Source organism: Samsonia erythrinae (assembly GCF_004342665.1).
Classification (GTDB): domain Bacteria; phylum Pseudomonadota; class Gammaproteobacteria; order Enterobacterales; family Enterobacteriaceae; genus Samsonia; species Samsonia erythrinae.
This window is the reverse complement of the sequence record NZ_SMBY01000002.1, coordinates 173015-403700: the sequence shown is the minus strand read 5'-3', so window position 1 is coordinate 403700 and position 230686 is coordinate 173015. Positions and strand designations below refer to the sequence as shown.

Below are 230686 nucleotides of genomic sequence, written 5' to 3'. Positions count from 1 at the left end.
ACAATTCAAGATTGCGCCGGGCGATCGCCACCCGACGTTTAAGAAAAAGACGGGATAAACGCCCCGCGCTGCTTCCGATCTTCATCAGCAGCGGGTAAGGAAGTTGTACTAATAAAAACAGCACGCCGAGGCCGAACCACGTCGTCCAATAGCGTGGGTGGAGTAATGCCCTGGTAAATTTTTGCTTAATTTTCATGATACTCATCTTTAAGTGGCTAACAGCGCATCGCATAAAACATCGCTCTTACGCGCTACCTCTATCATGACACTTATTTATTGGAATCGTTTCAGTCGTACGGAAACAGGATGTTGACCGTTATCACGCATGAGGTTAAAAAGCAGGATAAACGAGCTGATAACACAGAGGGGATGTTGAGCAACCGATGGACGGCTGACGGCGGTGCTCATCATACCTGATTCAGGCACAATTAAAGAGTGATAACCTAAAAAATCGTATTTACTACAAACAAATAAGTACGAGTGACTAACCAACCGGGAAAGGACGCTATGATGGGGGGGTATTTTCACGCCACCCTACCCGAACCAAATAAAAATTTTGCATTAAACAGAGCATTATTCCGTCATCGGCAATACGCAGATGCTCATCAAAGCTAGCAACCATTTGCATATGGAAAAACAATGTTACTCTTTCATTGACTCAAACTTTTCCGTACAAAAAAATTACGTGAGTTACCATCAGATAGCCATAAATCAGCGAGGTAATAGCGGCCTTTAACGCACTTGATACCACTCACCGGGCAGTGAAGGGAATCGAATAAATTATGTAATTTATTGATATTAAAATGAATAATATATCTTTAACCTCTATAGCTATACGCATTTCTATACATATTCACTCTCGCTTGAATTTTACCGACAGCAGAAGCTGGATTTTGGTAGAAAAAAGAAAATGTATGAAATAGCATTCATTAATAGGTATAAACGTTGGCTGATGACTCTGCTCAGCAACATTAGCCTGCGATTTTCCTGGGTGAGATTTTACTATCAGTGATGAAAATCGTTGTGTTAGACAGAGCTACAGTTGCAAAATTCAAGAAATAGCGCTAAATGAAAATTTATCTCATTAACATAGGTTGATGCTACAATCGAGGGGTTATCCCATTGAGTTTACGAACAGTACGCAATAACTATTGCCCTTTTAGCCTATTCATTATCAGATCTTCCTTTCACCAGAATTAATCCCATACTATAATTATTTTCATGATAATACTTTCAAACAATGCATCATTATACGATGATGGCTATTGACTCATTTAACAAAAAATGCAGAAATTACCCCCCATAAGGAAAAAGGATTTGTGGGGTTGTAGCGAACACATAGGAGATAGTTATGGATGATTTGTTAGATAAAAATGGATATCTGGATTTTGAGGATTCTGGTCGGATTTACGACTTCAATTCTCCATTGGACATAAATGAGTTTTTTTCAATTAAACCAGAAGAACTACTTCCTCCTGGAGCCTCGCCAATTATTGATGAGGAAACTGGCTTATGCATCGGTTATATAGGTCAATCAAGAGGTGGGGTTTATGATATTTATGATATAAATGGAAAGTTTGTTACGTTGCACGAACTTCCACTTGAATCACCTATCTTCGATCCTCTGGACATAATTCTATTTGGATTTATTGTAGGGAAATCACTAAAGGGTGCCAGTAATTTATTTAAAATAACAACAAGAAATGGAATTGTAAAAAACCTTTCAGTGAGATTAAGTGAAAATATTATATCTTCATTGAGAGGTCGTCTTAAGATAGGGCTTTCACCAAAAAGTATAAAATTTACATCAGCAACAGCGGCACATATGAGGGAGCCAGCACGATATGTTCCAGTACATATTCTGGAGAAAGCTATACGCTTTGGGAAGCGAGGTAAAGATTTAAAAGGAAAATCTGACAGAATATTAAAAAAATACGAAATAAAAATAACAAAGACAAGATTCAATAAAGATAAAAAAGCATATGAAAATAAAGAATATAATTTAGAGATAGTTGTCGATGAAAGCAACTGGACAATAACTCATTATATGTATAAATAAGGTGATTTTATGGTTAATATACGAGATGTAGACACTGAGATTAACATATATCCTATTGAGAAAATTGAGGGTATGCAGGATACAGCTTATGATGTTTGGTTAAAAATGTATATCGAACTTACAACAAAGGGACTTAAGTTCAATGCGGAATGGGGATGTCATCTTTTTGACTTACGAGAACTATATGAAAATTTAATTAAAATGGAAAAAAACCCATCCCCAAGCTCTTATTCATTCGCCCCTGAGGAAAAAATGATTTCATTCGATTTTAGGAAGAATGACATAGGTTCATATTATGTCAGATATACTCTATACACGGATATTCGCTCTGATATTTATGTAAATGGGATATCACATATTGACATCCCGACAATGGAAAATTTAATTATTGGGGTAAAAAACCTTATTGATTATTAATATACTCGTTCTTCCCATAAGCTATAACCAGATGTCCCCGTAGCATGGTTAGTCCATGTAATATCTTTATAGTAGAAAAGAACCATCTCATGTGGTTGTTTATCTGCATGAGTAAGAGAGTGAGGATAATCAATTGAAATGTTAGCTATCGATGCATCATTAAGCTTTATAGTGTAGTATTTTTTCAACACGCCTTCAGGAGTTCCTCTGTAAATGTCAAAAACACATTTTAAAATTTCATTATCTGATATAGACACCCCTAATAAGGGAGAGGATTTGTCAATTGGTTTTATTATTTCAACAGGATTATGTTTAACATTCTGATCGCGTGTAATTGTATGGCGTAATGCCAGAGTAAATATTTCATCTTCATGACCACTCTGGTATCTATTCCCAATCGAATCAAATGTAGAGCAGCCGGAAGATATCAATCCTTGTTTTGCTCCAGTAAGGGTTAAATATATAATATTAGCCATTGATTATTCCTTATCGTTAAAATTTACCCAAGCAGATTACATATTTATCACATCGCATTTCATCATACTATAATTGCTTTTTAAATAATTAGGGCGATAATAGTACGGAATGTATTCAATTGTCGGTTTTTTAGTTTATTTCCCCATGCAGTAACGATTTCAGTAAATTACGAGCATCAATTAGCTAAACATTACCCTTTCGGTTCAATCCCCTGCTTTCTCAATTCCTGACGGGCAAGTTCTTTGAACCAGTTTCCGAGACTGACACCTTCTTTCTCCACAACTTCATCAAGCTGTTCACGTAGCTCAGGCGAAATCCGTATCTGGAAGGTAGGTGATTTCCCTGCGGATGAAGATTTCTTCGTGTCACGTTTTATTGTTGACATGTACGTACCTTTTTAACTATGATGATTTTAATAGGTACGTACCCTATCACGAAAGCATTTCACATACATCACCCGTTTTACCCCAGAAAGGTATTGCACTACCAGACAAGGGCTGACCACAACGTTATAGGACTAACGATATAGCTAACAGCAAGTCTAGCAATTCCCCTCTTGAAGATCAGCACATTAAGCAGTTAGGTAAAGGTTATTTTAGTCGGTTCCGGCAAGAAGCAGTGGAGGTGCATTGATCCTACCCACGTAATGCGAACACAGCCCTATGCGAGGTTTTGATTTTCAAACTGTTCCGGGCTGAGACCGCCACAAGCACTGTGGCGACGCCAGCGATTGTCATCGCACCCAATATAATTAAATACCGTTGACCGAATTATTTCCCTGTTGCAAAAGCGTTCTCCGTGGAGACATTCTACTTTCAGTATGTGAAAGAAGCAGGCGGTCATTTGTTGCTGTTGTTAACTGCGCCACGCATAAAGCTGTGATTCGTACAGGCTAAGTTCGCGTGCAGCGGCAGCGATGCCAATACGTTCGGCCAGTTTCAGGGCTTCATCGCGGAATTCGGGCGTATGCAGCTTACGGGATTTCTTATTGGTTGATGCTGGTTTTGTCATGTGAGTCACCTCTTAATTGAGGGTTACTCACTTAGTCAATCGCGTGTCCACTAATGGCGGATAGGATCAGTTGACTTTAATGAAGTGAAGGGAATATAACAAGACACAATTACAACTGATTTATATGGATAATATTTAATTATAAGTTTTCAATACCCCCAAATGTACCCCCAACAACATTCCCGTTATAATGTACGCATAAACAATATTTTTAGTGGAACACAGCATGGAACCACGTAAAAAACTCCCCGAATGTCCTAAATGCGGCGCATGGATGCGAGCACGTACAAGCCTTGCCTTAGATGCCAATGTGCGCAGCATCTACCGCGTTTGTACCGGTCAAGAATGCGGTTTTAAATGCACATCATTACAATGGTATGAGGTCGCCCTTAACCAGGCAGAAGAAAACGCCAGCATCCCCGAAACAATAAAAACGCGCTGCATAGCGATGAGGCAAGGCCGCTATGATCACTTGTAAATACTGCGGTAAAGTCGCAGGAGACAGAGGGGTGGAAAAAATTGGGGAAAACAGTTATCGCCGCTACCACCAATGCAAAAACTTGTTATGCGGCCATTGCTTCACCACAATTGAAGAACTGAGAGTGAGCACATCAGACAACGAACAGGCAGCACATTGTAGTGCTACCTGTGACAATATCATGCCTAACAGTCAGCCAAATAACTCTGCCGTCCCTCATCGGGTAAATACCGATTAAAATGTGAGCAGTATATTGTTGATTCAGATACTGCTCGCGCTTTCCCTCATTATTACCCGACAGTGCTTTTTCACAGGCTAACATCAAAAATTGCTAAATGGGATTTCCCCAGTGAACAGTTTTTCTTTGTATTCCGCATCAGACTTAGCACGCGATAATTGTGCCGGAGAAGGGGTATTTTTCATCGCTCTGAAAACATTTCGTGGATACGCGCCTGGATGATCATCCGGTAACTCACTATCGGTTAGCTTAATGCCGTTACTGCGAATGATAGTTTTAACAGAATTGATTATTGATGATTCGATATCATCAGTTGACATGATTTTTTCAACATGCCCTACATCAACTAATTCACTCTGTTCGTTTCTGTATGCGGTAGTGAAATAAACCGCCGTAAGTGTTTCACGAACACTGACACCATACATTCTACACAGTCCAACGACTCGGCTAATCCGCGGTGCCATTAAATCATGTAGCTCGGTGATAAGTTGTTCAACTTCACGCTTCACGATGGGGGCAGTGACATTGGAAAATGCATTGTTATATTCAACGGTCATGCCGCCCAGCCGAATATTCATTTCGGCTACCTTTCGTTTTTGATCTTTCATCAAGATAGATAAACGGGCTATTTTAGCCTTAGCGGTAGTGGTAAGAAACAAAGCCCGCTCTGACTCAGTATTCTCTACGCCGTTATTTTCCATGAGAATACTTTCCCATTTTCCATCATTCTCTTTTAGCTCTGCTTCGGCCTGACGATGACTTTCCACAAGATTGGCTAGGGTTAGCCGTTCCTGCTCAATATCGGCCTCCAGTGCAGAAAACGTGTTAGCAATCTCATCCAGCCGTTGCCGTGCAGGGTTTGTATCTGAAACAGCGTCATGAATAGGGGTGGTCATTTTTACGTCCTTCTCAGTAGTGTAATACACCTATATTCACCATCTGAGCATGGCAGATCTCGCGATTACATTTGTCGCCGGTGTATTACAACGAAGTGCGCTTTTGCTGGCCTGCAACCAGATGAAAAATCGGGTGTATTACACAACGCTGGGGATCAAGATATGAAAGGCAGCAGTAATGGTAAAACACGAATGAGGACATTGCGTGTACCTCACCAGATTGACGCAGAGATTGAACGCCAGTGTAAGCGGTTAAAGCGTGGCTACACTGCGCTGATACTGGATGCAGTACAAATCTATCTGGCTCAAACGCCAGAGCCTAATAACACAGGCACTGCTACGCCTGAGTCCGTTTACCGCATGAATTTTGATGAGCGCTTCCCGTTCCTGAAGTAATCCTTACCTGTCTGGTGTAATACACTTTTGTATGTCGTGCAGTTAGCGCGACGAACAACAATCTATTGCCCAGCCTAAACTGCCCATGAACCGCACCAGAATCGGCTTCTGAGGCATGATCATCCGAATCCATTTCACTTATCATGAACACGCGACGCGCCTCCTCAGCAGCATTTGAATGCTGTTTTATGGGTACTCCCTAATTATATCTGTCCATAACCCCGTATACCCCACAGCGCGCGAGGGTTCCCCCGCCACGCCCGCACGTTAAAGATGCTTATTTTTGTGCAACAGACAACCCCCTCCTAGGCCGCTCCAGTACTGATGCAGGCTCGCAATAAGATAGACCTAAAATTTGTGCAAAATCGTGCATTTTTATGCAGTATTTGTTGCCTATCACATAGCAGTGTTTCGTGACATAAAAAAACTCTCCAGTTACAGGAGAAGAAAAAAATTCGTGCTATAAGGATTGTATGGATTTAAAGTCTACGGCTTCAAAAAATTGTTACCGTAAAGGATGAAAAACGATCAATAACCATGAGAGATATCGACGTTAGACGAGCTGTCCACAAAAAAATCCTTAAGGAACACCACAAGGATCCTGACACTCTTATAATTGATGAGTTCGTAATGAACTTGGGAGCTAGCCGTGCAGACATTACCGTAATCAATGGCCTAATGCATGGATATGAGTTAAAAAGCAAAAGTGACAATCTTCTACGCTTGCCTGCCCAGGTTGAATTTTACTCTTCGGTTATGGATAAGGTCACTCTAGTTGTTTCTGAGTGTCATGCACAAGAAGCTGTAAAAATTATTCCTGAGTGGTGGGGAATAAAAATTGCCACCGAAGGTGCTCGGAATGCTGTTCATTTGCATACAGAACGAATGAATAGAATGAATCCATCAATTGATAAAGTTTCTCTGTCGATGTTGCTTTGGAAAGACGAAATGCTTTCAATTTTGGCTTCGTATGGTCTAGAACGTGGCTTGAAAAGCAAGCCACGTAGATTTTTATGGTTGAAATTATCAGAATGTTTAGAGACCAATCAGCTGCGTGATGAAGTTCGAACGAAACTTAAATCCCGTATAAATTGGCGAGCTGATCAACAACCTTAGTTATGTGGTGGTTTTGCCCGATTTTTCTCCAAACCTCTGGACTGCCAAATTTGTGATTAGGAGTTGGGTTTTTTAAATATTGGGCATAGACTTGGGCGTAATCGTAAATTTCCTTATCTCCTGCGGAAAATGCTGGCCCCGAATATTCTTTATGTGAAACAATTGCTTGGCTATGCGCACCATATTGATCATAACCATACGTGTTGGCTTTCTTCCCTCTAAATACCCAAAAGTCGTCATCACCAGTGTAACGCACACTTGCTGACACACTAGGAAATCTGGTCGCTAACCTCGTATAGTCGGGATGTTGTACACCATAATCACTATAAATGACTGATCTTGAGAGTTCACCGCTTTGGTGTAGCTGTTGCCATAGTACCCACTCTGAACGTAGCTGTGAATAAATACCAATAGATATTTGACTTAGATCTACAGGGAATGAGCCTCCCGCTAAAATTATGCGGCGATAACTATTTAAATTATAGAGATTATTAACCAGACCTATTGCTAATGTTTTACTTTGTCCGGTTTCTAATAACTCCTCTGAAATTGAATCACGTAGATCGATTACGATATCAATATTTTTATATGGAATATTAAGATGGGAAATATAAGCTGAAATTAATTGTGGGTTCGCAAGATCTGTTACAGTCAGACGTAGACATACTTCACCTTGGACAAGTCTATCGATTTCACGTAAATAATTTGCATTACGAGTGGGAGAGCTTACAGGAACTACATGTAAACCAGCAGCCCTGGCTTGATTGACAGCATTCGCTATGGGGTAAGTATCTCCAGAGCTAATGAATTGTTCTTCGACAAGAAGCCCATCGATATAAATCATTGATATATCAGAACATGGAGTAGATAGTTTCTTACCGAAATCATATAAATGATCATTATATGTTTTGTTTTGTATATCTGTATCTGGGTCTAACGGGACTGGTTCTATTTCAAATAACGGGATAATTTTTGATTTAACTGATTGATCCAATAAGTTTATTGCTGAAAATTCTGCGCGCTTAGTCTTTAAAATAGGCACGTAAGATATTACAGTCATCTAATTATTCCTATAAATAGTATGCATCCTAATTAATTGTGTTTGGTTATTTACGTAACCAGTTAATTTATCTTATTTTCAATTTTTCTTGTCAACACCAAATTGTATGTAGCGTGACTTAAAAGGTTTGACGAAGAGATTAAATATTTTTTCTGGCTTGTTTAAAGATTATCGGTGCTACATATGTGCCGATTATGTTCATACAACTTCATACTAAACACTGCAATCCGTTTCAGCAGTTCCGCCGTTTTATCCTAATATTCCTAATCTTTTTTACTTCTTCGGCGGCGCCGCGATACAGACAGCCATCAGCGATGGCAACATATGAGTAATCCACGAGCGTGATCGCGTTGCCAGTTTCCAACCTCCGCAACTCACGGTCGCTGATATTCCAGCCCATCGAGCGAGAGAAATCTGCAACGCTTGCGCGCCAGCCTACTGGTCGAGAAGCATTTTCCAGTCAGCCATCGGAAAACTGTTACAACCGTTACACCCCATAAAAACCCTATCCAATACACTGATAAATAACAGAAAATAATGTAACACTTTAGGCGTTACAAACCGTTACGCAAAGTGTTACATCTAATTAAATCAATGATTTAAAACCCTATTCTGTAACACTTCATAACCGTTACATCGTGACGCTTCTGTAACGCTTTTGTAACGGTTTTCAATTTCTTAAATAGTTATATTATTCAATATATTAAATGGTATTTTTGAACCTTGTAACAGTTGTAACGCTTTTCCGGTGTACCCCCTAAGATTTTGAAAATGGCGCATAAAGGATGCTTTTTAACCAATTGTGAGGGTATGCATGGGAGAGTTAGGGAGAGAGTTTGAAGGACGGTAAAGCTATCAGCGATACCGGCCATCCGTTGGCCAGCATCGCCAGAATTAACTGTGCTGAAGCTCGCTACGTTTGAATACCCAGCAGCGAACAATATCGGGGCGGAGTAAATCATGCTCGCCTTTGCCCTTGTTGTAATGCTCATTGGGGAGACTACGCACGGCTTTGTTTCCCGTGAACTGGTAGCGCGTACCACCTTTAAGCTGTTTTTTCAGATCGCTAATCACAAACGACTGGTTAACCCGATATTCAGATGCCATCTGGATAAAGTGCTGGAAATTCACCGCCACCATCCCTTCCCTGTTATCTTTTCCGGCGTGGTTCAGTCCGTAGCGATCGAGAGAATCCAGATACTCGAACGTCTCCCAGAATTCCTGTACCTGCGGCGGATCGGTGCGCAATGCCTGACGACGCTCTGCGGCCAGCGTAACCAAAGCCTGCCTTGTTTGAAGCACGGCATCGGCCTGAACAGGCAAAACCAGCGGTAAGGTTTCAACCATCGCGATCAGTTGCGCATGGTTTTTGGCAATACGGTTATGGTTTATCTCTGGATGGTTCTCCAGCTCGGTTTTAGCCTGCTCATAGACTCGGCTGAACGCATCGAGTACAGCCGTTTCTGACTGTGTCACCTGGAGGATAAACCCGGATACCTGCTCTATCGTCGCACGTTCAAGCCGTTCCGCCGCCTGGCGCGTTTGCGGTGTCTGGGCGCTCTTATCCGTGTGAATATGCACGATACGCTCAAGCAACGCCGGTGAACCGCCCACATCAGCATTCTGCGCGATCACAATGCTTCCTCGGAACGGCGGCTCATAGGTTTCATTATTGTTGGATTTAACCCCTGTCGCCCGCATACCTTTACCGTTATACAGCGGTTTCAGGTCATCAAAATCAAACGCCCGCTGACGTATTGTGTCCTGCGTTCTATCACCCTCAATCAGCACGACGGGCAGATTGCCAACCTGTGCAAAGTTTCTTGCTCTGGCTGCGGCTGTGGATTTGGTTGGGTCAAATCCCTCGTAATCATCTCGGCCACACAGCTTCCAGAGAAAATCGATCAAGGTACTTTTCCCCGTTCCTGGCTCACCGACAATTTCCAGAAACGGAAAGCTACGGCACTGTTGCCGGATTTGTTCCGCAAACAACGATCCCAGCCAGAACGCCAGCGCGATATAACCCTTAGCGCCAAATGCCGTCCAGATATCCTGTACCCAATCCGTTTTAAATTGGCTGAGGTCAGCGTTAATTTCCAGAACGGGGCTATGGCTGAGGCTTTTCGCGCTCAGTTTACCGATCTCGAAATAGTCCTCACTGTTGAGGTGGTAAACCTGACCGCCGGAAACCGCCAGAGTATTAAATATCCAGCCCTGCCAGACCTTGTTGTAGCCGATAAAATTCTGCGTCTGCACCTCTTTAATCACCGGCAGATCCTGACGGATCAAGCGGTCGAGCTGGTTCGTATTGCCGGTATAAATGGCTCCTTTCGCCACATGTAACAAACGCTTTTTAAACTCTGACGCACTGGTAAGCTGGCCTGAAGTAAACATATCTTTCACCGGCGGTGTGGAGCCTGGGAAATTGATCTGGAAGTAGTACCAGGCTTCATCCGTTGGCTCACTGCGCTGGAAATACAGTGGTACGGGATAGCAATTGGCAATTTCTACCACAGCACCGGCTTCTTTCAGCGCTTTCACTTTTACTTCCTGCTCACTTAACCGGATATCCCCATCCTGAATCCGCTCAACCGCTTTCATATGCCTGTCCAGATCGAGCTTGAACCAATACAGACGCGAATCAAATTCAAAATGAAACTCCCGCCGTTCGGTATGCTCAGCAATCCGTAGCGCTTTATCTGCGGCGTTGTCAGTCAGTAGCAAATCCCCCTGATAGCGATATTCCTTCAGATCGCGCGGGGTCAGCCTTCCCTGAATGTGCAGATCGTTCCAGTCGCGTTTTTGTCTGCCCACAGGTACGCAGGCCGCGTTAACTGCCCAGCCAGCTTCCTGACTCCGGCGAGCGTGACGGGCGGTGTATTTTTTCCCCGCCGGATCGTTGTCCAGCGCCCACACCAGTACCGGCCTGGGGCGTTCTCCCAGACTTTGCGCCAGTTGCGCCAGCGCCTGTTCTGGATAGTTGTTGCACGACATGATAGACACTGCCGCGATCCCGTTTTGTATCAGGCTTAAGGCATCAAAAATCCCTTCTACCAGCCAGATCGCGTTCTGCTTACTCAAATCCTGAGCCGGATGATTCCACCATTGGCCGGCATAGCTGCCATGAAAATTAGCTTTACGCTCAAATCGCTCCGGCAGATCGATAAGGCGCTCCCAATATCCCCCGCAGGGGAGTGAAAAACGCACCGTGGCTGTCCCCAGTCCCTTCTGGTGAAAACTTTCCTGTGTGTAACATCCTGCAAGACGGGTGATATCCAGATTACGCGATTCCCGTAAGTAGGCATCTGCGGCCGCACAGGGCGACGCTTCCGTGCGTGGGAAGCGCTCAGACCAGTGATTAAATAAATCAGCGTAATGGGCATTGACGATAATTTCAGCCCCGCACTTATTTTCCCGTCCGCATTTCAGCACGTAAGGTTTTTCGATGCTGGTAAACAGTTCTTTCTTATGGCAGTGGGGGCAAATGCCATAGCGTAAATACCCTTCCTGTTCTTTAAACTGGAATTCTGCTATCAATCGCTTTATAATTTCTTTGTGTAATTCGTTATTCATGAATCGCTCCAAAAGCGCCGCGCTCAACGGCGCTTTTTTATTGAAAGTGAATAAATGTGTTAATCACCGAAACGAACCTTTTCCTTGTTTCAGCCATTCATTGCACAATCCTTTCCCCTTCAACTCATTCAGTACAGAATCAATATCATCGTGGAGATAGCTGAAAATATCGGGTAACCACAAAAGTGGCTCAGCATTTACTTCCAGTTTTCTTACGTGGAGATGAAGGCCAAAGGCCACATTTTTAGCCCTATTCATTTTGTGATAGCTTTCAATGCTGAGAGAATGAACTTCATTATTTTTCTGAGTCTCTTCACCAGCAATCATTTTAGCGCTAAGCGCTTGTGCAGTGACACGATCCATTGGGATACCCTTTATTTAGAATGCAAGGATTCGCCGAAATAATATTCGGTCATGTTATTCCGGTATTTTCAACTATAAATAACGCGCGTAGTCGTCTTTATCCGTGTTAGAACGTCGTTCGTAATAGTCCCGCGACATTTCTTTTCTACGTGCCACATACTCAGGTAATAACTGATAGGAACGGCGAAACTCACTGAGTGGCATTTCTCCATATTTCTGACTGGATTCATACAGGAAAAATACTTCTGGCTCTGGCATTACCTGGCCGGATTCATAGTTGATTGACCTAACGCTAATCACCTCAATCGTCCATCCGGTTTCGCTGACGCTTTGATAACGCTCACCCCTTAGCGGACGCCCCAGAAACAGGTTACGCATGGTGCACCTCCTGACTTCCTAAGATTGCATCATCGTTAAGTTGTGGGCTTACAGAACGTCCACGACGTTTATCTTTAATCACAATGTTATGAAGGTGATTGAGCATCGTGATCGCATCTGATAGCAGGATACTATTCACCTCAGAAAGAGCCGATTGATCCATACCTGCGCTAGTTTCAGTATTCAGGCGAGCCAGTTCACTATTGAGGTTTAACAGTGCATTCAGGCGGGAAGTGGCGCACTCATACAAATCATCCTCACCCACTTGCGCATCGAAATACAGCACGTTAACAGACGTTCCCTGTGAGTCTGATAGCAGCGGCTTCATATCATGATTCATGGTGCACCTCTGCTTCCTCTGGTTCTTCCTGTCTGGTGCGGTACAGGTGATCGATGCGTTCTTGCAGAACGAACAGCAGGATTTCACGTACTTCCCAGTCAGTGATGTTTAAAGCAGCATAGGCCAGTGCGCGGCACTGATCGATAATTTCATCCAGTTCCAGCGGTGTGTTATCAAACATGGCGTACCGCCTCAACTGGCAAGCGGCCAGCAAAAGAGAGGATGAAGTGAGGGACAAGGATCTGACGGGCTTCCTGCTCTGTATAGGCTTCAACAGACAGGCGGCAAGGTGAAGCAGCACTATCCGCACGGTAAAGAGCAAGAAAACGATACTGATATTTAGGGCGTGTTTGGGTAGACTGTGAATCAGCCATCGTGTTACCTCCAGTAACATTGTGGTTAGACGCCCTGTATGTGTTGCGAGCACTACGGGGCGTTGTTTTTTCTGCTCACCCTCATTAGGTGGCATGCACTTACAATAGAACAAGGTGCATGCCACTTTCAAGTATTGATTGCATTTCTTTTTCGCATATACTGAATGCCACCAATATAACGGAAAATCAGATATGGCAACGGGTTCAAGAAATAACAAATCACAACAGATAGTATCTCGCGTACCTCTTGATTTGATTGGTGAACTTGAAAAAGTGAAAGAAGAAGGCGAAAGTACTGCCGGTTTTGTCGTCGCTTCAATCAAAGGCGAGATCAAACGCCGCCAGCGTAAGCAAGCACGTGATACGGAACCTAAAGACTGATCCTTTCCCCAAAAAGCCAGTGTATGAACCTTGCTAACACCAATGGATGATAAGGTGGTATCGCTGTAGATGGCGCTTCTCATGATTTCCATTCCCCACGTTCAGCGATCCGCTGGCTGATCCATTCGTCGATCTCACTTTCAACAAAGGAAATTGCACGCTCCCCAATCTTAATCGGTTGGGGAAATGCCTTTTGTGCCAACTGTTTATAGAGCCATGATTTACTACGCTGGACGCGACGCAGCACCTCTTTTGAAGAGATCAAGGATGCTTGGTTGTCCTGAATATTTCTGCCTGCCATATCGTTACCTCATCGTGCTTGCTGGTATATGGCGGAGTTTAGAAGTGTAATTTTATGTGTTCCATTGAGAATGAAATCCATTAAAAATTTTCATTTTCCATTGAAAAAAATGGTACTCCATTGAGAAAAGCATAAAGAAAAAGTGATTTATCTTAATTATTTTCAATTGGTTAAATGGTGTAAGTTGAGGTATATAGTACGGAATACTCTCCTATATAGCGCTATATGATCCTATATAGTGCTATATAGATAAGGCTGTAGAGGTGTCTATAAGCATTTACAAGCTAATGGTGTCTAATAGAGCGCATTTCGTGATAGGTTTAGTGATCTAAAATAGAGAGTTGAATGATTTTTTCACCTTATCATAAAAAGATGATGCTTTTATCCCTTTCAAAGAAACACCTTCCTTTTCAGCCAGGATAGTTAAATCACGGTAAATCTCGCTTTTTGCAGGTTGTTTTACTGAACCGTATTTACCTCCGAATTTCTCCACCAGCAACATTATCAATAGCGCAATCAATTTATCCGTATTCTCTTTTTCGTCCTCTTTCCGGTAAATTCCGCGACCAACTTTTCTCACTGAGCGCCCGTACTCGATAATTTCCTCACCACCATATTTTGATAAATTCTGTTTCCAGTTAGGCGCTGAGGCTATCTCTTTCACAATTTCTTGGCACTTATCTATAACAGAGCGCGGAGTATAATCAGGATCGATAAACTCATATGAGGCAGCAAAATACACTGTAGAATCGATCCTCTCATTATGCTGCATGATTTTACCAATAACCTCCCCGGCATTCTGCCGCAAAAGTGCCTGCAATTGAGAAACATTATGCTCTCTATCTTTGGGTATATCTTTGGTTTTTGTAAAGGGATCAACGCCCAATATTGCCAAAGCCATTTCTTGAGCAGAGACCGTTTTGTATTTTGTAAAACGTTCAAACACATCCATCTTCAAGAAATTAGCCATTTATACACTTCCTCCACTTTCCAAAGAGTCTATATAACTCGCATACCATTGCAGCATTTCTCTACGTCCATCTAAATATTGAGCGTGATTATACGTTCCGCGTATATTATTTTTATCAATATGAGCAAGTTGGGTTTCAATCCAAGCCGTATTATAACCTTTTTCATGCAAAATAGTGCTCATAGTATGACGAAAACCATGCCCCGTAGCTCTACCACCGTAACCGATACGACGAATCAAAACATTAAGGGTCATTTCACTTATTGGTTTTGAAGATTGAACCCGGCCAGGAAATACATATTGGTATTTTCCGCTAATCGGCTGCATCTGCTTTAAAATATCTACAGCCTGAGAAGACAGAGGAACCATGTGAGAACGCCGCATCTTCATTTTGGATGCCGGTATTTCCCATAATGCCTTATCTAAATCAATTTCTATCCATTCAGCCTGACGCAATTCACCTGGCCGCGTCCCTGTCAGAATTAGTAACCTCATAGCCAATTTCACTTGCATACTGCCGCTATAACTGGTCAGAGTCTGCAAAAATTCAGGCAACTCAATCACGTTAAGATGAGGATAATGCTCTCGTTTATGTGGCTTCATCGCACTGGCGAGATCCGGTGCGGGGTTATACTCAGCCCTGCCCGTTACAATCGCATATTTCCACACCTCACCACAGCGCTGACGCACCTTACGCATTTTCTCGGTGGCACCGCGCTGTTCCAGCTTAGATAACACAGCCATTAATTCCAGAGGCTTAATTTCCGCGATTGGCCGGTGTCCAATGAAGGGGAAAACATCAGCCTCAAAGGTTGCCATCATCTCCTTGCGATAAGATTCTGACCATCGGTCATAGCGTCGTTGATACCACTCACGCGCGATCTTCTCGAATGTCCCTTCGCTTTCACCTTGTCGGGCTAACTTTTCTTGCTGTTTGTTCTGGCTGGGATCGCCCCCCTCAATAACGACCTGCCGCGCAGCATTTCGTTTTTCCCTGGCTTTTGCTAACGAGACATCAGGATACACACCAATAGCCAGTAGTTTTTCTTTGCCAGCAACACGGTATTTAAGACGCCAATACTTCGAGCCGTTCGGATTGACCAGCAAGTACAATCCGCCGCCATCAGCTAACTTATACGCTTTTTCCTTTGGCTTGCAGGCCTCTACCTGCTTGGCATTCAGCTTCATTGGGGGTATTTCTCCATCCCAGATTTATGCGCCTGGGGGTACTTTTCAGGGGTGCAAGTATCAGTACCCCCAGATATACCCCCAAAGACAGATGGATTTCAGGGTACTTGAGTAGACTATAAAACACCATAGAAATGGCTTAATGACACGTATTTACTGGGTTTTGTGGACTTTGGGGAACTTCAGAGGAGGTATTTTTGGAGCGAGTGAAGGGAATCGAACCCTCGTATGCAGCTTGGGAAGCTGCCGTTCTACCATTGAACTACACTCGCAACGGTGTGCGGCTAGCATTATAGCGCTATCACTTTGCCGGGCAAGTAAAAAACCCTGAGAAATGGTGCAGTTTTGAGCGATTACACCAACCAGACAGTGAGGTCGTCACGCCGGGTTTTATCGGCCGGCGTTCGCGCGCTGAAAAAAAACCGGTGTGAAACACACCGGTTTTATCATCACGCTGAATAGGATGACGCCATTATTTCTGAGGACGCATCGCCGGGAACAGAATGACGTCGCGGATCGTGTGGCTGTCAGTGAACAACATCACCATACGGTCAATACCGATGCCCAGCCCCGCGGTGGGCGGCAGGCCATGCTCCAGCGCCGTCACGTAGTCTTCATCATAGAACATCGCTTCGTCATCGCCCGCATCTTTAGCATTCACCTGCTGGGCAAAACGCTCTGCCTGATCTTCGGCATCATTCAGCTCGGAGAAGCCGTTACCAATTTCACGACCGCCGATGAAGAACTCAAAGCGATCGGTGATGTCCGGATTCTGATCGTTACGTCGCGCCAGCGGTGACACTTCAGCCGGATATTCGGTGATGAAGGTCGGCTGGATCAGATTGCTTTCCGCCGTCTCTTCGAAGATCTCGGTAACGATACGGCCCAGCCCCCAGCTTTTCTCGATCTTGATGCCCAGAGACTGCGCGATCGCCGTCGCTTTCGCCAGATCGTCCAGATCGGACACGTTGGTTTCCGGGCGATACTTGCAGATCGCTTCACGCATCGTCAGCTTCTCGAACGGCTTACCAAAGTCGAATGTCTGGTCACCATATTGCACCGTCGTCGAGCCCAGCACGTCCTGCGTCAGCGTGCGGAACAGGTTTTCCGTCAACACAATCAGGTCTTTATAATCGGCATACGCCATATAAAGTTCCATCATGGTGAATTCAGGGTTGTGACGCGGGGAAACGCCTTCGTTACGGAAGTTACGGTTGATTTCGAATACGCGTTCAAATCCACCGACGACCAGACGTTTCAGGTACAGTTCCGGTGCGATGCGCAGGTACATGTCGATATCCAGCGCGTTATGGTGCGTGATGAACGGACGAGCGGTCGCGCCGCCGGGGATCACCTGCATCATCGGCGTTTCCACTTCCATAAAGCCGTTATCCACCATGAAGCTGCGGATCGCGGCCATCACTTTGGAACGGATGCGGAAGGTATGGCGGGATTCCTCGTTGGCGATCAGATCCAGATAGCGCTGACGGTAACGCGTTTCCTGATCGGCCAGACCGTGGAACTTATCCGGCAGCGGGCGCAGCGCTTTGGTCAGCAGACGCAGCTCGGTACAGTGAATGGACAGCTCGCCCGTCTTGGTTTTAAACAGCTTGCCGCGCGCGCCCAGGATATCGCCCAGATCCCATTTTTTGAACTGCTCGTTATAGATGCCTTCCGCCAGATCGTCGCGGGAAACGTACAGCTGAATACGACCCCCCACGTCCTGCAAGGTCACGAAAGAGGCTTTACCCATGATGCGACGGGTCATCATACGGCCCGCCACGGTCACTTCAATACCCAACGCTTCCAGCTCTTCGTTCTCTTTGTCATCAAACTCAGCATGCAGACGATCGGACGTGCTGTCACGGCGGAAGTCATTCGGGAATGCAATACCGTTTTCACGCAGCAACGCAAGTTTTTCACGGCGCGCTTTTAATTCGTTATTCAGATCCTGCGCCTCTGCGCCACCCTGTGATTGTGATTCAGCCATGTGAATTCTTATAACCCCGCTTTTAAACTTGCTTCAATAAATTTGTCCAGATCGCCATCCAGCACAGCCTGCGTATTACGTGTTTCCACGCCGGTACGTAGATCTTTAATGCGAGAATCATCCAGTACATAAGAGCGAATCTGACTTCCCCAACCGATATCCGACTTATTGTCTTCCATCGCCTGCTTCTCAGCATTTTTCTTTTGCATCTCAAACTCATACAGCTTCGCTTTCAGCTGCTTCATGGCCTGATCTTTGTTTTTATGCTGGGAACGATCATTCTGGCACTGCGTCACGATGCCGGTAGGGATGTGAGTGATACGCACGGCGGATTCCGTCCGGTTAACGTGCTGACCACCCGCACCGGAAGCCCGGTAAACGTCAATGCGCAGGTCAGCCGGGTTGATTTCGATATCAATATCGTCATCCACTTCCGGATAAACAAAGGCAGAGCTGAACGATGTGTGGCGACGGCCGCCGGAATCGAACGGGCTTTTACGCACCAGACGGTGTACGCCGGTTTCGGTACGCAGCCAGCCAAAGGCGTAGTCACCGATGATCTTGATGGTGGCGGATTTGGTACCGGCCACATCGCCGTCTGACTCTTCAATAATCTCGGTTTTGAACCCTTTGGCTTCCGCCCAACGCAGATACATGCGCACCAGCATACTGGCCCAGTCCTGCGCTTCCGTCCCGCCCGATCCCGCCTGAATATCCAGATAGCAATCCGCACTGTCGTACTGGCCGGAGAACATGCGCCGGAATTCGAGCTGGCCTAATTTGTTTTCCAGCGCATCCAGTTCCAGCGTCGTTTCATTGAAGGTGTCTTCATCGTCCTCTTCCACCGCTAGCTCAAGCAGGCCGGACACATCTTCCAGACCCTGTACCAGTTGGTCGATGGTATCGACGATGGCTTCCAGCGAGGAACGTTCTTTTCCCAATGTCTGAGCGCGTTCGGGCTCATTCCAGACATCCGGCTGTTCCAGTTCGGCGTTGACTTCTTCTAGGCGTTCTTTCTTGGCATCATAGTCAAAGATACCCCCTAAGAACGGCGGTACGTTCAGACAGATCCTGAATGCGGTTTTTTACCGGATTAATTTCAAACATGGTGTTTTATATTCTTATGTTAAGTCGTTGACAACGGAATGGTGTAAACCGGACATTCTAACGAATAAAACGCCCGGTTTATAGACTTTCCGCCCGCTGCGTTGCAGACCGCTTTTAGCGTGGCCACAGATGTTGAATCAGTAGCTGTACCGAGCGTTTCCCGCGAAACTCGTTGATATCCAGCCGGTACACCATTTCCACTTCCCGAATGCTCGGATCCGGCCAGATGGTGGTATCCACATTAAACGCGATGCCGTCCAACAGCGGCACCGGCCCGGTTGCGCCGATCGGTTCAAACATCGCTTTCAGATGGCGCTCTTTCAGCAGGCGGGGTTGCAGAATGCGGAAGCGGCCATCGAACGTCGGCTCAGGAAACGCCTGTCCCCAGGGACCGGCATAACGCAACATTTCTGCCGTTGAGAGCAAATCCAGTTCCGGCAGCGCAAGTTCGCCATCCGACCAGACGACGCCTTCAAGCTGAGACGGATCGAGCCATTCGCCAACCAGTTCGCCAAAACGCTGACGGAAATCCTCAAACCGATCTTCGTGCAGCGATAGCCCTGCCGCCATCGCATGGCCGCCGAACTTGTCCATCATGCCCGGATACAACGTATCCAACCGTTCCAGCGCATCACGCAGATGCAGGCCGGCAATGGAGCGCCCAGATCCTTTCAGCATGCCGTCGCCGGCAGGCGCAAAGGCAATCACCGGACGGTAAAAACGCTCTTTAATACGCGATGCCAGAATCCCCACCACGCCCTGATGCCATTCCGGGTGATACATCGCCAGACCATAGGGCAATTCGGCACGGGTGCGCTCCAGCGATTCGCACAGCTTCAGCGCCTCGACCTGCATACTCTGTTCGATCTCGCGCCGATCCTGATTCAACGCATCCAAATCATTGGCCAACATACGCGCGTGCGTGATGTCATGACTGAGCAGGAGTTCTACCCCGACCGTCATGTCATCCAGCCGCCCGGCGGCATTCAGACGCGGGCCAAGTGCAAAGCCTAAATCACTGGCGACAAGTTGACCGGCTTCGCGGTTAGCCACTTCCAACAGCGCGCGAATCCCCGGACGACACTCGCCGGCGCGAATGCGGTTCAGCCCCTGCGCCACCAGAATCCGGTTATTGGCATCCAGCGGCACCACGTCAGCGACCGTACCCAGCGCGACCAGATCCAGTAATTCGGTCAGGTTCGGCTTCGCCAGCCCCTGTTGCGTAAACCACCCCGTCTCGCGCAGGCGTACAAACAGCGCCATCATCAGATAAAACGCCACGCCCACGCCTGCCAGCGCTTTGGAGGGGAAGGCACAGTCGGGCAGATTAGGGTTAATCATCGCGTCCGCCGCCGGCAAGGTCTCACCGGGCAGGTGGTGATCGGTCACCAACACCGTGATACCGCGCCGATGCGCGTCCTCGACTCCCGCATGCGAGGAGATCCCATTATCGACGGTTAAAATGATCTCTGCGCCTAATGCCGCGGCCTGCGCTACCACTTCCGGGCTTAGCCCGTAGCCGTCCTCAAAGCGATTCGGCACCAGATATTTCACGTTGGCAGCGCCCATACTGCGCAGCGCCAGCACGGTGAGCGCGGTACTGGTGGCGCCGTCAGCGTCAAAATCGCCAACAATCACGATACAACGCTGATCTTCCAACGCCCGTTGCAGCAAATTGACCGCCTGTTCAATCCCGCTTAACAAACGGTAATTGAGTAATCCACTTAAACGGCGTTCCAGTTCCTCTTTCCCCTTCACGCCACGCTGCGCGTACAGTCGGCGCAGCAAAGGGGGAACGGTATCCGGTAAATCAATATCCTCCGCCAGCGGACGCCGACGAAGTTGGGTAATCATTTCCACTGAGCATCAACCGCCGGTTTTCTTCGATGTTTTATGTGCTTCCAACATCGCCAACATCTCTTTTGGCCCTTGATAGCCGGGCACAACCATCCCACTGTCCAGCACGATAGCAGGGGTACCCTGCACGCCGAACTGTATACCCAGTTGATAATGCGCCGCGATATCGGTTTTACAGGTTGCCGGCGAGATCGCGTCGCCTTTCATCGCGTTATCAAACGCTTTATTGCGATCGGCCACGCACCAGATGGACTGCATATCTTTCGCGGCCGGCGCGTTCATGCCCTGACGCGGAAACGCCAGATAGCGCACGGTAATCCCTAACGCGTTGTAATCCTCCATCTGTTCATGAAGTTTGTGGCAATAGCCGCAGGTGATATCGGTAAAGACGGTAATCACGTGTTTTTCCTGCGCGGCTTTATAAACAATCATCTGATCCAAAAGCGCGTCCATCTTACCGATCAGAATTTTATTGGTGGTGTTGACCGGCATCGTGCCGCTCACGTCATAAAGCGGACCTTGCAGCAAATGCTTGCCGTCTTCGCTAATGTACAGCACGCCGCTGTCGGTCATGACGGTCTTCATGCCCGCTATCGGTGACGGCAGAATTTCAGCGCCCTGCATGTCCAAACGCGTCAGCGTTTGCTTGATCGCCGTATCATCGGCCTGCGCGAAGCCCGCCGCTGTGGCCACCAGCACTGAAAGCAGTAATAACCCTTTTTTCATTTCATCAATCCTGTTTTGTGTCGCAACGCGGTTTGTCAAAACGTTGCGCATAGCAATACGCCGTGATGGTTGACGGGCGTCGCCCACCAGTCAGACAACATCCTGTTACGCTGTAGACTTGTTTTAGCGGTCAATCGGCTTTATGCCGCGCGAATGAGCCCCTATCAACCTAGGCGCGGGGATGATGCTGTTGATGAAGCTGCTTCAACCGCGCCGTCGCCACATGGGTATAAATCTGCGTCGTGGAAAGATCGCTATGGCCCAGCAGCATCTGTACGACTCGCAGATCCGCGCCGTGGTTCAATAAGTGCGTGGCGAACGCGTGGCGCAAAACGTGCGGCGAGAGCTTTTCGCTGTCAATGGATGCCAGTCGCGCATAATGTTTAATACGATGCCAAAATGTCTGACGCGTCATCTGCTGTGCGCGATTGCTGGGAAACAGCACATCCAACGTCTGTCCATTCAGCAGCCACGGGCGACCATGCTCCAGATAATACTCAATCCAATACACCGCTTCTTCGCCCAGCGGCACCAGACGCTCTTTGTTCCCTTTCCCGATCACCCGCACCACGCCCTGACGCAGGCTGACATCGCTCATCGTCAGGCCGACCAATTCGGAAACGCGCAGCCCCGTCGCATACAATACCTCAAGCATGGCCTTATCGCGTAGCTCCAGCGGCTGTTCAATGCTGGGGGCGTTAAGCAGCGTTTCAACCTGCGCTTCACTCAAATCTTTGGGCAAACGCTGCGGCAATTTTGGCGATGACAGCACCGCGCTGGGGTCGTCGCTGCGCGTCTTTTCCCGATAAAGATACTGGAAGAAACGGCGCATGGCACTCAGCAAACGGGCGGAGCTGGTCGCTTTATATCCGCCTTCGACCCTGTCGGCAAGGAACGACTGAAGATCGATCGCCTGTGCCTGTAGCAGGCCGCTATCATGGTGTGCCAGCCATTCCGCCAGAGAACGGAGATCTAACCGATAAGAAGCCAGCGTATTCTCAGCCAGATTTTTCTCCAGCCACAGCGCATCAAGAAACTGTTCGATAAGCGCCCGATCGTCTTCTTGCATCGCCGTCTCCTTCTTCCGTTTACCGGGCAGTATTATGCCTGAGCAGCGAGGATGTTCCACCGTTGATGGAGAATTCCCTTTCACGCCTATCGCCAGTCTCAACGCCGTTTCGTCTTGCCGACAAAATTATGCGCAATCTCACATATTCCGTGAACACCAACATAACCATAACATTCTCCGGAAAAAATAAGAGCGCGGCACATTATATTTTATGTTTCACCGATATATTGGGACAGGCTCCGTGAGACCGCATTCTTACTGCCATTGCAGTTTCTGCAACAACGTTGAAAAGCCGATTTTTCTGTGCGTAGAATGGTCGTTCACGTTGTTAAAATAAAGAAACATTATGCAAGCCTCCACCATCACTTCCACTCTCGATACCGAAGCGGAAACGCCGCCCGTAAATTCACGCAATAAAGTGATTGTTGCGTCACTCATTGGCACCGCTATCGAATTTTTCGATTTTTATATTTATGCCACCGCGGCGGTGCTGGTTTTCCCGCACATTTTCTTCCCGCAGGGCGATCCGACTGCCGCCACGCTACAGTCGTTGGCCACGTTCGCCATTGCCTTTGTGGCCCGTCCCATTGGCTCTGCGCTGTTCGGCCACTTCGGCGACCGCATCGGACGTAAAGTCACGCTGGTGGCATCTCTGCTGACCATGGGGATCTCGACCGTTCTGATTGGGCTGTTACCCACTTACGACACCATCGGCATTCTTGCGCCTGTCCTGCTGGCGCTGGCGCGCTTCGGCCAAGGGCTGGGACTGGGCGGTGAATGGGGCGGCGCGGCGCTGCTCGCAACCGAAAATGCCCCATCGAGAAAACGTGCGCTGTATGGGTCGTTCCCCCAGCTTGGCGCACCGATTGGCTTCTTCTTCGCGAACGGCACCTTCCTGCTGTTATCCTGGCTGCTGACGGAAGAGCAGTTTATGAGCTGGGGCTGGCGCGTGCCGTTCATCGCCTCCGCTGCACTGGTGCTGGTGGGACTGTATGTTCGCATCTCTCTGCATGAAGCCCCGGTCTTTACCAAAGCGGTCAAAGCCGGTAAGCAAGTGCGTATGCCGCTGGGCACCCTGCTGAGTAAACACAGTAAAGTTACGATCCTCGGCACCTTCATCATGCTGGCGACCTACACGCTGTTCTATATCATGACCGTTTATTCCATGACCTACGGCACCACCCCCGCGCCGGCCGGTCTTGGCTTCTCGCGCAACAGTTTCCTGTTGATGCTGATGGTCGCGGTGATTGGCTTTGGTCTGATGGTGCCGGTAGCCGGTTATCTGGCCGATGCCTTTGGCCGCCGCAAAACCATGATTACCGTGACCTGTATCATGCTGGTCTTCGCCATTCTGTTCCCGTCTCTGCTTGGCTCAGGTAATCAGGCACTGGTGATGGGTTTTCTGGTGCTGGGGCTGAGCCTGATGGGGTTGACGTTCGGCCCGATGGGCGCCCTGCTGCCGGAGCTGTTCCCGACCGAAGTGCGCTATACCGGCGCCTCGTTCTCCTACAATGTCGCGTCGATTCTGGGCGCATCGGTCGCGCCGTATATCGCGGCATGGCTGACGGCCAATTACGGCCTGTTTTACGTCGGCGTTTATCTGGCGGCTATGGCGTCACTGACGCTGATTGCGCTGCTGGCAACCAAAGAAACGCGTCATCATTCGCTGGAATAGGTAAGAGACAAGAACCGCCTCGGCGGTTCTTTTTCACATAACAGAGCAACAGGTTACTTATCGACAGGGATCACTGCACCCTGATATTTTTCGCGGATGAAGTCCTGAATCGCTTTGGTATGCAGCACTTTCACCAACGCCACTATTTCCGGTTTGTTTTCATCGCCTCTGCGCACCGTAATAATATTGGCATAAGGGTTATTTTCACCGCTTTCCACCGCAATCGGATCTTTCGTCGGGTTCAGACCGGCATCAATGGCGTAGTTGGCGTTAATCACCACGGCGTCACCTTCGTCGTTATTGTACATCTGCGGCAGCAGCGCCCCTTCGACATTCGCCAGGAACTTCAGTTTTTTCGGGTTTTCCACCACGTCTGAAATTCGCGCATTAACCTTATTGAGGCCCGGCTTCAGCTTAATTACACCTTCACGTTCAAATATAGAAAGAATGCGACCTTCTTCCGCGACCGCATCACGCATGATAATACGGCCACCTTCAGGCAGATCTTTCAGGCTCTTGTACTTTTTGGAGTAGATACCGATGGGCTCAATGTGAATCGCTCCCGCATTGACAAAATCATAGCTCTTATCTTTTGCGTGATCCTTCATTACCGACTCCAGATACGGAACGTGCTGAAAATAGTTGGCATCGATATCCTTACTGGCAAGCGCGGTATTCGGCAGGATGTAATCCTGAAATCGTTTGATTTCCAAATCGATGCCTTCTTTTTTCAACAGCGGTTTCGCCTCTTCCAGAATCTCGGCGTGAGGCACATTGGACGCCCCCACCACCAGTTTGGTTTCGGCGGCAGCGCCGAACGACGCCAGCGCGGTCAGCGAGGCAAACGCCATCATCATAAGCTGTTTTTTCATCATCATTTTTCCTGTTATTAACGTTTATCGAGTGTGGTAGTAATCAGGTCGCCGATGAACTGGATGACAAACACAATCACGAGGATCGTCAGTGTCGCCACCAGCGTCACGTCGCCGTGATTTCGTTGAAAGCCTTCCAGATAGGCCAGATTCCCTAACCCACCGGCACCTATCACCCCCGCCATCGCGGTATAACTGACCAGCGCAATCAGGGTTACGGTCATCCCGGACACGAGCGCAGGGGATGATTCGGGTAATAACACGCGGAAGATCAGCGTATGGGTTTTCGCGCCCATTGCACGCGCGGCTTCGATCACACCTTTATCCACCTCGCGCAGGCCGATTTCGACCAGTCGCGCATAGAATGGCGCAGCGCCAACGATCAGCGCAGGCAGCGCGGCATTGGCGCCCAGAATGGTACCAACGATCGTTTTGGTAAACGGGATGAGTAAAACAATCAAAATAATGAACGGGATAGAACGGAAAATATTGACCACCGCAGAAATCAGCAGATAAACGGGCCGGTTCTGAAATAACTGCCCTTTAGAGGTCAGGAACAGCATAACGCCCAGGATAATCCCCAAAATCAGCGTTGCCATGCCGGCAACCCCGGTCATGTACAGCGTTTCCCACGTGGCATCCAGCAACGATTCGACTTTCAGGTGAGGAAATAAAGACTCAAGCATGTTTAATCACCTCAACAGCGATCTCGCGTTGTTGCAGGAAAGTCAGTACGGATACTGTCTCCTGCTCATTGCCTTCAACGTGAATATACAATTCACCAAACGATCCGTTACGCGTATGGCTGATTTGCCCGTGCAGAATATTTATCGTCAGGTGATAAGTTTGGATCACCTCGGAAATAATCGCCTGATGCGTTTGCTGGCCGATAAAGGTTAACTTAAGCACAGCGCCTGACAGGTGCTCCGTCAGCAGCGGATTGAAGCTCTCGTCCGTTTCCTGATACTGCCCGACCTGCTTCACGAACTGGCGAGTCATTGCCTGCTGTGGACGTACAAAGACATCCAGTACCGGCCCTTCCTCCACAATCCGACCATTTTCCATCACCGCCACCCGATGACAGATTTTACGCACCACATGCATTTCGTGCGTAATAAGCACAATGGTGAGGTTGAGTTTACGATTGATATCCAGCAGTAATTCGAGAATGGCGTCCGTCGTTTGCGGATCCAGCGCTGAAGTGGCTTCATCACACAGCAATACGCTGGGGTTGTTGGCCAGCGCTCGGGCAATCCCGACCCGTTGCTTCTGGCCTCCGCTCAGTTGGGAAGGATAGACGAGCTCCCGCCCTTCCAGTCCCACCAGCGCGATCAGATCGGCGACGCGTTGTTGGGTTTCGGCTTTCGGCACCCCCGCGATTTGCAAGGCAAAGGCGATATTCTGGCTGACGGTGCGCGACCACAACAGATTAAAATGCTGGAACACCATACTGATTTTCAGTCGCGCCCGACGCAGCGCTTCACCGCGGGCACGGGCAATATCAAACCCGTTAATGACGATATTACCGCTGGTCGGCGTTTCCAACCCATTCAGCAGTCGGATCAGCGTGCTTTTTCCTGCACCACTGTAACCGATGATACCGTAAATCTGCCCCTGCTCGATCGAGAGGTTCACATCATCAACGGCGACAATGCGACCTTGTGCGCTGTCAAAAGTCTTGCCTACGTTCGAAAGAACGATCATAACGAAACGAATCCTTATACCATTTGTTGTTTTTTTCTTGCTGGCCTCACCCGGACTGAAGATACCGAAGGGCCTCAGAGCGATGGCTATATATGCGTAATTTAACGGGAGTTTATATAGGCATGAAGAATGCATAACACATTAGTTATTCCATTATGCTATATATTACCATCCGGCGCGATGTTATAAAAAGAAACATCGCCACGGGTATGGCGCCATGGCGCAATACCGTTTACACATCAGCCCCGTGTCGCCCTCCGCAGGGTACGTGACTTGTGGTATCCTCGCCGACATTCGTCACGAAAACTCATTTACGACATATGAAAATTGGTCTGTTTTACGGCTCAAGCACTTGCTACACCGAGATGGCGGCGGAAAAAATTCGCGACATGCTGGGCGAAGAGCTGGTGGATCTGCACAACGTTAAGGATGTCGACCCTCAACGTATGGAAGATTACAGTACGTTGATTCTTGGCATTCCCACCTGGGATTTCGGCGAGATACAGGAAGACTGGGAGAGCATCTGGGGTCAATTAGCGACGCTAAATCTCGAAGGGAAAGTGGTCGCGCTCTACGGTATGGGCGATCAATTGGGATACGGCGAGTGGTTTCTTGACGCGCTGGGCATGCTGCATGAACAACTGCTGCCGCTGGGTGTCAAATTTATCGGTTACTGGCCGACTGACGGTTACGACTTCACCAGCCCGAAACCGTTGACCGCCGACGGTAAACACTTTGTCGGGCTGGCGCTGGACGAAGTGAACCAATACGATCTCAGCGATGAGCGTCTGGAACAGTGGTGCGAACAAATTTTGCAGGAGATGGCGTCATTGCTGTAGTCCCGCGCAGACTTCAGCGACGGGCATCCCCGCCGCTGAAATACTTTAGCGCTTTTGTAACCAGCGCGCTCTCGCCGCGTCGTCCATAAAGCTCCAGGCGATAACGCGACTACGCTTCTGCCCCTGAGCCATTTCAAGCGTTCTGACTTTCTTCGCATCAACCGCGTCTAACGCCCGGTAAATCGCCGGCAGATTCTCTTTGCGCGACACCAGAGAGGTAAACCACAGGCAGTGCCGGGCAAAACCGACGCTTTCTTTAATCATCTGATGGATAAATGCGGCCTCGCCGCCTTCGCACCACAGTTCATCCTTTTGGCCGCCAAAATTCAGCGGCGAGTCTTTATCCAGCCCAAGATTATGCAGTTTACGCTGCGTGCCCTGTTGCGCCTCCTCAGCAGAGGCATGGAACGGCGGATTACACATGACGGCATCAAAGGCGTCATGCTTATGAATGATCCCGGCGAATATCGCTTTGCTGTTTTTCTGACGACGCAGGCGGATCGCCCGATTCAAGCCAGGGTTCGCCTCAATCGTCTGATTGGCCGCTTTCATCGCCAGCGGATTCACCTCGCTGCCGGTAAAGCGCCAGCCGTATTCCCGATGCCCAATCAGCGGATAGATGCAGTTAGCGCCGCAACCGATGTCCAGCACGGAGGCATCACGCGGCACGTCGCCCCGGTTATCCTCCGCCAACAGATCGGCGAGATAATGAATATAGTCAGCCCGGCCTGGAATCGGCGGACAAAGAAACCCATCAGGGATCGTCCAGTGCGCAATGTGATAAAAATGCTGCAACAGCGCCTGATTCAACGTTTTCACCGCATCGGGATTGGCAAAATCCACCGATTCGTCACCGTAGGCATTCACCTTTACAAAGGGGCTCAGCGCAGGGTAGCTCTGTATGAGGCTGGGAAAATCATAACGGCCACGATGGCGATTACGGGGATGCAAACCATTTTTTTGCACAGGGGGCTTAGTCATCAGAGATACCAATAGATTCCAAGGCGCGGCCAAACGGTGACCGATTAATAACGCACCCTCAGCAGAACAAAGGGAATGAAAGAAAGGGAAACCGATCCCTGACAAGACAACAGGCCGTTTCCCTCTCCTCCACGACGCGGCGTAAGATACCCGCTGCGAGGATTTCCGTAAATCACCCGTCCGCTTTTTCTGCCCGATGTCGCGATGATTGACGCCAAAACGGCATGGATCACCACCTCGTTACCTGACCCAGTTTTTCTGCAAAAGGATCTGACGCAGGTGACGCCACTCGTCATCGCCCATGCTGTCCGATGCCAGCCAGAGTGATTTCCTGTCTTTACCGTCCTGCGACTGTAGCGACAGCAGGACGCCATTTTTCAGCAACCACGGTCGTTTAACGATCCGCCACTCCCGATGCCGCCAGCTCAGTATCGTATCGCTGAGCAAAACGACTTCCCCATGTCGGGATTTGATACTCCTCTGGCTACGGATAAAACCAAACATCACGATCGTGACCAGCACCAGCCACATTGGGGCATAGCCGTCCGGCCACGGCGCCAGCAGAATGAGCAAGACCAGCAACCCATGCACAAGCAACGATAACAGCTGCATGCGCCAGGATACGCGAAGGTCACATCGCCACTGGGCCACGGTCTTTATTTCGCGTCTGAATAAGAGAAATCATGCGCTTCAGTTCCCCATCATCCGGTTCACCGTGATTCATCAGCCAGTTGAATAAATCGGGATCGTCACATTGTAATAGACGCACAAACGTGCGTTTATCCGCGTCATTCAATGCGTCATAGTCATGCTCGAAAAACGGCATGATCGCAATATCCAGTTCACGCATGCCGCGACGGCATGCCCAATGAATGCGTGATTTATTGTCGATTTCCATGCTTTATTCCACCTTGTTATCGATCCTTGTCGCTAGTGTACTCTGATTCCGCCAGCGGGTATCAGTTAATAGTAACACTTTGACATAATTTACCAATGCAGCACGCGCCGCCGCTTCAACAGGCATCAGAATGTGCTACGCAATAAAGCCGCGTGAATAACCACTTGCAAACCCCGGACGCTCTTTTACCATTAGGCCATTCGGGTCTCGCCCTTCGCGCAGGATTGTACTCATATGGTTAATCAACTTACCGCTCATCAACCTTCTTTTGCATCACAACCGCCATTGGCTTCCGCTCAGCTCTCCGCCACGCTGATCTCGCTGGACGACTGGGCGCTGGTCACGCTGACCGGGCCGGATACCGTGAAATACCTACAGGGACAGGTGACTGCCGATGTCGCCGCGCTGGCTGACAATCAACACATCCTTTGCGCCCACTGCGACGCGAAAGGAAAAATGTGGAGCAACCTGCGCCTATTCCATCACGGCGAGGGCTTCGCGTTTATTGAGCGCCGTAATCTGCGCGACAACCAGTTAATCGAACTGAAAAAGTATGCCGTTTTCTCGAAGACGACCATCGCGCCTGACGACAGCGTGGTGCTGCTCGGTGCGGCCGGCGCGGGGATCCGCGAACAACTGGCATCGGTGTTTGCAACGCTGCCGGACGCAGAACAGCCGGTCGTTCAGCACGAGGGAGCGACCCTGCTCTATTTCACCCATCCCGCCGAGCGTTTCCTGCTGGTGTTGTCTTCCGAGCAATGCGCTTCGCTGCTTGAGCAGCTCAACGGTCACGTCAGCCTGAATGACAGCCGCCAGTGGCTGACGCTGGACATCGAAGCCGGTTACCCCATCATCGACAGCGTAAACAGCGCGCAGTTCATCCCACAAGCGACGAATTTACAGGCTTTAAATGGGATTAGTTTCAGTAAAGGGTGCTATGCCGGACAGGAAATGGTCGCCAGAGCCAAATACCGCGGAGCCAATAAACGCGCGCTTTACTGGTTGGCTGGTCAGGCTAATCAGACGCCGCAGGCGGGAGACGATCTCGAATTGCAGCTCGGCGAGAACTGGCGCCGCACGGGAACGGTGCTGGCGGCCAGCCAGTTACAAAACGGCGATGTCTGGGTACAGGCGATTTTGAATAACGATCTGGATGCAGATAGCGTACTGCGCGTGCGCGAAGACGCCGAAAGCAAGCTGACGATCCAGCCCCTGCCGTATGACATCACGGATTAATCCGTCAGGTGAAACCACGTATGAACCCCACCGGGTTCATACGTTTTACAGATAAAGGTAAATCGCCAGAAAGTGGCAGACGCTGCCGCCTAACACAAAGCCATGCCAAATCGCATGGTTATAAGGAATGCGTTTACAGGCATAGAAAATCACCCCCAGCGTATACACCACCCCGCCCACCGCCAGCAGCGTCACGCTCGCGGCGGAGAGCCTCATCACCATCTGATAAATCACCACCAGTGACAACCATCCCATCACCAGATAGGTGATCAGCGACAGCGCTTCAAAACGGTGGGCAAACGCCAGCTTAAAAATCACGCCCAGCAGCGCCATACTCCAAATCACGATCATCAGCCCGTGTGCCAGCGGTGAATTCAGCCCTACCAGTAAAAATGGCGTATAGGTTCCGGCAATTAATAAGTAGATAGCGCAGTGGTCAAATTTTTTCAGCCACGGCTTAATACGCGGCGACGGGATCGCGTGGTACAGCGTCGAGGCCAAAAACAGCAGAATAATACTGCCGCCATAGAGACTGTAGCTGGTTATCGCGATGCTATCGGCATCATTGTTGGTCGCCTGCACCAGCAACAGCACCAGACCGATAATACCGAAAATCACGCCGATTCCATGGCTGATGCTATTCGCAATCTCCTCCGCCAGAGAGTAGTCCGGCATCTGCGCATTCTTTGACATACATACCCTTGGACAGGTTCAGTGGGTGAAACACGGTTTGGCTGGCGATGCGGCAAGACGCGCGTTCACGTCCGGGAAAACGCCCCATCGCCTTCACAGCCTAACCTTTGAACACTTTAACCGAGAACAGTTTCAGTGTACACGTGTAAGCTTAAAAAATGCATCTCGCGATCCGGCGGATGAACGCACAATCATGCATGTCAATCTCACACGACATCCCCTACAATAAACGCCTTCAATGTTCCCCTGTTTTGAAGGGCTCTACCGTTTTTATCGGCTATCCGGGTTAGCGATTATCCGATACTGACGCCCGCTGCCCCTTCCTCTGGTTTTAACTGCAAGAGGTAAGTATTTCATGTCATCTGCCCCATCTATTCTGGATTTCGGTTCTCTGACTGAGGTTGTCGGCTTTCTGATAGAAATTGATAAGCTAAAGAGCGTACAGCGCCGTTCTAAGATCATTGGCAGCGAGTGCTACGAAGATTCTGCCGAACACAGCTGGCATTTCGCCGTCGCGGCGATGGCGCTGGCGCCCTACGCCGGTGAAGGGGTAGATATTCAGCGAGTGATTCAAATGGCGCTGATCCACGATATCGTCGAGATCGACGCAGGCGATGTGCTGGTCTACGATCTCTCCGCCCGTCTTGCCATCCACGATCAGGAAGTCGCCGCCGCCGCGCGGATTTTCGGCCTGCTGCCGGAACCCCAGCGCCAGCAATTCCAGGCCCTGTGGGAAGAATACGAGGCCAACGAAACGCCCAGCGCCCAATTCGCCCTGCTGCTCGATCGCATCATGCCGATGCTGATGAACCTGCACAACGGCGGGCAAAGCTGGGTGGAAAACGGTATTCGCCTCGAACAGGTGATTGGCCGGGCGGATTTCATCGCCAATCTCAATCCGGAACTGTGGCGATACCTGAAACAGCATCTGGAAGATGCCCACGCCAAAGGTTGGCTACGGTAAGAGAATAAAACATCAAGGGTATTGAGAAATAGCGCTGCGTACTCCCCCGACATTACCGCCGGGGGAGAGACAATCACATCAGAAGTTATACGACACGTTGAGCGAATAATTTAACGGCTCGCCGTAGGTGGCGGAATCGTTACTGAGCCAGGTGTAGTAGGTGCGATCAAACAGGTTTCTGACATTGGCCTGTACCGCAAGCTGTTTTGTCACCTGATAACGGGCAAACAGATCGACCAGCGGATAACTGCCCTGGAAAATGCGCGTCTGGCCTTGCGGCCCCGCCCCATCCTGGAACGTGCGGTTTTGCCAGTTGACCCCGCCGCCAACGGTGAGTTCAGGCAACGTGGGCAGTTGATAACGCGTGAAAAGCTTAAACTGCGTCTGCGGCATATTGCTGTTGAAGCGACCGCTGGTATCACGCGCGACATAGCGCGAAGCGCCAAAGGTCAATTGCAGGTTATCGGTCACCGCCCCGTTCAATTCAAACTCGACCCCTTTGCTCACCGCCCCTTGAGAAGCATGGTAAGCCTGCTCACTGGTGCCCTTGACAAAGCGGCCTGCGTCAGCCGAGCCCACATTGTCCTGCTCAATACGGAACACGGCAAACGTCGTGGTTAAGCGACCGTTAAACCAGTCCGCCTTCAGCCCGGTTTCGTAGTTCTTGCCAGTGACCGGAGACAGGTAGCGACCATCGCTATCGCGATAGTTCTGCGGCTGGAAGATTGAGGTGTAACTGGCATAGGCCGACAGCGCATCGTTGATATCATAAATCAGCCCGCCATAAGGCGTGAGATTGCTTTTTTTCATATCGGCCGAGCTGCCGTTGGTCTGCCATTGCGTATAGCGCGCCCCCAAAATGAGGTGGAGCGGATCGGCCAATGAGAAACGCGCCACGCTGTATGCCGCTTTCTGCCGCACCGTGTCATCAGACTGCAGATTCCATCCCGTCCACGTGGGTTCATCAACCCTGCCATTCCAATGGTATAAATTACCGATAGCGTCACTGCTGACGGCAGCTCCGTCGGAGCCATAATAGCTGTTGTGCTGACGGCTGTAGCTTACGCCCGCCACCAGTTCGTGCTGACGGCCCAGCAGTTCAAAAGGCCCGCTGGCATAGCTATCGACCGACAGCTGTTTGCGTTCGCCCGTATAGCGGGAACCGTAACCAGGATCTGGGTCAGTGGGGTTTACTTTTTCAGGAAACAAACCCGTCGTTTGGTCGGGGAAGCCGGAGACATACAATAGCTTGCCGCTCATCGTCGACTCAGCGTGCATTCCGTTAATATGGAAAGCCCATCCGTTATCGAAATCCTGCTTAAGATTGGCGAAAACCTTGCGCGAATCGGAATCAAAGTACGTCCAGTCCGGTGCGGAGTTCATACTGCGGCTAAAGTGCGTACGCGAACCATTGCTGAACCAGGGCGTCAATCCTCCCCAGGTCGCGCTATCAGCATGGTTATCCTGATAGCTGTACCCCAACGACAGAGTGGTGCTATCGGTAATATCCGCGTCCACGACGCCATAAAAGAACTTTTTGTCTCTTTGGTAGCGGTCCAGCCAACTGTTCTGGTCCTGAAAGCCCGCCACCACGCGGCCACGCACCGTGCCGTTTTCATTGAGCGGCGTAGACAGATCGGCAACATAACGCTGCTTGTCCCACGAACCATAACTGGCGCTGAGGTTGCCGGTAAATTCACGGCTATCGGCATGTTTACGCACCATATTTACCGATGCCGATGGGTTGCCCGCACCGGTCATCAGGCCGGTTGCGCCACGCACGATTTCGATACGATCATAAATTGCCGTATCATTATCGGCATCACCGAAGTTCCAGGCTTCGCTGACCGAGGTAGGAATATCATCAAAGATATAGTTGTTGATGTAAAAGCCCCGGGAAAAAAAGCTGGAACGTTCATCAAACAGACTGGCCGAAACGCCCGTCGTATTGCGCAGGACCTCGCCCACCGACTGTAGATTTTGATCCTGTATACGCTGCTCCGTCATGATACTGACCGATTGCGGGATATCACGCGGAGCCATCAGCATTTTCGTCGCCGCGCGGGTGGTTTTAGCGCTGTAATCCTGCTTATCGCCGTTTAACACATCCGCATTGGCCGTCACAACGATATCCGGCGTCTCCGCGTCGGTAGGTTGCGCAGCGAAAACCGATGCCGAATGGCACATTGCCGGCAAGGCCAGCGTCAGCAGCGTAATGGAAGAAGGTTTTCTCATGCAGGATGAGATAAGCCTGTCGGCACGATGTTTCCTGCCCTGGAAAGGCATAAATTTCTCCTCTTTGGGATAAGTGTGATTAGCGCAATATCACCCTTTATCACTTCGCAGGATCAGACCTGGCGTCTGAAAACATCCCTGGCAAGGAAGAAACGCGAATGATAATGATATGCGTTAAAAAATCGCACACACTTTATCATAAAAAATAACGACATGGCTTTTATATCTTTTCAGAAATCTGAATCAGCTGGCATACGGTGAGTCGTTAACACGAAAATGATGAAAAAATAAATTCTTAACGCATTAACAACAAAAACCCCGGCATGAGCCGGGGAAAGATGATGGACATTCACAAAAACGGAACGGAGGGCACGGAGGCTATTTCGGCAGGCTTAGCGCAGTTTTCTCTACATACGGTTTCATAATCTGATCCGCTTCCTGCTGCGCAGCGACCGCCGCCCGATCCACGCTCAACGTCGGGTCGTTGAGCAACGCTGCTAGTTGGTTCTCCATTGCTTTACGCACCGCGACGGTCTCATAAGTGGCATACCACGGATGCGCATATTGAAGCTGCGAGAGCGCAATCGCCGCACGCGAATCTTTCGCCAGATAGTCTTTCATTTCCGGTAAATCGTAAGCCGCCATACGCGGAGCGAAGTAGCCGGTAAAACGGCTCCAGCTGCCGCTGACTTGCGGGCTGACCAGATAATTCATGAACTGCCAGGCCGCCTTCTTCTGGGCTTCGGAAATCCCTTTAAAGCTGACCAGACTCGCGCCGCCGATGGTGACACCACGACGCTCTTTTTCCGGCATCATCGCTACGCCAAGCTGAAAATTCTTGGTGTTTTCCCGCATAAAGCCCAGCGCGCCGGTACTCAGCATCGCCATGCCCAGCTTGCCGGAGAAAAACGCGGCGCTGATCTGCTTAGAGTTCAATACCCCTTCCGGCATCACCTTGTCGCGATACACCAGATCGCGCCAGAACTGAAGCGCGCCTTTCGTCGAGGCCGAGTTGTAATACACCTCTCCCGGGTAGTCGGCATTGTAATAGTTGCCGCCGTTGGCGCGCGTCAACGCGGAAAGCATCCAGCCGCCGTAGTCGTCGTTCGTCGAAGGGATCATGATGCCCCACTGCCCTTTTGCCGGGTCCGTCAGCTTTTTCGCCACCGTAACCACCTCATCCCAGTTTTTCGGCGGCGCATTAAAGCCAGCCTGTTTCAGCAGGTCTTCGTTGTAATAAAGGATGGGGGTTGAGTTATGAAAGGGGATCGCATAGGTCACGCCCATGACCTGCGCATTCTGGTGCAGCGCGGGCCAGAAATTGTGCGTCAGAAAAGGGGTGGCCTTTTCATTGCCGTATTTGAACAGTTCGTCCATCGGCAAAATTTCATCCTTGATGACCAGATCGGCGGTAAAGTTCGCAGACATAATGACCAGCGCTGGCGGATCGCCCGCTTTTGCCGCCGCTTCAGCCTTCACTTTCGTCGTGTCGTAATTACCTGTGAAGATCCCGCGCACTTCAACCTCATCCTGCGACTGGTTGTACTCTTTGATGATGCGCGTCATTTCCATCGTCAGCTTGCCATCCACCGGCGCCGGAAACATAAAATCAATACTCTGTTTTGCCAACGCCGGGCCAGACATCAGCAAGGCCATGACCAACGCCGTCATACGAGGCTTACGCATTTCTTTTCTCCTGGAATAAATTACGGGTGGTTTGCCCGGAAAACCAATGACAATCCTGCGGTGAAAAATGAAGCACAACGGACGCGCCGATATCCGGTACGCCATCGCGATTAGGGCGACGGTAGCGAAGCGTCCCCAGTGAAGTCTCGACGTGGAGCAGATACTCTGCGCCGAAGAGCTCCCGCTGCTTCACCGTTCCCGGCAGAGATAAATCGCCGTCTGAAGCGGCATGTTCGGTAATATGTTCGGGGCGAACCCCCAATAGCACGTCCTCCGGCGCATGCGCCGCGTCGCCGGCAGGCAAAGCGCGTAAGAACGCATGGCCGTCGGTACGGGGCAACGTCAATATATTCATCGCTGGCGTACCGATAAAACCGGCGACAAACACATTGGCCGGGTGGGAATACAACTGTTCCGGCGTCCCTACCTGTTGCAACACGCCGCGATCCAGCACGGCGATCCGATCCGCCATCGTCATCGCTTCAATCTGATCGTGCGTCACGTAAACCGTCGTGGTCTTCAACTGCCGATGCAGATCCATGATGCCGTCGCGCACGTCGCTGCGCAGGCGGGCATCCAGATTCGACAGCGGTTCATCCATCAAAAACAGATGCGGATCGCGCACGATCGCACGCGCCATCGCCACACGCTGGCGTTGTCCGCCGGACAGCTTTCCCGGTTTACGCTTGAGTAGCGGCTCAAGCTGGAGAAGGTTGGCGACGCGCTGCACGCGCTGTGGATATTCGGCCTTTGGCTCGCCGCGCATCCGCATGCCAAAGGTGATGTTCTGTTCGACCGTCAGGTGAGGAAACAGCGCGTAATTCTGGAAAATCATCGAGAAATTTCGCTGTTTCGGACTCCAGGTCGTAATGTCATTTTCATCCAACAGGATTTGCCCATCGCTCACGCTCTCCAGCCCGGCCAACATACGCAGTAGCGTACTTTTACCGCAGCCGGACGGCCCGACCAGCACCAGAAATTCGCCGTCGGCGATATCTAAAGAGATCGACGCCACCGCCTGCGTGTGCTCAAAGCGTTTGCTGATATTGCGTAATTGAATCACAGCCATTACGCATCCACCGGGCAACTGATCCGCGGATCATAGAGGTAAGAACTATCGTGCGGCGCAACCGGCTGACAGTAGCTGACCAGCCCCGTCACAGGCACATAGCGGTGCATCACCATACTGACCGGTTCCAGATTGTAGTAAGGTGCGTCATCATGATGAAAATACGGCACCTGATGTACGGTGCCCGGCACCGTGGCGATGATCGCCTGGCGGTATTGCGTCACGATCAGGCGGTGCGTATGGCCGCAGAAGATGCGCGTCAGCTGCGGAAAACGCTCAATCAGCATCAGCAGTTCGTGGCCGTTTTCACAGGCGATGGGATCCATCTGCGCCGACCCCAGCGGAAGCGGCGGGTGGTGCATGAACAGCGCGGTTTCACGCGTCGAATGCGCCTGCAATTGCTGCTCCAGCCAGTTCAGCGTGGCGGGCGTCAGCCAGCCTTTTGACTGCCCGGCCAGACTGGTGTCGATAAATAACAGACGCATGGGAAAAAGATCTACCGCGTAACGGATATTTTCCGGATCCTCACCCAATTGCGGACAAAGCGGGCGCATCGCATTGAGGAAATGCTGTTTGTCATCATGATTACCCGGGATCACATACAGCGGGTAATCCAGCATCCGTAACACGCGCTGCGCGACCTGATACTCCTGAGGGCGTCCGCAGTTCACGATATCACCGCTAATCACCACCGCGTCAGGCCGTTCTCTCAGCGCATTCAATTGATTGATAAATTTGGCATTTTCCCCGTTAACATCAATAAATTCATAAAGTTTTCGACCCTCACTGCGAAAATGCAGATCGGAAATCTGTGCCAACAACATAACAACCACCTCTATCATTATTCGCCCATTGGCGGATTTACTTAATGCCTGAAAAACCGAAGCTGCTCAGGAACTGCTTCTGAAACGCCACAAAGGCCACCATCAGCGGCAGGCACACCAGTAGCGTCCCCGCGCAGATCAATCCCCACTGTCCGCCGGACTCCGCCCCCATGGCGAATGACACCAGCCCGATAGTGAGCACCTGTTTATCCGGATCGTTGAGTACCATCAGCGGCCAGAGATATTCGTTCCAGTGATAAGTGATACTGACCGTGGCAAAAGCCAGAATGGACGGCCAGGTCATGGGAATAAGGACGTGGAACACCACCTGCCACCAGCGGCACCCTTCCATCAATGCCGCCTCTTCAATCTCTTTGGCAATATTGAGAAATGCCTGACGCATCAGGAATACGCCAAACGCCGAAGCGAAATACGGCATCATCACGCCGGTCAGCGTGTTAAGCAGACCCAGCTGTTTCAGCGTCATCATGTTCGGCACCATCATGACGACGGGCATGATCATCAGTTGGATCAGCAAGAGGTAGAACAGCAGCGTTTTACCGCGAAACTCGTGATAGGCGAAAATGTAGCCCGCTGTGGTGATCGTCACTAACTGCACCAAAAACGTGCCGATCGCAAAGAAGATCGTATTGGCGTAGAGCCGCAGCCAGTCGGCGCTGTCCCACGCGTCGCGGAAATTATCCAGCGTCAGGGGGAAGCGCGGCAGCAGCGATGCCATGTCCGTACCGAAACTGCTGGTGCTGACGGAAGAAGACAACATCCAGATAAACGGGCTGATCCACAGTAACGCGGCGCAAATCAACAGCAGCGGCAGCGTGAACCGCGTTGTAACACGCAGAGGGTGATGGCTGACACGGCTTCGGCTTTCCGGGCCTTGATAGGCAATATATTGATTTTCAGCGCTCATAGTGCGCCCCCTTTTCCAACACTTTCAGATTCAACATGGAGAACACAAACAGCATTGCCAGCGTCAGGAAGGTGGCGGCAGAGGCTTTACCCAGATCGTGCGTGTCATTCGCCAGATTCTGGATGTAATAGAGCAACACGGTCGTGGCATTGTTCGGCCCGCCGCGAGTCATGACGGCCACATGGTCGATTTGAGTGATTGCATAGATGAAAGCAATGGTCACCACAAAGGCGATGGTCGGTCGCAGCAATGGCAAGGTGACGTAGAAAAACACCTGGCGTCGCGACGCCCCTTCCATGAGCGCGGCTTCACGAGAGGAAGCGGAAATCGCTTGCAGGCCGGCAAGGAAAAACAGCATGTAGTAACCGGCAAATTTCCAGATGCCGATGATGCTCACGGCCACCAGCGCGCTGTCGCTCATGCCGAGATAATTGTTGTTCATGGGGCCGAACACTTTCGCCAGATAGTAATCCAGCAGCCCCAACCCCGGCATAAAGATGAACAGCCACAGCGTCGCGGCGCTCACCAGCGGAATGATCATCGGGAAGAAAAAGGCGGTGCGCAGCCAGCGGTTAACATGCGTGTTTTCACAGAGCAACACCGCCAACAGCAGCGCCAGTATGACGCCGGGCACGACCGTCAGCAGGATATACAGCACGTTATTGCGCAAGGCCTGCCAGAACACGGCGTCCTGTACCAGACGTACAAAATTGTCCATCCCCACAAACAAGGGAGCATCCGCGTTTAAGCGGGTGTCATACAGGCTGTCGATAGCCGAACGCAATAAGGGAAAGTAGGTAAAGGCAAGCAGAAAAACCAATGTCGGCAACAGCACCAGATAGGGAAAACATTTTGCACGCATAACTCAACGGTCACTCAGTATGAAATACAGAGGCCATACCCTAGAGTGCGAGTGTGTCAGTGGGGCGTCAGTTTTATGACGTTTTGTTTTCAAATGGTTAAAATATGCCTGATCATTATTAACAATGTTAGAAATTGGTTTTTATTAATACGAATATCTTAGAAATGTGTCGGACGTGCGTTGCTGCATCGCACGTCCGATGCCCTTAACGGGATGACGTGTCGTCCGCTATCGGGACACACGAACAAAATAGGTGACGATCGCCGTAGACATCATCCAGCCGCTTCACGCTCGGCCAGTATTTATGGTCACTGCCCGCCGGGAATACCGCCAACTCGCGGCTGTACGGGTGCGTCCAGTCTGCCACCAACTCCGCCTGCGTGTGCGGCGCATTGACCAGCGGGTTGTCGTCCAGCGGCCATTCCCCCTGTGCGACGCGATCGATTTCCGCGCGGATCGCCAGCATCGCCTCGATAAAGCGATCCAGCTCCACCAGACTTTCCGACTCCGTCGGCTCCACCATCAGCGTGCCGGCAACCGGGAATGACATGGTCGGCGCATGGAAACCATAGTCGATCAGGCGCTTGGCGATGTCCATCTCGCTGATGCCGGTGCTTTCTTTGAGCGGGCGGATATCCAGAATGCACTCGTGCGCCACGCGCCCGTCCCGACCGGTATAAAGAACCGGATAAGCCTGCCGTAAGCGTGTCGCGATATAGTTGGCGTTCAGGATCGCCATCTGGCTGGCCTGTTTCAGCCCTTCCGCGCCCATCATGCGAATGTACATCCAGCTAATCGGCAGAATGGAGGCGCTGCCAAACGGCGCCGCAGAGACAGCCCCCTGCTCCGTCAAGACACCGTCTATTTTTACCACCCGATGACCCGGTACAAACGGCGCCAGATGCGCTTTCACACCAATCGGCCCCATGCCCGGCCCGCCGCCGCCGTGCGGAATACAGAAGGTTTTGTGCAGGTTCAGGTGCGATACATCGGCGCCGATATAGCCCGGCGTGGTGATGCCGACCTGCGCGTTCATGTTCGCGCCGTCCAGATACACCTGACCGCCGTATTGATGCACGATCTGGCACACCTCGCGGATCGTCTCTTCATAGACGCCGTGGGTGGACGGGTAAGTCACCATGATGCAGGAAAGCTGCTCGTCCGCGGCCTGCGCTTTCTCACGCAGATCGCGCAGGTCGATATTGCCCTGCTTATCGCAGGCGACCACCACCACGTGCATTCCCGCCATCTGCGCCGATGCCGGATTGGTGCCGTGAGCGGAACTGGGGATCAGGCAAATCGTGCGTTCGGCTTCATTGCGGCTCTCATGGTAGCGGCGGATCGCCAGCAGACCGGCATACTCGCCCTGCGCGCCCGAATTAGGCTGCATGCAGATGGCGTCATAACCCGTCAGCTGCGCCAGCCAGCCCGATAGCTGCTCGATCATCTGACGATAGCCCAGCGCCTGCTCCGGCGGGCAGAACGGATGCAGTTCGGCAAATTCCGGCCAGGTAATCGGCAACATTTCCGCCGTCGCGTTCAGTTTCATGGTACAGGAGCCGAGCGGGATCATCGACTGATCCAACGCCAGATCCTTACGCGCCAGCCGGTGCAGGTAGCGCATCATTTCGGTTTCGCTGTGATAACGGTTAAACACCGGATGCGAGAGGATCGCGTCATGACGCCGCAGCGTCGCCGGGATTGAGTCCGAACGCTGAGAAACGGCCCGATCAAGCGCCTCAATATCCAACCCGTGATCGTCACCTGACAGCACCGCGAACAGCGTCAGCACGTCTTCACGGGTGGTCGCTTCATCCAGCGTGACGCCGACTGCGCCAGTCAGATCTCCTCTGAGATTGATGCCAAAACTCAGCGCCCGGCTCAGTACCGCATCCTTGTCCGCCACCTCGATCGTCAGCGTATCGAACCAGCTTTGATGACGCAGCGGTAGCCCGCACTGCATCAGCCCCGCCGCCAGAATATCGGTCAGGCGATGGATACGCCCGGCAATACGCTTCAACCCTTCGGGCCCGTGATACACCGCGTACATCCCCGCGATATTGGCCAACAACACCTGAGAGGTGCAGATATTGGAATTCGCCTTCTCGCGGCGAATGTGCTGCTCCCGCGTTTGCATCGCCATGCGCAGCGCGGTATTGCCCGCCGTATCGCGCGACACGCCGATAATCCGCCCCGGCATGGCGCGTTTGTATTCATCACGACAGGCGAAAAAGGCCGCGTGCGGCCCGCCGTAGCCCATCGGCACGCCAAAGCGTTGCGCCGAGCCAAAGACGATATCCGCCCCCTGTTGGCCCGGCGCCGTCAGCAGCACCAGCGCCATCATGTCCGCGGCCACGCAGCTCACCACATTGCGCGCTTTCAGCGCCGCCATCAGCTCGCTGTAATCATGTAATTCACCGGTTGTGCCCGCCTGTTGCAGCAGCACACCGAACACCGCATCGTCTTTCAGCGCCTCTTCAGCTTTACCGACGACGACCTCAAAACCAAAGGTTTCAGCACGGGTACGCACCACATCCAGCGTTTGCGGATGCACATCGTCCGCCACAAAGTAACGGTCCGCCTGTTTGCGTTTACTGATGCGCTTTGCCATCGCCATCGCTTCCGCCGCGGCGGTCGCTTCATCCAGCAGCGACGCGGAAGCTAACGCCAGACCGGTTAACTCCTGTGTGACCTGCTGGAAATTCAGCAGCGCCTCAAGACGCCCCTGCGACACTTCAGGCTGATACGGCGTATAGGCGGTATACCAACCCGGGTTTTCCAGCAGGTTGCGTAAAATGACCGGCGGCACCAGGGCTGCGCTGTACCCCATGCCGATATAGCTTTTATAGCGCTGATTGCGCCCGGCAATGGCTTTCAGCTCGGCTAATGCCTCATGTTCCGTCACGGCCTCGCCCACCGCCGGCGGACCGGGCAGTTGGATATCCGCCGGAACAATCTGACCGATGAGCGCATCCAGAGACGTTGCCCCCACCACCGACAGCATATGCTGCTGCTGGCTGACGAAAGGCCCGATATGGCGCTCAACAAACGCGCCGTCATGTTCGAGTTGACTGAGTGTCTGAGTCATGACCACACTTTCCCGCATCAATAGTGATCGCTACCGCGTTGGAAAACGTCACGGGCGAATAAAATAAAACGCCCCCGGAAATCTCTTCGGGGGCGCGATGGCTACTCGTCTTCTTCTAATGACGCCAGATAATCATCGGCATTCAGCAGTTCATCCAAATCAGACTCATCCGCGGCCTTAATACGGAACAACCAGCCATCGGCATACGGCGAGCTGTTGACCAGCTCAGGGGCGTTCTCCAGCGCGTCGTTAACTTCCACAATCTCACCGCTGATGGGCGCATAAATATCCGACGCCGCCTTTACCGACTCCGCCACCGCGCAGTCATCGCCCGCGGCCACCACCGTGCCCACTTCCGGCAAATCGACAAACACCATGTCGCCCAGCAGTTCCTGCGCATGCTCGGTGATCCCCACGCTGTAGATGCCGCCGCCTTCATGCTGCACCCATTCGTGGGACACGGTGTATTTTAATTCAACTGGTACATGACTCATTGACATCCCCTTTTGTCTGCAATGGTTAATCCTGCGCACTCTCCGTCACGGCTAGTTGCCTGCGCGTTGAGCGTGTGATCCGCGCGCCCTAAAGGGCCAACGCCTGACGTGGTGACTACACGGGCGTTTTGTCCTGACATTCAAATGATCCCGGAGAGGTCATCACGCGTTATTACAACTGAACGAGGGCTTTTCCGGCACGAACGAAGCCGGGTTTCGTCACCCGGACCGGTAGTTCCCGGTTACGAATCTGCACGATCGCCTGCTCGCCAATTCCCGTCGGCACACGCGCCAGCGCAATGCTTACACCGAGCGTGGGTGAAAACGATCCGCTGGTGATCACGCCTTCGCGCATCACGCCATTCCGATCGGTAAAGCGCACCGGTAAGCCATTGCGCAATACCCCTTTCTCCGTCAACACTAGACCAACCAACTGTTCCGTGCCTTCATCACGCTGATGGGTCAAGGCTTCACGCCCGATAAACGCGCGATCCTCCGGTTGCCAGACGATCGTCCACCCCATATTGGCCGCCAGTGGCGAAACGCCCTCATCCATATCCTGACCATACAGGTTCATTCCCGCTTCCAGCCGCAGCGTATCACGCGCGCCCAGCCCGCACGGTTTTACCCCCGCCGCTTGCAGTTGCCGCCAGAAATCCACCACTCGTTCAATCGGCAGCGCAATTTCGTAACCGGCTTCCCCCGTATACCCCGTCGTCGCCACGAAGAAATCGCCGGCCTGCATTCCGAAAAAGGGCTTCATGTTCGCCAGCGCCGCCACGCTCTCATCGCTCAGACCGTTTTCTTTCCCTATACTCTGGACTTTTTCCCGCGCCAGCGGCCCCTGAACGGCAATCAGCGCCAGATCGTCGCGCTCGCGGATCGTCACCCCAAACGGGGCGGCATGCTGGCCGATCCAGGCCAGATCCTTTTCACGCGTTGCAGAGTTCACGACCAGACGGAAATGGTCTTCCGTCAGAAAATAGACGATCAGATCATCGATCACGCCGCCGGAAGCATTCAGCATGGCGCTGTAGAGCGCCTTGCCCGGCTGCGTCAGTTTGGCGACGTCATTGGCCAGCAGATAGCGCAGGAATTCACGGGTTCTTTCGCCGTGCAAGTCGACGATAGTCATGTGGGAGACATCAAACATACCGGCTTCCCGGCGCACAATGTGGTGTTCATCCAGTTGAGAGCCATAGTGCAGCGGCATCATCCAACCGTGAAAGTCCACCATTTTGGCCCCATCGGCCAAATGCTGTTGATACAACGGGGTTTGCTTTACCATTTTTTATCCCTCTTCAGCGCGTGGCGTTCGGGCGATAAAACACACTGCGCAAACGATATCTTATTGTTCGAACTTACCATCGAAGCGCGGGTGAAGCCACACGCACAGGTATAAGTTAATTTATATATAGCGACTTAATTAAGACATTGCCTCCCCAGACATCCACAGACCAATGATGTTTATAAAACTAAAACATAAGGATAAAATTCAAACAAATCGCATAAAAACAAAAATTAATGGCATTAATGTTGGGGTTAAGCAGCCAATACCACCAAAGTATAATCACTATTCGGATTAGTTAAATTAATGATAAAAATCACCTGAAATTAGATTATTTCAATCAAAACCTGTCCTCCTTCATTCTTTTTACCGGTTCGGCTCCTGCCGCCGGATGCACGTTCTGTGAGCGATCTCTCCGCCATCTTCATCTGTCTGCCAGCCCGACCGACAACATGGCAATGGCGAGAAGGCACAAAAATCCGTTATCTCCATACTAAAAATAAGGAATAGCGCCCCCGCGGCGCTATCGGTTTATCGAATCTCAACGTGATGTCATGGGGAAAGGAGGAAGACGATGGTGAACAGAATGATCCTTAACGAAACAGCCTATTTTGGCGCAGGCGCTATCGCCCGGATCGTCGATGAAGTGCAACGGCGCGGCTTCAAAAAAGCCCTGCTGGTAACGGACAGCGACCTGGTTAAATTCGGTATCGTCGCCAAGGTCACCGACAAACTGGCGGCGGCTGGGCTGCCCTACGATCTCTACGCTGAGGTCACGCCTAATCCAACCATCAGCGTGGTAAAAAAAGGCGTCGAACGCTTCAAGGCGTCACAGGCTGATTACCTGATCGCGATTGGCGGCGGTTCGCCTCAGGATACCAGTAAGGCGATTGGGATGATTATCAATAACCCTGAATTCTCCGACGTCCGTAGCCTCGAAGGTGTTGCGGCGACCCGGCATGCCGCCGTTCCGATGATCGCCATCCCGACCACATCCGGCACCGCCGCGGAAGTCACCATCAACTACGTCATTACGGATGAAGAAAAACGCCGTAAATTCGTTTGTGTCGATCCGCATGACATCCCGATTGTCGCGATCGTCGATCCCGAGATGATGTCCAGCATGCCCGCCGCGTTGAAAGCGGCAACGGGAATTGATGCGCTGACGCACGCCATTGAAGGCTTTACCACCAAAGCCGCCTGGGAACTGACCGATACACTGCACTTGAAAGCCATCGAAATCATCAGCCGCTCACTGCGTGATTCCGTCGCAGGGAAGCCGCAAGGCGTCGCAGACATGGCGCTGGGGCAATACATCGCAGGCATGGGATTTTCGAACGTCGGGCTGGGTCTGGTACACGGTATGGCACACCCGCTCGGCGCGTTTTACAACACGCCGCACGGCGTAGCCAATGCGATTCTGCTGCCGCATATTATGGCCTACAACGCCGATTACACCGGTGAAAAATTCCGTGATATCGCCGTTGCCATGGGCGTACCGGGGGTGGTGGACATGCAGATTGCTCAGGCGCGGCAAGCCGCGATCGACGCTGTCCGGCAGCTTTCTCATGATGTAGGTATCCCCTCCCGGTTACGCGATATCGGGATGAAAGCAGAGGATATTCCGGCGTTGGCGCAGGCTGCATTTGACGATGTATGCACCGCGGGCAATCCGCGCGATACCGATATTGACGCGATAAAAACCCTGTATCAGTCGATTTATTGAAACAAAGTCATTGCCAGCGCGTTAACCGCGCCCCGCCCGGCCTTTCGGGCGGCGTCTCCTTTGTCGCCGCCCACGCGGCACAAAACGCCCTGCGCGCACCTCTCCGTGAACATCACTAGGGAGGAAGCGCCGGCTCAGCGCGGTATTTTCTCGTCAATACGTTGAATCAAATAGGGGTAAAACGGGTTCGACGACAGCCTCAGCAGCGTATCCCGATCGCGATGAGTACGCGTCGGATTAAGCGCCGGGTAGACTTCATCAGCATGTTGTTTCCTTTCCCGTTAGCATGTGGCTATGCAAAAGATTCTAAAGAAAATGATGCGGACACACACCGAATCATACAAGGAAACGCTCACATGACGCCTGCCCACCCGACGTCAATCCGGGTGGCATTCTCAAATATCAGATCAATACGCTGATATTCAGATTTTCCATCAACCAATGGTTGTCGGAATAATCAACCGGAATGGCGATCACCGCCGGGCCCTCCACGTCCATGGCCTGACGCAGCTTGCTGACCAGCTCGTCGGCGGATCCCACCGCAAACCCTTGCGCGCCGAACGCATCGGCATAGGCTTTAAAGTCAATCGGACCAAACCTAACGCCCGCCGGGCGGTGGTATTTCTTCTGCTGCTGGATTTCCACCATGTTGTAGCCGTTATCCACCCAGATAATATGCAGGAGGTTGCTTTTCAGGCGCACCGCCGTTTCCAGCTCCATACTGGATTGCATAAACCCGCCGTCGCCGGAAACCGACACCACTTTCTTACCGGGCTGTATTAACGAGGCGGCGATTGCCCAGGGCAGCGCCACGCCCATGGTTTGCTGGCCGTTAGTCATCAAGATCTGTCGCGCCCGGAAGCTATACAGGTAGCGCGCCAGCCAGATATGAAAGCTCCCCATATCCACACACAGCGTGACATCCTCATTCACAATATCCTGCATCGCCCGCACCAGACGCAGTGGATGGATGGCAAATCCTTTCATGTTAATCGCCCGGGCGCTGAGATCGCGACGCTGGCGTTGGCGATCCGCCAACACGGTCTGGGCCGAAAAAGACAGGGAAAAAGGCTCGTGGATGCACGTACTCAACGCATCCACCGTCATCGCAATATTGCCGATCAGTTCGATATCAGGCCGATAGGCATTATCGATCTCCGCTCTTAACACATCGATATGGATCAAGGTCGTGTTCCCGCTGTTCCATAACGCCGGATCGTATTCGATCGGACTGTAGCCCACGGTAACAATCACATCCGCCTGTTGCAGCAGTTGATCGCCAGCCTGATTATTGAATAACCCGACACGTCCGGCAAAACGTTCGAAATGCGCCTGATCGATTACCCCCGCCGCCTGATAGGTACTGGTCACGGGCAATTGACTGTGGTGAAGAAAACGGCGCAGCGCTTGCGCATTCTCCTGCTGGCTCGCCATTAACCCCAGCAGCACCACCGGATTTTTAGCCTGCCGCAGGCACCTGGCCGCAGCGGCGATATCGTGTTGCGGCGCGCCATTTAACAGCGGCAAATGCGAACAGGCCAAAACCGGTCCAGTCACTGGCTCGTTGACGATATCTTGCGGCAGGCTGACAAAGGCGGCCCCCGGACGGCCGCTTTCCGCCGCCCGGAAAGCATTCGCCAGCACTTCCGATATTGCGGAACAGGCCGTAATTTCCGCGCTGAATTTACTGACCGGATGGAACAGGCTGACGGTATCCAGACTCTGATGCGTCAGTTTAAGCTTGTCCGCGCGCTTTACCGCGCCCCCCAGCGCCACCAGCGCATCCCCTTCCGCCGTCGCGGTCGCCAGCCCTGTTACCAGATTGGAACAACCGGGGCCTGACGTCACCAGCGTCACCCCGGCCTTCCCGGTGAGGCGACCTATCGCCGCCGCCATAAACGCGCCGTTCGCCTCATGCCGTACCGGGATCGTCTGAATCGTCGAATTTTCCAGTTCGTCAAAGACGCGATCGATTTTTGCACCGGGAATACCAAAAACATACTTCACGCCCTGTGCTTCCAGATGTTTTACCACCAGCTCTGCCCCGCAGCGCCAGTTCCGCTGTTCCGTTTGCTTTCCCATGACATAACTCCGATGAAATGATTAGCGTTCTACTGATTCGATGATGTTACTCAGGTTTTCCGAGGACAGGTCGGCGTCGAGGAATTCACGATCCTGAGGCAGATCGACGATCAATTTAGCAATCGCGCCAAACATCAGCGTCCCGTTTTCGACGTCATAGTTCAAAATATGCCCGCCCCCCTGACGATCGTCGGTAATGAAGTGTTCGTGATACCCCGCGACATTGATCCCCTGCGTATAAGCCGGACTGCGAAAACCGATAACGCTGCCGCTACGGTGTTCAAAATGAAACGTTGGCTGCCCTTCAACCGCCTCCTGCATCGGTTTATAAGGACGGCACTGCCGCGGCACCGTGCGGGTTTCCACACAGCGAAAATGCCCGTCAAGCCGCAAGGCGCAGAACAGATTGTCCGTCGCGACAATCTCATCGATCTGGCGATGCACGCTTTCTCGCGAGGTCCAGCGATCGAAACGAATCGTTTCCGTCGGGCGAAAAAACGTCATGACCGCAAACGGCGTTTTCTGCTCCGGTTTTGCCGCTCGCGCGTTGCCGTCAGACAACAGCTGGAAAATCTGGCTATTGAGCGCGACCAGTTCCCCATCTAAATGATTAAACGTTCCTAATCCAAAATCGCCATGCGTCAGCAATTCAGCCATCGTCCTGCTGCCTTCGTAAACACCGCTTATCAGCCCACTCATTAGCGAGGTTTGATAAATAACGCCGCCGGCATGCTGGCGCTGAAAGTCATTCGCATAGCTAGCAAAGGCTTCCTCACAGGTTTTATCACTGATATTCACGTTCATACGCTCCTTGTTACCCTGCTAATTACTTCAAAAATAGTTATCTTTAGATAAAGGTTGACGCGATAGAGGACAAAATTCCAATATGCATCTGGAGTTATTTCAAGATCGGAAAAATATGGAGTTTGATAAATGGAATTGCGTTATCTGCGCTATTTCGTCGCTGTCGCGCAAGCACGGCATTTCACCCGTGCGGCGGAAAATCTGGGGATGTCGCAACCCCCCCTCAGCCAGCAGATCAAGAAATTCGAGCAGGAGATAGGAACACCGCTGTTCAAGCGGCTAACGCGCGGCGTCGAAATGACAGAGGCTGGGCAAGCGCTGTATGAAGACGCATTCCGCATCCTGCAACTGACCGATTCGGCGATCGCCCGCACGAGAAGTATCGCACGGGGAGAAAAAGGGAGCCTGAGCGTGGGTTTCTCACCGTCAGCCATGTTTCACCCGACGGTGCTGACGCTACTGCATAATTACTGCCAACAGCACCCGAACGTCCAGCCGCTCCCAAAGGAAGAGAAACCCGCGACGTTGCTCGCTTTGTTGCAGAAACGCAATATTGATATCGCGTTCCTCCGGTTACCTTGCGACCTGAGTGACGATATCAACGGGGAGATTCTGGCTGAAGAACCCATGAAGCTGGTGCTCCCAGCCAGTCATGCGCTCAGCGGTAAGCCCCAGATCTCGCTGAGCGAACTTCGTCAGGAACCGCTGATCATTTTCCCGCGCGACCTCTGTCCGGGGCTGCATGACATGATTATTCGCACCTGCTATCTGTCAGGTTATGATGCAAGACCCAACCCCCTTGCACCGCAATTAAACGCGACCATCAGCATGGTCGCCGCAGGGTTCGGCATTACTCTTGTCCCGCAGTCACTTGCCTGCATCACCTCCGAAAATGTGACCTATCATGATATCGGAATGCCGGAAATCCATACGCACATTGCGGTTATCTGGCGCAAACATGAACGATCTGCCGTTATCGTGAATATGATCCATCTGATACGCCAGTATCTATCCCAGTCTCAGACCGGCTGATATTGCGGTGACCAACATTCTGGCAATCTTCTCGTCAAAAAGCTGGTAATGAAGACAAATTCTTATATGATATTAGTTATCATTATCGTTTTGGCGAATGCAAAAATGCTGACAGCAATGATCACAGCCTGCGGATTATGGAGCGTGAGCTGGTGCATGGGTAAGCAACTGTCCAGCGCCTGGGGCGTCCTGCTCCCCTGCGCCATCATGCCGCTTCTGGCGCTGCTCAATCTGGAACTGACGCACCTGAAAGTCATTATCGCCATCGCCTTGCTCGCGACGCTCGCCATGCTGTTCCATCAGCGTTTACGCCACTATTTGCTGCTCCCCTCTTGCGTGGCGCTGGCTGGCGGTTTGGCTGCACTGTCGGTCATGTTTAATCTGACGATGTAACGCAAACGATAAAACGCCATCATCAATGACGGGATTCAAAGAAGCGAACAAAAAGGAAATTGAAATTAAGGAAGAGAAAGAAGCAGAAGAGAACCGATGGTGCGAAGAGAGGGACTTGAACCCTCACGTCCGTAAGGACACTAACACCTGAAGCTAGCGCGTCTACCAATTCCGCCACCTTCGCACTGAGAACATTGTTCATCTTATGCCATCAAGCGGCTTTAGCGGTAAATCTATCATGACATGGTGCGAAGAGAGGGACTTGAACCCTCACGTCCGTAAGAACACTAACACCTGAAGCTAGCGCGTCTACCAATTCCGCCACCTTCGCAATTCTGCCATGTTGCTCATGCAATATTGATTTACTGCTACGGTTCGACAAACGAAAACCGCTGTGATGATGGTGCGAAGAGAGGGACTTGAACCCTCACGTCCGTAAGGACACTAACACCTGAAGCTAGCGCGTCTACCAATTCCGCCACCTTCGCAACGCCTGTAACACTGCTGACGCAATATCACCACGGAGGCGAATTCTAGAGGTTTTCGCGTAGACGTCAATGATTATTTCCTCCAGAATGCGGGGTTTGCTGTAAAAATCATCATCTCACCGCAGCATGATGCGTAAAGAGTTCATCAAGCCATTCTATAAACACGCGAATCCGCGGCGCGAGAAAACGACCGGGCGTATACATCACGTAAAGCGGCATTGCAGGCGGCGGCATATCAGACAGGATCTCCACCAGTTCTCCGCTTTCCAGATACGGTCGCAAACTGCGGCGTGGTGCCTGAATAATGCCAAGCCCGGCACGGGCGCCAGCGATGAAAGCATCTGTGCCATTAACCTGCAACGCACCGGGTAACATACGCGTCACGCACTCATCACCCACCATGAATTCCAGCGGGTAAAGGTATTCGGTACGCAGAGAAAAATAGCCGACCATTTGGTGCCCCGACAGCGCATCAAGTGAATGCGGCACGCCATACCGCGCCAGATAGTCAGCCGACGCACAGGTAACCTGCGACATCGACGGCAAATGCCGGGTCGCCAGCGTTTCATCGTCCGTCATCCAGGCACGCAGCACGCAGTCGACGCCCTCACGCAACACGTTAATCGCCGCATCGTTAGCGCTTAGCATCAACGTCACCTGCGGATAACGCGCATAGAATTCACCCAGCGCCGGAACGACGATGTCCCGCGCCAGCGAGTGCGGCATATCCACCCGCACTTTACCAACAGGCTGCTGCTTTTGTTGCGTGAATAGCGTGTCGATCTCTTCAATTTCCGCGAGCAATTGCAGACAGCGTTCATAATACAATCGCCCTTCATCCGTGATTTTCACCTGACGGGTCGTGCGTTGCAGCAAACGTACCCCCATCCGCGCTTCAAGCTGTTTGATGGTGTTACTCACCGTTGCACGTGGCAGCGTCAGTCGCTCTGCCGCACGGCTGAAGCTGCCCAGTTCGACAATACGCACAAAAACCCGCATAGCCTGAATATGATCCATCGCCACCACCATTGTTGGTTATTTTTGAATTGTGTTGCATAAAAAACAGTATTTATCTTTTCCAGATAAACAACCAGACTGCTTTCACTGTCAACGAGATGAGGAAGATGACAATGCAACAGCGTAAATTAGGAGCGAACGGCCCACAGGTTTCGGCGATTGGGCTAGGCTGCATGGGAATGAGTGATTTCTACTCCACCGCGCAGGATGAAAAAGAGTCCATCGCCACGTTGCATCGCGCACTGGAACTGGGCGTCACCCTGCTGGATACCGCCGACATGTATGGCCCCCACACCAATGAGCTACTACTCGGCAAAGCGATAAAAGGCAAGCGTGAGCAGGTCTTTCTGGCGACCAAATTCGGCATTATCCGTGACCCGGAAAACCCCTACGCACGCGGCGTCTGCGGTAAACCAGACTACATCCGTAGTGCAGTGGAAGGCAGCCTGACGCGCCTCGGTACGGACGTTATCGATCTCTACTATCAGCACCGTATCGATCCAACCGTTCCCATTGAAGAGACGGTCGGCACGCTGGCCGCGCTGGTTCAGGAAGGAAAGATTCGCTATATCGGTCTGAGTGAAGCCTCCACCAGCACGCTGGAACGCGCGCACCGCGTACACCCCATTACGGCGTTACAAAGCGAATATTCACTATGGACGCGCGATATGGAAACCGACATTCTGCCCGCGTGTGAGCGCCTGGGGATCGGATTTGTGCCTTACAGCCCGCTGGGGCGTGGCTTTCTGACCGGCGCAATTCGCAGCCCGGACGATCTGGCCGCTGACGATTTTCGTCGTACCAATCCACGTTTCTCAGGGGAAAATTTCGGCAAGAATCTGCTGCTGGTAGAAAAAATTAACCAACTGGCGAAGGAAAAACAGGTGACGCCCTCACAATTAGCGCTGGCGTGGGTACTGGCGCAGGGCGAGCATATCGTGCCGATTCCGGGCACCAAACGCCGCCGCTATCTGGAAGAGAACGTCGCGGCGCTGGATGTGACACTAACGCAAGAGGAACTGGCCGCCATTGATGCTATCTTCCCACCCGATGCCGCAGCAGGTGAACGCTACGGCAAGGAGAGTATGGCAACCCTGAATCAGTAGCGTTACCGACGGCCTTTACCTGTCCGCGGCGCACGCGCCAGCGCGGCCTGATAAACCTTGAAACGCCCGGTCTGCGCCAGCACTTCATGGCTGCCAAACGCGGCGTCCAGCAACGCCGGATAAGGCAGGAAAGCATTGGCGACAATACGAAACTGCCCGCCGATCGGCAAATGCGACACCGCACCGCGAATCAGCATTTCCGCAGCTTGCAGGCTGGTTTGCAAACCATCATGAAACGGCGGGTTGGAGACGATCATGTCGAAGCGACCGCTGATGTCCGAATAGACGTTACTGGCGATCACGCTGCCTTCAAGCCCATTCGCCGCCAGCGTCGCCTTACTGGATGCCACAGCGGCGGCGCTGACATCGCTCAGCGTCAAACGGAGCTTCGGCGACTGCTTTGCCAGAACCGTAGCCAGCACGCCCGCGCCGCAGGCGATATCCAGCACTTTACCTTTCATATGTGGCGAAAATGTGGACAACAGCAGTTGGCTGCCGGGATCCAACCCATCGCGACTGAAAACGCCGGGCAGCGTTTTCACCGTCACGCCTTCCGTCACATATTCTTCCCACCAGTCATCTAACGTGAAGCGGGTTTGCTTATCAATCCGACCGTGGTAAAGGCCGCAGCGACGCGCGCTGTCGATTTTTACCAGCTCGACAAAATCAGCCAGCACGCTTTCGGCGCTGCGCACCCCGCTGCGATTTTCCCCGATCACGAACACCTCCGCGCCGACCGGCAGCAGAGAAAGCAAATTGCGCAATTGGAATTCCGCCTCCTGCTTGCTCTTCGGCCAGTAATAGATCAGCGTATCGCTGTCCGCCACCAGCCCGGCATCCGCCACCAGACCATACTGGGCGCTCTCCCCCAGTGGTTTTACCATCTGCTGCCAGTGATGATATTGATTACAGTGGACACGCACCGACGCAGCCTCAAACTGCACAGGCAGGGTGTCCTGTAGATCGCCGGCAAACAGAACGCGGCGGGAGAGAAATTCGTCACTATGGCGCAGTACGACTTCACTGGCGGGGGTTAATGCGGACATCAGGCTACGGCTCCTTATTCATTGAGCGGGGATTATATACGCTTCGTCCCCGAAGTTGCAGAGCGGAAAGCGTGGCGGATGGGAAATTACCGCGCCGACATTGGCGCAGCACGACGGGGTTTGTTAGCATAGACCGGACTCATTTTTCGTTCGCCAGACAGGATACGCATGGAATCAAGACGTGACCGACTGCTACAGCAACTGGGGATTACGCAGTGGACGCTGCGCCGCCCAGCGGTGTTGCAGGGCGAAATTGCCGTCAGCCTGCCGGCGCAGACGCGTCTGGTGATCGTCTCTACCGAGCCGTTGACCGATGATGATCCCCTGCTGGCCGACGTGCTGCACAGCCTGGCGATCTCGCCCGCACAGGCCTATCGCCTGACGCCGCAACAGGCAGAGATGCTGCCCGACAGCGCGCGCTGCCCCAGCTGGCGGTTGGGGATGACCGCGCCGATTGCGCTACAGGGTATTCAGCTTACCAGCCCCCATCTTTCCGAACTCTATCAAAATGCCGCCGCCAAACGGGCGCTGTGGCAACAGATCTGTGAACATGAACACGATATCTTCTCTGACGTCAGCCGATCTGACGCAAGCGTTTCAGATTGAACAAATCAGCCACGCCTTTCCGTGGACGGAAAAAACGTTTATCAGCAATCAGGGCGATCGTTACGTCAACCTGAAGCTCTGCCACAACGGGCAGCTTGCCGCTTACGCCATCACCCAGGTAGTGCTGGATGAGGCAACGCTGTTCAACATTGCCGTACACCCAGAACACCAGCGTCAAGGGCTGGGTCGCAGGCTGCTGGCGTATTTAATCGAAGAGATGGAGAAACGCGGGATCCTGACGCTATGGCTGGAGGTTCGCGCGTCAAACGCGCGGGCGATCGCGCTCTACGAAAGTCTGGGCTTTAATGAAGTCTCGGTGCGCCGCGATTATTACCCCACCGCGCAGGGCCGGGAAGATGCCATCATTATGGCGTTGCCGCTGGGCTGATCGCCCGCGCGGGCAATGTCGTCAGAGAACCCACCCCAAGGTGGGTTCTCCCTGTTTAAAGGCAAAGGATTCACGATCGCCGATTTAGAAATCAATCGACATCGACAGCTTCAACGACCGCGGATCGCCCTGATACAGGTAAGCCCCCGTATCGTTTACCGATGCCCAGTATTTTTCATTGGTGACGTTTTCCACATTGGCACGCCACACCAGCGTATGCTCGTCCATCGGCACGCTATAGCGCACGCCAAGATCCAGACGCGTCCAGGGTTTGAGTTTCAGGGTGTTACTGTCATTGGCATACTGCGAACCGGAGCGAATCACGGTTCCCGCCAGCGTTAACCCTTCCACCTGCTTGATATCGTATTCCGACCCGAATACCAGTTGATAACGCGGTACGCCAACCACATCGTTACCGTCATTCTGGCCGTCCTGCGTTTTAATCTGCTGGGCGGCAATCCAGGTTGCGCTGCCGTTCAGCCGCAGGCCGAAGACAGGTTCACCGAAGACGTTCAGCTCCATCCCGCGGTGGCGGCGCTCGCCGTAAAGGCCATAGGTCATATTCGAACGATCGACCATTTCGTATGGACGAGTGATCTCAAACAACGCTAACGAACCGCCCACGCGTTCATAGTCAAATTTCACGCCCACTTCATTTTGCTTGGCGACATAAATGCCTGTGACATTCCCGCCATTGACAACCGGAACGCCACCCAAGTTACTCGGTGCCGATTTCCCCGGAGAAAGCGCTTCTATGTGGTTAGCATACAGAGAAATATTTTCCCACGGCTTCACCACCAAACCATAAGCTGGCGTCACTTTAGTACGATTAAAAGCGCTATCCCGTTCTTCAACACCGGCATAGCTGTAGTTGCGTACCATAATCTCCTGACGACGCAGGCCCAGCGTTAATGCCACCTTATCATCCAGTATTGACATCGTATCTGATATGGCTAAGCCGGTACTTCTGATTCGCGCGCGGACCTTGGGATCGCCCATATCCCCACCGCCAGACTGGGTAGACGGGTAATCTATTTGCACCGGGTGGTAAATATTGGTGTTGCTACTGGCTGACATATCCCAGGCAGTACGGTTTTTCGCATAAACACCTGAATAGCCCATATTGACTTTATGCGTGACAAAACCTGTATCGAACTGCCCGCGAAGACCTAACAAGCCGGAAAACGTATCGCGCACCAGCGGCACGCCCATGCGTGATATGGTGGCATTGCCGTTGTTATCGGTGAGCGTTGCCGAGCCATAATTGCCCGACTCATCCGCCCGACTGCTGCCGACACCGGAATACAACGTCCAGTTATCAGCGATGTCATATTCGCTGCGCCACATACCGAACGTGGTTTTCAGATCGGTCGACACCCATTTCTGGCTATAGTTTAACGTCGCATCCGGCACAGAAGGGATGGCAGTCGCATTGCCAATCCCTACGGCAATCCGCCCACCGTGGACATACTGATGCTGATAGCCGGCATCCAGCGAGGTACGGAAGCGATCGCCGCGGTAATCCAGACCAATGGAGGCCATTGACATACGATCTTTCTGATCGTGAATGGCGCTTTCCCCTTCCCGGTGCAGGACGTTAACCCTCACGCCAAACTCATTGTTGTCGCCAAAGCGACGACCGACATCCAGCCCGCCGCCTACCTTGTTTTTCGATTCATAATCTACCGTCAGGCGCGTGAGCGGGTCATCCGTTGCGTGTTTCGGCTCGACGTTAATTGAGCCCCCTACGCCGCTACCAACCCCGCCGCCGGAGACGCCGTTCACAAACGCGTTGGCACCTTTAAATACCTCTACACGCTCGACCATGTTGGTTGAGACCATCTGGCGTGGCATGACGCCGTACAGCCCACCGAAGGTAATGTCGTCCCCATCCAGCAGAAAACCACGGATACGATAGGTTTCCATAAAGTTGCCGAAGCCTTTCAGCGTGTGGATAGATGCATCGTTTTTAACGACATCAGCCAGCGTTTCCGCCTGCTGGGAAAGGATCATCTTGTCGGTATAGCTAATCACGTTAAAGGGAACGTCACGGGCATTCTGCTGGCCCAGAAAACCGACACGCCCGCCGTTGGCGATCTGCCCATCTAAATAAGCGGGCACCAGATCGTCGCCGCCAGCCCGGAATGTGTTACCCGGTTTAGCCACCACCGTAATGGTATCACTCGTGTTCTCTCTTGCTGACGCAGAAGACGTCGTCGTCGGCTGGGCCGCTGTTGGCGGTTCTGCCGCCAACAGCGGCATGGCCATGCCGCCGCACAAAACACCAATCAACACCGCCAGTTTTGTTGGGATTCCCGCAGTGGACTTCGTCAATCGTAATTCTTTCATCGCTTTCTCAAATGGATAATAATGATTATTATTTGTGTTGCTAATTATGACCTGAGCTATCCACAAAACAAGTCATAGAGCACCACTTATTATGCAATAAACGTCGTTCAAACATGAAAAATGCCGCTTAGCGTCACATAACGGGCGTCATGAGTTCATAACAAGTGAAAAAGTAGAAGTCATCACGTGCGCTACTCGCCCGCTGAATTCCCCCTTGCTTCACGCATCCGACAAAATCATTTGCCACGGGAGAAGCAAAAGATTTGTGAACATCCGCATACAGACACAACGGGAGGCTCTGAACATCGGCCCATTACCGTTATCGAAGGCATGGGTGTAAAACAGTCGGGCCTGAGCCCGGTAAATGCCGAGTTCAGGCCCGATTAGCCGCCAGATACCAGCAGCCGAATGGTGTAGGGTAGGTGCTATCCAGACGGTCGAGAGATTATTCGCTGTCGCCCAGCAGCACGGATTCCAGCGCGATCTCAATCATTTCGTTGAACGTGGTCTGACGCTCCTCTGACGTGGTTTGTTCGCCGGAGCGAATATGGTCAGACACGGTACAGATTGCCAGCGCTTTCGCCCCGAATTCCGCCGCCACGCCGTAGATCCCCGCGGCCTCCATCTCTACTCCCAGAATGCCGTATTTTTCCATCACGTCGAACATCTGCGGATCGGGTGTATAGAACAGATCGGCGGAAAAAATGTTACCCACGCGCACAGAAACGCCGCGGTTTTTGGCGGCATCAACCGCGTTGCGCACCATATCGAAATCCGCAATGGCCGCATAATCATGATCTTTGAAGCGCATACGATTCACTTTGGAATCCGTACAGGCTCCCATACCAATCACCACATCCCGCAGTTTGACGTCCTCACGCACCGCACCGCATGATCCAACGCGGATGATCTTCTTGACGCCGAATTCGGTGATCAGCTCTTTCGCATAGATCGAACAAGATGGTATCCCCATCCCGTGTCCCATCACGGAAATTTTACGGCCTTTGTACGAGCCGGTGAACCCCAGCATGCCGCGGACGTTGTTCACTTCACGAGCATTTTCCAGAAAGGTTTCAGCAATATATTTGGCGCGCAACGGGTCGCCCGGCATCAGTACAACGTCGGAAAAATCACCCCTTTCTGCATTAATATGTGGCGTAGCCATGCTTTATTCCTTCATTAGTCAGTTTCACGTAAACGCTGCTTTTTACAGTATCGATTTTCCGTAGTCCATAGGCGACAAGCCAAAGTAGGCGGCGACCGTCTGCCCGATATCGGCGAAGGTTTCACGGTGGCCGTATGAACCAGGCTTCACTTTTGGCCCGTAAATCAACACCGGTACGTTTTCACGCGTGTGATCGGTGCCGTGCCAGGTCGGATCGCAGCCGTGGTCAGCCGTCAGAATCAGGATATCCTCCCCCGTCACGCGGGACATCAGCTCCGGCAAGCGGCGGTCAAACAGCTCCAGTGCGGCGGCATAACCCGGGACATCACGGCGATGGCCGTAGGCAGAGTCGAAATCAACAAAATTGGTAAATACGATAGTGTTATCACCCGCGCCGTCCATCTCTTTCAGCGTGGCATCAAACAACGCATCAATACCGGTTGCTTTCACCTTTTTGGTGATGCCGACCTGCGCATAAATATCCGCAATTTTACCGACGGAAACCACCTCGCCGCCTTTTTCCTCCACCAGCTTTTTCAACATGGTTGGCGCAGGCGGTTCAACGGCCAGATCGTGACGGTTACCGGTGCGCTCAAAGTGGCCGGGTCGATCGCCAACAAAAGGACGTGCGATCACGCGCCCGATGTTGTAACCGCCTTCGGTCAACTCTTCGCGCGCAATCTCACACAGCGCGTACAGTTTATCCAGCCCGAACGTCTCTTCATGGCAGGCAATCTGAAACACGGAATCCGCCGAGGTGTAAAAAATCGGTTTGCCCGTCTTCATGTGTTCTTCACCCAGCCGATCCAGAATCACCGTACCAGAAGAGTGACAGTTGCCCAGATAGCCCGGCAAATTGGCGCGTTTGACCAGTTTATCCAGCAACGCCTGCGGAAAACTGTTTTCTTCATCTTTAAAATAGCCCCAGTCAAACAGCACAGGTACACCGGCGATTTCCCAGTGACCAGAGGGCGTGTCCTTACCGGAAGAAATCTCGCTGGCATACGCATAGGCCCCGATAATGTCTGCGTTTTCATCCAGCCCGGCAGGAAACGTCCCCGTCGAAGCCTCTGCGGCTTTACCTAACCCCAAACGGCTCAGATTCGGCAAATGCAACGCGCCGCTGCGCCCCATGTCTGCCTTGCCAGCCGCACACTGCTGAGCAATATGCCCCAGCGTATCTGAACCCGCATCGCCAAAACGTTCTGCATCGGCACTGCTGCCGATGCCAAACGAGTCGAGAACCATAATATATGCACGTTTCATTCTTGCTCTCCTGCGCTGTTATGCGCAAACGCCCCGCCTGTCGGCAGGGTTGTTCAATTCACCTGGCGGCGCGGTTACGCATCCGCACTCACCCGCTGATAAACCATTGGGGTCTTTTCAGGTTCGACGTCGCCCAATTGAATCGCGGCGCGAATTTCATCCGCCGCCTGCTGCCATTGTGCTTCCGTATTGGCGTGGACTACCGCCAGCGGGCGCTGCCCGTCTACGCGTTCTCCCAGACTGACCATACAATCCAGCCCGACGCTATAATCGATCGCATCGCTGGCCTGACGACGTCCGCCGCCCAGCGCCACCACGGCCATGCCCAGCGCCCGGGTGTCCATCGCAGTGACAATCCCTTCTCCCGTGGCGAAAACAGGTTTACTGAGCATCGCGACCGGCAGATAGCGATCATAATGTTCGACAAAATCGGCTGGACCGCGCTGCGCCGCCACCATACGGCCAAAAACCTCCGCGGCGCTGCCGTTATCCAACACGGCCTGCAAACGCGAACGCGCGTCATCCGCCGAGTGCGCCAGTCCCCCCGCCAGTAGCATCTCGCCGCATAGCGCCATCGTCACATCATACAGGCGTGGATTACGGCGCTCCCCCGTCAGGAAACGCACCGCTTCCCGCACTTCTAACGCGTTGCCCGCGCTGGAGGCCAGCACCTGATTCATATCGGTCAGCAACGCGCTGGTACGGCACCCCGCATTATTCGCCACGCCGACAATCGCCTGCGCCAACTGCTCAGACAACGCATAGGTTGGCATAAACGCCCCCGATCCCACTTTGACATCCATGACCAGCGCATCCAGCCCTTCTGCCAGCTTCTTCGCTAAGATCGATGCAGTAATCAGCGGGATCGAATCAACCGTCGCGGTAATGTCACGCGTAGCGTAAAAACGCTTATCCGCCGGAGCCAACGATGACGTCTGCCCAATAATCGCCACGCCAACCTGCTGGATGATCCGTCGGAAATCATCATCATTTGGGAAAATATCCAATCCCGGAATCGATTCGAGCTTATCCAGCGTACCACCGGTATGGCCTAAACCGCGCCCGGAGATCATAGGAACGTATCCCCCGCAGGCCGCGACCATCGGCCCCAACATCAGCGAGGTCACATCTCCCACACCGCCGGTGGAATGTTTGTCCACCAGTGGGCCATTCAGGTTCAGACTTTTCCAGTCCAATACCGTGCCAGAATCACGCATCGCCAACGTCAGCGCCACGCGCTCGTCCATCGACATGTCATGAAAATAAATCGTCATCGCCAGAGCGGCGATTTGTCCTTCCGAGACGGTATTGTCGCGAATACCGTTGATAAAGAAGCGGATTTCTTCTTCGCTCAGTGCTTTTCCATCACGCTTCTTACGAATAATTTCCTGAACCAGAAACAAGATCTGTACTCCTGATGAATTCTGATATGGCGCAACGCGCCAAAGCAGGCCTGCCGTCCATCGCCTCTTCTGCGCCCAAAATAGGTACGCCACTTGCCGATTAGACGACGGCCTCTTACGCGTCACTCATACAGCCAGCCCTTTGATTTGAACACGCCATGTCTGGATTTTTTGTGCAATCATTCACACTTGATGTAAGAGAAATGCAATAGATAGTGATTATATGTGATTTTAATCACACATTCTTCTCCGAAAAGGCTCATCAGATGAATGACACGCGGCGACACTCCCCGGCCAACCGCCTGATAGCACACGCCTGATACTTTCGGTTCGAATCCTGTAAGCATAGCGGTTTCTCCCTGAACGCAGGGCGCAACCGCAGGCAAAGCGGGTAAATTATTTCCCTGCTGAGGGTTTGCGATAATCCAGCGCCGGTTCACGGTCTCCCAGTAGCGGTTTATAGTGGAAATTCTCGCCACGACGCTCGTTAAATTCGGCCTTCGCCTGTTGAATCAATACGGGATCGTTCAGTAACTTAGCCCCCGTCACGGCCAGCGTTTTGGCCGCAACTTCCATGCCTTTATAGCCAATCGCCATACCTCCGGATGCCACCGCCTGCCAGCTGTGCGCCGGTACGCCGGGCACCCAGGTCGCCGTTCCCAACCCGACCGTCGGCACCACCCAACTGACATCGCCCACATCGGTCGAGGCATATCCCGTCCCGCCAAAATGGTACGGCGCGATATCACCCGCACGGGAAAGCGGCGGCAGTCTGGATTGATCCAATGTTTTCTGTAAAGCCGAGGCAAAATCCGTGTCCGCCTTATCCCACTGCGGCGCCCCAACGCGTCGGAGGCTGTCATCCATCACGTTTCCCAGCACGTCATTAGGCAACAGGCTGTACACACCGCCGAGAATTTCGAACTCATAGCGCGTTTCGGTTCCCAGCGCTGCGCCTTCCGCCGCTTTACGGATGCGATCGGTCACGCTGGCAACCACGGCCGGATCGGGGTGACGCACATAATAATAGACTTCGGCGAAATCCGGCACCACGTTCGGCGCTTTACCCCCATCGGTAATCACATAGTGAATCCGCGTCTCCTGCGGCACATGCTCCCGCATCGCGTTCACCATAAAATTCAGCGCCTCCACACCGTCCAGCGCCGAACGGCCTTTCTCTGGCGCCATTGCCGCATGGGCAGAATGGCCATAGAAACGGAACTTGCCGTTCACATTCGCCAGCGTATAAGTCTGCGAGGCAGAATTTTCATCGCCGGGATGCCAGTGCAGCATCACATCCACCTCCTTAAACAGCCCCGCCCGCGTCATATAGACTTTACCAGAACCGCCCTCTTCAGCCGGCGTGCCGTAAACCCGAATTTGGCCCGGTTTCCCCGTTGCCTCCAGCCACTGTTTCAGCGCAATCGCCGCTCCAACCGACCCGGCGCCAAACAGGTGATGCCCGCAGGCATGTCCGGCTTCAATACCGTCAATCGGCGAACGCGTCGGCGTCGCGGCCTGAGAGAACCCCGGTAACGCATCCATCTCAGCCAGAATACCGATAACCGGCCCGCCGGATTTCCCTGCCGTCGCGACAAACGCCGTCGGGATCCCCGCGACGCCAGCTTCAATGCGAAACCCTGCGGCCTTTAGCTCATCCTGTAATAGCCGGGAGGTGTTCGTCTCTAAATAGCCCAACTCAGGCTTTGACCATATCTGCCGGGCAACGCTCGTCATCTGACTGGCGTAGTTCGCAACGGCGTTCACAATCGTTTCCCGATCGTTTTCAGCCAGTTCAGCGGCATGGCTCAGTGAAAAGAAGCAAGAAGAGAGCGCCACGACCAACGCTGGCGGTAGATATCGTTTCAGTGTCATACGTTTTCCCTATCCGTAAAAGAAATGCATGTCGGTAAATAACGACGATTGATGTGGTGCGGTGTTATTTATGTTTAGCTGTGCCGAACCGCTTTTTCAAAAATAAACCGCTCAGCGACAGCAACTTACTACTTCACTCGGCAGGATAAGCGCCCTAAACTGACTGTCACCGAAACCCTTTCAGAGAGTCGCTGATAGCCCATGACGGAACGCGATGAACATTCCGGCTGGTATCTGTACATCCTGCGCACCGCCTCGGGCGCGCTCTATACAGGCATCACAACCAATGTTGCCCGTCGTCTGACGCAACACCAGAGGGGAAAAGGCGCTAAAGCGCTGCGGGGAAAAGGCGAGTTGACGCTGGTTTTTCAGTGCGCGGCGGGGGATCGCTCAAACGCGCTCAGGCTGGAATACCGCATTAAGCAGTTGAGTAAAAACCAAAAAGAACGGCTGATACAGGATCAGCCGGAGACACTCTGCGTTGATGTGTTGTTTGCTGGCGAGAGAAAAGCGTTAAACGGTTCGGCATATTCCACCAGCCCACTGACCTGTGCAAAGCCGCTTTCGCTTTCCGACTGACCTTCACCTGCAACATGGTTATCCGCCAATTGATATACCTGAAATGCCGATTCGCTATCCGCCCAACGGCTATGCAGTTGCTGTTCTGCTGCGGGAATGAAACCAAAACGGGCGTAATAAGCGGGGTCCCCCAACACGACAACCGCGTTGTAGCCAAATTCATTCAGCGCATCCAGTCCTTCGTAGACCAACTTTTCCCCCACGCCCTGACGACGCAGAGTCTCTTCTACCGCCAGGGGCGCAAGCGCCACCCATTGCCGCTCCTCACCGGCAATGAGTACCGGGCTGAATGCGACATAACCGACGACGCCGCCCTCATCATCCGTCGCGACGACACCCAGCGTCAATAAGCCATCTTCCCGCAGTTGATGAACCAGATGCGCTTCCGCGCCCGTCGGAAAAGCGCGGCGCAGCAGGCTGTCGATCCCCACGGCGTCCACCGGGATTTCAACACGAATCAACATGATGCCGGCGCGCGACTGGTTGGTTGCATCACGCCCTCCTGTAAACCCGCCTCGACGAAATTCGCCAGTTGCAGCAGACCGATACGCAACGGCGCAGGCATCGCCTCCAGCTCAATAGCATCCATCAGGTTCTTCACATACAGCCCCAGTTCGGTATCCCCTTCTATGCGCAGGCGACGCTGGAAAAAGAGCGTATCGGGATCTTCTTTACGGGCCGCAATCAAAATCAGATCGTTAGCGTCCGCGCTGAAACTGACATCCGGCGTCTCGTCATGACTCACCACTAAACGACCGTCGCGCAGCGTCATAAACCACTGTAAACCCACGTCCCGCACGTCAATTTTCAACCAGCGGCTTTCGAGAAATTCCAGGTCGCCCTCTTCCAGCGCCTGATGAAACTGCCAGCCCAACAGCTGTTCCAACACCTGACGCTGTAGCGCAAAAGGCGTGAACTTAAGCGGCTTACCGAATAAGCCCGGCCCTTGACGCACAATCTGCGCCCGTAGTTTATCCAACACTGGCGTACTCCTCTAAAAGCAATCTGACTGTTCAGATAATCTTCGGACATTTTGCCATATCCGCCGTAAGCGACAGAGGCCTATATCAATAATTTAGTCGGTTATCTATTTATGCCCAACAGATTTCGTTCAAGACAGACGATTAACACCATAATCTGGCTTAAATCAAAGTCATTTCCCGACCGGTTAATTAAGATTCTCTATCGTTAACAACATTCATCGACTGATAACAACTTTCATCAGTCCGAACGTCATTGATCGTGCCGAACGGCTGCGGCCCGACATGGATTAATGAAGGACAGAGAGAATATGGAACTGCTTTGCCCCGCCGGTAACCTGCCGGCTTTGAAAGCTGCCATTGATAATGGTGCGGATGCGGTCTACATCGGCCTGAAAGACGACACCAACGCACGTCATTTCGCCGGGCTGAATTTTACCGAGAAGAAGCTACAGGAAGCGCGCGAGTACGTACACCGCCACCGGCGTAAACTGCATATCGCGATCAATACCTTTGCGCACCCGGACGGCTATCAGCGCTGGCAACACGCCGTGGATATGGCCGCGCAGATCGGGGCCGATGTACTGATCCTCGCCGATCTTGCCATGCTGGAATATGCCGCCGAACGCTATCCCGGCATCGAACGCCACGTCTCAGTGCAGGCTTCCGCCACCAACACCGAAGCGATTCGCTTCTATCATCGCCATTTCGATGTCTCACGCATCGTTCTGCCGCGCGTGCTCTCTATTCATCAGGTGAAGCAAATCGCCCGTACCAGCCCGGTGCCGCTTGAAGTCTTCGCCTTTGGCAGCCTGTGCATTATGGCGGAAGGTCGCTGCTACCTCTCTTCTTATCTGACCGGCGAATCGCCGAATACCGTTGGCGCCTGCTCGCCGGCGCGGTTTGTCCGTTGGCAGCAGACGGAAAACGGCATGGAATCCCGTCTTAACGATGTCCTGATTGACCGCTATCAGGACGATGAAAACGCCGGTTATCCCACACTGTGTAAAGGCCGCTATTTAGTCGATGGGCAGCGCTACCACGCGCTGGAAGAACCAACCAGCCTGAACACGTTGGCATTGCTGCCGGAACTGATGGCTGCCAATATCGCCTCTGTAAAAATCGAAGGTCGTCAGCGCAGCCCGGCCTACGTCAGCCAGATCACCCAGGTGTGGCGGCAGGCAATAGACCGTTGTCGCGCCCATCCAGAGACATTCATTCCGACTCAAGCATGGATGGATGCGTTAGGCGCGGTGGCGGAAGGTGCGCAGACCACGCTTGGCGCTTACCACCGCAAATGGCAGTAGCAGGAGAACACATGAAATACGCATTAGGGAATATCCTCTACTACTGGCCGAAAGAGAATATTGAGACATTTTATCAGGCGGCGATGAAGAGCAGCGCCGACATCATTTATCTCGGCGAAACGGTGTGCAGCAAACGTCGCCTGATGAAAGCGGCGGACTGGTTCAATATGGCGCGTGATATCGCCGCCAGCGGAAAACAGGTGGTCATCTCCACGTTGGCGCTATTGCAGGCACCGTCTGAACTCACGGAGTTAACACGCTATGTGGAAAACGGCGAGTTCTTACTGGAAGCCAACGATCTGGGAGCCGTGAACATGGCCGCCGAGCGTGGGCTCCCCTTTGTCGCCGGGCACGCACTAAACTGCTATAACGCTTACGCCCTGCGCGTGCTGCATAAACAAGGCATGATGCGCTGGTGTATGCCGGTCGAACTCTCGCGCGACTGGTTGCAAAACCTGCTCAATCAGTGCGATGAACTTGGTTTTCGTCATCAGTTTGAAGTGGAAGTGCTCAGCTATGGCCACCTGCCTCTGGCCTATTCCGCACGCTGTTTTACCGCCCGTTCAGAAAATCGGCCAAAAGATGAATGCGAAACCTGCTGCCTCAACTACCCACAGGGCAGAAGCGTGCTGTCGCAGGAAAACCAGCAGGTTTTCGTCCTCAACGGCATCCAGACGCAAAGCGGCTATTGTTACAATCTGGGCAATGAACTGACGTCAATGCAAGGCTTGGTCGATATTGTCCGGCTGTCCCCTCATGACATCAGCACCCCTGCGATGCTGGATAAATTCCGCGCCAACGAACAGGGAAATGCGCCACTCACGCTGGAAAATCAGGCGGATTGCAACGGCTATTGGCGTCGCGTCGCCGGGCTTGAGCTCGTTCCGTAACCGAACTGTCCGCTTTTTTACACGCTCTGAGGCATCAAGCCTCAGAACACAACGTGATTGTTTTGAACGTCCTAACGTTTTGAACAGCCCCACGCGGCGGCTCTTGAGCGCGGATCGGATGGAACACGGCGGGGAAAAGAGCCAATACAGGCGCAACCTGAAGTAAAATAAGCATAAGCGCACCTTTTGAATTACGCAGAACAGCAACCTGTCCCATACTTCTCTGACTTTCATCATTGGCTGACCGCATTATCAGCAACCTACGAATGCGACGTCAGTGAACAACAAAGTGAGCTTAATTATGTCCACATCTTCCCAACCTGCCGCGTTTTCCGTCCTCGATCTCGCGCCTATTGCGCAAGGTGCGACACCGCGTGACGCTTTCCACCATGCGCTGGATCTGGCGCAACACACGGAAAAATGGGGCTATCACCGTTATTGGTTGGCGGAACACCACAATATGACGGGTATCGCCAGCGCAGCAACCGCCGTGCTCATCGGGTATATCGCTTCCGGCACGCAGCGCATCCGGCTCGGTTCTGGCGGCGTGATGCTGCCGAACCATTCACCGCTGGTGATCGCGGAACAGTTCGGTACGCTGGAATCTCTGTACCCCGGCCGTATCGATCTGGGGTTAGGCCGCGCGCCCGGAACCGATCAGCGCACGATGATGGCGCTGCGCCGTCATCTGAATGCGGATATCGACGATTTCCCGCGCGATGTGCAGGAGTTGCAACGCTATTTCGCCGACACACAGCCGGGTCAGCCGGTACAGGCCGTTCCGGGGCAAGGATTAAACGTTCCGATTTGGCTATTGGGATCGAGCCTATACAGCGCACAGTTGGCGGCAAAACTGGGGTTGCCTTTCGCCTTCGCCGCTCACTTTGCCCCGGATATGCTGCTGGAAGCATTACGCATTTACCGGGAAACCTTTGTTCCTTCAGCGACCAACGCCAAACCCTACGCGATGGTGTGTGTCAATGTCGTCGCAGCCGACAGCGATCGCGATGCCCGTTTCATCTTCACCTCGATGCAGCAGCAGTTCATTAACTTACGTCGCGGTACACCAGGCCCGCTACCGGCACCGGTAGAAAATATGGACACCGTCTGGTCTCCGGCCGAGCAGTTCGGCGTAGAGCAAACGCTGCGTTTATCGATCGTCGGCGATCGTGCAAAAGTCAGGCATGGATTACAGAGTTTGCTACGTGAAACGCAGGTCGATGAGGTGATGATTAATGGCCAAATCTTTGACCATCAGGCTCGGCTCCAGTCTTTTGAAATTGCGATGAGCGTGCGGCAAACGCTGTAATCTCAGCGAATACGTTTGTTTTGACCCAAAAAAAAACGACCCTGAAATGGGTCGTTTTTCATTGGAACCGGGCGCTTACGCGTCCGCAGGACGACGACGTGGTGCCCGTGAAGCGCCATTACGGTTATCACGGTTGAATACACGCTCGCGACGCTCGCCTGCATTACCTTCACGGCGTTCTCCGCCAAAAGAGCGACGCGGCGCGCCATCACGACGATCGCCACCCGGACGGCCGCCACGACGTTCATGCGGCTGAGCATCACCCAACAGTTGCATATTCATCGGCTTATTCAGAATACGTGTGCGAGTGAAGTGCGACAGCAGGTCACCCGGCATTCCTTTCGGCAGTTCGATCGTCGAGTGAGACGCGAACAGTTTGATGTTACCGATGTAGCGGCTGCTGATATCCCCTTCATTGGCGATCGCGCCGACAATGTGGCGAACTTCCACGCCGTCATCGCGACCGACTTCGATACGATACAGTTCCATCTCACCGGCGTCACGGCGCTCACGACGCGCCGGGCGATCGCCGTCACGGCTGTCGCGAGGATCACGGCGACGATCGCCACGAGCGTCATCACGATCGCGGAATTCACGACGAGGACGGAATACCGGATCCGGCGGCAGGATCAGAGGGCGTTCACCCTGCGCCATTTTCAGCAGTGCCGCGGCCAGCGTCTCGATATCTAACTCTTCCTGTGGTTGCAGCTTCGTCAGCAGCGCACGGTACATATCCAGATCGCTGCTTTCCAACTGTTGCTGGACTTTAGCGGCAAACTTGGCCAGACGACGTTGCCCCAGCAGTTCGGCATTCGGCAATTCCACTTCAGGGATCGTCAACTTCATGGTGCGTTCAACGTTGCGCAGCAGGCGACGTTCACGGTTTTCGACAAACAGCAGTGCCCGACCTGCACGGCCTGCACGGCCAGTACGGCCAATACGGTGAACGTAAGACTCGGCATCCATCGGGATATCGTAGTTGACGACCAGACTGATACGCTCAACGTCCAGACCACGCGCCGCAACATCCGTCGCGATCAGGATATCAAGACGACCATCCTTCAGACGCTCCAGCGTTTGCTCACGCAGCGCCTGATTCATATCACCGTTCAGCGCGGCGCTGTTGTAACCGCTGCGTTCCAATGTTTCCGCCACTTCCAGCGTGGCATTTTTGGTGCGCACAAAAATAATCGCCGCGTCAAAATCTTCTGCTTCAAGGAAACGGACCAGCGCTTCATTTTTACGCATACCGTGTACCATCCAATAGCTCTGGCTGATATCAGGGCGAGTGGTAACACTGGACTGGATACGCACTTCCTGCGGATCCTTCATAAAACGACGCGTAATACGACGAATCGCTTCCGGCATGGTGGCAGAGAACAACGCGGTCTGATGTTCAGCCGGGATCTGGGCCATGATGTTTTCCACATCTTCGATGAAGCCCATACGCAGCATTTCATCCGCTTCGTCCAGCACCAGACCACTCAGGTTGGACAGATCCAGCGTACCGCGTTTCAGGTGATCCAGAAGACGACCTGGCGTCCCTACGACAATCTGCGCCCCTTGACGCAACGCGCGTAGCTGCACGTCATAGCGCTGGCCGCCGTACAGCGCGACAACGTTCACACCGTGCATATGCTTGGAGAAATCATTACAGGCTTCCGCCACCTGTACCGCCAGTTCGCGGGTCGGTGCGAGTACCAGAATTTGCGGCGCTTTCAGTTCAGGTTTCAGATTGTTCAGCAGCGGCAGGGAGAAAGCGGCTGTTTTACCGCTGCCGGTCTGCGCCATACCCAGAACATCGCGACCATTCAGCAGGTGAGGAATACATTCCGCCTGAATCGGGGACGGTTTTTCATAGCCCAAATCAGTCAGGGCATTAAGAATAGAGGTGTTCAACCCCAAATCAGCAAAAGAAATTACTACATCAGTCATGTACACGTGCCTCATTAAGCATGGCGGCCAGTCTACATAACTCGTCGTGAAAATTTTCAGTCATTTTCATTGAAAAGTGTGAACCGGCTCAAATTGGATTAAAAAGCGAACAAAAAAGCCCTCACCCGTAAAGGTGATAACCGAAGTTTTTCAGGCTGATTATGTGTTCGTCAGCTATTGCTGGTCCGATCCTGATAGGTCGTCTTGCTCTTGGCCTAATTGCGCCAATTCCAACAATGCATAGCGGTGCTCAACAAAGTTATGAACATTGTTGGCAACCGTCAGCTTGAACAGCGCCAAAGCGGTGTTCTTGTCCCCCAGACTTAGGTAGTGCTTACCTAAATAGAAGTCAGTTTCACTGAGATGCTCAGCGAGCGAAGTGTTATCCGTAGCTTCTTCCTGTAAACGACGTATCAGTGTTTTTTCACTGATCTTGCCCAGGTAGAATTCGACAATATTCCATCCCCAAGGCCCTTTCTTGGCATCGTCGTAGCGTTTCTTCAACGCAACTTTGGCCGTCTCAGGATTGATTTCTCGCTCCACAAGATACAGCCACAACGAACGGAAAGGATCATTCGGATCGTCTCGATAAAACGCCAGCAGATCATCCTGCGCTAACAGATAGCGACCGCCATAATATAAAGCAGTGCCTCGGTTTAAACGCGCGTAATTGTAAGTTGGATCAAGCTCTAGTACAGAATCAAACGCTTCATAGGCAGCATCAAAATTGCCTGCCTGCGTTAAATAAATCCCCAGATAGTTAAAAACTTCTGGAATATCAGGGCGGATCGTTAACGCTTGTGAAAAATCATTTCGCGCCAAAGCCCGCAACCCGAGGCTATCATACAGCACTCCGCGCTCATATAATAGCTGTGCTCGCTCATCATCGGTTAATGCCCGGCTTGCAAGGATTTGTTCCATGCGCGCCAGAATCACTTCCTGCTGCAAAGTAGGCTGTAACGGAATTGCCAGTACCGCGTCTTTACGCCAATCCGTGTTGCTGCATCCTGCCAGCATGAGTGCTGTTGCAACATAACACCAGCGCAAGAAAGGCTTCATTTCCCACTCCCGAAGACAAACATTGGATGAACATCCTGTCCCGGACTGCTCAACGCAAGGATGTCCTTATCCTTACGATACACGCGGCCCCTAATTGACACGATCGTCAGAAAGATGCCGCAACCTGTTTTTCAACAGTATTACTCCTCAGAAGAGGGTGTCGCCGCTTCCTGAGCGGGCGCGCTCGCTTCTTTAATACTTAAGCGCACGCGGCCCTGACGATCGACTTCCAGAACCTTAACCGGTACTTCCTGACCCATTTGCAGGTAATCAGTCACTTTCTCTACGCGCTTGTCGGCGATCTGAGAGATATGCACCAGGCCCTCTTTACCACCGCCGATAGCAACGAAAGCGCCAAAGTCGACGATGCGGGTAACTTTACCCTGATACACGCGGCCCACTTCGATTTCTGCGGTAATTTCTTCAATACGACGGATCGCGTGTTTCGCTTTTTCGCCATCGGTTGACGCGATCTTCACCGTACCATCGTCTTCGATTTCAATGGTCGTACCCGTTTCTTCCGTCAGCGCGCGGATCACAGAACCACCTTTACCGATCACATCTTTGATCTTATCGGTGCTGATCTTGATGGTGTGAATGCGCGGTGCGAATTCGGAAATATCGCCACGCGGCGTGCTAATTGCCTGTTCCATCACACCCAAAATGTGCAAACGCGCACCTTTAGCCTGATTCAGCGCAACCTGCATGATCTCACGGGTAATCCCTTCGATCTTGATATCCATCTGTAGTGCGGTAATCCCTTCACGGCTACCAGCAACTTTGAAATCCATATCGCCCAGATGATCTTCGTCACCCAGGATATCGGACAAGACAACAAAGTTGTCGCCTTCTTTCACCAGCCCCATCGCGATACCCGCAACGGCTGATTTAATCGGCACACCGGCATCCATCAGCGCCAGAGAAGCGCCGCAGACAGACGCCATGGAAGAAGAACCATTGGATTCTGTAATTTCAGATACCACACGCACGGTATACGGGAATTCGTTAGCCTTCGGCATGACGGCCAACACGCCGCGCTTAGCCAGACGACCGTGACCGATTTCACGACGCTTCGGCGAACCAACCATACCGGTTTCACCAACAGAGTACGGAGGGAAGTTATAGTGAAGCAGGAAGCGATCGGTACGTTCGCCGGTCAGCTCGTCGATGTTCTGTGCGTCACGTTCAGTCCCCAATGTGGCAGTGACCAACGCCTGCGTTTCACCACGGGTGAACAGCGCAGAGCCATGAGTACGCGGCAGTACGCCAGTACGAACATCCAGACCGCGAATCATGTCTTTTTCACGGCCATCGATACGCGGCTCGCCAGCCAGTACGCGGCTACGCACAACATTCTTCTCAATGGTGCCCAGGATTTCCTGGATCTCGCCCGCATCCAGCGTTTCATCTTCGGCCAGCAGAGCGGCTTCAACATCAGATTTGATGATGTCTACCTGCGCGTAACGCTCTTGTTTTTCAGTGATGCGGTAAGCGTCACCCAAGCGAGCTTCAGACAACGCCTGTACACGCTGTTCTAAAGAAACATTCACTTCTGGCGCATGCCATTCCCACTTCGGCTTACCCGCTTCGGCAACCAGCGCATTAATGTTCTCGATCACGATCTGCTGCTGCTCGTGACCAAACACCACGGCCCCCAGCATCTGATCTTCACTCAACAGATCGGCTTCAGATTCCACCATCAGAACCGCGCCTTCCGTACCCGCAACCACCAGATCGAGACGGCTTTCTTTCAGCTCATCTGTCGTTGGGTTCAGGACATATTGGTCGTTCAGATAGCCGACGCGTGCCGCGCCGATTGGACCGTTGAACGGAATGCCAGACAGGCTCAACGCCGCAGAAGCCCCAATCATCGCAACGATATCAGGGTTAACCTGTGGATTAACGGACACCACGGTTGCAATCACCTGCACTTCATTCAGGAAGCCTTCCGGGAACAGAGGACGAATCGGACGGTCGATCAGGCGGGAAATCAACGTCTCGCCTTCACTTGGACGGCCTTCACGGCGGAAGAAACCGCCAGGGATACGGCCAGCAGCGTAAGTACGCTCCTGATAATTAACCGTTAACGGGAAGAAACTTTGACCAGGTTTTGCGTTTTTAGCCCCCACAACGGTAACAAAAACGGCGGTGTCATCCATGCTTACCATAACGGCGGCAGTCGCCTGGCGTGCCATCATACCGGTTTCTAATGTGACGGTATGCTGACCATATTGGAACTTACGAACGATCGGATTCAGCAAAATAATATCCTTAGCTGTGGCGCATTACACGTATTCGAGATCAATGCGCCGGGTGAACTCCCGACCTTTACACTACATCCTCACGACTAATGACAACCCTTATCCTGCCTATGCAGATAAAGCCTCTCATTAGCCGCGCGAACCTCTGTAATGAAAGATCATATTAACAACAATACACTACTCTGTTTTGCTTACGCTTCCTAGAAGAAAGGGGCCCAAATAGGCCCCTTCCCACTGAAACTCAGAAAACTTAGCGACGCAGACCCAGACGCTCGATCAGGCTGGTGTAACGTGCTACATCTTTACGCTTCAGGTAGTCCAGCAGCTTACGACGCTGAGAAACCATACGCAGCAGACCACGACGGCTGTGGTGATCTTTTTTGTGTTCAGAAAAGTGGCCTTGCAGATGGTTGATCTGCGCAGTCAGCAAAGCGACCTGAACTTCAGTAGAACCACTGTCGTTAGCGTCACGACCGAACTCTGCTACGATTTTAGCTTTAGCTTCAACACTTAGAGACATTGTCATACTCCAAACATTATAGATAAAAAAACAGGCGCCGATCTCTAATTCAGCCACCCAATAGTCAAGCCGCGCTATTCTACCCTCAGCGTTCTACGATAGCAAGGCAGCAACTGACGCGCCTATACAGGAAACTCAACGACCAGGCGCCGTGGCGCAACGCGTCCGTCATCATCAATTTCCCCCATTCCGATAAACTTGCGCTCGTCACCTTCGGTGATGCGTACCATACCGTTACGCGGTGCGTTCGCCGTCTGAACCGCCTGCCCCAGCTTTAAATACCCCGCGACAACCGGCGTCAGATTCACTTCGGGAAAATCAATGACCGGGCTTTCCATCGGCATGAGCAACGGATCTAAACTTAATGCAGGATCGCGAGCCTCCGCCTGAGCCTGCTCAACCAGAGTAGTAAGCTGTTCCAGCGTCACCATTCTCGCCGTTGGATACGTAGCCACCTGCAAACGACGCAGGTAAATCACATGCGCGCCGCAGCCGAGCTTTTCCCCCAGATCGTCGATAATGGTGCGAATATAGGTGCCTTTTGAACAATGAATTTCCAGTTCCAACTCATCGCCTTCCCAACGAATAAATACCAGTTCATAAACGGTGATTTCACGCGCTTCACGCGGAACCGTCAGCCCCTGACGCGCATACTCGTATAGCTTACGGCCTTGATATTTGAGCGCGGAATACATGGACGGCACCTGCTGAGTGGTGCCCCGAAAGCTTTCAAGCGCCTGTGCAAGGTCCGTCTCAGAAAAGCGAATCGCGCGCTCTTCAATCACATTGCCATCGGCGTCGGATGTATCCGTCCGCTGCCCGAGACGGGCGATCACGCGGTAACGTTTATCCGAATCCAGCAAATATTGAGAAAACTTCGTCGCTTCCCCAAGGCAAATCGGCAGCATACCGGTCGCCAACGGATCTAACGCGCCGGTATGCCCCGCTTTGTTGGCGTTATAGAGCCGTTTCACTTTTTGCAAAACGTCATTGGACGACATACCCTGAGATTTATCCAGCAACAATACACCGTGTATGTCACGGCCGCGGCGGCGAGGACGGCTCATTAATCCTCCTGATCTTCGCCCAACGCAGAACGACGTTCCACATCTTTTTTCACTACGTTAGTCACCAGATTGGACATTCTCATCCCTTCCACCAGCGAATTGTCGTAAGCGAATGTCAGTTCAGGAACAACGCGCAGGCGCATTGCTTTGCCAAGCATCATACGGATAAAGCCGGCAGCATCTTGCAGGGCTTTCACCGCCGTTTTGACTTGTTCCGGTTCGTTATCATTCAGGAAGGTGACGAAAACTTTGGCATAAGCGAGATCGCGGGACACTTCCACGCCGGAAACGGTCGCCATGCCGATACGTGGATCCTTCACTTCACGCTGAATAATAATGGCGATTTCTTTTTGCATTTCCTGCGCAACGCGCTGGGTACGGCTGAATTCTTTTGCCATGGTAAATCCTCAGGTAAAAATCGGGGGGCACTAGGCCCCCCTTCATACGAATGACTGACGTCGCCGCAAATCAAATTATGCGATCGTACGTTTAACCTCAATCGTTTCAAAGACTTCTATCATATCGCCGGTGCGAACGTCATTGTAGTTCTTCACGCCGATACCACATTCCATGCCGTTACGAACTTCGTTAACGTCATCTTTAAAGCGGCGCAGAGATTCCAGTTCGCCTTCGTAAATCACCACGTTATCACGCAGGACACGGATCTTGTTGTGACGTTTAACGATACCTTCCGTCACCATACAGCCCGCAATTGCGCCAAATTTCGGTGATTTAAAGACATCACGAACTTCCGCCAGACCAATGATCTCCTGCTTGTATTCCGGCGCCAGCATACCGCTCATCGCCTGTTTCACTTCGTCGATCAAATCATAGATGACGGAGTAATAACGCAGATCCAGACTTTCCGCTTCAATAACGCGACGCGCCGAAGCATCTGCACGAACGTTAAAACCAAGAATAATCGCATTCGATGCGGCTGCCAGTGTGGCGTCCGTTTCTGTGATACCGCCCACGCCGGAACCGACAATCTTCACTTTCACTTCATCGGTCGACAGTTTTTGCAGTGAATCAGAAATCGCTTCGCAAGAGCCCTGAACGTCAGATTTCAGAACAATATTCAGTTCAGAAACTTCACCTTCGGTCATGTTGGCAAACATGTTTTCCAGCTTAGATTTCTGCTGACGCGCCAGCTTGACTTCACGGAATTTGCCCTGACGATACAACGCCACTTCACGCGCTTTCTTCTCGTCGCGAACAACCGTCGCTTCATCACCGGCTGCCGGTACGCCAGACAAACCGAGGATCTCAACCGGAATCGACGGACCTGCAGAAGCAATTTCGCGTCCCAGCTCGTCACGCATCGCACGCACACGGCCATACTCGAACCCGCACAGTACGATATCGCCTTTATTCAGCGTACCTTCACGCACCAGCACGGTTGCAACCGGGCCACGGCCCTTATCCAGGAACGATTCGATCACGACACCGCTCGCCATACCGCTACGGATCGCTTTCAGTTCCAGAACTTCGGCCTGCAACAAGATCGCATCCAGCAATTCGTCAATCCCCGTACCGGCTTTCGCAGAGACGTGAACAAACTGAGACTCGCCGCCCCACTCTTCCGGCATGATGCCGTACTGGGACAGTTCGTTTTTAACGCGATCGGGATCTGCTTCCGGCTTATCGATTTTATTCACGGCGACAACGACAGGCACCTGCGCCGCTTTCGCGTGCTGGATAGCTTCGATAGTCTGCGGCATGACCCCATCGTCTGCGGCTACAACCAGCACCACGATATCCGTTGCCTGCGCACCACGAGCACGCATAGCGGTAAACGCGGCGTGTCCCGGGGTATCGAGGAAAGTGATCATACCGTTGTCGGTTTCAACGTGGTAAGCACCGATGTGCTGGGTAATCCCGCCCGCTTCACCCGCCGCAACCTTGGTTGAACGAATATAGTCCAGCAAAGAGGTTTTACCGTGGTCAACGTGCCCCATGATGGTAACAACCGGCGCTCGCGCTTCTGCCGCCGCGCCCGTATCACGGTCGCTCATCACCGCTTCTTCCAGCTCGTTCTCACGACGCAAGATCACTTTGTGACCCATTTCTTCCGCGACGAGCTGTGCTGTTTCCTGATCGATAACCTGGTTAATCGTCGCCATCGCACCCAGCTTCATCATCACTTTGATGACCTGAGAGCCTTTAACCGCCATTTTGTTGGCTAATTCAGCAACGGTAACCGTTTCGCCGATGACCACATCACGGTTCACAGCCTGCACAGGCTTATTGAAGCTCTGTTGCAGCGTGCTCAGTTTACGCTTGCCTTTACCACCACGCGTTACCGCGCGCGCCTCTTCACGATCGGCTTTGGATTCAGACAGGCGATTGCCTTTCTTCTGTTTGGTCGCTTTACCACCGCGACCACGGCTACGGCGTTCACCTTCGACCTGGCGATCGTTTTCGTCTTCCGCTTCACGCGCATGGTGAGATGTTGTCACATGGTAGTCTGAAACATCATCTGTCTTCGCGCTTTCCGCTTCCCAGCGGCCCGCATTCTCTTCAGCCATACGGCGGGCTTCTTCAGCGATGCGTCTCGCTTCTTCTTCGACTTTCAGACGCGCAGCCTCTTCTGATTTACGCTTAAGTTCAGCAGCTTCCGCTTCACGCTTCGCTTTCTCAGCCTGAGCCGGCTTAGTCATAATTTCGTTCTGTTGATTCGTCACTTTTTCTTTTTCCGCTACATCACGCTTAGCTTTTTCAGCGGCCTCACGCTTGGCTTGCTCTTCGGCAGCACGTTTTGCTTTCTCAGCGGCTTCGCGTTCGGCTCTTTCTTCCGCCTCTCGCTTCGCCTGCTCAGTGGCATCACGTTGCGCCTGTTCTTCCGCTTCACGCCGTGCCAGCTCTTCCTCTTCAGCCTGTTGTGCTTCCAATGGATCGCGTTTTACATAAGTGCGTTTCTTGCGGACTTCGATCTGCACCGACTTACTTTTTCCGCCGGTGCTGGGAATGTTTAACGTGCTGCGCGTCTTACGCTGCAACGTCAGTTTTCCTGGCGTATTCCCACGTTCGCGGTTCAAATGCGCCAATAACGTTTCTTTTTCATGCTGAGTCACAGAATCTGATGCAGACTTGGTCATTCCCGCATCAGCAAACTGCTGTATCAGGCGGTCAACCGGAGTCTGAATCTCTGCGGCCAGCGATTTTACGGTTACATCTGTCATGCTGTTCCTTTCCTGCTACAGTTCGTTATTCATTGTCGTCGCCAAACCAACAAATATTGCGAGCGGCCATGATCAATTCACCCGCCTGCTCATCATTGAGTTCTTCAATATCTGTCAGGTCGTCGACACCCTGTTCAGCAAGATCTTCCAGCGTACAAACACCGAGCGCCGCCAACTTAAACGCCAGTTCGCGCGACAGCCCCGGTAAGCTGAGCAAATCTTCAGCAGGTTGGCCATCGCCGCGGCTTTCTTCATGCGCCAGCGCCAGCGTCGTTAATGCCGCTTTAGCGCGTTCACGCAGCGCTTCAATGGTTTCCTCATCAAGACCATCAATGGCCTGAAGCTCTTTAATTGGCACATACGCCAGCTCTTCAAGTGAGGAGAAACCTTCTTCAACCAGCACAGTGGCGAACTCTTCATCAATATCAAGGTGCTTGGTAAAGACGTCGATAGCGGCATGTGCTTCAGCCTGATGTTTGGCCTGAAGATCTTCCACTGTCATCACATTCAGTTCCCAACGATCGTCTGAACGATGCTGTTTCAACAGTTGGGAAGCCAAACGCACATTCTGCCCGTTACGACCAATCGCCTGCGCCAGATTGCTCGACTCAACGGCAATGTCCATCGTGCAGGTATCTTCATCGACAACGATGGAAACCACATCGGCGGGCGCCATCGCGTTGATGACAAACTGAGCGGGGTTATCATCCCACAGGATAATATCGATACGCTCGCCCCCCAGTTCGCTGGAAACCGCCTGAACGCGCGCGCCGCGCATGCCTACGCAGGCACCAACGGGGTCGATCCGCTTGTCATTAGTCTTCACGGCGATTTTCGCACGCGAACCCGGATCGCGGGCTGCGGCCTTAATCTCGATGACTTCTTCACCGATTTCAGGCACTTCAATGCGGAAGAGTTCTACCAGCATTTCCGGACGGGAACGGCTGACGAACAGTTGAGCACCGCGAGCTTCAGGGCGAACAGCGTACAGAACGCCACGAATACGGTCACCAGGGCGGAAATTTTCACGAGGCAACATGTCTTCACGGCCGATCACCGCTTCAGCATTGTTACCCAGATCCAAAGAAATATTATCACGGTTAACTTTCTTCACGACACCGGTAACAATCTCGCCTTCCTGTTCGCGGAACTGATCGACAACCATCGCGCGTTCAGCTTCACGAACTTTTTGAACGATAACCTGCTTCGCCGTCTGCGTGGTGATACGGTCGAAAGTAACAGATTCAATCTGATCTTCAACGTAACCACCAAGATCCAGCGTAGGATCATCAAATTTTGCCGCTTCCAGCGTAATTTCACGCGTCGGCTGAGTGACTTCGTCAACCACCAACCAGCGGCGGAAGGTATCAAAATCGCCGGTTTTACGATCGATGCTGACGCGAACATCAATTTCTTGCTCATATTTTTTCTTGGTCGCTGTTGCCAGCGCGGTTTCCAGCGCTTCAAAAATCTTCTCGCGCGGGACGGCTTTTTCGTTGGAAACTGCTTCAACAACAGCCAGAATCTCTTTGTTCATCCTCGTTGCCTCATCCAAACTTTAAAAGTGGGGTACAAGATTCGCTTTCTGGATATTGCTCAGCGCGAATACTTCATCTTTGCCTTCCACTGTTATGGTGATCATTTCGCCGTCAACAGCTTTGATGACACCCAACCATTTACGGCGATTCTGGACTGCCATACGCAGCACCACTGCCACCTCTTCACCGATGAAACGCAGATAATGTTCTGCCGTGAACAAGGGACGTTCGAGCCCCGGAGACGAAACCTCCAGGTTATAGGCGACAGTAATTGGATCTTCTACGTCCAATACCGCGCTGACCTGATGGCTGACATCAGCACAATCATCAACAGTGATCCCATCTTCACTATCAATATAGATACGCAGCGTCGATTGGCGGCCGCGGACGAACTCAATCCCGACCAGTTCGTAGCCTAATGCGGCTACGGGTGCTGAAATCATCTCTGTTAATTTTTGCTCTAATGTGGACAAGCCCACCCCCAAGACATAAAAAAAGGGCCTATAGCCCAGTTGTTTGTTGCCAAATAACAAAAAACCCCGAAAAATCGGGGCTTTATGCAACTGGACCCTAATGCCGTTTTGTTAACGGCATGACTTTCAATAAAGAATTTTTTCAAAAATCACTGCAAAAAGAGATAAAAATTGAGTGAAGAACGTATTTGAAAAAACGCTTTACTGGAAGTAAATGGTTGCGGGGGCCGGATTTGAACCGACGACCTTCGGGTTATGAGCCCGACGAGCTACCAGGCTGCTCCACCCCGCGTCCGAAACGTGGCAAATACTACGCTGACAACCGCTAAAAAGCAAGTCATCGGTAGGATTGGTTTGAAGGCGATTCTTATACGCGGAACGCGTCTTTTTGTCAAGAATGACGGCGGCGTAGGGACGGCCATTGCGGCAACAGTCATTCCCCTGTTGTTAAACGAATACCGTGCCGTCCGCTAGCCGCAAAACGAGCCCTCGTGGAAGAAGAGCACGGACGCCGGATGAGGCTTGAGCCTATCCTAAGATCCGGATCTTACTCAGAAACAGAATTCCGGCATGACAAACACGCCCCTGAACGGCGGTTGCGCCGATGAAAACGTCGCTCCTCATCGAAGAGCAGATTGCTTTTGCCTTGGAGCAGGCCGGGAGAGTCTGAATGAGAACGGGTCCATGTCTCTGGAAGATGCCCGGCGCAAAATCAAGGCGTGGCGTATACATGATGATCAGAGAACCCTATTCTGCACGGGGCTGGACGCCCTATCCCCATTTGCTCAAAAATCTGTCGGTTGCCAGAATATGCTGCCAACCTGAAACCGGGAATTTCTGATTATGGCTGGTTCGGCGCTGGGGATAAGATCAGTGCTTAAAGAGAATGAACAGAAGAAAAAGCCAGTAAATCCGCGGAGTTGAGACAAAAAAATAGACGTCCATTGACGTCTACTTTTTATATTGGTACCGAGGACGGGACTTGAACCCGTAAGCCCAATCGGGCACTACCACCTCAAGGTAGCGTGTCTACCAATTCCACCACCTCGGCATCACAATGACTGTTTTGAAAACACTTATTTCGGAATATCGCTCGCCGGTGTTGACGGCGCGGCAGGCGTCGTTGTCTGCTCAACGTTTTCCGGTTGGCTCAGGTTATCCCATGCGCCGCCTTTCTTCTGGAGCGAACTCATGTTGCCCAGAATCAAGCTGATAATGAAGAACAGGGTCGCCAGTATCGCCGTCATGCGGGTCATGAAATTACCGGAACCACTCGAACCGAACAGAGTAGCAGAAGCACCTGCTCCGAACGAGGCTCCCATATCAGCACCTTTACCTTGTTGCAGCATAATCAAGGCAACCAGCCCGATCGCTACCAACAGGAAAATTACTAATAGAGCTTCGTACATAGTCGTACCTGTTAACCGTTTCCCCATGATTCATGGAGATGCTAAATTCTGGCGGAAAACCGCGTGTCATTCCACTCAGCCAGATGTATGGATACATCCCGTATTGAGCGGGTCTGAATACTAACCAAAGGATGTAGCGTACGCAAGGGTAATTTAGCCATCGCCAGCTGATTGGAGAAAAAAACAGCGGCTTTCGATACTCAAGGACGACCGAAAGCCTTATCTGCCTGATTAACAGCTTAAAAACGCGATTAACCCGCTGTTTTCACCGCATCGGCGATGCGATTCGCCTGTTCAATGACCGTAGCCTCATCCTCGCCTTCAACCATCACGCGAATAAGCGGTTCCGTACCCGATTTACGCAGCAGGACACGCCCGCGGCCAGCCAGTTCCTTTTCTACATCCTGCGTAATCTGCTGTACGTTTTTATCTTCCAGCGGATCATTCTCGCCGGTAAAACGCACGTTAACCAGGGTCTGTGGAAACAGCTTCATACCGCTGCATAAATCATGCAGACTCATATGGTTTCTTACCATGGCGGTGAGTACTTGCAAACCGGCAATCACGCCGTCCCCTGTGGTGGTTTTATCCAGCAGAATCACATGACCGGAGTTTTCCGCACCAAGGTGCCACCCTTTTGCCTGCATCATCTCCATGACATATCGGTCGCCAACTTTGGCGCGAGCAAACGGGATACCCAGTTGCTTTAACGCAACCTCAAGCCCCATGTTACTCATCAGCGTACCTACGGCGCCTCCACGCAGTTGTCCTTGACGCAACCCTTCACGGGCAATGATATATAAAATCTGATCGCCATCCACTTTGTTGCCCAAATGGTCGACCATGATGAGCCGATCGCCATCGCCGTCAAAGGCCAACCCGACGTCCGCTTTTTCAGCCAGAACACGCGCCTGTAGCTGTCTGACATCGGTCGCACCGCACCCTTCGTTGATATTCATACCGTCCGGCTCGCAGCCAATCGCAATGACTTTAGCGCCAAGCTCGCGCAATACGCTGGGAGCGATATGATAGGTAGCGCCATTAGCGCAATCGACAACAATCTTTAAGCCATTGAGGCTCAGCTCGCTCGGGAAAGTCCCCTTGCAAAATTCGATATAGCGTCCGGCTGCGTCAACAATGCGGCTGGCCTTGCCTAATTCAGCAGACTCAACACAGGTCAGCGGTTTTTCCAGCTCGGCTTCTATCGCCTCTTCTACGTCATCCGGCAGCTTGGTGCCATCGATAGAGAAGAATTTAATACCGTTATCGTAATAGGGGTTGTGGGACGCTGAAATCACGATCCCCGCTTCAGCACGGAATGTGCGGGTAAGATAAGCAACGGCCGGCGTAGGCATCGGGCCAGTAAACGAAGCCGATAATCCCGCAGCGGCCAACCCAGCTTCCAGTGCAGACTCCAGCATATAGCCAGAAATACGGGTATCCTTACCGATAATAATTTTGCGAGAGCCATGCCGCGCTAACACTTTTCCGGCTGCCCAACCCAGTTTAAGTACAAAGTCTGGAGTAATCGGCGTATCACCAACCTTGCCACGCACGCCATCGGTACCAAAATATTTGCGGTTACTCATATCGTTTTTATTCCTTTGCTGAAAGGGTGGCTTCCACAATGCGCATCGCATCGGCCGTTTCTTTTACATCGTGTACGCGAATAATCTGCGCGCCTTGCATCGCAGCAATGACGGCGCAAGCGACGCTCCCGTGGACACGCTGCACAGGCGGTACATTAAGAATCTGACCGATCATGGATTTTCTCGACATACCAACGAGAAGAGGTAACCCAAAGCGGTGCAACTCTCCCAGCCGCGCCAGAAGCGCATAATTATGAGCAAGATTCTTACCGAATCCAAACCCAGGATCCAGCAATAGCTTGTTTTTCGGAATATTACCGTTTACGCAACGCGTTATCTGCCGTTCAAAGAAATTCGCGATATCCTGCATGAGATCGTCATAATGCGGTCTGTGCTGCATGGTTTTCGGCACGCCTTGCATATGCATCAGGCAGACGGGCAAACCGGTCGCCGCCGCGGCCGCCAAAGCACCAGGCTCTTGTAAGGAGCGAATATCGTTAATCAGATGCGCTCCCGCCTGTGCCGATGCCGTCATCACTTCCGGCTTTGACGTATCAACAGAGATCCATACGTCGAAACGTTTTGCGACCGCTTCGACCACGGGCACAACACGTTCCAACTCTTCTTCGGTACTGACCTCATCCGCTCCGGGACGTGTTGATTCCCCGCCGATATCAATCATTGTCGCACCCGCGGCGATCATTTCCTGAACGTGCAGTAATGCGTTATCAAACTTATTATGTCTACCGCCGTCAGAAAAGGAATCCGGCGTCACATTCAGGATGCCCATGACGCGTGGGCAGGAAAGATCCAGCGTTGAATCTCTGGCAACCAGTTGCATGATTTATCTCCGCATACGGGTGTCGTTGGCATGAAAGGTGGTTTGAATAACCTTGCCAGTAAAAAACCCCAGACTGAGCTGGGGTTTTATGACGTTAACACAGTCAATCGCAGACAAACTACTTGTCGTCGACCTGCTCAGACATTGTGTTGCCGGGGTTAGCACCACCCGAACCTGGGGTTTGCGGCTCATCTACCGGCGTTGGCGCTGCCGGCGTGCCTCCGTTACCAGAATCGTTGTCGGAGCGAGACGCTTCCCAGCCAGCCGGTGGGCGAACCTCTTTCTTACGCGCCATCAAGTCATCGATTTGCGGGGCATCAATGGTTTCATACTTCATCAACGCATCTTTCATTGAGTGAAGGATGTCCATATTCGCCATCAACAGTTCGCGGGCCCGCTTGTAGTTACGCTCAATCAGAGACTTCACTTCCTGATCGATAATGCGAGCGGTTTCATCTGACATATGCTTGGCTTTTGCCACGGAACGACCGAGGAACACCTCGCCTTCTTCTTCCGCATACAGCAACGGCCCCAACTTCTCGGAGAAGCCCCACTGCGTGACCATGTTACGGGCAATCGAGGTCGCGACTTTAATGTCATTCGAAGCCCCTGTAGACACGTGTTCCGCCCCGTAGATGATCTCTTCAGCCAGTCGACCACCGTACAATGTAGAAATCTGACTTTCCAGCTTCTGACGGCTCGCGCTAATCGCATCACCTTCAGGCAGGAAGAACGTCACTCCCAGAGCCCGACCACGGGGAATAATAGTCACTTTGTGCACCGGATCATGCTCCGGCACCAAACGCCCAATAATCGCGTGCCCGGCCTCATGATACGCCGTTGACTCTTTCTGTTTCTCCGTCATCACCATGGAACGGCGCTCTGCGCCCATCATGATTTTGTCTTTGGCCTTTTCGAACTCGACCATCGAAACCACACGCTTGTTGCCACGAGCGGAAAACAACGCCGCTTCGTTAACCAGGTTTGCCAGATCAGCCCCGGAGAAGCCCGGCGTACCGCGCGCAATGACTGACGCATCAACATCAGGAGACAGAGGTACGCGACGCATATGTACTTTCAGAATCTGTTCACGACCGCGTACATCCGGCAGCCCCACCACAACCTGACGGTCAAAACGGCCCGGGCGCAGCAAAGCGGGATCGAGAACATCAGGGCGGTTAGTGGCGGCGATGACAATAATGCCTTCGTTGCCTTCAAAACCGTCCATTTCAACCAGCATCTGGTTCAGCGTTTGTTCACGTTCATCATGACCACCGCCCAAACCGGCGCCACGCTGACGGCCCACGGCGTCGATTTCATCGATAAAGATGATGCAGGGCGCTGCTTTCTTCGCCTGCTCGAACATGTCGCGAACGCGGGAAGCCCCTACGCCCACAAACATTTCAACGAAGTCAGAACCGGAAATCGTAAAGAAAGGCACTTTCGCTTCACCGGCAATCGCTTTCGCCAGCAGCGTTTTACCGGTTCCCGGCGGACCGACCATCAAGATGCCTTTTGGGATCTTACCGCCCAGTTTCTGGAAACGGCTCGGTTCACGCAGGTAGTCGACCAGTTCACTGACCTCTTCTTTCGCCTCGTCACAGCCAGCAACATCAGCAAACGTTGTCTTGATCTGATCTTCCGTCAGCATACGAGCCTTGCTCTTGCCGAAGGACATCGCACCTTTACCGCCGCCACCTTGCATTTGACGCATGAAGAAGATCCAAACGCCAATCAGTAACAGCATCGGGAACCATGAAATAAAAATAGAAGCCAGTAAGCTCGGCTCTTCCGGTGGTTCACCTACGACTTTCACATTCTTCGTTAGCAGGTTATCCAGTAGCTTGGGATCATTGACAGGAATATAAGTCGTGTATCTGTTGCTGTCTTTTTTGATAACACTGATTTCACGCCCATTAATACGTGCTTCACGGACCTGATCCTGATTCACTTCAGTCAAGAAGGTTGAATAATCCACCCTGCGGCCATTCGACTCGCTAGGCCCGAAGCTCTGGAAAACGGACATCAGTACAACTGCGATGACTAACCAGAGAATCAGGTTTTTCGCCATGTCACTCAAGGGATTAACCTCATATTACAACTGTGTTAAAAAACAGCGTTAGGGTACTACAGTTTGCGCCCTGTCGCTACAATATACACTTCACGCGAACGAGCACGCGAAGCGTCTGGTTTACGAATTTTCACACTCGTAAACAGGGAGCGAATTTCCCGCAGGTATTCATCAAAACCTTCTCCCTGAAACACTTTCACCAGAAAGCTTCCGCCTGGTGCCAACACATCCCGACACATCTCAAGTGCCAGTTCAACCAGATACATCGCTTTGGGAATATCAACGGCTGGCGTACCACTCATGTTCGGCGCCATGTCAGACATAACAACCTGAACTTTGCTCTCTCCAACGCGTTCCAGCAGGGTCTTCAGAACCTGTTCATCACGGAAATCACCTTGCAGAAAATCGACGCCAACTATAGGGTCCATAGGCAGAATATCACAAGCGATGATACGCCCCCTGCCGCCAATTTGCGTAACGACATACTGTGACCAACCGCCAGGCGCTGCACCCAGATCGACAACCGTCATGCCTTGCTTAAACAGTTTGTCGCTTTGCTGTATCTCATCAAGTTTAAACCACGCCCGTGACCGAAGCCCTTTTTTCTGAGCCTGCTGCACATATTTATCGCTAAAGTGTTCCTGCAACCAGCGACTGGAACTTGCAGAACGCTTTTTATTCGCCATCGATTTTCCAACTATTCTCAGTAACACGCCGATGGAGGGAAGAAAGTTCTCACATATTACCAATCGGAACGACCAAATTGGTTATAATCACGAGATGGCGGTAGAATGACCCGTTTTCAATCCCAACCTAAGCAAAAAAGACAATGAATCTAAGTAACAAACAAAAACAACACCTGAAAGGCTTGGCCCATCCGTTAAAACCGGTTGTTATGCTGGGCAATAACGGCCTCACCGAAGGTGTTCTGGCTGAGATCGAACAAGCACTAGAACATCACGAACTGATCAAGGTAAAAGTCGCGACAGAAGATCGCGAAACTAAGGCCTTGATTATCGAAGCGATCGTTCGTGAAACCGGTAGCGCGAATGTTCAGGTTATCGGCCATACGCTGGTACTCTACCGTCCGGCGAAAGAACGTAAAATTGTGTTGCCACGATAACACTTTTTGTTTCAGGATACCCGGCTTTAACGGAAAGGTGCCATGCCTCTCGGTTAGAGAAAAGGCCGCAAGCGGCCTTTTTCTTTTCTTTACACTTTCTGCTGTTTTAATCAACAGAATGGCAAATTTATAGGTATTCAACCTTCAGAATCTCATATTCCACTTCGCCACCCGGTGTAGGGATAACCACGACGTCGTCTTCCTCTTTGCCGATCAAGCCACGCGCGATGGGGGAATTCACAGAAATCAGGTTTTGCTTAAAGTCCGCTTCATCGTCGCCAACGATCTGGTAGGTTTGTTCTTCCTCGTTATCCAGATTCATCACCGTCACGGTTGCGCCGAAAATGACACGTCCGCTCGCGCTCATCTTCGTGACGTCGATAACCTGCGCATTCGACAACTTGGCTTCAATGTCCTGAATACGCCCTTCACAAAAGCCCTGCTGTTCGCGTGCAGCATGGTACTCCGCGTTTTCTTTCAGGTCGCCGTGTTCGCGTGCTTCAGCAATTGCGGCAATAATTTCAGGCCGACGCACGGATTTCAGGTAGTCAAGCTCTTCACGTAATTTTTCAGCGCCACGCAACGTCATCGGAAATTGTTTCATATAGATACCTCTAAAAAGTCCGTAAAACTCAAATAGTCGTCATCCTGACACGTTAAAATCAAAGGCAACGGAGTGTTGACAACGTGCCTGTCCTTTCAGGACATAAAGCAAAAGCAACCAGCCCCGGAAAAAAATTCCAGGCCGGCAGCGGTTTTGCATTTTGATATGTATTTTACCCCAGAGTTCAATGAGGGTCATCGTTTACTTTAGACCTTGTTGCACCGTAGTATGACCACACGTTACCCCGTTCTTAGCTGAGATTATGCGTTTTTCATCGATTGTTACCGGACTCGCCTGCACCTTTGTTCTGCATGCCAATGCAGCTTCTGTTGAAGATCATCGTCAATATTTACCGGACGGCGCCAATTTGGCGTTATTGGTGCAAAAAGTTGGCGCCCCCACGCCCAGCATGGCCTTCAATAGCCAGCAAATGGCACTTCCCGCCAGTACACAAAAGGTATTAACCGCATTAGCCGCGCTGTTGCAATTAGGTCCGGATTATCGCTTCGTCACCACAATGGAAAGCCACGGCCCGGTGACAAACGGTGTGCTGAACGGCAACCTGATTGTGCGTTTTAGCGGCGATCCCACCCTAAAGCGTCAGCAAATACGAAATATGGTGCAGGAATTAAGAAAGCGCGGCGTACAGGAAATTACGGGCGATGTGCTGATCGATACCTCTGTTTTCGCCAGCCATGACAAAGCACCGGGTTGGCCCTGGAACGACATGACGCAGTGTTTCAGCGCACCGCCGGGAGCGGCCATTGTTGATCGTAACTGTTTCTCCGTCTCGCTCTACAGCGCGCCGAAAGCAGGTGATAACGCATTTATCCGCGTCGCGTCCTATTATCCGGTGCAGATGTACAGCGAGGTCCGCACGCTGGCGAAAGGATCGCCCGATGCCCAATACTGCGAACTGGATGTCGTACCCGGCGAATTGAACCGATTCACGCTTATCGGTTGCCTGACCCAACGCGCCGAACCACTTCCGCTGGCATTCGCGATTCAGGACGGAGCCAGCTATGCCGGCGCCATCGTGAAAGATGAACTACAGCAGGCGGATATCCGCATTAAAGGCAGCCTGCGTCGACAAACACAGCCAGGCCCGGCAGGAACCCTGCTGGCCCAGACACAATCCGCGCCGCTACACGATCTGTTAACCATCATGCTGAAAAAGTCGGACAACATGATTGCCGATACGGTTTTTCGCACACTTGGGCATGAGCGTTTTAATGTGCCGGGCACATGGCGAGCAGGCGCCGATGCCGTGCGCCAAATTCTGCGTCAGAAAGCAGGGGTAGATTTAGGAAACAGCATCGTGGTGGATGGTTCCGGCCTGTCACGGCACAATCTGATCTCGCCGGAAACGATGATGAAGGTATTGCAGTACATCGCCCAGCACGACAGCGAACTGAACTACATCACGATGCTGCCGCTTTCCGGCTATGACGGTACGCTGCGTTATCGCGGCGGTTTGCATGAGGCTGGCGTTGACGGTAAAGTTTCAGCCAAAACAGGGGCGTTACAAGGCGTATACAATCTGGCGGGCTTCATTACTACCGCGAGCGGGCAGCGTATGGCATTCGTTCAATTCCTGTCAGGTTATGCCGTACCGCCAGAAGACCAGCGTGCGCGTCGCGTCCCTCTGGTGAGATTTGAAAGCCGCCTCTACAAAGACATTTATCAGAGCAATTAAAATAAGAATGCGGCCTTACCCTGATGGGATAAGGCCGCAATAGGCGAGAATTAACTAGCAGAAGAACGAACTACTTTTGATAGATGATCTCAACGCCTTCATCATCTTCATCGTCCCAGTCATCATCCCACTCTTCTTCGGCTTCTTTTTCTATTTCAGCCAGCTGTTCGCGGTGATAATCATCCCACATGAATTCAACTTTTTCCGGTGCACTTTCAGCAATCGCCGTCACTTTCGGATTGGCTTTCAGGAAGTTCATCACGTCCCAGCAAAGTGGGTTGACGCCTTCACGGTTCGCGGCAGAAATCAGATAATATTTATCATCCCAGCCAAGCGCAGTTGCGATATCTTTGGCACGTTTTTCCGCTTCAGCTTTGTCGATCAAGTCAACTTTGTTGAAAACCAGCCAGCGCGGTTTCTCAGCCAAACCTGCACCATACTGCTCCAGTTCATTAATAATGACTCTGGCATTCTCAATCGGATCCGATTCATCAATCGGTGCCAAATCAACCAGATGCAGCAACACCCGACAGCGCTCCAGATGCTTCAGGAAACGAATGCCCAAGCCCGCGCCTTCAGATGCCCCTTCGATCAAACCGGGGATATCCGCCACCACGAAGCTCTGCTCGTGATCCATACGAACCACGCCCAGACTCGGCACCAACGTGGTAAACGGATAGTCCGCAACCTTAGGTTTCGCTGCGGATACCGCACGAATGAATGTCGATTTACCTGCATTCGGCAGACCAAGCATGCCCACGTCAGCCAGCAGCAACAGTTCCAGCGTCAATTCACGCTCTTCGCCCTTCGTACCATTGGTTTTTTGACGGGGGGCTCGGTTGACGGACGACTTAAACCGTGAATTACCTAAACCATGCCAGCCACCTTTCGCCACCATCAGGCTTTGCTGATGACGCGTCATATCGCCCAGCACTTCGCCGGTTCCCTGATCCAAAACACGGGTCCCCACCGGCACTTTGATGGTAATATCTTTGCCACGTTTCCCTGTGCAATCACGGCTTTGGCCATTTTGCCCACGTTCAGCGCGGAAAGATTTTTCAAAACGGTAGTCGATCAACGTATTCAGGTTTTCGTCAGCCAGCAGATAAACGTCGCCGCCGTCACCGCCGTCACCGCCGTCAGGGCCGCCGTTGGGAATATACTTTTCGCGACGGAAACTGACACAGCCGTTACCGCCATCGCCCGCCACAACGAGAATTGTGGCTTCATCTACAAACTTCATTGATTCTCTCCGCAAAAAACCCATAGAAAATATCTACGTGTTTTAGGCTTGTTATTCATTGTCTTCGGCGTAACACTTTGATTTTAAGGCATGTAGCGTGTTTCTACTCACCGTTGAAAATGGCCGACGCACCAGAACATATTGCCGCAAAGGAGCGGATTGTACCTGCCTGCGCCAATAATTTCATCTGTATTAAAAATAAACAGCGCACACAGAATGTTAAAAGATTACGCGAACAACCTGTTCTTCTGAACTATTTTTGCCCTGCCAATGGCGGTAATGGCGCTTTCTTTCCTGGGAAAAAACGATGCCCGATGGCGGAAAACATTGCTCCGGCCACCACGACAAACGCCCCAACGTAGCCGACCCAGTTCAATACCGGCGTATCAAAAAAGCCCGGCCATCCGAATGCCAATAAATCAGAAAATAGCAGCGTAAACAACGGCGTCAGCGTGATAATCGCGCTGACCTGGGCCGCCTGCCAGCGCGCCATGGCTTCCGCAAGCGCTCCATACCCGATTAATGTATTCGCACCGCAAAATAGCAGGCAAACGACCTGCCAGCCGTTAAGCTGGAAGAGAACTTCCGGCTTGGCAAAAGGCGTAATAAAAATCACGCAGAGCACATACAGCAAAAATAGAATCTGCTGCGATGTCAGTCGTCGTAATAACACCTTTTGCGCCACACCATAGCTTACCCACACCATTGATGCGCAAACGCCCAGCAGCACGCCGAGCGTATAGTCCGTCAGGCGGGTGAAAATCTCTATCAGGCTGGTATTAAAAAACAGCAGCAGGCCGCAGATCAGCATGATCGCGCCGATGATCTGCGTGCCGCGCATCTTTTCTTTCAGGATAAGTACGCTGGCGAACATCATGCCAACCGGTGAGAGCTGCCCAATAACCTGAGAAGCCGTCGGGCTGAGATATTGCAGGGAGGAGCTAAAGAAAACAAAATTACCCAGCAGCCCAGCGGTCGCAACCAGCAGCAGAACCCACCAGCGGCGATGCCGGAAAATCCGCATTGGTGGTAAATTCTTACGGAAAGACAAAATTATGCCGAGACCAATTGAAGCGATAAAAAAGCGATACCAAACAATCGTATAAGGCTCCATAACCACCAGAACCTGTTTCATCGCTATCGGCAGGGCTCCCCAGCACACAGCCGTTGTCAGCGCCAGACAAAGACCAATGCCCGTCTGCTGTTTAGTATTCATACTCATCAAGATGGTTTACTCAGAATCAGAATGTAAAAAGCCCCGCAAAGATTGCGGGGCTTAAATCCGTAAGACCTAATGCGAAAAATTATTCAGCAACAATGCTGATGTACTTACGATTTTTCGGGCCTTTAACTTCAAACTGAACTTTACCGTCAGCCAAAGCAAACAGAGTGTGGTCTTTCCCGCAGCCAACGTTAGTACCGGCATGAAACTTGGTGCCGCGTTGACGAACGATGATGTTGCCAGCCAGAACGCTTTCACCGCCAAAGCGTTTCACGCCCAGACGTTGTGCGTTGGAATCACGACCGTTACGGGTTGAACCGCCAGCTTTTTTATGTGCCATTTATCCGCTCTCCTAAATTAAGCGCTGATGCCGGTGATTTTCACGTCAGTGAACCACTGACGATGGCCCGCTTGCTTACGGTAGTGTTTACGGCGACGGAACTTAACAATCTTCACTTTTTCGCCACGACCATGAGCAACAACTTCAGCTTTGATCTTACCGCCATCGACGAAAGGAACGCCGATTTTGATGTCTTCACCATTGGCAACCATCAGAACTTGGTCAAACTCGATGGCTTCACCAGTTGCGATGTCCAGCTTTTCCAAGCGAACGGTTTGACCTTCGCTTACTCGGTGTTGTTTACCACCACTTTGGAAAACTGCGTACATATAAAACTCCGCTTTCCGCGCACTCAACATAAGTTTTCAGAGCGCGCTATAAATATTCATAATAGGGCGCGAATTCTACGCAAAAATCCTGAGGATGACAAGTGGATAATCAAAGGATGTGAAGAAAAATAATACAACATATTAACTGCCGTTTATCTCTCTCATTTTTCAAGTACAATCGGCGCAATAAATTCCATCTTGCCGATACGCAACAGCAATCTTACGGCAGTGTTGAAGACATCCGTTGGCACAAATCATGAATCTAGAACAAATTACAGCATTAACCGCACAGGACATGGCGGCCGTTAATGAAGTCATTCTTGAGCAACTGAATTCCGACGTCGTGCTGATCAACCAGCTTGGGCACTATATCATCAGCGGTGGAGGAAAGCGTATACGGCCAATGATTGCCGTGCTTTCAGCCAGAGCGCTTTCCTATGAAGGCGATAAACATGTCAAAGTCGCCGCGCTCATTGAATTCATCCACACCGCCACGCTGCTGCACGATGATGTGGTGGATGAATCCGATATGCGTCGTGGTAAAGCGACGGCGAACGCGGCGTTCGGCAATGCGGCCAGCGTGCTGGTTGGCGATTTTATTTACACCCGCGCTTTCCAAATGATGACCAGTCTGGAATCGCTACGCGTGTTGGCGCTAATGTCAGAAGCCGTCAACGTGATTGCGGAAGGGGAAGTGCTACAGTTGATGAATTGCAACGACCCGGACATCACAGAAGAAAGTTATATGCGCGTCATTTATAGCAAAACGGCGCGCCTGTTTGAAGCCGCCGCGCAGTCGTCCGCCATCCTCGCCGGCGCCTCCCCGGAGCAAGAGAAAGCGTTACTGGACTATGGTCGCTATCTGGGCACCGCGTTCCAGCTTATTGACGATCTGCTTGATTACAGCGCGGACGGCAAAACCCTGGGCAAAAACACGGGGGATGACCTTAACGAAGGCAAGCCAACACTGCCGCTGCTACATGCCATGCATCACGGTAAGGCGGAAGAAAGCGCAATGATTCGCAAGGCAATTGAAGAAGGAAACGGACGTCACTTGCTGGAGCCGGTTCTTGCCGCGATGCAACAATGTGGTTCCCTTGACTATACGCGTAAGCGCGCCGAGGAAGAGGCTGATAAAGCCATCAGCGCATTGCAGATATTGCCGGAAAGCCCGTTCCGTCAAGCGCTCGAAGGGCTTGCCCACTTAGCCGTACAACGCAATTTCTGAAGTGATGCGAGACGGTCATTTCAGACGTTAATCTATTCAGCATAAGTAGCGCTGCCTGGCAGCGCTACTCGCGTAACAGACTAGGCGGTCTGGTCGTTTGCGGTATCATCCAACCGAGACAACATCGCCACCGTTCCTTCACGTAAGATGAAGTTAATCAACCGGGTACGCTCATCAACGGAGAGCTGATGGAAGATATGGACCCATGACGACAACAGCGTCGGTTCATTGTCGAAACGGTAATATTCTGTCGGTGAATTCTCCCTCATCAGCAAAGAATTCCTAACCTCATGCGGCAGGCTACGAATAGAATATTCGACGCCACGTCCCTGAACGCCCTTCCTCCGGCGCTTTTCCCAGCCGTCATCACGTGCTCGTTTGTTCAGCCCCTGCGGAGATTTGGGTAATCCCCCCACACCGACCAGTTCACTCGTTGCAAACCATTCTTTGTCCATACTTGTCACTCCCTTGTTTGTTTTGAACAGGCGTTACATCAACTCGCCCAAAAGTTTCCATATAATAGACTATAATTACCTAAACCGCTAACTTTTACGCGTTACCAATACGGCTAAGTAATATAAAAAATGATTAAATTTGATGCAATACCACGATATCACGGCCAGAAAACACGCCAGGTCATAGAGGAAATAGAGGCGCCGTACCATCACAGCAATTGATGCCTGAAAGATCGCTGGCTGGGTGTCTAGTCCATATCCAACGATGTGGCATTGCCTTCATCTGACGGAGTAATCCCTAGCTGGCTAAGCGTTGCGGAAACGCCGACGCGTAAAATATAGGCGATCAGTTCATCCCTTTCCTTTTCAGAGAGTTGATGGTAAATCTGCATCCAAACCGCCAATGCTGCGGGCTGTTTTTCCGCATAGGCAGACGGCTCAATGTCATGAAGCAGGGACTCTTTCACCGTATCAGGCAAGCTGTGAATGGAGTACTCCACCCCTCGCCCTTGTACACCTTTACGGCGACGTTTCTCCCACCCATCTTCACGAGCGCGCTTATTCAATCCCTGTCTTGATTTCGGAAGGCCGCCGACGCCAACCAATTCGCTGGTCGCAAACCACTCTTTTTTCATGTCCTTTCATCCTGATAGTGCCATCCCTAACAAAAACGCATTTATTTGGAAATTAACCGAGAGTTTTATAGAAAATTAATGCTATATTATTTCCAAATAATAATGTCATGTTAGCTCGGCATATAACTAACATCCGTTATTTATACCACTAATATACAGTCGTCTTATAGCAAATAAGGGAAGGATTATGACTTTAAGGAAACATGACTGGCATCCTGCTGATATCATTGCTGCACTGCGCAAGAAAAACACGACGCTGGCGGCGGTATCACGTGCTGCCGGACTCAGTTCGTCCACATTGGCTAACGCACTCTCACGCCCCTGGCCTAAGGGAGAGTGGCTGATCGCCGATGCGCTGGGCATTCACCCTTCAGAGATTTGGCCCAGTCGGTATTACGACCCGGAAACCAACGAACTTATTGATAGAAAAAAACTCATCCGCCCCGAGTAAAAGTAAAAGCCGGAGATTCGCATCTCCGGCTTTTAATTCAAGGTGCCATCAAAAACAACGATCAGTTCTTGATAAATGTCTCACCCAGCTCAATATCCTGCTTCAACGTATCCAACATATTGTTTAGCGCGTTTTGCTCAAAAGCGCTCAACGTTCCGATTTCTTTGCGCTCAGCAATACCCTCTTTACCCAGCAGAATCGGCTGTGCGAAGAAACGCGCATATTTGCCATCACTTTCAACATAGGCACATTCCACCACGCCGCTTTCACCTTGCAGCGCGCGAACCAGAGACAAACCAAAGCGCGCGGCAGCCTGACCCATAGACAGCGTCGCCGATCCGCCACCCGCCTTCGCTTCAACCACTTCGGTACCCGCATTCTGGATACGCTTGGTCAGATCGGCCACTTCCTGTTCGCTAAAGCTAATCCCAGGCACTTGCGACAGCAGCGGCAGAATCGTTACGCCAGAGTGCCCGCCAATAACCGGCACGTTAATATCCTGTGGCAGCTTACCCTTCAGTTCAGCAACAAATGTATTAGCACGGATGATATCCAGCGTCGTTACGCCAAACAGTTTATTTTTGTCATAAATACCGGCTTTTTTCAGCACTTCGGCGGCAATGGCTACGGTCGTGTTCACCGGGTTGGTGATGATGCCGATGCAGGCTTTCGGGCAAGTCGCCGCGACTTGTTCAATCAGATTACGCACAATACCGGCGTTAACGTTAAACAAATCGGAACGATCCATACCTGGCTTACGCGCAACGCCAGCGGAGATCAGGACGATATCCGCACCGGCCAACGCCGGTTTGGCATCTTCACCGCTATAGCCTTTGATCTTCACAGCGGTAGGAATATGGCTCAGATCAACGGCAACGCCCGGGGTGACCGGCGCAATATCGTAAAGGGATAGTTCTGAACCTGAAGGAAGCTGGGTTTTAAGAAGGAGTGCGAGGGCTTGACCGATACCACCTGCTGCTCCGAGAACTGCAACTTTCATCCTAAACTCCTTATTATCTTAAAAATGAAAAAGTGCCGTTAATTCACCTGGTTATAAACGCAATACAAAAAATCGAGAGAAAATGAGTCAACTTGCCTTCCCGCGAAAGACGCTGAGACCAAAGAGTGCTATGTCCCTAATAATAAATTAAAAAACACCCTTCTCAGGTAATGGTAAGTAAAGTTAATAAGCTATCGAGCGATAACGCAGCATTCATTTACGGGCGATTAACCAGTACGCTACATTACACTGATTGACAACGGCCAAACAACATCATTTTGATAACATTCAATTTACTTTTATGTGACGAAGGGCGCATTTTCGGACAGTATGAATAGGCCGTTTTTTTAAAAAACAGCGGCTCACGGAGTGCAGATCAAATAAATTGGTATTATACGCAACCCAATTGCATAAAAATTCACACAACTGCATAATAGGGACATTAACCATTAACGATTAATCTGGTGCAGAATGCGAAACCCGACAAAACAAGAAGATCTCGTTAAAGCGTTCAGGGCGCTGCTAAAGGAAGAGAAGTTTAGTTCTCAAAGCGAAATTGTTCAGGCATTGCAAGACGAAGGGTTTGAAAATATTAACCAATCCAAGGTGTCGCGTATGCTAACGAAATTTGGCGCAGTTCGCACACGCAATGCAAAAATGGAGATGGTGTATTGCCTTCCTGCCGAGCTCGGCGTTCCCACCACGACCAGTCCGCTGAAAAACCTTGTTTTGGATGTGGATTACAACGAGGCGGTGGTCGTGATCCATACCAGCCCGGGGGCAGCGCAGCTCATCGCTCGCCTGCTGGACTCACTCGGGAAATCCGAGGGTATTCTCGGTACCATCGCGGGGGATGACACCATCTTTACGACCCCGGCAAGAGGCTTTAGCGTTAAACAGCTCTACGAGGCCATTTTAGTGTTATTCGAGCAGGAACTGTAACCCGCTCAACGTCCCTCTACTCTATGCTTTTATTTGCTACGTGTGGCCCCGCGCGTAGCGGCAACGCATCATGCGCCTACCGCAGGCAATTCAGCCAGCGGCCAGCGTGGCCGTACAGAGACGCCAAGCGTCGTACTTGCCTCGTTCTTCAGGCGTACGCTGCCGGCATAGGCAATCATCGCGCCATTATCCGTACAGAACGCCGGTCGAGCATAAAAGACTTCACCGCCGCGCTTCGCCATCACCTCGCCCAAACGCTGGCGCAGTGTCCGGTTCGCACTCACGCCGCCCGCCATCACTAGCCGCTTAAAACCCGTTTCATCCAACGCCCGCCGACATTTGATGGCCAATGTATCCACCACGGCATCTTCAAACGCGCGAGCGATATCGGCCCGAGTTTGGTCATCATCGCCATTGCTGCGAATCGTATTGGCGGCGAACGTTTTTAGCCCAGAGAAACTGAAATCCAGCCCCGGGCGATCGGTCATCGGACGTGGAAACGTAAAGCGGTTGGCATCGCCCGCCTGCGCCATTCTCGACAGCATCGGGCCCCCGGGATAATCCAGGCCCAGAAGTTTGGCCGTTTTATCAAATGCTTCCCCTGCCGCATCATCAATCGACTCACCCAGCAAGCGGTATTCACCAATCCCCGTCACGCTGATTAACTGCGTATGACCGCCGGAGACCAGCAGCGCCACAAAGGGAAATGCTGGTGGGTTATCTTCCAGCATTGGCGCCAACAGATGCCCTTCCATATGATGTACGGGAACCGCCGGCACCCCCCAGGCAAACGCCAGCGAGCGCCCGACAGTCGCGCCGACCAGCAGCGCGCCGACCAATCCCGGCCCTGCGGTGTAGGCGACGCCGTCAATCTCGCCAGCCTTCAACCTGGCTTCGCACAGCGCGGCCTGAATCAAGGGCACCGTCTTGCGCACGTGGTCGCGTGAAGCGAGTTCAGGTACGACGCCGCCGTAGTCCGCGTGCAATTTAACCTGACTGTATAATTGATTGGCAAGCAAACCTGCTTCTGTGTCGTAGATAGCGACACCGGTTTCATCACAGGATGTTTCGATACCTAATACGCGCATTACTGTTCCTACATTCATGACGATGCAAGCCGGCATGACACGCCGCTTGCTTCAAACTGCGAATAGTCTACCATAAGCCGCCTGATTTCTGCGCTGGCGATACCTGAGCGTTTTATGATCACCGTAAAGCTTTACAAAGGCGTCGCGTTTGCAGTAGAATTCCGCACCATTTTGAAAAGGCTGGCACAAGGCCAGCGGCAAACCGAATTTATTAAGGTGAGAGGCACATGCCGGTAATTAAAGTACGTGAAAACGAGCCGTTCGACGTAGCTTTGCGTCGCTTCAAGCGTTCCTGTGAGAAAGCAGGTGTTCTGGCAGAAGTTCGTCGTCGTGAGTTTTATGAAAAACCAACGACCGAACGTAAGCGCGCTAAAGCTTCCGCAGTGAAACGTCACGCGAAGAAACTGGCCCGAGAAAACGCACGCCGCACTCGTCTGTATTAATTTTCTGGAGGTATCTCCTCCATCGCGTGATTAATCCGCAGACTTAGCAGTCGCATACGTAGGCCGTGCTTTCCGAAAGGAAGCGCGGCTTGTTGTCGTTTATAAGCTATACCAATGTAATCACCTGACAATAAGGGTATACCAGGGGCTTATGGCTGGACGAATCCCACGTGTATTTATTAATGACCTGCTGGCTCGCACCGACATCGTCGAACTCATTGACGTGCGCGTTAAACTGAAAAAGCAGGGCAAGAATTACCATGCGTGCTGTCCGTTCCACCACGAAAAAACCCCGTCATTCACTGTTAACGCGGACAAACAGTTCTATCACTGTTTCGGCTGTGGCGCACATGGCAACGCCATTGATTTTTTAATGAATTACGATCGCCTCGAATTCGTTGAAACCATTGAAGAACTCGCCACCATGTATGGCCTTGAAGTGCCCTATGAAACCGGCACGGGTCCAACCCAGCTAGAGCGTCACCAGCGGCAGAGCCTGTATGAACTGATGGGGCAACTCAGCACGTTTTATCAACAAACGCTGACACAGTCAGTCGGGGCGCCTGCATTGCAGTACCTGCAACAGCGTGGTTTAAGCGCGGACGTTATCAGCCATTTTGCGATTGGTTTCGCTCCCCCCGGCTGGGATAACGTCCTGAAACGCTTTGGTCGCAATGATGACGATCGCAACACATTGAACGATGCGGGTATGTTGGTGACTAACGATCAGGGTCGATCATATGACCGTTTCCGCGAACGTGTGATGTTCCCCATCCGCGATAAACGGGGACGGGTGATTGCATTTGGCGGACGAGTGTTAGGCGACGGTACGCCAAAGTACCTGAATTCGCCGGAAACAGAGATTTTCCATAAAGGCCGCCAGCTGTACGGCTTGTATGAAGCGCAGCAGAATCACTCAGACCTCAAGCGGTTACTGGTTGTTGAAGGTTATATGGATGTGGTGGCGCTGGCGCAGTTTGGTATTGATTACGCGGTCGCATCGCTTGGGACATCCACGACCGCCGATCACATTCAGTTACTATTTCGTGCGACAGACCAGGTCGTCTGTTGTTATGACGGTGATCGCGCCGGAAGAGAAGCGGCATGGCGCGCGCTGGAAACTGCGCTACCCTATTTGAACGATGGTCGTCAGCTACGCTTTATGTTCCTGCCGGACGGTGAAGATCCCGATACGCTGGTACGTAAAGAAGGTAAAACGGCATTTGAACAGCGTATGGAGCAGGCCCTGCCGCTGTCGCAGTTTCTTTTCGAGACGCTGCAACAGCAGGTGGATATGAGTTCACCGGATGGTCGTACCAAGCTCAGCACGCTGGCGTTGCCGCTGATTGGTCAGGTACCGGGAGAAACGCTGCGGCTGTATTTACGCCAACAGCTTGGCAACAAGCTGGGAATTTTGGACGACAGCCAGTTGGACAGACTCTTGCCGAAAGTGGCAGAACAGGCGCAGCCCTATCAGCCACCGCAACTAAAAGTCACAACTATGCGTATACTTATAGGGCTTTTAGTGCAAAACCCGGAGTTGGCCGCTGAGGTTCCCGATCTCGCGCTGGAAGGCATTGAAGAAGACAAAGTACCGGGGCTAACCCTATTTCGCGAGCTGGTGAAAACCTGTAACGAGAGCCCGGGAATGAACATGGGCCTGCTGTTGGAAAAATACCGCGACAGCAGCTATCGCAAGCAGCTTGAAACCATGGCCGCATGGAACCATATGATCGCAGAGGAAGAGCTGAACGATAAATTCAGAATCAGCCTGACAGAGCTCTACGATCAGTTGCTGAAGCAGCGTCAGGAAACCCTGATAGCTCGTGACAGAACGCACGGGCTCAGCGCCAAAGAGAAAAAAGAACTTTGGTCATTGCAACTGGCATTGACCAGAAGACACTGATACAGAGGCTTAATTGCCGATAAATAGCAGGGTCGAACCTTGCAAAGAGCCGCTACAGGGGCTGCGGCGATAAGAAAAATCTCCCTAATGCTATTGTTAGCGAACTACGCTGACCGACACCAACCCAAATACTCAGAAGTGTGGATACCGTCTTATGGAGCAAAACCCGCAGTCACAGCTGAAACTGCTTGTCACCCGTGGTAAGGAGCAAGGCTACCTGACCTATGCTGAGGTCAATGACCATCTGCCGGAAGATATCATCGACTCGGATCAGATCGAAGATATCATCCAGATGATTAATGACATGGGCATCCAGGTGATGGAAGAAGCGCCGGATGCAGACGATTTGTTGCTGGCAGAAAACACCAACGACGCGGATGAAGATGCGGCAGAGGCTGCTGCACAGGTGCTATCCAGCGTGGAATCGGAAATTGGCCGCACAACCGATCCTGTTCGCATGTATATGCGTGAAATGGGTACCGTCGAACTGTTGACGCGTGAAGGCGAGATCGATATCGCCAAGCGCATTGAAGACGGTATCAACCAGGTTCAGTGCTCCGTTGCCGAGTATCCAGAAGCGATTACTTATCTGCTGGAACAGTACGATCGCGTCGAAGCCGGTGAAAGCCGTCTGTCCGATCTCATCACTGGCTTTGTCGATCCTAACGCGGAAGAAGATGTTGCACCGACCGCGACGCACGTTGGCTCCGAGCTTTCCAGCGAAGAGCTGGACGATGATGACGACAGCGACGATGACAGCGACGATGCTGATGACGACAACAGCATCGATCCTGAACTGGCGCGCCAGAAATTCACCGAACTGCGTCAACAATATGAAACGACTCGTCAGGTCATTAAAGCCCACGGTCGTAGTCATGCGCTGGCGGCACAGGAAATTCTGAATCTGTCTGAGGTTTTCAAACAGTTCCGTCTGGTGCCGAAACAGTTCGATTTTCTGGTCAACAGCATGCGCTCCATGATGGACCGCGTCCGTACCCAGGAACGTTTGATCATGAGATTGTGCGTTGAACAGTGCAAAATGCCGAAGAAAAACTTCGTCACGCTGTTTACCGGCAATGAAACCAATAACAGTTGGTTTACCGCAGCGGCGGCGATGGGCAAGCCCTGGTCTGAAAAACTGAATGATGTGGAAGAAGACGTCATCCGTAGCCTGCAAAAGCTGCAACAGATTGAAGAAGAAACCGGTCTGACGATCGAACAGGTTAAAGACATCAACCGCCGTATGTCGATTGGCGAAGCGAAAGCTCGCCGCGCCAAAAAAGAGATGGTGGAAGCCAACCTGCGTCTGGTCATTTCAATCGCGAAGAAATATACCAACCGGGGTTTGCAGTTCCTCGATCTGATTCAGGAAGGCAACATTGGTCTGATGAAAGCGGTAGATAAGTTTGAATATCGCCGCGGCTACAAATTCTCGACCTATGCGACCTGGTGGATCCGTCAGGCGATTACCCGTTCTATCGCCGATCAGGCGCGTACCATCCGTATTCCGGTACACATGATTGAGACGATCAATAAACTTAACCGTATCTCTCGTCAGATGTTGCAGGAAATGGGGCGCGAGCCGACGCCGGAAGAGCTGGCTGAACGTATGCTCATGCCGGAAGATAAGATCCGTAAGGTGTTGAAGATCGCGAAAGAGCCGATCTCCATGGAAACCCCGATTGGTGATGATGAAGATTCCCATCTGGGCGATTTCATCGAAGATACGACGCTGGAGCTGCCGTTGGATTCCGCCACGTCGGAAAGCCTGCGCTCTGCGACACACGACGTACTGGCGGGCTTAACCGCGCGTGAAGCGAAAGTCCTGCGTATGCGTTTCGGTATCGATATGAACACCGATCATACGCTGGAAGAAGTCGGCAAACAGTTTGACGTTACGCGCGAACGTATTCGTCAGATTGAAGCGAAAGCGCTGCGTAAACTGCGCCACCCAAGCCGTTCCGAAGTGCTGCGCAGCTTCCTGGATGATTAATTTATTCCGTTGAAAATCTCGCGTGCAATAGCCCCGGTTCGCCGGGGCTATTTTTTATCAAGACGCACAGACCGATATTATTCATGCGCCTGCAACGCCTGATACAGCGCCTGATATGATGCCACCAGAGACGCCAGCGTCGCCCTGTTCAGCCCGCTTGGATTGGGAAGAACCCAAACCTGCGTCTCGCCAATATGCTGCGCCTGACGTCCCCATTCAACGTTTTTCACCCCGAACGCCTGACTGAACGCCTGCTTTCCCAACACGGCCAGTGCCCGTGGTTGGTAACGAGCCATCTTTTCAATAACCGCACTCCCGCCATGCCGCAGTTCATCTCGTTTCAGCGCCGTTGCTTCGACCGTTGGCCGCTCGACCAGCATGGTAATGCCGCACCCGGTATCCAGCAAATGCTGTTCTTCCGCCGGCGTCAGTAAACGCTCGGTAAAGCCCGCCAGATGAATCACTTTCCAGAAGCGATTATTGGGGTTAGCGAAATGGTAACCGTGGTGAGCCGTCGACAGACCGGGATTAATGGCACAGAACACAACCTGAAGATGCTTTGCCAGAATATCGGTGATCATGTCTTCCTCTAGCGCCATTAACTACGCCCATCGTAAATTCTGATAACAATAACAACAAACTATCCTGAGTAGAAAACCATCACCCGACAGATAACCTATGGACCTCCCCCCGCACATTACCGTATAATCGTCGCCCGTTCGGCCCCTTAGCTCAGTGGTTAGAGCAGTCGACTCATAATCGATTGGTCGTTGGTTCAAACCCAACAGGGGCCACCAAATCTATCAAGGAGTTACGTTAATCGCGTGGCTCTTTTTTTATCTTTCCCCCTCGCACGATATTATCCCGGATGCCAAAATCGGCAACATGTTGCTCGGCGCAGTACGCTATCCTATGGCCTGCGATCCGAAAGATGTGCTGCTGGAAACGCTGAGTTAAACCGTGAATGGCTGTTCTTTGGTGACATGCAGGTTCTCAGTACCAATCCAGCTTAGATTCAAGGTTATTTCAGTGAAAATGATATCGAGCTCGCTATTACCGTACTGACTACCAGCGTCGCCACCGGATCCAAGTACGTGAAGCCAAGGAAAAAGGCTTAGCCATTCGTCCCTAAGTATTGGGACTCACAGGCGTTCATATCGTAACTTCTAAAGCACAACAGTGCAGCGGACCTGCGATTGTTATGTATGAACAACTATATTAACATCATGAGTCTTAAAGACTTATCGTATTGGAACACAGCGATCGTGCATAAATTGACAATAAAAGACATAGCCGCACTTTGCAATGTAGGAAAGTCGACAGTTTCCCGTGTAATAAATAACGATCAAAAAGTTAACGAAGTGACACGCCAAAAAGTGCTTGCGGTAATAGAACAGTATCAATTTACGCCGTCAAAATCAGCCAGAGCGATGCGTGGATTGACGAGCCGAACCTTTGGCATCATCGTAACCCGTCTTGACTCCTATGCAGAAAACCAAACGGTCAGAGCCATTCTCCCCCTTTTATACGCGAACGGTATCGACCCCATAATTCTGGAAAGTCAGTTCAACCCAGAAAAAGTTGATGAACATTTAACAATGCTGAAACGTCGTAAGATCGATGGCGTCATCCTATTCGCATTCACGGGGATCACCAGTGAACAATTAGCATCATGGCAACAACGTATCGTCGTTATTGCCCGTTCATTTGACGGTTACACCTGCGTTTGTAACGATGATACTGGCACCGTTAAACATTTAATGGAATTTTTGCATCAAGAAAAAAGCTTCAATGAGATTGGTTACGTAGGAATTGATTTGAAAGATGAAACAACAGGATTATTACGTTTTAAGGCTTACGAGGAGTATTGCCAACAGTATCAGTTAACCATCAATGCCGAGTTAGGCGCGCTCAATTATCAGAGCGGTTACCAACTTGCACAAAAGGTGGTTTCCAAACGCCCTCAAGCCATTTTATGCGCGACTGACTCCCTGGCGTTTGGGGTACAAAAATATATAAAAACTCAAGGAATTAAGGATGTTTTCGTTGCTTGCATTGGTCGAAATGACTTGCTGACATTTTTATTTCCTGACACAAAAACCTGTCGACTAGGTTTTCGTGAAAGCGGTGAGCTTTCTGCGCGTTTATTAATTAACATTATTAACGATAACTTTTCACCAAAAACCCACATAATCACATCCCCTTGATATAATTGAAAAATAAAAACATTAATGAAATTTATGTGATATTGGTCAATGTTTGGGAACGTTCCCATTGAGCTTAAAAAAGTCTCAACGTATCTTTACAAAAAAGATAGTGAAACCAGAGACAAAGCACATGAATAAAGTCATAAACTTTGATGTGATAGATCAGCTAATTAAATTAATCGGTGGTAAAGAAAATATTAGTACCGTATCTCACTGTTTAACTCGTTTACGTTTTGTTTTAAATAAACCTGAAGTGGCAGATATTGAAGGCATTAAAAAAATCCCAATCGTAAAAGGATGCTTTAATAACGCGGGACAATTTCAGGTAATAATCGGAACAGATGTAGATGTTTACTATAAAAAATTAATAGAAAAAATAAAAATAACCGAGACCAGTAAAGAAGAGGCAAAACTTGCTGCAAAACAAAACATGAAGTTCTGGGAACGGTTAATCGCCAGTTTAGCTGAAATATTTGTCCCTTTATTACCGGCATTAATTTGTGGTGGTTTATTACTCGGTCTACGTAATGTTATTGGCGAAATGCCGATATATGATGATAAAACACTCGTTTCCATACACCCCTGGCTTCAACCAATCTATAACTTTTTATGGTTGCCGTGCGAAGCGATTTTTCATTTCTTGCCCGTTGCCATCTGTTGGTCCACCGTAAAAAAAATGGACGGATCACCCATACTCGGTATCGTATTAGGCATTACGCTCGTTTCACCGCAATTAATGAATGCCTACGGTATAGGAAGCCAAATTCCTGAGACCTGGGATTTCGGCATATTTTCAATTCAAAAAATAGGCTATCAGGCCCAGGTTATTCCTTCAATTTTAGCGGGGCTATTTTTGGGGTGGTTTGAAGTTAGATTACGTAAATATATTCCTGGTTACCTCACGTTGGTTATTGTACCCGTCATTACCCTTTTGGTTTCCGTTGTCGTTGCTCATGCCGTGCTTGGGCCACTTGGCCGCCTGATTGGTAATGGCATTTCTGATGGGGTCCGTTATTTAATGCTGGGCGATTTCGCCCCCATCGGCTCAATGATCTTTGGCTTTTTCTACTCGCCTTTAGTCATCACAGGTTTGCATCACACAACCCTGGCAATTGACATGCAACTGACGCAAAACGTCGGGGGAACGCCGATCTGGCCAATCATTGCACTCTCGAACATCGCACAGGCCTCTGCGGTTGTCGGCATCATACTGATAAGTAAAAAACGCAATGAACGCGAAATCACGATACCTGCCGCCATTTCCGCTTACTTGGGCGTAACAGAACCGGCCATGTATGGCGTCAACTTAAATTATCGCTTCCCTATGCTGTGCGCGATGATCGGCGCTGCCCTGGCGGGACTCATTTGTGGCTATGCGCGTGTACTTTCTAACGGGATTGGTGTTGGAGGGATCCCCGGTATTCTTTCTATTCAACCGACATTCTGGGGTATTTATCTTGTAGCCATGATTGTCGCCATCGTGATTCCTATCTTATTAACAATGCTTGTTTATCGTTATCAGCAGCGAAAAGGCACTCTGGTAACTTCTCGTTAATTTCTGTTATTCAAAAGAGTTTAGCATGCGTTATCTCGCTATATTAGTAAATAAAAATGGACTTGATGCTTCTTTAAACGACATTAAACACCATTATACTTTGGAATGGCGTAACTCATCAATTGAAGAATGTTTAGACATATTAAGGATGATAAAAACTGATTTCCCTCTGGTAAAAGGAGGGGTAATCGGAGGCGTGAAATTACCACATTATCCGCTATTTTGTGTGGCGCTAGCCGAACAAGAGGTCATTAATTTAGAAAAGGAACTTTCAGAAATTTTTAATGCGCCTTTTATCACCAAGCAGGATGCAAACACGCTCTCTCCTGATAGTCTGAAAGCCGCTTTTGAACAGCAATATGATGCATTCACTTGGGGAATAGATTACTGCGGATTTAGCGCTGGAAAAAAAGAGTATGCCGTTGAATCACTATTAACCGTAGCAAATGGTTATTTAGGTGTACGTGGCGCAATGCCTGATATGCAGGTCAATGATGCGACGTATCCTGCGACTTACCTCGCAGGCTGTTATAACCAGGCCCAATCAAATGTTGCTGACCACACGGTGACCAACGAGGATTTTGTCAATGTGCCGGACGCGCGCGCGATCCGAATTAAAATTGGTGATGACGATTGGCTCACGCCTGACACAAGTAAAAATATTGCCCTTTATCGCAATCTTTCTCTTAAAAATGGTGTGCTGGAACAAAACTGGTTAGTGGAAGATGATAGACAACGTCAAATTCAAATCCGCAGTCGAATGCTGGCGGATATGTCACACCCTACCCGTTTCGCTATTGAGTACTGCTTCACGCCACTTAATTTTGACAGCGATATCACCATCAGCACACAGATTGATGGGGAAACGTATAATTACGGGGTAGCTCGTTATCGCAGCCTCACATCACATCACTATCAAGTATTATCACGTAGAGTTTTAGGAAAAAAAGCTTATTTAAATGCTAAAACATTACAATCAGAAATCGGAATAGGGCTCTCCTCAACAATATGTGGGGACTTCTTTACGGAAGACGATATTCACATTCAGGAAGAACCGAATAAAGTTATTCAATCGATCACATGCCCGGTGATTCAAGGAAAAACGTATCGGTTTGAAAAAAGTGTCAACATTCAACTCTCAACCGTGTTTCCCACTGATTGGCATATTGCAGACGAATCTGTATTGGTTGATTTTGCGACTCAATTGAAATCCAGCGAAGCCGCGTGGGGAACGTTGTGGCAGAAAGCGGATATCGCTGTTGATGGCGATTTAATGTCTCAAAAACTCCTACGTTTACATACTTATCATTTAATTTGCTCCTGCTCACCTTTCAGCAATGAAAAATACCAGCTTGATGTGTCAGTAACGGCGAGAGGATTACACGGCGAAGCCTACAGAGGGCATATTTTCTGGGATGAAATTTTCATCTTACCTTTCTATATCATGCATTTCCCTCAAACCGCACGCCAGTTACTGATGTACCGGTATAACCGTCTTCCCATGGCGCGCCATGCGGCAAAAGAGGAAGGTTATCAGGGTGCAATGTTCCCGTGGCAATCAGGCCATGATGGTAGTGAACAAACACAAATGGTTCACCTTAATCCACTTAATGGTCAGTGGGACCCGGATTATAGCCGTTTACAGCGGCATGTCTCATTAGCCATTGCCTATAACATTTGGTTGTATTGGATAAATACCAAAGATAACGCATTCATGGTATCCTATGGGATAGAGATGCTTCTAGAAATTGCCCGTTTCTGGTTAAGTAAATCCCAATGGAATGAAACCACCCAACGCTATTCTATTAGCGGCGTAATGGGACCGGACGAATTTCACGAACATACTGTAGGGAGTGAAACGGGTGGACTTAAAGATAATGCCTATACGAATCTGATGGTATCATGGCTATTTTCTAAATTAGATGAATTATGTCAACATTTCGACGAGCACATCATCGAAAAAATCAACAGCAAAATTAATATCAATAAAAAATTTTGGATCGAAATTAATCACGTCGGGAAAAACCTATCGCTGATTATTGAAGATCACATTATTTCACAATTCGATGGGTACTTTGATTTAAAAGAAATCAATTGGGATTATTATAGAAAAAAATACCAGAATATTTACCGCATGGATAGGATATTGCGAGCGGAAGGGAAAAGTGCAGATCAATATAAAGTTGCGAAACAAGCTGATGCCTTGATGATATTTAATAATTTTTCAGAAGATAATGTAACTGAAATATTAAAAAATATGGGATACCATCTTAGTAAAGACTATGCAATAAGGAATTTGAATTATTATTTGTCACGAACCTCTCATGGTTCCACGTTATCGCGTATTGTGCATGCTCAACTCGCCAATGACATCAATTTGCCTGATTTATCGTGGAAACTTTACCGAGAAGCGCTGTATTCAGATTACCAGGATATACAAAGTGGCACCACGGCAGAGGGCATCCATACCGGTGTTATGGCCGCTACGTTAAATACGACAATAATGGCTTATGCAGGCGTTGACATTCGTCATACCTATTTGCGTATTACGCCTTCACTTCCTGATAAATGGGAAGCTGTTCGTTTTAACTTACAACATTCCGGAATCCAGTATTATTTTTCCATCTCGCGTAAAACCATCACTATTTCTGTCAGCGACGATACGCAGATAGAGATTAATAACAGAACCTATTCAGTTAGGTCTGGGGAGAACTTCTCTTATAACTATAATGAAGGACAGCAATAATGAAGAACGGTTTTATCTTCGATTTAGATGGCGTGATTGTCGATACCGCACATTATCACTTTATCGCATGGCAATATTTATCCAATAAGATTGGTATAGATATCGATGAAAAATTTAATGAAACATTAAAAGGAATCAGCCGTAAACAATCGCTGGAGCGGATCCTTGAACATGGTGGGAAACTGGGTGAATTCAGTAATCATGAAAAAGAAAAATTAGCGAGTGAAAAAAACGAGTACTACGTCAACTTACTCAACAATCTCACTGAGAATGACATTCTTCCCGGCGTACTCCCGTTTATTAAATCGGCAAAAAACCTAGGTATTCCATGTGCCGTTGCTTCCGCATCAAAGAACGCAAAATTCATATTAGAGAAACTAAAAATTATCGATTTCTTTCAACATATTGTTGATCCAGACACGTTAAGCAAAGGGAAGCCCGACCCTGAGATTTTTTTAAAGGCAGCGAAATTCATCGATATCGAACCTCAGCACGCGGTGGGCTTTGAGGATGCACAAGCAGGTATTATCGCGTTGAATAAGGCCAAAATATTTTCAGTGGGTATTGCTGTGAATCAGGAAAGTCTTATCGGTGCGGATCTTGTTTTACCCTCACTAGATAACATTACCCCTGAAATATTGTTAGAACGGAAAAAGAATAAAAAAACTGATGCTAGCCTGCATAACCAGACGTAATCCTTTATTGGTGACACTACCTTAACGAAGAGGAATAAACAGTGAAAATAAAAAAATTGACGTTAGCGATAGGGGTATTCCTTAGCGCCTCGCCATTATTCGTCAACGCAGAGAGTTCTTTAAGCAGCATTGAAGCACGTTTAAATGCGCTTGAAAAACGAGCCGTAGAAGCGGAATCAAGAGCAGCCTCCGCTGAACAAAAGGCGGCGAGACTTGAGCAATTAATGACAACGAAACATACGTCGCCCAAAAAAGCTCATGCAGTCAGTATCGAACAGCGTGTGGCTACTCTGGAAAAGAGTTCGGATCAGGCGCAGGCCAATGCGACATTGGCCCAACAAAAGGTCAGCCAATTAGAGAAACAACAAGACGCTGCGGCTAAATCCAATAGTTTTGTGGTTAGTAACAGCGACTGGGGTAAATTAAAACTGTATGGCGACGTTGAATACAATATTGATGCAGCAAGTCGCAAAGGTCAGATCACCTCAATGCATACCCAGCCGGGTCAAGGCTCCAATGACTTTAAGGATAAAGAACGTTGGGATTTAAACGGACGCATCTTGATCGGCGTGGATGGTGAACGTTCGCTCGCGAATGGCAACTACGCGGGTCTTAGGGCGCAGCCGATGGCAAACATGTCTGGCTCCATGGGCATGGATGATGCCGTATTCTACTTTGGTAAAAAAGATAAGTGGGAATACAAAATTGGTCGATATGAAGCCTACGATATGTTCCCCCTTAACCAAGATACGTTCATTGAACACTCAGGGAACAGCGCCAATGATTTATATGCAGATGGATTCGGCTATGTCTATATGATGAAAGAAGGGCGCGGGCGAAGCAATAACGGCGGCGCGATGAATCTTAGCAGTACTTACAATGATTGGTACTTCGAAGTTAACACATTAGTCGAAGATGGCAGTAAAGTATTTCAAAATGAGCAGTACCATGGTCGGAAATTAGATAATCGTAAAAATGTGGTTTATGTACGTCCTGTTGTCGCATGGAAAACAGGCCACCTCACTGTGGCTGGTGCCATAGATGCGAATGTCATCCGCAATGCTTACGGTTTCCAAAATGCTGATGGGAAGTTTGAAGATCAATCACGCCGTACCGGCTATGGTCTCAATTTTAACTGGGACAACTTAAAAGACAACGGTGAGAATGGCATCGTTGCTAATTTAAGCACCGCATATTTAGATGCTAAAAATGAAAGTGATTTTTCTGTAGGCGGTAACGTATTGTGGCGCAAATTACAGCTCGGTTATATTTATGCGCACAATGATATTAAATCCTACCAGATTGATAATGTTGTCAACGAAGGAAAGTATGACGCATTACACCCAGGAAAATACGATATCCATACTTTATTTGCCTCTTATGAATTACCAAACATCTTAGAATTAGATAACTTTAAAACGTATCTTGGTGCTTACTACTCTTATATTCATGGAAATGGAGAGATGACCTCCGTAGAAAATAGCGATAAAGATCGCTATGGCGCCCGTATTCGTTTTAAATACTTTTTCTAACCCTAGTCAGCATGGCAATGAAATTGCACTTTTCTATGGGTTACCATTAACAAGTGACTCATTGCCAATGTGTTAATTTTCTCGGGTCGAGTGAATATTGTCATTCTGCTCCTGTCTCCATTCTTCAGGATGAGAGTTGGCATGAACAGCGTCAGAGTACAGTGTTTGCGCCGTATGTCCTAAATAGCGCTCCACCGGATTACCGTTGTGAGCGCTATGCTGGATGTTTGCAGTGAGAGTCATACTTTCGATCCTGTACACGATTTTGTGTAAACACCTTTTCTCAGAAGTGACTATCCAGGCGGTCACCGAACTCGATAATAAAGCGGCTCATCGCCAGCCGTCAGTTTTGCAGTGGTATCGTCCATTTCTTCGATGCCGACGGTATCGATCATTCCTCAATAAAATAACGGAGATATCGTGACTTAAGTCACATAATCAGGCGACAGCATTGCCGCAGATATCTGGGATCGTTTAGTGTTCCACCTAAGACGTAACCGCCAACGGCGGGCGAAACTTGGGCAGAGGCGAGTAGAAATACTCATCTCTGCCCAAGTTTTTTTTTACCTGTCATCCGGCTTTCCCCCCTTCGCGACAGTGCGGAGACACAGCCTGGCGCAGCGTAGTGATGTTAAAAAACGATAAGGAGAAACAAATGAAAACATTCCCTGACGGTTTTTTATGGGGCGGTTCAGTGGCGGCAAACCAGGTCGAAGGCGCATGGAATGAAGACGGTAAAGGTGTGTCAACGTCCGATCTTCAGCTACAGGGCGTACATGGCCCGATAACGGAACGAGACGGGAACGTAAGCTGCATCAAAGATGTCGCTATCGATTTTTATCATCGCTATCCGCAAGATATTCAATTGTTCGCCGAGATGGGGTTTAAAGTATTGCGCACGTCCATCGCCTGGACACGTATTTATCCCGACGGCGATGAAGCCGAACCCTGTGAAGCCGGTCTGGCATTCTATGACCGCCTGTTTGACGAAATGGCGAAATACCAGATCCAGCCACTGATCACGCTATCACATTATGAAATGCCCTACGGTCTGGTGAAAAAATGGGGAGGCTGGGGCAACCGCGCCGTTATCGACCAGTTTGAGAAATATGCCCGTACCGTTTTCAGTCGCTATAAAGACAAGGTCAAGTATTGGCTGACGTTCAACGAAATCAATATGGCGCTGCACTCGCCCTTTACCGGGATCGGGCTACGCGGTGAACCTTCGAAGCAGGATATTTATCAGGCGATCCACCATCAGTTAGTTGCCAGCGCACGAACGGTGAAAGCCTGCCACGAGATCATTCCGGATGCCAAAATCGGCAACATGCTGCTGGGCGCGGTGCGCTACCCCATGACCTGCCACCCGAAAGACGTGTTGGAAGCGCAGCGCAAGAATCGGGAATGGCTATTCTTTGGTGACGTTCAGGCACGCGGCGCTTATCCAGCCTGGATGGTCCGCTATTTTAAAGAAAACGCTATTTCGTTGAAGATAACCGAGCAGGACAAAAATGATTTGCAGCACACCGTAGACTTTATTTCTTTCAGCTACTATATGAGCGGCTGTGCCACGTATGAACCGGAAAAATACCGGTCTTCACTCGGTAATATCCTTCGTCTGATCCCCAACCCGCACCTTGAAGCGTCCGAATGGGGCTGGCAAATAGACCCGGAAGGCCTGCGCTTTCTGTTGAACGAACTGTATGACCGCTACCAAAAGCCGCTGTTTATCGTCGAAAACGGGCTGGGCGCACGTGACGTAGTGGAAAATGATGGCCGCATTCACGACAGCTACCGCATTGATTATTTACGCCGGCACCTGATTCAGGTGCGCGAAGCCATTAGCGATGGTGTTGAACTGCTGGGCTACACCAGCTGGGGGCCGATCGATCTGGTGAGTGCGGGTACGGCGCAAATGTCAAAACGCTACGGCTTTATTTATGTCGATCGTGATGATGAGGGCAAAGGCACGCTGGAGCGTCGGCGTAAAGACAGCTTCTATTGGTATAAAGAGGTGATTAGCAGTAATGGAGAATCGTTATAACACCGGGAATCAGGCGGCACCCGCCGCCTGATTTATTCGCGTTGGGATGACATCACCGCGATGAAGACGCTCTCAGCCTGTGGATGATGCCGCTGATGAATATGCCAGCACTTTCCTCCCATCCGGCATAGCGGAACTGCGCGGCGGTCTGGCGCCGCGTTGCAGAAATACCAGACCGCATGATTGATGAAACCCGGAGCCTGAGCGACTATTCCTCGTCCTCAAACGTCGGTCGCCACGAGCTGCCGGGGCCATATTCCGCCTCATAAGCCGGACGAGCCGTCACGGTGTCGTAGATGATGTGCAACGCTTTTATTTTCCCCTTCTCATTCATCTCCAGCACATCCACACACTCAAAGTGCGCGGGCTGGCCGGAAGGCAGCGTCCATTTAAATTTAAACCAGATGGTAATTAATGGCCGACCATCCACCTGCTCGCCTTTAGTGACTCCCTTCAGATTGATTTTGGCTCTTCCCGTATCCTTGAATAGCACCGTATAGAAATCAGCCGCCTTGCGCGGCCCATACAGCGGCGAGTGCACAATCCCTTGCTCATCATAGAGGCTCAGAATGGCATTCAGGTCGCTTTTCTCAAGCGCGTCAAGGTAGGTCTTCGCGATGTAATCCGGTGTCATATTTTCTCCTTATGGGTATGATTTTCCAATAAAGCGCTGAGGTTGATTTCCATCGCACACAGGCCCGTAGGCAGGCCGAGCGTCTTCAGCAGACCCGGTGCAATTTCCCCTGCGAAACCCATCGTGGCATTTCCCTGCGCAACCGCGACACACTTACCCGCCGTCCACGGTGAACAGGTTGCAGGGTGAATATCGGAGCGAACGCCCAGACATTCCAGTACATGGGAAACAACATCAACCAGCGCGCTCCAATTTCCCTGGTAGTTGGCGATAGCCGCCATATATAACGGCTGCTCAGGCACTGCATTATCCATTTGTTCAAGTTCATCCGCCGAGGGACGCCGCCCCAGCGCAATCGCGGGCGGCTCGATCAGGGGATCAGGCGCAAAGAACACGCTACCGCTTTCAAAGATTGCGCTATTCGTCTCTTCCAGCGCCGACAGGTTGCATTGCCACGCGCTTAACAGACCGGGCAATAGCGTGGTGCGCAATATTTCGCCGTAACCTTGCAGCGGGTTCAGCAGCGATAAATAACGCCAGCGTGCATCCTCAGACGCCATGCCTAACCGGGCCAGTTCCTGAACGTCGAGGAAAGGAAAACGCGTGATTTCGATAAAACCGCGCGCCCTCATGGCCTGTTCGGCACGCTGCTGCGGCTGCGTGGCGCGCGCTTCGATGGCCAGCGTCGCCGATTGCGCATAGCGCACATCACCATCCACAATCTGACGAAGATCCCTGATGCCGTCGCGTAGCATGAGCGTCCGTTCCACGCCAATACCGAACGCGAAAGCCTGATGCGTTTGTGGATCGATCCCGCAATTACGCAGCACCGCCGGATGCACCATGCCGCAGCCCCCCCACTCGATCCAACCTTCGCTGTGGCACGTCGCACACGGCGTCGTCTTCCCTTTACAGATCGGACATTGAATATCGATCTCCGCCGCAGGATCCGCATAGGAAAACGTATATGGCCGAAGCCGGGTAACGATGCCCTCACCGAAAAGGAAGTGCGCGAACCGATCGAGCTGCCGCTTAAGATCGTCCATACTCAGCCCCTTATCGACAGCAAACCCTTCGAGCTGGTTAAACACCGGGCTGTGCGTGCTATCCAGCGCGTCAGGGCGAAATGTTCTGCCGATATGGACGTTGTAAAACGGCGGAGTGTTATGCAACATCGTTCTGGCCTGAACCGGCGAGGTATGCGCCCGCAATACCAGGCCGCTTTGCCGCTCGGGATAATCGGGATGCGCGATATAAAACGTGTGATCCCCTGCCCGGGCAAAGTGCGTTTCGGGCATATTCAACACATCAAAGTTAAACCACGCCGTCTCAAGCTCCGACCCTTGCGCCTGCGAATACCCTTCCCGTTGGAAGAAGGCAAGAATATCCGCCGTTAGCGCCCCAAGGGGATGGCGGGGACGTGGAACCGTGAGGGGAGCTGCGTCCATGCTTATTCCTCGCTGAGTGTCCAAGCGGCAAGACGTTCGTGCACCAGATCCATCTGATCCCACGCCTGACGGCAGATCGCTTTCAGGCTGTTAATCTTCGCCACAGGCAGCGAATTGAGATAGCTCACGCCAATTGACCGATGATCGTCATCGGCCTCTGCATGCAACTCGAAATAGTCCCCTTCCTGAGCCTGTGGATGGAAGATCGGCGATGTCGCCAGACCAAACACATGGCCGCTGGACTCCACCACCAGATGTACGACGACAATTTTTTCCGCTTCATCCAACTGATACATCTGGGAGACAAACCAGTTACCCGCCGCTTCCAGAATCGGATCGTAAGCCTCTTCCGTGATGTTATAGCGATCGCGTAACAGCGCATCATGTCCCACTTCTTCATTGAAATGCCGGGTGTACTCCTCAAGCAACGCTTTATCAATGCACATCGCCTGACGGGCCAGAACCATACGCTGGAAGTAACGCGACCAGACATACAGCGCCGTCACAAATCGGCGGCAGAGTTCAGGTTCACGCTGCAATCTTCCCGATTCGAACAGCTGGAACAACGTGTTTTTTTGGTGACGCGCCAGCAGTTCATCGTTGAATGCATTGAGCTCCGCCAGCGGCGAATCAAAACTCACGCGGGCATGGACTTCATCTTCATACAGCCCTTTTCCCTCAAACTGTATCGACAACCCGTGAAACTCTTCGCCGGGGCGTGTAGTAAAACCGTGCTTGCAAAAAGGCCCTACGCAAACAATGTCGCCTTCGGCCAACTGCCGGGGATTATCGCCGGTCAATTGCACCGACCCTTTAGTCACGATAATCATCGATTTGGTCGGGTGCTCATGCACATCCAGCGTTTCGCCATCGCGCAATCTGACCCAGGCAAAAGAAGGCCGTCCGCTGTCCGGCAAAAAATTCGCCAGCACCGCATTACGACGAAAGTCCCGTTGTTGACCGAGCGTATGGGTGACACCATCAACCTCAACGGTGGTAATCGCGCGAATTTGCTCTCTTGCCACCACACCGACAAACGAAATAGTATTTTCTGAACTCATGATAAACAGCTCCATGTAACATCATTGCGTTTTTAAAATTTGCAGCACACGATCGGTAATGTCGGGAGAACCTACGGAAATCCGAATATACCCGCGGACCCCCATCGGGTTAGGCAATACATCAAATCCTGATTGTAGTAAGCGCTCCGCAATTTCTTTTTTAGCTTTCACCGTAATAAAACCGGAAAAAGAAAAGACATCATCAATACCCGGACAGTTTCGTAATAATGAAGCAAAGCGTTCTCTCTCCTGAATAAACTGCTGAATTTGTGACTGTAATTTTTGGGGTTTAGAAAGTTCTTTTTCTGCTGCCAACAATACCGGACGGGGTAAAGCGAATGGCAATCTGACTTTTAGCAGGATTTTAATTAATGTTTCCTGTGCTAATAATGCACCCAACCTCAGCCCCGCCATTCCCAGTGCCTTTGACATTGATCGCACGACAATCAAATTATCGTAATCCATAATTAAATGGCGAAAAGATTCCCGTTCGGCATATTCAACGTAAGCCTCGTCAATCACGACAATGCCTTCAAACGTCTTTAATAATCTGACGACATTATCGTGATCAAGGCTGCTCCCCATCGGGTTATTAGGGTCGCACAAAATCACCCCCTTAGCCCCCTGAGCACACAGCGCATGTACATCAAGCTGATTGAAACGATCGCCGAGCAAATCAACTTTCGTGTTTTCAATCGCATACACCGTCGCTAGCTCATCGAACAGTTTGAAATTCGGGGGAGTGGTGATAATCCGGTCTCTGGCAGGTTCAAAAAAAGCGCGAAAAATCAGGTCTAACGCATCCGATGCGCCACGCGTCAGAAGGACATTTTCCGTCCCTAAAGGGCTGACGTTATTCTCTCTGTTTTCAATGATATCAAGCGCCCGTAAATAACATTCAGCCAATCGGGTCGTCATATTATCTGGATAACGTTTCTCTTCCCCGCCGAATGGATTTTCATTATCCCGTAAATTTACCATACCGCGATCTTCAGAGCGATTCGGAAAGCTGAATGCCGGTTCCATTTTCTGCACGCATTCTCTGGCAAAGACACGTTTCATTATTACCGTCCTTAGTTCACATCCAAAACAACAGACGAGTCAGATGCATCCATTTAAAAAATAAAATTGAATAAGTATATTTAAAAAATGCAGTTAATTAATTCATTATCCCTATCACTTAAAAACACTTCAGGATAATGATTGATATTTTCTATTCTTATCAAATTTCAATGTCAACACTCACTATAAACATTTACATAAAAAAAACAAAAAACAGCACAATAACGCCCCGTCATTCAAATTATTTATAAATGAATAGCGCGATTTGTTCATATAAAATCATCTACAATAAATTTTATAATAAGCAGGTTATTTATAAATCAATAAATTAGTAGGTATAATAATAAAAGAAAGGAATAAAATCGGTTATGGTACAGGCACGGGAATAATGACAAATGACGCTATCGCTCAAATATCTCATCAATAGCGCCACTGGGTTAATAACGTTAGGGTTTATCCTGCTTTTTCAACCAGGCTTCCATTTGGTCAATTTCCGGCTGCTGGGCTTTGATAATCTCTTCCGCCAGCTTACGCAATTCCGGATCTTTTCCGTATTGCAATTCCGTCTTCGCCATATCAATGGCTCCGCGGTGATGCGCAATCATTCCTTTAGCGAAGGCGACGTCAGGATCGCTGGACGTTATCCCTTCCATCATCTCGGTATGCATCGCATCCATCCCTTTCCTATACGCCTGCTGGGAAGACGACGCGTCGTTCGCTGCATTATGGTCACTATGGGCGCTGTCGGCCGCAAACGAGAGAAACGGGACCGCTAAGACCGCCGTTAATAACAAATGGACTTTCTTCATCATAACCTCTCAATCAGTCATCGGACCTTTTGAGGGTAGACGTTCCAGTAAGGGGAAGGTCAAGAAAAAACCACCGGACCGAAGCATCACCTGCGAGGGAATACGTCAATCCGGTGGTTTTATCCATTTAAATAGCGAGTCGGTGTTATTCTGCAGGTGCTGGCTTAGCGTCATGCTTTGGCGGTTGAGTCAGCCGCTTTTCAAAACTGTCGTTGTACTGCTTCTTCTGTTCTGGCGTCAGAACGTTGTAAATTTTGTTTTTGGTTTCCAGCCCGTCCAGCATTCTGGCCTTGCGCGCCGCATCGGCTTTATCCAGCTGCGCCTGCGCTTTTGCGGCATCAAACGTATCCGATGCGATCAGGTTATGCAAATCACGATGGTCAGCCTGCATGGCTTTGTGCATTTTCTCGTGGGAGTCTTTCATGATGGTTTTAATTTGCTGCTTCTGCGCTTCCGTCAAATTCAGCTCCCTGAACATCGCATCCGGCCCCATCATGCCACGATGCTCCCGACCGTCTTTCATCATTTTGTGTTCCGGGCCATGACCTTTAGGCGCGTCATTCGCATGCGCGATACCTGCCGCGCCCAATGCCAAGGAAGAAGCAACCAGCATTGCAGTGAGTTTACGCATATTTTATTCCTCTCTCTGAATTGAGTGATTGACGGCGAATAGCCGTGCTTCAAGAGACAGTATAGGTTCGACACCTTCAGTTAATTAGAGCAAGGGTAAATCTCTGCAAGCGTCGGCTCCACATTTGCGGTAATTGTGGAGAATGAGGAGGAATTGTGCAGGAAAGCGGAAGTTTTGCGTTAACGTCCGGCTGACGTTATCCACTGCCATCATTGCGGAGGAAAACGCGCGACGTCATTACGGTAGCGAACGGCGAAAAGCGGAGGCATCTTGTGCCAGCGCATCGAGATGGGCGTGGATCACTTTCATTTTCTGCATCAGCGGGTTTCTATCCGGTGAGCTGTCCATGGCGTTCAGCCGGGCAGAAAGTTGTTCAATCTGCGAGCAAAGGTAAGCGTCACGCTCTTGCGCCTGATGCAACTGCTGTCGAAGTTGCTGATGTTCCTGCCGCCATGTCTGCTGCTGGCGCTGAACGCTTTGTTCCAGCGCCTGAAGTGCGCTATCCAATCGATATTCCAACTCTTCTATCCGCATAACGATACCTTTGCCTGATAAACCAGCGGATTATAATGTCACACGCAGCCGACAACAAACACTCCGGCGCACGGTCCGGTTTAATCCCCCACCACCTTTGGCTCACAATGACATCAGTCACAATTAATAAACATAAATTTCACATCCTCCGCGGTTATGGCTAGATTGAACAGAGCAACTCATCAGACCAGTTAATTTTATCGGAGAGTGCAATGACGGCTTATCCCACGCTGCTTTCCCCACTCGACCTTGGTTTCACGACGCTAAAGAATCGTGTGGTGATGGGTTCAATGCATACCGGGCTGGAAGAGCACCCGGACGGCACGGCAAGGCTGGCGGCATTTTACCGTGAACGGGCACAAGGCGGCGTGGCGCTGATTGTGACAGGCGGCATTGCGCCGAATGCGCAAGGCGCGATCGCCAAAGGGGGCGCCACGCTGCATGACGACGCGCAATTAGATCACCATCGGGCCCTGACGCAGGCAGTCCATCAGGCTGGTGGAAAAATCGCGCTGCAAATTCTCCATGCCGGACGCTACAGCTATCAACCCGATCCGGTCGCGCCGTCCGCCATTCAGGCGCCGATTAATCATTTTGCGCCGCGGGCCATGCGCGCACAGGATATTGAACAAACCATTGATGACTTTGCGCGCTGTGCCGGGCTGGCGCAGCGCGCAGGCTACGATGGGGTGGAAATCATGGGCTCGGAAGGCTATCTGATTAATCAGTTTCTGGTGACGCATACCAACCAACGGGATGATGAATGGGGCGGCGATTTTCAGCGGCGCAGCCGTTTCGCGCTGGAGATTGTTCGCGCCGTGCGGGAACGCACCGGGCCGGCGTTCATCCTCATTTACCGCCTGTCGATGCTCGATTTGATAGAAGAAGGCTCAAGCTGGCAGGAAGTTGTGCAACTGGCGCAGGCGATTGAACAGGCTGGCGCCACTCTCATCAACACCGGCATCGGCTGGCATGAAGCGCGTATCCCGACGATCGCCACATCGGTGCCGCGCGGAGCGTTCGGCTGGGTAACGCAGACGCTGATGGGTCACGTCGGTATTCCTCTGATCGCCACCAACCGCATCAACGACCCCGACGTGGCGGAACAGTTACTGGCCGAGGGCTGCGCCGATATGGTGTCAATGGCGCGCCCTTTTCTCGCCGATGCCAGACTGGTGGAAAAGGCGCAGTCGGGACGCGCCGATGAAATCAATACCTGCATCGGTTGCAATCAGGCCTGTCTCGATCAGATATTTGTCGGTAAGATCACGTCCTGTCTGGTAAACCCGCGCGCCTGCCACGAAACCGAGCTACCGATTCATCCCGCACGGGTGAGCAAACGCTTTGCCGTCGTGGGCGCAGGGCCCGCGGGCCTGGCCTTTGCCGTGAACGCCGCCGAGCGCGGCCATCAGGTCACGCTGTTTGAATCGTCGTCTTACATCGGTGGACAATTCAACATTGCCAGACAGATTCCCGGTAAAGCGGAGTTTAACGAAACGCTACGCTACTATCGTCGACAGTTAGCGCTGCATAACGTCACACTTCGCCTGAGCACACGGGCGACAGCCGTCGATTTGCTCGGTTTCGATGACGTCATTCTGGCCTGCGGCATCGTCCCCAGAATCCCGGCGATTACGGGGATCGACCATCCAGGCGTGCTGAGCTATCTGGACGTTCTGCGCGACAAAAAACCGGTCGGCCAACGGGTGGCGATTATCGGCGCGGGCGGCATTGGCTTTGATACCGCACACTACCTCCTTAACGACAATCCGCCTTCCGGCGTCGGTCATCTTCAGGCGGAACACGGCGATTTTTATGCCGAATGGGGTATCGACAGGCAATTACAGTACCGTGGCGGTCTGCTGCCTCACCGGTCAACCCCGCGTCCCCACCGGCGAAACATTACCCTGTTGCAGCGTAAAGCCGGCAAGCCCGGCGAGAACCTTGGGAAAACGACAGGCTGGATCCACCGCACCACATTACTGCGCCACGGCGTGACAATGCTTGGCGGCGTGGAGTATCACCATATTGATGATGCCGGGCTGCACATTATCCACGAACGGAAAATGCGCTGCCTGCCGGTAGATAACGTCATTATTTGCGCCGGTCAGGAGCCCAACCGTGAGCTTTATGCTCCCTTGCAGGCCGCCGGGTGTCACGTTCACCTGATTGGCGGAGCCGATGCCGCGCAAGAGTTGGATGCGCGCCGGGCAATCGATCAGGCTACCCGGCTGGCATTGACGCTATAAATTAACGGGACGCCGACGATTTTACCGCTCTCAGCACCACAAACTTGGTATTGCCGGCGATCGTCTCACAGTTGCCGAACAGACGCTTGAGCTTATGGAAATAGTCGAGATGGCGGTTACCGACGATGCGTAACTCACCGCCAACCTGAAGGCAACGACGCGCATCCACAAACATCTGCCAGGCGATTTCATCCGTCACCGCCTGCTGCTGGTGAAAAGGCGGATTACACAAGACCGCCTGAAGCGTATCGCGCCCTACGCGGGCTAATCCGTGGTTCACCACGAAGCTACAGCGCTCGACATCCTGCGGGCAGTTAACCTCAACGTTCATCTGGCTCGATGCCACCGCCATGTAGGATTCATCAAAAAAACCGACGCTGGCTTCCGGGTTGGCTTTCAACGCCGCCAGCCCAATAACGCCGTTACCGCAGCCCAGATCGATGATTTTGCCGCTCACCTGCTCCGGGAGATGTTGCATAAAGAAACGCGCGCCAATGTCCAGCCCGTTACGCGAAAACACATTCGGGTGGTTGTGAATACGATAACCATAGCCATCCAGCACCCAATCAGTCATAAGTGATTGCTCACTAACTTTTGGCGCGCTGAATTCACAGTGAATCAGCCGTGCTTTCTTCCAGGCCAACGAGGTTGTTGTCGGCCCCAGAATGCGTTCAAACAATTGTAATGTCGACGTATGAATATCACGCGCTTTCGCACCGGCAATGATGCGCGTCTGCGGCGTGAGAACCCTGCGCAGCATCCGCAGTTGGTGTTCCAGCAGCGCCGTCGTTTTCGGTATTTTTATCACCACCAGCGCCGGCGCGTCGGGCAATGCCGCCAAACTATCACAGAGCGTCACCGCATCGGCATCATAACCATTCAACGCCAGATTATGGCGCGTCGCCAGTTGGCTGAGGTAAGAATCACTGATGCTGATGGGCGATTGCGCCTGCAAGCCACAGGCCAGCGCGCCAAACGCATCGTTGAAAATCAGACGCGGGCCGGGCGCGATTTCCATTGTGCCCAGCTCACGCAGCAGATATTCATCAGCCGCTTCCCACGCCTGTAGCGCCGAATTGTCGGCCACCTGCGGGTAGCGGACCAACGTCAGGTTACTCGTTTCCAGTTCGAGTTGGCTCATTCGTCTCTCCTGCACCATAAAATTTGCGCTGTTTATCCCTTAAAATGGCCCGTCAGTAAATGCTTTTCTCCGCCAGAACGGAAATGATTGACGTTATCTTGTCATTTCACCGTGCTCATCGGCTCTTCATCACGGCAGCCCCGGACTGCGTGAAGTAACCCCCGATAAAAATTTGACCGGGATCATCTTTTCACCTATCTTCAATCAGGCAAAGGGGAGTAACTTTTCCGCCAGTTAATCGTCACTACGATGCGTTCCGCATCCGGTTACTGGGCAGCCTTGATGAAATAGCTTCATTCTCAATGAAACAGCTTCATTAACGTTGTAAGTGAGACCTTGCCGGAAGGCGAGGTGCATTTGCAGCTTTAATCATAAGCGGCCAGCGCCCTTCCGATGTTGGCCGTTTTTGTTTCTATATTAAGGATCTTGCTATGCACACCATCGGTACGCCGTGGTTATGGGGCAGCTTCGCAATCATTGTTGTAGTCATGCTAGCCATCGACCTGCTCTATCAGGGGCGCAAAGGGTCAACGGTAATGACGTTCAAACAGGCTGCCGTCTGGTCTATTATCTGGGTCACACTTTCTCTGCTGTTCAATGCCGGTTTCTGGTGGTATCTGGACGGCACCCTGGGCCGCGAGGTCGCCAACGCCCAGTCGCTGGCCTTCCTGACCGGATATTTGATCGAGAAAGCTCTCGCCGTCGATAACGTTTTTGTCTGGCTGATGCTGTTCAGCTACTTCTCTGTTCCACCACAATATCAGCGCCGCGTACTGATTTACGGCGTGCTGGGGGCCATTGTTCTCAGAACGCTGATGGTGTTCGGCGGCAGTTGGCTGGTGACGCAGTTTCAGTGGCTGCTCTACGTGTTCGGGGCCTTCTTGTTGTTCACCGGCCTGAAGATGGCGCTGGCTAAAGAAGACGATAGCGCGATAGGCGACAAGCCGCTGGTGCGCTGGCTGCGCAGCCATCTGCGTATGACGGATAACATCGAGAATGAAAAATTTTTCGTTCGCCGTAACGGTCTGCTGTATGCCACACCGCTGTTTCTGGTGCTGATTATGGTCGAAATCAGCGACGTCATTTTCGCCGTCGACAGTATCCCGGCCATTTTCGCCGTCACGACCGATCCCTTTATCGTCCTGACCTCTAACCTGTTCGCTATTCTGGGCCTGCGGGCGATGTACTTCCTGTTGGCCGGCGTGGCTGAACGTTTCTCGCTGTTGAAATATGGTCTGGCGGTTATCCTGATCTTCATCGGTATCAAGATGCTGTTGATCGACATTTTCCATATTCCGATTGCGATTTCACTGGGCGTCGTCGCCAGTATTCTGGCCGTTACCCTGTTACTCAACCTCTGGGTGAACAAGCGCGCCGGACGTTAACCTTTCCCCTCTTCCGCAGGATCACTGCCGTGCGGAAGAGGGTTCCCCCCCAGGCTCCCCCCCCGTAAAAACCCGCGTTGCGCATAAAAAACACCATCATCGCTTTTCTCAAAAGCAAATTTACATATACTGACAAATGCAAACACATTCAGTTACGGAAACAAAAAGCCACCCGGCGTAGGCCAGAGGTGTCATCTCCGTGTACACAACCACTAAGCGGAACGGTCACATCATCAAAATTATGGAAACTCAACACTCTCGTTTTTTACGCTATATCGCTCACGGCAGTCTGGTACAACAAATCCTGTTAGGGCTCGCAGCCGGTATTATTCTGGCGTCGCTATCCACTCAGGCCGCGCTGGCCGCCGGTCTACTCGGCACCCTCTTCGTTGGTGCGCTGAAAGCCGTCGCCCCCATTCTGGTTCTGGTACTGGTCATGGCCTCTATCGCCAACCACCAACAGGGACAGAAAATCAATATTCGTCCTATTCTGTTTCTTTACCTCATTGGAACCTTCTCCGCCGCGCTGGTGGCCGTGGTGCTCAGCGTCCTCTTTCCTTCCACGCTGGCGCTCAGCGCGCAGGCCACCGACGTCGCTCCGCCATCAGGCATCGTCGACGTATTGCAAGGGCTATTGATGAGCGTCATCGCCAACCCGATTCACGCGCTGCTGAATGCCAACTACATCGGTATTCTGGTCTGGGGTGTGGGGCTAGGGATCGCATTTCGCCACGGTTCGGACAACACCAAGATCATGATCACCGATGCCTCCAACGCGGTCACATTCATTGTACGCGTGGTGATTCGCTTCGCTCCGCTGGGGATTTTCGGTCTGGTTGCATCGACGCTGGCGCAAACCGGCTTCAGCGTGTTGTGGGGTTATGCCCACCTGCTCATGGTGCTGATTGGCGGGATGTTGCTGGTGGCGTTGGTCATCAACCCGCTGATCGTCTACTGGAAAATTCGCAGTAACCCTTACCCGCTGGTGCTGCGCTGCCTGCGCGAGAGCGGCGTCACTGCATTCTTCACCCGTAGTTCCGCCGCCAACATTCCGGTGAATATGGAGCTGTGTCGTAAGCTGAATCTGGATGAAGACACCTATTCTGTCGCCATTCCGCTGGGCGCGACCATAAATATGGCCGGCGCGGCGATTACCATTACGGTGCTGACGCTGGCTGCGGTCCATACGCTGGGCATTCAGATTGACCTGCCAACCATGCTGCTGCTGAGCGTGGTGGCGGCGCTGTGCGCCTGCGGCGCGTCAGGCGTGGCGGGGGGTTCATTACTGCTGATTCCGCTGGCATGCAACATGTTCGGTATTTCCAACGATATCGCCATGCAGGTGGTCGCAGTCGGCTTCATCATCGGCGTCTTGCAGGACTCCGCCGAAACGGCGTTGAACTCTTCAACCGATGTGATATTCATTGCCGCCGTATGCCAGGCGGAAGACGCCAAACTGGCGGAAAAAGAGCGCTTAAATCAGCTGTAACGGATCAAGGGGGCTACTCCTTCCGCTAACTGTCTCTTAGTCACATTTTTATGCAGACACAGAGACAGTTTCGTGCGCCAGCGAGCCATCCTTTTCATGCTACCTCGTAGCACGCGCCCGACGCAGGGCGGCTCTGTTGCCGTCGCCCTGTGAACCCTGGCTTTCGGCCAAAGCAAAGCCTGAAATTACGCTTTCTTTTCGACGCTAAAAGGATCGATGCCGCGCCGCTGCATGCGCCAGAAGCGGAGGATGTTAAAACCGTTCATCAGCAGAAAACTGCCTTCGATTAGCGAGCCGCCAATCGACCCCAGCCAGATATTATGGGTAACCCAGCAGGCGGTTGAGCACCACATGACACAGCGCGTCGTCAGCCCGGAGGTGCGAAACAACGCCCAGGTGCTGACAACCGTCCCCACGATCGGCAACAGCTCCATGGCATGGCGCATCCCCGACAGCCCAAATATCAGCGTTAACGAGATAAAAACGAACATCACGAGGATATTGTGCGTTTTCAACGAGATCAGTGTGCGCGTCGCGTTCAGCATTGCGCTGGCGCCAGCCGCATTTGCCCCCATCAGGAAGAAATGCAGGCCGATGACGGCGCTGTAGGCCGAGAGCTGAATTTTGAATTTTTTATCGTTACGGTTGAAGAACATGGTGATACCGACCAGAAACGCCAGTACACCAACAGACTGTGCAATCCAATCGTGTGTCATGATCCCTGCCTCTAAAAAGCGGTGGCGAAAAAAACGGCGTCACATAAAAATGAAACGCCGTTTTATTTTAAATAGAATAAAGGCGATTTACAACGTCACACCGCTCTTAAATATGGCTAATTCGCGGAAATCGTTCTCTTCATTCCTGGCGCGCTTACCATCGGCAATCTCGACAATCAGATCAACAAACTGACTCAGCAGTTCATCCATCGGCATGTCGTGGATCAAGCGCCCGGCATCGAAATCAATCCAGTGCGATTTTTTCTTCGCCAGTTCGCTGTTGGTCGCCAGTTTCACCGTGGGCACAAACCCGCCGTAAGGCGTCCCGCGACCGGTACTGAACAGCACCATATGACAACCGGCCCCCGCCAGCGCACTGGTCGCTACGGCATCATTCCCCGGCGCGCTGAGCAGATTGAGCCCCGAAGTATGTAAGCGCTCACCATATTTCAGCACATCCACCACCTTGCTCTGCCCGGCTTTTTGCGTACAGCCCAGTGATTTCTCCTCCAGCGTGGTGATCCCGCCCGCCTTGTTGCCCGGCGACGGATTCTCATAAATGGGCTGGTTGTGCTCAATGAAGTACTGTTTGAAGTCATTCACCATATGCACGGTCTTCTCAAACGTGCTTTCATCACGGCAACGGCTCATCAGAATACGCTCGGCACCAAACATTTCCGGCACTTCGGTCAGAACGGTCGTACCGCCGTTGGCGATTACGTAGTCAGAAAAACGGCCTAACAGCGGGTTAGCAGTGATCCCGGACAGCCCATCGGAACCGCCGCACTCCAGACCAAATTTCAGTTCACTGAGCTTACCCGGCTCTCGCTTGTCGTGGCGCATCACCTCATAGAGCGCATGCAGCCGTTCCAGACCGGCTTCAACTTCATCGTCCTGCTGTTGGCATACCATAAACGCCACGCGGTCGGCATCAAATTCCCCCAGCGTGCTGTGGAATGCGTCAACCTGATTGTTCTCACACCCCAGACCTATCACCAGTACCGCGCCCGCATTCGGGTGGCGCACCATATTCTGCAACATCGTGCGGGTATTTTCGTGATCCTGGCCGAGCTGTGAACAGCCAAAGGTATGGCTAAACAGGTAAACACCGTCGATACCTTGCGCATCCTGGGTTTCTTTCAGGAAACGCTGCTGGATCTGACGCGCAATCCCGTTCACGCAGCCGACGGTTGGCAGGATCCACAGCTCGTTACGGATGCCAACATCGCCATTTTTACGACGATAGAGCCGCACGTCCCGATCGCCCATTTGTGGCGGCAGGTCGATAAATTCGGGCTGGTACTGATACTCATCCAGATCGCTCAGGTTGGTTTTCGCATTCTGGGAGTGAATATGTTCTCCGGGGGCAATGGGTACCAACGCATGGCCGATAGGCAGGCCATACTTGGTAATCATTTCTCCCGGCGCGATGGCTTCCAGCGCGAACTTATGTCCGCGCACGACAGGCTGCTGAAGCGTCACCGTATGGCTATCCACCGACACCGTTTCGCCCTGTTCGACATCGCGCAGGGCGACAGCCACATTGTCCAGAGAATGAATTTTTATAATACTTTGCATGGATAACCCTTCTTGCCGATTAGCAATAGTCTTCTACGGCGGCGCGCATACCGCGCTCGACGATGGCCTGTAACTGCGCCGTCACCTGCGTCGCCAGACCGGGAACCTGCGTGAGATCCTGCTCCCAATGTTCCGCGTCGCTCAGGACACGCTCCACCAGCTCAGACAGGCTGACGGTATTGGCTTTGACGCCCGACCAGAGCGCGGAGTAACGCGTCAGCCAGTGCTCATCATCCTGCAACGGATAAGTTTGCACCGCATCGCCTTCACCATGACGTTCACCGCGATAAAACGCGATCAGCGCCGCCAGCGCAAACGTCAGACGTGCGGGCAGCTTGCCGTGGCGTTCACGATAGGTCAGCAGTTGCGGCAAAATACGGGTACGGAATTTGGTCATGCCGTTCAACGCGATGGACAATAGCTGGTGCTGAATGAAGGGGTTACGGAAGCGGCTGAGCACCGCCTGAGCAAACGAGGTCAGCTCATCGTGGGGCAGATCCAGTACCGGTACAATCTCTTCAGAAATGGTTTTTTCCACGAACTTGCCAATCTGCGCATCATTCATGGATTCGCCCACGGTATCCAGCCCGGCCAAAAACGCCACCGGCACCAGCGCGGTATGCGCGCCGTTGAGGATCGCGACTTTGCGTTCTTTATAGGGTTTGATGTCATCAACGATACGGACATTCAGGTTCAGTTGGTTCAGACGTAGCGCGTCCGCCAGCCACTGCGGCCCCTGGATCACGAACAGATAAAAGTATTCCGCCGTATCCAGGAACGTATCCTGATAACCCAGTTCCTGCTGTAACGCCTCAACCTCCGTACGTGGGTAACCGGTAACAATCCTATCTACCAGCGTTGAACAGAACGTGTTGTGCTCATTCAACCAGACGGTAAACGCAGACGTCAGTTCCCACTGTTTGGCATAGCGCAGCACCAGCTCTTTCAGCGCCACACCGTTGTAATCAATCAGTTCGCACGGCAGCAGTACCCAGCCTTTATCCGCCGCGCCGTCAAAATGGCAGAAACGCTCATACAGCAAACGCGTTAACTTTGCCGGAAAGCTCACCGGCGGCGCGTCGTTCAGGCGATCGTCAGCGTGATAGCTGATCCCTGCTTCGGTGGTATTGGAAAAGACGAAACGGATGTTCGGATCGTGCGCCAGCGCCAGATACTCATCAAACTGGTGGTACACATTGATTTCACGGTTCACCGAACGGATAAGGCGCGACTCGCGTACCGCTTCGCCCTGTTCGTTCAGGCCGCGGATAATGGTGGTGTATAACCCGTCCTGCGTATTGAGTGCGGGCGGGAAATCGGAATCGATCGGACGTACGACAACGATGCCCGCATCCAGATCGGTGTGCTCATTCAACAAATCCAGTTGCCAGTCCACAAAAGCGCGCAGGAAATTACCTTCACCAAACTGGATAACACGGTCCGGGTGCTGGCGACCGGGGAAATTACGACGATTTAGCGTTTGCATTAACAGGTTACCTCAGGACAAATCTCACATTCAGGGTGCGGCAGTCCGGCCATCGTCAGCCTTACCCTCTATTCAAACCACCCGCACCGAACCACCACAGGTGCCGATGACAAAAGACCGAGACACCGAGAGCCGTGGCGTAAGCCGCTTTGGGAAGCTGACTGCCACGCCTCTCGCGCAATTCACACCTTACGATTCGGCGGAATTACAGCTCGATGGCAAAATAATTTTTCGCGTTATCGAAACAGATGTTTTTCACCATTTCCCCCAGCAGAGGCAGATCGGCTGGCGCTTCTCCCGCCTCCACCCAGCGGCCTATCATCTGGCACAGAATGCGGCGGAAATATTCATGTCGGGTATAGGACAGGAAGCTGCGGCTATCGGTCAGCATGCCGACGAAACGGCTCAGCAAACCAAGCTGCGCGAGCTGGGTCATCTGGCGTTGCATACCGTCTTTCTGATCGTTGAACCACCAGCCGGAACCGAATTGCATCTTGCCCGGCATCCCTTCGCCCTGGAAGTTGCCGATCATGGTGCCGAGCACTTCGTTATCGCGTGGGTTCAGGCAATAAAGGATGGTTTTCGGCAGCAGATTTTCTTCATTCTGCTTGCTGAGCAGGCGAGACAGTTCCTGAGCCAGAGGACGGTCGTTGATAGAGTCGAAGCCCACATCCGGCCCCAACAGTTTGAACTGACGCAGGTTATTGTTGCGCAGTGCGCCAATGTGATACTGCTGAACCCAGCCGCGGCGGGCATATTCCGCTCCCAGCCAAACCAGAACCGCCGTTTTGAACTGCGCCACTTCATGTTCACTCAGCGTTTCGCCAGAAAGACGACGCGCCAGAATACTGTCCAGCGTCGCCTCATCGGCTTCGGCAAACAGCACGACATCCAGCGCGTGGTCGGAGACTTTACAACCGTGCGCGGCAAAGTGATCCAGCCGCCGGGTCAGCGCCGTTTGAAGATCGCTGAAACGGCGAATATCGGTGTCAGAGACTTCACCCAACCTCGCCATATAGTCGTTGAAGGTTGCCAGTTCAATATTGAACGCTTTATCCGGACGCCAGCTCGGCAACACTTTGATAGAGAAACTTGAATCCTGAGCAACAGTTTTATGGTGGCGCAGATCGTCAATCGGATCGTCTGTCGTACCCACCATTTTCACGTTCATCTGCTGCATGATGCCGCGCGCGGTAAAGTCATCGCGCTCCAACATGGCATTGCAGCGATCCCAAATGTCTTTTGCCGTGACTGACGACAGCAGCGTGCCGGTAATACCGAACGGACGGCGCAGTTCCAAATGTGTCCAATGGTAAAGCGGGTTGCCGATGGTATGCGGCACAGTGGCGGCCCAGGCTTCAAATTTTTCCCAGTCGCCGGCATCCCCGGTACACAGGCGCTCGGGCACGCCATTGGTGCGCATCGCGCGCCATTTGTAGTGATCGCCTTTCAGCCAGATGTCATACAAATTTTTGAAACGATAGTTTTCTGCGATCTGTTCAGGCGGCAAATGGCAATGATAATCAAATATCGGTTGATCGGCAGCGTACTCATGATAAAGCCGACGGGCAAACTCGCTGTCCAATAGAAAATCTTCACTCAGAAACTGGGGCATTTTTTCTTCCTTACCGCGCTTCTTGCGCACCAAAGTAGGTTTATCGCCAAAAGATGTCACACCAATTATGCGGAATAACTCACCGTATTTGTGAGGTCATGATCGCAAAAATCCAACAAGCGGTACAATAACTCAGCATCTTCATGCGTTAAAGCCCCTGTCTTGCTCAATTCAAGCGAAAAGTCGCAACACCACATAAAAATTATGGTTTTGTGATATCACTCAACCTTTAAAGATGTATGACAAATTATTGTAACGCTGCCTTAATCAGGGATTCAATCGCGATCTGACAAAGAGAAACGTTTGCCTGTTCAGCACAACAACAGGACGTGCCGTAGAACACTTTGCGACACATCGCCCCGTGGCGCGCTCCAGCGCCGACACGGGGGCTTTATTGATTCGGAGAGAAAGTAAATGCGTAAAATCAAAGGACTACGTTGGTATATGATTGCCCTGGTAACCGTCGGCACCGTGCTGGGGTATTTAACGCGTAACGCAATCTCTGTCGCCGCACCGACGCTGCAAGACCAGTTACACATCACGACACAACAGTATTCCTACATCATTGCCGCCTATTCAGCCTGTTATACCATTATGCAGCCGATTGCAGGCTATGTACTGGATTTGCTCGGTACCAAAATCGGCTATGCCATGTTTGCCATTTTGTGGGCGGTTTTTTGTATGGGGACCGCGCTGGCCAACAGCTGGGGCGGTCTGGCGATCGCCCGCGGCGCAGTCGGTATGGCGGAAGCCGCGATGATCCCCGCCGGCCTGAAAGCCAGCAGCGAGTGGTTCCCGGCAAAAGAACGCTCTGTCGCGGTGGGCTACTTCAACGTCGGCTCATCGATTGGCGCCATGCTCGCTCCACCGCTGGTGGTATGGGCGATAGTGGCGCACAGTTGGGAAATGGCGTTTATTGTTACCGGTGCGCTGAGCCTGATCTGGGCCCTCAGTTGGCTCCTATTCTATAAACATCCGAAAGATCAGAAAAAACTCAGCGACGAAGAACGTGATTACATTCTGAATGGGCAGGAAGCTCACCACCAGACCAATAACGTGAAGAAGATGTCTGCCTGGCAGATCCTGCGTAACCGCCAATTCTGGGGCATCGCCCTGCCGCGCTTTCTCGCGGAACCGGCCTGGGGAACCTTCAACGCCTGGATCCCGCTGTTTATGTTTAAAGCCTATGGCTTCAATTTGAAAGAAATCGCCATGTTCGCCTGGATGCCCATGCTGTTCGCCGATATCGGCTGCATCCTCGGTGGTTATCTGCCGATGCTGTTCCAGAAATATTTCCACGTGAACCTGATCGTTTCCCGCAAACTGGTGGTAACGTTAGGCGCCATACTGATGATCGCCCCTGGGATGATCGGCCTGTTTTCCAGTCCTTATGTCGCCATCGCGCTATTGTGCGTCGGGGGGTTTGCGCACCAGTCGCTGTCCGGCGCGCTGATCACCCTGTCTTCCGATGTGTTTGGCCGTAACGAGGTCGCCACGGCAAACGGTTTAACCGGTATGGCGGCCTGGATGGCAAGCACCTTATTTGCACTTATTGTCGGCGCGCTGGCCGATACGCTGGGTTTCAGCCCGCTGTTCGCCGCGCTGGCCGTCTTCGATCTCTTAGGCGCCATCCTCATCTGGACCCTGTTGAAAAACCAACCGGCTTCAGACGTTGCCGCCATGGCTAAACACGAAAAGAGATAAACCGGCGCGGATAATTCCTGCATTATTTCGACTCATCCGGTATGATTTGATGCCGGGTGAACCACATCCCCCGATAACGGCGACCACAAACAGGATTGCTGCTATGATTAAGTGGTATAACAAATCATCCTGAAAAGATTAACAAGATAGACACTCAGGCCCTGACGTGGCACATGGACCGTAATCTATCAAGAGCAGATATCATGGCACTCACTGAACCACGGCGGCTATACCAGCGATTAGCCGCGGAACTAAAACAGCGTATAGAAAGCGGCATATATCAGGTCGGCGAAAAATTACCGGCAGAACGCTATATCGCTGAAGAAATGAATGTCAGCCGCACTGTGGTGCGTGAAGCCATCATCATGCTGGAAGTCGAAGGATACGTAGAGGTACGCAAGGGTTCTGGCATTCACGTTATCGCGAATCAACAAAAAAACCCATTCATCAATAGCGGCGATGTTGAGTTTGTCACGGCGGGGCCGTTTGAACTCCTACAGGCGCGTCAGCTCATTGAAAGCAACATAGCTGAATTTGCCGCCACGCAGGTCACGCGTCAGGACATCATCCAACTCATGGAAATTCAGGAGTATGCCCGGCAGGAAGATCGTTTCCGTGATTCTCAGTGGGATCTCAAATTTCACGTACAGGTTGCGCTGGCGACGCAAAACTCAGCAATGGCCACCATTGTTGAAAAGATGTGGAGCCAGCGGATCCACAACCCCTATTGGCTCAAGCTCCATGAGCACATTGACGATAAATCCATCGAAAGCTGGTGCGAGGAACACGATCGGATCCTGAAAGCACTGATGCGCAAAGATCCCCACGCCGCCAAACTGGCAATGTGGCAGCATTTAGAAAACACCAAACAAATGCTGTTCAGTGCCACGACGGATGACTTTGAGTTTAACGTCGATCGCTACATGTTTGCCGAAAACCCGGTCGTTCACCTTGAGCCGCCCCACACGGGAAAATCCTGAATCACCGCCCCTGATTCAGTGTCCGTACCGTCCTGAACCAGGGGAAAAAGTCAGAAAACGTTGATTTCTGTCAGCCTGTGTAAAATATCGCAGAAACCCTCACTCTTCCCCGAAAAAATGCCCCAAATCGCCCCCGGTTGTCGTAATATTTTTCTGTCTCAATAACACCGACTTTGTTACAGTTAACGCGTCTTTTTTACGCTTAATCCGTCGATTTGGATGTAAAACTCGCCAAGGCCAAACAATCCCCTGGCCATCTGTTTAGCGGGTCCGCAGCAAAAAGCACGCATCAACTCAACAATCAGCGCGACGATCAGACGGCAGAAAATAGAGATCATCAAAAACCAATCATCCTCTGTCCGGAAAAATCGTATGTATTCTTGTCATGACCAGAAGCGTTACTATCGCCAAGGCTAAAATGAAACAGCAGTATTAGGAATACCGGATGGATATAATCAAAGAACTGTTAAACGCACTCTGGCATCAGGATTTCGATATATTAGCCGACCCCAAGTTGGTATGGACTATTTATATATTATTGTTTTTAATTATTTTTTTGGAAAATGGCCTACTTCCTGCCGCTTTCCTGCCCGGCGACAGCCTGCTGATTCTGGTCGGTGTTCTGGTCGCCAAAGGCACGATGAATTACCCTTTCACCATCTTCCTGTTAACGACCGCAGCCAGTCTGGGCTGTTGGGTCAGCTATGTTCAAGGGAAATGGCTCGGCAACACCCGTCTCGTACAGAGCTGGCTATCGCATTTACCTGCGCACTATCACCAGCGCGCCCATCAGCTTTTCCACCGTCACGGTCTGTCAGCACTCCTGGTTGGCCGCTTCCTGGCGTTCGTTCGTACACTTTTACCGACCATCGCGGGTTTATCCGGCCTGAACAATGCGCGGTTTCAATTTTTTAACTGGATGAGTGGCTTCCTGTGGGTAATTATTCTGGTTACACTGGGTTTTGCCTTAGGAAAAACGACGGTCTTTATGAAGTATGAAGACGAACTTATGTTCTTTCTGATGATGCTGCCGCTGGTGCTGTTGGTTATCGGCCTGTTTGGATCGCTCTTTGTTCTTTGGCGTAAAAAACATACCGCTAACGCAGAAAAAGGAGGTTAATCATGCCAATTCGTTGGCTGTCCACCATGCTTTCGTTCAAGAAAACACGGCGCATACTGTTGTTGCTCACCCTGCCGATGATTGCCCTGACGCAATCTCAGTCGTTGCGTCGTTCTCAGGGGGAAACGGTACTGCACATCAAGCCCTACAATGGCGTGACACTGCCGGACGGGTTTTATGTTTATCAGCGTCTTAACGAAAAAGGGATTTCGATTAAAAGTATTACGCCGGAACAGGACAGTCTGATCGTGCGCCTCGCCTCGCCGGAACAGAGCCTCGTGGCCAAAGATGTCCTGCGTCAGTCGCTTCCTCAGGTCAATATTACCGCGCAGCAAGAAACAAAACCGGCGTCGTTCTCTCAACAGAGACTGCCTCAGAAACAGTCCAAATTAGGGTGATAAAGATGAAACTGTCCCCAGTCATTATCGCGTTATCCGTCTTGTTTTCTGGTCATGCCCTTGCCAACGCCGCCTCTCAGGTGGAAACCTGTCAGCAGAAAGCCCTGGATATCCAACGCCAGATCGACGAAGCCCGCCAGCACGACAATCAGCACCGTATTGATGGCCTGAAAAAGGCGCTGAATGGCGTGGAAACCCACTGTACCGACGCCGGACTGGTGGAGAAACGTCAGGATGAAATTGCGCAAAAACGTCAAAAGGTTATCGAGCGTCAGCAAGAGCTGGATGAAAGCCGCCAAAAAGGCGATGATGCGGAGAAAATACGTAAACGCGAAAGAAAGCTGGCTGAAGCCGAACAGGAATTACGTGCGGCAGACTCCGGTGTGTCACGCTAATTTCCTGCACGATCCTTTCCAAAATCGTTTGCTTTATGTTCAAATGGACGAATTTTGAACGATTAACGTAAGTTATTAGAATTTTCCGACCCCGTCAAAACAGCACAAATTTCATCTTGGGCTATAGTTAATATCCAGGTTCACTATATAAAGGGTTATTAATATGGCTAAAAATCAAGATTCCGAATATCTGCGTACCGAACTGAAAACACTGGCGGACACTTTAGAGGAAGTTTTAAGTTCTTCCGCTGATAAGTCTAAGGATGAGCTGGAAAAGCTACGCAGCAAAGCCGAAGGCGCGCTGAAAGAAACGCGTAACCGCCTGAGTGAAACCGGTGAGCGTATTGCCTCCCATACTAAAGATGCCGTTGAATCAGCTGACGAATATGTTCGTGATAATCCGTGGACCGGTGTCGGTATTGGCGCAGCGGTGGGTGTCGTACTTGGCGTGCTGCTTGCTCGTCGCTAATTAGCTAATCAATATGACTGTTCAAAAACGACAAGGCCCCGCAAGCGGGGTCATAGATTCTGCCCAACGCATCGTCACCATTGTCGTCAAAATGGTTGAAAGTCGTTTACGTCTGGCCGTAATTGAATTAGAAGAGGAAAAAGCAAACCTCATTCAGTTACTTATCCTGGCTGGTCTGACGCTGCTTTTTACCATGTTTGGCATCATGGCACTGGTTGCTCTGATTATTTGGGGTATTGAACCTCAGTATCGTCTTTACACGCTGGGTTGCATCACCGCAACATTATTAGGGCTGGCGTTGATAGGCGGAATCTGGACGCTTCTGAAGGTACGCAGGTCCACCTTACTCAAAGCGACACGCAAAGAACTGGAGACCGACAGAGCACTCCTTGAGGAGGATCCCAAGTGAGCCAGCGTCAGCAACGCGAAATGAAGAAGGCGCAGCTGTTGCGGCAAATACAACAGCAGCGTCTGGATTTATCAGCCAGCAAAAATCGCTGGCTGAACGCCACCGCACGTTACGATCGTTACTGGCAAAACCTGATGCAGTGGCGTAAATTCTGGATTGCCGGTTCCGGTCTGGTGGCGTTATATGGCATCCGCCATCCCAAACGCATGTTCCTTTGGGGACGACGCCTCGTCGGTATCTGGGGCACATTCAGATTTATGCGTAAGACGTTAAAACTACGTCGGTAAATGGCCAACGCCCCACGGCATCATCCCCTGACAGCTCCTCACGTCCTTCCCCCGACGCGCGCCCTCTTCGTTGCGCGTCTTTGCGTTTGGCACATCATCAATTTTTGTGAATAAAAACCACAAATATACTCGCTGGCGGCGTCATTCATGCCCCTATACTATCTCTCCATAAATTAATGGCAGACAGAATCACCGTGATTTACCTGCCATAAACGGTGAAAAAGGGCAACGGCCCGCAATAAAATTAACTGGAGAGATGATGAAAAATTTAGAAAGTCTTACACTGCTAGCGGCCCGAATTCTCATGCCGATTCTGTTTATCGTCGCTGGGTACGGCAAACTCGGCGATGCCTACGCCGGTACACAGCAATACATGCAGGCGATGGGCGTCCCCGCATTCCTGCTGCCGCTGACGATCCTGCTGGAGCTGGGTGGAGGACTGGCCATTCTGTTCGGATTGCTGACTCGCACCGTTGCGCTGTTCACCGCGGGCTTTACGCTGCTGACCGCGCTGCTCTTCCACACCAACTTTGCGGAAGGCGTTAACCAGCTGATGTTCCTGAAAAACCTGACTATTGCGGGCGGCTACCTGTTACTGGCCGTAACGGGCCCGGGCGCATTCAGCATCGACCGTCTGCTGAACAAAAAGTGGTAAAAGACCTTTTCCGACCTGTACTACACTTAGTCATCATCCACAGACTTAATCGCGACAGTACGCTGATTAGGTGACAACAACGACGATAAGCCGGTCGAGCTTGTCGTCGATTGCTATTACTCAAACGGGGGCATTTATGGGACAATTGGTTGACGGCGTCTGGCATGATACCTGGTACGAAACCCACGCTACCGGCGGCCACTTCAAGCGTTCAGAATCGGCCTTCCGTAACTGGATAACGCCTGATGGCGCCCCCGGTCAGACCGGAAAAGGCGGCTTCCCTGCTCAGTCCGGGCGCTATCACCTTTATGTTTCACTCGCCTGCCCGTGGGCGCACCGCACGCTGTTAATGCGGCAGTTAAAAGGGTTGGAAGATCACATCGCGGTTTCGGTGGTTCACCCGTTAATGCTCGATCATGGCTGGACGTTCGGTACAGATTTCGCAGGCACAACCGGTGACTCGCTCTATCAGCACGAATTCCTTTACCAGCTCTACCTGCACGCAAAACCGGACTACAGTGGACGGGTGACGGTACCTGTTCTGTGGGACACCGAGCAACATACCATCGTTAGTAACGAATCCGCGGATATTATCCGTATGCTGAATAGCGCCTTTGACGGCGTAGGGGCAAAAGCGGGGGATTACTACCCGCAAGCGTTACGCACTCAGATTGACGAACTGAACGGCTGGATTTACGACAAGGTCAATAACGGCGTTTACAAAGCCGGTTTCGCGACCAGTCAGTCAGCCTATGACGAATCCGCCACGGCCGTTTTCGCCGCGCTATCCGATCTGGAAGCCATACTGGCGAAACAGCGCTATCTGACTGGCGAACGCCTGACCGAAGCGGATCTGCGGCTGTGGACGACGCTTATCCGTTTCGACCCGGTTTATCACACGCATTTTAAATGCGACAAATACCGCTTGAGCGACTACCCGAATCTATTCGGCTTTTTGTGCGATATTTATCAGATGCCCGGCATTGCCGATACCGTCAACATGGCGCATATTCGCCACCACTATTATCGCAGCCACGGGACGATTAACCCGCATGGCGTGATTTCATTGGGGCCAGAGCAGGATCTGAACCAACCTCACCAGCGTGATAAAGCGTTTAACCACTAAATTTGTTCATATTGAGATCGGGCAAGGTGTAGAGCACACCTTGCCTGAATAAGACGACAGGTTTAGGGCTGATTCAGCAGCCTGGGGATCTCACGCAGGAACCAGGATTTCGCCTCGCCCATGCTGTCCCGGCGCCAGGCCATGATAATCTGGCTTTCCATCTGATGCTCCGCCCCGATCACTCGCAAACGTCCTTCCGCGATATCTTGCGCCACCATCGGATAAGGCATGGTCGCAACCCCCAACCCGGCCAGCAGCGCCCGCCGTTTATCGTCCAGCGAACTCACCGTCAGGCGCTGCTGTTTATCCAACAGTTGTACAGTCAGCACCGGGCGCTCACGCGCGGTATCCGCTACCGCAATACCACGATATTTCACGCGGGTGATATCCGACAGCGGCTCAGGCTCCTGATGGATAGGGTGATCCGGGCTGGCGACATAGACATTATTCATCGTGTACAGCTTACGAATATTCATTTCGGAAGAGGCGCGAAAATGCATGTCGGGCGCGATCACGATATCGGCACGTCCTTGTTCAAGGCGTTCCCATGCGCCCGCCAGCACTTCCGTCAGAATCGAGACCTGCGTATTCGCTTTGAGCGCCAATTTATCTATCAATGGGAACAGCCGCTCGGTCGGGATCAGCGCTTCCGTGACAATCGTCAGATGCGTTTCCCAACCGCGAGCCAATGCCTCCGCATCCGTCGTCAGCTTATCCGCCGCTTCCAGCAGAATACGCCCGCGTTCCAGTAACATTCGTCCGACATTCGTGAACTTGGTACGGTGCCCGGAGCGATCGAACAGAACGACATCCAGCTCTTCCTCCAGCTTTTGCATGGTATAACTCAGTGCTGAAGGCACTCGCCCCAGTTCGTCTGCGGCGGCGGCAAAGCTGCCACGACGATCGATCGCATCCATAACCCGCAACGCTTCCAGCGTCAACGCTCGCTCTTTTCCCATCTTCGTACTCATTCAAGAATTTTGAACATACCAACCAGATTAACTAGCTAACAATCCCACGTCCACATAATTACTATCAGTTTAAGAAATAATTACCCGAGGGCCATTTTCATGATCACACGAAGAACGGCGGGGCAATGCGGCCAAGCCGATTATGGCTGGTTGCAGGCACGTTATACGTTCTCTTTTGGTCATTACTTTGACCCGCAGCTATTAGGCTATGCATCGTTGCGCGTACTCAATCAGGAAGTGCTTGCTCCAGGCGCATCGTTCCAGCCGCGTACATATCCGCGCGTTGATATCCTGAACATCATTCTTCAGGGTGAAGCGGAATATCGCGATAGCAACGGCTGTCACATTCGCGCCAAAGCCGGTGATGTGCTGTTGCTCGCGACCCAGCCCAACCTCAGCTATAGCGAACACAATCCCCATGCCGGCACCCCGCTGACGCGTCTACAATTATGGCTGAATGCCTGTCAGACCAGAGAAAATAGCCCGTTGCAACGTATGGTGCTGAATGCAGAGAATCACACGCTTCTGGCTTCTCCGGAAGGGGAGCAAAATAGCCTTCAATTGCGCCAGCAGGTCTGGATACACCACGTGAATCTCTCATTGAATGAGCAAAGCACGATAGCGTTACGGGGAAATCAGGCCTATCTCCAGCTGATCCATGGTTCAATGGTGGTGAAAGGCGCAAAGCACAGTGCAACATTGCACTGCGGCGATGGCGCTTTCATCAAACAGGAAACGTCAGTAACGTTAGAGGCTGAATCCCCTTTACGCGCTCTGCTTATCGATCTGGTCGCGTAGCATTCTGTTCCCGTCCCCGCAAGGACATGCCATCGGCTCGGCGTTTCCGGCGAGTCGTGATAAGATGGATGTCTTGTTCCTCAATGCGTCAGGGTAAATGGCAATGTATTCAACCAAACAGGACAAACTTCTTGCCCAGGCTGAACAAATTTGTCAGCAGCGCGGTGTGCGTCTGACCCCACAGCGGTTGGAGGTATTACGCCTTATGGCCCGCCAATCCGGCGCGATCAGCGCTTATGATTTGCTGGATCTACTGCGGGTCTCCGAACCTCAGGCAAAGCCGCCAACCGTTTATCGCGCACTGGATTTCCTTCTGGAACAAGGCTTTATTCATCGGGTCGAGTCAAATAACAGTTATGTACTGTGTCATCATATCGAAGATCACAGCCATACTTCCGCGCTGTTCATCTGTGACCGCTGCGGACTGGTGACGGAACGTCAGACCGAAGGCGTGGAAGAAACGCTGCGCAATCTGGCGCAGCAGGCAGGGTTTACGCTACGTCACAGTGTTGTGGAAGCGCGTGGGCTGTGCAGCGACTGTCAGGAAGTGGCATCATGCAACCAGCCGGATCATTGCGATCACGACCATACTCTCCCCATAAAAAAACGATAGCCAACATGGCTATCGTTTCCCTATAAAAAACCGCGGTGTTGGCTACCAGTGAAACTTGTTACGATCTTCCCAGTGTTTCACTTCTTTCTCTGCCGCCTCTTTTTCATAGCCGTAACGTTCCTGGATCTTACCGAACAGTTGGTCACGTTTACCTTCAATAACGGTCAAATCATCGTCCGTCAATTTGCCCCATTGTTCTTTCGCTTTACCTTTAAACTGTTTCCAGTTACCGCTGACCTGGTCTTTATTCATAAGAACCTCCATACCTCAGGTGCATTTTGCATAAAGCGTCATCATCTGCCCATGCAGCAATTTCAGATAAACAGGCCTATTCATTAAGCCACTCAGACGAAATGTGTTAGCCACCACCCTTGTTCATTGACCACCGCTTTTCTTGATTTACGATCCAGTCAGCAAGGTGGTGAGCTCCCACACACAAGATAAAAACGCTTACCTCGCCATAAATAATAGTTGAATATTTTGATTAAAATAAAAAATAAAGAATCTGAAACTAAAAAGTACCTTTTCCCACGAGAAAAGAGGTAAAAACCGGTGAAAAAACAGGCCGTAAGAAATAACACAGGGCTACGCGGTAAATGTAACGAAATATATACCGCTGGTTAAGATGGCTTCTGCTTATCGATTGAAGCGTGGAGAGTCGCGCGGCTTGTTGGTGGGGGAGAGAAAAAAGAAAAAGATCGCCGGAGCACAATGGGATAAAACAACACGTCGGACACCGATACATGAAGCAAAACCTGACATTCATCGCCCAAATCCGATGCACGGGCTCAGAAAGAACGAGCCGTGCATCCCTGCAAACGGTTAGCTCCAGTCGCTGTTACGAATCACGCCCACCGCTAAACCTTCTATTGAAAAACTTTGCTGACGCAAATCGACAACGATGGGGGCGAACTCTTCGTTTTCCGCCAGAAGATGAACCGTATCACCTTGTTTTTTAAGACGCTTAACCGTGACTTCATCTTCAATACGCGCCACGACAACCTGGCCGTTACGCACATCCTGCGTCTTATGCACGGCCAGTAAATCGCCATCCATAATACCAATATCTTTCATCGACATACCGCTGACGCGCAGCAAAAAATCCGCACTCGGCTTGAACATCGCGGGGTCAACCTGATAGTGGCACTCGATATGCTCCTGCGCCAGCAGCGGTTCACCCGCGGCCACACGCCCGACCAGAGGAATGCCCGCTTCTTCTTCCATCAGCAGACGAATCCCGCGGGAAGCGCCTGATACCATCTCGATCACGCCTTTGCGTGCCAGCGCTTTCAAATGCTCTTCGGCCGCATTCGGCGAGCGGAACCCCAGTTGCTGAGCAATTTCCGCGCGCGTTGGCGGCATTCCGGTTTGTGCAATATGATCGCGGATCAGGTCATAGACCTGCTGCTGCCTGGCTGTTAATACTTTCATCCCGCCCCCTGGTTGTTTATACAGTCTTCCTGTGAGTATATACAGCTGAGGCGCAATTGGGAACCGGGATATAAGTAAAGCCCGGGTTTTATTTATTTCTGCGTAGCGTCAGGCAAAATGTTGCCAGAGGATGCTGCCCCATACGACAGCAGCGAGGACAATCGCAACAAAAACGCTCGCCGATCCAATATCCTTCGCCCGACCTGATAACTCATGATGCTCGCTGCCGATGCGATCAACCACGGCCTCAATGGCGCTGTTAACCAGTTCAAATAGCATAATCAGCACGACAGACCCAATCAGCAGCAGTTTCTCTACCAGCATCACGGGCAACAGACAGGCGATACAGACGCCGACAATCGTCAATACCGTTTCCTGACGAAACGCCGCTTCATGCAGCCATGCCTGTTTTAACCCGCTGAGAGAATACCCCGTCGCCTTGATAATTCGGGCCATCCCCGTTGCTTTATTCATTCAACCTCCATTATTTACGCAAAAAAGTTCGCATTTTAACGTGCTTGCGTTGTCTCATCACCACAGATCTCCGCCGCAGTTTCTGGTATCCTTGCGGCGCATTGCTAACAAGAGGCTCCATGTTGTTATGTCAGGTTGGCGTAAAATTTACTATAAATTATTGAATCTACCACTGAAATTGCTGGTGAAAAGCAAAGTTATTCCCGCAGATCCGGTAGTAGAACTGGGCTTAGATCCCTCACGTCCCATACTCTATGTTCTGCCTTATAACTCTCAGGCGGACTTATTAACGTTACGCACGAAGTGTCTGGCGCTAGGGTTGCCCGACCCTTCACTTTCCGTCGAACTGAATGGCGTCCAATTGCCCAGCCATGTCTTTATTAATGACGGACCGCGCGTCTTCCGTTACTACGTTCCCAAACAGAAGTCCGTCAAACTGTTCCACGACTATTTGGATCTTCACCGCGCCAATCCCGATTTAGATGTGCAAATGGTGCCGGTATCCGTCATGTTTGGCCGTTCGCCAGGGCGAGAGGGCCATTCCCAAACGACGCCGCACCTGCGCTTACTCAACGGTATCGAGAAATTTTTTGCCGTGCTGTGGTTGGGGCGTGACAGTTTTGTGCGTTTCTCCAGCCCGGTGTCGCTGCGCTATATGGCCACCGAACATGGCACCGACACCACCATAGCCCACAAACTGGCGCGAGTCGCCCGCATGCACTTCTCCCGCCAGCGGCTGGCCGCCGTCGGGCCGCGTTTACCGGTGCGTCAGGAGCTGTTTAACAAGCTGCTGGATTCCAAAGCGATCAAAAAAGCCGTCGACGACGAAGCGCGAAACAAGAAGATTTCTCATGAAAAAGCGCAGCAGAACGCGATTGAGCTGATGGAAGAAATCGCCGCCGACTTCTCCTATGAAGCCGTGCGCCTGTCAGATCGCGTGCTGGGTTGGACGTGGAACCGCCTTTATCAGGGCATCAATGTTCATAACGCCGAGCGCGTCCGTCAGCTCGCGCAGGATGGACACAGTATTGTCTATGTCCCCTGCCATCGCAGCCACATGGATTACCTGTTGCTGTCTTATGTTCTCTATCATCAGGGATTGGTTCCGCCGCACATCGCCGCAGGCATCAACCTGAATTTCTGGCCGGCAGGCCCTATCTTTCGCCGTCTGGGTGCCTTCTTTATTCGCCGAACGTTCAAAGGAAACAAGCTATATTCCACGATTTTTCGCGAATATCTGGGCGAACTGTTTGCCCGGGGCTATTCGGTTGAGTATTTCATGGAAGGAGGACGCTCGCGCACAGGGCGTTTGCTGGATCCCAAAACCGGTACGCTGGCGATGACCATTCAGGCCATGCTCAGAGGCGGTGCGCGCCCCATTACGCTGGTGCCGATCTATGTCGGTTACGAGCATGTGATGGAAGTGGGCACCTACGCTAAGGAACTGCGCGGCGCGGCGAAGGAAAAAGAAGGTTTTATCCAGATGGTGCGTGGTCTGTGTAAGCTGCGTAATCTGGGGCAGGGTTATGTGAACTTCGGCGAACCGCTCCCGCTCACCGCCTACCTGAATCAGCATGTACCGCAATGGCGCGACGCCATCGATCCGATTGAAGCGCAGCGCCCCAGTTGGCTCACCCCCACGGTACAGGATATCTCTATGGATATCATGGTGCGTATCAATAATTCTGCGGCCGCGAACGCGATGAACTTGTGCTCCACCGCCCTGCTGGCATCGCGTCAACGTTCATTAACGCGCGAGCAAATGCGTGAGCAGTTGGATTGCTACCTGCAACTGCTGCGTCAGGCGCCTTATCACAAGGACATTACCGTTCCCAAAAAGACAGCGGATGAACTGTTGGAACATGTGCTGGGCATGGACAAGTTCGAAGTGGAGAAGGACAGCATCGGTGACATCATCATTCTGCCGCGCGAGCAGGCTGTGTTGATGACCTATTATCGCAATAACATCCAGCATCTGTTGGTGTTACCGTCGTTAATTGCCAGCATCGTCATCCATCACCGTCGGATCGCGCTTGACGAAGTCGTGCGACAAATCACGCTGATCTATCCCTTCCTCCAGTCGGAGTTGTTCCTGCACTATTCAAGAGAACAGCTACCTGATGTACTGGGAACGCTGGCTGACGAACTGGTTCGACAACAACTGCTGTGCAGCCGTGATGGTGAGCTGGCGATTAATCCATCACGTATTCGCACGCTACAGTTGCTTGCCGCCGGCGTGCGCGAGACGCTGCAACGCTACGCGATCACGCTGTCTTTGCTGTGCGCAAACCCGGCCATTAACCGTGGGACGCTGGAGAAAGAGAGCCGTAACATGGCACAGCGCCTGTCTGTTTTACATGGTATCAATGCGCCGGAGTTTTTTGATAAGGCCGTGTTCTCAACGCTGGCCGCAACCCTACGCACGGAAGGGTACATCACCGACAACGCAGAAGCCCCCCAGCATGATATCGTGGCGATCTACAACATCCTGGGCGATTTAATCACCCCGGAGGTTCGGCTGACGATAGAAAGCGCCAGTGCGCTGACTGAAACGGAACCCGGCGTTCAATCAACAGAAGAGATCGCTAAGGACTCGCCGGAAAAGAATGATAACGCCCCCGCTTGACCGCGAGAGCGTTTGACATGACAAAAGCCGTAACGTAAACAGCAGCGGGAAACCGCTGCTGTTTTATTTTTGCCTAACCCGCGTTACAGGCCGAGCAGCACGCCAATAAATACGGCCATACCGACATATTTATTGTTATGGAACGCCTTAAAACAGGCATCGCGCTCCCGTCCGGCCGTCAGCACTTGTTGATAAACAAACATCCCGGCAGACACCAGCAGCGCGATATAGTACGGCATACCCAATCCGCTGAGGTTCCCCAAGGCCAGCAGTAACCCCAGCATCCCCAGTTGCAGTAAGCCAATAATCGCGTTGTCAAAACGACCAAATAAGATCGCGGTAGACTTCACCCCGATCTTCAGGTCGTCATCACGATCGACCATCGCATATTGCGTATCGTAGGCGACGGTCCAGCACACATAAGCCAAAAACATCATCCAGCAGCTCGCTGGCAGACTTTCACTCACCGCGGCATAGGCCATGGGTATCGACCAGCCAAACGCCGCCCCCAGAACCAACTGGGGCAGATGACTGACACGCTTCATGAACGGGTATACCCATGCCAGAACCAGCCCGGCGACAGATAGCCAGATCGTCATCATGTTCAGCGTCAACACCAGGCCAAACGACAGTAGAACCAACCCGATAAACAAAACCTTGGCAGATTGCTCACTGACTTCACCGCTGGGCAGCGGGCGAGAAGCCGTGCGTTTTACATGACCATCAAAATGCCGATCGGCGTAATCATTGATGACACAGCCCGCCGCGCGCATTAAAAAAACCCCCGCAATAAAAACGAATAGCGTCCATGGCGTTGGCGAGCCACGCCCTGCCAGCCATAGCGCCCATAGCGTTGGCCACAGCAGCAGCAAAGAACCTATCGGTTTATCAATCCGCATCAAGCGGCAGTAAGCCAGCCATTTCCCTGCTGTAAAGCTTCTTTCCAAGGAATAATCTCCTCAAATTACCTGCCAACCCTCATCACCCGGCGTGAAATACACCGGTGCTTCCGGTAAGAAAAGCTCAGTCAACAGTAATGGACCACCAGAAAGACACAGACGGGAACGCCGCGCCCATAACCCTTCGCAGCATCCGGTATGGATGTAGTCACGCATCAGCGCCTTTTGTTCAAACAGGTAACGGCCTAGCGGTTGATTACCGATTTCCGTCAGCGCCGCGTCTGCACCGTTGAGCGTCTGCTGTGGGACGAGCGTCCGGCCAAAAAGCCAGGGGCGGCCATCGCCATACAGCACCACTTCACGCAGCCAGTAACTTTCGCTAAACGGCAGTTGTTCACGCTCTTCGTCCAACACCTGCGACGTTATAAACCCCTCACGGCAAAGTGTGACCTCCAGCTGAGCGCAATATTTTTCAAGCCGCTGCGTCATGGAGCCGGTTTCCCTCAGCCAGTCACCAATATGATCAGGTAATACCGACGAAGGGGGCTCGGTACACCAGGAAATTGTGCGCAGAAGCATTGACGCATCGTCAGACATGTCCCCACTCCGAACAGGGTTTTATGTAAATAAAGTAAACGCCCTTATTGTAGCGCAGAATGTCCCCCCGATAACACGCTATCACCCGATTCATCATCAATATGGCAACATTTCAACCGTGCGGTTCGCCATCGGATTGCCGTTAGAGAGGTCTCTTGATTCATTCGCACACAGACGGCAGTCTCATGCCGTTGAAGATAAAACGCCCGCATAAAAAAGCACCACCCGATATCACTATCGGATGGTGCTTTTGCAGGACAAAAAGACGAATGTCTGTAATCTGAACCCGTTGTCACCGGACAATCACTGCCGGCGACAATCGTGTCCCATTACATCATGCCGCCCATTCCTCCCATGCCGCCCATACCACCGGCAGCACCTAAATCGGCTTTATCTTCTTTCGGCAGATCGGTCACCATACATTCAGTGGTGATCATCAATCCGGCAACAGAAGCCGCATATTGCAGTGCAGAGCGGGTCACTTTGGTCGGATCCAGAATACCCATCTCGATCATATTGCCGTATTGCTCAGTCGCCGCGTTATAACCGTAGTTACCTTCGCCGCCTTTCACGTTATTGGCAACCACAGACGGCTCTTCACCGGCGTTGGACACAATCTGACGCAGCGGTGCTTCCATTGCTCGCTGAGCAACTTTGATACCCACGTTCTGATCTTCGTTGTCGCCTTTCAGACCGTTGATTGCAGTCGCAACACGGATCAGGGCGACACCACCGCCAGCCACCACGCCTTCTTCAACGGCGGCACGGGTCGCGTGCAACGCATCTTCAACGCGTGCTTTTTTCTCTTTCATTTCAACTTCGGTTGCTGCGCCAACTTTAATGACGGCAACACCGCCGGCCAGTTTAGCCACACGTTCCTGAAGTTTTTCTTTGTCGTAATCAGAGGTTGCTTCTTCAATCTGCTGACGGATCTGGGATACGCGCCCCTGAATTGCCGCCTCGTCGCCCACGCCATCAATGATGGTGGTGGTGTCTTTGTTGATGACGACACGTTTAGCCTGACCCAGATCTTCCAGCGTCGCTTTTTCCAGCTCCAGACCGATCTCTTCAGAGATGACCGTACCGGCAGTCAGCGTCGCGATGTCTTGCAGCATGGCTTTACGGCGGTCGCCGAAGCCCGGTGCTTTCACCGCAGCCACTTTCACGATGCCGCGCATGGTGTTCACCACCAGCGTTGCCAGCGCTTCACCTTCAACATCTTCCGCGATAATCAGCAGCGGTTTACCGGCTTTCGCGACCGCTTCCAGCACTGGCAGCATTTCACGAATGTTGGACACTTTCTTGTCCGCCAGCAGGATGAACGGGCTTTCCAGCTCAACGGAACCTGTCTCAGGCTTGTTGATGAAGTACGGAGACAGGTAACCGCGGTCAAACTGCATACCTTCTACCACGTCCAGCTCATCTTGCAGACCGGAGCCTTCTTCAACGGTGATAACCCCTTCTTTACCGACTTTTTCCATCGCTTCCGCGATCAGTTTACCGACGGTTTCATCGGAGTTGGCGGAAATGGTACCAACCTGTGCAATCGCTTTAGTATCCGCGCAAGGAACGGACAGTTTTTTCAGCTCTTCAACCGCGGCGATAACGGCTTTATCGATACCGCGTTTCAGGTCCATCGGATTCATGCCCGCGGCAACGGCTTTCAGCCCTTCATTCACGATAGACTGCGCCAATACGGTTGCGGTCGTGGTACCGTCGCCTGCTGCATCATTCGCTTTAGAGGCGACTTCTTTTACCATCTGCGCCCCCATGTTCTCGAACTTGTCTTCCAACTCGATTTCACGGGCAACAGATACGCCGTCTTTGGTAATGGTCGGCGCGCCGAAAGATTTATCCAACACAACGTTACGGCCTTTCGGACCTAAAGTGACTTTCACTGCATCAGCCAGTACATTCACGCCGCGCAGCATTTTTACGCGAGCGTCATTACCGAATTTTACGTCTTTAGCTGCCATGATGTATTTCCCTTAAATTCGTTCAGTTCAGATGAGTACGCGCAATTACGCTTCAACAATTGCCAGAATGTCGCTTTCAGACATGATCAAGACTTCGTCGTTATCGATCTTCTCTGCTTTCACGCCATAGCCATCATTGAAAATAACGATGTCGCCAACTTTCACATCCAGCGGCTTCACTTCGCCATTTTCCAGGATACGCCCATGACCTACGGCCAGAACTTCACCACGAGTAGATTTACCTGCGGCGGAGCCGGTCAGAACGATACCGCCAGCAGATTTGGACTCGACTTCTTTACGCTTGACGATCACGCGGTCATGCAATGGACGAATTTTCATTGATAGCTCTCCTTTAAGAAAGTCCATATCGGTTTAGGATAAACGCCGACCATGCTTTCACGATCGGCCTTGTGGTGTTCTAAGTGGGGACGTTTCTCTGCCCTTCAAGGGCAAAAATTCATTTTTTTTGCGTCAGGCGGCTACTTATTGATAACAAAGAATAAAAATTGATAATTATCAATGCGATAAATATTCGTCTGTTTTTTCAGCCCGCTGGGGTTTTAGTGGTTATCCCGGTCGTCCTGGTGCTCAATATTGGCACGCCCGTCATCTTTACGCTGATATTCCCCTTCAAAGGTATTCCTGGTGGACGCCGACGCCCCCGCACCGGAGCCCCAGACATGCAGATGCGGCATCAGCTTAAGCGTCAGGCTTTTCTGTATCGGCGGCAGCAACAGCAACAGCCCCAGAAAGTCTGTCAGGAAACCGGGGATCAAAAGCAAAAACCCAGCCAACACCAGCGACACGCTCTTAACCATTTCCGCGGCGGGGCTTTCCCCGGCGGCCATTTTCTGCTGCATCTGCACCAGCGTTTTCACCCCCTGATTACGCACCAGCGAGACGCCCACGCAGGACGTGAAAACCACCAGCAGAAGGGTTACGGCAACGCCCAGCGCGTCCGCAACATGGATAAATATCGATATCTCGATGTAAGCCAAAAGAAAAATAAATAATAACGGTAACCAGCGCACCCGGTTCTCCTGTGTTTTATACATACAGCGGTTGATAACAACGTGTTAAGTCATCGCGTTCGAAATTCGGATGAACCCTACCTCCAATGAGGTAACAAACACACGTTCTGTCTGGCGATCCTTCACATGATGATTCTTCAGAAAATGGATGCGCGTTTGCGCATTTTCAAGCCGTTGCGACACATTTATTGTGCCAAATAGTAACGCGTGACAACTATCACAGTTCATTTATCGCCGTCAGGAAGAAAGTCAGTATAGTGATCTAAACACCTATTTTTCACGGCCATAACGACATATCCTCTCGGTCATGGACAACGGAGCCAGTCAAACATCTCAAAACTACGACCAGGATAAAATGATTTATCCAGAGCCAGATCACGTCCCTAACATCAGATCATCATGCCTGGTCACGCAACAGGATAAAAAGCACATGTCTGAAAACATTCGTATTGAAGAAGACCTGCTAGGCACCCGAGAAGTTCCCGCTGACGCTTACTATGGCATTCACACGCTGCGCGCCATCGAAAACTTTTATATTAGCAGCAATAAAATCAGTGACATACCCGAACTTGTTCGCGGCATGGTCATGGTAAAAAAAGCGGCGGCGTTGGCCAACAAAGATTTGAAAACCATCCCGAAAAACATCGCCGAGACCATCATCCACGCCTGCGACGAGGTGCTGAATAACGGTAAATGCATGGGGCAGTTCCCGATAGATGTCTACCAGGGCGGCGCGGGGACATCCGTCAATATGAATACCAACGAAGTGTTAGCCAATATCGGCCTGGAACTGATGGGCCACCGGAAAGGCGAATATCAGTATCTCAACCCGAACGACCACCTGAATAAATGTCAGTCCACCAATGATGCCTACCCAACCGGATTCCGTCTCGCCGTCTACGCCGCCATACTGAAGTTGACGGATGCCATCTCAAAACTGAGTGAGGGGTTTGAGCGTAAATCGCATGAGTTTGCAAACATTATAAAAATGGGACGGACTCAGTTGCAGGATGCCGTACCGATGACACTCGGTCAGGAATTTTATGCCTTTAACGTACTGTTACAGGAAGAAACGAAAAACCTGCTGCGCACATCGGAACTGCTACTTGAAGTCAATCTGGGCGCCACGGCGATAGGAACACGTCTGAATACGCCGGACGGTTACCAGCAACTGGCGGTGCAGTATCTGGCGGACGTCAGCGGCCTGCCTTGTGTGCCGGCGGAAGATTTGATTGAGGCGACATCAGACTGCGGCGCCTATGTGATGGTACACGGTTCACTGAAACGTCTGGCGGTGAAGCTGTCGAAAATCTGTAACGACCTGCGCCTGCTCTCTTCCGGCCCCCGTGCGGGCCTGAATGAAATTAACCTGCCGGAGTTGCAGGCCGGTTCCTCGATCATGCCGGCCAAGGTTAACCCTGTCGTACCGGAAGTCGTCAATCAGGTGTGCTTCAAGGTCATCGGTAACGACACCTGCGTCACCATGGCATCGGAAGCCGGGCAGTTGCAGTTAAACGTCATGGAGCCGGTCATCGGTCAGGCGATGTTTGAATCGATCCACATTCTGACCAACGCCTGCTACAACCTGCTGGAGAAATGCGTTAACGGCATCACCGCCAACAAGGATGTGTGTGAAGCCTATGTCTTCAACTCCATCGGGATTGTCACTTACCTGAATCCGTTCATCGGCCACCATAACGGCGATATCGTCGGCAGGATCTGCGCAGAAACAGGAAAAAGCGTGCGTGAAGTCGTGCTGGAACGCGGCCTGCTGACGGAGGCCGAACTGGATGACATTTTTTCCATCCAAAACCTGATGCACCCAGCCTATAAAGCCAAACGCTACACCGATGAAAGCGAGCTTCCTTAATATCGATTCTCATTCCAACAGGCACGTTCGTTCACGAAGAATGGCGTGCCTGTATCTTTGCCGTCTGCGGCCGTAAAAAAATAAGTTAAGCATATCAATTAAATGAAGGAGCATAGTCATGCTTGGTTTTGAGTTACTCATTGTTTTGCTCGCCATCTACTTGGGAGCACGACTGGGGGGCATCGGTATTGGTTTCGCCGGGGGTCTGGGGGTGCTTGTTCTCACGTTGGGGTTTCAGATAAAGCCCGGCATGATCCCTTTTGACGTGATTGAAATTATCATGGCCGTTATCGCCGCCATCGCCGCGATGCAGGTGGCGGGCGGCATGGATTATCTGGTCAGTCTGGCGGAGAAACTGCTACGTAAACACCCGAAATACGTCACGTTTCTCGCGCCGCTGGTCACTTACTTCATGACCATACTGGCGGGAACCGGACACACGGCGTTCTCTACCCTCCCCGTGATTGCCGAAGTCGCCAAAGAACAGGGGATTCGCCCTTCCCGCCCGCTCTCCATCGCCGTTGTCGCATCGCAAATCGCTATCACCGCGTCCCCTATCTCGGCGGCGGTGGTGTTCGTCGCCGGTATTCTTGAACCACACGGCGTCAGCTATCTGCTGCTGTTAGGCATTTGTATTCCCACGACGCTATCGGCCATCCTGTTGACGGCGATCGTGACCAACTTCCTGGGTAAAGAGCTGAAAGACGATCCGATTTATCAGGAGCGTCTGAAAAAAGGCGAAACCACGCTGCGCGGTAACAGCCAGCATGAAATAAAACCCGGCGCCAAACTTTCCGTGGTGTTGTTTCTCATCGGGATCGTTGCCGTGGTTCTGTATGCCACGGCAATCAGCGGCACCGTCGGGCTGATTCAGAACCCGGTTCTGCCGCGCAATGAAGCGATTGTGGTCTTCATGCTGACGATCGCCACGCTGATTTGCCTTACCTGCAAAATCGACACCGCGCGCATCCTCTCTGCCAGCACATTTAAATCCGGCATGAGCGCCTGTATCTGCGTCATGGGCGTTGCCTGGCTGGGCGATACCTTTGTTAAAGCGCATATTTCCGATATTCAGGACACCGCTGGCGCGCTGCTGCAAAGCTACCCGTGGATGCTGGCCGTGGTGCTGTTTTTCGCCGCAACGCTGCTTTACTCGCAGGCGGCGACGGCGAAAGCGCTGATGCCCGCCGCGCTGCTGCTGGGCGTGTCGCCGGTCACGGCAGTGGCATCTTTTGCCGCCGTTTCTGCCTTATTCGTTCTGCCGACCTACCCCACGCTGCTGGCGGCGGTGGAAATGGACGACACCGGTTCAACGCGCATCGGCAAGTTTGTGTTTAACCACTCCTTTCTGATCCCCGGCGTACTGGCGATTACGCTGTCGGTGATATTCGGCTTTATCCTCGGCAGCATCCTGATCTAACGCTTGCCTTTCGGACAGCCCGCGCGGATCGGCGTTACTCGTCGATCCGCCTCATTCCCTCGCGCGGTTCATTCCCTTCAAACAATAAAGCAGGGTATAGTGTCGCTCTGATTGTCCGGGATTTTGTTCATCTGACGCGGAGGATATGATGTCTGACCACCGGTTTTGCGATGCCGTCGTCATACTGTGTACCGCACCTGACGACGCCTGTGCGCAACGGCTCGCCAACTCGCTGCTGGAAGCGCGGCTTGCCGCCTGCGTCACCCTGCTGCCCGGCGCACGTTCGCTCTATTACTGGGAAGGCAAGCTCGAACAACAATCAGAAGTACAAATGCTGATAAAAAGCGAGACATCACATCAGCAAGCGCTGCTGACTCACCTGAAACAACAACACCCTTACGATACGCCGGAACTGTTGGTTCTGCCGGTATCCGGGGGCGATAGCGATTACCTGACATGGCTCAACGCATCTTTACGCTGATTTTCCTGTTATGGACGGCTTTCGGCGCACCCAGTGCGACCGCCTCTTCTTTTGGTCAGAAACTGTTTGGCAACAGTACGACGTCACGGTTTCTGCCTGTCGATGGCGCTTTTGCCTTTGAGTTTCAGCAACGGGGAAACCAGCTTAATCTGCGCTGGGATATCCATCCCGATTACTATCTCTACCGTGCACAAATTAAGATCGAAGGGAACGGCGCCACGCTGGGTAACGTGGTATTGCCGCAGGGCGAAAGCCATAACGACGAGTTCTTCGGTCAGGTCTTTATCCTACGGGGTCGGCTGGCGCTAACGGTCCCCATTGAACAGGATGAAAACGGTGCGACCGTCAAAGTGACGTATCAAGGCTGCGCCGATGCAGGTTTCTGCTATCCTCCGGAAACGCGCACCGTTCCTCTCAGTCAGGTGCCTGCTGCCGCAGACGCGGATGCAGCGATCAATACGCTATCAGGCAAGGCAACACCATCAGACCAGACGGCTCCGCCGCAGACCACACCCATGCCGTTCTCGCCGTGGTGGGCGCTGCTGATTGGTATCGGCGTCGCCTTTACGCCCTGCGTTCTACCGATGTACCCGCTGATCGCCAGTCTGGTGCTGGGCAGAAAAGAACAGCTGACGCCGCGCCGAACGCTGCTGCTATCGCTGACCTACGTTCAGGGTATGGCCTTAACCTACACGCTGCTCGGGCTGATTGTCGCCGCCGCGGGATTGCGTTTTCAGGCAGCGCTCCAACATCCTTATATTCTGATTGGCCTGTCGGTGCTGTTTGTCGCACTGGCGCTGTCCATGTTTGGCGTTTATACGCTCCAGCTCCCGTCATCGATACAAACCCGGCTGACGGCGTGGAGTAATCGCCAGCAGGGGGGGGCCGTCACCGGCGTGTTCTGCATGGGCGCACTCGCCGGGCTGATTTGCTCCCCCTGTACCACCGCGCCGCTCAGCGCCATCCTGCTTTACATCGCCCAGAGCGGCAACACGCTGGCAGGCGGCGGCACGCTTTATCTCTACGCGCTGGGCATGGGTTTACCCCTCATTCTGGTCACGCTGTTCGGCAACAAACTGCTGCCGCGCAGCGGCCCGTGGATGCAATACGTGAAGGAAGCGTTTGGCTTCATTATCTTGGCTCTGCCCGTTTTCCTGCTCGAACGCATTTTGGGCGAGATCTGGGGAATGCGCCTGTGGAGCGCGCTGGGTATCGCTTTCTTCGGTTGGGCACTCATGCTGACGCTACGCAGCAACAAAGGCTGGATGCGTGGCGTGCAGTTGCTGCTACTGGCAGGCATGGTGATCTGCGCCAGGCCGATGCAAGACTGGGTATTCTCTCCGACTGGCGAGGCCCAATCCCACACATCGGTACTGAACTTCGCCCCTGTCGCCAATATGGCCGACCTCAACAGCGCGCTGGCAAACAGCCATCAGCCTGTTATGCTCGACCTTTACGCTGACTGGTGCGTGGCCTGTAAAGAGTTTGAGAAATACACCTTCAGCGACCCAGCGGTGCAAAGCCATCTGTCGCGCATCTCGCTATTACAGGCGGATGTCACCGCTAACCGCGAAGAACATAATGCGCTGCTGAAAAAGCTACAGGTCTTAGGGCTACCGACCATCATATTTTTTGATGCTCAGGGGAAAGAGATACCGGGCTCGCGCATCACCGGCTTTATGAACGCTGAACAATTTCAGGCGCATTTGCAGAAAGTGAGCCCATAAACTAACACTTTCTATTCGATTCTGCGCTTCTGGAGGAGACTAAATGCAACGGGAAGACGTTCTTGAACACGCGCTCACGCTACTGGAGCAGCACGGATTCGCCATGACGACGCTGGATATGCTGGCAGAAAAGCTGGGCGTTTCCGTAGAGGATCTCGCCCCATTCTGGCCGGATCGGGAAGCGCTCCTGTATGACTGCCTGCGTCACCACAGCCAGCAGGTCGACACCTGGCGGCGTCAACTGCTATTAGACGACGAGAAAACCATCGAACAAAAACTGCTGGCACGCTATCAGGTGTTGCATGAGTCGGTGAACAAACAGCGCTATCCGGGCTGCTTGTTCATTGCGGCGTGCAGCTTCTTCCCTGATATCAACCACCCTATCCACCAGATTGCGGAACAGCAGAAACTGGCGTCTTACCGCTACACCCGCGATTTACTGGAAGAGCTGGAAACCGACGATCCCGAGATGGTGGCGCAGCAGATGGAGCTGATTCTGGAAGGCTGCCTGAGTAACCTGCTGGTCAAGCATCAGTCCGCCAGCATCGCTACCGCCCAGCGGCTAGCAGAGGATGTATTACGCTTTGCGCTGTGCCGTAAAAACGGCGCACTCACCTGATTTCAGGTACAAAATGCGGTAAAGCCCGCATTTTGGCTGAAAAGTCGGCAGTCAACCGCGTTTTGTACGCTTTCGCTGATAAACTCGTTGACGCCGACAGGCCTTTACGGTTTAATGCGCCCCGTTGCCCGGATAGCTCAGTCGGTAGAGCAGAGGATTGAAAATCCTCGTGTCCTTGGTTCGATTCCGAGTCCGGGCACCACTTATTTAGAAACGGACGTCTACTGACGTCCGTTTTGCTTTATAAAGTCAACAAGTTATCCCCTTCTGTTTGTCTACTACTGTCCGTTAAAATCTACTGCCAGCGCTGCTCTCTGCTCAACCATAAGTTGACGGGTATTGCGCAGCGCTTTGATATCCTGCTGCTCAGTGGTTTTGAGCGGAACAAAATGGATGCCCGGGCGACATGCTGTTTGTCAGAGCATCGTTTGCATCGTTCTTCTGGCTTCTGACAACGGCTTTTACGTGCAGGGCGGGGATAAGCTTTACGCTGAATCCCATAGCACTGAGGGGTCGGCCCCAGTGATGAGAGGTTGAACAGGCCTCCATCACGATTAACGTCCCCGGTTCAAACTGGCGGAGCCCATCCAGCAATTTCTGACGCGATATGTTCTGTTCCAGGCAACAGAGCCAGCATTCATCCAAACACAGACCTGAAAAACAGATTTGGCAACAATGTTAACCAGTAAAGATCCTACAAGGTCAGCGCCTGTCATACAGTCAGTCATACTGACTTAAAATTATTCCACAACCTTCATGCCCTCTAAATGTGCACGATATCCATCTATGCACTATAAAGGTGCGTCACCATAGAGCAACTCAACGCATTACTTCCAAAAACCTCATAAAAATCAAAATACCACAAACTGGCATCACTCTTGCATTCCCACTTAATGAAACCATAGTCCCATATTTTGAGACCTGCATAATGTCCATATTAAAAACTACCGCCCAAATAATGAAGCTAATGGTAGAACTTCAGGGCGGCATGCGTATCAACGATGTGATCACTCATCTGAAGATGCCCAAAAGTACCGCCTCTCGGATAATGAGTCAGCTTGAGTCCTACGGATATCTGGAAAAGGATCCCGTACAGGGAACTTTTCTGCCAGGCCCGTTGATCATGTCGGTCTCTCATTTGATTAGCCGTCAGATAACCTTGAGCGATCACGTGGATATTGCGCTACGCGGGCTCTGCGAGCGAACTGGCTACACCGGCTATATCTCAATACTTGATCACCAGGAAATTCTGGTTCTACGGGTAATCCATGGCCGGCAGTCACCTTCAGTGGTGACCTGGCCAGGATCCCGTTCCCCGGCATGGGGAACGTCTACCGGACGAGCATTGCTGGCCCGCTTTTCGAATACACAACTCCATGACTTTTTTGCCAGCCCAATCGTCGTTTCACAGCTCAGCGGTTCTAACCAGGATGTCACGATGCTGGTCGCCGCCGTTTCCCGTGCCCGTGATGCCGGTTACGCAACCGCCATTAATGAATCAGTCGCCGATACGGCGTCCGTCAGTTGCGCGGTAGGCGATCCGACCACCAATGAAGCAGTAGCGTTTTGCCTCTCTTTCCCCCAACACCTTGCCACACCTGAAGAGTTGCAACGGATCGCGACATTACTAAAAGAAACAGCCATCAGAATCGCCGTTAAAACCGGCGATACGCTGATGACCGGTTCGCTTTGATTTTTCCTTATGCCAATATCAGGAGAACACCGTGAGTCAGACCGTCCATTCAGAAACACAAGCGGATAGCCGTGAGAGACATCCCCGTGCTTTTGCACCATCAACATTAATTTTACTGTTGTTGCTCAGCATCTTCGGCGCCGTTATTGGTGTCCAGTTATTAACCACTCTTGGCGTTACACCAAACACGGCGATTATTGGCGCGATGGTGGCGATGATTATCGCCCGTGTTCCACTCCAGTGTTTCGCTCGCTTTCGCTCAATACATATTCAAAATCTTGCTCAAAGTGCCACATCAGCCGCTACATTTGGTGCGGCGAATTCACTGCTCCTTCCCATCTCGATCCCCTGGCTTTTTGGTCATCAGGAGATGGTAATGCCAATGTTTTTTGGTGTGGCGCTGGCAATGTTACTGGATGCCTGGCTGCTGTATCGTTTGTTTAACACGCGAGTTTTTCCGGCTGAAGGGGCATGGCCGCCGGGGATTGCAGCAGCGGAATCTATCAAAGCAGGCGATCAGGGGGGTAAGCATGCTGCGCTGCTGGGTACCGGGATTGTGATAGGCGCCATCGGTTCGTGGTTTAAATTTCCGATGGCGGCGCTTGGTACGGCCTTTATCGGCAATATCTGGGCCCTGAGTATGCTTGGCGTTGGCTTTCTGTTGCGTGGTTATTCAGAGCCGATGTTTGGTATTGATATCAACAAGCTTTACATTCCACACGGCGTAATGGTGGGGGCAGGTCTGGTCGCCCTGTTTCAAATAGTCAAACTCATCAGGCAAAGCAATACCAGCAAAAAGCCACATCACAATGAGGATGAAACGCTAGAGAAACATCAAAACGAGCAAATCGGTAAAACAATCCGCCTGGGGGCGATCGGATTTGTCGTTATCTCGGTTCTGATTGCACTAAGCAGCGGCCTGTATACTCATCTGTCTTTGCCATGGCTCATTGCCTTTATGCTCTATGCGGCATTTGCTGCTTTCCTGCATGAAATGATCGTTGGCCTTGCAGCGATGCACTCAGGGTGGTTCCCTGCTTTCGCGGTAGCGCTCATCACGCTGATTATCGGCATTCTGATTGGTTTTCCTCCCGAGGCTTTGGCCATGCTATGCGGTTTTTCCGCTGCGACGGGTCCGGCATTTGCCGATATGGGGTACGACCTTAAAGCTGGCTGGATTCTGCGCGGCAAGGGCCAACACACCCGTTTTGAACTGGAAGGTCGCCGCCAGCAACTGATTGCCGCAATGCTGGCCTTTGTGGTCGCCATTCCCGTCGTGCTGTTTATCTTTCGCGATTACTTTTCTCAGGGGCTGGTGCCGCCCGTGGCCAAAGTTTACGTTGCGGCTATTAACGCGGGCGTGTCTCTGGATATTGCCAAATCGATGCTGATTTGGGCCATTCCCGGCGCAATTATTCAACTCATTGGCGGGCCAGGACGTCAAATGGGCGTGCTGCTGGCTACCGGGCTTTTGATTAACAACCCGCTGGCGGGCTGGGCAGTACTGATCGGTATCGCTATCAGGGCCATCGTTATGCGCGTCGGCGGTGAGCCGGTACGAAACAAAATAGAGGTGCTGGCTGCAGGGCTTATCGCTGGTGATGCTCTGTTTAGTTTCTTTAACTCTGTCCTGTCGGGCAGTAAAAAGTAATCACTTAATATCAGGAGTATAGTTATGAGTTTTAAACAAACATTACAGGTCTTTGAGTTACTCGACAGTGCATACGCCAGTGGTGAAAAAGTAAAAACGCTGTTGGCCGACTACCCCGGTATAGACGTCAGCGTAAAAGCCGTCCATGGCCCTAAAGGGAGTACTGATTTTGTAAAAATCATTATTCCCGGAACACAGGGGAAACGTAACGGGGGAAATGCGCCAACGCTGGGCATTGTCGGACGACTGGGGGGAATTGGCGCACGCCCGGGGCGTATCGGGCTGGTTTCTGATGCCGATGGTGCAATAGCGGCCATTGCCAGCGCGCTGAAGCTGGCAGAGATGCAGCGTCAAGGTGACAGCCTGCCTGGCGATGTCATTGTTACTACCCATATTTGTCCTGATGCGCCAACACGACCACACGAACCGGTAGATTTTATGGACTCACCGGTAGAAACCGAGGATATGAATGAACAGGAAGTCTCTGCGGAAATGGAGGCGGTGCTCTCTATTGATACAACCAAAGGCAATCGTATTATCAATCACAAAGGATTTGCTATTTCTCCAACGGTGAAAGAAGGCTATATCCTGCGGATATCAGATGATCTGCTACGGATAATGGAAATGACGACCGGACAGTTGCCGATCACTTTCCCCGTAACGACTCAGGACATCACCCCTTATGGTAACGGTATTTATCATATAAATAGCATCTTGCAGCCATCGATTGCCACAACTGCGCCGGTTGTTGGTGTGGCGATTACCACTGTCAGCGCGGTTCCAGGATGCGGTACGGGTGCAAGCCATGAAATAGATATTGCTCAGGCCTGTAAATATGCGGTAGAGGTCGCGAAAGAATTTACCCGTGGCACCTGCCAGTTCTTTGATAAAGCTGAATATCAACGCTTGTTGGATTTATACGGCTCTCTGGCGCACCTGCAAAAGCGTCAGTCGGGAGTTTGATGATGGCGATTCATAAAATCGGCACGTTAACCATCGGACAGGCGCCGCGTAGCGATATCACACCGATCCTTAATGCTGCATTACCTGCGCACGTGGAATGCCTGCATGCCGGTGTATTGGACGGGCTGGACGACGCCGCGATTTCTGCTCGTTTTGCTCCCCAGCCGGGTGATGCGCAGCTTACCTCACGTCTGTTGGATGGACGTGCCGTCGTGATGGGTAAACCGGCGGTAGGTGAAGCGTTACAACAGAAGATCGACTGGCTGGAAGCGCAGGGCTGTGAAATTATCGCGATTTTATGCACGGGGGAATTTCACGGGCTGCGCAGCAAGAAGGCATGGCTGGTCGAGCCTGACCAGATCCTTCCTCCGACGTTGAATGCACTGGTGGGGATTCGTCGTGCCGGAATCCTTGTACCGCTGGAATCTCAGATTGCCAGTGAAATGGAAAAGTGGAAAGAGGCGAAGCAAGCTCCGGTCTATGCTGTCGCATCGCCTTATACGGCCAGTGAAGAAGAGATAGCAACAGCGGCTCAATCACTGGAGGCCCAGGGCGCTGACGTGATTATCACCGATTGTATGGGGTACACCGACTGGCATCAGAAAATTTGCACCCGGCACGTGGCGCTTCCAGTCATATTGTCAAATAAATTACTGGCTGACCTGCTGAGTAATTTGCTATAGGGAGAAACAATGGATCTATTATTACTTAGCAATTCGGTACTGCCGGGTACAAATTATCTTGAGTATGCCTTGCCAGTACTGAAAGCCCAGCTCCGTACACGCCGCAAGGTTATATTTATACCTTTTGCCGGCGTGACACAAAGCTGGGATGCCTACACCGACAAAGTTCGTCTGGCACTTGCCGAGCTCTCTTTACAGATCACCGGCATTCATCAAATGGATGACGCTCGGGCAGCCATTGATTCTGCGGATATTGTCATGGTCGGGGGAGGAAACACTTTCAGTCTGCTCAAACATTGCCGTGACTATGGTCTGATTGACCCCATTCGTGAGGCGGTCAAAAAAGGGGCGTTATATGTGGGCTGGAGTGCAGGGGCAAATCTGGCCTGCCCGACGATCCGGACGACGAACGATATGCCAATCATTGATCCGGAAGGATTGGATGCACTCAATCTCGTGCCACTTCAGATTAACCCACATTTTACTCATGCGCTGCCAACCGGACATCAGGGCGAAACGAGAGAACAACGGATCCGTGAGCTATTAGTCTTGGAGCCACAGCTTGAAGTGATCGGTCTGCCGGAAGGCAACTGGATTTCGGTACAGAATGGCAAAGCACGCCTGGGCGGGAGTAAACCGGCATGGCTTTTCAAAGCCAATGAGCCGGCGATTGAACTTGCCGCCGATCATCACTTTTACTGACGGAGGTTATAAATGCTCGGCATTATTAGGGTATTGACCCACGACGATCAACATTTCGTTGAAGAGCATGGCCGTTTAATTCAGCAAGAGTACGGTATTGCAAGCATGAGCCGTTGCATCGCAGATCAGCGCAATGGTATTTACGATGCAAATAGCGAGGCGCAGGCGGTACCGAAGATTGTCGCACTCGGCAAAACGTTACAGTCTGAAGGCTGTACAGCGCTATTTCTAAGCTGTGCCGCGGATCCCGGACTGGCGCAGTTACGCTCTTCAGTGACGATCCCGGTGGTCGCTGCCGGTAGCGCATCCGCAAGTATTGCCGCAATGCTTAAACGTCCGGTGGCAGTTATGGGGATTGGCGCAGCGGCACCCGCCCCATTTCGCGCGCTGTTGGGTGAGGATGTGCGTTATGCAAGGCCGCAAGGCGTGACGAAAACGATTGATCTCCTGACAGGAGATGGTCAAGCAAGCGCACTGGCCTGTGCAGAAATATTGTACAAAGAGGGAGCGGAAGTTATCGCGTTTTCCTGTACGGGGTTGTCTACGATTGGTCTGGCAGACGTCATTCGTAAAAAACTGGGGAAAATTGCCATTGACGCCGTCAGCGCAGCTGGATTGTTCGCTGCGCAATTATCGTAACCGTTGAAAGCCCGCAATACTTCTCTGCGGGCTTTATTCGGCAACGACTCTTCTACTCTCGCTGGCGCGGACGCTTTACTCTTCCATTCCATTATCACCGTTCGATAAAGGTGATGAGTTCGTCAACGGTCGGGGGGCAGCATCGCTGCCCTTTTTACCGTCAGGCTTCTGTCAGGCGTTTGCGATCGACTTTGCCGCTGCCGGTTTTGGGAAGCTTGTCGAGCACCACAATGCGCCCCGGCACCATATAAGCCGGTAAGAACTGATGTAGCTGTTTGCGCAGCGCCAGTTTGGTCATTTCTGAACCGGGTTTATATTCAACGTAGCCCACCAGCACCGCGTCATCCCCTTCGCCCTGAAGCTTGACGGCGGCATCCTGCACCTGCTCAATTCGCTTTAGCTGCGCTTCGATCTCGCCTAACTCGATGCGAAATCCCCGTAATTTGATCTGATCGTCGAAGCGACCGAGGTACTGATAACGATCGTCCGCCAGCAGCCGCACTTTATCGCCGGTGCGATACATGCGCTGTCTGGACTCCACCTGACGAATAAAACGATCCTGCGTCAGATCGTCACGCCGCCAGTAACCGCTGCTCAGCGCCTCACCGAGAATGCACAGTTCTCCTACCATCCCTTCCACCAGCGGGTGGCGATCGTCGTCGATCACCAGATGCTGGTAGCCTGCCAGCGTGTTCCCCAGCGCGACCGTAGGTGGATTATCCAGCGCCTCAGCATCTATTTGCGCCATCTGCGACCAGACCGTCGCTTCGGTTGGGCCATAGCAGTTCCACAGCGTCCGACAATGGCTCACCAGACGCTGAGCCAGTCTGAGATCGAGCGCCTCACCGCCGCACAGCGCCACCAAATCAGATTTCCCCTGCCAACCCGCCTTGAACATCATGCGCCAGAAAGCGGGCGTGGCCTGCAATACGTTGATTTCCGGCCTCTCTTGCAAATATACCGCGACCGCCTGCGGATCCTTGTATTCCTCATGTGTGGTCAGGTGCAGCACGCCGCCGACCCACAGCGGCGCGAACACTTCCAGCATGGAGATATCAAACGCCAGCGTAGTGATAAGCAGCCAGTTGGCTTCTGCCGTTAACGCCAGCCGTTCCACGCTGGCATGAATAAAAGTTTGCAGCGCCCGCTGACCAATCACGACGCCTTTCGGTTTCCCCGTCGAACCGGAGGTGAACATCATGTAGGCCGCGGTTTCCGCTCCACCGTTACGCGCCAGCTTTACGCTCGCGGGTGAGACGTTGGCGACATCCACGAAATCGCAGAGGTTCAGTATCGGGCAGTCAAACGTGAGCGTGTCGTGGGTATGCTCGTCCTGCAAAACCGCTGCCAGTGCGGCTTCCTGCTGGATCGCCTGTAGCCGCTCTCCCGGAAAATCCGGCTCCAGCGGTACAAACGCCACCTGAGAGAACAGGCAGGCCAGCAACGCCGCCACGGTGTCCGGCTGGCGGCTAAGGTGCAGCCCCACGCGCTGACCGGCAGTGATGCCCTGCGCCGCCAGCCGCTGTTGGATCCGCGCCACGCGCTGTAGCAGTTCCCGATAGTCGATGACCTGCCCTTGAAAACGGATCGCCACGCGGTTCTGAAGTTCATCCCGAGCAAGACGCGCCAGCAATTCATCATACAGCGCGTGCGTCATTTCGCGGTGCGGCAGCGGCACAACTTGCGGACTGAGGCGGATCTGCGCCAGCCGCACCCAGCGCCGAGCCAGCAGCCCATCGAGTAGCTGCGTGAGATGGCGAGCCATACGCTGAAGCTGCCGATTGTCGAACTGCCCGTCAGGCGCCGTCAGCGTTAATCGATCGTTCTGCACCTGCACGATCAGCGCCACGTTTTGCGCCACGGCAGGCTGCGAGGCGATTGCGCCCACGATCAGCAGGCTGCTAAACAGCGCATGCCGCGTTTCTGTTGCCGGGATTTCTGGCGCAGCGTGCGGGTCGCACAACGATCCCACCTCGGCGATCCAGTCGCTGACCAGACGATCGCGCTGATAAAAATGCACGATCAGAGGTATTACGTTGTCAGGAAGTTCAGACGTAACGAACGCCGTACACACCTGCTCTTCACCGCTGTATTTGTAAAGCAGCCAGCTCCACGCCACGCTTACCAACGACGCAGGATACTGCTGAGATAGCTCACTGCTGTGGCGCTGTTCACCCTGCGCGGCTCCTACCCGCTGCCCGAAGGCCGTGGGCTGCTGAATATCCGCCAGCCGGTTCCCGATGACTTCATGGCTTCCCGTCATGACAGCGTTTCCTCATTGGCAATCGCCTTCGCCTGTGCCAGATAGCCGCTCAGCGCCTGTGGTGACGGATAGCGCTGCAATAGCGCCACGCTCACCGGCTGCGCTAACGCACGGCTCAATGCCTGTGCCAGCGCAATACGCTGGAGCGAATCGACGCCACATTCATACAGCGTCTGCGACCAGAGGCCGGATTCGCTCCGCGCCAGCGTCTGCGCCCACACGCACAGCAGTGACCGGGCAAGCGGCGTATCCGGTGTGTCCGTGCTGCTGGCCGAAACGGTTTTGAGCATCGTTTTCACAGCGACCGCTTCTGTCGCTTTCTCATGCCCGATAATCTCGGCTGGCTGCTGTGGCACGCTATTGATCAGCGCCACCACCTCGTCATGCCAGCGCATCAGCACCCGACGCGCCTGCACGCTATCCAGCACCGCCGCATCAAACTCGAAGCGCAGCAGCATGCAGCCCGCCTGTTCACTCACCACCAGATTCAGCGGCATCTCAACTTTCTCATAGGCGGCGGAGAACTCGGGAGATAGCCGATGCGGATCGTCAGCGCGTTGGCTCTGCTCCGCTTTCGCGCCGGGATAGTTTTCATAAATAAACAGGCTGTTGAACAGACGAGGGCGTCCGGCCGTGAGCGCCATCAGCGACTGCGTGGCATGCTGATTCATCGCCATCAGCTCATTCTGTAACTGCACCAAATGCTGTTGCAGCGACATCGACTGCTGCCAGCTTAGCGCCAGCGGCAGGCTATTGATGTACAGACCCACGCTGCTCGCTACATCGTCCACCGGGCTTTCCCTGCCCGACAGCACGTTCCCGACAATACTGACCGCATCGCCAGTCGACCTTGCTAGCAGCCGGTGCCAGGCATATTGCGCAATAATGCTGTGAGTGACACCCACTTCGCGGGCAAAAGCGGTTAACGTCGCCTGATCCTGTTCGTTCAGGCTCACGCTGGTAACCTGCGGTTCAATCTGTGTCAGATGCTGGCTGAGATCGGCGCGTTTGCCTGCCGCCGCAAACAGCACGGCCACATCGTTTGTCTGCACCAGCAGCGGCAGACGCTGTTGCCAGAAAGCCTCGACGGCGGGCTGCTGCGCCACGGCGTGCAGCGCATAATCCACATAGGCGCTATCGACCTGAATCGTGGGTGTTTCACCGCGCATTAGCAGCAAATAATCACGGTGCACCGCGCCCAGCAGTTGTGGCCCGCTCCAGCCATCAATCACACTGTGGTGACAGCTCAGCAGCACGCGATAGTCCCGCTCGCCTAAACGGAAACAGGCAACCCGCAGCAGCGGCGGCTGCGACAAATCAAACCCGGTACGTAAATCCCGCTGGCGATAGCGTTCGATGACCGCCTGTGGATCGGCATCCTGCATCAAATCCTGATAATGGAAAGGCAGGTCTGCCTGCTTCACAATCACCTGCACATTGGCCAGTTCGCTTTCCAGCGCGGCACGCAGCGCCGGGAACCGCTGAATCTGACGCTGCCATGCCTGACGATAGCCTTCCACGTCCAGCGCCTGCGCATAGCGAATCGGCGTTTGCAGATGATAGGCATCGTCCTGCGGACAGCGCAGGCGATGATACAACATCGACTGCTGGAGCGATGACAGCGGCAGCAGCGTGTCGATGTCATAACGCTGCGACAGGCCGTCGAGCTGCGTCTGGCTCAGCGTAACCGCCGGGAAGTCGCTGGGGGTAAAGACGGTGCCGTGACTGAGCTGCGCCAGACAAGCTGTCGTCAGCGTCCGCAAATTCTCCGTCAGGCGCGCCATCAGGCGTTCGCTGTCGCGCTGATTAAGGCATCCCACCTGACGCAGCGTGAGCTGCCCGCGCGCAATGCCGCCGTGGAGACTGATAATCTCTGCCGGTTTATTCTCCAGCGCGACACAGACTCCCGGCGCGACGTCCAGCGGTCGCCACTCACCCGCCGCCTGAACCGACAGGCCAAGATAGTTGAACACAATCGGCGACAGCGTGAGCGTATTGCCCTGTGGGTGATGGTAGCGCAGCGGGTTAAACCCGACGCCTCTATCCGGCACCTGACGCAGTTGTTCCTTGCTGGATTGAATCAGTGAAGCCCAGTCGGGCCGATCTTGCAGGCACACCGGATAGGTGCTGGTAAACCACCCGACCGTGCGGCTGACATCCAGCGTCGGATCAATCGCTTCGCGACCGTGCCCTTCCAGCATGATGCGCGCTTTGTCGCCCCAGCCGAGATCGTGTAGCGTGCGCGTCAGCGCCGCCAGCAGCAAATCGCTGACGTCGGTATTGAAAGCCCGATTGGCCTCGCTCACCAGTTGACCGGTGGTTTCCGCATCCAGCGTCAGCATCGCAGCGCTGGCCTGACCCTGTGGATCCTTCGCCGCCAGCAGCGCCGTTTGATCCACGCCGTCTTCCTGCGCCTGCCAGTACGTCAGCTGTTCCGCATGCTGTGTGGCGTAATGTTGCAGCGCAGCGCCCCACTGACGATAGCTCGACGTTTTCGGCGGCAGCGGCTCACCGCGGTACAGCCGCTCCAGATCGTCAACCAGAATGCGCCAGGAAACAGCATCAATCACCAGATGGTGGAAGGCGAGGAACAGCGCCGTGTCCGCCTGTGGATGGTGTCGCACCAGCGCGCAGGCCACCGTTCTTCCCTGCGCGGGATCGAATTCACTCTGCAACGCGGTAAACGCCTGTTGCAGGCCGTCGTCGCCAAGCTGACGGTAATCCAGTATCGATACCGCAGGACAAGGCACATCCGTCAGATAGCGTTGCCCTTCGGCATCACAGGCCAGACGCAGCGCGTCGTGTTGCGCCATCAGCGCCTGCAACATCGAGGCAGGGCGCTCGCTATCCACTTCCGGCAGTTGGATCATCGCCGCCTGATTCCAGTGCTCAGGGCGTGCCAATGGCTGTGCCATAAACCAGCGCTGAATCGGCAGCAGCGCGAATTCGCCTTCCAGCGTCCCCTGCTCTGCCACCATGCCTGTGTCGCGGTTGTTCTGCGCCAGCACGCGGCACAAACGCCGCACGCTTTTCGCCTCGAATACGTCTTTCACCGTGCAGGCATAGCCCGCGCTGCGCAGGCGGGTGGTCAGTTGAATACTGAGAATAGAATCACCGCCTAAGCGGAAAAAATCATCCTCAACGCCCAGCGGCGTATTCAGCACGCTGCGCCAAATCGCCAGCACGTCTGCTTCCAGCGGATTATCGGCTTCACCGTCGCCTTCACTTGCCTCCAGCACCGGCGGCAGTTGTTTCGTATCGAGCTTACCGTTCGGCGTCAGCGGCATGTCTTCCAGCAGAACCAGTCGGAACGGCACCATGTATTCCGGCAGGTGCTTCGCCACCTCCATCAGCACGGCGGCGGGCTCCGGCGGGCTGCCGCCCGCTTTCACCGTGGCATAGGCAACCAGCGCCGGACGGTTCCCCACCTGCGCCACGATGACCTTAACCTGCTTCAGCGACGGGCAGACCGCCGCCAGTTGAGCCTCAATCTCACCCGGTTCAATGCGGTAGCCGCGCAGTTTGATCTGCTCATCAATACGACCACAGTATTCATAGTCGCCGTTGTTCAGCCGTCTGGCTTTATCCCCCGTGCGATAAATGCGTAACGTCGTCGGAGCGTGTCCGGTACGGTTCACGTCATTCAGCGTAATGTGCTCGAAGCGGCTGGCGGTCATCTGCGGCTGATTGAGGTAGCCACGCGCCAGCCCAAGTCCCGCCAGACAGAGTTCGCCCGGCACGCCTGCCGGACACAGTTGCCCGACGGCATCCAGTATCAGCGCCTGAATATGGGTAATGGGTTTGCCGATAGTGACGGGCTGGCCTTTACGCAGACGGGTGCTTAACGCGGTAACGGTACACTCGGTCGGCCCGTACATGTTGTACAGCGCGACCTTGTCGGCCCAGTTTTCCACCACCGCGTTCGGGCAGGCCTCGCCCCCCATGCCAATGGCCTGAATGCCGTCAACCTGCTCAGGATCGAGAATCGACATCAGCGCCGTCGGCAGGATCAGGTGCGTCGCGCCCGCCTGTTCGGCCTGCCCGATCGCCCGATCGTTAGGCTCGCCAAACGCCAGTGTGCCGCCGCTGCTCAGCGGCAACAACGTTGTCATATTGCCGGCGTCAAAGGAGAGCGACATGCAGTTGAACATGGTGCTTTGCGGCGTGAAAGCGATGCGATCGCGGTGATCGTCCAGCAGATTGATCAGCGAACCGTGTTCGATCATCACGCCTTTCGGCAACCCCGTGGAGCCCGAGGTGTAGATCACCTGCGCCAGCTGCTGCGCGTGACGCGGAACCAGCGGGGGTTCATCACCCGGCAGATCGCGCCACTGTGCCACAACCGCCGGATCGGTCAGATCGATACGCTGTTCGGCCGGCCACTGCGCCAATTGCTGCCCATCGCCGCCGAGAATGGCGGCGAGATTGGCATCGCTGATAATGTGCCGCAGCCGCTCTGGCGGATAGTCGGGATCCAGCGGCACATAGGCGGCGCCCGCTTTCCAGACGGCCAGCAGCGCAATCACAAAACAGCGGTCGCGTTTCGCCAGCACGCCAACCAGCGACTGTTCGCCCAACCCCTGACGGTGCAGCCAGTGCGCCAACTGATTGGCCTGCCTGTTCAGCTCGGCATACGTCAGCGTGTCGATACGCTGCTCGCCATCAAAGGCTATCGCCAACTGTTGTGGATCGCGCTGCGCCACCGCTTCAATCACGTCGGTTACCGTTAGCTGTGGCTGCGGGTAGCTACGCGGCAGTTGCTTACTCTCCGCCAGCACGGCGGCAAAGCGATCCGCTTCCATCAGCGGCAGATGCCAGACATCGGTTTCCGGGTTCTCCACCACGGCGTCGATCAGCCGGATAAAGCGGTCGGCGTAATCCTGAATGGTCTGGCGCTCAAACAGCGCGGTGGCAAACAGCCAGTCCAGCCGGACCTCGCCCATCAGCTCCGTCACCTTGACCGAAATGTCCGTCTTGGCGGGCAGCACCGGCGAAGTTTCTTCCACCGCATCACAGCCGGGGATCAGATCGTTGAAATCCACTTTTGCCTGATACACCAGCATCACCTGAAAGATCGGGTTGATCGCGGTAGTGCGATCGGAACCAATCGCCTCGCTCAGCGCCTCAAAACGGTAGAGTTGATGATCGAAGGCCGACAGATCCTGTTCACGACAATATTGCAGATAATCAATGAAGCGTTGGCTGTCCTGCAACTGGGTGCGCAGCACGATGGTGTTAACGAAGAAGCCGACGACATCTTCGATATCCGGCCGTTCGCGGTAGGCCAGCGGCGAACCAATGACAATGTCTTTCTCGCCGCTGATGCGCGCCAGCAGCAGCGAGAATACCGCATGCAAGCCGATAAAGCTGGACGTATTGTAACGCTGACACAGGCGTTTAAATTTATCCCACAGTACGTTGTCGATCGCGGAGAAGATCACTTCTCCATCGCTGTTCTGGTGCGCCGGACGCGGCTTATCCAGCGGCAGGCTGTGCACTTCGGGGATACCGGCCAGTCGCTCAACCCAGAACGGCTTGAATTCGTTGTGGTAATCCAGAAACGCCGCGGAATTGAACCAGTGGGCGTAGTCGATATAGTTAAGGCGGGTGGGCTCGACGGGATAAGGCTGGCGGTTCTGACAAGCCAGAAAAGCCGGTTTGAAGTCCGCAAACATATTCTTCACCGACCAGCCGTCGGAAATAATATGGTGCTGGGTGATCATCAGAATATGCACCCGCTCGCTCATCTTCACCAGCCGCACGCGAGTGAGATCGCCCGCGGTGAGATCGAACGGACGGCTGATTTCCGCTTTCACCTGCTGCTGCAAGCGTGCTTCCCGTTCCGCTTCCGGCAATTGTGAGAAATCATCATGCTGTATCACAAAGGGTTGATAGGCATCGATACGCTGTTCACCCTTGCCCTGTTCGTTAACCACAAAACGGGTACGCAGGCTGGCATGGCGCTGCGCCAGCGCATCAAAGGCAAATTCCAGCGCCGCCACATCCAGCGTGCCGGTCAGACGAAAATAGACCGGCATATTATAGAGGTGCGATTGCTCTTCGTACTGTTCGATAAACCACAGCCCGCTTTGCGATGACGACAGCGGGCCAGACGTCGCATTCTGCGGCGCAATGGGGCGTTCAAACGCCTGCTGCGCCGTCAGGCAGCGCACAATGGCATCTTTGTTTTCCTTGATTGTGCGCCCAATGTCTGCGGTGATCGCGTCTTTGTTGGACTGCGAAATCAACTGTCCCTGCGCATTTAACGCCAGACGGACGCCCTGGCGTTCCAGCCGCTTTAACAGCGTTACGATATCTTTCATGACTTATCACTCTCTTCGCAAATCAGGCCGTCAGCGTTGCCCCGCCATCCACCACCACATCCTGCATGGTGATGTGGCTGGCCAGATCGGAAGCCAGAAAAACCACGGTATTGGCGATCTCTTCCGGCTGAGCAATCTTACCCAGCGGGATCCCCAGCTTGTACTGGTGAGGAAAGCCTGCAATAGTGCGCTGTTCCGCATCGGCGCTGTGCCACATGCCGCGCTGCATCGGCGTATCCGTCGAGCCGGGCGACACCAGATTGCAGCGCACGCCGTAGGGCGCCAGCTCCAGCCCGGCACAGTGCGACAGGCTGGCGAGCGCCGCTTTCGACGCGCAGTAGGCCGCCATCTGCATGCGGGGGACGTGCGCGGCATTGGAGCCGACGCAGACAATCGCGCCGCGGCGCTGCTGTTTAAAGTGCGGCACCAGCGCGTTCAGCAGGTAAAACACGCCGGAAGCATTAACATTGAGGCACTGGTGCCAGTCATCCACACTCAGCGCCTCAATGTCGCCTAAACGCAGGATCCCCGCGGCGTTGACCAGCACGTCGAGTCCTGTTTCCGCCAGTTGCTGACGGCACACCGCCGCCACGCTGTCCGGCGCGCTGATATCCAGCCTCACGCAGGTAAACGGATGATCTTGATGCAAGAATTGGCGATCGAAACCGATCACTGTCGCGCCCAGCGCGACAAACTGGCGGGCAATGCACGCGCCAATACCGCTCGCCGCACCGGTTACCCACACGGTCTGGCCGCTGAAATCAAACTGAAGAGGTTGCGTCTTGTTCATCATTTCCTCTACCACACCATTTCCACGCTGTTTTCATCCTGCGACAGCCTGTCGTCCAGATAGCGGCAGAAGTCACTGAGCTGCGGATGATCGAACACGTCAGAGACTTTGATGCTGACGGCAAACTCCGCCGCGAGACGGTTAACGATCTGAATAGTCTGCAATGACTGTCCGCCCAGCTCGAAGAAGTTGTCCCGCGACTGGATCCCCGACACGCCGAGGATCTGCTGCCAGATGGCGCTGACCCGATTCTCGGTTTCGCTGGCCAGCGCCTGCGCGGGTGCCTCGTCGTGGTATTCCGCCAGCAGACGCTTGCGATCGACTTTGTTGGAGCCGGTTTTCGGTAACTGGCGGAAGGCACGGTAATCAGTGGGGATCATCGCCGGCGGCAACATGCTAGCCAGGCGCTGTTTCAGCGCACGAGCATCGATCTCGCCTGCTTTCGTGGCGACAAACGCCACCAGACGCCGCACGCCGTTAGGGTAAACCATGCCCTGTACGCAGGCTTCATCGATGTCCGGCTGCGCCAGCAGATGAGCTTCGACTTCCCCCGGCTGGATCCGGTAGCCGCTGATTTTAAATTCGTTATCCATGCGCCCGAGGTACAACAGTTGTCCTTTTTCCAGCCGCACTCTGTCGCCCGTGCGGTAAGCCGGCAGATGCCGATCGCCCACCGCCAGCGCAGTAAACGCCGCGTGTGCTGTACCGATATACCCCGCCGCCAGCGTTGGCCCCAGCAGCACCAGTTCCCCTTCCGTCGCCGGGCGGTCGCCCGCTGCCAGAATCAGCGCGTTGACGCCCGCCAACGGCAGACCGATAGGAAGCTGCGCCGCATCGGCGGACTGCGCTTGCAGATCGCAACTGGTCGCCACCACGGTGGCTTCCGTTGGGCCATAGGTGTTAATTAAACGCAGCGTATCCGGCGCATAACGCTGCCACTGCGCCAGCTGTTCGGGGTACACCGCCTCACCGCCGATGATGACGGCGCGCAGCGCGGAAGGCAGAGTCAGCGTGCCGGTTTTCAGCCCCACTACCCATTCATTCCAGAAGGCGGTCGGCAGATCGAGCAGCGTAATTGCCAGTTCCTCAACCTGTGCGACAAAGGTCGGCATCGACTCCAGCATCTCATCCGTGCGCAGCACCAGCGTCGCGCCGCTGGTCAGCGTGGCAAAGATCTCTTCGATGCTGGCATCAAAGTTAAACGGGGCGAATTGCAGTACGCGATCCGCTGCACGAAGTCCGTAGCGCTGACATGCAGCCGCAATGAAGTGATCCAGCGCGCTGGCGCCAATCTCCACGCCTTTCGGCAAGCCGGTCGATCCGGAAGTAAACATGACATACGCAATCTGTCCTTCTCCCGATGTCGCCGTCGACAGCGCCACAGCCTGCGCATTGGATGACAGCAGATGCCCCGCCAACACGATTTCGCCGGAAAAGACCGACGCCAGCCGATGCTGATAGTCCGCCTGTGTCACGATCGTGCGCAGCCCGGCTATCCGGATAATGTGCTGCTGGCGTTCGCCCGGCTGGTCGGGGTCGAGCGGCACATACACCGCGCCACACCGCATCACGGCCAGCAGGCAAATGATGGTTTCAGGGCTGCGATTCATCATCATGCCGATGCGTTCACCGGGCTGAACGCCTCGCTCGTGCAGCGCGGCGGCGGCCTGAGCGCTCAGATCCAACAGTTGCTGATAGCTGTACTGCCGATCGCGCTGGGCCAGCGCCGTATGATCCGGGTATTTACGCGCCTGCTTCGCTATCGCCGCCAGAACCGATTCGACGAACGGCTCAGGCTCGCGGCTGGTGATCAGCGCCAGTTCGCGTTCTTCCCGCAGCCAGCATCCCAACAGTTCACCGCTGGTTTGCTGCGGCTGTGCCAGCCAGCGCTGAAGCAGCGTGAACAGCGTTTCTTGCAGATTGGCGAGCGCCTCTGCGCTGTAACAGGCCGGGTTGGCATCAAAATCCAGCACCGGCGTGCCATCGGGTTTGAAATGGATCTCAATCGTCAGATCTTCCACCGGTCCGGCGCTGAGATTCAGCGTGCTGGACGACAGCGATCCGTAACTGAGCGGGTGATCGAACGGCATAATATTGATCAGCGGGCCGAAGAGACGCTGTTCGCCGCCGACGCGATTCAGATCGCGACGCAAATGCTCATAGCGATAATGCTGATGCCGGCGCAGCGTGCGCTTGGTACGCGCCACCTGCCGCGCCAGCGTCACCAAATCCGCGCCCTCGTCCACCTGAATACAGAGCGGCACGATATTCATCTGCATGCTCGGCACCGTCAGCGAGGCGGAACCGATACGGTTCATTACCATCATCCCGAACGTCAGCCGGTCGCTGCCGGACACCAGTTTGAGGTGCGTCGCCAGCACGGCCAGAAAGAGATCCGGCCAGCTGATTTTATTACCTTCACACAGCGCCGTCAGCGATTGCCAGAGATCCGCAGGCAACACACTGCTTTGGCGCAGAAAGCGCGCCGCGATCGGCGCTTTCTTGTCGCTGAAACTGACCGGTTCCGGCATCGCGTTCAGCGTTTCCAGCCAGAAATCACGCGCCTGCGCCGTCTGTCCGCTGGCATCACGCTGCTGTTCCTCTTCCAGCACCTCACTGAACGAACCGAACTCAGCCACCGGCACGGGCTGCCCCACCGTCAGCGCGGTATAGATCTGGGCAATACGCTGAAACAGCATGGTGGTGCCAAAGCCGTCCAGCGCAATGTGATGCACGCAACTATAGAGAAAATCACGTTTTTCACCGCATAGCAGTGCAAATCGGCAGGGTAATCCGTTCAGCAAATCCAGCGGCTGGGAGATTTCCTCACGCGCCCACTGGCGTATCGTCTGCGCTTCATCCGTTATCGGTGCGGGCAGCAGCGCTACAATCTGCAGCACGCCGATCGGCACCGGCAGTTGAGAAGCCACAAAGCCGATCTCCGGCTGGTCGGCCTGTCCACTCGCCACCTCGACAAACTGGCAGTACAGGCACTCGCACTCCATGACCGCCTGACGGATCGCGCTCAGCATGGCATCAATATCGACTTTGCCATCAAACGCGATGCACTCCGCCGTATTGAACATCGCCTTATCATCGTTCAGGGCATGGCCGAGCCACAGCCCGCGCTGCGCAACACTCAGCGGCCTCATGACGCGCCTCCCTGCTGTTTCTCGATCAAGGCCCACCACGCATTCAGGCTGGGGTTACGCGCCAGATCGACAAAGCTCAGCGTGACGCCCTGATTGCGCCAGTCGGTCAGCAGCGCCATCATGCGAACCGAGTCCAATCCATAGTCGATCAGGTTTTCATCTTCATCGAACTGGTCTTCGTCTTCGTCGATCAACGTCAGCAGATGCGCTTTCAGTCCTTGTTTCGTCAATGCCTGTGCCATTTTTGCTCCTGTGAGTTCTGCCGTGCTAACCACCCGTCCGGCGCGCGTCGCCACATATTTCAGCGCCATCAGGTGTTCCTGAAGTGAGAAATCCGCAATCGCATCGCCGACCATGAACGGCTTGATATCGCGCATGAAGGCGTCCGTCGCGGTAATCATGCAGCCGATATGCCCGTAAACGCCGCAGATCATCAGCTGATCTTTGCCCATCTCCTTCATCATCGATTCCAGCGGTGAACGATGGAATGCGCTGTAGCGCCACTTCACCAGCACCGTATCGTGCTCATCCGGTGCCAGCGCGCTAACCACGCGCTGCTTGTCAGGGTGATTATTCAGCCCTGCTCCCCACATGTCGTTCAGCAACGCACGATCTGCCGCGCTTTGCGCGTTCGGCTGCGCGGTATACACCACCGGGATCCCCTGCGCCTTACAGTAGGCGCGCAGCGCGGCAATGTTCTCAATCAGCTGTTGCGCCAACGGGCTGTCCGCGCCATAGAAATTCACGAAATAGTCCTGCATATCATGAATCAGCAGTACGGCGCGTTCAGGCTCAAATGCCCAGGAAACCGTGTTGTCCGGGAAATCCTGTGCGCTCGGCAGGGGATAAGAAGCAATAGAAGGGATTGCCATCACAAAATCCTTATTTATCTTGAATACTAAGTTGGGTCTGGATGCGCTGACGGAGTGATTTCTTATCAATCTTGCCGACCGGCGTAACGGGCAAGGTGTCGATCATCTCGAAGCGATCCGGCAGTTTGAATTCAGCAATACCCTGATGACGAAGATATTTTCTTAACGTAATGGCTTTCAGCGAAGGATCGCTGACCACCAGAAAAGCGCAGCTCTTTTCGCCCATAACCGGATCGGGCATGGACACCAGCGCGGCATGGAGAATGCCGTCGTGCTTAAGCAGCAGATTTTCGATCTCTTCAGCGGCAATCTTTTCACCGCCGCGGTTAATCTGATCTTTTTCCCGTCCGACCACGCGCAAATAGCCATCCTCGGTCATCTGCACCACATCGCCCGAGTGGTAGAACCCTTCGCTATCGAAGGCGCGGGCGTTGTGTTCCGGGCTGCGGTAATAGCCACGGAAGGTATACGGGCCGCGCGTCGCCAGCAGCCCGGCTTCGCCTCTCGGCACCGGATTGCCGTCGATGTCTAACACCTTCACTTCATCGTCCGGGCTCATCGGATAGCCCTGCGTGGTGAAGGTATGCTCGTCGTCGTCGTCCAGCCGGGTATAGTTCACCAGCCCTTCCGCCATCCCCAGCACCTGCTGCAACTGACAGCCCAGCACCGCCGGAATCCGACGGGCGACGGCTTCACTCAGTTTCGCGCCCCCCACCTGCAAGACTTTCAGACTATGCAGCGCCCCGCCAAACTGTTCGGCCGCCTGGATCCACAGCGCGGCGGCGGGCGGCACCAGCGAGGTGATATCGATCTGGTGGCGTTCGATCAGTGGGAAGCAGGTCATCGCCCCCGGATCGGGCGCCAGCACGACGCGTCCACCGGCGTAAAACACGCCCAGTGAACCGGGGGAACTCAGCGGGAAGTTATGCGGCGCGGGCAGCGCGCACAGGTAGCGGGTTTGCGGCGTGAGCCGGCAGATTTCCACGCTGCGGCGCACGCTGTAGTAGTAATCGTCATGGGTGCGCGGGATCAGCTTCGGCGTGCCGGTACTGCCGCCGGAAAGCTGGAAAAAAGCGACTTCCCCCGGAGCCGAAGGCTGATATGGACAGCCCGAAGCATCGGGTTGCAGCCAGTCCGTCAGGCTGTGCCCCAGCGGACTGTCGCCGAGCATCACCACCGTTTGCAAACGGGGAACCTGCGTCTGTAGCTGTGCCAGAAATTCCCCGTTGCCAAACAGCGGGTGCTCCGCCGAGGCGATCAGTAAACGCGGCTCGATCTGCGTGGCATACGACAGCAATTCCAGTTTGTTATGGCTGAACAGCGCGTTAACGGGCGCGACGCCCATTTTCAGCAACGCAAAAAAAGTCAGGTAAAATTCGGCCACGTTCGGCAACTGCACCAGCGCGGTGTCGCCACGGCGCAGGCCGCTTTCCGTCAGACGCGACGCCAGCGCGGAAGCCTGCCGATCCAGTTCGCGATAGCACCATTGGCGCTCACCGCATACCACCGCAACGGCATCAGGCTGGGTTGTCAGATGGCGTTCCCAGACATCCGTTAACGGCAAACCGATCCAATAGCCTTTATCGCGGTAACGCTGCGCCAGTTCCTCCGGCCAGGGCGTAAATTCAATGCTCATAGTCCATCCACACCTGAGTTAAGCCCAAACGCATTCAGCATTGTGTTCAACTTGGCGGCAGTTTCAGCCCATTCATCCTCAGGAACCGACGCCTCAACGATGCCCGCGCCGGCAAACAGGCGGACGTGGTTGTGTCTGATGGTGCCGCAACGAATGGCTATCACCCATTCACCATCGCCGTTGGCATCACACCAGCCGACAATGCCGCTGAACACGCCGCGATCGTGCGGTTCCAGTTCAGCTATCAGTTCACGCGCTTTCTGCGTGGGAAATCCACACAGCGCGGGAGTGGGATGGAGCTGGCAGGCCACCTGAAGCGCCGTCATCGCCGGGTTCGCCTGTTCACCACTGATCGTGGTGGAGAGATGCCACATGGCGGCGGTGCTCATCAGCGAGGGAGTGGAAGGAACGGTTAACGACGAGCACAACGGTGCCAGCCGCTGGCGAATATCGTCCACCACCACTTTGTGCTCGTGCCTGTCTTTGGCGGAATTCAGCAGGCGCTGGCTGTTCAGGTAATCCTGATGCGCATCGTTCACCCGTCGCGCCGACCCCGCCAGCGGATTTGATACGATGGTGCTCCCCCGCTTACGCAGCAGCAGTTCCGGGCTCGCCCCCAGTAATATCGCGCCATCCGGCAGGGGCAGCGAGAAGTGATATCCCCCCGCGTTTTGCACCATCAGGTGATTAAGGATTATTTGTGCGTCGGCGGGGCCGGACAGTTCAATGTTCAGAATGCGCGACAGCACCGCTTTACTCAGTTCGCCGCGGCGAAAACGCTCAACCGCCTCAGCGACCATCAATTTAAACCGGCCTTCATCTGGAAGGCTGTTTAACGTGAGTGCGGTAAGCGGTGCCGCCGTATGTTTACGGGCACGGCTGACGAGTTCAGCTTTCGTGGTAACGGTATAACGCTCAGGAACATAAAGACAGGAAGGTTGCGTGGTATCAAAGGGAATTGCGCCCACCACGATGGGCAATGTCTGTCCGGCCTGACGCGCCCGCTGGAACGCCCGGGCGATGGCAGAACCAAGATGATCATCGTTCGACCCCGGAACCTTAGCCGGTGATGAAATGTGTTCAAACAGACCGGCGGTAGAAAAACTACGATGCGCCGACGCATATAAAAAAGTGCTCTGCGCCGGGTAAGTTAGCCCGCTAAATGTTTCAGTTTCTGTCATCAGTGTATCCACAAAACCGCTCCTGCGCCCACAAGATTAAATACCAATGATTATCGTAATGATTATCATTTATATTAAGCGCGGTTAAATTACACTGAAGTAACGCGTTCGGTCAATGGCTCGACAACAAGGTTATCTCCACTCACAGAATGGGGTATTGGTTGATATTCATCAATTTTTCACCTTCATCTCACACACGGTAGAATGATTAACAACAAGAATGTTTTGATTATAAAACACACATCACAAATGATAATGAAAATGCTTATCATTTGTTGTCAGCGTTATTAAGCTGCGCTAGACTGCTCGAATCTTTTTCCAACCGTGTCTAAATGTGAACCCGTCATGGACGAAAGCATGCGCCGCCTGCCCACCCAATCCGTTGTGCATCTGGCATTGTTAATTAACATGCTTTCTCTCGGCAGCCTGATGATGGTGATGCCCTTAGGCCCGGACTTCGTTAACGCCTTGTCCATGGACGCCAAAAACATCGGCTACATTAGCGGCGGCGCAACATTTGCCTCCGCTATCGCCGGTTTTTTTGCCGCCCCCTATCTGGACAGGTTTAACCGTAAACATGCCTTAATCGTTCTGCTGACGTTGCGCTTCGGCCTGACGGCGGCCTGTATGTTTGCCACCAGCCAAACCCATCTTTTCGTGCTGTTTATTCTGGCGGGCTGCGTGGCCGGACCGGCCTCAGGCGTCTTGATGGCGGCAGTGATAGATGTTGTTCCCGCCAAAGAGCGCGGAAAACGATTGGGTTATGTTGGTATGAGCTTTTCACTGGCGGCAATTATCATCATGCCGCTGTCGCTGGAGCTGGCTCACCGCATTAACTGGCAGGCCCCGTTTTATCTTTTCGGCCTCGGTGGACTGCTGCTGGTGTGGCTGGTGTGGTGGTTATTCCCTTCAATCCCGCCGCAACCTCGCCCTCAACGGGAAAACGCCCCCGTTTCCGTATTAAACGGCCTGCTCACATCTCCGCTTTTCCTGCTGGGACTGACGGTGGTTTCGCTACAGATGTTCGGGCATTTCCTGCTGATCCCACATTTTTCCAACTACTTTCAGTTCAATCTGGCCTTCCCGCGGGATGATATTTCCCTGCTCTATCTGTACGGCGGACTGGCCAGCATGGTTACTATGCAACTTTGCGGCCACCTGTTGGATCGGGGTTATGCCAGCCAAACCATCGTGATAACCACGCTGCTGCTGGCCGTGACCATTCTCTGCGGCTTTGTCTTTCCCTTTTCTCTTTCCCTGTATCTGGTATTCACCCTGTTCATGGCGCTTAGCGCCGCACGCTCCAGCAGCACGCTGGCGATCACCGCCGGTATTCCGCTGCCGCATCAGCGCGCCGCATTTATGTCCTATCAGGGAACCTCAACCAACGTGGCTTCAGGGCTCGCCAGCATCGTCTCTGCCGCTTATCTGAACACCTCCGACACGGGAAGTATTGAAGGGTTTTCTCAGTTGGCTATCGCCAGTACCACATTTGCTCTGGTCGCCATGCTGCTGACTATGCGGCTCATTCCACAGTTGGCTGAACGCAGCCGGAGCATGTCGGCACGCCAGTCTGTACCGGTTACAGGACAATAAACCGAGCGCTTCGCGTCGCGAAACGCATCGGCAATACAAGTAACACAGCAACATTGATTGGCTCGATTTTCATTATTTGACGGAGATTTTGACATGCAGCTAAAACCGGAAAACCCATTTTCACATCAACGCTTCCCACACAGTAAGGTGTACTCTGCCTTGCTGGTGGCCGGGCTACTGACGTCGCCTGCCCTCGTACAGGCAGAAAACGCGGCAGATGAAAAAATCGTCGTGACGGCAACGCAGACCAAACACACCACGCTGAGCGCCCCGGCCAGCGTCTCTGTCATCACCCACGCCGAGCTGGAAAAGATGTCGGTGAATACCGTTTCCGACGCGGTGAAAAAGTTGCCGGGGATTAACATAAATCCCTCTACCAGCTATGGCCGTAACGAAATCAAGATTCGTGGAATGAAAGCGGACTATACGCTGCTGCTGGTGAATGGTCGCCGCGTCAATTCTCGTGATGCGCTGGCGGGCAACATGGGAAATGACTTCGATCTGAGTACGATCCCCATCTCCGCTATCGAGCGTGTCGAAGTGATCCGAGGCCCGATGTCGTCACTGTACGGCGCCGATGCGCTGGGCGGCGTGATAAACGTCATCCTGCGCCAACCCGGAGAGCAAGTCACCGGAGAAATTGGCTATAACTTTGAAGCGCCGACTGAAGGTTCTGGTGGCGATCATAACCGCCTGAACGGTTATATCAGTGGTCCGCTGATAGAAAATACGCTGCTCGGCAGCCTCCTGGCTGACGGTGGTAAACGTGATGCATGGCGAACGGAACAGTCGCTCAATCAGAATACCGACGCACTGGAAAAACGCGACAATTACAGCGTCCTGGGTAATCTGACATGGTTGATCGATCCTCAACAAAGTCTGGACTTTGATGTCACGTACACGAAAGACGACCGCGACGTGCACTGGAATAACTACGGTACAGCGGTACGCAATATTCAGAAAATGGAGAGGTTGGGGCTGGGGCTTACGCACAACGGCAGCTGGGAGAATATTGATACGCGTCTGCGCTATTTCTACGAGAATGTTGAACTGATGGATAACTCACAGCTCAATAATGGCAAAGCAGATATCACGCAGGATAATCACACCGTTGACGGACAAATTTCCGGCTATCTGGGCGATCATCTCTTGACCGGCGGAGGAGAGTACCGTCTGACCTCGCTAAAACACAGTATGAATCTGCCCAACGGGGCCATTGACGTAAGTCAGGGCGCGATCTTCCTACAAGACGAATTTAAACTCGGCGATCTGGCATTAACCTTCGGTGGACGCGTCGACCACCACGAAACTTACGGTACGGAATTTAGCCCACGCGCTTACGCGACCTATAACCTCACAGATAACTGGGTGATCAAGGGCGGCGTCAGTAAGGCGTTCAAAGCACCGTCAATTGCCCAGTCATCCGCATCATACGCTATCGCCGCTTGCCGTGGTCGGTGCCAGACCGTCGGTAACCCGGACCTGGATCCGGAAACGTCAATCAGCTATGAACTTGGCACCGCTTATGAAGCCGAGCGCTTTGGTGCAGGCGTCACCCTGTTTAATAATGATATCAAGGATATGATTCAGGTTCAGACTTGGGACAGAGTCTCGACGCGCCTCACTTACGAAAACGTGGACAAAGCGCGAATTCAAGGGATTGAAACCTCATTTTGGGTTGATTTGACGGACGATCTGAACTGGACCACCAACTGGACCCTCGTCGATGCCGAAGATCGCACCACCAAAATGCGTCTGAAGCAGACGCCGAAAAATACGGTTAACACTCAGCTTAACTGGCAAGCGCTGGAAAACGTATCTACCTATATTTCTTACCAATACACGGGTAACCAGTATCTATTTGATAAGGAGGTCAGCAAAACGCGCGGCTTTAACACCGTCGATATTGGCGCCACCTATACGCCGGTTAAAAACGTGGATCTGAAACTGGGCGTCACTAACCTGACCAACGAAAAACGGGATTACATCGCAACCAATAACGATTACTTCCTCTCCGGGAGAACGGTGTACGGCGGGGTGAGCTATAAATTCTAAACCACGGTAAACAGGGGCGGCAAACCGCCCTTTTACACGCGGCCAGTTTACGTGCGTCAGCAGCAGATAAAGGTCGTCACGTCATGCTCTCTGAGTAGATACGTACCGGTAAAACGGCGTCCGGCGTAGAACGTCGGCGTCAGATCGGTCAACAGTTCCAGCTCAAACTCGCGTTTGGCGATATCCAGCGCTACAAGTCGGGCATCCAGAAAATCGAAGTAGCGCCGCACCTGCGGGTACAGTGCCTTGAACAAACTCTCCTTCGCCGAGAAGCTTATCGTCAGTAAACAGCAGAAGGGTTCATCCCGCTGTAGAAACCACTGATATTCGTTATCGCCAATGATTCCAGGCCACAGTGACTGCGCCCGTTCGTCGGAGATAAACCCTTCGATATCCACCCCGACGCAAGATAGCTCATCGCTACGCACGTGAGCGGCACACAGGACGCTGTCGTTGTTATGGCTCAGGGAGCCGGTAATATTTTCCGGCCATTGCGGCGATCGATCTTGCGCGCTGTGCAGAACAAACCCCGGGTGACCCAGTTTACTCAACACGTCTCTGGCGAGGCAGCGCCCGGCCAGAAACTCAGCGCGTCGTTTCGGTACGGCACGTTCCAGCGCATCGGAAAACGGAATGTTAGCCTCGGCAAACAGGGCATCATCATAGGCGGATAAATGGAAATAGCGGCGAGCAGCCATACCTGGGTAGGCGGCGCCATCCGTTGCCCGTGGCAAAGTAATCCATTCAATCTTGTCAATAAATGCAGAAAGCATGTCACTCCACTCAGGCAGTCAGTCTCCCGCATCGTCAGAACACGGCGCAACCCCCATTAACCCCTAAAGAGACAGAGGCGTCATGCACAATGGGCGTCTGATGCCGCCCATTGGCTCGTTACGGCCACCAGCATGTCGGCGCTAAAGCGCCAAAAAGAATCCGGCGATGCAGGCGCTCATCAGGTTTGAAAGTGTCCCTGCCGCGACCGCTTTCAACCCCAAACGGGCAATATCCTGACGCCGATTCGGCGCCATACTGCCCAAACCGCCAATGAGAATAGCAATTGACGACAGGTTAGCAAACCCGCACAGCGCGAACGAAATCACCGCTTTGGTATGATCGGACAAAACCTGCAACCCTGCGGCGGCCACCACCTCGTCCGCCTTCAGGTATTCGCTGAAATTCATATACGCAACGAACTCATTGACGATGAGCTTTTGCCCGATAAACGAGCCCGCAACCGTTGCTTCATTCCACGGTATACCGATTAAGAAAGCGACAGGTGAGAATACCCACCCCAGAATCAATTCCATCGACAATTGCGGATAATCAAACCAGCCGCCGATACCGCCCAGAATGCCATTAAGAAGAGCAATCAAAGCGACAAAAGCCAGCAGCATCGCGCCCACATTCAGGGCCAACTGCATACCGGAAGCCGCACCGCTTGCTGCCGCATCAATGACATTGGCCGGGCGATCGTCTTCATCGACAAACCCGACCATCTCATCATGGTCGTGCGTTTTCTCCGTTTCCGGCACCATCAGTTTGGCAAACAGCAATCCCCCCGGAGCAGCCATGAAGGAGGATGCAATCAGGTAGTCCAGCGGTACCCCCATCTGGGCATAGCCCGCCATCACAGAACCCGCAATGGAAGCCAATCCACCACACATCACCGCAAACAGTTCTGAACGCGTCATGTTGGCGATATAAGGACGTACCACCAACGGTGCTTCCGTCTGGCCGACAAAAATATTAGCAGTGGCAGAGAGTGATTCAGTACGGGAGGTTCCCAACAGTTTCTGCAATCCACCGCCCAATAAACGGATGACCCACTGCATCACCCCCATGTAATACAGCACCGCCACAAGGGAAGAGAAAAAGACAATGATAGGTAACACGCGGAATGCGAACACAAATCCGCCGCCACCAAAGATTTCATACATTTTGTCGGAAACCAGCCCGCCAAAAATGAATGAAACCCCTTGGTTTCCGTAAGCGATAACGTTTGCCACACCGCCCGTCAGTCCCTCCAGGACCCTGCGGCCCAATGGCACATAAAGCACCAACGCACCGATACCAATCTGAATAACGAAAGCACCGGCAACGGTGCGCAATCTGATAGCTTTCCGGTTATTCGACAGCATAACCGCGCACAGTATCAGAACAATCATGCCGATGAGACTCATAACGAGTTGCATGTGTGGTTCCCTATAACGCGTGAAAAAGTAAGATCATAATAAAAAAACACTTTGCCAGAACGTCTGACGCGTACCGGCAAGCCGAACGGTACTCTGACGCCTTCAAGTTTCATCACGGCATGTTAAAAAACGCGACACATTGACCTTGAATGAACCTTGTAACGTCACAGTCTCCGAATCGAGACCTATGGAAGGGAAAAGTAAGACAACCTACACACAGGCAACGTAAAGTATGACGAGTATAAAGACAGCCCCATAAAGGTCGCTAATTTATGTCACAAATACCCACGGCATCTGACACGCAAAAATGCAGAAAAGTGATATCCATCACATTTTTTTGGCAACAATATGAAATTGCCATACCTGATACGCCTGGCTGTGCACAAAAACAGGTCATAAACCGGGCGTAATCGATAGTGTGCCAACGTTTGCAGATGAAGAAAAAACAGCTCTCCTCAGGTCAGCGCAAACCGCCAAACAGCCGGCGCGTATTCTCTAAGAGCACGGCGGCAATCTCTTGCGGCGATTCGGTGCGCAGCGAGCACAGCGATTGAAACGCATACGGGATACGCTCAGGTCGGTTAGGCTGCCCTTGATAACCGCTCATCGGCATATCCGGAGCATCGGTTTCCAGTAGTAGCCGCGTCAGCGGCAGTTGCGCAATCGCCTGACGGGTTTTATTCGCGCGTTCATAGGTAATGGTTCCCCCCACGCCAATGTAATAGCCCAGACGAATAAACGCCTGTGCCTGTGCCAGACTGCCCGCAAACCCATGCACCACGCCGGTACGCGGCACATCGATGCGGCGAAGTAACTGCGCCAGCCGGTCATGGCTGCGCCGCGAGTGCAGGATGACGGGAAGATCATACTTTTTCGCCAGCCGTAATTGGCCTTCAAGCAAAGTCAGCTGCCGCTCGAATTGCGGTTCCGGCATGAAGAGATCGAGCCCGACTTCGCCAATGGCGACCAGTTTGTCAGGGGAGTGGCGCAGCTTATCTTCCAGATGGGACAGATCGCCATCCCGGTGCCCGGCGATATAAAGCGGGTGCAGGCCAAGCGCGGCGTAAAGCGGCGAGTAAGTACGGGTGAGCATCAATACGCGATCGAAATGATGGGCTGCAACGGCTGGTATAATAATCCGTTCGACGCCGGCATCTTGCGCCAGACGCAGGCTAGCCACCGCATCATCGAAAAAAGGCGGGAAATCAAAATGGCAATGGGTGTCAATAAAACGGTATCGTTCAGAAGAGGATACGTCGTCGGAAGATCGTTCCGCCTCGGAAAACGGCTCAGAAGGCACGGCGTTTCTCCGTAAAAATGAGACAACCGAACCTCCGCCTAAACTCGCCTGCCGAAAGGCATGACAACATCAGGCTTGCTGTTGCGGTGCGTCCTCAGTGCAAGACGTTCTTCTCTAAGGATACCTCTTCATGCGCTTTTCCGTAACCCTCTTGTAATACGCCGGACAGATAATCGTTATTGCCTTCCAGCCAGACACCGTCACTGTCAAACCAGTCGGCCCATAGCGCCAGAAAATGCCCTCGCCACTGTTTCCATTTGCCTACCACGATATCGCTATTCATCATAACCCTCCTGATAAACTGTCGAAATACAGCAAATACATACGCAGTGTGCCGGGAAAAGATGACAGCCGCATGGCGCGGCTGTGTGCTCTTTATGAACCTGTCTATCAAAGATGCGCCGGGCTAAGGGCGTTTGCGACCGGTAAACAGGCTAATCAGGAACAGAATAATACCGACGACAAAGACGATTTTCGCCGCCCCGGCTGCGGTACCGGCCAACCCGCCGAACCCCAGCGCCGCCGCGATCAAGGCGATAACCAGAAAGATGATACCCCAACGAAACATACACTCTCCTTACCAGACGAAAGAAAGAAATCAGGTGGTCATCCTGACGCGATGCGTGCGTCCTGACTGCGTATCCACTGGCGGTGTTTTATTGTGCAGATGGGTAGGGCTACCCCATTGCGGATAGCCCTGTAAGAATGGCGACGATTATTTTACGGTCAGGCTGTTTTTGACGCTTTTCACGCCCTCAACACCCTTTGCAATACTTTCAGCACGATCGGACTGCGCTTTGTTATCCACTTCGCCGCTCAGTTGTACTACGCCGTCCTGCGTTTCCACTTTGACCTTACGGGAAGGAACAATGTCGTCCGCCAACAGTTTGGCCTTCACGGTACTGGTCACCACCGCATCATCCGCATAGGCGCCAACTGACTGGGACGAGGCGTCTTTCACCTGCAACTTGTCACTCACGGATTTAACCCCATCGACCTTGGTGGCGATATCCACCGCGTGCGTACCGAGCGCCTGGCTGCCGACAAAGCCGCTTAGCGTCACCACGCCATTCGATGTTTCAACGGAGATGTCGCTGCTGGTGATCGATTTATCTTCCAGTAACGCGCTCTTTACCTTTGCTGTGATGGCGCTGTCGCTCATGTAGCCAGACGCTTTATTGGCAGAGCTATCGATTTTTGCACCAGTTGTGTCCGCTATACGATCAACTTTCTGCCCGAATGTTTCTTCGGCCATCGCACCACCAGCCAGAACAGAACTCAGAGCCACTACGATCAGCGATTGTGTCAATTTGGTCTTATTCATCGATGTCTTCCCTCTTATGCTTTTCTATCAACCCGAAACTACCGATATGGGTCACATTCACGCCTGTGCATTCCTCAAAGAATCAGGTGATGACGACGTTATCAACACTCCGACGATTTCATCTTATTACATAGAAAAATCAGAGCATTAAATTGCAAATGCAAAATAAACTAAAACAATGAACCAGCTTTAATGATGTTAACAGTTTAACGCGCCAAAGCAGTTAACACGTTGTTAACTATAGCCCACAGAATGAAAAATCACAGGGTCACGGGAAAATATGTTCAGCAATTCAGATTTGTCTGTGGTCGTAAAAAACGGCGTAAAGACAAGGAAGGGAACAACTCAATGAATTGATTTTTAAAGAATTTAAAAAGAAAAACACCCGGTATTTCTGGCATCAGGGCCAAACAACACCGGGTGAGAGTTACGCTATCTATCTGGTCGTCATCCAAACGCCGCAGGCACACGCACGTCGTGAATCAGTGCTCGCGCGTCTGGTGGAACGTCACTTCAGGGTAGCGTTCACGCGTCAGGTTCAGGTTCACCATCGTCGGCGCCACATATGTCAGATTATCACCGCCGTCCAGCGCCAGGTGCAGCTCGTTCTTACGCTTAAACTCCTCGAATTTCTTCGCATCGCGGCATTCCACCCAGCGCGCGGTAGAAACGTTAACCGACTCGTAAATCGCCTCAACGTTATATTCCGTTTTCAAACGGGCCACAACCACATCAAATTGCAGCACGCCGACAGCACCCACGATCAGATCGTTGTTACTCAACGGACGAAATACCTGCACAGCGCCCTCTTCCGACAGCTGCACCAGCCCTTTCAGCAGCTGTTTCTGCTTGAGCGGATCGCGCAGGCGAATACGCCGGAAGAGTTCTGGCGCGAAGTTGGGAATGCCGGTGAATTTCATCTCTTCACCCTGCGTAAAGGTATCGCCAATCTGGATAGTGCCGTGATTGTGTAAGCCGATAATGTCGCCCGGAAACGCCTCTTCAACATGCGAGCGGTCACCCGCCATAAAGGTCAGCGCATCTGAAATCACCACGTCTTTACCGGTACGCACCTGACGCAGTTTCATGCCTTTTTCATACTTCCCGGACACCACGCGCATAAACGCCACGCGGTCACGGTGTTTCGGATCCATATTGGCCTGAATCTTGAAAACAAAGCCGCTGAATTTCTCCTCAACCGCCGTGACTTCTCGCGTATCGGTCTTGCGCGGCATCGGCGCTGGCGCCCAGGACACCAGCCCGTTCAGCATGTGGTCAACGCCAAAGTTACCCAGCGCGGTCCCAAAGAAGACCGGCGTCAATTCCCCGGCGCGAAACGCATCCAGCTCAAATTCATGCGAAGCGCCTTTTACCAGCTCCAGCTCTTCACGCAGCTGTGCCGCCAGATCTTCGCCAACGGCCACGTCCAGATCCGGGTTATCCAACCCTTTAACGACGCGCACGTCCTGAATCGTGTGGCCCTTACCGGTCTGATACAGGTAAGTTTCATCGTTATAAAGGTGATACACGCCTTTGAATAGCTTACCGCAACCAATCGGCCAGGTGATGGGCGCGCAGGCAATCTTCAGCTCGCTTTCCACCTCATCCAGCACTTCCATTGGATCGCGGATATCGCGGTCAAGTTTGTTCATGAACGTCAAAATCGGCGTATCGCGCAGGCGGGTGACTTCCATCAGCTTACGGGTACGATCTTCGACGCCTTTGGCGGCATCAATCACCATCAGACAGCAGTCCACCGCCGTCAGCGTGCGGTAGGTATCTTCGGAGAAGTCTTCATGTCCCGGCGTATCCAGCAGATTGATCAGACAGTCACGATAAGGAAACTGCATCACAGACGTGGTGATCGAGATACCGCGCTGCTTTTCCATCTCCATCCAGTCGGATTTCGCATGCTGGCTCGAACCACGCCCTTTTACCGAACCGGCAGTCTGGATCGCTTGTCCAAACAGCAACACCTTCTCGGTAATCGTCGTTTTACCGGCGTCGGGGTGAGAAATGATGGCGAACGTTCTTCTTTTAGAGACTTCGCGGGCGTATTCACTTGGAGACATGATTTTCAGGTTTCTTTTGTTAGCCACCCGGCGTCAGCATCACGTTAACTACACACCGATGTCAGAACGTCAGGCAAAGGAAAATAACAGTAAGTCGGGTATTTTCCCTGATTTAAAGGGCAGACACAATCGGTGATGGCAGAAACAGCGGGTAGAACGTTTGCAACGGATGCCCCGGCGCGGCTTCTCCACCGAACGACACGACGCCTCATCAAAGAGGTGTAAAGAATTTTAGGAAACCAGCCGATAATGTTTGGGTCAATATTTAACCATTCAATCGCACCACGGAGAGAATATGAGCATGTCTGTAAATAATACGGGTCATAGCAATTCTCAGGCCCCAAGCACCGCGATATCTTCAACGACGACACCAGCCTCTACAAAGCCAGAATCACCCCCGGTCAGCAGCGACAACAGCGCCATTGTCGATCCCATTACGGGAAAAACCCTCCCCGCAGCCCGCACGATCACCCTCTCTTCAGAAGCGATAGAACGCCTGAAAGACACCATAGCCAATGCGCCACCGTCCATGCGGAGTAAAGAGGGAGAAAATACAAGACAGGAACAAATACTGAAAACACGCAATCTCATACAGCAAAGCAACACAGCCGATACCCAACCGGGCATCAACCTCTCGATTGATAATATGAGCATGAACAAGATAGCGATCGAGGAATGGTCGAATAACCTCAAGGCAGACAGCGACATCAGTAAAGAAGCGTTTATCGGTCTGGTCAATCAGGCGTTATCTAAACCATCCAGCGTGACAACCTGGAGCTACACCACCGATAGCATCGAAATCACGCTAAAAGCCGCAAAGCTGGAAGAACTGAAAAATCGCTATGTGGATAGCAGCGCCCACCAGAAGGCCGATCAGGATATTCAGGACTTCATCGCCTATCAGTCTGAAGCGCTGAGTCATCTGGAAAAAAATATTCTGCAAGATGAGTATCAGCGCAGCGTCGACGCCGGGGACAGCGACAAGGCGAATACCACCTTTCAGGAACTACAGAAGAACGCCGAAGGAACATCCACCACCCAGCTACAGCGCCAGAACATCTTTTCTCTGACCGCATCACCCAATGTGGACTCCTGGTTTGACAACTTCCGCCACTACATTTCCGCCACGACCAGCGATCGCTATACCCAAAGCGAACACCTCTCCGTCGTGAGCCAATTTCAGTCTCACTGGATACAGTTTCAGCAGCAGTTGAAATAGCCGCATCCCCCCGCACAAACCGCGTGTTTTTACGGGGGTAAACGTCAGAGGCTTTTCTCTTCGCCCTTCGCTTTCACGACCGCCTCGCCGTTTGATAACGCGTCAGACGCGGCATCATTTCCGTCTTCGTTTACCGGCGTACTGGCGGTCAGCAAATAGGGCGACTGTTGCCAACGGGTACGGCGATTTTGCAAAAGCGTTCGGGTTAAAATGATGCCGATAGCCAACGACACCAGCATCATCAGACGTAAAATATTCGTGGTGTTATCCACCTGTCTGGCTTCGGTCGCCAGCACATGCGTATCCAGCGTAATACGCAGGAAGCCGATCGGCTCCTCTTTTCCCTCAATGGGCTGCACCAACTGGTGGTTGGAGTAACTGCCGACCCGATTCCCATCCAACGCCAGCCGGTCTCGCAGTTGCACCTGTTCACCGACATGCGCCACCAATGTTCCGTCCTGCTGGTATACGCTGGCATCCAGAATACGGCTGTGATCGGTAAGCTGTTTGAGAATGGTGTTAATTTGCGTGCCGTTACTATCCGCACTGCCCATGAGCGGAGAAAGGCTATACGCCACCTGTCTGGACAGCGTGCGCGCCAGTTCTTCAACCTGTTCAGAGCGGGCCATCTGGTGGCTCAAACTAAAATAGGATGCCCCCTGCATTAATACCACCAGCAGAGCGAGGCAAATCAGCACGATCGCCGTGCGATGTAGACGGAATTTTAACCGGGCGCGAACCATGATAATCCTTACGCGTTTTGGATACTTTCATGTTGCCAGAAGCGCCGACGATAGGATAGCTTGTTGCCCTGTTTTTAGAGGGATATGTTTGGTCGACGCCGCATCCCTTTTTATCGCGTGAGCGCCAGCAGAGGATTTACCCCATGTCGAATAGTCTGACCTATCGTGATCTCCCGAATGAGATTAACTGTTGGCCGGGACTGCCGTTATCACTGAGCGGCGATGAAGTCATGCCGCTTGACTACCGCGCTGGCGATACCGGCTGGCTGATTTACAGCGATGTGCTCGATAAGAACCTGATTTCCCGCTATCAGCGTAAACTGGGGAGCGCCATGGTGATTGTCAGCGCCTGGAACGTGGGAGAATATCAGGTTGTGCGTCTGGCCGGCACACTGACGCCGCGCGCCACCAAGCTGGCTCATGAGCTGAATATCGATGTCGCCGCGATGCGCAATGCGCCGACGCTGCGCGCACCGGGCCTGCTGGTCATGGACATGGACTCCACCGCGATTCAGATCGAGTGTATCGATGAGATCGCCAAACTGGCAGGCACCGGCGAACAGGTCGCTGAATTGACCGAACGCGCGATGCGCGGCGAACTGGATTTCTCCGCCAGCCTGCGCCAACGTGTCGGCACCTTAAAAGGTGCCGATGCGGCTATTTTACAAACGGTGCTCAAAACGCTGCCGCTGATGCCGGGCCTGCGTAATATGGTCAGTCAGCTTCAAGAGGCGGGTTGGCACGTGGCGATCGCGTCTGGCGGCTTTACCTACTTTGCCGATTATTTGCGTGATGAACTCGGTCTGGTCGCCGCGGTCGCCAACGAGTTAGGCATGAAAGACGGTAAGTTAACGGGTGAAGTCATCGGCCCGATTATCGATGCAAAATATAAGGCCACCACGTTACAACGGCTGGCGGAAAAGCTGGCGATCCCGATGCACCAAACCGTTGCCATCGGCGACGGCGCCAACGATTTGCCGATGATCAAAACGGCCAGCTTAGGCATTGCCTATCACGCCAAGCCCAAAGTTAATGAGCAATCCGCGGTCAGTATTCGCCATGCCGACCTGACCGGCGTGATGTGCATCCTCAGCGGCAGTATGTGACACGAAGAGCGTTAATCAGTGGAGGTGAGACGTGGCAAAAGCCGTCAAACGAGCGTTTGTCTGTAATGAATGCGGAGCCGATTATCCGCGCTGGCAAGGGCAATGCAGCGCTTGCCATGCCTGGAATACCATTACCGAAGTTCGTCTGGCGTCGGGAGCCGCTTCGCGTTCCGAGCGTCTCACCGGCTACGCGGGGGAGAGCGCGGGCATCAGTAAGGTGCAAAAACTCTCGGAGATCAGTTTGGAGGCGCTACCTCGCTTTTCCACCGGTTTTCAGGAATTTGATCGCGTTCTCGGCGGCGGTGTCGTACCGGGCAGCGCAATCCTGATCGGCGGGAACCCCGGCGCAGGTAAGAGCACCCTGCTGTTGCAAACGCTCTGCAAGCTATCGGAAACGATGAAAACCCTGTACGTCACCGGGGAAGAATCACTACAGCAGGTGGCGATGCGGGCGCATCGGCTCAACCTGCCGACGCACAATCTCAACATGCTGTCTGAAACCAGCATCGAACAAATTTGCCTGATTGCCGAACAGGAACAGCCGAAGCTGATGGTGATCGACTCCATTCAGGTCATGCATCTCGCCGACATTCAATCCTCCCCCGGCAGCGTGGCGCAGGTGCGTGAAACCGCCGCCTATCTGACGCGCTTCGCCAAAACCCGCGGCGTGGCCATCGTCATGGTCGGGCACGTCACCAAAGACGGTTCACTGGCGGGGCCGAAAGTGCTGGAACACTGCATCGACTGCTCCGTCCTGCTCGACGGTGACGCCGACTCACGTTTTCGCACGCTGCGCAGCCATAAGAATCGCTTTGGCGCGGTCAATGAACTGGGCGTGTTCGCCATGACGGAACAGGGGCTGCGCGAAGTCAGCAACCCATCGGCTATCTTCCTCAGCCGCGGTGACGAAATAACCTCCGGTAGCTCGGTCATGGTGGTGTGGGAAGGCACTCGTCCGCTGCTGGTGGAGATCCAGGCCCTGGTGGATCAGTCTATGATGGCAAACCCGCGGCGCGTGGCGGTCGGGCTGGAGCAAAACCGGTTGGCTATCCTGCTGGCGGTGCTGCACCGTCACGGCGGCTTGCAGATGTCGGATCAGGATGTGTTCGTCAATGTCGTCGGCGGCGTCAAAGTCACCGAAACCAGCGCCGATCTGGCGCTGCTGCTGTCGCTGGTTTCCAGCTTCCGCGATCGTCCGCTGCCGCAGGATCTGGTCATCTTCGGCGAGGTCGGTCTGGCTGGCGAAATTCGTCCGGTTCCCAGCGGACAAGAGCGGATCGCCGAGGCCGCCAAGCACGGTTTCAAACGCGCCATCGTGCCGCATGCCAATATGCCGAAAAAAGCACCGGCCAATATGCAGGTGTTCGGCGTGAAAAAGCTGGCCGATGCGCTGGCGATCCTCGACGATCTGTAACCGGACGCGGCAATATTCATCTTGCCTCCCTCCGACGATCCAACGGAGGGGAAAAAAGCGGCTATTGCGCGATCTTGTGGTATTTTGTTTAGCAAACTAAACAAGAGTACTGCGCCATGTCATCATTTGATTACCTGAAATCCGCCATCCGGCAGAAGGGGTGTACCCTACAGCAGGTCGCCGATGCGACCGATATGACCAAGGGCTATCTCAGTCAATTACTTAATGACAAGATAAAAAGCCCTGGCGCGCAGAAACTGGAAGCGCTGCATCGTTTTCTCGAACTGGAATTCCCGCGCCATGAAAAGAGTATCGGCGTTGTTTTCGGCAAGTTCTATCCGCTACACACCGGACACATTTATCTGATCCAGCGCGCATGCAGTCAGGTTGACGAACTGCATGTGATTTTAGGTTATGACGAGCCTCGCGACCGACTGCTGTTTGAGAACAGTTCAATGTCACAGCAGCCCACCGTCAGCGACCGCCTGCGCTGGCTACTGCAAACCTTTAAGTATCAGAAAAATATTCATATCCACGCCTTTAACGAACAAGGCATGGAACCTTATCCACATGGCTGGGACGTGTGGAGCAAAGGCATTAACGCGTTCATGCAGGAAAAAAACATTACGCCTAATTTCGTTTACACCAGCGAAGAGCAGGATGCCCCGCAGTACCGCGCGCATCTTGGCATTGAGTCCGTATTAATCGACCCGCAGCGATCCTTTATGAACATCAGCGGTTCGCAAATCCGTCACGACCCCTTCCGCTACTGGGACTATATCCCGACCGAGGTGAAACCGTTTTTTGTGCGTACCGTCGCCATTCTTGGCGGTGAGTCCAGCGGTAAATCCACGCTGGTGAACAAACTGGCGAATATCTTTAACACTACCAGCGCCTGGGAATATGGTCGTGATTACGTGTTCTCCCATCTCGGCGGCGACGAGATGGCGCTACAATATTCCGACTACGACAAGATCGCGCTAGGTCAGGCGCAATATATTGATTTTGCAGTTAAATATGCCAACAAAGTGGCCTTTATCGACACCGATTTCGTTACGACGCAGGCGTTTTGCAAGAAATACGAAGGCCGTGAACACCCGTTCGTTCAGGCGCTCATCGACGAATACCGTTTCGATCTGGTGATTTTGCTGGAAAATAACACACCGTGGGTGGCTGATGGATTACGAAGTTTAGGCAGCACCACCGATCGCACCGAATTCCAGAACCTGCTGAAAACGATGCTGGAGAAAAATAACATCCAGTACGTTTACATCAAGGAATCAGACTACGATTCACGTTTTCTGCGCTGCGTAGCGTTGGTACAACAGATGTTGGGTCACGACGGACGGTCGCCGGGACAGTTAAAAAACGCGTGATTCCACCGCCAATGACGCGCAGGGGTAATAATTTCCGGCAGCGGGATATCCCAGCTTTCAACTGGCAACGCGTCAACCTGCTGACAATCGTGGGCCAGGCCGATCGGATACGGCCCATCAGAAGTCAGGTTGCGATACTGCAACGTGCGGTCGTAAAAACCGCCGCCCATGCCCAGCCGCTGACCCTGCTCGTCAAACGCCACCAGCGGCGTCAGCAAGACGTCCAGTTGTTGCCGTGGCAATACCTGACGCACATCCAGACGCGGTTCCAAAATCTTCAAGCGATTGCGCACCAGCTCGGTATCCGGCGCATAGCGCAGGAACAACAGATGCCCGGCGCGAAACGGGTGCAGTACCGGTAAATAAACGCGCTTCCCCTGTTGCCACAGCCGTTGAATCAGCGGTTGTGTATCAAGCTCGCCATCAAACGACAGAAATACCGCCACGCTCTCCGCCCGGATGATTTTCGGATGGGTAATCACGCGTTCACACGCCTGCTGCGCAAAATGCGACTGTTGTTGCTGCGTGAGTAAACGACGACGCTGACGCACGGCCAGACGGATCTGCTGACGTAATGCGGTCATCGCAGGCGATATTGAAAGATCGGGGGCGTTAGTGGGATTAGAAGGTGACATGGGCTGCACATCGCCACGGCTAAATAAAGAAAGGGAATCTCCGAGATGCCGCCGCAGGCTGTAACCCTTGAACCCTCGGTTCAAGGTGAACATAACGTCGCAGTTTTCAGGCTTCTCGGACGAACCGAGCGTGCTCACCAACCACGGAGCATTATATTCTGTTGGTTTGAAATATCGGCTCAGGGGACTGACCCGCTGACAAACATCTCAGAGAAATTTTGTTCGTTACTCGCGATAAACCTTAACACGTCTTATCGCGTAAAAACACCGGACTTTTGTCAAAATACGACGTTACTCAAACTGCGTGCCCTGGCGTTCGGAAATCCTGCCCTGCTCCAGCAACGCCTGTTCAATGGTCTGCTGCAACATGCGAATACGCTGCTCCATATTCGCCGCGTAATCACGGGTTTTTCCCCGTTCCTGCGCCAGCTCATGGCACACATTTAACGCAGCAATAAACACCAGTTGCTCTGTGTTGGTGACTCTAGTGCGAACTTTAAGATCTTGCAACCGCTGGTTAAGATCTTCCGCAGCCTGATTCAAGGCATCCTGTTGTTCTGGCGGACAATTGACTCTTAACGAACGGCCAAAAATTTGAATATCCACTGGTTGTGCAGACATACCACCTTCCTGCCTTTTATCGTTCCTGCGCCCGCATGCCACATCGCATAAGCGTTGCCCGTAACACCGGGCCAGTTAAAGCGGGCGCCACTATATATACCCGAAATCGAAGATACAAGCCCTTTCTGGTATCGAAAGGGAGCTTGGTGGTAGCATAGCATGAACCAATCCAGCCAACGATGACGAATCCGCATGTCTATAGAGAATACGTTTCCTGCCTATGAAGGTCTTGACCAACTGCTTCACCAACAACAAGTCGCACTGACCGCCGCAGAAATGCACGGTTTGATCAGTGGGATGCTGTGTGGCGGCAACCATGACGACAGTTGGAGGACGCTGGTTTTTGAGCTGACCAATGAAGGCATGGCGTTTACTCAAACGCTGTCGCAACCGCTTCAGAACCTGTATCTGGCCACGCGTGAGGCGCTGGAGGATGATGGCTTTCTGTTCCAGCTTTTCCTGCCTGATGACACACAAGACCAAGTGAGCGTCTTCGATCGCGCGGACGCGCTGGCCGGCTGGGTCAACCACTTCCTGCTTGGGCTGGGTGTCGTTCAGCCGCAGTTAAACAAAGCGAAAGGCGACCTGAAAGAGGCCATTGCCGATTTACGCAACATTGCGCAGCTTGGTTACGACGAAAATGAAGATCAGGAAGAATTGGCGCAATCACTGGAAGAAGTGATTGAGTACGTGCGCGTTTCTGCCATTTTGTGCCATAACGAATTTACCAGCCAGAGCACGGTAACCGCAGCCGAGCAGCAAAAACCGACGCTACATTAATGCCTTGCGGGACGGAAGGAAAAGGCAACCGTCCGGACAATATTCAGGAGTAGTGATGAATCCAAAAGAATTTCTTGTTCGTCGTCAGAGCCTGTTGGAAAAAATGGCGCCGGGCAGCGCGGCAATCTTCTTTTCCGCGCCGGAAGCGCAGCGCAATGCCGACAGTGATTATCCTTATCGCCAGAATAGCGATTTCTGGTATTTCACGGGATTCAATGAACCGGAAGCCGTTCTGCTACTGGTCAAAAGCGATGAAAAACATCATCACAGCGTCATCTTCAACCGCGTGCGCGATCTGACTGCCGAGATCTGGTTTGGCCGCCGTTTGGGACAGGATGCCGCGCCAGCCAGGCTCGGCGTCGACCGCGCCTTGCCGTTCAGCGATATCGGCACGCAGCTGCATTTATTATTGAATGGGCTGGACGTGGTGTACCACGCGCAAGGGCAGTACGATTACGCCGATAAACTGGTTTTTTCCGCGTTGGAAACCTTGCGCAACGGCACGCGTCAGGGGTTTGTTGCTCCCGCCACGCTAACCGACTGGCGCCCGTGGGTGCACGAGATGCGCCTGTTCAAATCGCCGGAAGAAATCAGCATCTTACGTCGCGCCTGCGAAATTACGGCGCTGGCCCATACGCGCGCCATGCAGAAATGCCGCCCCGGCATGTATGAATACCAGCTTGAAGGCGAAATTCACCACGAGTTTACCCGCCACGGCGCGCGGTATCCCTCTTACAACACCATTGTCGGCAGCGGCGACAATGCCTGCATCCTGCACTACACCGAAAATGAGGCGCAAATGCGCGACGGCGATCTGGTGCTGATTGACGCGGGCTGTGAATACAAAAGCTATGCCGGCGATATTACCCGGACTTTTCCCGTCAACGGGAAATTCAGCGCAGCGCAACGTGCGATCTACGACATCGTCCTGCAATCGCAACTTCGGGCGCTGGCGCTGTTCGCCCCGGGTCGCAGCATCCGGGAGGTGAATGAAGAAGTGGTGCGGACGATGGTTAACGGCCTCATCAAGCTCGGCGTCATGAAAGGAGAAGTGGAAGCGCTGATTGCCGGACAGGCGCATCGCCAATTCTTCATGCATGGCCTCAGCCACTGGTTGGGTCTGGATGTACACGATGTGGGCGATTACGGCTCGACCGATCGCGGCCGCCCACTCGAACCGGGCATGGTGTTGACTGTCGAACCGGGCCTTTATATCGCACCCGACGCCAACGTGCCGCAGCCGTACCGGGGGATCGGCGTGCGCATTGAGGACAACATCCTGATTACCGAAAACGGCAATGAAAACCTGACGGCAGGCGTCGTCAAAGACGCCGATGCCATTGAGGCGCTGATGGCGCAACGGCATGACAAACAACACTAAGCAGCTTTATCAACAGGACTAAAACATGGCGGTCATGATTGTCGGTGGCGGGATGGCGGGCGCAACGCTGGCGCTGGCAATATCCCGGCTTTCGCAAGGTACGATACCCGTCGAGCTGGTTGAAGCCTATTCCCCGTTCGACAGAGAACATCCGGGCTTTGACGCCCGCGCGATCGCGCTGTCGGACGGCACATGCCAGCAACTGGCGACGCTGGGCATCTGGCAAGCGCTATCCAGCGGTGCAACCGCGATAACCGACATTCACGTCAGCGAACGCGGGCATGCCAGCGTGGTAAATCTGAACGCGTCCGATTATCGTGTACAGGCGCTGGGGTACGTGGTTGAACTGCACGACATTGGGCAGCGCCTGTTTTCCCTGCTACAACACGCTCCCGGCGTGCGCCTGCACTGCCCTGCCAAAGTGGTTGCCGTGACGCGAACAGCGGAGCATGCGACGCTCATGCTGGACAACGGCACGGCGCTCACCGGGCAACTGATGGTTGCCGCTGACGGCTCGCACTCCATGCTGTCGCAAACCTGCGGGATTCAGTGGCAACAGCATGATTATCATCAGATCGCCGTCATCGCCAATGTGACCACCGCCGAACCGCATCGGGGGCGGGCTTTCGAGCGTTTTACGCCGCATGGCCCACTGGCGCTATTGCCGATGAGCAATGGCCGCAGTTCGCTGGTGTGGTGCCATGATAAGCAAAGCCAAAGTGAGATCGATGGCTGGGACGAAAGCGCGTTTCGCCAACAGCTGCAACGGGCCTTTGGCTGGCGGCTCGGGCGGTTTACCCACATCGGCGAACGTCACCGCTATCCGCTGCGCCTGTTGACGGCCAGCCAGCATATTAGCCACCGGCTGGCGCTGGTAGGCAACGCGGCACAAACGCTGCACCCGATTGCCGGACAAGGCTTCAATCTTGGCATTCGTGATGTAATGTCGCTGGCGGAAACGGTCGTCGATGCGGCAAAAAATCAGCAGGATATCGGTCAGTACCGCGTGCTCAGCCGCTATCAGCAACGCCGCGCGCCCGACCAGAACGCGACGATCGCGATCACTGACGGGTTGGTCAGCCTGTTTGCCAATCGCTACACCGCGCTGGCCGTTGGTCGCAATCTCGGCCTGATCGCCATGAATCACCTGCCCCTGATGCGCGACGCCTTTGCCCGTCGTACGCTCGGCTGGGTGGAACGTTAATTAAGCTCGCCAACAGGAAGAGATGGAAATGCAATCATTCGACGTGGTTATTGCCGGCGGCGGTATGGTCGGTCTGGCGCTGGCCTGTGGTTTACAGGGTAGCGGCCTGCGCATCGCCGTACTGGAAAAACAGGCCCCCGAGCCAACCGGCAAAGATCACGCGCTGCGCGTCTCCGCCATCAACGCCGCCAGCGAGCGCCTGCTGCGCCATATCGGCGTTTGGGAAAACCTTGTGGCCCGGCGCGTCAGCCCTTACAACAATATGCAGGTCTGGGATAAAGACAGCTTCGGTAAAATTTGCTTCAGCGGCGATGAATTTGGCTTTTCCCATCTTGGGCATATTATTGAAAACCCAGTGATTCAACAGACACTGTGGCAACGCGCCTCTCAGTTAAGCGACATCACGCTGCTGTGCCCGACGGCGCTAAAACAGGTCGCCTGGGGAGAAAACGACGCCTTCATCACCTTGCAGGACGACAGCATGCTGACCGCCCGACTGGTGGTCGGTGCGGATGGCGCACGATCGTGGCTACGCCAGCATGCGGATATGCCGCTGACCTTTTGGGATTACGGCCACCATGCGCTGGTCGCAACGATTCGAACCGAATACCCGCACCAGTCCGCCGCGCGTCAGGTATTTCACGGCGATGGTATTCTGGCTTTCCTGCCTCTGGATGAGCCGCGCCTCTGTTCGATTGTCTGGTCGCTTCCGCCGGAACAGGCACAGGCGATGCAAAATTTGCCGGTGGAGGAATTCAACCGCCAGGTCGCCATGGCCTTTGATATGCGTCTCGGGCTTTGCGAACTGGAAAGTGAACGTCAGACCTTCCCGCTAATGGGGCGCTACGCTCGCAGCTTCGCGGCACACCGTCTGGTTCTGGTTGGCGACGCGGCACACACCATTCACCCGCTGGCAGGGCAAGGCGTTAACCTTGGCTTTATGGATGTCGCCGAACTGATTGCGGAGCTGAAGCGCTTACAGGCGCAGGGCAAAGATATCGGCCAACACCGTTATCTGCGACGCTATGAACGCCGCCGCAAACACAGCGCCGCCGTGATGCTCGCCAGTATGCAAGGGTTCCGTGAACTGTTTGACGGCGACAACCCGGCGAAAAAACTGCTGCGCGATGTCGGCCTGGTGCTGGCGGACAAACTGCCCGGCATAAAACCCACGCTGGTGCGTCAGGCAATGGGATTACACGATCTGCCCGACTGGCTTAGCGTTGGGAAAAAATAAAACAGGCATGGAAAGCAAAACTCGCCGCTGACGCGGCGAGTCCGATGTATCAGGCGTCGGGCCCAACTCTGACCACTAATTTACCGAAATTGCGGCCTTGCAGCAGGCCGATAAAGGCCTCAGGCGCATTTTCCAGTCCATCGACAATCTCTTCCCGATACTTGATCTTACCCGCGGCCACCCACGGTGAAACGGCTTGCCAAAACTCATCGAAGCGATGACCATAATCATCAAAAATGATGAAACCCTGCAAACGAATTCGCTTCTTCAGCAGGGTACCCATCAACAACGGTAAGCGATCCGGCCCATCAGGCAACCCCGTCGCATTATAGCTTGAGACCAGTCCGCATAACGGCACGCGCGCCGAGGTATTAAGGAGCGGCAACACTGCGTCAAACACTTTCCCGCCGACGTTTTCAAAATAGATATCAATGCCCTGCGGGCAGGTTTGTTGCAACTGTTCGGCAAAATCATCCGCGTGATGGTCGAGACACACATCAAACCCCAGCGCCTCAACCGCGTAGCGACACTTCTCTGCACCACCGGCAACGCCAATGACCCGGCAACCTTTCAGCTTCCCAAGCTGGCCTACCGTCGCGCCAACCGGCCCCGTCGCGGCAGCGACAACCAGCGTTTCACCAGCTTTAGGCTGGCCGATATCCATCAGCCCCATGTACGCGGTAAACCCCGGCATCCCCAGCACACCCAACGCATAGGAGGGATTGGTTGGCGACTGGCCGAGATTCGTTAACCCTTTCCCATCGGAAAGGGCATAGTCCTGCCAGCCGCTATAGGACAATACCCAGTCTCCCGCCTGATAATCCGGGTTTTCTGACTCAACCACGCGGCTGATGGTCCCTCCCACCATGACCTCATTCAGTTCAACCGGTTTGGCATAAGAAGGGGCGTCGCTCATGCGGCCACGCATATAAGGATCGAGGGAAAGAAACACGGTACGCAGAAGTATTTGTCCGGTTTTTACTTGCGGGATGGCCTGCTGCTCTAAGCGAAAATTAGCTTGCGTAGGCGCGCCGTGCGGGCGTTTAGCCAGAACCACACGACGATTAATGTGAGCGGTTTGCGACATAACATCCTCCGTTGAATAAGGCGTATGGATAAACGACACGCCATTAACAATAGGATCCGATCTTTTCTCTGATTACGCAAACCGCTCAGCGTTTATCACGCCGTCTTGCCTTTTTCATGACGCGACATGCGGTCCAGATGCCCCATAACCAGCGCCGACAGCACAAACGTCAAATGGATAATGACGTACCACATCAGCTTGTTATCCGGGATATTACGGGCATCCATGAAGACACGCAGCAGATGAATCGATGAAATCGCTACGATTGAGGCGGCCACTTTGTTTTTCAGCGAACCGGAGTCCATCTTGCCGAGCCAGTTCAGCTTTTCTCTGCCGCTGGAGATATCCAAAGACGAGACGAAATTCTCGTAGCCAGACAGCATCATCATGACCAGCAATCCCCCCACCAGCGTCATATCGATCAGCGACAGCAGTACCAGCACTAAATCGGCCTCTGCGATCTCAAGGATATTGGGCAGAACGTGGAACACCTCCTGGAAAAACTTGATCGCGAGCGCCAGTATGCCCAGCGACAACCCCAGGTAAACGGGGGCGAGCAGCCAGCGTGACGTATACATCAGATTCTCAATAAAACGTTCCATAACTCACTATATGCAGGTGAAAAAAGAAGGAAATAATAGCGAAAATTTTTGCTACGGTGTTAATCAATTCTTGAACAGGTCGCACCATTGAAGAATCCGCCTGCCCCTCAGGCCATCAGGAATATTACCGCGTTTTGTGATCCTGCCTGCATGAACCTTCAAACCGATGCCGCACTTTTCCTGTGCGTGGCACGCATTTGAAGGTACGTATTTTAGCGCCTTTCTACACTGTTTCTCGCCACCGCGCCGGGCGCGTTGGCAGCATCCCTACACTGAACTCTACATTCAAAGCCAAACACAGGCTTGTTACAAATAAAACAAGGGGTTACGCATGAGCAATCCTATTATTCTCGGTATTTTCTGGCATTTCGTCGGCGCAGCCAGTGCAGCCTGTTTCTATGCGCCGCTTAAACAGGTTAAAAACTGGTCGTGGGAAACCATGTGGTCACTAGGCGGGTTTTTCTCATGGATTATCCTGCCCTGGGGCATCAGTTGGTGGTTGCTCCCTGATTTTTGGCGTTATTACGGTTCGTTCGATATGTCGACCCTGCTGCCCGTCTTTCTTTTCGGCGCCATGTGGGGGATTGGCAATATTAATTATGGTCTGACAATGCGCTATCTTGGCATGTCAATGGGCATCGGTATTGCCATCGGCGTGACGCTGATTATCGGCACGCTGATGACCCCGGTTCTGCAAGGTAAGTTTTCAATTCTGTTTGGTTCCGCCGGCGGAAAAATGACGTTATTAGGCGTGCTGGTGGCCGTCATTGGCGTCGCGATTGTCAGCTATGCCGGTTTACTGAAAGAGCGCGCGCTCGGTATCCGCGCTGAAGAATTCAACCTGAAAAAAGGGCTGATACTGGCCGTCATGTGCGGCATTTTCTCCGCCGGTATGTCATTCGCCATGGATGCCGCCAAGCCAATGCATGCCGCGGCGCAGTCGCTGGGCATCAACGCGCTCTATGTTGCACTCCCCAGCTATGTAGTGATCATGGGGGGCGGCGCCATTATCAATCTGGGTTTCTGTCTCATCCGCTTAGCCGTCTGCAAAGGCATTTCCCTGAAAGCCGATCTGTCACAAGCCAAACCGTTGCTGATCGCCAACGCCCTCTTCGCCATTCTGGGCGGAGTCATGTGGTATTTGCAGTTCTTTTTCTATGCCTGGGGCCATGCCAATATTCCGGCAGACTATACCTATATCAGTTGGATGCTGCACATGAGCTTCTATGTGCTGTGCGGCGGCATCGTCGGATTATTGTTTAAGGAGTGGAAAGCCGTTGGTCAGAAACCTGTGCGCATGCTGGTGTTAGGCTGCGCGGTGATTATTCTGGCGGCGAATATTGTCGGACTGGGCATGGCCGCGTAAACGCCTTATCCTCACGTTCGTAGCCAATGGTTCCGTTACAGAAGCAAAACACCTTGAGATTCGCTCAAGGTGTTTTGCAATGGACGCCACGTTTACGACGAGATCACCGCCTATCGTGAAACATTCAAAGGAATCTCAGGATCAGGCTCATGAGTCATTCTATTTCGTAAATCACGACGAATAATCTCAATAGACCAAAACCAAATCAGATGCCCTACAATTTCCGAGACATGTTCATACCAAGGGAGAACAAAAAGAGAAGGCGTCAGGCCCATCAGCGGAAATGAAATCATATGAACAAACAGTTGAGCCAGCGCACCCGCCAGCAACCCTTGCCATAATTTTATTTTTGGAAAAATTTCTGCAACAACGCAATAACCTACAGCAAAAACAACGGAGAAAATAATATGCGTCACGCCAACCCAATTGAATACATGACCGGCAAAGGTATAAACCGCCGCATTAGGATCAACGACGCCAAGCCAATCGCGTAAAAATACATAAGGAGGATTAAGAAAATTTCGGGAACAGTCAACTTGCCCCGCAGCCCTAATCAATAATTCAGGCGCGCAGGCATCGCTAAACAAATCAGTCGGGCTCCGTGGCGGAAGCGGATTCTCTGCGCCCCACTTCACAAAAGATGAAACAATACCCGCGATCAAACCAATAAAAGCGGCTAACCCATAGCGTCTTCGGGATGGAGCTGTTTGTTCAAAAAAGTTCATTTTTTTCACCAAAATACTCATTAAGAAGTATATTCTTACATAGGAATTACAGACTAATAAAGATGTTAATTGATATATCATCCGGTTTTTCTATTGTATTTTGTTATTAGCGATACGAACCTTAAACATCAATTACCCTGCTAAACAAAAGTGCGCGTTTCATTTATGCGAAACTGTTATTTAAAAAAGTAAAAATGAAATTGCATAGCGTATGACAACGCGATATTTCATCCGGAATAACCCCAAAAGAGAAAATATAGCGTCAGTAAAAATTATGTCGTTATTTTTATGCCTCCTGACACCGGTGGTAGCCGATGTTTTTACCCCATTATCACGCACGGATCTGAATCCCCGGCAAAATCCTCGTTATCAGTCCCCCCACCTATATATATTTTTATGGAATTGAAAATCTATTTTTATTCTTTTACACACATAAGGGCGCACCCTAGAGTAGCGAAAAAACGACCGTAATTTGGCCTTATGTCATTATAAAGGACACCGGGAATGGAAAAAAATCACCTTCAGGTTACAACCGTTGCAGCAGGATTACTCTCGCTGCTTTTCGCCCTAAACCCCGGCGCTTACGCTGCACAAAGCAGTGAAAAACCGGTATCCGGCGGTGTTCTTAATATCGGGCTGGGCAGCGATACGCCCATTATCGATCCCCACATTACTGCCTACGGCGTGACGGCGCTCATCACCCGGAATATCGTGGACTCATTGGTCGGTCAGGCGCTGGACAACTCGTTTACGCCCTGGCTGGCGGAAAGCTGGAAAATTAACGATAACAACACCGAATACACCTTCCACCTGCGCAAAGATGTCACATTCAGCGACGGCACCAAACTGGATGCAGAAGCGGTAAAATACAACCTTGAACGGATTCTCGATCCGAAAACCACCTCCAGCTACGCGAAATCACTATTAGGCCCGGTCGACAAGATCTCAACGCCGGATGCTTATACGGTGGTGATTCACTACAGTGCGCCCTTTGCGCCGCTGTTGCAGGGGCTGAGCCTTCCCTATCTGGGGATCCAGTCGCCGACCTACCTGAAGAAAACGCCCAATACCAGCAACACCGTGGTCGGTTCCGGGCCGTTTATTCTCGATTCCTTTGTGAAAGGCAGCGGCAGCAAGCTATCGAAACGCCCTGATTACAACTGGGCCCCCGGTTTTGCACTGCACACCGGTCCGGCGTATTTGGATAGCGTTAACTTTAAATACTTACCCGAATCATCGGTACGATTGGGCGCCTTGACCAGCGGACAACTGCACGCTATTGATGCCGTGCCACCCGCTAATTTTTCTACGGTAAAAAAGAATCCGCGTCTGGATGTCATCACCAAGGAAAACCCTGGCGTCAACCGGGTACTGTACTTTAATACCACCAAAGGGCCGTTCCAGGACGTCAAGATTCGTCAGGCGTTCCAGCGCGCGGTAGACACCGAGGTGGCGGTTAAAACGGCCTATTTCGGGACGCTTAAACCCGCAGATAACGTATTGGGGCCCACCACCCTTTATTACGATCCGTCGGTAAAATCACGCTGGGGTTTTGATCTGCAAAAAGCCAACCAGTTGCTGGATAGTTCAGGTTGGGGAACGAAGGATAGTGAAGGCTATCGCACTCAGGACGGTAAACGTTTGTCCGTCAGCTTCCCTTATGTCACGACCAATGTTGAAGCGGCGGACGTGACGCTGTTTCAGGCCATTCAGTATCAGGTCAAACAGGCAGGCTTTGAATTGAAGCTGCTTCCGGTTGATGCCGGCGAATTCGCCACGATAGTCAAAGACAACCAGTACGATATCGCGTCCAACTTCTTCACGCGCGCTGAACCGGATATTTTACGTACCGTCTTTGACTCCAACTACATACCGCCCAATGGCAATAACTTTGCGCGGCTCAGCGTGCTGGATGAAAAATTAAGAAAAGCCGTGGGCGCTGGCGATGACGAACGTAAACGGATTTATACCGAGCTCCAGCATGAAATCATCGATCAGGCCTATGTGCTGCCGGTTTATATTTCGGCGTTTCAGTTCGGCGTGTCAAAGCAAGTACAGGGGATAACCTGGGCCACCAATGCAAAACCGAGCCTCTATGATGTCTGGATTAAACGTTAATCTGTACGCATTAGGCAAACGTCTTCTCACCATTCTGGCTGTGCTCTGGGGCGCAGCCACATTGACGTTTATTGCCGTCAAACTCATTCCCGGCGATCCGGTCACGATCCTCAGCGGCGGTGACAACGTGGTGGATGAAGCCTACCGCGCCGCCCTCACGAAGCAATTCGGGTTGGATCAACCGCTATGGATACAATACGTGCGCTACTGCGCGCAGGCGTTACAGGGGGATTTTGGCGTCAGCTATCTCTATCGTCTGCCGGTCGGCAACGTCATTACCGATGCGCTGTATGAAACGCTGCCTTTGGCGCTCGGCGCGCTGACGCTGGCGTCGTGCCTCGCGATGCTCAGCGCGCTGTTGACCGCAGGCCGCTATGGTCCGTTACGTACCGCCGTATCGTGGCTGGAGCTGACGTTGCTCAGCACGCCGGTCTATTGGATCGGCATTGTGCTGCTCAGCCTGTTCAGCTTTCGTCTGCAATGGTTTCCGGTTACCGGCAACGACGGCGTGATGTCGCTGGTGTTGCCGATTATTACGCTGAGTCTGCCGATCGGCGCCATTTTAAGTCAGGTACTGCGCGACGGTCTGGAGGAGGCGCTTTCCCAGCCGTTTTCACTCACCGTGCGTACCCGCGGCGTCAGCGAGACACGTCTGCGCTTTCGTCACGGTTTACGCCATGCTTCACTGGCCGTCTCGACGCTGACCGGCACACTGCTGGCGAGCGTCCTCGGTGGTTCGGTACTGACCGAAACCGTCTTTGGCCGCGCCGGTATCGGACAGGTCACGCTGAGCGCCATTGAAAACCGGGACATGCCGCTGGTGCTGGGCGTGGTGATGCTGTCTGCTTTCCTGTTCGTTGTCATCAATCTGCTGGTGGATGCGCTGTACCTGATGATCGATCCCCGTTTACGTAAGAAGGCGAGCGCCCATGAGTAGTGAACCGATGCCTTTAACGCAGATCCCTGCAAAAACGTTTTATCGCAGCCCGTGGCTGAGCACGGCGACGCTGCTGCCTGCCGCTATCGTTTTCCTGCTGGCGCTGTCGGTCTTTTTCCCCTCGCTGTTTACCAGCAGGACGGTGGATGAGATGGATATGGGAGCGGTGTTCCAGCCGCCAACGGCCACGTACTGGTTCGGCACCGATCAGCTGGGTCGCGACATTTTTGCCCGCGTGGTCCACGGCACGTCGCTATCGCTGGGGATCGGCGTCGGCGCCATGCTGATCGCCTGCGGCGGCGGCGTGCTGCTTGGGACGCTGTCGGTGCTCGCGCCGCTACGTATCCGTCAGGTGCTGGTGCGTCTGCTCGACGTCATGCTGGCCTTTCCCGATCTGCTGCTGGCGCTGCTGGTGATTGCCGTGCTGGGACGCGGACCGGAAAACACCATGCTGGCCGTCGGTCTGGCGGGGATCGCCGGCTACGCGCGTTTGATCCGCTCACAGGTGCTGCACGTCAGGCTCTCCGGCTATGTGGAGCATGCCGTCGCGCTGGGGGAACACCCGCTGTATATCGTCTTTCGCCACATCATTCCCAATACGCTGCGCCCGCTGCTGGTTGTTGCCACCATCGGCGTCGGTCACGCGGTGCTGTCCGCCTCGGCGCTCAGTTTCCTTGGGCTGGGCGTTGCCCCACCGACCGCCGAATGGGGCGCGCTGCTGGCTGACGGACGTAACTTCCTGGATATCGCGCCCTGGGTCAGCCTGCTGCCCGCCAGCGTCGTCGCGCTGTCGGTCATTGCCATCACGCTGCTGGGGCGGCGGTTACAGGCGATCTCAGCCAAAGGAGAGGCGCGATGAACCCGCATACGATAAGCCCCCGACTTGAGCCGGCCCAAACGCCGCTGCTGCGCGTAGACGGCCTGAACGTCGCGTTCCCCAGCCCATTCGGGCCGATTCGTTCGGTAAAAAACCTCTCTTTTCAGGTGAATGCCGGAGAAATTCTGGCGCTGGTCGGTGAATCCGGTTCGGGAAAATCCGTTACCGCGCGTACGCTGGTGGGCCTGTCAGGTGAGCGGGCCGACGTACAGGCCAGCGCGATTGAACTCACGCGCCATGACGGCAGCCGGTGTGATTTACGCTATCTGACCGATCGCGACTGGCGCACCCTTCGCGGTCGCGAAATCGGCTTTATCTTGCAGGATGCGCTGGTGTCTCTCGATCCGCTGCGTAAAATCGGGCAGGAAATCGCGGAGCCGATTCTGACGCATCGCCTGCTGCCCCGTCAGCAGATCCCCGCGCGCGTCGCCCATCTCCTGACGCAGGCGGGCATTCCCGATCCGGAGAACCGTGCCGCGCAGTATCCGCATGAACTTTCCGGCGGTCTGCGCCAGCGTGCGCTCATTGCGTCCGCGCTGGCGGCTGGCCCACAGTTGCTGATTGCCGATGAGCCCACCACCGCGCTGGATGCCACGGTGCAAAAGCAAGTACTGAAGGTCTTTACCGCATTAGCGCAGGCGGGGCACGGTGTTCTGCTAATCACCCACGATCTGGCCGTGGTGGCCGACATTGCCGATCGCGTTATCGTTATGCAGCACGGCTCGCTGGTCGAAAGCGGAAAGACGCGGCAGATCCTGTCTGCGCCGACGCATCCCTACACCCGGAGACTGCTGGCGGCGATCCCGACCGCCTCTACCCGCGGACAGTGGCTGGCCGGCGCGGATCCGCTGCGGGGCGAGGTAACACCGTACCCTGATTCTCCGACGACAATGCATGCCAGTTCCGATGCCATCGCGCTGACGGCGGATCGGATTGCGGTGTCATTCAAGCGTCTGGATGGCAGCCGGATGCAGGCCGTCAATCAGGTTTCTCTTCAGGTTAAGCGCGGTGAAACGCTGGGCATCGTCGGGGAATCCGGCTCGGGTAAAACCACGTTAGGGAAAGTGATTCTGGCGCTGCAAAAGCCGGACAGCGGTGAAATCCGGTTGGCGGGTAGCGCTTGGAGTACGCTGACTGAACGCGAACGCCGACCGCTGCGGGCGCGCATTCAGACGATCACCCAGGATCCGCTGAGCTCGTTCGATCCCCAATTTACCGTCGCCCAGATTCTGCGCCAGCCGCTGCGTTTACGCCGCGATCTGAGCGATGCGGAGCAACAGCGACGCATTCAGACGCTGCTGGAATATGTCGGCTTGACGCCGGATCTGCTGAGCCGACGCCCGACGGCGCTGTCTGGTGGGCAGCGGCAGCGCGTTTCCATCGCCCAAGCGCTGGCTTCAGAGCCTGACATTCTGATCTGCGATGAGCCGGTATCGGCGCTGGACGTCACGACACAGGCGCAGGTATTGGATTTGCTGGTGGCATTACAGCGGCAATTAGGGCTGACGATGCTGTTCATTTCCCACGATCTGGGCGTGGTACAGCACATGAGCCACCGCATCGCGGTGATGAAAGACGGTGAGATCGTAGAAACCGGGCCGGTCGAACAGATCTTCAATCAGCCGCAGCACCCTTACACGCGCCTGCTGCTATCAACGGTGACGGAGTAGCGCTGTTGACAAAGGATTGAGTGGTTAAAAACGCAACGACATTGTACAATGATAAGTACATATCAGGAGGTATAAATGCGTACAATTAGCTACAGTGAAGCCCGACAAAATCTATCGGCAACCATGATGAAAACGGTCGAAGACCGTGCTCCCATTCTTATCACCCGACAGAATGGTGAAGCCTGCGTGCTCATGTCTTTGGAAGAGTATAACTCTCTAGAGGAGACCGCGTATTTACTGCGTTCACCAGCAAATGTAAAAAGACTAATGAACTCAATCGAGAGCCTTAAGGCTGGCAATGGCGAAGAAAGAGATATCATTGAGTGAAGCTAATCTGGTCAGAAGAAGCATGGGAAGACTACCTGTACTGGCAGGACATCGATAAGCGGATGGTCAAAAAGATCAATGAATTAATAAAAGAAACGCGCAGAACACCTTTTGAGGGAAAAGGAAAACCAGAGCCACTTAAACATAATCTTGCGGGTTTCTGGTCGCGCCGTATCACCGAAGAACATCGTCTGGTTTATGCCATCACCGATGACGCCATGATGATCGCTGCCTGCCGCTACCACTATTAACCCCTCATTGATTCAGCCCCCCCATAGCTAAAAAGAGTACGCGGGACAAAAAAGCGCAATCACTCCACATTAAGGAAGCGCTGACGGTAGGCGCTGGGTGAGACGCCGAACGCCTGATGGAACACCGCAGAGAAATAATTACTGTCTTCAAACCCGCACAGTGCGGCAATGTCACCGATAGTCTGCCGATTATAACGCAGCAGTTCCATCGCCTTGCATAGGCGCAGTTGACGCAGATAGTGCGGCACGCTCATGCCGGTCTGGTCTTTAAAGCGCGAACGCAGGCTGCGCGCACTGAATTGATGCTGTTCGCAGAACGCCTCAAAGCGGAACGGGGCAGCGATACTGGCGCGCAGGGCGTTCATCAACATGTCCAACTGCTGCGCCTCAGCCAACTGCGGATTATCCGGCGTGTGGCGGTAACGTGCCGCCAGCAGCGCTATCTGCAACAGCAGCGTCTCGCTCAGTTGTAGCGATAACGCATCTGATTTCATACACTCCCGCGCCAGTTCATCCACCTTATCACGAATGCTGTCCATGCCTTGCGACCCTAAGCACCAGTGGCGCTGGCTTTGCGGGATGTCCCCGTCCGGCAACAGCGCCTGCCAGTCGGCGGACAGCGTCAGACGGTTGCGGATATAGAGGATGTTATCCAGTTCGAGATCGTGAACCGATTCATAGCTGTGACGATCGTGCGCGGAGATATAAAACATATCACCGCGGGTAATACGATAAGGCACGTCGTTCCAGAGATGCAGGCCATTGCCACGCCAAACAATCACCAGCTCATCAAAATCATGGTGATGCAGCGGAAACACCGGCTGCGGATGCCGTTCAGCAACGATGACGGCATTCTTATCCGTCAGAAAATAGTCTTCCGTGTGTAATTTCACCCCCCGCATTGCTGTCGTCATTCCCTCACCCGCCGTTGCTGTTGTCTAACCTTCCCGAGAAAACGCCTGATGGCGTAGTGACTTAGGCGCCTGCGAGAATGCCTTGCGGAATTGCGTCGAAAAGTGATTGCTGTCGCTAAATCCACAGGCATGCGCAATCGTGGTGATCGAATCATCACTCTGCTGCAACCGTCGGCGAGCCTCCAGTAATCTTAACCGATTCAGATAGCGCTGTGGCGTCATCCCGGTGTGTTGTTTGAGCTGACGGTGCAATGTGCGCAGCGGCAACGAGAACTGATCGGCCAGACTGCCCCAGTTCACCTCTTCGCTGTAGTTGTTTTGCAGCCAGCCCAGTAGCGCCTGCACGCCCTGACGTTCTGAGCCATTGCCCTGCGTCTGGAAACAGTGTTGACGCAGTTGCACCAAAATTTGCAGAAACAGACTCTCGCTGGCGGCGATCGCTTCCGGCGCATCGCTCTGCGCCAGTTCAGCCAGACTGTTCATAGACTGTTTCAAGCGCTGCATCCCCGCTCCGTTCACCTGCCACTGCCCTTGCCACTCGCCGTTCGGGCCATACGGCAAAAACGCGGCGATGTCGGAAAGGAAACGGAAACCGCGCGGTGAACGGTACAGCACATTGGTCAGGCACAGTCCGTCCACATCTTCAAACAGATGCCGATCGTTATCGCGCACGAAGAACACCGTCCCGCTGCATAGCGCATAGGGTTGATCGTTAAAGATGTGCACGCCCGCGCCCTGCTCCACCAGCACAATTTCCCAAAAATCATGATAATGCTCAGGAAATGCCGTCTGCGGAGTACGGGGCTCTACCGCGACCGTCACGGCACGCGAGGTAAAAAATTCATCGCCACGAAGTAACGTCATTGCAGTCCTCCCTTCAGCCTTTGGCAAATTGCAGCCGTTGAAAAAGGGTAGCCAGAAGCCGAAAAACCGACCTTAAAATACCGTCACCCACGCGCCCTCTGATTGCCCTTTTTTTAAGATTACGCCACCTAATTCATTGAAGTGTGGAAAGGATCACACCGCCTTTTCCTTATTTTTTGCGTGGTTATCGCCAGAGTAATTTCCCAGATTGTGAGCCCTTTCACGTTCAGCTTTGTCATTTTGCCAGCCGACGGTGACAGATGGCACTCATCGGAAGGTGGCGCCAGTCACCGCTCTTTACACTGCAATACATCCAACAATAAGGAGTAGAGCTATGGCGGTGAAGAATATCGTGGCGGTGGATCTGGGCGCATCCAGTGGTCGGGTGATGCTGGCGACGCTGCACACCGCAACACAGCATCTGACGCTGAAAGAAATTCACCGTTTCAGCAATACGCTGGTGTTTCAGGACGGTCATCACCAATGGGATCTCGCCGCGCTGGAACGCGACATCCTTAGCGGATTACACCAAATCGACGCCATGGGTATCGCCCCCGACAGCATCGGGATCGACAGTTGGGGCGTGGACTACGTGTTGCTCGATAAAGACGGGCGTCTCGTCGGTCTGCCGTACTCCTATCGCGACCACCGCACCGACGGCGTCATGGCCGCCGTGACCGCCGATCTGGGACGTGAAGCGATCTATCAACGCACCGGGATCCAGTTTCTGCCGTTTAATACGCTGTATCAGCTCAAGGCGCTGTGCGAAGCACATCCCGACGCGCTTGAGCAGGCGGCGCATTTACTGATGATCCCCGACTACTTTCACTACCGACTCACGGGAAATCGGGTCTGCGAGTACACCAACGCCAGCACCACCCAACTGCTTAATCTGCAAAAGAAAACCTGGGACGGTGAACTGCTGGACTATGTGGGCGTTCCACGCCGCTGGCTGAGCGAACCGGTGCAGCCGGGGCACGCCGTGGGGAACTGGACCGCGCCGAGCGGACGACTTATTCCCGTCATCGCCGTCGCCACGCACGATACCGCCAGCGCGGTGGTCGGTACGCCGTTACAGGGGAGCGACAGCGCCTATCTCAGCTCCGGCACCTGGTCGCTGATGGGGATCGAGAGCGACAGGCCCTTCAACAGCCCGCAGGCGTTGGCGGCCAATATCACCAACGAAGGCGGCGTGGACGGCACCTATCGGGTGCTGAAAAACATCATGGGCCTGTGGTTGCTACAGCGGGTGTGTCAGGAGCGCGATATCAAGGACTTAGCCACGCTGATTCAGTCCGCCGCGGCCCTCCCCGCTTTCGTCAGCCTGATTAACCCCAACGACGAGCGTTTTATCAATCCGCCGTCCATGCAGCAGGCCATCCGCGACTATTGTCGCGAGCACGGCCAGCCTATTCCCCAAAGCGACGCCGAACTGACGCGCTGTATTTTCGACAGCCTCGCCCTGCTCTACCGGCAGGTTGTAATGGAACTCGGTGAACTGCGCCACGCGCCGATCCGCCAGTTGCACATTGTCGGCGGCGGCAGCCAGAACGCCTTCCTGAACCAGCTGTGCGCCGACGTGTGTCAGATGCCGGTGCTGGCCGGGCCGGTCGAAGCCTCGACGCTGGGCAATATCGGCTGCCAGTTGATGGCATTGGGCGCCGTCGCCGACCTTGCCGCCTTCCGGCGCATGCTGACACATAACTTCCCTCTGCATCGCTACACCCCACGTGCAGAACGTGATTTTGCCGGGCACTGGCGTCGTTTTCAGGCGCTCAGCCAGCCAGAAACCGCCCCGAAGGGCAAAAAGGAGACCACGCAATGAGTACACCAATTGAAACCGCCTGGCAGTTGGCAAAAACGCGTTATGCCAGCCTGAATATTGACGTTGAGGCCGCGCTGAATCAGCTCGACCAGATTCCGGTATCGATGCACTGCTGGCAGGGCGACGATGTAGGCGGATTCGAGAACACCGGCGGGCCGTTAACCGGCGGTATTCAGGCCACGGGCAACTACCCCGGCAAGGCGAACACGCCGGATGAACTGCGTGCCGACCTGGAGCAGGCCTTTGCGCTCATCCCCGGCCCCAAGCGATTAAACCTGCACGCCATCTATCTGGAATCCGCGCAGCCCATCGCCCGCAACGAAATTGCGCCAGCGCATTTCAGCACCTGGGTTGAGTGGGCCAAACGCCACCAACTCGGACTCGATTTTAACCCGACCTGTTTTTCACATCCGCTGAGCGCGGACGGCTTTACGCTGTCGCACCCGGACGAAAAAGTGCGCCGCTTCTGGATTGAACACTGTCAGGCCAGCCGCCGGATTTCTGCTTACTTTGGCCGCGAACTCGGCACCCCATCGGTGATGAACATCTGGGTGCCGGACGGCATGAAAGATCTGACCGTCGATCGTCTGGCGTTCCGCCAGCGGCTGCTCAGCGCGCTGGATGAGATCATCGCCGAACCGCTCGATCCGGCGCACCACATCGACGCGGTGGAAAGTAAACTGTTCGGGATAGGCGCGGAAAGTTTTACCGTAGGCTCCAACGAATTCTATCTTGGCTACGCGGCCAGCCGCGGCACCGCGCTCTGTCTGGATGCCGGCCACTTCCACCCGACCGAGGTGATTTCCGACAAGATTTCCAGCGCGATGCTGTACGTTCCCCGCCTGCTGCTGCATGTCAGCCGTCCGGTCCGCTGGGACAGCGACCATGTGGTGCTGCTGGATGACGAAACGCAGGCCATCGCCCATGAAATCGTGCGGCACAAGCTGTTTAACCGCGTGCACATCGGGCTCGACTTCTTTGATGCCTCGATTAACCGCATCGCCGCCTGGGTCATCGGCACACGCAACATGAAAAAAGCCCTGCTGCGCGCGCTGCTGGAACCCACGGAAACGCTGCGCAAGCTGGAACAAAGCGGCGATTACACCGCGCGTCTTGCCCTGCTGGAAGAGCAAAAATCGCTACCGTGGCAGGCCGTGTGGGAACACTACTGTCAACGTCATGACGTGATCCCAGGCAGCGAATGGCTGCAACAGGTACGTCAGTATGAACACACCATCCTCACTCAACGTCAAGGGTAAGACTATGCAAGCAATTCTCTCTTCCTGGTTTGTACAGGGAATGATTAAAGCCACCAGCGATATGTGGCTTAAAGGCTGGGACGAACGTAACGGCGGCAATGTCAGCCTGCGCCTGACGGCTGAGGACGTTGCCCCTTATGAAAGCGATTTCTCCCCGCAGCCGCGCCACGAGGCCTTGTCCCAACCGATGCCCGCGCTGGCCGACTGCTGGTTCATCGTCACCGGTTCCGGCAAGTTTTTCCGCAATGTTCAGTTAGATCCGGCGGATTCACTGGTGCTGTTGCAGGTCGACAGCGACGGCAAAGGCTACCGTATCTTCTGGGGACTCACCAACGGCGGTCTGCCCACCTCTGAACTGGCCTCACACTTCCAGTCGCACGTTGTCCGTATGGGGGTGACCCACGGGCGTGACCGCGTCATCATGCACTGCCACGCCACCAACCTGATTGCCCTGAGCTATGTGCTGGAGCTGGATAACGCGGTGTTCACCCGCGAACTGTGGGAAGGCAGCACGGAGTGTCTGGTGGTTTTCCCGGACGGCGTGGGGATTGTGCCGTGGATGGTACCGGGCACCGACGCCATTGGCGATGCCACCGCAGAGCAGATGACGCGCCATTCGCTGGTGCTGTGGCCTTTCCACGGTATCTTCGGTTCCGGCCCAACGTTGGATGAAGCCTTCGGGCTGATCGACACCGCCGAAAAATCCGCCGAAGTCATGGTCAAAGTCAGATCAATGGGGGGCAAAAAGCAGACCATCTCGACCGAAGAGCTGATCGCGCTGGGTAAACGTTTCGGCGTCACCCCGATGGAAGCCGCGCTGCGCGCGTAATGCGCTAGCGAAGCTTTCAGCTTCAAACAGCCACGGCAACCACGCCGTGGCGCACTGCCAACGACGACGGAGGACGCAGCCATGTTGCGTAAGGCGTTTGTAATGCCGGTTTTTCCTGACTGCCACGACGAATATCAGCGTCGCCACAATCCCATCTGGCCGGAGCTGGCCGAGACGCTGAAAAATCACGGCGCGCACCACTACAGTATTTTTCTGGATAAGCAGCGCAACCTGCTGTTCGGCTATGTGGAAGTGGAATCAGAAGCGCGCTGGGAAGCGATTTCGCAAACGGAAGTCTGCCAGCGCTGGTGGAAACAGATGCGCGATGTGATGCCTGCCAACCCGGACAACAGCCCGGTGAGTGACGAGTTGGAATCCGTTTTCTATCTGGACTAACGACCGGCTTCGCACGTCTATCGCCCCGCCGCACGAAGGGGCGATCGCCTCAAAACGTCATCACCGACGCCAGGAGCCTTCGGGCGTAAGGGTGCTGCACCTGCCCCAGCGACGTCATGTCGTCCACGCGTTCAATCACGCGTCCAGACTGGAGAAAGATCGCCCGCTGACACAGATACGCGATGGCCGCCAAATCATGGCTGATAAACAAATAGGTCAGTCCTAGGTTGGCGCGCAATTCGACCAGGAGATCCAACACCTGTACCTGAACAGACATATCCAGCGCGCTTACCGCTTCATCCAGCACGATAAATTGCGGCTGGCAGGCCATCGCGCGAGCGATACACACACGTTGCATCTGTCCCCCGCTCAACTGATGGGGAAAACGCTCACACAAATCGTTCGACAGACCGACCTGCTCCAGCAGCGCCACAACCTGTCGATTTATCGCCGCACGTTGCCTTACGCCGCGTACCCGCAGAGGTTCCGCAACAATATCCAGCACCGTCATCGAGGGGTTGGCTGAAGAAGTGTAATCCTGAAAAACGGCGCTGACGCGAGTGCGTTCATCACGTCTGCGCGACCAGAAACGCCGCGGTGCGCCAACAGTTTGACCCGCCAGCGTCACCCGGCCGCTTTTCGGCGCTTCAAGCCCCAGCAAGATCCGCGCCAGCGTACTTTTCCCACTCCCGCTTTCGCCAATAATGCCCAGACATTCCCCCTGACGCACCTGAAAGGAGACATCATGCAGTACGGACTGCCACTGACCGCCGCGTTCACTCGGGTAGCCGTGGCTGACGTGCGCGACATCAACCAACACGGTCATAAGCGACCTCTTTCTTCACGGCTTCCATGTCGTTCGCTGGCGGACTCAGCAGCGCCTGATAGCGTCGCTGCAACGCCTGACGAGAGGCGACCAGATAGCGGGTATGTTCGTGCTGTGGATGGCGCAATACCTGACGGACCTCCCCTTGTTCAACGCTCCTTCCCTGATGCATCACCAGTACGCGGTCGGCAATGTGATTGATGACGCCAAAATCATGCGAAATAAAAATCATGGTCGTGCCCAGCCGTTCCCGAATCGCGCGAAACGCCGTCATGATGTCATGCTGAGTCACCGAATCCAGCGCCGTTGTCGGTTCATCGGCAATCAGCAACTGCGGCTCCAGCGCCAACGCAATCGCGATCATGATGCGCTGTAACATGCCGCCGCTAATCTGACTGGGATAACGATCGAACAGCGCGATGACATCGCGCAGGGAAACGTTTTGCATCATCTCCAGCGCACGCTCGCGTGCCTCACGCGGGGATAACGCCAGATGCGTCGTAAAGGTTTCCACCATCTGCTTTCCAACCGATTGCAGCGGATCAAAAGCGTTCATCGGGTGTTGCAGGATCATGCCAATCGTTTTTCCCCGCAGCGCCCGCATCTTCTCCGGCGGCTGTGCCAACAGATCCACGCCGTTCAGCCAGGCCCGTCCCGAACAGGTGAACGCGCGATCCAATAACCCCATCAACGTGCGGCAGGTCAGGCTTTTTCCACTCCCGCTTTCCCCCACCAGGCCAAGGCAAGCATGGCGCGGCAGTGAAAAATGAATATCCTCCAGCAGAGGCTCCCCGCTCGCTTTCAGCGCCACCTGCATATTCTCAACGCGTAATAATTCTGTCATTGCCGGGCCTCCCGTGGGTCCATCGCATCACGCAGGCAGTCCCCCAACAAATTGAACGCCGCCACGACCACCAGAATCGCCAGCCCCGGCGCCAGCATTTGCGTGGGGTGGCTCATCATCACTTTTTGCGCCTCGCTAAGCATCGTTCCCCACTCTGCCGTCGGCGCTTGCACGCCTAATCCGAGAAACGACAGCGCCGAGATGTTCAGAATCACCCACCCCGTATCCAGCGTTGCCAGTACGACGATTTCGGACAGCGTATTGGGCAATAAATGGCGCCGCAGAATAAACCACAGCGGCGTGCCGCTGGCGCGCGAAAACAAAATATAGTTTTTTTGACTGTGTTTAATCACAATGCCCCGGATCATGCGGGTGTACCAGGCCCACTTCACCAGAATATTGGCCACGATCACGTTCACGATGCCAACGCCCAGCACCCCGACAATCGCCAGAATCATGATCTGGCTGGGGAAGGACAGCATGATGTCGCAAGCGCGCATCATGACCTCATCGAATCGGCCACGGAAATACCCTGACAGGAAACCAAACAGGCAACCGATCGTAATGGTAACGGCCATCGTCAGCAGCGCCAGAAACAGCGTCGTCCGTACACCAAACATCAGCCGCGAGAGTATGCAACGGCCAAGGTGATCGGATCCCAGAGGAAAACGGGCGCTAAAATCGGCATATTTACGGGCGATATTAATTTTGTTTGGGTCGGCAGGCGCCAGCCACGGGGCAAAAACGCCAATGGCGACCACCGCCACAATCACCAACAGACAAAACACGGCAACTTTATCGCGCAGCAGTTTTTGCAAAAACGACATCCTACTCTCCCTGTCGTAAAGTCGGGTCCATCCAGCGTTGAATAATATCCACCAGCAAATTGCAGAGCACGAACAGCACCGCCATCATCAGGATATAAGCCTGAATCACCGGATAGTCACGGCTGAAAATCGCTGAAATGCAGAGCCGTCCAACGCCGGGCCAGGCAAAGATATTTTCGATAATCACCGTACCGGCCAGCAGCTGTGGAATACTCATCCCCAGCGCCGTAATACTGCTGTGCAATGAGTTTCTCAGCACGTGACGCAGAATAATGCGCCTTTCCGTCAGCCCGCGGGCGCGGGCGTAGTAGACATAGTATTGCTGCATATTTTCCAGCATGTTATTGCGAATCAACCGGATATAGATGGCGATGTAAACCATAGACAGCGTCACCGCGGGCAGGATGATGTGGGAAAACGAGCCGCTGCCGCTGGTCGGCAGCCAGTCCCATGCCAATGCAAGCCACCAGATCATGAGCAGACCAAGCCAATAGCTGGGCATCGCCGTACCGAGAAAGACCAGCGTGCGTATAACGCGATCGAACAGGCTATCTTTATATACGGCGCTCAGTACGCCGAGCGGAATACTGACGCACAGGATGATAACCAGCGCCAGCGCGGCCAACGACAGGGTGGCAGGCAAACACCGTGCGATCTCATCCAGCACCAGCCGATTGTTGACGTAGGAGTAACCAAAATCCAGCCGCACGGCATCGGCCAGCCAGTAGGCGTAACGCAACAGGAAAGGGCGATCTAACCCTAACTGTTGGCGCATCGCCGCGATCGATTCCGGTGTAGGAATGATCTCGTTCACGCGCAGCGCCACCTCAGCCGGATCGGCAGGCACTAAATTCAGCAACAAAAAAGAAATAAACGAAATACCGAACAGGATCGGTATCGTCAGCAACAGGCGTCGGCAGAGGTAGGTTTTCACATCACAATCCTGTCATTTCACCACGATATCCACAGCACGCCCCCGTTTTTCCTGATGGAAAAACGGGGGCGTCGCCACACGCTATTCGCGCGACATCCGATCAAACGGGATCTCAAACTGTGAAGGATTAAATTCTACGTTTTTCACACTCTTCACATACACGGCGCGGTTGCGCTCGTAGGTCAAGGGGAGATAGACCGCTTCGTCATGCAGCGTGGTCAGCACGTAGCGATAGTCTTCCTGCCGGGCTTTTTCATCGGTGGTCACCAACGCGTGGCTAATCCGCTCATCGATGTGTTTTTTCTCCGCCAGCCCCTGTTGAGCGGCATAGTCGCCATAGACGGGTAACTTCATGCCCGACAGGAAAGACTGCGGATCGTAGGGGGTCCCCCAGGAGATGTTAAACACGATGTCGAATTTACCGGCTTTTTGCCTGTCGCGATAAGCCTGTTCCTCTTCGCCATACGGCTTCAGCTCAATGCCCAACGTCGCGAATTCGCTTTGCAAATATTCGGCAATCACTTTCTGAGATGCCGTGTTGCTGTCGTAGTAAATGCCGATGGAAAGCGGCTTACCCGCTTTCTGGCGCCACGTCTGCCCGGCGCTTTTTACCCAGCCCGCCTCATCCAGCAACGCCGCCGCCTTATCCAGATCGTAGGCGTAAGGTTTAAGGCCGATATTGCTGTACGGCACGTTTTTCGCCAGCAGCGTGTCAGCGGGAATTTCACTGCCGTTGAAAATCCCCTCGGCGATATCAACCTTGTTCACCGCATGTTGCAACGCCTGCCGCACGCGCGCATCCTTCAGATTTTCCGATGTCGTATTCATCAGCAGCATACGCGTCGAAACGGGTGCGGAAAGCTGCGTCGTAAATTTTTTATTCTGACTCAACTGAGTAAACGCATCGGCATCGATCATGTTTTTGCCGTAAATCATCTCGATTTCGCCCTTTTGCAAGGCCAGCAAACGCGTCTGGTTATCGGGTATCACCTTCATCGTGATGCGTTGCAACCGGGGTTTTTCCCCCCAATAGTAGGGATTCAGCGTAAAGACGGCGTACTCATCGGTTTTGTGCTCGCTCATCACATACGGCCCGGTGCCGATGTAGGCTTTCACGCCCGTTTTCGTCCCGCCGTCCTTCATCGCCGCGGGTGAAATAAAGCGCATCGGACGGGTAACGGCGAGTTCAACGAGGAAAGGATAATAGGGCTCTTTCAGCGTAAAGCGCAGGCGGCGCTCATCCAATGCCTCCACGTTATCGATGATACGCACCATCTCCAACCAGCCGTGACGCTCACGGTTATCCAATACGGCATCAATATTTTGTTTCGCGGTCTGCGCGGTAAACGCCACGCCATCGCTGAATTTCACCCCCTGACGCAGCGTAAAGGTATAGACCTTGCCATCTGCCGAGATATCCCACTTTTCCGCCAGCCAGGGCTGAATGCCCTGTGGCGTGACTTTCACCAATGACTCATACAGCATGTTTTGCGCCCAGATCTCCCCCGAATAAATATGGGGGTTGAGATCGCGCGTATCGCGGAAATTCGCGAATGTAAGAGAAGAGAGGGTCTGCGCCCACGCCGGATTGATAAAAAATGGAGAGAGGCAGAGCAAAAATGCGGCAGTCAGACGACTGACGGCACGTTTGCCATTTTGCGTATCGATCTTATTAGTCCGTGTTTTTAATTCGCACATCGTCATCGTTCCTTTACCAGCCTGGTTGCGAAAACAAATCGAAGAAACCGCCCGAAATCGGCAAATACCACATCATTCCGCCCAAATAATACTCATTATCATTTAGAAAAAAATGACGCAGCGCAGGATGGCGGCATTCTTCCAACAGATGGATCCGGATGCTTTGATATGGCGCACATTCTACTGACCATGACGCAACGCCACACATGTTGATGTTCGATTTAGGTTCATTCCGTTATTGTTTCATCACTAAATTACATAGCCTGTTTTTGATTAACCACGCTTTTCGCATTTCGTAATACGGCGATAAGGAAGCTTGGTTGCTGCGTCGTCGCACTGCGGGTCAAGCGCGCTGATATCCGCTGCTTTGGCCAATGGTTTTGATCGCTTTTTTACTGCGGGTACCCATCATCCGACTCTCAGGAAGGCACATGAAATACTCTAGCCACACACTTAAGATCGTTATCCTTTTTCTTATCCTGATTTCACTGGTTAACATCATTATTCTGCTCAGCGCCACTTAAACGCTAACGCGGCCAATACCGCGCGCCACATTCATCCCCCTTAGGCAAAAGCGTTAACCTCGCCAAAAAGAGGGGACGATAAGACCTTAAATAGAGCGCGATAAATGTCTGCTCACCCGGCGTAAAGATCGCAGGCACACTTTTTTTAAGGAAATCGTGCGCTAAACGCTAAATCATTACCTGACGCCGCCGAAACTAAAGAGCCATGTCTATTTTACAACCTGTCCCTGTCAGACACGGACGACTTGCAGGTTATGGAGCACACCAATGAAATTCCTTCACCACATCTCGATCCGCAGCAAGTTTATTCTTGCCCTTCTCCCGCTCATTCTTACCCTCTTGTGGTTCAGCGGCTCAGGCGTGCTGGAACGCCGCCATACCGAGAATGAAATGATTCGTATGGATAAACTCATTACGCTGGCGAGCGATGCCGGGGAGTTCGCCCACCAGCTACAGCGCGAACGCGGCATGAGCGCAGGCTATTTTGGCAGCCAGGGGAAACGTTTCGGCACAGAGCTTTCCACCCAGCGACAGCACACCGATCGGGCGCAACAAATACTGGAACACACCATTGCCAACCTGAATCAAAACGAACTTGGGAGTGATGTCAGCGCGAAACTCGGCCAGATAGCACAGAACGTGCAACAGATAGGGGAGTATCGTCGCGCAGTCGATAATATGTCGATATCCGTCACTCAGGCGCTGGGGTACTATTCCGACGCCATCGCCAACCTGCTGAATATCGTCGGCGACATGACCCATCTGGTTAGCGACGGCGGCATTGCCCAGCGGCTGGCGGCGTATTACAGCCTGCTGAGCGTCAAGGAACAGGCAGGTCTGGAGCGTGCGGTGCTCTCCAACGTCTTCTCTGCCGATCGCTTTGATCCGGGGATGTTTGAACGCCTGAACCAGATCGTTGGCAAAGGCGATGCCTATGCCACCGCCTATAACATGTTTTCCACCCCCGAACTGCGTCAGACGTTTGAACAGGCCATCAATAATTCGTCTGCGCAGAGCGCGTTACAGATGCGCAACAAAGCCATTGCGTCCCCTGACGGCGATTTTGCCATCGATGCCAATCAGTGGTTCAGCCAACAAACAGCCAAAATCGACGAATTGAAAAAGGTAGAACAACTCGCCGTCAGCGATCTGACCGCACAGGTCAAAGCCTTAGCCTCCCATGCCCGCCAATCCTGGATTAGCTATCTGGCCGGCGCGCTGGTGTCTTTGCTGATGGCTATCGGACTGGCCCTGATCATTATGCGCAGTATCAATGAGCATCTTCAGCAAACGCTGACGACCATACGCGACATGGGCGGCGATCTCACTCGCCGCCTGCACGTACCGGGCAACGATGAGCTGTCGCAATTGAATCAGGCGTATAACGTATCACTGGAAAACATTGCCGCTATGGTGGTCAGCATCAAGCTCAGCTCACAGACCATCGGACGCGCCAGCAGCGAGATTGCCAACGGCAATCAGGATCTGGCCCAGCGTACCGAAGAACAATCCTCCTCGCTGATACAAACCGCCAGCAGCATGGAAGAGATTACCGTGACGGTAAAACAGACAGCAGACTTTGCCAGACAGGCTCACCAATTGACGACAGAGGTGGACGAGCAGGCGCTGCACGTGGGAACTATCACCGCATCCGCCAGTGGCGCGATGGAGAAAATTCAGGATGCCAGCCAGCGCGTCAACACAGTGATCGCCGCCATTGACGGCATCGCCTTCCAGACCAACCTGCTGGCGCTGAACGCCGCCGTTGAGGCTGCACGAGCAGGGACACACGGACGCGGGTTCTCCGTTGTCGCTTCCGAAGTACGGCAGTTGTCACAGCGCAGTGCGGACGAAGCGGGGAAAATCCGTGCGCTCATTGCCGACAGCATTGCCAGCGTCAGTGAAGGTACGAAACTGGTTAACCAATCAAATCAGGGCATTACCGACATTATCAACGGCATACATAAAGTGCGCGATCTGATGAATGAAATCGCCACCGCCACGGATGAGCAATCGCTGGGCATTGTGCAAATTAACGAAGCGCTGAACCAGTTGGAAATGGTCACCCAGCAAAATGCGACGCTGGTTTCACAGGCGTCCGTCGCCAGCCAGCTATTGGATGAGCAGGCGATGGAAATGGAATCGCTGGTCAGCCGCTTCAAGGTTGACGACAGCACGCCGCAGCCTGCATTGCAGCAAGCGTTATTACCCAATTAAGCCCCTTTCTCCTCACACCGCCGGGTGGCGTCACCCGGTTTCATCCCCATTTTCGGCAAGCGCTTTCCTTGGCCGGAATGAACCGCCCCTCTGATTCAAGCACGCACGTTATATTGGATGATGAAGAGAATAAATATATTCCTTAATCTAATAAGTCATAAATAATTGGTACGACCGTACCTTTAATTAACTAATTAAACCGGATAAGCGTAGCGCCCTGTTTTATACAAAAAAAGACGCCATCAGAGAAATATAAATAGTAATATTAATGCAACATAAAAATATTCAACCGTAATAACAAAAAGTAAAATACTTTTTTCCTATCGCCACAAACAAACAAGTAATTCATTGTTCTTATGAAAATCAAGTGAAACAAAACCTTCATACAAAACTTAACAACCTTAAGAATAGTCTCAATAAACGCCATATTTAAACAAACGGCAGAACTAAATTAAATAACGCTGAACCTAATTAAGTGAATGCTAAAAAAGAATGGTTCCTCCTTCCCGCTCATTGAGCGGGAAATATCACTGTGGTTTCTAAAAAGAGAGAATTTAATTTGACAACATTAAAACCCCTGTTAGCCAAAAATCGCAGTTGGGCCACGTTACGTCGCCAACGTCATCCGCAATACTTCAGGAAACACACGCAGGGACAGCAGCCGCATTCGCTGTGGATTGGCTGTTCAGATAGCCGCGTACCTGCCGAAGTATTAACCGGCTCCAGCCCCGGCGAGCTTTTTGTTCACCGCAACATCGCGAATATGGTGGTCGCAGACGACGATAACTTCATGAGCGTTCTGCAATATGCGCTCGAATACCTGCGTGTGTCCCGCATCGTGCTCTGCGGCCACTACGGCTGCGGCGGCGTTCAGGCCGCGGTGAATCTGCCCGCCACGGGACTCAGTCATGAGGATTCAGCCCTTTCCCGCCGCATCACGGCGCTGCGCCAGTCGCTTTCGCCGCACATCGCCGCCGCACAAAATAGCGAGGCCGATGAAAACACGCGCCAGAACCAACTGGTGGAGGCCAACGTGCTGGCGCAGTTCGCCCACCTGATCGCCTGTGAACCGGTGCAGAAAGCCTGGCGCGATGGCATCGAGCTTGATGTTTTCGGCTGTGTCTATGACCTGCACACCGGTCACCTGAAAGAACTCATCCACCATCACGCACGCGTACAGGAGACGTCCCCATGAACCTGAGTACACTCCGACACGATATCCCTGCGGGGCTTGTCGTCTTCCTTGTTGCCCTGCCGCTGAGCCTTGGCATCGCGCAGGCCAGCGGTCTCCCTCCTTTTGTCGGCCTGTTGACCGGCGTCGTTGGCGGCATTGTCGTCACCCTATTCAGCCCATCTCGTTATGCCGTCAGCGGCCCCGCCGCCGGGCTGGTCACTATCGTCTCCGGCGCCATCGCCAGTCTGGGATCGTTCTCGGCCTTGCTATTGGCGATCATGCTCGCGGGGGTGCTGCAATGCATTCTTGGCCTGCTGCGCGCCGGGCGCTTTATCACACTCATTCCCGGCACCGTGATTAAAGGCATGCTGTCCGCCATTGGTATTCTACTGATTATCCAGCAAATCCCACTCGCTTTCGGTTCCGACGGCGAGGACGACCTGAAATCGCTCTTTGACGCCTCCGAGCCGGAATTTTCCCCCAGCGCGTTGATCGTTTGTCTGGTCGGGCTGGCGATCCTCTGGCTCTGGACCACGAAACCGGTGCAGAAAATCAACGCGCTTAGCTGGCTTCCCGGTCCGCTGGTCGCGGTTCTCTTCGGCGGATTATTTACCGTTTACGGCGATCGCCTGTCTACCGAGATGGTCAATAATCTGCCGCGCATTGTTCTGCCCGAATTTGGCAGTCTGGAACAGCTCATGGGAGAGATGACGCGTCCTGACTGGCAGGCGTGGAAGAACCCGGCGGTGTATGTCGTTGCCGTCACACTGGCGCTGGTGGCCAGCCTGGAAACCTTGCTGAGTCAGGAAGCCCTGAAGAAAATTCGTCCACAGCACCCCGCCCCCTCGCCGGACAAAGAGATGCGCGCGCAGGGCATCGGCAATCTGGTGAGCGGCTTTCTGGGTGGGCTGCCGATTACTGCCGTTATCGTCCGCAGCTCCGTCAACGTTAACGCCGGCGCGCGCACGAAATTATCCACCCTGCTGCATGGCGTGCTGCTCCTCCTGTGCGGCTTATTCATGGCCGACTTGCTGAACGTGATTCCACTCGCCAGTCTGGCCGCCGTACTGCTGTATACCGGCTATAAACTGGCCTCGCCGCAACAATTTCTGCTGCTGTGGCGGCAAGGCGCACAACAGTTCGTGCCTTTCGCCGCCACCGTCATCGGCATCATTGTTTTTGGTATGCTGGCGGGCATCGGGATAGGTATCGCCACCCAGTTGGCTTTCAGCCTCTCTAAAAGCCACCGCAACGCAATGCAACTGACGCGCTATAGCGACCATTTTGTGCTCAGCTTCCAGCAAAATCTGACGTTTGTACACAATCCGCGTCTGCAAGGGCTGCTCAATAAGATCCCCGCCAATAGCGTCGTCATTGTGGAGCACGACAACGCAGACTACATCGACCCGGATGTACGCTCGGTACTGAACGATTTTCGCGAAAATGCCGAAGCGCGCGGCATCAAACTCAACCAGTGGCCGGTTTGATACGCGAATCAACGTGAATGACGGCGACGCCCTTCGCAGGGCGTTGCCTATTTAACGCGTGTTAAACACCGTTGCCGACGCGCATCGACCCGCTGGGCAAACCAGGCCGTGGTCAACTTACGGGTGATTTTCGGGCTTTCCAGCGCGATCCCCGGCAGAATGGCGCGCGGCGCTTTCGCCCCCGGCCTATCCGCCAGCGCAAAGACGCGCTCATACAGTCTGGTATCTTCAAAATCGAGGCTGTTGCCCTTTTCCAGCGCGCGACGAATCGCGCTGTCGCTCATCTTTAACCGTTTCCCTAACGTGCGTACCGCCAGCTCCGTGGCGCCGGTTTTGTCCGTACTGTAATTGATTAAATCGCCATCCAGCGCCAGTTTTATCCCCGTCAGACGACTCACGGCGCGCTGGAACGCCGCATTTCGGCTGGCGTACCATCCGGCGTTGAAATCCGCAAATCGATAGATCGACTGCGGATAATTCGCCGGATAGCCCAACAGGTGCTTGATGCCAAAATACATCCCCCCACGGCGGCTAAAGACTTCCTGCCGGATCGTACCGTCCACGGTATACGGATAGCCTTTGGCATAGGTTTCGGCAAATTTAATGCTTACCTGCATCGGCCCGCCGGTATGTACCGGGTTCAACCGACCAAACAGCGTCTGCCCCATCGGCACCATATCGATAAAATCATCAAAGATCGCGCTGAGCTCTTTTTCCGTGCGTACCTTATCAAGCCGTTCGCTGTAGCTTTTGCCGTTAGGGGATTTAATGAGCAGCGCGGTACGAACCAGAAACGCCGGAACATGCACCTGTTCCGCGCGGCGATCGATCTCCTGCCAGGCGATTTTCGACAGATTCGGCACCTGCGGATCGGCATTAAACGTCGATTCCTGCTCGGTGACGGCCAGCACCGAGCACAGGTTTTCATTACTGGGATCAAGCCCCTGTGTGATAAACGCCGTCGCGATATCATTCGCCCAGCCCTGACGATCTTTTACGTTGTCAGGCAATAACTTGAGTAACTGAGCGCGAACATCTTCAGGCCGCGATTCCGGTGTCGGCGCGGTTTTACTGGCACACCCCACCAGCATCAGCACAGCCAGAGCGCACAAGGGACGAAACAAGGAGGTATAAGTACGAGGCATAGTTTCTCGGCATCATAATAAGAAAGCTGTCAGCACGTTAGCGCAGCCCGCAACAATTATCCAGCCAAAGGCAAGCGCATGCATTTTATACGCTGACCTGGCATAGTTAGCGCATTCACTAACCGAATGCGCTAACGGACGGATGAAACTCGCATGGCAGCCACTAACCATTGGACGCGGGATCAACTCCTGATCGCCTTTACCCTGTACAGTCAGCTGCCGTTTGGCAGGCTGCACTCGCGTAATCCTGACATCATTCGCTATGCGGCGTTGATTAACCGCACGCCGTCCGCACTGGCGATGAAGTTGGTTAACCTCGCCAGCCTCGACCCGTTTATTATCGACTCCGGTCGCACCGGCCTGCGCGGCGCATCCAACGCCGATCGCGCGTTGTGGCAGGAGATGGACAGCAACCCTGAGTTATTTGAGCAGCAGTGCCAGCAAGCGATGCTATCGCTAGAAACGGGAGCAGTGGAAACGCCAGCAGCCCCCTATCCGGTCTGTGCCAATGAGAGCGACATCCCGGATTATCACGGTGGTGAACGCCTCACCCAGGTGAAAACGCGCATCGGCCAGCAGCTATTCCGCAAACGCGTGCTCAGTAACTACGGCGAACGCTGCTGCGTGACCGGTCTCGAAGAGCCCGCGCTGCTCGTCGCCAGCCACATTCGCCCGTGGAAAACGGCGGCGGAACACCGCCTTAACCCCAGCAACGGCCTTTGCCTCTCCAACCTGCATGACAAAGCCTTTGATATGGGGCTCATCAGCTTTAACGACTCGCTGGAAATGCTGCTTTCTCCGCGCATTAAAAAACTGAAAAGCGCCATCAGCGAGGTCAACTTCGCCCAATATGAAGGCCGGCAAATTCGCCTGCCAGACGCCTACCCGCCCGACCTGTCACAGATGGCGTAT

208 protein-coding genes, 8 tRNA genes, 1 other RNA gene and 2 pseudogenes (2 of these 219 cut by a window edge) are annotated in these 230686 nt (G+C 52.9%); 89 read left to right on the top strand and 130 right to left on the bottom strand.

Translation table 11 applies throughout. The features are described 5' to 3' along the window. A protein-coding gene (gene lpxP / locus EDC54_RS06270; protein WP_132454335.1) for a kdo(2)-lipid IV(A) palmitoleoyltransferase crosses the window boundary here: on the bottom strand, positions 1-196 show its 5' end (the start). 728 nt of this gene lie to the left of the window's left edge; 196 of the gene's 924 nt are visible here — the first part of the coding sequence; it begins with the start codon at positions 194-196; its stop codon lies beyond the left edge, outside the window. Positions 197-1351: 1155 nt separating this feature from the next. Here lpxP and EDC54_RS06265 point away from each other — a divergent pair. Together EDC54_RS06265 and EDC54_RS06260 are read left to right on the top strand one after the other, a co-directional pair. Then, complete coding sequence (locus EDC54_RS06265; protein WP_132454333.1) at positions 1352-2059, top strand: hypothetical protein; 708 nt, start codon at positions 1352-1354, stop codon at positions 2057-2059. Positions 2060-2068: 9 nt separating this feature from the next. Next, positions 2069-2476 carry a hypothetical protein gene (locus EDC54_RS06260; protein WP_132454331.1) on the top strand — a complete coding sequence of 136 codons (408 nt, stop codon included), beginning with the start codon at positions 2069-2071 and terminating at the stop codon, positions 2474-2476. On the opposite strand, the gene EDC54_RS06255 is transcribed toward EDC54_RS06260, so the two are convergent. The 4 genes and pseudogenes from EDC54_RS06255 to EDC54_RS18010 form a co-directional block, all read right to left on the bottom strand. Next, on the bottom strand, positions 2473-2952 hold the full coding sequence (locus EDC54_RS06255; protein ID WP_132454329.1) for an Hcp family type VI secretion system effector: 480 nt from the start codon (positions 2950-2952) through the stop codon (positions 2473-2475). The genes EDC54_RS06260 and EDC54_RS06255 overlap by 4 nt on opposite strands. A gap of 191 nt (positions 2953-3143) precedes the next feature. Beyond that, entirely contained in the window at positions 3144-3338 is a 195-nt protein-coding gene (locus EDC54_RS06250) for a type II toxin-antitoxin system HicB family antitoxin (RefSeq protein ID WP_132454327.1), read from the bottom strand. A 275-nt stretch (positions 3339-3613) separates the two neighbouring features. Next, positions 3614-3784, bottom strand: a pseudogene (locus EDC54_RS18015) (IS3 family transposase); the annotation flags it as partial. A 27-nt stretch (positions 3785-3811) separates the two neighbouring features. Beyond that, positions 3812-3964: pseudogene (locus tag EDC54_RS18010) on the bottom strand (IS3 family transposase); the annotation flags it as partial. Between the two features lie 226 nt (positions 3965-4190). On the opposite strand from EDC54_RS18010, the gene EDC54_RS06240 reads away from it, so the two are divergent. After that, positions 4191-4442: an ogr/Delta-like zinc finger family protein gene (locus EDC54_RS06240; RefSeq protein WP_132454325.1), complete on the top strand. Its 252-nt coding sequence runs from the start codon at positions 4191-4193 to the stop codon at positions 4440-4442. Next, the gene (locus tag EDC54_RS18230; protein ID WP_132454323.1) at positions 4429-4680 is read left to right on the top strand and encodes an ogr/Delta-like zinc finger family protein; all 252 of its coding nucleotides are present in this window, start codon (positions 4429-4431) and stop codon (positions 4678-4680) included. The genes EDC54_RS06240 and EDC54_RS18230 overlap by 14 nt, the downstream gene beginning before the upstream one ends. An 83-nt stretch (positions 4681-4763) precedes the next feature. On the opposite strand, the gene EDC54_RS06230 is transcribed toward EDC54_RS18230, so the two are convergent. Then, a complete protein-coding gene (locus EDC54_RS06230; protein ID WP_132454321.1) occupies positions 4764-5576 on the bottom strand; it encodes a hypothetical protein in 813 nt (270 codons plus the stop codon). Between the two features lie 162 nt (positions 5577-5738). On the opposite strand from EDC54_RS06230, the gene EDC54_RS06225 reads away from it, so the two are divergent. Beyond that, complete coding sequence (locus EDC54_RS06225) at positions 5739-5972, top strand: hypothetical protein (protein WP_132454319.1); 234 nt, start codon at positions 5739-5741, stop codon at positions 5970-5972. A 537-nt stretch (positions 5973-6509) separates the two neighbouring features. After that, complete coding sequence (locus EDC54_RS06220) at positions 6510-7088, top strand: sce7726 family protein (protein WP_132454317.1); 579 nt, start codon at positions 6510-6512, stop codon at positions 7086-7088. On the opposite strand, the gene EDC54_RS06215 is transcribed toward EDC54_RS06220, so the two are convergent. The 7 genes from EDC54_RS06215 to EDC54_RS06185 all read right to left on the bottom strand — a co-directional run bounded on the left by EDC54_RS06215 (position 7048) and on the right by EDC54_RS06185 (position 13176). Further along, positions 7048-8148, bottom strand: coding sequence for a beta family protein (locus tag EDC54_RS06215; RefSeq protein WP_132454315.1), 1101 nt, complete (start codon positions 8146-8148; stop codon positions 7048-7050). The two genes, EDC54_RS06220 and EDC54_RS06215, sit on opposite strands and share 41 nt — an antisense overlap. Positions 8149-9042: 894 nt before the next feature. Continuing rightward, entirely contained in the window at positions 9043-11721 is a 2679-nt protein-coding gene (locus tag EDC54_RS06210; RefSeq protein ID WP_132454313.1) for a toprim domain-containing protein, read from the bottom strand. Between the two features lie 63 nt (positions 11722-11784). Then, entirely contained in the window at positions 11785-12084 is a 300-nt protein-coding gene (locus tag EDC54_RS06205) for a derepression protein (RefSeq protein WP_072013548.1), read from the bottom strand. Between the two features lie 72 nt (positions 12085-12156). Then, entirely contained in the window at positions 12157-12462 is a 306-nt protein-coding gene (locus tag EDC54_RS06200; RefSeq protein WP_132454311.1) for a hypothetical protein, read from the bottom strand. Further along, positions 12455-12802: a hypothetical protein gene (locus EDC54_RS06195; protein ID WP_132454309.1), complete on the bottom strand. Its 348-nt coding sequence runs from the start codon at positions 12800-12802 to the stop codon at positions 12455-12457. The genes EDC54_RS06200 and EDC54_RS06195 overlap by 8 nt, the downstream gene beginning before the upstream one ends. Further along, a complete protein-coding gene (locus EDC54_RS06190; RefSeq protein ID WP_025919802.1) occupies positions 12792-12983 on the bottom strand; it encodes a hypothetical protein in 192 nt (63 codons plus the stop codon). Before EDC54_RS06190 ends, EDC54_RS06195 begins: the two co-directional genes overlap by 11 nt. After that, positions 12976-13176, bottom strand: coding sequence for a host cell division inhibitor Icd-like protein (locus tag EDC54_RS06185; protein ID WP_132454307.1), 201 nt, complete (start codon positions 13174-13176; stop codon positions 12976-12978). The genes EDC54_RS06190 and EDC54_RS06185 overlap by 8 nt, the downstream gene beginning before the upstream one ends. Positions 13177-13368: 192 nt before the next feature. Between EDC54_RS06185 and EDC54_RS17885 the strand changes: the two genes are divergently transcribed. Then, a complete protein-coding gene (locus EDC54_RS17885) occupies positions 13369-13557 on the top strand; it encodes a YlcI/YnfO family protein (RefSeq protein ID WP_165904276.1) in 189 nt (62 codons plus the stop codon). A 79-nt stretch (positions 13558-13636) separates the two neighbouring features. Here EDC54_RS17885 and EDC54_RS06175 read toward each other — a convergent pair whose 3' ends face one another. The 9 genes from EDC54_RS06175 to xerD form a co-directional block, all read right to left on the bottom strand. Further along, entirely contained in the window at positions 13637-13858 is a 222-nt protein-coding gene (locus EDC54_RS06175; protein ID WP_033070909.1) for a helix-turn-helix transcriptional regulator, read from the bottom strand. Between the two features lie 328 nt (positions 13859-14186). Then, positions 14187-14828, bottom strand: a complete 642-nt coding sequence (locus EDC54_RS06170) for a hypothetical protein (RefSeq protein ID WP_132454305.1) — start codon at positions 14826-14828, stop codon at positions 14187-14189. Next, positions 14829-16016, bottom strand: coding sequence for a tyrosine-type recombinase/integrase (locus EDC54_RS06165; protein ID WP_132454303.1), 1188 nt, complete (start codon positions 16014-16016; stop codon positions 14829-14831). It abuts the gene before it with no gap. A 198-nt stretch (positions 16017-16214) separates the two neighbouring features. Beyond that, positions 16215-16288: transfer RNA gene (locus EDC54_RS06160), tRNA-Gly, on the bottom strand. Between the two features lie 200 nt (positions 16289-16488). Beyond that, positions 16489-18006, bottom strand: a complete 1518-nt coding sequence (gene lysS, locus EDC54_RS06155) for a lysine--tRNA ligase (RefSeq protein WP_132454301.1) — start codon at positions 18004-18006, stop codon at positions 16489-16491. Positions 18007-18014: 8 nt separating this feature from the next. Next, positions 18015-19113, bottom strand: a protein-coding gene (gene prfB, locus EDC54_RS06150) for a peptide chain release factor 2 (RefSeq protein ID WP_132454299.1) whose coding sequence is annotated in 2 segments (ribosomal slippage) — positions 18015-19037 and positions 19039-19113 — 1098 coding nt in all. Because the reading frame shifts where the segments join, the coding sequence is not laid out codon by codon here. A 114-nt stretch (positions 19114-19227) separates the two neighbouring features. After that, positions 19228-20973, bottom strand: coding sequence for a single-stranded-DNA-specific exonuclease RecJ (gene recJ / locus EDC54_RS06145; protein ID WP_196238438.1), 1746 nt, complete (start codon positions 20971-20973; stop codon positions 19228-19230). A gap of 6 nt (positions 20974-20979) precedes the next feature. Beyond that, positions 20980-21696, bottom strand: a complete 717-nt coding sequence (dsbC, locus tag EDC54_RS06140) for a bifunctional protein-disulfide isomerase/oxidoreductase DsbC (RefSeq protein WP_132454296.1) — start codon at positions 21694-21696, stop codon at positions 20980-20982. A 169-nt stretch (positions 21697-21865) separates the two neighbouring features. After that, the gene (gene xerD, locus EDC54_RS06135) at positions 21866-22765 is read right to left on the bottom strand and encodes a site-specific tyrosine recombinase XerD (RefSeq protein ID WP_132454294.1); all 900 of its coding nucleotides are present in this window, start codon (positions 22763-22765) and stop codon (positions 21866-21868) included. A 346-nt stretch (positions 22766-23111) separates the two neighbouring features. Here xerD and EDC54_RS06130 point away from each other — a divergent pair, with 346 nt between their 5' ends. Then, positions 23112-24440, top strand: a complete 1329-nt coding sequence (locus EDC54_RS06130; protein ID WP_132454292.1) for an MFS transporter — start codon at positions 23112-23114, stop codon at positions 24438-24440. A 53-nt stretch (positions 24441-24493) separates the two neighbouring features. Here the strand turns inward: EDC54_RS06130 and EDC54_RS06125 are convergent, their stop codons facing one another. The 3 genes from EDC54_RS06125 to EDC54_RS06115 are packed head-to-tail and all read right to left on the bottom strand — an operon-like array spanning position 24494 to position 27016. Further along, positions 24494-25312 carry a MetQ/NlpA family ABC transporter substrate-binding protein gene (locus tag EDC54_RS06125; RefSeq protein ID WP_132454290.1) on the bottom strand — a complete coding sequence of 273 codons (819 nt, stop codon included), beginning with the start codon at positions 25310-25312 and terminating at the stop codon, positions 24494-24496. 17 nt (positions 25313-25329) lie between these two features. Beyond that, the gene (locus tag EDC54_RS06120) at positions 25330-25998 is read right to left on the bottom strand and encodes a methionine ABC transporter permease (RefSeq protein ID WP_132454288.1); all 669 of its coding nucleotides are present in this window, start codon (positions 25996-25998) and stop codon (positions 25330-25332) included. Continuing rightward, positions 25991-27016, bottom strand: a complete 1026-nt coding sequence (locus EDC54_RS06115) for a methionine ABC transporter ATP-binding protein (protein ID WP_132454286.1) — start codon at positions 27014-27016, stop codon at positions 25991-25993. The genes EDC54_RS06120 and EDC54_RS06115 overlap by 8 nt, the downstream gene beginning before the upstream one ends. A gap of 320 nt (positions 27017-27336) precedes the next feature. Here EDC54_RS06115 and fldB point away from each other — a divergent pair, with 320 nt between their 5' ends. Further along, entirely contained in the window at positions 27337-27855 is a 519-nt protein-coding gene (gene fldB, locus EDC54_RS06110) for a flavodoxin FldB (RefSeq protein WP_132454284.1), read from the top strand. 45 nt (positions 27856-27900) lie between these two features. Here the strand turns inward: fldB and rlmF are convergent, their stop codons facing one another. From rlmF to sdhE, 3 genes are all read right to left on the bottom strand, one after another. Next, positions 27901-28836 (bottom strand): 23S rRNA (adenine(1618)-N(6))-methyltransferase RlmF, encoded by a 936-nt coding sequence (rlmF, locus tag EDC54_RS06105; RefSeq protein ID WP_132454282.1) that lies wholly within the window; start codon positions 28834-28836, stop codon positions 27901-27903. A 240-nt stretch (positions 28837-29076) separates the two neighbouring features. After that, positions 29077-29487, bottom strand: coding sequence for a protein YgfX (locus tag EDC54_RS06100; protein ID WP_132454280.1), 411 nt, complete (start codon positions 29485-29487; stop codon positions 29077-29079). Next, the gene (gene sdhE, locus EDC54_RS06095) at positions 29468-29734 is read right to left on the bottom strand and encodes an FAD assembly factor SdhE (protein WP_132454278.1); all 267 of its coding nucleotides are present in this window, start codon (positions 29732-29734) and stop codon (positions 29468-29470) included. The genes EDC54_RS06100 and sdhE overlap by 20 nt, the downstream gene beginning before the upstream one ends. Positions 29735-29968: 234 nt before the next feature. On the opposite strand from sdhE, the gene ygfZ reads away from it, so the two are divergent. After that, the gene (gene ygfZ, locus EDC54_RS06090) at positions 29969-30970 is read left to right on the top strand and encodes a tRNA-modifying protein YgfZ (protein WP_132454277.1); all 1002 of its coding nucleotides are present in this window, start codon (positions 29969-29971) and stop codon (positions 30968-30970) included. A 45-nt stretch (positions 30971-31015) separates the two neighbouring features. On the opposite strand, the gene trhA is transcribed toward ygfZ, so the two are convergent. Beyond that, on the bottom strand, positions 31016-31663 hold the full coding sequence (gene trhA / locus EDC54_RS06085; RefSeq protein ID WP_132454275.1) for a PAQR family membrane homeostasis protein TrhA: 648 nt from the start codon (positions 31661-31663) through the stop codon (positions 31016-31018). Positions 31664-32018: 355 nt separating this feature from the next. Between trhA and EDC54_RS06080 the strand changes: the two genes are divergently transcribed. Further along, the gene (locus EDC54_RS06080; RefSeq protein ID WP_132454273.1) at positions 32019-32627 is read left to right on the top strand and encodes an HD domain-containing protein; all 609 of its coding nucleotides are present in this window, start codon (positions 32019-32021) and stop codon (positions 32625-32627) included. Positions 32628-32705: 78 nt separating this feature from the next. Here EDC54_RS06080 and fhuE read toward each other — a convergent pair whose 3' ends face one another. The 9 genes from fhuE to gcvT form a co-directional block, all read right to left on the bottom strand. Then, positions 32706-34862 (bottom strand): ferric-rhodotorulic acid/ferric-coprogen receptor FhuE, encoded by a 2157-nt coding sequence (gene fhuE / locus EDC54_RS06075; RefSeq protein ID WP_230514477.1) that lies wholly within the window; start codon positions 34860-34862, stop codon positions 32706-32708. A gap of 378 nt (positions 34863-35240) precedes the next feature. Next, positions 35241-36548, bottom strand: a complete 1308-nt coding sequence (locus tag EDC54_RS06070; RefSeq protein WP_132454269.1) for an ABC transporter substrate-binding protein — start codon at positions 36546-36548, stop codon at positions 35241-35243. Continuing rightward, positions 36541-37617 (bottom strand): ABC transporter ATP-binding protein, encoded by a 1077-nt coding sequence (locus EDC54_RS06065; RefSeq protein ID WP_132454267.1) that lies wholly within the window; start codon positions 37615-37617, stop codon positions 36541-36543. Before EDC54_RS06065 ends, EDC54_RS06070 begins: the two co-directional genes overlap by 8 nt. Next, complete coding sequence (locus EDC54_RS06060) at positions 37617-38441, bottom strand: phosphodiesterase (RefSeq protein ID WP_132454265.1); 825 nt, start codon at positions 38439-38441, stop codon at positions 37617-37619. Before EDC54_RS06060 ends, EDC54_RS06065 begins: the two co-directional genes overlap by 1 nt. A 37-nt stretch (positions 38442-38478) precedes the next feature. After that, positions 38479-39369 carry a carbohydrate ABC transporter permease gene (locus EDC54_RS06055; protein ID WP_132454263.1) on the bottom strand — a complete coding sequence of 297 codons (891 nt, stop codon included), beginning with the start codon at positions 39367-39369 and terminating at the stop codon, positions 38479-38481. After that, a complete protein-coding gene (locus tag EDC54_RS06050; protein WP_132454261.1) occupies positions 39359-40231 on the bottom strand; it encodes a carbohydrate ABC transporter permease in 873 nt (290 codons plus the stop codon). Before EDC54_RS06050 ends, EDC54_RS06055 begins: the two co-directional genes overlap by 11 nt. Before the next feature lie 205 nt (positions 40232-40436). Continuing rightward, on the bottom strand, positions 40437-43319 hold the full coding sequence (gene gcvP / locus EDC54_RS06045) for an aminomethyl-transferring glycine dehydrogenase (RefSeq protein WP_132454259.1): 2883 nt from the start codon (positions 43317-43319) through the stop codon (positions 40437-40439). 101 nt (positions 43320-43420) lie between these two features. Beyond that, the gene (gcvH, locus tag EDC54_RS06040; protein ID WP_132454257.1) at positions 43421-43813 is read right to left on the bottom strand and encodes a glycine cleavage system protein GcvH; all 393 of its coding nucleotides are present in this window, start codon (positions 43811-43813) and stop codon (positions 43421-43423) included. A gap of 172 nt (positions 43814-43985) precedes the next feature. Further along, positions 43986-45101, bottom strand: coding sequence for a glycine cleavage system aminomethyltransferase GcvT (gcvT, locus tag EDC54_RS06035; protein WP_132454255.1), 1116 nt, complete (start codon positions 45099-45101; stop codon positions 43986-43988). A gap of 574 nt (positions 45102-45675) precedes the next feature. Between gcvT and fucO the strand changes: the two genes are divergently transcribed. After that, positions 45676-46827, top strand: a complete 1152-nt coding sequence (gene fucO / locus EDC54_RS06030; RefSeq protein WP_132454253.1) for a lactaldehyde reductase — start codon at positions 45676-45678, stop codon at positions 46825-46827. Positions 46828-47229: 402 nt separating this feature from the next. Here fucO and alsS read toward each other — a convergent pair whose 3' ends face one another. Then, the gene (gene alsS / locus EDC54_RS06025; RefSeq protein ID WP_132454251.1) at positions 47230-48909 is read right to left on the bottom strand and encodes an acetolactate synthase AlsS; all 1680 of its coding nucleotides are present in this window, start codon (positions 48907-48909) and stop codon (positions 47230-47232) included. A gap of 21 nt (positions 48910-48930) precedes the next feature. Next, positions 48931-49713 (bottom strand): acetolactate decarboxylase, encoded by a 783-nt coding sequence (gene budA / locus EDC54_RS06020; RefSeq protein WP_132454249.1) that lies wholly within the window; start codon positions 49711-49713, stop codon positions 48931-48933. A 129-nt stretch (positions 49714-49842) separates the two neighbouring features. Between budA and EDC54_RS06015 the strand changes: the two genes are divergently transcribed. Both EDC54_RS06015 and EDC54_RS06010 read left to right on the top strand, forming a co-directional pair. Next, positions 49843-50745, top strand: coding sequence for a LysR family transcriptional regulator (locus EDC54_RS06015; RefSeq protein WP_132454247.1), 903 nt, complete (start codon positions 49843-49845; stop codon positions 50743-50745). Positions 50746-50850: 105 nt separating this feature from the next. Continuing rightward, a complete protein-coding gene (locus EDC54_RS06010; RefSeq protein WP_132454456.1) occupies positions 50851-51138 on the top strand; it encodes a DUF1435 domain-containing protein in 288 nt (95 codons plus the stop codon). A 97-nt stretch (positions 51139-51235) separates the two neighbouring features. On the opposite strand, the gene EDC54_RS06005 is transcribed toward EDC54_RS06010, so the two are convergent. The 4 genes from EDC54_RS06005 to EDC54_RS05990 all read right to left on the bottom strand — a co-directional run bounded on the left by EDC54_RS06005 (position 51236) and on the right by EDC54_RS05990 (position 52643). Then, positions 51236-51322: transfer RNA gene (locus tag EDC54_RS06005), tRNA-Leu, on the bottom strand. 60 nt (positions 51323-51382) lie between these two features. Beyond that, positions 51383-51469 (bottom strand) — tRNA-Leu (locus EDC54_RS06000). Positions 51470-51539: 70 nt separating this feature from the next. After that, positions 51540-51626 (bottom strand) — tRNA-Leu (locus tag EDC54_RS05995). A gap of 111 nt (positions 51627-51737) precedes the next feature. Continuing rightward, positions 51738-52643, bottom strand: coding sequence for a LysR family transcriptional regulator (locus tag EDC54_RS05990; protein ID WP_132454245.1), 906 nt, complete (start codon positions 52641-52643; stop codon positions 51738-51740). Positions 52644-52756: 113 nt separating this feature from the next. Here EDC54_RS05990 and EDC54_RS05985 point away from each other — a divergent pair, with 113 nt between their 5' ends. After that, positions 52757-53749 (top strand): aldo/keto reductase, encoded by a 993-nt coding sequence (locus EDC54_RS05985; RefSeq protein WP_132454243.1) that lies wholly within the window; start codon positions 52757-52759, stop codon positions 53747-53749. Between the two features lie 2 nt (positions 53750-53751). Here EDC54_RS05985 and rsmC read toward each other — a convergent pair whose 3' ends face one another. Then, a complete protein-coding gene (rsmC, locus tag EDC54_RS05980) occupies positions 53752-54795 on the bottom strand; it encodes a 16S rRNA (guanine(1207)-N(2))-methyltransferase RsmC (RefSeq protein ID WP_132454241.1) in 1044 nt (347 codons plus the stop codon). A gap of 168 nt (positions 54796-54963) precedes the next feature. On the opposite strand from rsmC, the gene EDC54_RS05975 reads away from it, so the two are divergent. Together EDC54_RS05975 and rimI are read left to right on the top strand one after the other, a co-directional pair. Further along, positions 54964-55401, top strand: coding sequence for a DNA polymerase III subunit psi (locus EDC54_RS05975; RefSeq protein WP_132454239.1), 438 nt, complete (start codon positions 54964-54966; stop codon positions 55399-55401). Next, entirely contained in the window at positions 55346-55789 is a 444-nt protein-coding gene (rimI, locus tag EDC54_RS05970) for a ribosomal protein S18-alanine N-acetyltransferase (RefSeq protein WP_132454237.1), read from the top strand. The genes EDC54_RS05975 and rimI overlap by 56 nt, the downstream gene beginning before the upstream one ends. Before the next feature lie 84 nt (positions 55790-55873). On the opposite strand, the gene EDC54_RS05965 is transcribed toward rimI, so the two are convergent. The 5 genes from EDC54_RS05965 to EDC54_RS05945 all read right to left on the bottom strand — a co-directional run bounded on the left by EDC54_RS05965 (position 55874) and on the right by EDC54_RS05945 (position 63847). Then, a complete protein-coding gene (locus EDC54_RS05965) occupies positions 55874-58057 on the bottom strand; it encodes a TonB-dependent receptor (protein ID WP_230514483.1) in 2184 nt (727 codons plus the stop codon). Between the two features lie 526 nt (positions 58058-58583). Then, positions 58584-59303 carry a purine-nucleoside phosphorylase gene (deoD, locus tag EDC54_RS05960; RefSeq protein ID WP_132454233.1) on the bottom strand — a complete coding sequence of 240 codons (720 nt, stop codon included), beginning with the start codon at positions 59301-59303 and terminating at the stop codon, positions 58584-58586. A 42-nt stretch (positions 59304-59345) separates the two neighbouring features. Beyond that, the gene (gene deoB, locus EDC54_RS05955; RefSeq protein ID WP_132454231.1) at positions 59346-60569 is read right to left on the bottom strand and encodes a phosphopentomutase; all 1224 of its coding nucleotides are present in this window, start codon (positions 60567-60569) and stop codon (positions 59346-59348) included. A 74-nt stretch (positions 60570-60643) separates the two neighbouring features. Continuing rightward, positions 60644-61972: a thymidine phosphorylase gene (gene deoA, locus EDC54_RS05950; RefSeq protein WP_132454229.1), complete on the bottom strand. Its 1329-nt coding sequence runs from the start codon at positions 61970-61972 to the stop codon at positions 60644-60646. A 396-nt stretch (positions 61973-62368) separates the two neighbouring features. After that, complete coding sequence (locus EDC54_RS05945; protein WP_132454227.1) at positions 62369-63847, bottom strand: amidohydrolase; 1479 nt, start codon at positions 63845-63847, stop codon at positions 62369-62371. A gap of 201 nt (positions 63848-64048) precedes the next feature. On the opposite strand from EDC54_RS05945, the gene EDC54_RS05940 reads away from it, so the two are divergent. Then, positions 64049-64426 (top strand): GIY-YIG nuclease family protein, encoded by a 378-nt coding sequence (locus EDC54_RS05940; RefSeq protein ID WP_132454225.1) that lies wholly within the window; start codon positions 64049-64051, stop codon positions 64424-64426. Here the strand turns inward: EDC54_RS05940 and EDC54_RS05935 are convergent. Both EDC54_RS05935 and ubiT read right to left on the bottom strand, forming a co-directional pair. Then, on the bottom strand, positions 64309-64890 hold the full coding sequence (locus EDC54_RS05935; RefSeq protein ID WP_132454223.1) for a GNAT family N-acetyltransferase: 582 nt from the start codon (positions 64888-64890) through the stop codon (positions 64309-64311). The genes EDC54_RS05940 and EDC54_RS05935 overlap by 118 nt on opposite strands. Next, positions 64884-65408 carry a ubiquinone anaerobic biosynthesis accessory factor UbiT gene (gene ubiT / locus EDC54_RS05930; RefSeq protein WP_132454221.1) on the bottom strand — a complete coding sequence of 175 codons (525 nt, stop codon included), beginning with the start codon at positions 65406-65408 and terminating at the stop codon, positions 64884-64886. The genes EDC54_RS05935 and ubiT overlap by 7 nt, the downstream gene beginning before the upstream one ends. Before the next feature lie 309 nt (positions 65409-65717). On the opposite strand from ubiT, the gene ubiU reads away from it, so the two are divergent. The 3 genes from ubiU (at position 65718) to EDC54_RS05915 (ending at position 68912) form a co-directional block, all read left to right on the top strand. Next, positions 65718-66713, top strand: a complete 996-nt coding sequence (ubiU, locus tag EDC54_RS05925) for a ubiquinone anaerobic biosynthesis protein UbiU (protein WP_132454219.1) — start codon at positions 65718-65720, stop codon at positions 66711-66713. 11 nt (positions 66714-66724) lie between these two features. After that, a complete protein-coding gene (locus EDC54_RS05920) occupies positions 66725-67603 on the top strand; it encodes a U32 family peptidase (protein ID WP_132454217.1) in 879 nt (292 codons plus the stop codon). A 301-nt stretch (positions 67604-67904) separates the two neighbouring features. Next, positions 67905-68912: a luciferase-like monooxygenase gene (locus EDC54_RS05915; RefSeq protein ID WP_132454215.1), complete on the top strand. Its 1008-nt coding sequence runs from the start codon at positions 67905-67907 to the stop codon at positions 68910-68912. A gap of 75 nt (positions 68913-68987) precedes the next feature. Here the strand turns inward: EDC54_RS05915 and EDC54_RS05910 are convergent, their stop codons facing one another. The 17 genes from EDC54_RS05910 to rlmE form a co-directional block, all read right to left on the bottom strand. Beyond that, positions 68988-70847: a DEAD/DEAH family ATP-dependent RNA helicase gene (locus tag EDC54_RS05910; RefSeq protein WP_132454213.1), complete on the bottom strand. Its 1860-nt coding sequence runs from the start codon at positions 70845-70847 to the stop codon at positions 68988-68990. Further along, the gene (gene yrbN, locus EDC54_RS18225) at positions 70840-70911 is read right to left on the bottom strand and encodes a protein YrbN (RefSeq protein ID WP_380895436.1); all 72 of its coding nucleotides are present in this window, start codon (positions 70909-70911) and stop codon (positions 70840-70842) included. Before yrbN ends, EDC54_RS05910 begins: the two co-directional genes overlap by 8 nt. 110 nt (positions 70912-71021) lie before the next feature. Next, positions 71022-71906, bottom strand: a complete 885-nt coding sequence (nlpI, locus tag EDC54_RS05900; RefSeq protein WP_132454211.1) for a lipoprotein NlpI — start codon at positions 71904-71906, stop codon at positions 71022-71024. A gap of 140 nt (positions 71907-72046) precedes the next feature. After that, entirely contained in the window at positions 72047-74167 is a 2121-nt protein-coding gene (pnp, locus tag EDC54_RS05895; RefSeq protein WP_132454209.1) for a polyribonucleotide nucleotidyltransferase, read from the bottom strand. Positions 74168-74417: 250 nt separating this feature from the next. Next, on the bottom strand, positions 74418-74687 hold the full coding sequence (gene rpsO, locus EDC54_RS05890; RefSeq protein ID WP_132454207.1) for a 30S ribosomal protein S15: 270 nt from the start codon (positions 74685-74687) through the stop codon (positions 74418-74420). A gap of 122 nt (positions 74688-74809) precedes the next feature. Next, positions 74810-75754, bottom strand: coding sequence for a tRNA pseudouridine(55) synthase TruB (gene truB, locus EDC54_RS05885; RefSeq protein WP_132454205.1), 945 nt, complete (start codon positions 75752-75754; stop codon positions 74810-74812). After that, complete coding sequence (gene rbfA, locus EDC54_RS05880; protein ID WP_132454203.1) at positions 75754-76152, bottom strand: 30S ribosome-binding factor RbfA; 399 nt, start codon at positions 76150-76152, stop codon at positions 75754-75756. Before rbfA ends, truB begins: the two co-directional genes overlap by 1 nt. Before the next feature lie 75 nt (positions 76153-76227). Beyond that, positions 76228-78936, bottom strand: a complete 2709-nt coding sequence (gene infB, locus EDC54_RS05875; RefSeq protein WP_132454201.1) for a translation initiation factor IF-2 — start codon at positions 78934-78936, stop codon at positions 76228-76230. A gap of 25 nt (positions 78937-78961) precedes the next feature. Next, positions 78962-80473: a transcription termination factor NusA gene (nusA, locus tag EDC54_RS05870; RefSeq protein WP_132454199.1), complete on the bottom strand. Its 1512-nt coding sequence runs from the start codon at positions 80471-80473 to the stop codon at positions 78962-78964. A gap of 21 nt (positions 80474-80494) precedes the next feature. Beyond that, on the bottom strand, positions 80495-80947 hold the full coding sequence (gene rimP, locus EDC54_RS05865; protein WP_132454452.1) for a ribosome maturation factor RimP: 453 nt from the start codon (positions 80945-80947) through the stop codon (positions 80495-80497). Positions 80948-81162: 215 nt separating this feature from the next. Continuing rightward, a tRNA-Met gene (locus tag EDC54_RS05860) sits at positions 81163-81239 on the bottom strand. 672 nt (positions 81240-81911) lie between these two features. Then, positions 81912-81998: transfer RNA gene (locus EDC54_RS05855), tRNA-Leu, on the bottom strand. 25 nt (positions 81999-82023) lie between these two features. Continuing rightward, positions 82024-82356 carry a preprotein translocase subunit SecG gene (gene secG / locus EDC54_RS05850; RefSeq protein ID WP_132454197.1) on the bottom strand — a complete coding sequence of 111 codons (333 nt, stop codon included), beginning with the start codon at positions 82354-82356 and terminating at the stop codon, positions 82024-82026. Between the two features lie 251 nt (positions 82357-82607). Then, entirely contained in the window at positions 82608-83945 is a 1338-nt protein-coding gene (glmM, locus tag EDC54_RS05845; RefSeq protein ID WP_132454195.1) for a phosphoglucosamine mutase, read from the bottom strand. Between the two features lie 7 nt (positions 83946-83952). Further along, complete coding sequence (gene folP / locus EDC54_RS05840; protein ID WP_132454193.1) at positions 83953-84786, bottom strand: dihydropteroate synthase; 834 nt, start codon at positions 84784-84786, stop codon at positions 83953-83955. 118 nt (positions 84787-84904) lie between these two features. After that, positions 84905-86857: an ATP-dependent zinc metalloprotease FtsH gene (ftsH, locus tag EDC54_RS05835; RefSeq protein ID WP_132454191.1), complete on the bottom strand. Its 1953-nt coding sequence runs from the start codon at positions 86855-86857 to the stop codon at positions 84905-84907. A 56-nt stretch (positions 86858-86913) separates the two neighbouring features. Beyond that, positions 86914-87543 (bottom strand): 23S rRNA (uridine(2552)-2'-O)-methyltransferase RlmE, encoded by a 630-nt coding sequence (rlmE, locus tag EDC54_RS05830; RefSeq protein WP_132454189.1) that lies wholly within the window; start codon positions 87541-87543, stop codon positions 86914-86916. 143 nt (positions 87544-87686) lie between these two features. On the opposite strand from rlmE, the gene yhbY reads away from it, so the two are divergent. Further along, entirely contained in the window at positions 87687-87980 is a 294-nt protein-coding gene (gene yhbY, locus EDC54_RS05825; RefSeq protein ID WP_132454187.1) for a ribosome assembly RNA-binding protein YhbY, read from the top strand. Between the two features lie 127 nt (positions 87981-88107). On the opposite strand, the gene greA is transcribed toward yhbY, so the two are convergent. Beyond that, positions 88108-88584 (bottom strand): transcription elongation factor GreA, encoded by a 477-nt coding sequence (gene greA / locus EDC54_RS05820; RefSeq protein WP_132454185.1) that lies wholly within the window; start codon positions 88582-88584, stop codon positions 88108-88110. Positions 88585-88846: 262 nt separating this feature from the next. Between greA and dacB the strand changes: the two genes are divergently transcribed. Then, positions 88847-90280, top strand: a complete 1434-nt coding sequence (dacB, locus tag EDC54_RS05815; RefSeq protein WP_132454183.1) for a serine-type D-Ala-D-Ala carboxypeptidase — start codon at positions 88847-88849, stop codon at positions 90278-90280. Positions 90281-90350: 70 nt separating this feature from the next. Here the strand turns inward: dacB and cgtA are convergent, their stop codons facing one another. The 4 genes from cgtA to rplU form a co-directional block, all read right to left on the bottom strand. Then, positions 90351-91523 (bottom strand): Obg family GTPase CgtA, encoded by a 1173-nt coding sequence (gene cgtA / locus EDC54_RS05810; protein ID WP_132454181.1) that lies wholly within the window; start codon positions 91521-91523, stop codon positions 90351-90353. A 253-nt stretch (positions 91524-91776) separates the two neighbouring features. Continuing rightward, positions 91777-92739, bottom strand: coding sequence for a DMT family transporter (locus tag EDC54_RS05805; protein WP_132454450.1), 963 nt, complete (start codon positions 92737-92739; stop codon positions 91777-91779). Between the two features lie 88 nt (positions 92740-92827). After that, positions 92828-93085: a 50S ribosomal protein L27 gene (gene rpmA, locus EDC54_RS05800; RefSeq protein WP_132454179.1), complete on the bottom strand. Its 258-nt coding sequence runs from the start codon at positions 93083-93085 to the stop codon at positions 92828-92830. 17 nt (positions 93086-93102) lie between these two features. Further along, entirely contained in the window at positions 93103-93414 is a 312-nt protein-coding gene (gene rplU, locus EDC54_RS05795) for a 50S ribosomal protein L21 (RefSeq protein WP_132454177.1), read from the bottom strand. Between the two features lie 256 nt (positions 93415-93670). On the opposite strand from rplU, the gene ispB reads away from it, so the two are divergent. Further along, positions 93671-94642 carry an octaprenyl diphosphate synthase gene (gene ispB / locus EDC54_RS05790; protein ID WP_132454175.1) on the top strand — a complete coding sequence of 324 codons (972 nt, stop codon included), beginning with the start codon at positions 93671-93673 and terminating at the stop codon, positions 94640-94642. Positions 94643-94722: 80 nt separating this feature from the next. On the opposite strand, the gene EDC54_RS05785 is transcribed toward ispB, so the two are convergent. Next, positions 94723-95097, bottom strand: a complete 375-nt coding sequence (locus tag EDC54_RS05785) for a DNA-binding protein (RefSeq protein WP_132454173.1) — start codon at positions 95095-95097, stop codon at positions 94723-94725. Positions 95098-95345: 248 nt separating this feature from the next. Next, complete coding sequence (locus EDC54_RS05780) at positions 95346-95732, bottom strand: DNA-binding protein (RefSeq protein WP_132454171.1); 387 nt, start codon at positions 95730-95732, stop codon at positions 95346-95348. Between the two features lie 187 nt (positions 95733-95919). Between EDC54_RS05780 and EDC54_RS05775 the strand changes: the two genes are divergently transcribed. Continuing rightward, entirely contained in the window at positions 95920-96183 is a 264-nt protein-coding gene (locus EDC54_RS05775; protein ID WP_132454169.1) for a helix-turn-helix domain-containing protein, read from the top strand. 61 nt (positions 96184-96244) lie between these two features. On the opposite strand, the gene mdh is transcribed toward EDC54_RS05775, so the two are convergent. Then, positions 96245-97183 (bottom strand): malate dehydrogenase, encoded by a 939-nt coding sequence (gene mdh, locus EDC54_RS05770; protein ID WP_132454167.1) that lies wholly within the window; start codon positions 97181-97183, stop codon positions 96245-96247. Positions 97184-97654: 471 nt separating this feature from the next. Here mdh and argR point away from each other — a divergent pair, with 471 nt between their 5' ends. Continuing rightward, positions 97655-98125 (top strand): transcriptional regulator ArgR, encoded by a 471-nt coding sequence (argR, locus tag EDC54_RS05765; RefSeq protein WP_132454165.1) that lies wholly within the window; start codon positions 97655-97657, stop codon positions 98123-98125. Between the two features lie 68 nt (positions 98126-98193). On the opposite strand, the gene tsaD is transcribed toward argR, so the two are convergent. After that, positions 98194-99213, bottom strand: a complete 1020-nt coding sequence (tsaD, locus tag EDC54_RS05760) for a tRNA (adenosine(37)-N6)-threonylcarbamoyltransferase complex transferase subunit TsaD (RefSeq protein WP_132454163.1) — start codon at positions 99211-99213, stop codon at positions 98194-98196. A 227-nt stretch (positions 99214-99440) separates the two neighbouring features. Between tsaD and rpsU the strand changes: the two genes are divergently transcribed. The 3 genes from rpsU (at position 99441) to rpoD (ending at position 103555) form a co-directional block, all read left to right on the top strand. Further along, on the top strand, positions 99441-99656 hold the full coding sequence (gene rpsU / locus EDC54_RS05755; protein WP_001144069.1) for a 30S ribosomal protein S21: 216 nt from the start codon (positions 99441-99443) through the stop codon (positions 99654-99656). A gap of 151 nt (positions 99657-99807) precedes the next feature. Beyond that, entirely contained in the window at positions 99808-101562 is a 1755-nt protein-coding gene (dnaG, locus tag EDC54_RS05750; RefSeq protein ID WP_132454161.1) for a DNA primase, read from the top strand. A 109-nt stretch (positions 101563-101671) separates the two neighbouring features. Beyond that, the gene (gene rpoD / locus EDC54_RS05745) at positions 101672-103555 is read left to right on the top strand and encodes an RNA polymerase sigma factor RpoD (RefSeq protein WP_132454159.1); all 1884 of its coding nucleotides are present in this window, start codon (positions 101672-101674) and stop codon (positions 103553-103555) included. A gap of 77 nt (positions 103556-103632) precedes the next feature. On the opposite strand, the gene mug is transcribed toward rpoD, so the two are convergent. Then, complete coding sequence (gene mug / locus EDC54_RS05740) at positions 103633-104136, bottom strand: G/U mismatch-specific DNA glycosylase (RefSeq protein ID WP_132454448.1); 504 nt, start codon at positions 104134-104136, stop codon at positions 103633-103635. A gap of 140 nt (positions 104137-104276) precedes the next feature. Here mug and EDC54_RS05735 point away from each other — a divergent pair. The 6 genes from EDC54_RS05735 (at position 104277) to EDC54_RS05710 (ending at position 112290) form a co-directional block, all read left to right on the top strand. Continuing rightward, a tRNA-Ile gene (locus EDC54_RS05735) sits at positions 104277-104352 on the top strand. A 429-nt stretch (positions 104353-104781) separates the two neighbouring features. Continuing rightward, positions 104782-105762, top strand: a complete 981-nt coding sequence (treR, locus tag EDC54_RS05730) for a trehalose operon repressor TreR (protein WP_165904280.1) — start codon at positions 104782-104784, stop codon at positions 105760-105762. Positions 105763-105892: 130 nt separating this feature from the next. Beyond that, the gene (gene treB / locus EDC54_RS05725; protein WP_132454157.1) at positions 105893-107317 is read left to right on the top strand and encodes a PTS trehalose transporter subunit IIBC; all 1425 of its coding nucleotides are present in this window, start codon (positions 105893-105895) and stop codon (positions 107315-107317) included. Positions 107318-107342: 25 nt separating this feature from the next. Then, positions 107343-110063, top strand: coding sequence for a glycoside hydrolase family 65 protein (locus tag EDC54_RS05720; protein ID WP_132454155.1), 2721 nt, complete (start codon positions 107343-107345; stop codon positions 110061-110063). Further along, positions 110063-110758, top strand: a complete 696-nt coding sequence (gene pgmB, locus EDC54_RS05715; protein ID WP_132454153.1) for a beta-phosphoglucomutase — start codon at positions 110063-110065, stop codon at positions 110756-110758. The genes EDC54_RS05720 and pgmB overlap by 1 nt, the downstream gene beginning before the upstream one ends. Positions 110759-110799: 41 nt before the next feature. Continuing rightward, on the top strand, positions 110800-112290 hold the full coding sequence (locus EDC54_RS05710; RefSeq protein ID WP_132454151.1) for a carbohydrate porin: 1491 nt from the start codon (positions 110800-110802) through the stop codon (positions 112288-112290). A gap of 72 nt (positions 112291-112362) precedes the next feature. Here the strand turns inward: EDC54_RS05710 and EDC54_RS17880 are convergent, their stop codons facing one another. Then, positions 112363-112533 carry a hypothetical protein gene (locus EDC54_RS17880; RefSeq protein WP_165904275.1) on the bottom strand — a complete coding sequence of 57 codons (171 nt, stop codon included), beginning with the start codon at positions 112531-112533 and terminating at the stop codon, positions 112363-112365. A gap of 412 nt (positions 112534-112945) precedes the next feature. On the opposite strand from EDC54_RS17880, the gene EDC54_RS05705 reads away from it, so the two are divergent. Next, positions 112946-114334: a glycoside hydrolase family 1 protein gene (locus tag EDC54_RS05705; protein ID WP_132454149.1), complete on the top strand. Its 1389-nt coding sequence runs from the start codon at positions 112946-112948 to the stop codon at positions 114332-114334. Between the two features lie 208 nt (positions 114335-114542). Here the strand turns inward: EDC54_RS05705 and EDC54_RS05700 are convergent, their stop codons facing one another. The 7 genes from EDC54_RS05700 to EDC54_RS05670 form a co-directional block, all read right to left on the bottom strand. After that, positions 114543-114968 (bottom strand): nuclear transport factor 2 family protein, encoded by a 426-nt coding sequence (locus EDC54_RS05700; protein WP_132454147.1) that lies wholly within the window; start codon positions 114966-114968, stop codon positions 114543-114545. Continuing rightward, on the bottom strand, positions 114965-116416 hold the full coding sequence (locus EDC54_RS05695) for a phenylalanine--tRNA ligase subunit alpha (RefSeq protein ID WP_132454145.1): 1452 nt from the start codon (positions 116414-116416) through the stop codon (positions 114965-114967). The genes EDC54_RS05700 and EDC54_RS05695 overlap by 4 nt, the downstream gene beginning before the upstream one ends. A 2-nt stretch (positions 116417-116418) precedes the next feature. Further along, entirely contained in the window at positions 116419-117477 is a 1059-nt protein-coding gene (locus tag EDC54_RS05690; RefSeq protein ID WP_132454143.1) for a cupin domain-containing protein, read from the bottom strand. Between the two features lie 21 nt (positions 117478-117498). After that, positions 117499-118539, bottom strand: coding sequence for an aminotransferase class I/II-fold pyridoxal phosphate-dependent enzyme (locus EDC54_RS05685; RefSeq protein ID WP_132454141.1), 1041 nt, complete (start codon positions 118537-118539; stop codon positions 117499-117501). Between the two features lie 446 nt (positions 118540-118985). After that, complete coding sequence (copM, locus tag EDC54_RS05680; protein WP_132454444.1) at positions 118986-119348, bottom strand: CopM family metallochaperone; 363 nt, start codon at positions 119346-119348, stop codon at positions 118986-118988. Positions 119349-119493: 145 nt separating this feature from the next. After that, the gene (gene spy / locus EDC54_RS05675) at positions 119494-119979 is read right to left on the bottom strand and encodes an ATP-independent periplasmic protein-refolding chaperone Spy (protein ID WP_132454139.1); all 486 of its coding nucleotides are present in this window, start codon (positions 119977-119979) and stop codon (positions 119494-119496) included. A 237-nt stretch (positions 119980-120216) separates the two neighbouring features. Next, positions 120217-120513, bottom strand: a complete 297-nt coding sequence (locus EDC54_RS05670) for a hypothetical protein (RefSeq protein ID WP_132454137.1) — start codon at positions 120511-120513, stop codon at positions 120217-120219. A gap of 212 nt (positions 120514-120725) precedes the next feature. Between EDC54_RS05670 and EDC54_RS05665 the strand changes: the two genes are divergently transcribed. Next, complete coding sequence (locus EDC54_RS05665; protein ID WP_132454135.1) at positions 120726-122762, top strand: NADPH-dependent 2,4-dienoyl-CoA reductase; 2037 nt, start codon at positions 120726-120728, stop codon at positions 122760-122762. A 1-nt stretch (position 122763) separates the two neighbouring features. On the opposite strand, the gene rlmG is transcribed toward EDC54_RS05665, so the two are convergent. Continuing rightward, on the bottom strand, positions 122764-123903 hold the full coding sequence (gene rlmG / locus EDC54_RS05660; RefSeq protein WP_132454133.1) for a 23S rRNA (guanine(1835)-N(2))-methyltransferase RlmG: 1140 nt from the start codon (positions 123901-123903) through the stop codon (positions 122764-122766). 431 nt (positions 123904-124334) lie between these two features. Here rlmG and EDC54_RS05655 point away from each other — a divergent pair, with 431 nt between their 5' ends. Both EDC54_RS05655 and sstT read left to right on the top strand, forming a co-directional pair. Next, positions 124335-125288, top strand: a complete 954-nt coding sequence (locus tag EDC54_RS05655; RefSeq protein ID WP_132454131.1) for a TerC family protein — start codon at positions 124335-124337, stop codon at positions 125286-125288. 241 nt (positions 125289-125529) lie between these two features. Beyond that, positions 125530-126777 (top strand): serine/threonine transporter SstT, encoded by a 1248-nt coding sequence (gene sstT / locus EDC54_RS05650; protein WP_132454442.1) that lies wholly within the window; start codon positions 125530-125532, stop codon positions 126775-126777. Positions 126778-126962: 185 nt separating this feature from the next. Here the strand turns inward: sstT and EDC54_RS05645 are convergent, their stop codons facing one another. From EDC54_RS05645 to uxaC, 4 genes are all read right to left on the bottom strand, one after another. Further along, positions 126963-127493, bottom strand: coding sequence for a YgjV family protein (locus tag EDC54_RS05645; protein ID WP_132454129.1), 531 nt, complete (start codon positions 127491-127493; stop codon positions 126963-126965). An 87-nt stretch (positions 127494-127580) separates the two neighbouring features. Then, the gene (locus EDC54_RS05640; RefSeq protein ID WP_132454127.1) at positions 127581-129071 is read right to left on the bottom strand and encodes a UxaA family hydrolase; all 1491 of its coding nucleotides are present in this window, start codon (positions 129069-129071) and stop codon (positions 127581-127583) included. 19 nt (positions 129072-129090) lie between these two features. After that, on the bottom strand, positions 129091-130557 hold the full coding sequence (locus EDC54_RS05635) for a tagaturonate reductase (RefSeq protein WP_132454125.1): 1467 nt from the start codon (positions 130555-130557) through the stop codon (positions 129091-129093). Positions 130558-130762: 205 nt separating this feature from the next. Continuing rightward, positions 130763-132172, bottom strand: coding sequence for a glucuronate isomerase (gene uxaC, locus EDC54_RS05630; RefSeq protein ID WP_132454123.1), 1410 nt, complete (start codon positions 132170-132172; stop codon positions 130763-130765). 414 nt (positions 132173-132586) lie between these two features. Between uxaC and EDC54_RS05625 the strand changes: the two genes are divergently transcribed. The 10 genes from EDC54_RS05625 to EDC54_RS05580 all read left to right on the top strand — a co-directional run bounded on the left by EDC54_RS05625 (position 132587) and on the right by EDC54_RS05580 (position 139715). After that, a complete protein-coding gene (locus EDC54_RS05625) occupies positions 132587-133876 on the top strand; it encodes an MFS transporter (RefSeq protein WP_132454121.1) in 1290 nt (429 codons plus the stop codon). Positions 133877-134079: 203 nt separating this feature from the next. Next, complete coding sequence (exuR, locus tag EDC54_RS05620; protein WP_132454120.1) at positions 134080-134856, top strand: transcriptional regulator ExuR; 777 nt, start codon at positions 134080-134082, stop codon at positions 134854-134856. A gap of 445 nt (positions 134857-135301) precedes the next feature. Then, positions 135302-135976: a DedA family protein gene (locus tag EDC54_RS05615; RefSeq protein ID WP_132454118.1), complete on the top strand. Its 675-nt coding sequence runs from the start codon at positions 135302-135304 to the stop codon at positions 135974-135976. A gap of 2 nt (positions 135977-135978) precedes the next feature. After that, positions 135979-136374 carry an EnvZ/OmpR regulon moderator MzrA gene (gene mzrA, locus EDC54_RS05610; RefSeq protein WP_132454116.1) on the top strand — a complete coding sequence of 132 codons (396 nt, stop codon included), beginning with the start codon at positions 135979-135981 and terminating at the stop codon, positions 136372-136374. 5 nt (positions 136375-136379) lie between these two features. After that, positions 136380-136769 (top strand): DUF1090 domain-containing protein, encoded by a 390-nt coding sequence (locus EDC54_RS05605; protein ID WP_132454114.1) that lies wholly within the window; start codon positions 136380-136382, stop codon positions 136767-136769. A 163-nt stretch (positions 136770-136932) separates the two neighbouring features. Next, positions 136933-137238 (top strand): DUF883 family protein, encoded by a 306-nt coding sequence (locus tag EDC54_RS05600; protein WP_132454112.1) that lies wholly within the window; start codon positions 136933-136935, stop codon positions 137236-137238. A 13-nt stretch (positions 137239-137251) separates the two neighbouring features. After that, a complete protein-coding gene (locus EDC54_RS05595) occupies positions 137252-137647 on the top strand; it encodes a phage holin family protein (protein WP_132454110.1) in 396 nt (131 codons plus the stop codon). Next, positions 137644-137934: a YqjK-like family protein gene (locus EDC54_RS05590; RefSeq protein WP_132454108.1), complete on the top strand. Its 291-nt coding sequence runs from the start codon at positions 137644-137646 to the stop codon at positions 137932-137934. Before EDC54_RS05595 ends, EDC54_RS05590 begins: the two co-directional genes overlap by 4 nt. A 259-nt stretch (positions 137935-138193) precedes the next feature. After that, positions 138194-138589 (top strand): DoxX family protein, encoded by a 396-nt coding sequence (locus EDC54_RS05585; protein ID WP_132454106.1) that lies wholly within the window; start codon positions 138194-138196, stop codon positions 138587-138589. 136 nt (positions 138590-138725) lie between these two features. Further along, a complete protein-coding gene (locus EDC54_RS05580; protein WP_132454104.1) occupies positions 138726-139715 on the top strand; it encodes a glutathione S-transferase family protein in 990 nt (329 codons plus the stop codon). Positions 139716-139777: 62 nt separating this feature from the next. Here EDC54_RS05580 and EDC54_RS05575 read toward each other — a convergent pair whose 3' ends face one another. Then, positions 139778-140674 (bottom strand): LysR family transcriptional regulator, encoded by an 897-nt coding sequence (locus EDC54_RS05575; protein ID WP_132454102.1) that lies wholly within the window; start codon positions 140672-140674, stop codon positions 139778-139780. 111 nt (positions 140675-140785) lie between these two features. Between EDC54_RS05575 and EDC54_RS05570 the strand changes: the two genes are divergently transcribed. Both EDC54_RS05570 and zur read left to right on the top strand, forming a co-directional pair. Then, on the top strand, positions 140786-141484 hold the full coding sequence (locus EDC54_RS05570) for a pirin family protein (protein WP_132454100.1): 699 nt from the start codon (positions 140786-140788) through the stop codon (positions 141482-141484). Positions 141485-141587: 103 nt separating this feature from the next. Then, positions 141588-142097 (top strand): zinc uptake transcriptional repressor Zur, encoded by a 510-nt coding sequence (gene zur / locus EDC54_RS05565; RefSeq protein WP_132454098.1) that lies wholly within the window; start codon positions 141588-141590, stop codon positions 142095-142097. Between the two features lie 42 nt (positions 142098-142139). Here the strand turns inward: zur and EDC54_RS05560 are convergent, their stop codons facing one another. The 3 genes from EDC54_RS05560 to EDC54_RS05550 all read right to left on the bottom strand — a co-directional run bounded on the left by EDC54_RS05560 (position 142140) and on the right by EDC54_RS05550 (position 144002). Next, positions 142140-142349, bottom strand: coding sequence for a CsbD family protein (locus EDC54_RS05560; RefSeq protein ID WP_132454096.1), 210 nt, complete (start codon positions 142347-142349; stop codon positions 142140-142142). Positions 142350-142919: 570 nt separating this feature from the next. Beyond that, positions 142920-143528: a transcriptional repressor LexA gene (gene lexA / locus EDC54_RS05555; protein ID WP_132454094.1), complete on the bottom strand. Its 609-nt coding sequence runs from the start codon at positions 143526-143528 to the stop codon at positions 142920-142922. A gap of 108 nt (positions 143529-143636) precedes the next feature. Then, positions 143637-144002, bottom strand: coding sequence for a diacylglycerol kinase (locus EDC54_RS05550; protein ID WP_132454092.1), 366 nt, complete (start codon positions 144000-144002; stop codon positions 143637-143639). Positions 144003-144129: 127 nt separating this feature from the next. Here EDC54_RS05550 and plsB point away from each other — a divergent pair, with 127 nt between their 5' ends. Beyond that, positions 144130-146628, top strand: coding sequence for a glycerol-3-phosphate 1-O-acyltransferase PlsB (plsB, locus tag EDC54_RS05545; RefSeq protein WP_132454090.1), 2499 nt, complete (start codon positions 144130-144132; stop codon positions 146626-146628). Between the two features lie 83 nt (positions 146629-146711). On the opposite strand, the gene ubiA is transcribed toward plsB, so the two are convergent. The 5 genes from ubiA to EDC54_RS05520 all read right to left on the bottom strand — a co-directional run bounded on the left by ubiA (position 146712) and on the right by EDC54_RS05520 (position 151131). Next, positions 146712-147575 (bottom strand): 4-hydroxybenzoate octaprenyltransferase, encoded by an 864-nt coding sequence (ubiA, locus tag EDC54_RS05540; RefSeq protein WP_132454088.1) that lies wholly within the window; start codon positions 147573-147575, stop codon positions 146712-146714. Positions 147576-147587: 12 nt separating this feature from the next. Further along, complete coding sequence (gene ubiC, locus EDC54_RS05535) at positions 147588-148124, bottom strand: chorismate lyase (RefSeq protein ID WP_132454086.1); 537 nt, start codon at positions 148122-148124, stop codon at positions 147588-147590. A gap of 329 nt (positions 148125-148453) precedes the next feature. Next, positions 148454-150100, bottom strand: coding sequence for a chaperonin GroEL (groL, locus tag EDC54_RS05530; RefSeq protein ID WP_132454084.1), 1647 nt, complete (start codon positions 150098-150100; stop codon positions 148454-148456). Positions 150101-150145: 45 nt separating this feature from the next. Beyond that, positions 150146-150439, bottom strand: a complete 294-nt coding sequence (locus tag EDC54_RS05525; RefSeq protein WP_165904274.1) for a co-chaperone GroES — start codon at positions 150437-150439, stop codon at positions 150146-150148. Between the two features lie 221 nt (positions 150440-150660). Beyond that, positions 150661-151131: an FxsA family protein gene (locus tag EDC54_RS05520; protein ID WP_132454080.1), complete on the bottom strand. Its 471-nt coding sequence runs from the start codon at positions 151129-151131 to the stop codon at positions 150661-150663. A gap of 430 nt (positions 151132-151561) precedes the next feature. Between EDC54_RS05520 and aspA the strand changes: the two genes are divergently transcribed. The 12 genes from aspA to EDC54_RS05455 all read left to right on the top strand — a co-directional run bounded on the left by aspA (position 151562) and on the right by EDC54_RS05455 (position 163579). Beyond that, entirely contained in the window at positions 151562-153001 is a 1440-nt protein-coding gene (gene aspA / locus EDC54_RS05515) for an aspartate ammonia-lyase (protein ID WP_132454078.1), read from the top strand. Between the two features lie 118 nt (positions 153002-153119). Next, complete coding sequence (locus EDC54_RS05510; protein WP_132454076.1) at positions 153120-154421, top strand: anaerobic C4-dicarboxylate transporter; 1302 nt, start codon at positions 153120-153122, stop codon at positions 154419-154421. 148 nt (positions 154422-154569) lie between these two features. Next, a complete protein-coding gene (gene cutA, locus EDC54_RS05505; RefSeq protein WP_132454074.1) occupies positions 154570-154902 on the top strand; it encodes a divalent cation tolerance protein CutA in 333 nt (110 codons plus the stop codon). Next, on the top strand, positions 154878-156629 hold the full coding sequence (locus tag EDC54_RS05500; RefSeq protein WP_132454072.1) for a protein-disulfide reductase DsbD: 1752 nt from the start codon (positions 154878-154880) through the stop codon (positions 156627-156629). Before cutA ends, EDC54_RS05500 begins: the two co-directional genes overlap by 25 nt. Positions 156630-156672: 43 nt before the next feature. Then, complete coding sequence (locus EDC54_RS05495; protein ID WP_132454070.1) at positions 156673-157248, top strand: transcriptional regulator; 576 nt, start codon at positions 156673-156675, stop codon at positions 157246-157248. A 126-nt stretch (positions 157249-157374) separates the two neighbouring features. Beyond that, positions 157375-157450: transfer RNA gene (locus EDC54_RS05490), tRNA-Phe, on the top strand. 726 nt (positions 157451-158176) lie between these two features. Beyond that, complete coding sequence (locus EDC54_RS05480) at positions 158177-158941, top strand: IclR family transcriptional regulator (RefSeq protein ID WP_132454068.1); 765 nt, start codon at positions 158177-158179, stop codon at positions 158939-158941. A gap of 109 nt (positions 158942-159050) precedes the next feature. After that, positions 159051-160592, top strand: coding sequence for an OPT/YSL family transporter (locus EDC54_RS05475; protein ID WP_230514482.1), 1542 nt, complete (start codon positions 159051-159053; stop codon positions 160590-160592). 24 nt (positions 160593-160616) lie between these two features. Next, a complete protein-coding gene (locus EDC54_RS05470) occupies positions 160617-161555 on the top strand; it encodes a DUF1177 domain-containing protein (protein WP_132454064.1) in 939 nt (312 codons plus the stop codon). Next, a complete protein-coding gene (locus EDC54_RS05465; protein WP_230514474.1) occupies positions 161555-162238 on the top strand; it encodes an AroM family protein in 684 nt (227 codons plus the stop codon). The genes EDC54_RS05470 and EDC54_RS05465 overlap by 1 nt, the downstream gene beginning before the upstream one ends. Positions 162239-162247: 9 nt before the next feature. Beyond that, positions 162248-162940 carry a dipeptidase PepE gene (gene pepE, locus EDC54_RS05460; RefSeq protein ID WP_132454062.1) on the top strand — a complete coding sequence of 231 codons (693 nt, stop codon included), beginning with the start codon at positions 162248-162250 and terminating at the stop codon, positions 162938-162940. Positions 162941-162952: 12 nt separating this feature from the next. Further along, complete coding sequence (locus EDC54_RS05455; RefSeq protein WP_132454060.1) at positions 162953-163579, top strand: aspartate/glutamate racemase family protein; 627 nt, start codon at positions 162953-162955, stop codon at positions 163577-163579. Positions 163580-163739: 160 nt separating this feature from the next. Here the strand turns inward: EDC54_RS05455 and EDC54_RS05450 are convergent, their stop codons facing one another. The 7 genes from EDC54_RS05450 to EDC54_RS05420 are packed head-to-tail and all read right to left on the bottom strand — an operon-like array spanning position 163740 to position 179808. Beyond that, positions 163740-165842: an amino acid adenylation domain-containing protein gene (locus EDC54_RS05450; RefSeq protein ID WP_132454058.1), complete on the bottom strand. Its 2103-nt coding sequence runs from the start codon at positions 165840-165842 to the stop codon at positions 163740-163742. Then, complete coding sequence (locus EDC54_RS05445) at positions 165839-172165, bottom strand: non-ribosomal peptide synthetase (protein WP_132454056.1); 6327 nt, start codon at positions 172163-172165, stop codon at positions 165839-165841. The genes EDC54_RS05450 and EDC54_RS05445 overlap by 4 nt, the downstream gene beginning before the upstream one ends. 22 nt (positions 172166-172187) lie before the next feature. Beyond that, positions 172188-172958, bottom strand: coding sequence for a 2,3-dihydro-2,3-dihydroxybenzoate dehydrogenase (gene dhbA, locus EDC54_RS05440; protein WP_132454054.1), 771 nt, complete (start codon positions 172956-172958; stop codon positions 172188-172190). Positions 172959-172963: 5 nt separating this feature from the next. Beyond that, positions 172964-176107: a non-ribosomal peptide synthetase gene (locus EDC54_RS05435; RefSeq protein WP_132454052.1), complete on the bottom strand. Its 3144-nt coding sequence runs from the start codon at positions 176105-176107 to the stop codon at positions 172964-172966. After that, a complete protein-coding gene (locus EDC54_RS05430; protein ID WP_132454050.1) occupies positions 176104-176979 on the bottom strand; it encodes an isochorismatase in 876 nt (291 codons plus the stop codon). Before EDC54_RS05430 ends, EDC54_RS05435 begins: the two co-directional genes overlap by 4 nt. A gap of 10 nt (positions 176980-176989) precedes the next feature. Beyond that, positions 176990-178615, bottom strand: a complete 1626-nt coding sequence (locus EDC54_RS05425) for a (2,3-dihydroxybenzoyl)adenylate synthase (RefSeq protein WP_132454048.1) — start codon at positions 178613-178615, stop codon at positions 176990-176992. Then, positions 178612-179808, bottom strand: coding sequence for an isochorismate synthase (locus tag EDC54_RS05420; RefSeq protein WP_132454046.1), 1197 nt, complete (start codon positions 179806-179808; stop codon positions 178612-178614). The genes EDC54_RS05425 and EDC54_RS05420 overlap by 4 nt, the downstream gene beginning before the upstream one ends. A 333-nt stretch (positions 179809-180141) precedes the next feature. On the opposite strand from EDC54_RS05420, the gene EDC54_RS05415 reads away from it, so the two are divergent. Then, positions 180142-181392: an MFS transporter gene (locus tag EDC54_RS05415; protein WP_230514472.1), complete on the top strand. Its 1251-nt coding sequence runs from the start codon at positions 180142-180144 to the stop codon at positions 181390-181392. A gap of 93 nt (positions 181393-181485) precedes the next feature. Then, the gene (locus EDC54_RS05410) at positions 181486-183447 is read left to right on the top strand and encodes a TonB-dependent receptor domain-containing protein (protein WP_132454044.1); all 1962 of its coding nucleotides are present in this window, start codon (positions 181486-181488) and stop codon (positions 183445-183447) included. Positions 183448-183503: 56 nt separating this feature from the next. On the opposite strand, the gene EDC54_RS05405 is transcribed toward EDC54_RS05410, so the two are convergent. The 7 genes from EDC54_RS05405 to prfC all read right to left on the bottom strand — a co-directional run bounded on the left by EDC54_RS05405 (position 183504) and on the right by prfC (position 190335). After that, entirely contained in the window at positions 183504-184220 is a 717-nt protein-coding gene (locus EDC54_RS05405) for a 4'-phosphopantetheinyl transferase family protein (RefSeq protein ID WP_132454042.1), read from the bottom strand. Positions 184221-184361: 141 nt separating this feature from the next. Next, the gene (locus tag EDC54_RS05400; protein WP_132454040.1) at positions 184362-185639 is read right to left on the bottom strand and encodes a NupC/NupG family nucleoside CNT transporter; all 1278 of its coding nucleotides are present in this window, start codon (positions 185637-185639) and stop codon (positions 184362-184364) included. Between the two features lie 460 nt (positions 185640-186099). Beyond that, positions 186100-186939 (bottom strand): TatD family hydrolase, encoded by an 840-nt coding sequence (locus EDC54_RS05395; protein ID WP_132454038.1) that lies wholly within the window; start codon positions 186937-186939, stop codon positions 186100-186102. Positions 186940-187033: 94 nt separating this feature from the next. Continuing rightward, positions 187034-187222, bottom strand: coding sequence for a CsbD family protein (locus EDC54_RS05390; RefSeq protein ID WP_132454436.1), 189 nt, complete (start codon positions 187220-187222; stop codon positions 187034-187036). Between the two features lie 123 nt (positions 187223-187345). Continuing rightward, positions 187346-187507: a DUF1328 domain-containing protein gene (locus tag EDC54_RS05385; RefSeq protein ID WP_132454036.1), complete on the bottom strand. Its 162-nt coding sequence runs from the start codon at positions 187505-187507 to the stop codon at positions 187346-187348. Between the two features lie 147 nt (positions 187508-187654). Continuing rightward, the gene (osmY, locus tag EDC54_RS05380) at positions 187655-188263 is read right to left on the bottom strand and encodes a molecular chaperone OsmY (RefSeq protein WP_132454034.1); all 609 of its coding nucleotides are present in this window, start codon (positions 188261-188263) and stop codon (positions 187655-187657) included. 482 nt (positions 188264-188745) lie between these two features. Then, the gene (prfC, locus tag EDC54_RS05375; RefSeq protein WP_132454032.1) at positions 188746-190335 is read right to left on the bottom strand and encodes a peptide chain release factor 3; all 1590 of its coding nucleotides are present in this window, start codon (positions 190333-190335) and stop codon (positions 188746-188748) included. 301 nt (positions 190336-190636) lie between these two features. Between prfC and EDC54_RS05370 the strand changes: the two genes are divergently transcribed. Beyond that, positions 190637-191554: a hypothetical protein gene (locus EDC54_RS05370; RefSeq protein ID WP_230514471.1), complete on the top strand. Its 918-nt coding sequence runs from the start codon at positions 190637-190639 to the stop codon at positions 191552-191554. A gap of 44 nt (positions 191555-191598) precedes the next feature. Here the strand turns inward: EDC54_RS05370 and EDC54_RS05365 are convergent, their stop codons facing one another. After that, positions 191599-192297 (bottom strand): YtjB family periplasmic protein, encoded by a 699-nt coding sequence (locus EDC54_RS05365; protein WP_132454028.1) that lies wholly within the window; start codon positions 192295-192297, stop codon positions 191599-191601. A 143-nt stretch (positions 192298-192440) separates the two neighbouring features. Here EDC54_RS05365 and serB point away from each other — a divergent pair, with 143 nt between their 5' ends. The 3 genes from serB to nadR all read left to right on the top strand — a co-directional run bounded on the left by serB (position 192441) and on the right by nadR (position 196193). Continuing rightward, on the top strand, positions 192441-193403 hold the full coding sequence (gene serB, locus EDC54_RS05360; RefSeq protein WP_132454026.1) for a phosphoserine phosphatase: 963 nt from the start codon (positions 192441-192443) through the stop codon (positions 193401-193403). Between the two features lie 31 nt (positions 193404-193434). Next, complete coding sequence (gene radA, locus EDC54_RS05355) at positions 193435-194817, top strand: DNA repair protein RadA (RefSeq protein WP_132454024.1); 1383 nt, start codon at positions 193435-193437, stop codon at positions 194815-194817. 116 nt (positions 194818-194933) lie between these two features. Further along, the gene (gene nadR, locus EDC54_RS05350; RefSeq protein ID WP_132454022.1) at positions 194934-196193 is read left to right on the top strand and encodes a multifunctional transcriptional regulator/nicotinamide-nucleotide adenylyltransferase/ribosylnicotinamide kinase NadR; all 1260 of its coding nucleotides are present in this window, start codon (positions 194934-194936) and stop codon (positions 196191-196193) included. On the opposite strand, the gene EDC54_RS05345 is transcribed toward nadR, so the two are convergent. From EDC54_RS05345 to zapA, 3 genes are all read right to left on the bottom strand, one after another. Further along, positions 196154-196828 (bottom strand): 5-formyltetrahydrofolate cyclo-ligase, encoded by a 675-nt coding sequence (locus tag EDC54_RS05345; protein WP_132454020.1) that lies wholly within the window; start codon positions 196826-196828, stop codon positions 196154-196156. The two genes, nadR and EDC54_RS05345, sit on opposite strands and share 40 nt — an antisense overlap. Before the next feature lie 33 nt (positions 196829-196861). Then, positions 196862-197045, bottom strand: a non-coding RNA gene (ssrS, locus tag EDC54_RS05340) — 6S RNA. 74 nt (positions 197046-197119) lie between these two features. After that, positions 197120-197449 carry a cell division protein ZapA gene (zapA, locus tag EDC54_RS05335; RefSeq protein WP_132454018.1) on the bottom strand — a complete coding sequence of 110 codons (330 nt, stop codon included), beginning with the start codon at positions 197447-197449 and terminating at the stop codon, positions 197120-197122. Positions 197450-197641: 192 nt separating this feature from the next. On the opposite strand from zapA, the gene EDC54_RS05330 reads away from it, so the two are divergent. Genes EDC54_RS05330 through ubiI form a run of 4 tightly spaced genes read left to right on the top strand, consistent with a single transcriptional unit; the run spans position 197642 to position 202051 of the window. Further along, a complete protein-coding gene (locus EDC54_RS05330) occupies positions 197642-198229 on the top strand; it encodes a YecA/YgfB family protein (RefSeq protein WP_132454016.1) in 588 nt (195 codons plus the stop codon). A gap of 55 nt (positions 198230-198284) precedes the next feature. Further along, on the top strand, positions 198285-199610 hold the full coding sequence (pepP, locus tag EDC54_RS05325; protein WP_132454014.1) for a Xaa-Pro aminopeptidase: 1326 nt from the start codon (positions 198285-198287) through the stop codon (positions 199608-199610). A 25-nt stretch (positions 199611-199635) separates the two neighbouring features. After that, complete coding sequence (ubiH, locus tag EDC54_RS05320; protein ID WP_132454012.1) at positions 199636-200814, top strand: 2-octaprenyl-6-methoxyphenyl hydroxylase; 1179 nt, start codon at positions 199636-199638, stop codon at positions 200812-200814. Between the two features lie 28 nt (positions 200815-200842). Further along, complete coding sequence (gene ubiI / locus EDC54_RS05315) at positions 200843-202051, top strand: FAD-dependent 2-octaprenylphenol hydroxylase (protein ID WP_132454010.1); 1209 nt, start codon at positions 200843-200845, stop codon at positions 202049-202051. A gap of 49 nt (positions 202052-202100) precedes the next feature. On the opposite strand, the gene EDC54_RS05310 is transcribed toward ubiI, so the two are convergent. Beyond that, positions 202101-203138: an NADP-dependent oxidoreductase gene (locus EDC54_RS05310; protein ID WP_132454008.1), complete on the bottom strand. Its 1038-nt coding sequence runs from the start codon at positions 203136-203138 to the stop codon at positions 202101-202103. A 95-nt stretch (positions 203139-203233) separates the two neighbouring features. After that, positions 203234-203740, bottom strand: coding sequence for a TIGR00645 family protein (locus tag EDC54_RS05305; RefSeq protein WP_132454006.1), 507 nt, complete (start codon positions 203738-203740; stop codon positions 203234-203236). A gap of 331 nt (positions 203741-204071) precedes the next feature. Between EDC54_RS05305 and rhaT the strand changes: the two genes are divergently transcribed. Then, positions 204072-205106, top strand: a complete 1035-nt coding sequence (gene rhaT / locus EDC54_RS05300) for an L-rhamnose/proton symporter RhaT (RefSeq protein ID WP_132454004.1) — start codon at positions 204072-204074, stop codon at positions 205104-205106. A 110-nt stretch (positions 205107-205216) separates the two neighbouring features. On the opposite strand, the gene EDC54_RS05295 is transcribed toward rhaT, so the two are convergent. Next, entirely contained in the window at positions 205217-205831 is a 615-nt protein-coding gene (locus EDC54_RS05295; protein WP_132454434.1) for a YagU family protein, read from the bottom strand. Between the two features lie 504 nt (positions 205832-206335). On the opposite strand from EDC54_RS05295, the gene EDC54_RS05290 reads away from it, so the two are divergent. The 6 genes from EDC54_RS05290 (at position 206336) to EDC54_RS05265 (ending at position 212011) form a co-directional block, all read left to right on the top strand. Next, complete coding sequence (locus EDC54_RS05290; protein ID WP_132454002.1) at positions 206336-207949, top strand: ABC transporter substrate-binding protein; 1614 nt, start codon at positions 206336-206338, stop codon at positions 207947-207949. Then, complete coding sequence (locus EDC54_RS05285) at positions 207927-208886, top strand: ABC transporter permease (RefSeq protein ID WP_132454000.1); 960 nt, start codon at positions 207927-207929, stop codon at positions 208884-208886. The genes EDC54_RS05290 and EDC54_RS05285 overlap by 23 nt, the downstream gene beginning before the upstream one ends. After that, complete coding sequence (locus tag EDC54_RS05280) at positions 208879-209745, top strand: ABC transporter permease (RefSeq protein ID WP_132453998.1); 867 nt, start codon at positions 208879-208881, stop codon at positions 209743-209745. The genes EDC54_RS05285 and EDC54_RS05280 overlap by 8 nt, the downstream gene beginning before the upstream one ends. Continuing rightward, the gene (locus EDC54_RS05275; protein ID WP_132453996.1) at positions 209742-211433 is read left to right on the top strand and encodes a dipeptide ABC transporter ATP-binding protein; all 1692 of its coding nucleotides are present in this window, start codon (positions 209742-209744) and stop codon (positions 211431-211433) included. Before EDC54_RS05280 ends, EDC54_RS05275 begins: the two co-directional genes overlap by 4 nt. Before the next feature lie 75 nt (positions 211434-211508). Continuing rightward, the gene (yefM, locus tag EDC54_RS05270) at positions 211509-211760 is read left to right on the top strand and encodes a YoeB-YefM toxin-antitoxin system antitoxin YefM (RefSeq protein ID WP_132453994.1); all 252 of its coding nucleotides are present in this window, start codon (positions 211509-211511) and stop codon (positions 211758-211760) included. Then, positions 211757-212011 carry a Txe/YoeB family addiction module toxin gene (locus EDC54_RS05265; protein WP_039282578.1) on the top strand — a complete coding sequence of 85 codons (255 nt, stop codon included), beginning with the start codon at positions 211757-211759 and terminating at the stop codon, positions 212009-212011. Before yefM ends, EDC54_RS05265 begins: the two co-directional genes overlap by 4 nt. A 59-nt stretch (positions 212012-212070) precedes the next feature. On the opposite strand, the gene EDC54_RS05260 is transcribed toward EDC54_RS05265, so the two are convergent. Together EDC54_RS05260 and rhaS are read right to left on the bottom strand one after the other, a co-directional pair. Beyond that, positions 212071-212925 carry a helix-turn-helix domain-containing protein gene (locus EDC54_RS05260; RefSeq protein ID WP_132453992.1) on the bottom strand — a complete coding sequence of 285 codons (855 nt, stop codon included), beginning with the start codon at positions 212923-212925 and terminating at the stop codon, positions 212071-212073. A gap of 24 nt (positions 212926-212949) precedes the next feature. After that, positions 212950-213789: an HTH-type transcriptional activator RhaS gene (gene rhaS, locus EDC54_RS05255; protein ID WP_132453990.1), complete on the bottom strand. Its 840-nt coding sequence runs from the start codon at positions 213787-213789 to the stop codon at positions 212950-212952. Positions 213790-214123: 334 nt separating this feature from the next. On the opposite strand from rhaS, the gene rhaB reads away from it, so the two are divergent. From rhaB to rhaM, 4 genes are all read left to right on the top strand, one after another. Beyond that, positions 214124-215614 (top strand): rhamnulokinase, encoded by a 1491-nt coding sequence (gene rhaB / locus EDC54_RS05250; RefSeq protein ID WP_132453988.1) that lies wholly within the window; start codon positions 214124-214126, stop codon positions 215612-215614. Then, on the top strand, positions 215611-216873 hold the full coding sequence (locus EDC54_RS05245; RefSeq protein ID WP_132453986.1) for an L-rhamnose isomerase: 1263 nt from the start codon (positions 215611-215613) through the stop codon (positions 216871-216873). The genes rhaB and EDC54_RS05245 overlap by 4 nt, the downstream gene beginning before the upstream one ends. A 4-nt stretch (positions 216874-216877) precedes the next feature. Next, on the top strand, positions 216878-217702 hold the full coding sequence (rhaD, locus tag EDC54_RS05240) for a rhamnulose-1-phosphate aldolase (RefSeq protein ID WP_132453984.1): 825 nt from the start codon (positions 216878-216880) through the stop codon (positions 217700-217702). 81 nt (positions 217703-217783) lie between these two features. Beyond that, positions 217784-218098: an L-rhamnose mutarotase gene (rhaM, locus tag EDC54_RS05235; RefSeq protein WP_132453982.1), complete on the top strand. Its 315-nt coding sequence runs from the start codon at positions 217784-217786 to the stop codon at positions 218096-218098. 49 nt (positions 218099-218147) lie between these two features. Here rhaM and EDC54_RS05230 read toward each other — a convergent pair whose 3' ends face one another. The 5 genes from EDC54_RS05230 to nikA all read right to left on the bottom strand — a co-directional run bounded on the left by EDC54_RS05230 (position 218148) and on the right by nikA (position 223227). Further along, complete coding sequence (locus EDC54_RS05230; RefSeq protein WP_132453980.1) at positions 218148-218924, bottom strand: ABC transporter ATP-binding protein; 777 nt, start codon at positions 218922-218924, stop codon at positions 218148-218150. Further along, a complete protein-coding gene (locus EDC54_RS05225) occupies positions 218908-219768 on the bottom strand; it encodes an ABC transporter ATP-binding protein (protein WP_132453978.1) in 861 nt (286 codons plus the stop codon). Before EDC54_RS05225 ends, EDC54_RS05230 begins: the two co-directional genes overlap by 17 nt. Then, entirely contained in the window at positions 219765-220595 is an 831-nt protein-coding gene (opp1C, locus tag EDC54_RS05220; RefSeq protein WP_132453976.1) for a nickel/cobalt ABC transporter permease, read from the bottom strand. Before opp1C ends, EDC54_RS05225 begins: the two co-directional genes overlap by 4 nt. Position 220596: 1 nt before the next feature. Next, on the bottom strand, positions 220597-221529 hold the full coding sequence (gene opp1B, locus EDC54_RS05215) for a nickel/cobalt ABC transporter permease (protein ID WP_132453974.1): 933 nt from the start codon (positions 221527-221529) through the stop codon (positions 220597-220599). Between the two features lie 81 nt (positions 221530-221610). Further along, on the bottom strand, positions 221611-223227 hold the full coding sequence (gene nikA / locus EDC54_RS05210; protein ID WP_132453972.1) for a nickel ABC transporter substrate-binding protein: 1617 nt from the start codon (positions 223225-223227) through the stop codon (positions 221611-221613). Between the two features lie 791 nt (positions 223228-224018). Between nikA and EDC54_RS05205 the strand changes: the two genes are divergently transcribed. The 3 genes from EDC54_RS05205 to EDC54_RS05195 all read left to right on the top strand — a co-directional run bounded on the left by EDC54_RS05205 (position 224019) and on the right by EDC54_RS05195 (position 228629). Then, positions 224019-225968, top strand: a complete 1950-nt coding sequence (locus tag EDC54_RS05205; protein ID WP_132453970.1) for a methyl-accepting chemotaxis protein — start codon at positions 224019-224021, stop codon at positions 225966-225968. A gap of 559 nt (positions 225969-226527) precedes the next feature. Further along, on the top strand, positions 226528-227163 hold the full coding sequence (locus EDC54_RS05200; RefSeq protein ID WP_132453968.1) for a carbonic anhydrase: 636 nt from the start codon (positions 226528-226530) through the stop codon (positions 227161-227163). After that, a complete protein-coding gene (locus tag EDC54_RS05195) occupies positions 227160-228629 on the top strand; it encodes a SulP family inorganic anion transporter (protein ID WP_132453966.1) in 1470 nt (489 codons plus the stop codon). The genes EDC54_RS05200 and EDC54_RS05195 overlap by 4 nt, the downstream gene beginning before the upstream one ends. A gap of 47 nt (positions 228630-228676) precedes the next feature. Here the strand turns inward: EDC54_RS05195 and EDC54_RS05190 are convergent, their stop codons facing one another. Beyond that, positions 228677-229774 carry a DUF1615 domain-containing protein gene (locus EDC54_RS05190; RefSeq protein ID WP_132453964.1) on the bottom strand — a complete coding sequence of 366 codons (1098 nt, stop codon included), beginning with the start codon at positions 229772-229774 and terminating at the stop codon, positions 228677-228679. A 153-nt stretch (positions 229775-229927) separates the two neighbouring features. Between EDC54_RS05190 and EDC54_RS05185 the strand changes: the two genes are divergently transcribed. Continuing rightward, a protein-coding gene (locus EDC54_RS05185) for an HNH endonuclease (protein WP_132453962.1) crosses the window boundary here: on the top strand, positions 229928-230686 show its 5' portion. The gene runs 33 nt beyond the window's last position; only the first 759 of its 792 coding nucleotides appear in the window; the start codon lies at positions 229928-229930; its stop codon lies off the right edge, out of view.

Bases quoted from the DNA above. Each gene is read 5' to 3' on its own strand.
- EDC54_RS06265 (WP_132454333.1), top strand. From the start codon at position 1,352: ATGGATGATTTGTTAGATAAAAATGGATATCTGGATTTTGAGGATTCT.
- EDC54_RS06260 (WP_132454331.1), top strand. From the start codon at position 2,069: ATGGTTAATATACGAGATGTAGACACTGAGATTAACATATATCCTATT.
- EDC54_RS06255 (WP_132454329.1), bottom strand. From the start codon at position 2,952: ATGGCTAATATTATATATTTAACCCTTACTGGAGCAAAACAAGGATTG.
- EDC54_RS06250 (WP_132454327.1), bottom strand. From the start codon at position 3,338: ATGTCAACAATAAAACGTGACACGAAGAAATCTTCATCCGCAGGGAAA.
- EDC54_RS06240 (WP_132454325.1), top strand. From the start codon at position 4,191: ATGGAACCACGTAAAAAACTCCCCGAATGTCCTAAATGCGGCGCATGG.
- EDC54_RS18230 (WP_132454323.1), top strand. From the start codon at position 4,429: ATGATCACTTGTAAATACTGCGGTAAAGTCGCAGGAGACAGAGGGGTG.
- EDC54_RS06230 (WP_132454321.1), bottom strand. From the start codon at position 5,576: ATGACCACCCCTATTCATGACGCTGTTTCAGATACAAACCCTGCACGG.
- EDC54_RS06225 (WP_132454319.1), top strand. From the start codon at position 5,739: ATGAAAGGCAGCAGTAATGGTAAAACACGAATGAGGACATTGCGTGTA.
- EDC54_RS06220 (WP_132454317.1), top strand. From the start codon at position 6,510: ATGAGAGATATCGACGTTAGACGAGCTGTCCACAAAAAAATCCTTAAG.
- EDC54_RS06215 (WP_132454315.1), bottom strand. From the start codon at position 8,148: ATGACTGTAATATCTTACGTGCCTATTTTAAAGACTAAGCGCGCAGAA.
- EDC54_RS06210 (WP_132454313.1), bottom strand. From the start codon at position 11,721: ATGAATAACGAATTACACAAAGAAATTATAAAGCGATTGATAGCAGAA.
- EDC54_RS06205 (WP_072013548.1), bottom strand. From the start codon at position 12,084: ATGGATCGTGTCACTGCACAAGCGCTTAGCGCTAAAATGATTGCTGGT.
- EDC54_RS06200 (WP_132454311.1), bottom strand. From the start codon at position 12,462: ATGCGTAACCTGTTTCTGGGGCGTCCGCTAAGGGGTGAGCGTTATCAA.
- EDC54_RS06195 (WP_132454309.1), bottom strand. From the start codon at position 12,802: ATGAATCATGATATGAAGCCGCTGCTATCAGACTCACAGGGAACGTCT.
- EDC54_RS06190 (WP_025919802.1), bottom strand. From the start codon at position 12,983: ATGTTTGATAACACACCGCTGGAACTGGATGAAATTATCGATCAGTGC.
- EDC54_RS06185 (WP_132454307.1), bottom strand. From the start codon at position 13,176: ATGGCTGATTCACAGTCTACCCAAACACGCCCTAAATATCAGTATCGT.
- EDC54_RS17885 (WP_165904276.1), top strand. From the start codon at position 13,369: ATGGCAACGGGTTCAAGAAATAACAAATCACAACAGATAGTATCTCGC.
- EDC54_RS06175 (WP_033070909.1), bottom strand. From the start codon at position 13,858: ATGGCAGGCAGAAATATTCAGGACAACCAAGCATCCTTGATCTCTTCA.
- EDC54_RS06170 (WP_132454305.1), bottom strand. From the start codon at position 14,828: ATGGCTAATTTCTTGAAGATGGATGTGTTTGAACGTTTTACAAAATAC.
- EDC54_RS06165 (WP_132454303.1), bottom strand. From the start codon at position 16,016: ATGAAGCTGAATGCCAAGCAGGTAGAGGCCTGCAAGCCAAAGGAAAAA.
- lysS (WP_132454301.1), bottom strand. From the start codon at position 18,006: ATGGCTGAATCACAATCACAGGGTGGCGCAGAGGCGCAGGATCTGAAT.
- dsbC (WP_132454296.1), bottom strand. From the start codon at position 21,696: ATGAAAAAAGGGTTATTACTGCTTTCAGTGCTGGTGGCCACAGCGGCG.
- xerD (WP_132454294.1), bottom strand. From the start codon at position 22,765: ATGCAAGAAGACGATCGGGCGCTTATCGAACAGTTTCTTGATGCGCTG.
- EDC54_RS06130 (WP_132454292.1), top strand. From the start codon at position 23,112: ATGCAAGCCTCCACCATCACTTCCACTCTCGATACCGAAGCGGAAACG.
- EDC54_RS06125 (WP_132454290.1), bottom strand. From the start codon at position 25,312: ATGAAAAAACAGCTTATGATGATGGCGTTTGCCTCGCTGACCGCGCTG.
- EDC54_RS06120 (WP_132454288.1), bottom strand. From the start codon at position 25,998: ATGCTTGAGTCTTTATTTCCTCACCTGAAAGTCGAATCGTTGCTGGAT.
- EDC54_RS06115 (WP_132454286.1), bottom strand. From the start codon at position 27,016: ATGATCGTTCTTTCGAACGTAGGCAAGACTTTTGACAGCGCACAAGGT.
- fldB (WP_132454284.1), top strand. From the start codon at position 27,337: ATGAAAATTGGTCTGTTTTACGGCTCAAGCACTTGCTACACCGAGATG.
- rlmF (WP_132454282.1), bottom strand. From the start codon at position 28,836: ATGACTAAGCCCCCTGTGCAAAAAAATGGTTTGCATCCCCGTAATCGC.
- sdhE (WP_132454278.1), bottom strand. From the start codon at position 29,734: ATGGAAATCGACAATAAATCACGCATTCATTGGGCATGCCGTCGCGGC.
- ygfZ (WP_132454277.1), top strand. From the start codon at position 29,969: ATGGTTAATCAACTTACCGCTCATCAACCTTCTTTTGCATCACAACCG.
- trhA (WP_132454275.1), bottom strand. From the start codon at position 31,663: ATGTCAAAGAATGCGCAGATGCCGGACTACTCTCTGGCGGAGGAGATT.
- EDC54_RS06080 (WP_132454273.1), top strand. From the start codon at position 32,019: ATGTCATCTGCCCCATCTATTCTGGATTTCGGTTCTCTGACTGAGGTT.
- fhuE (WP_230514477.1), bottom strand. From the start codon at position 34,862: ATGAGAAAACCTTCTTCCATTACGCTGCTGACGCTGGCCTTGCCGGCA.
- EDC54_RS06070 (WP_132454269.1), bottom strand. From the start codon at position 36,548: ATGCGTAAGCCTCGTATGACGGCGTTGGTCATGGCCTTGCTGATGTCT.
- EDC54_RS06065 (WP_132454267.1), bottom strand. From the start codon at position 37,617: ATGGCTGTGATTCAATTACGCAATATCAGCAAACGCTTTGAGCACACG.
- EDC54_RS06060 (WP_132454265.1), bottom strand. From the start codon at position 38,441: ATGTTGTTGGCACAGATTTCCGATCTGCATTTTCGCAGTGAGGGTCGA.
- EDC54_RS06055 (WP_132454263.1), bottom strand. From the start codon at position 39,369: ATGAGCGCTGAAAATCAATATATTGCCTATCAAGGCCCGGAAAGCCGA.
- EDC54_RS06050 (WP_132454261.1), bottom strand. From the start codon at position 40,231: ATGCGTGCAAAATGTTTTCCCTATCTGGTGCTGTTGCCGACATTGGTT.
- gcvP (WP_132454259.1), bottom strand. From the start codon at position 43,319: ATGACTCAGACACTCAGTCAACTCGAACATGACGGCGCGTTTGTTGAG.
- gcvH (WP_132454257.1), bottom strand. From the start codon at position 43,813: ATGAGTCATGTACCAGTTGAATTAAAATACACCGTGTCCCACGAATGG.
- gcvT (WP_132454255.1), bottom strand. From the start codon at position 45,101: ATGGTAAAGCAAACCCCGTTGTATCAACAGCATTTGGCCGATGGGGCC.
- fucO (WP_132454253.1), top strand. From the start codon at position 45,676: ATGGTGAACAGAATGATCCTTAACGAAACAGCCTATTTTGGCGCAGGC.
- alsS (WP_132454251.1), bottom strand. From the start codon at position 48,909: ATGGGAAAGCAAACGGAACAGCGGAACTGGCGCTGCGGGGCAGAGCTG.
- budA (WP_132454249.1), bottom strand. From the start codon at position 49,713: ATGAACGTGAATATCAGTGATAAAACCTGTGAGGAAGCCTTTGCTAGC.
- EDC54_RS06015 (WP_132454247.1), top strand. From the start codon at position 49,843: ATGGAATTGCGTTATCTGCGCTATTTCGTCGCTGTCGCGCAAGCACGG.
- EDC54_RS06010 (WP_132454456.1), top strand. From the start codon at position 50,851: ATGCTGACAGCAATGATCACAGCCTGCGGATTATGGAGCGTGAGCTGG.
- EDC54_RS05990 (WP_132454245.1), bottom strand. From the start codon at position 52,643: ATGGATCATATTCAGGCTATGCGGGTTTTTGTGCGTATTGTCGAACTG.
- EDC54_RS05985 (WP_132454243.1), top strand. From the start codon at position 52,757: ATGCAACAGCGTAAATTAGGAGCGAACGGCCCACAGGTTTCGGCGATT.
- rsmC (WP_132454241.1), bottom strand. From the start codon at position 54,795: ATGTCCGCATTAACCCCCGCCAGTGAAGTCGTACTGCGCCATAGTGAC.
- EDC54_RS05975 (WP_132454239.1), top strand. From the start codon at position 54,964: ATGGAATCAAGACGTGACCGACTGCTACAGCAACTGGGGATTACGCAG.
- rimI (WP_132454237.1), top strand. From the start codon at position 55,346: ATGAACACGATATCTTCTCTGACGTCAGCCGATCTGACGCAAGCGTTT.
- EDC54_RS05965 (WP_230514483.1), bottom strand. From the start codon at position 58,057: ATGGCCATGCCGCTGTTGGCGGCAGAACCGCCAACAGCGGCCCAGCCG.
- deoD (WP_132454233.1), bottom strand. From the start codon at position 59,303: ATGGCTACGCCACATATTAATGCAGAAAGGGGTGATTTTTCCGACGTT.
- deoB (WP_132454231.1), bottom strand. From the start codon at position 60,569: ATGAAACGTGCATATATTATGGTTCTCGACTCGTTTGGCATCGGCAGC.
- EDC54_RS05945 (WP_132454227.1), bottom strand. From the start codon at position 63,847: ATGACACTGAAACGATATCTACCGCCAGCGTTGGTCGTGGCGCTCTCT.
- EDC54_RS05940 (WP_132454225.1), top strand. From the start codon at position 64,049: ATGACGGAACGCGATGAACATTCCGGCTGGTATCTGTACATCCTGCGC.
- EDC54_RS05935 (WP_132454223.1), bottom strand. From the start codon at position 64,890: ATGTTGATTCGTGTTGAAATCCCGGTGGACGCCGTGGGGATCGACAGC.
- ubiU (WP_132454219.1), top strand. From the start codon at position 65,718: ATGGAACTGCTTTGCCCCGCCGGTAACCTGCCGGCTTTGAAAGCTGCC.
- EDC54_RS05920 (WP_132454217.1), top strand. From the start codon at position 66,725: ATGAAATACGCATTAGGGAATATCCTCTACTACTGGCCGAAAGAGAAT.
- EDC54_RS05915 (WP_132454215.1), top strand. From the start codon at position 67,905: ATGTCCACATCTTCCCAACCTGCCGCGTTTTCCGTCCTCGATCTCGCG.
- EDC54_RS05910 (WP_132454213.1), bottom strand. From the start codon at position 70,847: ATGACTGATGTAGTAATTTCTTTTGCTGATTTGGGGTTGAACACCTCT.
- nlpI (WP_132454211.1), bottom strand. From the start codon at position 71,906: ATGAAGCCTTTCTTGCGCTGGTGTTATGTTGCAACAGCACTCATGCTG.
- rpsO (WP_132454207.1), bottom strand. From the start codon at position 74,687: ATGTCTCTAAGTGTTGAAGCTAAAGCTAAAATCGTAGCAGAGTTCGGT.
- truB (WP_132454205.1), bottom strand. From the start codon at position 75,754: ATGAGCCGTCCTCGCCGCCGCGGCCGTGACATACACGGTGTATTGTTG.
- rbfA (WP_132454203.1), bottom strand. From the start codon at position 76,152: ATGGCAAAAGAATTCAGCCGTACCCAGCGCGTTGCGCAGGAAATGCAA.
- infB (WP_132454201.1), bottom strand. From the start codon at position 78,936: ATGACAGATGTAACCGTAAAATCGCTGGCCGCAGAGATTCAGACTCCG.
- nusA (WP_132454199.1), bottom strand. From the start codon at position 80,473: ATGAACAAAGAGATTCTGGCTGTTGTTGAAGCAGTTTCCAACGAAAAA.
- secG (WP_132454197.1), bottom strand. From the start codon at position 82,356: ATGTACGAAGCTCTATTAGTAATTTTCCTGTTGGTAGCGATCGGGCTG.
- glmM (WP_132454195.1), bottom strand. From the start codon at position 83,945: ATGAGTAACCGCAAATATTTTGGTACCGATGGCGTGCGTGGCAAGGTT.
- folP (WP_132454193.1), bottom strand. From the start codon at position 84,786: ATGCAACTGGTTGCCAGAGATTCAACGCTGGATCTTTCCTGCCCACGC.
- ftsH (WP_132454191.1), bottom strand. From the start codon at position 86,857: ATGGCGAAAAACCTGATTCTCTGGTTAGTCATCGCAGTTGTACTGATG.
- rlmE (WP_132454189.1), bottom strand. From the start codon at position 87,543: ATGGCGAATAAAAAGCGTTCTGCAAGTTCCAGTCGCTGGTTGCAGGAA.
- yhbY (WP_132454187.1), top strand. From the start codon at position 87,687: ATGAATCTAAGTAACAAACAAAAACAACACCTGAAAGGCTTGGCCCAT.
- greA (WP_132454185.1), bottom strand. From the start codon at position 88,584: ATGAAACAATTTCCGATGACGTTGCGTGGCGCTGAAAAATTACGTGAA.
- dacB (WP_132454183.1), top strand. From the start codon at position 88,847: ATGCGTTTTTCATCGATTGTTACCGGACTCGCCTGCACCTTTGTTCTG.
- cgtA (WP_132454181.1), bottom strand. From the start codon at position 91,523: ATGAAGTTTGTAGATGAAGCCACAATTCTCGTTGTGGCGGGCGATGGC.
- EDC54_RS05805 (WP_132454450.1), bottom strand. From the start codon at position 92,739: ATGAATACTAAACAGCAGACGGGCATTGGTCTTTGTCTGGCGCTGACA.
- rpmA (WP_132454179.1), bottom strand. From the start codon at position 93,085: ATGGCACATAAAAAAGCTGGCGGTTCAACCCGTAACGGTCGTGATTCC.
- rplU (WP_132454177.1), bottom strand. From the start codon at position 93,414: ATGTACGCAGTTTTCCAAAGTGGTGGTAAACAACACCGAGTAAGCGAA.
- ispB (WP_132454175.1), top strand. From the start codon at position 93,671: ATGAATCTAGAACAAATTACAGCATTAACCGCACAGGACATGGCGGCC.
- EDC54_RS05785 (WP_132454173.1), bottom strand. From the start codon at position 95,097: ATGGACAAAGAATGGTTTGCAACGAGTGAACTGGTCGGTGTGGGGGGA.
- EDC54_RS05780 (WP_132454171.1), bottom strand. From the start codon at position 95,732: ATGAAAAAAGAGTGGTTTGCGACCAGCGAATTGGTTGGCGTCGGCGGC.
- EDC54_RS05775 (WP_132454169.1), top strand. From the start codon at position 95,920: ATGACTTTAAGGAAACATGACTGGCATCCTGCTGATATCATTGCTGCA.
- mdh (WP_132454167.1), bottom strand. From the start codon at position 97,183: ATGAAAGTTGCAGTTCTCGGAGCAGCAGGTGGTATCGGTCAAGCCCTC.
- argR (WP_132454165.1), top strand. From the start codon at position 97,655: ATGCGAAACCCGACAAAACAAGAAGATCTCGTTAAAGCGTTCAGGGCG.
- tsaD (WP_132454163.1), bottom strand. From the start codon at position 99,213: ATGCGCGTATTAGGTATCGAAACATCCTGTGATGAAACCGGTGTCGCT.
- rpsU (WP_001144069.1), top strand. From the start codon at position 99,441: ATGCCGGTAATTAAAGTACGTGAAAACGAGCCGTTCGACGTAGCTTTG.
- dnaG (WP_132454161.1), top strand. From the start codon at position 99,808: ATGGCTGGACGAATCCCACGTGTATTTATTAATGACCTGCTGGCTCGC.
- mug (WP_132454448.1), bottom strand. From the start codon at position 104,136: ATGATCACCGATATTCTGGCAAAGCATCTTCAGGTTGTGTTCTGTGCC.
- treR (WP_165904280.1), top strand. From the start codon at position 104,782: ATGAGTCTTAAAGACTTATCGTATTGGAACACAGCGATCGTGCATAAA.
- treB (WP_132454157.1), top strand. From the start codon at position 105,893: ATGAATAAAGTCATAAACTTTGATGTGATAGATCAGCTAATTAAATTA.
- EDC54_RS05720 (WP_132454155.1), top strand. From the start codon at position 107,343: ATGCGTTATCTCGCTATATTAGTAAATAAAAATGGACTTGATGCTTCT.
- pgmB (WP_132454153.1), top strand. From the start codon at position 110,063: ATGAAGAACGGTTTTATCTTCGATTTAGATGGCGTGATTGTCGATACC.
- EDC54_RS17880 (WP_165904275.1), bottom strand. From the start codon at position 112,533: ATGACTCTCACTGCAAACATCCAGCATAGCGCTCACAACGGTAATCCG.
- EDC54_RS05705 (WP_132454149.1), top strand. From the start codon at position 112,946: ATGAAAACATTCCCTGACGGTTTTTTATGGGGCGGTTCAGTGGCGGCA.
- EDC54_RS05700 (WP_132454147.1), bottom strand. From the start codon at position 114,968: ATGACACCGGATTACATCGCGAAGACCTACCTTGACGCGCTTGAGAAA.
- EDC54_RS05695 (WP_132454145.1), bottom strand. From the start codon at position 116,416: ATGGACGCAGCTCCCCTCACGGTTCCACGTCCCCGCCATCCCCTTGGG.
- EDC54_RS05690 (WP_132454143.1), bottom strand. From the start codon at position 117,477: ATGAGTTCAGAAAATACTATTTCGTTTGTCGGTGTGGTGGCAAGAGAG.
- EDC54_RS05685 (WP_132454141.1), bottom strand. From the start codon at position 118,539: ATGAAACGTGTCTTTGCCAGAGAATGCGTGCAGAAAATGGAACCGGCA.
- copM (WP_132454444.1), bottom strand. From the start codon at position 119,348: ATGAAGAAAGTCCATTTGTTATTAACGGCGGTCTTAGCGGTCCCGTTT.
- spy (WP_132454139.1), bottom strand. From the start codon at position 119,979: ATGCGTAAACTCACTGCAATGCTGGTTGCTTCTTCCTTGGCATTGGGC.
- EDC54_RS05670 (WP_132454137.1), bottom strand. From the start codon at position 120,513: ATGCGGATAGAAGAGTTGGAATATCGATTGGATAGCGCACTTCAGGCG.
- EDC54_RS05665 (WP_132454135.1), top strand. From the start codon at position 120,726: ATGACGGCTTATCCCACGCTGCTTTCCCCACTCGACCTTGGTTTCACG.
- rlmG (WP_132454133.1), bottom strand. From the start codon at position 123,903: ATGAGCCAACTCGAACTGGAAACGAGTAACCTGACGTTGGTCCGCTAC.
- EDC54_RS05655 (WP_132454131.1), top strand. From the start codon at position 124,335: ATGCACACCATCGGTACGCCGTGGTTATGGGGCAGCTTCGCAATCATT.
- sstT (WP_132454442.1), top strand. From the start codon at position 125,530: ATGGAAACTCAACACTCTCGTTTTTTACGCTATATCGCTCACGGCAGT.
- EDC54_RS05645 (WP_132454129.1), bottom strand. From the start codon at position 127,493: ATGACACACGATTGGATTGCACAGTCTGTTGGTGTACTGGCGTTTCTG.
- EDC54_RS05640 (WP_132454127.1), bottom strand. From the start codon at position 129,071: ATGCAAAGTATTATAAAAATTCATTCTCTGGACAATGTGGCTGTCGCC.
- EDC54_RS05635 (WP_132454125.1), bottom strand. From the start codon at position 130,557: ATGCAAACGCTAAATCGTCGTAATTTCCCCGGTCGCCAGCACCCGGAC.
- uxaC (WP_132454123.1), bottom strand. From the start codon at position 132,172: ATGCCCCAGTTTCTGAGTGAAGATTTTCTATTGGACAGCGAGTTTGCC.
- EDC54_RS05625 (WP_132454121.1), top strand. From the start codon at position 132,587: ATGCGTAAAATCAAAGGACTACGTTGGTATATGATTGCCCTGGTAACC.
- exuR (WP_132454120.1), top strand. From the start codon at position 134,080: ATGGCACTCACTGAACCACGGCGGCTATACCAGCGATTAGCCGCGGAA.
- EDC54_RS05615 (WP_132454118.1), top strand. From the start codon at position 135,302: ATGGATATAATCAAAGAACTGTTAAACGCACTCTGGCATCAGGATTTC.
- mzrA (WP_132454116.1), top strand. From the start codon at position 135,979: ATGCCAATTCGTTGGCTGTCCACCATGCTTTCGTTCAAGAAAACACGG.
- EDC54_RS05605 (WP_132454114.1), top strand. From the start codon at position 136,380: ATGAAACTGTCCCCAGTCATTATCGCGTTATCCGTCTTGTTTTCTGGT.
- EDC54_RS05600 (WP_132454112.1), top strand. From the start codon at position 136,933: ATGGCTAAAAATCAAGATTCCGAATATCTGCGTACCGAACTGAAAACA.
- EDC54_RS05595 (WP_132454110.1), top strand. From the start codon at position 137,252: ATGACTGTTCAAAAACGACAAGGCCCCGCAAGCGGGGTCATAGATTCT.
- EDC54_RS05585 (WP_132454106.1), top strand. From the start codon at position 138,194: ATGAAAAATTTAGAAAGTCTTACACTGCTAGCGGCCCGAATTCTCATG.
- EDC54_RS05580 (WP_132454104.1), top strand. From the start codon at position 138,726: ATGGGACAATTGGTTGACGGCGTCTGGCATGATACCTGGTACGAAACC.
- EDC54_RS05575 (WP_132454102.1), bottom strand. From the start codon at position 140,674: ATGGGAAAAGAGCGAGCGTTGACGCTGGAAGCGTTGCGGGTTATGGAT.
- EDC54_RS05570 (WP_132454100.1), top strand. From the start codon at position 140,786: ATGATCACACGAAGAACGGCGGGGCAATGCGGCCAAGCCGATTATGGC.
- zur (WP_132454098.1), top strand. From the start codon at position 141,588: ATGTATTCAACCAAACAGGACAAACTTCTTGCCCAGGCTGAACAAATT.
- EDC54_RS05560 (WP_132454096.1), bottom strand. From the start codon at position 142,349: ATGAATAAAGACCAGGTCAGCGGTAACTGGAAACAGTTTAAAGGTAAA.
- lexA (WP_132454094.1), bottom strand. From the start codon at position 143,528: ATGAAAGTATTAACAGCCAGGCAGCAGCAGGTCTATGACCTGATCCGC.
- EDC54_RS05550 (WP_132454092.1), bottom strand. From the start codon at position 144,002: ATGAATAAAGCAACGGGGATGGCCCGAATTATCAAGGCGACGGGGTAT.
- plsB (WP_132454090.1), top strand. From the start codon at position 144,130: ATGTCAGGTTGGCGTAAAATTTACTATAAATTATTGAATCTACCACTG.
- ubiC (WP_132454086.1), bottom strand. From the start codon at position 148,124: ATGTCTGACGATGCGTCAATGCTTCTGCGCACAATTTCCTGGTGTACC.
- groL (WP_132454084.1), bottom strand. From the start codon at position 150,100: ATGGCAGCTAAAGACGTAAAATTCGGTAATGACGCTCGCGTAAAAATG.
- EDC54_RS05525 (WP_165904274.1), bottom strand. From the start codon at position 150,439: ATGAAAATTCGTCCATTGCATGACCGCGTGATCGTCAAGCGTAAAGAA.
- aspA (WP_132454078.1), top strand. From the start codon at position 151,562: ATGTCTGAAAACATTCGTATTGAAGAAGACCTGCTAGGCACCCGAGAA.
- EDC54_RS05510 (WP_132454076.1), top strand. From the start codon at position 153,120: ATGCTTGGTTTTGAGTTACTCATTGTTTTGCTCGCCATCTACTTGGGA.
- cutA (WP_132454074.1), top strand. From the start codon at position 154,570: ATGTCTGACCACCGGTTTTGCGATGCCGTCGTCATACTGTGTACCGCA.
- EDC54_RS05500 (WP_132454072.1), top strand. From the start codon at position 154,878: ATGGCTCAACGCATCTTTACGCTGATTTTCCTGTTATGGACGGCTTTC.
- EDC54_RS05495 (WP_132454070.1), top strand. From the start codon at position 156,673: ATGCAACGGGAAGACGTTCTTGAACACGCGCTCACGCTACTGGAGCAG.
- EDC54_RS05480 (WP_132454068.1), top strand. From the start codon at position 158,177: ATGTCCATATTAAAAACTACCGCCCAAATAATGAAGCTAATGGTAGAA.
- EDC54_RS05470 (WP_132454064.1), top strand. From the start codon at position 160,617: ATGAGTTTTAAACAAACATTACAGGTCTTTGAGTTACTCGACAGTGCA.
- EDC54_RS05465 (WP_230514474.1), top strand. From the start codon at position 161,555: ATGATGGCGATTCATAAAATCGGCACGTTAACCATCGGACAGGCGCCG.
- pepE (WP_132454062.1), top strand. From the start codon at position 162,248: ATGGATCTATTATTACTTAGCAATTCGGTACTGCCGGGTACAAATTAT.
- EDC54_RS05455 (WP_132454060.1), top strand. From the start codon at position 162,953: ATGCTCGGCATTATTAGGGTATTGACCCACGACGATCAACATTTCGTT.
- EDC54_RS05450 (WP_132454058.1), bottom strand. From the start codon at position 165,842: ATGACGGGAAGCCATGAAGTCATCGGGAACCGGCTGGCGGATATTCAG.
- EDC54_RS05445 (WP_132454056.1), bottom strand. From the start codon at position 172,165: ATGAAAGATATCGTAACGCTGTTAAAGCGGCTGGAACGCCAGGGCGTC.
- dhbA (WP_132454054.1), bottom strand. From the start codon at position 172,958: ATGATGAACAAGACGCAACCTCTTCAGTTTGATTTCAGCGGCCAGACC.
- EDC54_RS05435 (WP_132454052.1), bottom strand. From the start codon at position 176,107: ATGAGGCCGCTGAGTGTTGCGCAGCGCGGGCTGTGGCTCGGCCATGCC.
- EDC54_RS05430 (WP_132454050.1), bottom strand. From the start codon at position 176,979: ATGGCAATCCCTTCTATTGCTTCTTATCCCCTGCCGAGCGCACAGGAT.
- EDC54_RS05425 (WP_132454048.1), bottom strand. From the start codon at position 178,615: ATGAGCATTGAATTTACGCCCTGGCCGGAGGAACTGGCGCAGCGTTAC.
- EDC54_RS05415 (WP_230514472.1), top strand. From the start codon at position 180,142: ATGGACGAAAGCATGCGCCGCCTGCCCACCCAATCCGTTGTGCATCTG.
- EDC54_RS05410 (WP_132454044.1), top strand. From the start codon at position 181,486: ATGCAGCTAAAACCGGAAAACCCATTTTCACATCAACGCTTCCCACAC.
- EDC54_RS05405 (WP_132454042.1), bottom strand. From the start codon at position 184,220: ATGCTTTCTGCATTTATTGACAAGATTGAATGGATTACTTTGCCACGG.
- EDC54_RS05400 (WP_132454040.1), bottom strand. From the start codon at position 185,639: ATGCAACTCGTTATGAGTCTCATCGGCATGATTGTTCTGATACTGTGC.
- EDC54_RS05390 (WP_132454436.1), bottom strand. From the start codon at position 187,222: ATGAATAGCGATATCGTGGTAGGCAAATGGAAACAGTGGCGAGGGCAT.
- EDC54_RS05385 (WP_132454036.1), bottom strand. From the start codon at position 187,507: ATGTTTCGTTGGGGTATCATCTTTCTGGTTATCGCCTTGATCGCGGCG.
- osmY (WP_132454034.1), bottom strand. From the start codon at position 188,263: ATGAATAAGACCAAATTGACACAATCGCTGATCGTAGTGGCTCTGAGT.
- prfC (WP_132454032.1), bottom strand. From the start codon at position 190,335: ATGTCTCCAAGTGAATACGCCCGCGAAGTCTCTAAAAGAAGAACGTTC.
- EDC54_RS05370 (WP_230514471.1), top strand. From the start codon at position 190,637: ATGTCTGTAAATAATACGGGTCATAGCAATTCTCAGGCCCCAAGCACC.
- EDC54_RS05365 (WP_132454028.1), bottom strand. From the start codon at position 192,297: ATGGTTCGCGCCCGGTTAAAATTCCGTCTACATCGCACGGCGATCGTG.
- serB (WP_132454026.1), top strand. From the start codon at position 192,441: ATGTCGAATAGTCTGACCTATCGTGATCTCCCGAATGAGATTAACTGT.
- nadR (WP_132454022.1), top strand. From the start codon at position 194,934: ATGTCATCATTTGATTACCTGAAATCCGCCATCCGGCAGAAGGGGTGT.
- EDC54_RS05345 (WP_132454020.1), bottom strand. From the start codon at position 196,828: ATGTCACCTTCTAATCCCACTAACGCCCCCGATCTTTCAATATCGCCT.
- zapA (WP_132454018.1), bottom strand. From the start codon at position 197,449: ATGTCTGCACAACCAGTGGATATTCAAATTTTTGGCCGTTCGTTAAGA.
- EDC54_RS05330 (WP_132454016.1), top strand. From the start codon at position 197,642: ATGTCTATAGAGAATACGTTTCCTGCCTATGAAGGTCTTGACCAACTG.
- pepP (WP_132454014.1), top strand. From the start codon at position 198,285: ATGAATCCAAAAGAATTTCTTGTTCGTCGTCAGAGCCTGTTGGAAAAA.
- ubiH (WP_132454012.1), top strand. From the start codon at position 199,636: ATGGCGGTCATGATTGTCGGTGGCGGGATGGCGGGCGCAACGCTGGCG.
- ubiI (WP_132454010.1), top strand. From the start codon at position 200,843: ATGCAATCATTCGACGTGGTTATTGCCGGCGGCGGTATGGTCGGTCTG.
- EDC54_RS05310 (WP_132454008.1), bottom strand. From the start codon at position 203,138: ATGTCGCAAACCGCTCACATTAATCGTCGTGTGGTTCTGGCTAAACGC.
- EDC54_RS05305 (WP_132454006.1), bottom strand. From the start codon at position 203,740: ATGGAACGTTTTATTGAGAATCTGATGTATACGTCACGCTGGCTGCTC.
- rhaT (WP_132454004.1), top strand. From the start codon at position 204,072: ATGAGCAATCCTATTATTCTCGGTATTTTCTGGCATTTCGTCGGCGCA.
- EDC54_RS05295 (WP_132454434.1), bottom strand. From the start codon at position 205,831: ATGAACTTTTTTGAACAAACAGCTCCATCCCGAAGACGCTATGGGTTA.
- EDC54_RS05290 (WP_132454002.1), top strand. From the start codon at position 206,336: ATGGAAAAAAATCACCTTCAGGTTACAACCGTTGCAGCAGGATTACTC.
- EDC54_RS05285 (WP_132454000.1), top strand. From the start codon at position 207,927: ATGATGTCTGGATTAAACGTTAATCTGTACGCATTAGGCAAACGTCTT.
- EDC54_RS05280 (WP_132453998.1), top strand. From the start codon at position 208,879: ATGAGTAGTGAACCGATGCCTTTAACGCAGATCCCTGCAAAAACGTTT.
- EDC54_RS05275 (WP_132453996.1), top strand. From the start codon at position 209,742: ATGAACCCGCATACGATAAGCCCCCGACTTGAGCCGGCCCAAACGCCG.
- yefM (WP_132453994.1), top strand. From the start codon at position 211,509: ATGCGTACAATTAGCTACAGTGAAGCCCGACAAAATCTATCGGCAACC.
- EDC54_RS05260 (WP_132453992.1), bottom strand. From the start codon at position 212,925: ATGACGACAGCAATGCGGGGGGTGAAATTACACACGGAAGACTATTTT.
- rhaS (WP_132453990.1), bottom strand. From the start codon at position 213,789: ATGACGTTACTTCGTGGCGATGAATTTTTTACCTCGCGTGCCGTGACG.
- rhaB (WP_132453988.1), top strand. From the start codon at position 214,124: ATGGCGGTGAAGAATATCGTGGCGGTGGATCTGGGCGCATCCAGTGGT.
- EDC54_RS05245 (WP_132453986.1), top strand. From the start codon at position 215,611: ATGAGTACACCAATTGAAACCGCCTGGCAGTTGGCAAAAACGCGTTAT.
- rhaD (WP_132453984.1), top strand. From the start codon at position 216,878: ATGCAAGCAATTCTCTCTTCCTGGTTTGTACAGGGAATGATTAAAGCC.
- rhaM (WP_132453982.1), top strand. From the start codon at position 217,784: ATGTTGCGTAAGGCGTTTGTAATGCCGGTTTTTCCTGACTGCCACGAC.
- EDC54_RS05230 (WP_132453980.1), bottom strand. From the start codon at position 218,924: ATGACCGTGTTGGTTGATGTCGCGCACGTCAGCCACGGCTACCCGAGT.
- EDC54_RS05225 (WP_132453978.1), bottom strand. From the start codon at position 219,768: ATGACAGAATTATTACGCGTTGAGAATATGCAGGTGGCGCTGAAAGCG.
- opp1C (WP_132453976.1), bottom strand. From the start codon at position 220,595: ATGTCGTTTTTGCAAAAACTGCTGCGCGATAAAGTTGCCGTGTTTTGT.
- nikA (WP_132453972.1), bottom strand. From the start codon at position 223,227: ATGTGCGAATTAAAAACACGGACTAATAAGATCGATACGCAAAATGGC.
- EDC54_RS05205 (WP_132453970.1), top strand. From the start codon at position 224,019: ATGAAATTCCTTCACCACATCTCGATCCGCAGCAAGTTTATTCTTGCC.
- EDC54_RS05195 (WP_132453966.1), top strand. From the start codon at position 227,160: ATGAACCTGAGTACACTCCGACACGATATCCCTGCGGGGCTTGTCGTC.
- EDC54_RS05190 (WP_132453964.1), bottom strand. From the start codon at position 229,774: ATGCCTCGTACTTATACCTCCTTGTTTCGTCCCTTGTGCGCTCTGGCT.